This window comes from Pannonibacter phragmitetus (assembly GCF_050510895.1).
In the GTDB taxonomy this organism is placed as follows: Bacteria; Pseudomonadota; Alphaproteobacteria; order Rhizobiales; family Stappiaceae; genus Pannonibacter; species Pannonibacter phragmitetus_B.
In genome coordinates this window covers 2681998-2911142 of record NZ_JBNINT010000001.1, presented here as the reverse complement: position 1 = coordinate 2911142, position 229145 = coordinate 2681998, and the positions used below count along the sequence as shown (strand labels likewise).

Annotated in this window: 187 protein-coding genes, 2 tRNA genes and 29 pseudogenes (2 of these 218 only partly in view); 118 read left to right on the top strand and 100 right to left on the bottom strand. The window is 61.6% G+C overall.

Annotated features, from left to right (window positions below; all coding sequences use genetic code 11):
• Positions 1 to 22 carry the end of a Co2+/Mg2+ efflux protein ApaG gene (gene apaG, locus ACQB61_RS13805; protein ID WP_430513083.1) on the top strand. Its footprint begins 371 nt before the window's first position, so 22 of the gene's 393 nt are visible here — the last part of the coding sequence; the start codon falls outside the window, past its left edge; its stop codon occupies positions 20 to 22.
• A gap of 21 nt (positions 23 to 43) precedes the next feature.
• On the opposite strand, the gene ACQB61_RS13800 is transcribed toward apaG, so the two are convergent.
• Positions 44 to 457, bottom strand: coding sequence for a tellurite resistance TerB family protein (locus ACQB61_RS13800; RefSeq protein ID WP_430513082.1), 414 nt, complete (start codon positions 455 to 457; stop codon positions 44 to 46).
• Between the two features lie 224 nt (positions 458 to 681).
• On the opposite strand from ACQB61_RS13800, the gene ACQB61_RS13795 reads away from it, so the two are divergent.
• Positions 682 to 2340, top strand: coding sequence for a lysine--tRNA ligase (locus ACQB61_RS13795; protein WP_430513081.1), 1659 nt, complete (start codon positions 682 to 684; stop codon positions 2338 to 2340).
• A gap of 259 nt (positions 2341 to 2599) precedes the next feature.
• Here ACQB61_RS13795 and ACQB61_RS13790 read toward each other — a convergent pair.
• The 5 genes and pseudogenes from ACQB61_RS13790 to ACQB61_RS13770 form a co-directional block, all read right to left on the bottom strand.
• Positions 2600 to 4818 (bottom strand): annotated as a pseudogene (locus ACQB61_RS13790) (3-hydroxyacyl-CoA dehydrogenase NAD-binding domain-containing protein).
• A gap of 23 nt (positions 4819 to 4841) precedes the next feature.
• Positions 4842 to 6049 (bottom strand): annotated as a pseudogene (locus tag ACQB61_RS13785) (acetyl-CoA C-acetyltransferase).
• 24 nt (positions 6050 to 6073) lie between these two features.
• A pseudogene (locus ACQB61_RS13780) lies at positions 6074 to 6711 on the bottom strand (glutathione S-transferase family protein).
• Positions 6712 to 6794: 83 nt separating this feature from the next.
• The gene (locus ACQB61_RS13775) at positions 6795 to 8585 is read right to left on the bottom strand and encodes an acyl-CoA dehydrogenase C-terminal domain-containing protein (RefSeq protein WP_430513080.1); all 1791 of its coding nucleotides are present in this window, start codon (positions 8583 to 8585) and stop codon (positions 6795 to 6797) included.
• A gap of 240 nt (positions 8586 to 8825) precedes the next feature.
• Positions 8826 to 9290 (bottom strand): MerR family transcriptional regulator, encoded by a 465-nt coding sequence (locus tag ACQB61_RS13770; protein WP_430513079.1) that lies wholly within the window; start codon positions 9288 to 9290, stop codon positions 8826 to 8828.
• An 822-nt stretch (positions 9291 to 10112) separates the two neighbouring features.
• Here ACQB61_RS13770 and ACQB61_RS13765 point away from each other — a divergent pair.
• The 3 genes and pseudogenes from ACQB61_RS13765 to ACQB61_RS13755 all read left to right on the top strand — a co-directional run bounded on the left by ACQB61_RS13765 (position 10113) and on the right by ACQB61_RS13755 (position 15805).
• Positions 10113 to 13973 carry a peptidoglycan-binding protein gene (locus tag ACQB61_RS13765; protein WP_430513078.1) on the top strand — a complete coding sequence of 1287 codons (3861 nt, stop codon included), beginning with the start codon at positions 10113 to 10115 and terminating at the stop codon, positions 13971 to 13973.
• A gap of 119 nt (positions 13974 to 14092) precedes the next feature.
• Positions 14093 to 15009: pseudogene (locus ACQB61_RS13760) on the top strand (sulfite exporter TauE/SafE family protein); the annotation flags it as partial.
• Positions 15010 to 15103: 94 nt separating this feature from the next.
• Positions 15104 to 15805, top strand: coding sequence for a TIGR02186 family protein (locus tag ACQB61_RS13755; RefSeq protein WP_430513077.1), 702 nt, complete (start codon positions 15104 to 15106; stop codon positions 15803 to 15805).
• 17 nt (positions 15806 to 15822) lie between these two features.
• On the opposite strand, the gene pdeM is transcribed toward ACQB61_RS13755, so the two are convergent.
• On the bottom strand, positions 15823 to 16554 hold the full coding sequence (pdeM, locus tag ACQB61_RS13750; RefSeq protein WP_430513076.1) for a ligase-associated DNA damage response endonuclease PdeM: 732 nt from the start codon (positions 16552 to 16554) through the stop codon (positions 15823 to 15825).
• Positions 16551 to 19075 (bottom strand): annotated as a pseudogene (locus tag ACQB61_RS13745) (ligase-associated DNA damage response DEXH box helicase). Before ACQB61_RS13745 ends, pdeM begins: the two are co-directional and overlap by 4 nt.
• Before the next feature lie 152 nt (positions 19076 to 19227).
• On the opposite strand from ACQB61_RS13745, the pseudogene ACQB61_RS13740 reads away from it, so the two are divergent.
• Positions 19228 to 20267, top strand: a pseudogene (locus ACQB61_RS13740) (ligase-associated DNA damage response exonuclease).
• Positions 20268 to 20314: 47 nt separating this feature from the next.
• Positions 20315 to 20737 (top strand): DUF4440 domain-containing protein, encoded by a 423-nt coding sequence (locus ACQB61_RS13735; RefSeq protein ID WP_430513075.1) that lies wholly within the window; start codon positions 20315 to 20317, stop codon positions 20735 to 20737.
• An 87-nt stretch (positions 20738 to 20824) separates the two neighbouring features.
• On the opposite strand, the gene ACQB61_RS13730 is transcribed toward ACQB61_RS13735, so the two are convergent.
• Positions 20825 to 22873, bottom strand: coding sequence for a DEAD/DEAH box helicase (locus tag ACQB61_RS13730; protein ID WP_430513074.1), 2049 nt, complete (start codon positions 22871 to 22873; stop codon positions 20825 to 20827).
• Between the two features lie 404 nt (positions 22874 to 23277).
• Between ACQB61_RS13730 and ACQB61_RS13725 the strand changes: the two genes are divergently transcribed.
• The 5 genes and pseudogenes from ACQB61_RS13725 to ACQB61_RS13705 all read left to right on the top strand — a co-directional run bounded on the left by ACQB61_RS13725 (position 23278) and on the right by ACQB61_RS13705 (position 30593).
• Positions 23278 to 25251: a methyl-accepting chemotaxis protein gene (locus tag ACQB61_RS13725; RefSeq protein WP_430513073.1), complete on the top strand. Its 1974-nt coding sequence runs from the start codon at positions 23278 to 23280 to the stop codon at positions 25249 to 25251.
• A gap of 294 nt (positions 25252 to 25545) precedes the next feature.
• Positions 25546 to 27225: a methyl-accepting chemotaxis protein gene (locus ACQB61_RS13720; protein WP_430513072.1), complete on the top strand. Its 1680-nt coding sequence runs from the start codon at positions 25546 to 25548 to the stop codon at positions 27223 to 27225.
• Between the two features lie 128 nt (positions 27226 to 27353).
• A pseudogene (locus ACQB61_RS13715) lies at positions 27354 to 28999 on the top strand (cisplatin damage response ATP-dependent DNA ligase).
• Positions 29000 to 29065: 66 nt separating this feature from the next.
• Positions 29066 to 29677 (top strand): 2-hydroxychromene-2-carboxylate isomerase, encoded by a 612-nt coding sequence (locus tag ACQB61_RS13710; protein ID WP_430513071.1) that lies wholly within the window; start codon positions 29066 to 29068, stop codon positions 29675 to 29677.
• A 163-nt stretch (positions 29678 to 29840) separates the two neighbouring features.
• On the top strand, positions 29841 to 30593 hold the full coding sequence (locus ACQB61_RS13705) for a hypothetical protein (protein WP_430513070.1): 753 nt from the start codon (positions 29841 to 29843) through the stop codon (positions 30591 to 30593).
• A 78-nt stretch (positions 30594 to 30671) separates the two neighbouring features.
• Here ACQB61_RS13705 and ACQB61_RS13700 read toward each other — a convergent pair whose 3' ends face one another.
• The 3 genes from ACQB61_RS13700 to ACQB61_RS13690 are packed head-to-tail and all read right to left on the bottom strand — an operon-like array spanning position 30672 to position 32580.
• Positions 30672 to 30908, bottom strand: a complete 237-nt coding sequence (locus tag ACQB61_RS13700; RefSeq protein ID WP_430513069.1) for a hypothetical protein — start codon at positions 30906 to 30908, stop codon at positions 30672 to 30674.
• Positions 30909 to 30955: 47 nt separating this feature from the next.
• The gene (locus ACQB61_RS13695) at positions 30956 to 31540 is read right to left on the bottom strand and encodes a hypothetical protein (protein ID WP_430513068.1); all 585 of its coding nucleotides are present in this window, start codon (positions 31538 to 31540) and stop codon (positions 30956 to 30958) included.
• Between the two features lie 50 nt (positions 31541 to 31590).
• Entirely contained in the window at positions 31591 to 32580 is a 990-nt protein-coding gene (locus tag ACQB61_RS13690; RefSeq protein ID WP_430513067.1) for an alpha/beta hydrolase, read from the bottom strand.
• A gap of 387 nt (positions 32581 to 32967) precedes the next feature.
• Between ACQB61_RS13690 and ACQB61_RS13685 the strand changes: the two genes are divergently transcribed.
• Both ACQB61_RS13685 and ACQB61_RS13680 read left to right on the top strand, forming a co-directional pair.
• Positions 32968 to 33633: a response regulator gene (locus ACQB61_RS13685; protein WP_430513066.1), complete on the top strand. Its 666-nt coding sequence runs from the start codon at positions 32968 to 32970 to the stop codon at positions 33631 to 33633.
• A gap of 295 nt (positions 33634 to 33928) precedes the next feature.
• A complete protein-coding gene (locus tag ACQB61_RS13680; protein WP_430513065.1) occupies positions 33929 to 36403 on the top strand; it encodes a putative bifunctional diguanylate cyclase/phosphodiesterase in 2475 nt (824 codons plus the stop codon).
• Here ACQB61_RS13680 and ACQB61_RS13675 read toward each other — a convergent pair.
• Positions 36393 to 39918 (bottom strand): annotated as a pseudogene (locus ACQB61_RS13675) (NahK/ErcS family hybrid sensor histidine kinase/response regulator). The gene ACQB61_RS13680 and the pseudogene ACQB61_RS13675 overlap by 11 nt on opposite strands.
• A 244-nt stretch (positions 39919 to 40162) precedes the next feature.
• Between ACQB61_RS13675 and mscL the strand changes: the two are divergent.
• From mscL to ACQB61_RS13645, 6 genes are all read left to right on the top strand, one after another.
• Positions 40163 to 40588 (top strand): large conductance mechanosensitive channel protein MscL, encoded by a 426-nt coding sequence (mscL, locus tag ACQB61_RS13670; RefSeq protein ID WP_430513064.1) that lies wholly within the window; start codon positions 40163 to 40165, stop codon positions 40586 to 40588.
• Positions 40589 to 40705: 117 nt separating this feature from the next.
• Positions 40706 to 41929: a pyridoxal phosphate-dependent aminotransferase gene (locus ACQB61_RS13665; RefSeq protein ID WP_430513063.1), complete on the top strand. Its 1224-nt coding sequence runs from the start codon at positions 40706 to 40708 to the stop codon at positions 41927 to 41929.
• A gap of 93 nt (positions 41930 to 42022) precedes the next feature.
• Positions 42023 to 43195: a two-component system sensor histidine kinase NtrB gene (locus ACQB61_RS13660; RefSeq protein WP_430513062.1), complete on the top strand. Its 1173-nt coding sequence runs from the start codon at positions 42023 to 42025 to the stop codon at positions 43193 to 43195.
• 39 nt (positions 43196 to 43234) lie between these two features.
• Complete coding sequence (locus ACQB61_RS13655) at positions 43235 to 43831, top strand: response regulator transcription factor (protein WP_430513061.1); 597 nt, start codon at positions 43235 to 43237, stop codon at positions 43829 to 43831.
• Positions 43832 to 43990: 159 nt separating this feature from the next.
• A complete protein-coding gene (locus ACQB61_RS13650; protein ID WP_430513060.1) occupies positions 43991 to 44329 on the top strand; it encodes a response regulator in 339 nt (112 codons plus the stop codon).
• 356 nt (positions 44330 to 44685) lie between these two features.
• Positions 44686 to 45402 (top strand): helix-turn-helix domain-containing protein, encoded by a 717-nt coding sequence (locus ACQB61_RS13645; RefSeq protein ID WP_430513059.1) that lies wholly within the window; start codon positions 44686 to 44688, stop codon positions 45400 to 45402.
• A gap of 139 nt (positions 45403 to 45541) precedes the next feature.
• On the opposite strand, the gene hemN is transcribed toward ACQB61_RS13645, so the two are convergent.
• A complete protein-coding gene (gene hemN, locus ACQB61_RS13640; protein WP_430513058.1) occupies positions 45542 to 46906 on the bottom strand; it encodes an oxygen-independent coproporphyrinogen III oxidase in 1365 nt (454 codons plus the stop codon).
• Positions 46907 to 47111: 205 nt separating this feature from the next.
• Here hemN and ACQB61_RS13635 point away from each other — a divergent pair, with 205 nt between their 5' ends.
• The 9 genes and pseudogenes from ACQB61_RS13635 to ccoS all read left to right on the top strand — a co-directional run bounded on the left by ACQB61_RS13635 (position 47112) and on the right by ccoS (position 56649).
• Positions 47112 to 48194, top strand: a complete 1083-nt coding sequence (locus ACQB61_RS13635; RefSeq protein WP_430513057.1) for an AbrB family transcriptional regulator — start codon at positions 47112 to 47114, stop codon at positions 48192 to 48194.
• Between the two features lie 349 nt (positions 48195 to 48543).
• Complete coding sequence (gene ccoN, locus ACQB61_RS13630; RefSeq protein ID WP_430513056.1) at positions 48544 to 50085, top strand: cytochrome-c oxidase, cbb3-type subunit I; 1542 nt, start codon at positions 48544 to 48546, stop codon at positions 50083 to 50085.
• Positions 50086 to 50099: 14 nt separating this feature from the next.
• Positions 50100 to 50834 carry a cytochrome-c oxidase, cbb3-type subunit II gene (ccoO, locus tag ACQB61_RS13625; protein WP_430513055.1) on the top strand — a complete coding sequence of 245 codons (735 nt, stop codon included), beginning with the start codon at positions 50100 to 50102 and terminating at the stop codon, positions 50832 to 50834.
• 10 nt (positions 50835 to 50844) lie between these two features.
• On the top strand, positions 50845 to 51000 hold the full coding sequence (locus ACQB61_RS13620) for a cbb3-type cytochrome c oxidase subunit 3 (RefSeq protein WP_430513054.1): 156 nt from the start codon (positions 50845 to 50847) through the stop codon (positions 50998 to 51000).
• A 3-nt stretch (positions 51001 to 51003) separates the two neighbouring features.
• Complete coding sequence (ccoP, locus tag ACQB61_RS13615) at positions 51004 to 51882, top strand: cytochrome-c oxidase, cbb3-type subunit III (protein ID WP_430513053.1); 879 nt, start codon at positions 51004 to 51006, stop codon at positions 51880 to 51882.
• 241 nt (positions 51883 to 52123) lie between these two features.
• Positions 52124 to 53581, top strand: coding sequence for a cytochrome c oxidase accessory protein CcoG (gene ccoG, locus ACQB61_RS13610; RefSeq protein WP_430513052.1), 1458 nt, complete (start codon positions 52124 to 52126; stop codon positions 53579 to 53581).
• Between the two features lie 71 nt (positions 53582 to 53652).
• Entirely contained in the window at positions 53653 to 54129 is a 477-nt protein-coding gene (locus ACQB61_RS13605) for a FixH family protein (RefSeq protein WP_430513051.1), read from the top strand.
• Between the two features lie 72 nt (positions 54130 to 54201).
• Positions 54202 to 56384: pseudogene (locus ACQB61_RS13600) on the top strand (heavy metal translocating P-type ATPase); the annotation flags it as partial.
• A gap of 97 nt (positions 56385 to 56481) precedes the next feature.
• Positions 56482 to 56649: a cbb3-type cytochrome oxidase assembly protein CcoS gene (gene ccoS, locus ACQB61_RS13595; protein WP_430513050.1), complete on the top strand. Its 168-nt coding sequence runs from the start codon at positions 56482 to 56484 to the stop codon at positions 56647 to 56649.
• 33 nt (positions 56650 to 56682) lie between these two features.
• Here ccoS and ACQB61_RS13590 read toward each other — a convergent pair whose 3' ends face one another.
• Positions 56683 to 56856: a hypothetical protein gene (locus ACQB61_RS13590; protein ID WP_430513049.1), complete on the bottom strand. Its 174-nt coding sequence runs from the start codon at positions 56854 to 56856 to the stop codon at positions 56683 to 56685.
• A 480-nt stretch (positions 56857 to 57336) separates the two neighbouring features.
• On the opposite strand from ACQB61_RS13590, the gene ACQB61_RS13585 reads away from it, so the two are divergent.
• Positions 57337 to 57873, top strand: coding sequence for a response regulator (locus tag ACQB61_RS13585; protein WP_430513048.1), 537 nt, complete (start codon positions 57337 to 57339; stop codon positions 57871 to 57873).
• Between the two features lie 133 nt (positions 57874 to 58006).
• Here the strand turns inward: ACQB61_RS13585 and ACQB61_RS13580 are convergent, their stop codons facing one another.
• The 4 genes from ACQB61_RS13580 to ACQB61_RS13565 form a co-directional block, all read right to left on the bottom strand.
• Positions 58007 to 58219 (bottom strand): hypothetical protein, encoded by a 213-nt coding sequence (locus ACQB61_RS13580; protein ID WP_430513047.1) that lies wholly within the window; start codon positions 58217 to 58219, stop codon positions 58007 to 58009.
• Between the two features lie 120 nt (positions 58220 to 58339).
• Positions 58340 to 58828 carry a DUF3429 domain-containing protein gene (locus ACQB61_RS13575; RefSeq protein ID WP_430513046.1) on the bottom strand — a complete coding sequence of 163 codons (489 nt, stop codon included), beginning with the start codon at positions 58826 to 58828 and terminating at the stop codon, positions 58340 to 58342.
• On the bottom strand, positions 58825 to 59259 hold the full coding sequence (locus tag ACQB61_RS13570) for a thiol-disulfide oxidoreductase DCC family protein (protein WP_430513045.1): 435 nt from the start codon (positions 59257 to 59259) through the stop codon (positions 58825 to 58827). The genes ACQB61_RS13575 and ACQB61_RS13570 overlap by 4 nt, the downstream gene beginning before the upstream one ends.
• Positions 59253 to 59993 carry an SDR family NAD(P)-dependent oxidoreductase gene (locus ACQB61_RS13565; RefSeq protein ID WP_430513044.1) on the bottom strand — a complete coding sequence of 247 codons (741 nt, stop codon included), beginning with the start codon at positions 59991 to 59993 and terminating at the stop codon, positions 59253 to 59255. The genes ACQB61_RS13570 and ACQB61_RS13565 overlap by 7 nt, the downstream gene beginning before the upstream one ends.
• A 369-nt stretch (positions 59994 to 60362) precedes the next feature.
• Between ACQB61_RS13565 and ACQB61_RS13560 the strand changes: the two genes are divergently transcribed.
• A complete protein-coding gene (locus ACQB61_RS13560) occupies positions 60363 to 60854 on the top strand; it encodes a DoxX family protein (RefSeq protein ID WP_430513043.1) in 492 nt (163 codons plus the stop codon).
• A gap of 229 nt (positions 60855 to 61083) precedes the next feature.
• Positions 61084 to 62994, top strand: coding sequence for a PhoX family protein (locus ACQB61_RS13555; RefSeq protein ID WP_430513042.1), 1911 nt, complete (start codon positions 61084 to 61086; stop codon positions 62992 to 62994).
• Between the two features lie 275 nt (positions 62995 to 63269).
• Here the strand turns inward: ACQB61_RS13555 and ACQB61_RS13550 are convergent, their stop codons facing one another.
• The 3 genes from ACQB61_RS13550 to ACQB61_RS13540 form a co-directional block, all read right to left on the bottom strand.
• A complete protein-coding gene (locus ACQB61_RS13550) occupies positions 63270 to 63878 on the bottom strand; it encodes an NUDIX domain-containing protein (RefSeq protein ID WP_430513041.1) in 609 nt (202 codons plus the stop codon).
• Positions 63879 to 63953: 75 nt separating this feature from the next.
• Positions 63954 to 65279 carry a GH1 family beta-glucosidase gene (locus ACQB61_RS13545; protein ID WP_430513040.1) on the bottom strand — a complete coding sequence of 442 codons (1326 nt, stop codon included), beginning with the start codon at positions 65277 to 65279 and terminating at the stop codon, positions 63954 to 63956.
• A 5-nt stretch (positions 65280 to 65284) separates the two neighbouring features.
• On the bottom strand, positions 65285 to 66316 hold the full coding sequence (locus ACQB61_RS13540; protein WP_430513039.1) for a LacI family DNA-binding transcriptional regulator: 1032 nt from the start codon (positions 66314 to 66316) through the stop codon (positions 65285 to 65287).
• 281 nt (positions 66317 to 66597) lie between these two features.
• Between ACQB61_RS13540 and ACQB61_RS13535 the strand changes: the two genes are divergently transcribed.
• From ACQB61_RS13535 to ACQB61_RS13515, 5 genes and pseudogenes are all read left to right on the top strand, one after another.
• Complete coding sequence (locus ACQB61_RS13535; protein WP_430513038.1) at positions 66598 to 67956, top strand: ABC transporter substrate-binding protein; 1359 nt, start codon at positions 66598 to 66600, stop codon at positions 67954 to 67956.
• A 134-nt stretch (positions 67957 to 68090) separates the two neighbouring features.
• Complete coding sequence (locus ACQB61_RS13530) at positions 68091 to 69086, top strand: carbohydrate ABC transporter permease (RefSeq protein WP_430513037.1); 996 nt, start codon at positions 68091 to 68093, stop codon at positions 69084 to 69086.
• Positions 69086 to 70212, top strand: a pseudogene (locus ACQB61_RS13525) (carbohydrate ABC transporter permease). The gene ACQB61_RS13530 and the pseudogene ACQB61_RS13525 overlap by 1 nt, the downstream one beginning before the upstream one ends.
• Positions 70213 to 70258: 46 nt before the next feature.
• Positions 70259 to 71881: an alpha-glucosidase gene (locus ACQB61_RS13520; protein ID WP_430513036.1), complete on the top strand. Its 1623-nt coding sequence runs from the start codon at positions 70259 to 70261 to the stop codon at positions 71879 to 71881.
• Between the two features lie 21 nt (positions 71882 to 71902).
• Positions 71903 to 72987 (top strand): annotated as a pseudogene (locus ACQB61_RS13515) (ABC transporter ATP-binding protein).
• 9 nt (positions 72988 to 72996) lie between these two features.
• Here the strand turns inward: ACQB61_RS13515 and ACQB61_RS13510 are convergent.
• The 5 genes and pseudogenes from ACQB61_RS13510 to ACQB61_RS13490 form a co-directional block, all read right to left on the bottom strand.
• Positions 72997 to 73644, bottom strand: coding sequence for a DsbA family protein (locus ACQB61_RS13510; protein WP_430513035.1), 648 nt, complete (start codon positions 73642 to 73644; stop codon positions 72997 to 72999).
• A 113-nt stretch (positions 73645 to 73757) separates the two neighbouring features.
• Positions 73758 to 74803, bottom strand: a pseudogene (locus tag ACQB61_RS13505) (L-idonate 5-dehydrogenase).
• Positions 74804 to 74809: 6 nt separating this feature from the next.
• Complete coding sequence (locus ACQB61_RS13500; protein ID WP_430513034.1) at positions 74810 to 76087, bottom strand: TRAP transporter large permease; 1278 nt, start codon at positions 76085 to 76087, stop codon at positions 74810 to 74812.
• A 127-nt stretch (positions 76088 to 76214) separates the two neighbouring features.
• Positions 76215 to 76517, bottom strand: a pseudogene (locus ACQB61_RS13495) (TRAP transporter small permease); the annotation flags it as partial.
• Positions 76518 to 76656: 139 nt separating this feature from the next.
• Positions 76657 to 77388 carry a TRAP transporter substrate-binding protein gene (locus ACQB61_RS13490; protein WP_430513033.1) on the bottom strand — a complete coding sequence of 244 codons (732 nt, stop codon included), beginning with the start codon at positions 77386 to 77388 and terminating at the stop codon, positions 76657 to 76659.
• Between the two features lie 22 nt (positions 77389 to 77410).
• On the opposite strand from ACQB61_RS13490, the gene ACQB61_RS13485 reads away from it, so the two are divergent.
• On the top strand, positions 77411 to 77668 hold the full coding sequence (locus tag ACQB61_RS13485) for a hypothetical protein (protein WP_430513032.1): 258 nt from the start codon (positions 77411 to 77413) through the stop codon (positions 77666 to 77668).
• Here the strand turns inward: ACQB61_RS13485 and ACQB61_RS13480 are convergent.
• The gene (locus tag ACQB61_RS13480) at positions 77658 to 78377 is read right to left on the bottom strand and encodes a GntR family transcriptional regulator (RefSeq protein WP_430513031.1); all 720 of its coding nucleotides are present in this window, start codon (positions 78375 to 78377) and stop codon (positions 77658 to 77660) included. The genes ACQB61_RS13485 and ACQB61_RS13480 overlap by 11 nt on opposite strands.
• Before the next feature lie 205 nt (positions 78378 to 78582).
• Here ACQB61_RS13480 and uxuA point away from each other — a divergent pair, with 205 nt between their 5' ends.
• Positions 78583 to 79806, top strand: a complete 1224-nt coding sequence (gene uxuA / locus ACQB61_RS13475; RefSeq protein WP_430514372.1) for a mannonate dehydratase — start codon at positions 78583 to 78585, stop codon at positions 79804 to 79806.
• A gap of 86 nt (positions 79807 to 79892) precedes the next feature.
• Entirely contained in the window at positions 79893 to 80330 is a 438-nt protein-coding gene (locus ACQB61_RS13470) for a YqaA family protein (protein WP_430513030.1), read from the top strand.
• Here ACQB61_RS13470 and ACQB61_RS13465 read toward each other — a convergent pair.
• Both ACQB61_RS13465 and ACQB61_RS13460 read right to left on the bottom strand, forming a co-directional pair.
• Positions 80291 to 80695: a hypothetical protein gene (locus tag ACQB61_RS13465; RefSeq protein ID WP_430513029.1), complete on the bottom strand. Its 405-nt coding sequence runs from the start codon at positions 80693 to 80695 to the stop codon at positions 80291 to 80293. The two genes, ACQB61_RS13470 and ACQB61_RS13465, sit on opposite strands and share 40 nt — an antisense overlap.
• Positions 80635 to 81327, bottom strand: a complete 693-nt coding sequence (locus ACQB61_RS13460; RefSeq protein ID WP_430513028.1) for a glycosyltransferase family 2 protein — start codon at positions 81325 to 81327, stop codon at positions 80635 to 80637. The genes ACQB61_RS13465 and ACQB61_RS13460 overlap by 61 nt, the downstream gene beginning before the upstream one ends.
• 101 nt (positions 81328 to 81428) lie before the next feature.
• Between ACQB61_RS13460 and ACQB61_RS13455 the strand changes: the two genes are divergently transcribed.
• Positions 81429 to 82283, top strand: coding sequence for a ChbG/HpnK family deacetylase (locus ACQB61_RS13455; protein WP_430513027.1), 855 nt, complete (start codon positions 81429 to 81431; stop codon positions 82281 to 82283).
• A 16-nt stretch (positions 82284 to 82299) separates the two neighbouring features.
• On the opposite strand, the gene ACQB61_RS13450 is transcribed toward ACQB61_RS13455, so the two are convergent.
• Complete coding sequence (locus ACQB61_RS13450; RefSeq protein WP_430513026.1) at positions 82300 to 83058, bottom strand: hypothetical protein; 759 nt, start codon at positions 83056 to 83058, stop codon at positions 82300 to 82302.
• A 170-nt stretch (positions 83059 to 83228) separates the two neighbouring features.
• Here ACQB61_RS13450 and ACQB61_RS13445 point away from each other — a divergent pair, with 170 nt between their 5' ends.
• From ACQB61_RS13445 to ACQB61_RS13415, 7 genes and pseudogenes are all read left to right on the top strand, one after another.
• Positions 83229 to 83417, top strand: coding sequence for a LysR family transcriptional regulator (locus tag ACQB61_RS13445; RefSeq protein WP_430513025.1), 189 nt, complete (start codon positions 83229 to 83231; stop codon positions 83415 to 83417).
• Positions 83371 to 84171, top strand: coding sequence for a LysR substrate-binding domain-containing protein (locus ACQB61_RS13440; RefSeq protein ID WP_430513024.1), 801 nt, complete (start codon positions 83371 to 83373; stop codon positions 84169 to 84171). The genes ACQB61_RS13445 and ACQB61_RS13440 overlap by 47 nt, the downstream gene beginning before the upstream one ends.
• Positions 84172 to 84302: 131 nt before the next feature.
• Positions 84303 to 85295, top strand: a complete 993-nt coding sequence (locus ACQB61_RS13435) for a Bug family tripartite tricarboxylate transporter substrate binding protein (protein WP_430513023.1) — start codon at positions 84303 to 84305, stop codon at positions 85293 to 85295.
• A gap of 210 nt (positions 85296 to 85505) precedes the next feature.
• Entirely contained in the window at positions 85506 to 86009 is a 504-nt protein-coding gene (locus tag ACQB61_RS13430) for a tripartite tricarboxylate transporter TctB family protein (RefSeq protein ID WP_430513022.1), read from the top strand.
• 13 nt (positions 86010 to 86022) lie between these two features.
• On the top strand, positions 86023 to 87513 hold the full coding sequence (locus ACQB61_RS13425) for a tripartite tricarboxylate transporter permease (RefSeq protein WP_430513021.1): 1491 nt from the start codon (positions 86023 to 86025) through the stop codon (positions 87511 to 87513).
• Between the two features lie 6 nt (positions 87514 to 87519).
• On the top strand, positions 87520 to 88386 hold the full coding sequence (locus ACQB61_RS13420; protein WP_430513020.1) for a shikimate dehydrogenase family protein: 867 nt from the start codon (positions 87520 to 87522) through the stop codon (positions 88384 to 88386).
• A 4-nt stretch (positions 88387 to 88390) separates the two neighbouring features.
• A pseudogene (locus tag ACQB61_RS13415) lies at positions 88391 to 90287 on the top strand (bifunctional sugar phosphate isomerase/epimerase/4-hydroxyphenylpyruvate dioxygenase family protein).
• 391 nt (positions 90288 to 90678) lie between these two features.
• On the opposite strand, the gene ACQB61_RS13410 reads toward ACQB61_RS13415, so the two are convergent.
• Positions 90679 to 90753, bottom strand: a tRNA-Thr gene (locus ACQB61_RS13410).
• Positions 90754 to 90988: 235 nt separating this feature from the next.
• Here ACQB61_RS13410 and ACQB61_RS13405 point away from each other — a divergent pair.
• The 14 genes from ACQB61_RS13405 to ACQB61_RS13340 all read left to right on the top strand — a co-directional run bounded on the left by ACQB61_RS13405 (position 90989) and on the right by ACQB61_RS13340 (position 103872).
• Complete coding sequence (locus ACQB61_RS13405; protein ID WP_430513019.1) at positions 90989 to 91186, top strand: hypothetical protein; 198 nt, start codon at positions 90989 to 90991, stop codon at positions 91184 to 91186.
• A gap of 184 nt (positions 91187 to 91370) precedes the next feature.
• Positions 91371 to 92660 (top strand): UDP-N-acetylglucosamine 1-carboxyvinyltransferase, encoded by a 1290-nt coding sequence (gene murA, locus ACQB61_RS13400; RefSeq protein WP_430513018.1) that lies wholly within the window; start codon positions 91371 to 91373, stop codon positions 92658 to 92660.
• Positions 92661 to 92791: 131 nt separating this feature from the next.
• Positions 92792 to 93232 (top strand): DUF2948 family protein, encoded by a 441-nt coding sequence (locus tag ACQB61_RS13395; protein WP_430513017.1) that lies wholly within the window; start codon positions 92792 to 92794, stop codon positions 93230 to 93232.
• Positions 93233 to 93330: 98 nt separating this feature from the next.
• Positions 93331 to 94635 (top strand): histidinol dehydrogenase, encoded by a 1305-nt coding sequence (gene hisD / locus ACQB61_RS13390; protein ID WP_430513016.1) that lies wholly within the window; start codon positions 93331 to 93333, stop codon positions 94633 to 94635.
• A gap of 68 nt (positions 94636 to 94703) precedes the next feature.
• Positions 94704 to 95219, top strand: coding sequence for a UPF0262 family protein (locus ACQB61_RS13385; protein ID WP_430514371.1), 516 nt, complete (start codon positions 94704 to 94706; stop codon positions 95217 to 95219).
• 5 nt (positions 95220 to 95224) lie between these two features.
• Complete coding sequence (locus ACQB61_RS13380; protein ID WP_430513015.1) at positions 95225 to 95677, top strand: low molecular weight phosphatase family protein; 453 nt, start codon at positions 95225 to 95227, stop codon at positions 95675 to 95677.
• A 188-nt stretch (positions 95678 to 95865) separates the two neighbouring features.
• The gene (gene infA, locus ACQB61_RS13375; protein WP_019962913.1) at positions 95866 to 96084 is read left to right on the top strand and encodes a translation initiation factor IF-1; all 219 of its coding nucleotides are present in this window, start codon (positions 95866 to 95868) and stop codon (positions 96082 to 96084) included.
• Between the two features lie 29 nt (positions 96085 to 96113).
• Entirely contained in the window at positions 96114 to 96755 is a 642-nt protein-coding gene (locus ACQB61_RS13370) for a Maf family nucleotide pyrophosphatase (protein WP_430513014.1), read from the top strand.
• 10 nt (positions 96756 to 96765) lie between these two features.
• Positions 96766 to 96978: a DNA gyrase inhibitor YacG gene (gene yacG, locus ACQB61_RS13365; protein WP_430513013.1), complete on the top strand. Its 213-nt coding sequence runs from the start codon at positions 96766 to 96768 to the stop codon at positions 96976 to 96978.
• A 247-nt stretch (positions 96979 to 97225) separates the two neighbouring features.
• Positions 97226 to 98836: a bifunctional metallophosphatase/5'-nucleotidase gene (locus ACQB61_RS13360; protein WP_430513012.1), complete on the top strand. Its 1611-nt coding sequence runs from the start codon at positions 97226 to 97228 to the stop codon at positions 98834 to 98836.
• Between the two features lie 326 nt (positions 98837 to 99162).
• Positions 99163 to 100389: a tetratricopeptide repeat protein gene (locus ACQB61_RS13355; protein WP_430513011.1), complete on the top strand. Its 1227-nt coding sequence runs from the start codon at positions 99163 to 99165 to the stop codon at positions 100387 to 100389.
• A gap of 193 nt (positions 100390 to 100582) precedes the next feature.
• Complete coding sequence (locus ACQB61_RS13350) at positions 100583 to 102568, top strand: FecR family protein (RefSeq protein WP_430513010.1); 1986 nt, start codon at positions 100583 to 100585, stop codon at positions 102566 to 102568.
• The gene (locus ACQB61_RS13345; RefSeq protein WP_430513009.1) at positions 102541 to 103557 is read left to right on the top strand and encodes a hypothetical protein; all 1017 of its coding nucleotides are present in this window, start codon (positions 102541 to 102543) and stop codon (positions 103555 to 103557) included. Before ACQB61_RS13350 ends, ACQB61_RS13345 begins: the two co-directional genes overlap by 28 nt.
• Before the next feature lie 239 nt (positions 103558 to 103796).
• Positions 103797 to 103872, top strand: a tRNA-Phe gene (locus ACQB61_RS13340).
• A 404-nt stretch (positions 103873 to 104276) separates the two neighbouring features.
• On the opposite strand, the gene ACQB61_RS13335 is transcribed toward ACQB61_RS13340, so the two are convergent.
• The 5 genes and pseudogenes from ACQB61_RS13335 to hmgA all read right to left on the bottom strand — a co-directional run bounded on the left by ACQB61_RS13335 (position 104277) and on the right by hmgA (position 109689).
• A complete protein-coding gene (locus tag ACQB61_RS13335) occupies positions 104277 to 104474 on the bottom strand; it encodes a DUF2783 domain-containing protein (protein WP_430513008.1) in 198 nt (65 codons plus the stop codon).
• Between the two features lie 86 nt (positions 104475 to 104560).
• Positions 104561 to 106205: pseudogene (locus ACQB61_RS13330) on the bottom strand (FAD-dependent oxidoreductase).
• Between the two features lie 70 nt (positions 106206 to 106275).
• On the bottom strand, positions 106276 to 107226 hold the full coding sequence (locus ACQB61_RS13325) for an MBL fold metallo-hydrolase (protein WP_430513007.1): 951 nt from the start codon (positions 107224 to 107226) through the stop codon (positions 106276 to 106278).
• 26 nt (positions 107227 to 107252) lie between these two features.
• On the bottom strand, positions 107253 to 108263 hold the full coding sequence (locus tag ACQB61_RS13320) for a fumarylacetoacetate hydrolase family protein (RefSeq protein ID WP_430513006.1): 1011 nt from the start codon (positions 108261 to 108263) through the stop codon (positions 107253 to 107255).
• Positions 108264 to 108355: 92 nt separating this feature from the next.
• A pseudogene (gene hmgA, locus ACQB61_RS13315) lies at positions 108356 to 109689 on the bottom strand (homogentisate 1,2-dioxygenase).
• A 149-nt stretch (positions 109690 to 109838) separates the two neighbouring features.
• On the opposite strand from hmgA, the gene ACQB61_RS13310 reads away from it, so the two are divergent.
• The 8 genes and pseudogenes from ACQB61_RS13310 (at position 109839) to ACQB61_RS13275 (ending at position 117701) form a co-directional block, all read left to right on the top strand.
• Entirely contained in the window at positions 109839 to 110354 is a 516-nt protein-coding gene (locus ACQB61_RS13310; RefSeq protein ID WP_430513005.1) for a MarR family winged helix-turn-helix transcriptional regulator, read from the top strand.
• 309 nt (positions 110355 to 110663) lie between these two features.
• On the top strand, positions 110664 to 111674 hold the full coding sequence (locus ACQB61_RS13305; RefSeq protein WP_430513004.1) for an ABC transporter substrate-binding protein: 1011 nt from the start codon (positions 110664 to 110666) through the stop codon (positions 111672 to 111674).
• 79 nt (positions 111675 to 111753) lie between these two features.
• Positions 111754 to 112545, top strand: coding sequence for an ABC transporter ATP-binding protein (locus ACQB61_RS13300; protein WP_430513003.1), 792 nt, complete (start codon positions 111754 to 111756; stop codon positions 112543 to 112545).
• A pseudogene (locus ACQB61_RS13295) lies at positions 112542 to 113308 on the top strand (ABC transporter permease). The gene ACQB61_RS13300 and the pseudogene ACQB61_RS13295 overlap by 4 nt, the downstream one beginning before the upstream one ends.
• Positions 113309 to 113806: 498 nt before the next feature.
• Positions 113807 to 114862 (top strand): ABC transporter substrate-binding protein, encoded by a 1056-nt coding sequence (locus tag ACQB61_RS13290; protein ID WP_430514370.1) that lies wholly within the window; start codon positions 113807 to 113809, stop codon positions 114860 to 114862.
• A 126-nt stretch (positions 114863 to 114988) separates the two neighbouring features.
• Positions 114989 to 115861: an ABC transporter permease gene (locus ACQB61_RS13285; RefSeq protein ID WP_430513002.1), complete on the top strand. Its 873-nt coding sequence runs from the start codon at positions 114989 to 114991 to the stop codon at positions 115859 to 115861.
• Positions 115858 to 116640, top strand: coding sequence for an ABC transporter permease (locus ACQB61_RS13280; RefSeq protein ID WP_430513001.1), 783 nt, complete (start codon positions 115858 to 115860; stop codon positions 116638 to 116640). Before ACQB61_RS13285 ends, ACQB61_RS13280 begins: the two co-directional genes overlap by 4 nt.
• Positions 116640 to 117701 (top strand): ABC transporter ATP-binding protein, encoded by a 1062-nt coding sequence (locus ACQB61_RS13275; protein ID WP_430513000.1) that lies wholly within the window; start codon positions 116640 to 116642, stop codon positions 117699 to 117701. Before ACQB61_RS13280 ends, ACQB61_RS13275 begins: the two co-directional genes overlap by 1 nt.
• 58 nt (positions 117702 to 117759) lie before the next feature.
• On the opposite strand, the pseudogene ACQB61_RS13270 reads toward ACQB61_RS13275, so the two are convergent.
• Positions 117760 to 118589 (bottom strand): annotated as a pseudogene (locus ACQB61_RS13270) (alpha/beta fold hydrolase).
• Positions 118590 to 118753: 164 nt separating this feature from the next.
• On the opposite strand from ACQB61_RS13270, the gene ACQB61_RS13265 reads away from it, so the two are divergent.
• Positions 118754 to 119887 (top strand): GlxA family transcriptional regulator, encoded by a 1134-nt coding sequence (locus ACQB61_RS13265; RefSeq protein ID WP_430512999.1) that lies wholly within the window; start codon positions 118754 to 118756, stop codon positions 119885 to 119887.
• On the opposite strand, the gene ACQB61_RS13260 is transcribed toward ACQB61_RS13265, so the two are convergent.
• Positions 119785 to 120690, bottom strand: coding sequence for an alpha/beta hydrolase family protein (locus tag ACQB61_RS13260; RefSeq protein WP_430512998.1), 906 nt, complete (start codon positions 120688 to 120690; stop codon positions 119785 to 119787). The two genes, ACQB61_RS13265 and ACQB61_RS13260, sit on opposite strands and share 103 nt — an antisense overlap.
• Before the next feature lie 406 nt (positions 120691 to 121096).
• Here ACQB61_RS13260 and ACQB61_RS13255 point away from each other — a divergent pair, with 406 nt between their 5' ends.
• Positions 121097 to 121801, top strand: coding sequence for an AAA family ATPase (locus ACQB61_RS13255; RefSeq protein ID WP_430512997.1), 705 nt, complete (start codon positions 121097 to 121099; stop codon positions 121799 to 121801).
• A 91-nt stretch (positions 121802 to 121892) separates the two neighbouring features.
• Here ACQB61_RS13255 and ACQB61_RS13250 read toward each other — a convergent pair whose 3' ends face one another.
• The gene (locus ACQB61_RS13250; RefSeq protein ID WP_430512996.1) at positions 121893 to 122525 is read right to left on the bottom strand and encodes a class I SAM-dependent methyltransferase; all 633 of its coding nucleotides are present in this window, start codon (positions 122523 to 122525) and stop codon (positions 121893 to 121895) included.
• Positions 122526 to 122606: 81 nt separating this feature from the next.
• Here ACQB61_RS13250 and ACQB61_RS13245 point away from each other — a divergent pair.
• Positions 122607 to 123519: pseudogene (locus ACQB61_RS13245) on the top strand (LysR family transcriptional regulator).
• 8 nt (positions 123520 to 123527) lie between these two features.
• Here the strand turns inward: ACQB61_RS13245 and ACQB61_RS13240 are convergent.
• Complete coding sequence (locus ACQB61_RS13240; protein WP_430512995.1) at positions 123528 to 124085, bottom strand: DUF2585 domain-containing protein; 558 nt, start codon at positions 124083 to 124085, stop codon at positions 123528 to 123530.
• 259 nt (positions 124086 to 124344) lie between these two features.
• Between ACQB61_RS13240 and ACQB61_RS13235 the strand changes: the two genes are divergently transcribed.
• From ACQB61_RS13235 to ACQB61_RS13220, 4 genes are all read left to right on the top strand, one after another.
• The gene (locus ACQB61_RS13235; protein WP_430512994.1) at positions 124345 to 125934 is read left to right on the top strand and encodes a peptide chain release factor 3; all 1590 of its coding nucleotides are present in this window, start codon (positions 124345 to 124347) and stop codon (positions 125932 to 125934) included.
• 216 nt (positions 125935 to 126150) lie between these two features.
• Positions 126151 to 127794: a methyl-accepting chemotaxis protein gene (locus ACQB61_RS13230; RefSeq protein ID WP_430512993.1), complete on the top strand. Its 1644-nt coding sequence runs from the start codon at positions 126151 to 126153 to the stop codon at positions 127792 to 127794.
• Positions 127795 to 127856: 62 nt separating this feature from the next.
• On the top strand, positions 127857 to 128957 hold the full coding sequence (locus tag ACQB61_RS13225; protein WP_430512992.1) for a class I SAM-dependent methyltransferase: 1101 nt from the start codon (positions 127857 to 127859) through the stop codon (positions 128955 to 128957).
• Positions 128954 to 129658 carry a pseudouridine synthase gene (locus ACQB61_RS13220; RefSeq protein ID WP_430512991.1) on the top strand — a complete coding sequence of 235 codons (705 nt, stop codon included), beginning with the start codon at positions 128954 to 128956 and terminating at the stop codon, positions 129656 to 129658. Before ACQB61_RS13225 ends, ACQB61_RS13220 begins: the two co-directional genes overlap by 4 nt.
• A gap of 4 nt (positions 129659 to 129662) precedes the next feature.
• Here the strand turns inward: ACQB61_RS13220 and ACQB61_RS13215 are convergent, their stop codons facing one another.
• The 3 genes and pseudogenes from ACQB61_RS13215 to ACQB61_RS13205 form a co-directional block, all read right to left on the bottom strand.
• Positions 129663 to 130586: an ATP-binding protein gene (locus ACQB61_RS13215; RefSeq protein WP_430512990.1), complete on the bottom strand. Its 924-nt coding sequence runs from the start codon at positions 130584 to 130586 to the stop codon at positions 129663 to 129665.
• Positions 130587 to 130603: 17 nt separating this feature from the next.
• Complete coding sequence (locus tag ACQB61_RS13210; protein WP_430512989.1) at positions 130604 to 131143, bottom strand: hypothetical protein; 540 nt, start codon at positions 131141 to 131143, stop codon at positions 130604 to 130606.
• Positions 131140 to 131867, bottom strand: a pseudogene (locus ACQB61_RS13205) (response regulator). Before ACQB61_RS13205 ends, ACQB61_RS13210 begins: the two are co-directional and overlap by 4 nt.
• 302 nt (positions 131868 to 132169) lie before the next feature.
• Between ACQB61_RS13205 and ACQB61_RS13200 the strand changes: the two are divergent.
• From ACQB61_RS13200 to ACQB61_RS13190, 3 genes are all read left to right on the top strand, one after another.
• Positions 132170 to 133189, top strand: a complete 1020-nt coding sequence (locus ACQB61_RS13200; protein ID WP_430512988.1) for an EF-hand domain-containing protein — start codon at positions 132170 to 132172, stop codon at positions 133187 to 133189.
• A 698-nt stretch (positions 133190 to 133887) separates the two neighbouring features.
• Positions 133888 to 135018, top strand: coding sequence for a type III PLP-dependent enzyme (locus ACQB61_RS13195; RefSeq protein WP_430512987.1), 1131 nt, complete (start codon positions 133888 to 133890; stop codon positions 135016 to 135018).
• Positions 135019 to 135031: 13 nt separating this feature from the next.
• The gene (locus tag ACQB61_RS13190; RefSeq protein ID WP_430512986.1) at positions 135032 to 135589 is read left to right on the top strand and encodes a GNAT family N-acetyltransferase; all 558 of its coding nucleotides are present in this window, start codon (positions 135032 to 135034) and stop codon (positions 135587 to 135589) included.
• Positions 135590 to 135653: 64 nt separating this feature from the next.
• Here the strand turns inward: ACQB61_RS13190 and ACQB61_RS13185 are convergent, their stop codons facing one another.
• Positions 135654 to 137555 (bottom strand): adenylate/guanylate cyclase domain-containing protein, encoded by a 1902-nt coding sequence (locus ACQB61_RS13185; protein WP_430512985.1) that lies wholly within the window; start codon positions 137553 to 137555, stop codon positions 135654 to 135656.
• A gap of 118 nt (positions 137556 to 137673) precedes the next feature.
• On the bottom strand, positions 137674 to 138069 hold the full coding sequence (locus tag ACQB61_RS13180; protein ID WP_430512984.1) for a hypothetical protein: 396 nt from the start codon (positions 138067 to 138069) through the stop codon (positions 137674 to 137676).
• A gap of 562 nt (positions 138070 to 138631) precedes the next feature.
• On the opposite strand from ACQB61_RS13180, the gene ACQB61_RS13175 reads away from it, so the two are divergent.
• The 6 genes from ACQB61_RS13175 (at position 138632) to ACQB61_RS13150 (ending at position 144787) form a co-directional block, all read left to right on the top strand.
• Positions 138632 to 139813, top strand: a complete 1182-nt coding sequence (locus tag ACQB61_RS13175) for an aminotransferase (RefSeq protein ID WP_430512983.1) — start codon at positions 138632 to 138634, stop codon at positions 139811 to 139813.
• Between the two features lie 37 nt (positions 139814 to 139850).
• Positions 139851 to 140888: an asparaginase gene (locus ACQB61_RS13170; RefSeq protein ID WP_430512982.1), complete on the top strand. Its 1038-nt coding sequence runs from the start codon at positions 139851 to 139853 to the stop codon at positions 140886 to 140888.
• A gap of 14 nt (positions 140889 to 140902) precedes the next feature.
• Positions 140903 to 141484 (top strand): TIGR00730 family Rossman fold protein, encoded by a 582-nt coding sequence (locus ACQB61_RS13165; protein ID WP_430512981.1) that lies wholly within the window; start codon positions 140903 to 140905, stop codon positions 141482 to 141484.
• 166 nt (positions 141485 to 141650) lie between these two features.
• Entirely contained in the window at positions 141651 to 142274 is a 624-nt protein-coding gene (locus ACQB61_RS13160) for a DUF1131 family protein (RefSeq protein ID WP_430512980.1), read from the top strand.
• Positions 142275 to 142330: 56 nt separating this feature from the next.
• Positions 142331 to 143329 (top strand): methylmalonyl Co-A mutase-associated GTPase MeaB, encoded by a 999-nt coding sequence (gene meaB / locus ACQB61_RS13155; RefSeq protein ID WP_430512979.1) that lies wholly within the window; start codon positions 142331 to 142333, stop codon positions 143327 to 143329.
• A 102-nt stretch (positions 143330 to 143431) separates the two neighbouring features.
• Positions 143432 to 144787, top strand: a complete 1356-nt coding sequence (locus ACQB61_RS13150; RefSeq protein ID WP_430512978.1) for a TIGR03808 family TAT-translocated repetitive protein — start codon at positions 143432 to 143434, stop codon at positions 144785 to 144787.
• A 43-nt stretch (positions 144788 to 144830) separates the two neighbouring features.
• Here ACQB61_RS13150 and ACQB61_RS13145 read toward each other — a convergent pair whose 3' ends face one another.
• Both ACQB61_RS13145 and ACQB61_RS13140 read right to left on the bottom strand, forming a co-directional pair.
• The gene (locus tag ACQB61_RS13145; RefSeq protein ID WP_430514369.1) at positions 144831 to 145535 is read right to left on the bottom strand and encodes a GntR family transcriptional regulator; all 705 of its coding nucleotides are present in this window, start codon (positions 145533 to 145535) and stop codon (positions 144831 to 144833) included.
• A gap of 343 nt (positions 145536 to 145878) precedes the next feature.
• The gene (locus tag ACQB61_RS13140) at positions 145879 to 146946 is read right to left on the bottom strand and encodes a dipeptidase (protein WP_430514368.1); all 1068 of its coding nucleotides are present in this window, start codon (positions 146944 to 146946) and stop codon (positions 145879 to 145881) included.
• A gap of 244 nt (positions 146947 to 147190) precedes the next feature.
• On the opposite strand from ACQB61_RS13140, the gene ACQB61_RS13135 reads away from it, so the two are divergent.
• Positions 147191 to 147961: a L,D-transpeptidase gene (locus tag ACQB61_RS13135; protein ID WP_430512977.1), complete on the top strand. Its 771-nt coding sequence runs from the start codon at positions 147191 to 147193 to the stop codon at positions 147959 to 147961.
• 65 nt (positions 147962 to 148026) lie between these two features.
• On the opposite strand, the gene trhA is transcribed toward ACQB61_RS13135, so the two are convergent.
• The gene (gene trhA / locus ACQB61_RS13130; protein ID WP_430512976.1) at positions 148027 to 148677 is read right to left on the bottom strand and encodes a PAQR family membrane homeostasis protein TrhA; all 651 of its coding nucleotides are present in this window, start codon (positions 148675 to 148677) and stop codon (positions 148027 to 148029) included.
• A 43-nt stretch (positions 148678 to 148720) separates the two neighbouring features.
• On the bottom strand, positions 148721 to 148960 hold the full coding sequence (locus tag ACQB61_RS13125; RefSeq protein WP_430512975.1) for a hypothetical protein: 240 nt from the start codon (positions 148958 to 148960) through the stop codon (positions 148721 to 148723).
• 48 nt (positions 148961 to 149008) lie between these two features.
• On the opposite strand from ACQB61_RS13125, the gene ACQB61_RS13120 reads away from it, so the two are divergent.
• The gene (locus ACQB61_RS13120) at positions 149009 to 150496 is read left to right on the top strand and encodes a helicase HerA domain-containing protein (protein WP_430512974.1); all 1488 of its coding nucleotides are present in this window, start codon (positions 149009 to 149011) and stop codon (positions 150494 to 150496) included.
• Positions 150497 to 150536: 40 nt separating this feature from the next.
• Here ACQB61_RS13120 and ACQB61_RS13115 read toward each other — a convergent pair whose 3' ends face one another.
• The gene (locus tag ACQB61_RS13115) at positions 150537 to 150788 is read right to left on the bottom strand and encodes a hypothetical protein (RefSeq protein ID WP_430512973.1); all 252 of its coding nucleotides are present in this window, start codon (positions 150786 to 150788) and stop codon (positions 150537 to 150539) included.
• 276 nt (positions 150789 to 151064) lie between these two features.
• On the opposite strand from ACQB61_RS13115, the gene ACQB61_RS13110 reads away from it, so the two are divergent.
• Positions 151065 to 151580, top strand: coding sequence for a hypothetical protein (locus ACQB61_RS13110; protein WP_430512972.1), 516 nt, complete (start codon positions 151065 to 151067; stop codon positions 151578 to 151580).
• 342 nt (positions 151581 to 151922) lie between these two features.
• Positions 151923 to 154286 (top strand): methyl-accepting chemotaxis protein, encoded by a 2364-nt coding sequence (locus ACQB61_RS13105; RefSeq protein WP_430512971.1) that lies wholly within the window; start codon positions 151923 to 151925, stop codon positions 154284 to 154286.
• A gap of 37 nt (positions 154287 to 154323) precedes the next feature.
• On the opposite strand, the gene ACQB61_RS13100 is transcribed toward ACQB61_RS13105, so the two are convergent.
• On the bottom strand, positions 154324 to 154761 hold the full coding sequence (locus ACQB61_RS13100) for an Lrp/AsnC family transcriptional regulator (RefSeq protein ID WP_430512970.1): 438 nt from the start codon (positions 154759 to 154761) through the stop codon (positions 154324 to 154326).
• Between the two features lie 164 nt (positions 154762 to 154925).
• Between ACQB61_RS13100 and ACQB61_RS13095 the strand changes: the two genes are divergently transcribed.
• Positions 154926 to 155801: a DMT family transporter gene (locus ACQB61_RS13095; RefSeq protein WP_430512969.1), complete on the top strand. Its 876-nt coding sequence runs from the start codon at positions 154926 to 154928 to the stop codon at positions 155799 to 155801.
• 121 nt (positions 155802 to 155922) lie between these two features.
• Here the strand turns inward: ACQB61_RS13095 and ACQB61_RS13090 are convergent, their stop codons facing one another.
• The 6 genes from ACQB61_RS13090 to ACQB61_RS13065 all read right to left on the bottom strand — a co-directional run bounded on the left by ACQB61_RS13090 (position 155923) and on the right by ACQB61_RS13065 (position 162482).
• Positions 155923 to 156825 (bottom strand): sugar transferase, encoded by a 903-nt coding sequence (locus ACQB61_RS13090; RefSeq protein WP_430512968.1) that lies wholly within the window; start codon positions 156823 to 156825, stop codon positions 155923 to 155925.
• 396 nt (positions 156826 to 157221) lie between these two features.
• Positions 157222 to 158112: a CpsD/CapB family tyrosine-protein kinase gene (locus ACQB61_RS13085; RefSeq protein WP_430512967.1), complete on the bottom strand. Its 891-nt coding sequence runs from the start codon at positions 158110 to 158112 to the stop codon at positions 157222 to 157224.
• Between the two features lie 2 nt (positions 158113 to 158114).
• Positions 158115 to 159359 (bottom strand): GumC family protein, encoded by a 1245-nt coding sequence (locus ACQB61_RS13080; RefSeq protein WP_430512966.1) that lies wholly within the window; start codon positions 159357 to 159359, stop codon positions 158115 to 158117.
• Positions 159360 to 159442: 83 nt separating this feature from the next.
• Positions 159443 to 160267, bottom strand: coding sequence for a metallophosphoesterase (locus ACQB61_RS13075; protein WP_430512965.1), 825 nt, complete (start codon positions 160265 to 160267; stop codon positions 159443 to 159445).
• Positions 160268 to 160269: 2 nt separating this feature from the next.
• On the bottom strand, positions 160270 to 161634 hold the full coding sequence (locus tag ACQB61_RS13070; protein WP_430512964.1) for an O-antigen ligase family protein: 1365 nt from the start codon (positions 161632 to 161634) through the stop codon (positions 160270 to 160272).
• A gap of 116 nt (positions 161635 to 161750) precedes the next feature.
• Positions 161751 to 162482: a hypothetical protein gene (locus ACQB61_RS13065; protein WP_430512963.1), complete on the bottom strand. Its 732-nt coding sequence runs from the start codon at positions 162480 to 162482 to the stop codon at positions 161751 to 161753.
• A gap of 311 nt (positions 162483 to 162793) precedes the next feature.
• Between ACQB61_RS13065 and ACQB61_RS13060 the strand changes: the two genes are divergently transcribed.
• Positions 162794 to 163183, top strand: a complete 390-nt coding sequence (locus ACQB61_RS13060) for a hypothetical protein (protein WP_430512962.1) — start codon at positions 162794 to 162796, stop codon at positions 163181 to 163183.
• A gap of 164 nt (positions 163184 to 163347) precedes the next feature.
• On the opposite strand, the gene ACQB61_RS13055 is transcribed toward ACQB61_RS13060, so the two are convergent.
• Positions 163348 to 163929 (bottom strand): transglutaminase-like cysteine peptidase, encoded by a 582-nt coding sequence (locus ACQB61_RS13055; RefSeq protein ID WP_430512961.1) that lies wholly within the window; start codon positions 163927 to 163929, stop codon positions 163348 to 163350.
• A 318-nt stretch (positions 163930 to 164247) separates the two neighbouring features.
• On the opposite strand from ACQB61_RS13055, the gene ACQB61_RS13050 reads away from it, so the two are divergent.
• From ACQB61_RS13050 to ACQB61_RS13040, 3 genes are all read left to right on the top strand, one after another.
• Positions 164248 to 164523: a hypothetical protein gene (locus ACQB61_RS13050; RefSeq protein ID WP_430512960.1), complete on the top strand. Its 276-nt coding sequence runs from the start codon at positions 164248 to 164250 to the stop codon at positions 164521 to 164523.
• A 112-nt stretch (positions 164524 to 164635) separates the two neighbouring features.
• A complete protein-coding gene (cysQ, locus tag ACQB61_RS13045; RefSeq protein ID WP_430512959.1) occupies positions 164636 to 165511 on the top strand; it encodes a 3'(2'),5'-bisphosphate nucleotidase CysQ in 876 nt (291 codons plus the stop codon).
• An 18-nt stretch (positions 165512 to 165529) separates the two neighbouring features.
• Positions 165530 to 166837: a UDP-glucose dehydrogenase family protein gene (locus tag ACQB61_RS13040; protein WP_430512958.1), complete on the top strand. Its 1308-nt coding sequence runs from the start codon at positions 165530 to 165532 to the stop codon at positions 166835 to 166837.
• Between the two features lie 76 nt (positions 166838 to 166913).
• Here the strand turns inward: ACQB61_RS13040 and ACQB61_RS13035 are convergent, their stop codons facing one another.
• The 4 genes and pseudogenes from ACQB61_RS13035 to ACQB61_RS13020 all read right to left on the bottom strand — a co-directional run.
• The gene (locus ACQB61_RS13035; RefSeq protein ID WP_430512957.1) at positions 166914 to 168014 is read right to left on the bottom strand and encodes an OmpA family protein; all 1101 of its coding nucleotides are present in this window, start codon (positions 168012 to 168014) and stop codon (positions 166914 to 166916) included.
• An 81-nt stretch (positions 168015 to 168095) separates the two neighbouring features.
• Positions 168096 to 168581 (bottom strand): YbaK/EbsC family protein, encoded by a 486-nt coding sequence (locus ACQB61_RS13030; RefSeq protein ID WP_430512956.1) that lies wholly within the window; start codon positions 168579 to 168581, stop codon positions 168096 to 168098.
• A gap of 99 nt (positions 168582 to 168680) precedes the next feature.
• Positions 168681 to 169502 carry an NAD(P)/FAD-dependent oxidoreductase gene (locus tag ACQB61_RS13025; RefSeq protein ID WP_430512955.1) on the bottom strand — a complete coding sequence of 274 codons (822 nt, stop codon included), beginning with the start codon at positions 169500 to 169502 and terminating at the stop codon, positions 168681 to 168683.
• Positions 169503 to 169675: 173 nt separating this feature from the next.
• Positions 169676 to 169972: pseudogene (locus tag ACQB61_RS13020) on the bottom strand (NAD(P)/FAD-dependent oxidoreductase); the annotation flags it as partial.
• A gap of 111 nt (positions 169973 to 170083) precedes the next feature.
• Between ACQB61_RS13020 and mnmD the strand changes: the two are divergent.
• Complete coding sequence (gene mnmD, locus ACQB61_RS13015; RefSeq protein WP_430512954.1) at positions 170084 to 170866, top strand: tRNA (5-methylaminomethyl-2-thiouridine)(34)-methyltransferase MnmD; 783 nt, start codon at positions 170084 to 170086, stop codon at positions 170864 to 170866.
• Between the two features lie 5 nt (positions 170867 to 170871).
• On the opposite strand, the gene ACQB61_RS13010 is transcribed toward mnmD, so the two are convergent.
• From ACQB61_RS13010 to ACQB61_RS12990, 5 genes are all read right to left on the bottom strand, one after another.
• Positions 170872 to 171030 (bottom strand): hypothetical protein, encoded by a 159-nt coding sequence (locus ACQB61_RS13010; RefSeq protein ID WP_430512953.1) that lies wholly within the window; start codon positions 171028 to 171030, stop codon positions 170872 to 170874.
• 20 nt (positions 171031 to 171050) lie between these two features.
• On the bottom strand, positions 171051 to 172307 hold the full coding sequence (locus ACQB61_RS13005) for an autotransporter outer membrane beta-barrel domain-containing protein (protein WP_430512952.1): 1257 nt from the start codon (positions 172305 to 172307) through the stop codon (positions 171051 to 171053).
• A 314-nt stretch (positions 172308 to 172621) separates the two neighbouring features.
• Positions 172622 to 173380 (bottom strand): SDR family oxidoreductase, encoded by a 759-nt coding sequence (locus ACQB61_RS13000; RefSeq protein WP_430512951.1) that lies wholly within the window; start codon positions 173378 to 173380, stop codon positions 172622 to 172624.
• 129 nt (positions 173381 to 173509) lie between these two features.
• Positions 173510 to 176020 (bottom strand): cation:proton antiporter, encoded by a 2511-nt coding sequence (locus ACQB61_RS12995; RefSeq protein WP_430512950.1) that lies wholly within the window; start codon positions 176018 to 176020, stop codon positions 173510 to 173512.
• Positions 176021 to 176100: 80 nt separating this feature from the next.
• Complete coding sequence (locus ACQB61_RS12990; protein ID WP_430512949.1) at positions 176101 to 177042, bottom strand: DMT family transporter; 942 nt, start codon at positions 177040 to 177042, stop codon at positions 176101 to 176103.
• 353 nt (positions 177043 to 177395) lie between these two features.
• Here ACQB61_RS12990 and ACQB61_RS12985 point away from each other — a divergent pair, with 353 nt between their 5' ends.
• Together ACQB61_RS12985 and ACQB61_RS12980 are read left to right on the top strand one after the other, a co-directional pair.
• Positions 177396 to 179558, top strand: a complete 2163-nt coding sequence (locus tag ACQB61_RS12985) for a malate synthase G (RefSeq protein WP_430512948.1) — start codon at positions 177396 to 177398, stop codon at positions 179556 to 179558.
• 608 nt (positions 179559 to 180166) lie between these two features.
• Positions 180167 to 180898: a YoaK family protein gene (locus tag ACQB61_RS12980; RefSeq protein ID WP_430512947.1), complete on the top strand. Its 732-nt coding sequence runs from the start codon at positions 180167 to 180169 to the stop codon at positions 180896 to 180898.
• 60 nt (positions 180899 to 180958) lie between these two features.
• On the opposite strand, the gene ACQB61_RS12975 is transcribed toward ACQB61_RS12980, so the two are convergent.
• Entirely contained in the window at positions 180959 to 182347 is a 1389-nt protein-coding gene (locus ACQB61_RS12975) for a dipeptidase (RefSeq protein ID WP_430512946.1), read from the bottom strand.
• Positions 182348 to 182573: 226 nt separating this feature from the next.
• Here ACQB61_RS12975 and ACQB61_RS12970 point away from each other — a divergent pair.
• A pseudogene (locus ACQB61_RS12970) lies at positions 182574 to 183958 on the top strand (multicopper oxidase family protein).
• Here the strand turns inward: ACQB61_RS12970 and panC are convergent.
• From panC to ACQB61_RS12955, 3 genes and pseudogenes are all read right to left on the bottom strand, one after another.
• A complete protein-coding gene (gene panC / locus ACQB61_RS12965) occupies positions 183937 to 184824 on the bottom strand; it encodes a pantoate--beta-alanine ligase (protein ID WP_430512945.1) in 888 nt (295 codons plus the stop codon). The pseudogene ACQB61_RS12970 and the gene panC overlap by 22 nt on opposite strands.
• Positions 184821 to 185659 (bottom strand): annotated as a pseudogene (gene panB / locus ACQB61_RS12960) (3-methyl-2-oxobutanoate hydroxymethyltransferase). Before panB ends, panC begins: the two are co-directional and overlap by 4 nt.
• Before the next feature lie 148 nt (positions 185660 to 185807).
• Positions 185808 to 187366 (bottom strand): annotated as a pseudogene (locus ACQB61_RS12955) (helicase HerA-like domain-containing protein).
• A 187-nt stretch (positions 187367 to 187553) separates the two neighbouring features.
• On the opposite strand from ACQB61_RS12955, the gene ACQB61_RS12950 reads away from it, so the two are divergent.
• The gene (locus ACQB61_RS12950; protein WP_430512944.1) at positions 187554 to 187961 is read left to right on the top strand and encodes a DUF4332 domain-containing protein; all 408 of its coding nucleotides are present in this window, start codon (positions 187554 to 187556) and stop codon (positions 187959 to 187961) included.
• An 84-nt stretch (positions 187962 to 188045) separates the two neighbouring features.
• Here ACQB61_RS12950 and ACQB61_RS12945 read toward each other — a convergent pair whose 3' ends face one another.
• Positions 188046 to 188747 (bottom strand): response regulator transcription factor, encoded by a 702-nt coding sequence (locus tag ACQB61_RS12945; RefSeq protein ID WP_430512943.1) that lies wholly within the window; start codon positions 188745 to 188747, stop codon positions 188046 to 188048.
• A 407-nt stretch (positions 188748 to 189154) separates the two neighbouring features.
• On the opposite strand from ACQB61_RS12945, the gene ACQB61_RS12940 reads away from it, so the two are divergent.
• From ACQB61_RS12940 to ACQB61_RS12915, 6 genes and pseudogenes are all read left to right on the top strand, one after another.
• Positions 189155 to 191143 (top strand): methylmalonyl-CoA mutase family protein, encoded by a 1989-nt coding sequence (locus ACQB61_RS12940; protein WP_430512942.1) that lies wholly within the window; start codon positions 189155 to 189157, stop codon positions 191141 to 191143.
• Positions 191140 to 193300: pseudogene (scpA, locus tag ACQB61_RS12935) on the top strand (methylmalonyl-CoA mutase); the annotation flags it as partial. The gene ACQB61_RS12940 and the pseudogene scpA, both read left to right, overlap by 4 nt.
• Before the next feature lie 162 nt (positions 193301 to 193462).
• Positions 193463 to 193975: a ParA family protein gene (locus ACQB61_RS12930; protein WP_430512941.1), complete on the top strand. Its 513-nt coding sequence runs from the start codon at positions 193463 to 193465 to the stop codon at positions 193973 to 193975.
• Positions 193966 to 194436 carry a hypothetical protein gene (locus ACQB61_RS12925; protein WP_430512940.1) on the top strand — a complete coding sequence of 157 codons (471 nt, stop codon included), beginning with the start codon at positions 193966 to 193968 and terminating at the stop codon, positions 194434 to 194436. The genes ACQB61_RS12930 and ACQB61_RS12925 overlap by 10 nt, the downstream gene beginning before the upstream one ends.
• Positions 194429 to 195007, top strand: coding sequence for a hypothetical protein (locus ACQB61_RS12920; RefSeq protein WP_430512939.1), 579 nt, complete (start codon positions 194429 to 194431; stop codon positions 195005 to 195007). Before ACQB61_RS12925 ends, ACQB61_RS12920 begins: the two co-directional genes overlap by 8 nt.
• Positions 195007 to 195294: an SIR2 family protein gene (locus tag ACQB61_RS12915; RefSeq protein ID WP_430512938.1), complete on the top strand. Its 288-nt coding sequence runs from the start codon at positions 195007 to 195009 to the stop codon at positions 195292 to 195294. Before ACQB61_RS12920 ends, ACQB61_RS12915 begins: the two co-directional genes overlap by 1 nt.
• A 284-nt stretch (positions 195295 to 195578) precedes the next feature.
• On the opposite strand, the pseudogene ACQB61_RS12910 reads toward ACQB61_RS12915, so the two are convergent.
• Positions 195579 to 195790, bottom strand: a pseudogene (locus ACQB61_RS12910) (CopG family ribbon-helix-helix protein); the annotation flags it as partial.
• 236 nt (positions 195791 to 196026) lie between these two features.
• Here ACQB61_RS12910 and ACQB61_RS12905 point away from each other — a divergent pair.
• From ACQB61_RS12905 to katG, 3 genes and pseudogenes are all read left to right on the top strand, one after another.
• Positions 196027 to 196170 (top strand): hypothetical protein, encoded by a 144-nt coding sequence (locus ACQB61_RS12905; protein ID WP_430512937.1) that lies wholly within the window; start codon positions 196027 to 196029, stop codon positions 196168 to 196170.
• Positions 196171 to 196203: 33 nt separating this feature from the next.
• A complete protein-coding gene (locus tag ACQB61_RS12900; protein ID WP_430512936.1) occupies positions 196204 to 197688 on the top strand; it encodes an aldehyde dehydrogenase family protein in 1485 nt (494 codons plus the stop codon).
• Positions 197689 to 198285: 597 nt separating this feature from the next.
• Positions 198286 to 200462 (top strand): annotated as a pseudogene (katG, locus tag ACQB61_RS12895) (catalase/peroxidase HPI).
• 55 nt (positions 200463 to 200517) lie between these two features.
• Here the strand turns inward: katG and ACQB61_RS12890 are convergent.
• On the bottom strand, positions 200518 to 200994 hold the full coding sequence (locus ACQB61_RS12890) for a DUF2214 family protein (RefSeq protein ID WP_430512935.1): 477 nt from the start codon (positions 200992 to 200994) through the stop codon (positions 200518 to 200520).
• A 215-nt stretch (positions 200995 to 201209) separates the two neighbouring features.
• Here ACQB61_RS12890 and ACQB61_RS12885 point away from each other — a divergent pair, with 215 nt between their 5' ends.
• Positions 201210 to 201857: a TetR/AcrR family transcriptional regulator gene (locus ACQB61_RS12885; RefSeq protein ID WP_430512934.1), complete on the top strand. Its 648-nt coding sequence runs from the start codon at positions 201210 to 201212 to the stop codon at positions 201855 to 201857.
• A 4-nt stretch (positions 201858 to 201861) separates the two neighbouring features.
• Here the strand turns inward: ACQB61_RS12885 and ACQB61_RS12880 are convergent, their stop codons facing one another.
• From ACQB61_RS12880 to ACQB61_RS12865, 4 genes are all read right to left on the bottom strand, one after another.
• Complete coding sequence (locus tag ACQB61_RS12880; RefSeq protein ID WP_430512933.1) at positions 201862 to 202191, bottom strand: hypothetical protein; 330 nt, start codon at positions 202189 to 202191, stop codon at positions 201862 to 201864.
• A 110-nt stretch (positions 202192 to 202301) separates the two neighbouring features.
• The gene (locus tag ACQB61_RS12875; protein ID WP_430512932.1) at positions 202302 to 202964 is read right to left on the bottom strand and encodes a haloacid dehalogenase type II; all 663 of its coding nucleotides are present in this window, start codon (positions 202962 to 202964) and stop codon (positions 202302 to 202304) included.
• Between the two features lie 138 nt (positions 202965 to 203102).
• Positions 203103 to 203528, bottom strand: coding sequence for a VOC family protein (locus ACQB61_RS12870; protein ID WP_430512931.1), 426 nt, complete (start codon positions 203526 to 203528; stop codon positions 203103 to 203105).
• A 26-nt stretch (positions 203529 to 203554) separates the two neighbouring features.
• Positions 203555 to 204166: a LysE family translocator gene (locus ACQB61_RS12865; protein WP_430512930.1), complete on the bottom strand. Its 612-nt coding sequence runs from the start codon at positions 204164 to 204166 to the stop codon at positions 203555 to 203557.
• Positions 204167 to 204448: 282 nt separating this feature from the next.
• Here ACQB61_RS12865 and ACQB61_RS12860 point away from each other — a divergent pair, with 282 nt between their 5' ends.
• On the top strand, positions 204449 to 205306 hold the full coding sequence (locus tag ACQB61_RS12860; RefSeq protein ID WP_430512929.1) for a branched-chain amino acid aminotransferase: 858 nt from the start codon (positions 204449 to 204451) through the stop codon (positions 205304 to 205306).
• Positions 205307 to 205318: 12 nt separating this feature from the next.
• Here ACQB61_RS12860 and ACQB61_RS12855 read toward each other — a convergent pair whose 3' ends face one another.
• The 5 genes from ACQB61_RS12855 to ACQB61_RS12835 form a co-directional block, all read right to left on the bottom strand.
• Positions 205319 to 206488, bottom strand: coding sequence for a YbfB/YjiJ family MFS transporter (locus ACQB61_RS12855; RefSeq protein ID WP_430512928.1), 1170 nt, complete (start codon positions 206486 to 206488; stop codon positions 205319 to 205321).
• Between the two features lie 124 nt (positions 206489 to 206612).
• Positions 206613 to 207029 carry a pseudoazurin gene (locus ACQB61_RS12850; protein WP_430512927.1) on the bottom strand — a complete coding sequence of 139 codons (417 nt, stop codon included), beginning with the start codon at positions 207027 to 207029 and terminating at the stop codon, positions 206613 to 206615.
• A gap of 17 nt (positions 207030 to 207046) precedes the next feature.
• Positions 207047 to 207838 (bottom strand): ABC transporter ATP-binding protein, encoded by a 792-nt coding sequence (locus tag ACQB61_RS12845; RefSeq protein WP_430512926.1) that lies wholly within the window; start codon positions 207836 to 207838, stop codon positions 207047 to 207049.
• Complete coding sequence (locus ACQB61_RS12840; protein WP_430512925.1) at positions 207835 to 208878, bottom strand: FecCD family ABC transporter permease; 1044 nt, start codon at positions 208876 to 208878, stop codon at positions 207835 to 207837. The genes ACQB61_RS12845 and ACQB61_RS12840 overlap by 4 nt, the downstream gene beginning before the upstream one ends.
• 84 nt (positions 208879 to 208962) lie before the next feature.
• Positions 208963 to 210087 carry an ABC transporter substrate-binding protein gene (locus ACQB61_RS12835; protein WP_430512924.1) on the bottom strand — a complete coding sequence of 375 codons (1125 nt, stop codon included), beginning with the start codon at positions 210085 to 210087 and terminating at the stop codon, positions 208963 to 208965.
• Between the two features lie 200 nt (positions 210088 to 210287).
• Here ACQB61_RS12835 and ACQB61_RS12830 point away from each other — a divergent pair, with 200 nt between their 5' ends.
• The 4 genes from ACQB61_RS12830 (at position 210288) to ACQB61_RS12815 (ending at position 212785) form a co-directional block, all read left to right on the top strand.
• Positions 210288 to 210737 carry a c-type cytochrome gene (locus ACQB61_RS12830; RefSeq protein ID WP_430512923.1) on the top strand — a complete coding sequence of 150 codons (450 nt, stop codon included), beginning with the start codon at positions 210288 to 210290 and terminating at the stop codon, positions 210735 to 210737.
• Positions 210738 to 210761: 24 nt separating this feature from the next.
• Positions 210762 to 211679, top strand: coding sequence for a c-type cytochrome (locus ACQB61_RS12825; RefSeq protein WP_430512922.1), 918 nt, complete (start codon positions 210762 to 210764; stop codon positions 211677 to 211679).
• Between the two features lie 85 nt (positions 211680 to 211764).
• Complete coding sequence (locus ACQB61_RS12820) at positions 211765 to 212448, top strand: Crp/Fnr family transcriptional regulator (RefSeq protein ID WP_430512921.1); 684 nt, start codon at positions 211765 to 211767, stop codon at positions 212446 to 212448.
• Between the two features lie 136 nt (positions 212449 to 212584).
• A complete protein-coding gene (locus tag ACQB61_RS12815) occupies positions 212585 to 212785 on the top strand; it encodes a YgaP family membrane protein (RefSeq protein WP_430512920.1) in 201 nt (66 codons plus the stop codon).
• Between the two features lie 71 nt (positions 212786 to 212856).
• On the opposite strand, the gene ACQB61_RS12810 is transcribed toward ACQB61_RS12815, so the two are convergent.
• The 11 genes from ACQB61_RS12810 to ACQB61_RS12760 all read right to left on the bottom strand — a co-directional run bounded on the left by ACQB61_RS12810 (position 212857) and on the right by ACQB61_RS12760 (position 223192).
• On the bottom strand, positions 212857 to 213210 hold the full coding sequence (locus ACQB61_RS12810) for a hypothetical protein (RefSeq protein WP_430512919.1): 354 nt from the start codon (positions 213208 to 213210) through the stop codon (positions 212857 to 212859).
• A 158-nt stretch (positions 213211 to 213368) separates the two neighbouring features.
• On the bottom strand, positions 213369 to 214577 hold the full coding sequence (locus ACQB61_RS12805) for an ABC transporter permease (protein WP_430512918.1): 1209 nt from the start codon (positions 214575 to 214577) through the stop codon (positions 213369 to 213371).
• Between the two features lie 3 nt (positions 214578 to 214580).
• Positions 214581 to 215723, bottom strand: coding sequence for an ABC transporter permease (locus tag ACQB61_RS12800; RefSeq protein WP_430514367.1), 1143 nt, complete (start codon positions 215721 to 215723; stop codon positions 214581 to 214583).
• Entirely contained in the window at positions 215723 to 216436 is a 714-nt protein-coding gene (locus tag ACQB61_RS12795; RefSeq protein WP_430512917.1) for an ABC transporter ATP-binding protein, read from the bottom strand. Before ACQB61_RS12795 ends, ACQB61_RS12800 begins: the two co-directional genes overlap by 1 nt.
• Positions 216433 to 217239: an efflux RND transporter periplasmic adaptor subunit gene (locus ACQB61_RS12790; protein WP_430512916.1), complete on the bottom strand. Its 807-nt coding sequence runs from the start codon at positions 217237 to 217239 to the stop codon at positions 216433 to 216435. The genes ACQB61_RS12795 and ACQB61_RS12790 overlap by 4 nt, the downstream gene beginning before the upstream one ends.
• A gap of 348 nt (positions 217240 to 217587) precedes the next feature.
• Positions 217588 to 218640: a helix-turn-helix domain-containing protein gene (locus tag ACQB61_RS12785; protein WP_430514366.1), complete on the bottom strand. Its 1053-nt coding sequence runs from the start codon at positions 218638 to 218640 to the stop codon at positions 217588 to 217590.
• A 141-nt stretch (positions 218641 to 218781) separates the two neighbouring features.
• Positions 218782 to 220860, bottom strand: a complete 2079-nt coding sequence (locus ACQB61_RS12780; protein WP_430512915.1) for a S9 family peptidase — start codon at positions 220858 to 220860, stop codon at positions 218782 to 218784.
• Positions 220861 to 220908: 48 nt separating this feature from the next.
• Positions 220909 to 221220 (bottom strand): ATP-binding protein, encoded by a 312-nt coding sequence (locus ACQB61_RS12775; protein WP_430514365.1) that lies wholly within the window; start codon positions 221218 to 221220, stop codon positions 220909 to 220911.
• A complete protein-coding gene (locus tag ACQB61_RS12770; protein WP_430512914.1) occupies positions 221115 to 222287 on the bottom strand; it encodes a sensor histidine kinase in 1173 nt (390 codons plus the stop codon). Before ACQB61_RS12770 ends, ACQB61_RS12775 begins: the two co-directional genes overlap by 106 nt.
• Entirely contained in the window at positions 222284 to 222946 is a 663-nt protein-coding gene (locus ACQB61_RS12765; RefSeq protein WP_430512913.1) for a response regulator transcription factor, read from the bottom strand. Before ACQB61_RS12765 ends, ACQB61_RS12770 begins: the two co-directional genes overlap by 4 nt.
• Positions 222947 to 223192 (bottom strand): PepSY domain-containing protein, encoded by a 246-nt coding sequence (locus ACQB61_RS12760; RefSeq protein ID WP_430512912.1) that lies wholly within the window; start codon positions 223190 to 223192, stop codon positions 222947 to 222949.
• Positions 223193 to 223431: 239 nt separating this feature from the next.
• Here ACQB61_RS12760 and ACQB61_RS12755 point away from each other — a divergent pair, with 239 nt between their 5' ends.
• From ACQB61_RS12755 to ACQB61_RS12745, 3 genes are all read left to right on the top strand, one after another.
• The gene (locus ACQB61_RS12755) at positions 223432 to 223710 is read left to right on the top strand and encodes a PepSY domain-containing protein (protein ID WP_430512911.1); all 279 of its coding nucleotides are present in this window, start codon (positions 223432 to 223434) and stop codon (positions 223708 to 223710) included.
• A complete protein-coding gene (locus tag ACQB61_RS12750; protein ID WP_430512910.1) occupies positions 223710 to 224276 on the top strand; it encodes a cytochrome b/b6 domain-containing protein in 567 nt (188 codons plus the stop codon). Before ACQB61_RS12755 ends, ACQB61_RS12750 begins: the two co-directional genes overlap by 1 nt.
• Before the next feature lie 159 nt (positions 224277 to 224435).
• The gene (locus ACQB61_RS12745; protein WP_430512909.1) at positions 224436 to 224825 is read left to right on the top strand and encodes a hypothetical protein; all 390 of its coding nucleotides are present in this window, start codon (positions 224436 to 224438) and stop codon (positions 224823 to 224825) included.
• Between the two features lie 45 nt (positions 224826 to 224870).
• Here ACQB61_RS12745 and ACQB61_RS12740 read toward each other — a convergent pair whose 3' ends face one another.
• The 5 genes and pseudogenes from ACQB61_RS12740 to ACQB61_RS12720 form a co-directional block, all read right to left on the bottom strand.
• The gene (locus ACQB61_RS12740) at positions 224871 to 225752 is read right to left on the bottom strand and encodes an NAD(P)-dependent oxidoreductase (RefSeq protein WP_430512908.1); all 882 of its coding nucleotides are present in this window, start codon (positions 225750 to 225752) and stop codon (positions 224871 to 224873) included.
• 137 nt (positions 225753 to 225889) lie between these two features.
• A pseudogene (locus tag ACQB61_RS12735) lies at positions 225890 to 226722 on the bottom strand (ABC transporter permease).
• The gene (locus ACQB61_RS12730; protein ID WP_430512907.1) at positions 226719 to 227432 is read right to left on the bottom strand and encodes an ABC transporter permease; all 714 of its coding nucleotides are present in this window, start codon (positions 227430 to 227432) and stop codon (positions 226719 to 226721) included. The pseudogene ACQB61_RS12735 and the gene ACQB61_RS12730 overlap by 4 nt, the downstream one beginning before the upstream one ends.
• A gap of 188 nt (positions 227433 to 227620) precedes the next feature.
• Positions 227621 to 228308, bottom strand: a pseudogene (locus ACQB61_RS12725) (transporter substrate-binding domain-containing protein).
• Between the two features lie 348 nt (positions 228309 to 228656).
• Positions 228657 to 229145, bottom strand: the 3' portion of a protein-coding gene (locus ACQB61_RS12720; protein WP_430512906.1) for a molybdopterin molybdotransferase MoeA. It continues 222 nt past the right edge of the window; the window shows 489 of its 711 coding nt (coding positions 223–711); its start codon lies beyond the right edge, outside the window — the gene reads right to left on this strand; the stop codon is at positions 228657 to 228659.

Sequence of the window (229145 nt, the reverse complement as noted above, 5' to 3'; positions counted from 1 at the left end):
CCGGCGCGGTTTCCTGAACTGAAACCACTCCGCCTGATAATTTTCAGGCGAGGCGGTAGCGGGCGATGGCGCCGCGCTCGATGGCGGCACAGGTCAGCTTGTCGAGGCGGAACCGGTCGCGCAGGATCTGCAGGATGCGCATTTCTTCCTTCGAAACCGCAATGTCAGAAGCTGCCACCTCCACTGCCAGCGCATAGGCCGTGTCGTAAAGCAGGTGCGGCAGGGTTTCGGTGATGATCGTCAGCACGTCGTTCATGCCGTCCTCGGCCTGCAGCAGCTGAGTGCAGCGCTGTGCAGCGGGAATGACATTGGCCGGATCAAACCCGTCGAACACCGGCAGCATGCGCGTGACGTCGCCGATGGTGGCCAGTTCATTGTCTGTCATCCGCCCGTCAGAGGCGGAGGTGATGACCATGACATAAATCAGGGCTTCCTGAATGCTGAACGGCTTGCTCATTGTCGCTGCATGGTCCTGTTGAAGAGTTTCGTGGCATCATGGGTAATGCTTCAGCAGGCGCCCTTCAAGAAGCGCTGCAAATATTTGTGCCTGTCCTGCGGTTCTGTTGCCAGAGTTTGATTGACGCAAGGCCGCGCCTTTTCTAGTGTCCGCGCTCCGGCCGCCTGCAGGATCACGCAGGCAACGGAACCGGATTCCGAAAACATTACGGACCATCTGAGATTATGAGTGAACGTTCCCTCCCTGCGCTTGACCTGTCGCCCGCTTTTGTCGAGGCGGCCCGGACCTCCAAGGCCTGGCCGTTCGAGGAAGCCCGCAAACTGGTAAAGCGCATCGAGAAACGTGATCCCTCGATCCCGGTCCTGTTCGAGACGGGCTACGGCCCCTCGGGCCTGCCCCACATCGGCACCTTCGGCGAGGTGGCGCGCACGACCATGGTGCGCACGGCCTTCCGCATCCTCACCGAGGACAAGATCCCGACCCGCCTGCTGTGCTTCTCCGACGATATGGACGGCATGCGCAAGATCCCGGAAAACGTGCCGGATCAGGAAGCGCTGAAGCCCTATCTGCAGATGCCGCTGACGGTGGTGCCGAACCCCTTCGGCGGGGACTACAAGAGCTTTGGCGACCACAACAACGCCATGCTGCGCCGCTTCCTCGACACTTTTGGCTTTGAGTACGAATTCGCCAGCGCGACCGAGTATTACAAGTCCGGCAAGCTGGACGGCATCCTCTTGAAGGCCGTCGAGAAGTACCAGGAGCTGATGGACGTGATGCTGCCGACGCTCGGCGAAGAGCGCCGCGCCACCTACAGTCCGTTCCTGCCGATTTCGCCCATTTCCGGCCGCGTGCTCTATGTGCCGATGAAGGACGTGAATGCCCGCGAAGGCACTATCACGTTTGAGGATGAGGACGGCACGGACGTGACCCTGCCGGTCACCGGCGGCAAGGTGAAGCTGCAGTGGAAGCCGGACTTCGGCGCCCGCTGGGCCGCGCTCAGCGTTGACTTCGAGATGTTCGGCAAGGACCACGGCCCCAACATGCCGGTCTATGACCGCATCTGTCAGGTGCTGGGCGGCACTCCGCCGGAGCATTTCGTCTACGAGCTGTTCCTGGCTGATGATGGCTCCAAGATCTCCAAGTCCAAGGGCAACGGCCTGACCATCGACGAGTGGCTGACCTATGCCTCGCCGGAGAGCCTTGCGCTCTACATGTTCCAGAAGCCGAAGACCGCGAAGAAGCTCTATTTCGACGTGATCCCGCGTGCCGTGGATGAGTATCTTGCCTTCGCAGGCAAGTTCGCGGAGATGACGCCGGAACAGAAGCTGATGAACCCGGCCTGGCACATCCATTCCGGCAACGTGCCGGAAATCAGCTCGCCGGTGCCTTTCGCCATGCTGCTGAACCTCGTGTCGGCCTCCAACGCCGAGAACAAGGACGTGCTTTGGGCTTTCATCACCCGCTATGCGCCGGGCGTGACGAAGGACACCCATCCGAAGCTGGACGAACTCGTCACCTATGCCATCCGCTACTTCGATGACTTCGTGAAGCCGTCCAAGCAGTTCCGCGCTCCGGACGATGTGGAACGGGCTGCTCTCGAAGCGCTCGATGCATCGCTGGCGGCCCTTCCGGCGGGTGCCGATGGCAACACAATTCAGGACGCGGTTCTCGATGTTGCGCGCAAGATCGAGCGGTATCAGGACCAGACGAAGAAGAGCCCGGACGGTGGCCCCGGTGTGTCGGTGGCCTGGTTCCAGGCACTTTACAAAGTGCTGCTGGGCCTCGAACAGGGCCCGCGCTTCGGCTCCTTCGTGGCGCTCTACGGCATTGCCGAGACCCGCGCTCTGATCGCCAAGGCCCTCAGCGGCGAACTCGCCGCCTGAGCCTCTGGAGTTTTGACGTTTTGAGCCGCCGCAGCCTGCAAGGGCTGCGGCGGTTTTGTTTCTGGGGCGGTCGCACTGTTTCTCGCGATGATGGGTAACGGCATGGATGCCATGGTCGAGCCATGGCATCCATGCCGTGATCTCTCCAGACGGGCAGCACTGCGACATGCCCGTTCCATCACCGCTTCACATAGATCGACAGGGCAAAAGCAAAACGCCCGGCACATGGCCGGGCGCTGGAGATTGCTTTTGAAACCTGTCAGGCGGCTTCTGCTGTCGCGGCAGCTTCTGCCTTGGGCGGGAACTTGCCGTAGAAAGTTTCGTTGGTCTTGGCCATTTCGCGCAGCAGGCGGTTGGGCTTGAAGCGCGGACCCCACTTCTTGGTGAACTTCTTGCAAAGCTCCACGAAGGCATGGGTGCCCATCATGTCGATGTAGCTCAGCGTGCCGCCGGTGTAGGGGCAAAGCCGAAGCCGAGGATCGATCCAACATCAGCCTCGCGCACATCCGTCAGACACTTTTCCTCGAAGATGCGGGCGGTTTCCAGCGCCTGCATCACCAGAAGCCGCTGCTTCAGTTCGTCGATGTTGAAGGCTTCGGCTGCCTTGGGCTTGCCCACGACGTCCGGAATGCCGGGCCACAGGCTCTTTTCCTTGCCTGCATAGTCATAGAAGCCTTTGCCGTTCTTGCGGCCGAAGCGCTCGCGCTTGACCACCATCTCTTCAAGGATGTTGTCGAGCGGACCTTCCACATAGTTGACGCCAAGGTCCTTGCGGGTAGCCGAGACGATCTTCCAGGCCAGATCCAGTGCCACTTCATCGCCCAGCGACAGCGGGCCGACCGGCATGCCGGCCATTTTGCCCGCGTTCTCGATCATGGCCGCCGGAACGCCATCGGCCAGCATCATCAGGCCTTCGCGGATGTAGGTCATAACCACACGCGATGTGTAGAAGCCGCGGCTGTCGTTGACGACAATCGGCGTCTTCTTGATGGCCTTGATGTAGTCCAGCGCCATGGCCAGCGCCTTGTCCGAGGTCTTCTTGCCGAGGATCACTTCCACCAGCATCATCTTGTCGACGGGCGAGAAGAAGTGGATGCCGATGAAGTTCTTCGGACGGGACGAGGCTTCCGCCAGTGAGGTGATCGGCAGGGTGGAGGTGTTGGAGGCGTAGATGGCGCGAGCCTTCATCGCCGCCTCGGCCTTTTCCGTCACCACGCGCTTGACCTCACGGTCCTCGAACACGGCCTCGATCACCAGATCGCAGTCGGCGAGAAGGTCATAGTTGTCCGTCGGAGTGATGCGGGCGAGGAGCTTTTCCTTTTCGTCCGCCGTTGCGTGGCCGCGCGAAACGGCCTTGCTCATCAGCTCGTCCGAATGGGCCTTGCCCTTGTCGGCGGCGGCCTGATCGCGATCGATCAGCACCACGTCGATCCCGGCCTTGGCCGTGACATAGGAAATGCCTGCACCCATGAATCCGGCGCCGAGCACACCGATCTTCTTGATCTTGTTGGGCTTCACATCCTGTGGACGGCGGGCGCCCTTGTTCAGCTCCTGCATGGAGACGAAGAGCGAGCGGATCATGTTTGCCGCTTCCGGGCTCTGCAGCACATTGGCGAAGTAGCGGCTTTCCACCTGCAGGGCGAGATCCATTGGCAGCTGCAGCCCTTCGAAGACGGACTTCAGCAGGGCGCGGGCGCCGGGGTAGTTGTCGTGGGTCTCACGCCGGTAGATGGCGTTGGCGGCGGGCCAGAACTGGAAACCGGCGGGGGAATAGACCGGGCCGTTCGGCAGCTTGAAGCCCTTCTCGTCCCACGGCTTCACCGGCTTGACGCCTGCCTGCAGCATCTTGCGGGCGGTCTCGACCAGCTTCTTCGGTGCTGCCGTCTCGTCCACCAGCTTCATCTGCTTGGCCTTGGCGGCGCGCAGGGTCTGGCCCTGAAGCAGGAACTGAAGGCCAGCCTGTGCATCCGTCATGCGCATGACGCGCTGGGTGCCGCCTGCGCCGGGGAAGAGGCCCACCTTCACTTCCGGCAGGCCCATCTTGAAGCTGTCGTCTTCGGCGGCCACGCGGGCGTGGCAGGCAAGCGCCAGCTCGGTGCCGCCGCCCATGCAGGTGCCGTTGATGGCAGCAACGAAGGGTTTGCCGCAGGTCTCCAGCTTCCGGTAGATCAGCGACAGGCGTCGGGAGCCCTCGAACAGGGCCTTTGCGGCCGCTTCCTGGTCTTTGGCTCGCTCGGCATGGAAGCCCTTGAGCAGGCCTTCCAGCATGGTCAGGTCCGCACCGCCCGAGAAGGCGGCCTTGCCGGACGTGATGATGGCGCCCTTGATGACGTCCGTCGTCGCCACATGGGCAACAATGGCCTCCAGATCGTCCATAACGGAGATGTCGATGACGTTCATCGACTTGTCCTTCATGTCCCAGGTGATCAGGGCGATGCCGTCGGCGCCGGTTTCAAGAGTGAAGTTCTTGTAGGTCATGGCTTGTCTCCTCCGGTCTCTTGTCACACGCGCTCGATGATCGTCGCCGTGCCCATGCCGGCGCCGATGCAGAGGGTGACAAGGGCAGTGTTCAGGTCACGGCGTTCCAGTTCATCGAGAACCGTGCCGAGGATCATGGCGCCGGTGGCGCCCAGCGGGTGGCCGAGCGCGATGGCTCCGCCATTGACGTTGACCACCGAAGGATCAAGGTCGAAGGCCTGCCGGTAGCGCAGCACCACGGAGGCGAAAGCCTCATTGATCTCGAACAGGTCGATGTCCTTCAGCTTCATGCCGGAATTGGCGAGCAGCTTTTCCGTCACATCCACCGGGCCGGTCAGCATCAGCGCGGGCTCCGAACCGATGTTGGCGAAGGCGCGGATGCGGGCGCGGGGCTTGAGGCCAGCCGACTTGCCGGCCTTGCGTGAGCCGATCAGCACGGCGGCGGCGCCGTCAACGATGCCGGAGGAGTTGCCCGCGTGGTGCACGTGGCGCACCTTTTCAAGCTCTGGGTGCGCGGCAATTGCCACCGCATCAAAGCCGCCCATGGCACCCATCATCTCGAAGGAGGCGTTGAGCGAGGCCAGCGACTGCATGTCCGTGCCGGGGCGCATGTGCTCGTCACGGGCAAGGATGGTGATGCCGTTGACATCCTTCACCGGCACCACGGACTTGTTGAAATAGCCCTTGTCCCAGGCGTTCGCCGCCCGCTTCTGGCTCTCCACCGCATAGGCGTCGCAGTCGTCGCGGGTGAAGCCGTATTTGGTGGCGATGAGATCCGCCGAGACGCCCTGCGGCATGAAATAGGAGGGCAGGGCCACCTGCGGATCGACCGGCCAGGCACCGCCCGATGCGCCGATGCCGATGCGGCTCATGCTTTCCACGCCGCCAGCCACGACCAGCTGATGCTGGCCGGACATGACCTGCGCGGCGGCCATGTTCACCGCATCAAGGCCAGAAGCGCAGAAGCGGTTGATCTGCATGCCCGGGACCGAGTTGTCATAGCCAGCCGCAAACACCGCCGCACGGGCAATGTCGCCGCCAGCCTCGCCAATGGGATCGACGCAGCCCAGCAGCAGATCGTCCACCTGACGGGTGTCCAGCTTGTTGCGGTCGCGCAGCGCCTCCAGCGCGGTGGCGGCAAGGCGGACGGCGGTCACCTCGTGCAGGCTGCCGTCCTTCTTGCCGCGCCCGCGCGGGTGCGCACATGGTCGAATACATAGGCCTCGGGCATGGATTCCTCCTGATGTGTTTCTTGTCAGGCCTTGGCGGGCAGCGGGTGCCCCGGCATGAGTTCATAAGGGTGCACCCAGCCGGGCAGGGCGCGGATTGCATCCAGCCAGCGGGCGATGTTGGAATAGGGGTAAAGTCGATGCCGATCTCTTCAGGCCAGAAGAGATAGCCGCACAGGGACAGATCCGCGGTGGTCGGCCTGTCAGCCGCCACGAAGCGGCGCCCTTCCAGATGCTTGTCGAGAATGGCATAGGCGGACTTGGCGCGTGCCTCAAAGAAGGCCGTGACCGGCGTTTCGCCGGTGCCGGCAAACTGGCGCAGGAAGCGGAGCGTCGCGGTGTAGCTGGTGAGCTTGTGGTTGTCGAACAGCACCCAGCGCAGGATTTCGCGGGCTTCATCTTCCGTGTGGGCGCCGAATTCGCCCAGTTCCTCGGCGAGATAATCAAGTATGACGCCAGACTGGCTGAGCTTCAGGCCCTTGTGTTCCAGCACCGGAATCTCGCCCATTTCGTTCACGTCAGCGCGAAACTCCGGCGTGCGGGTGGCGCCGTTGAAGAAGTCGCAGAAGCGGGCTTCCCACTCCGCTCCGGCAAGCTGGAGCATGAGGGCAACCTTGTAGGCGTTGCCGGACTGGGCGAAACAATGCAGGACATACTCGGCCATGAAACCTCCAGCCCGCAGCGGCGGGCTTTTCTCTTGCGGGGCTGCCCCGGGCATGACGTCCGGGGCTATGGCGTATCAGAGACTTAGAATGCGTCCGCCGCAAGGGCCATCATGGTGGCAGAGCCGCTGGTAATGCGGGCCAGATGCGCACCCGTTTCCGGCATGGTCCGTTCCATGAAGTAACGCCCGAAGGTCACCTTGGCCTCGAAACGCTCCGTCTCTTCGCCGCTGGCAATCTTGGCCTGCGCTGCCTTGGCCATCTGTGCCCACATGTAGCCAAGAGCGACCAGCCCGAAGAGGTGCATGTAGTCGGTGGAGCCAGCGCCCGCGTTGTCCGGGTTGCTCATGGCGTTCTGCATGAACCACATGGTCGCGGCCTGAAGATGGTCGAGCCCCTGCTTCAGCGGCTTGGTGTAGGGCGCAAGCGCCTCGTCTTCCTTGTGGGCCTTCAGGAAGGCGCCAACCTCTTCAAAGAAGGCCATGACGGCACGCCCGCCATTGGCCGGAAGCTTCCGGCCCACGAGATCCAGCGCCTGAATGCCGTTGGCACCCTCGTAGATCATGGCGATACGGGCATCGCGGACGAACTGCTCCATGCCCCATTCGGCAATGTAGCCGTGCCCGCCGAACATCTGCTGGGCATTCACCGCATTGGCAAAGCCGGTGTCGGTGAGCACACCCTTCAGAACCGGGGTCATCAGCCCCATCATGTCGTCGGCCTTGACGCGCTCGGCCTCGTCTTCGGAGCGGTGCGATACGTCCCCCTTCAGCGCGGTCCACAGCACCAGAGCGCGGGCGGCCTCGTTGAAGGAGCGGATCGACATGAGCACGCGGCGCACGTCCGGATGCACGATGATCGGATCCGCGGCCTTGTCTGCGGCCTTCGGTCCGGTCAGGGCGCGGCCCTGGATGCGGTCCTTGGCGTAGATGACAGCGTTCTGATAGGCCACTTCGGACTGGGCCAGCCCCTGCACCGCGACGCCGAGGCGGGCCTCGTTCATCATGGTGAACATGGCGCGCAGGCCCTTGTGCTCCTCGCCGACCAGCCAGCCGCGTGCGCCGTCATAGTTCATGACGCAGGTGGCATTGCCGTGGATGCCCATCTTGTGCTCGATGGAGCCGCAGGAAACGCCGTTGCGCTCGCCCGGTGTGCCATCGGCATCAGGGACGAACTTCGGCACCACGAAGAGCGAGATGCCCTTCACGCCTTCCGGCGCGCCCTCGATGCGGGCCAGCACCAGATGGATGATGTTCTCCGCCATGTCGTGTTCGCCGGCGGAAATGAAGATCTTGGTGCCGGAGATGGCATAGCTGCCGTCGCCCTGCGGCACAGCCTTGGTGCGGATGAGGCCCAGATCCGTGCCGCAATGGGGCTCGGTCAGGTTCATCGTGCCGGTCCAGGTGCCTGCCACCATCTTCGGCAGATAGACGGCCTTCTGCTCATCCGTGCCATGCAGGGTGAGGGCGGCGATGGCGCCGGCCGTCAGGCCCGGATACATGGCAAAGGCCATGTTCGCGGAGGACATGTATTCAGCCATGATCATGGCGAGCGTGTGCGGAAGGCCCTGGCCACCAAAGTCCGGGTTAACGGAAAGCCCGCCCCAGCCGCCTTCGCAATATGCGTCATAGGCAACCTTGAAGCCTTTGGGTGTGGTGACCCGGCCATCTTCATGGCGGGTGCAGCCTTCTTGATCGCCGGTCTGGTTCAGTGGCTGGACGATTTCCTCGCAGAACCTGGCGCCTTCGCGCAGGATCGCTTCCACCAGATCGGGTGCAGCATCGGCAAAGCCGGGAAGATTGCTGTAGCGTTCGTAGCCGAACACATCGTTGAGCAAGAAGAGGGTGTCTTCGACGGGAGCACGGTAAGCCGGCATCAATTCCTCCCAGAACGTAACCGTTGGCAGTTGACGTTTCCGTAAACGTCACCTCTCCCGATATATACGTCTCAATTTTCGGGCGGGCAAGCCATGTCCTTGGGGAAGGTACGCCTGTTTTTGCGTGAAATGAATGAAAACCGTACCATGAAACGCGAAAAACCGGAGCGAATGCCCCGGTTTTGGCGGTCTGGTGCGTGAAAATGACACCGGAAAGGCAAAAAAGCCGTCCGGCAGCGATCACTCCCCGCCTTCGTTTTCCTTATGCTTCAGCATGCCGGAGACAATGGCGACGGTGCGCGAGAGCTCTTCAATCGCCTGATCAATGTCCTTGCGCTGGGTTTCCAGCACGGCAATCTGTTCGTTGAAGCGGGAGAGGGCGACGCGCAGCTGCGTAACCTGGCCGTCGCGCAGGTCATAGAGATCCAGCATGTCGCGGATCTCGGAGAGCGAGAAGCCGACGCGCTTGCCCATGACGACGAGCTTCAGGCGGGCCCGGTCGCGGCGGGTGTACACGCGGTTGAGGCCGTCCCGCTTGGGGTTCAGCAGGCCGCGGTCTTCATAGAAGCGCAGGGTGCGAAGGGTGACGCCGAATTCCTTGGCAAGGTCACCAATGGTGAACTGTATCTTCTTGGTGCTGTCGTCGGCTGCGGCAACGACATCGGCAATCTCGTTGCCGTCCTGAATGGAAAGTGCTTCGCTCATTGCCTCGTCCTGTCCGTCCGCTTGTGGCCGAACCTGCTTATTTCTGAAAATCTGACATGCATGCGGGCGGTTGCCCTTGGGCACTACGGCTCGTGAGGAGGAAGGGCCTGAGACCGCCTGCTTGTCTCTGCCTTACCTTACGTTTACGGAATGGTCCAGTGACCTTACGCGATTTTTTGACAAACACCCCGGCGGGGGCACGTTTCTAGTGGCCTGCTGTTGCAACATGCGGCGCCAGTTAACGCGGTGTTTACCCTAACACGACAAAGATTCATCAATTGCTTCGTTGCCAAGTCAGTATCGCGTTCCGGGCTTCTGCAGCATCTCTTGTGTTCAATGGTCAGCACGACCGCAAGGCCAGGTTCAGTCAATGTCCTCTTGGAAAACCCGCAAGCCTGAAAGCGGCAGCGTACGTCATGACGCGGGATATGCCCGGCGTAGCAATGACGGCTGGGGCGGTCCGGGATATGACGAAGAGGATGACGGGCTTGAGACGGGCTACGGCCTTCGGGCAGAGCGTCCGCAGGAGCGCGTCGAGCGGCTGACGCGCACATCTACTGCTGCTGGCAATTTCGGCCGGGCAAGCCACGCCTCCGAAACTGCGCAGGAACTGGAAGAGGTAGCAAGCGAGCTGGACCGCCTGATGAACAGCCGTCAGCGCGCCCGCCGCAAGCCCGAAGAAAGCCGCCGCCGTGCGGCCCATGACGTTGCAGAACGGGACGAGCGCTCCGCGCGTCTGCGCCAGGACGCGGCCCCTCCCGCCCGGCAGCATCCGGACGGATCGATGCCGTTCTTGAGGCGCTGGAGCGTCTGGACCGCCGGGTGGAAACCCTGTCCTCGCCCGTCCGGCACCATGATGCACCGGAAGATGAGGCAGACTTCGACAGCACTGACTACGGTTCTCATTTCGAGGATGAGGATTACGAAGACGAAGTGCCCGCCCGTGCTCCTGCACGTGCTGCGGCCCGCCGTCCGCAGTCCCAGCGCTCCGCCGCGCCGAAGAAGAGCCGTGGTGTGCCTGGCTATGACTTCGAGGAACTGGCAGCCGGTGCGGAGCTGGATGACGAAGAAGATTTCGCCGCCCGCACTCCGAGCCGCGCCTCTGCACAGCCGCGCCGCCGTGGCAGCCCGCTGGAGCGGCTGATCGAGGAAGACTTCGAGACACAGGAACACCGCTCCCGCGGCGCCTCCCGCCCGAGTGCCGCCAAGCAGGCCGCCCGTGACGGAGAAGAACAATCCCGCCATCTCTATCAGGATCTTGCCCGCCGCATTGACGCCCTGCGCCAGCCGCAGGAAGAAGCACTGGATGTGGTGCGCCAGGAAATCGGTTCCCTGCGCGAAGCCATTGGCAACATGCCCGCCGCCCGGCGCGATGACAGCGACCGGCGTGAAATGCGCCGTCTGGCGGAGATGGTCGAGGGCCTGCGTGCCGGCGGAGGCAATGACCGTCTGGCGAAGGAACTGCGCGGCGAGATCTCGAGCCTCAAGTCTCTGATCGGCCAGACCAATGTGGATGGCACGCTCAAGTCTCTGGAAATGGGCTATGCCCATGTGGTGCAGCGGCTGGACGAACTGACCCGTTCTGCCGTTGATCCGAGGGTCGTACGCAATCTCAGCGCCCGTCTGGTCGAAATCGAGGATGGCCTTGCCTCGCTGCCCCGCGCCGAACATTTGATGGTGCTGGAAGGCCGGGTGGGCGACATCGCCGACCGGGTGGAAAGCCTGCTGCGCTCCCATTCCCGGCCCGACATCGAGCCGCTGCGCCAGGAACTGCGCGACATGCGCCGCCTTGTCGAGCAGGTCGATTTTACCGGGCTCATCGGTTCGGTGGATGATCGTATCCGCTTTGTCGCCAGCCGTCTGGACGAGCTGGAAATCCTGGCGCGTGAACAGCGCGGCCTCGATGACCGCCTTTCTGCGATGGAAGACCGCATGCCGGATGCCGAAGCTCTTGACCGCCTCAACGGGCGGCTGGAGGAAATCTTCGGCATGCTGTCGCGCGAGAACGGCCGCGCCGGGCGTGATGATGCCCGCTTCGGGCAGGTGGACAACCGTCTCGACGAAATCATGGACAGGCTTTCCGGCATCGAGCAGGGCGGCGCTGCACAGCCGGCGTATGATCGCGCCTTTGCCGAGTTGGAAACCCGTCTCGACGGCATTCACAGCCAGATTGCCCGCATTGAAGAACGTGCCAGCCAGCCGGTGAACCTGCCGTCCTTCGGCGAAGGCAGCGCCTTTGAAGCGCAGATGCTGGCCCAGCTTGAGCGGCAGATCTCGGATTTGTCTGGCCGCCTGTCCGCGCCGCGTGACAGCGTCACGGCTGAGGATATGGCCGCGCTGCGCAGCGAAATCGCCGGAATCCGCCGGTCAGTTGAGCAGCCCGCGCCCTCCGTAGCGGCGCTTGAAGCGCGCATCAGCGAATTGGCGGACGCCGTCTCCCGGGGCGGCGAAAGCTTCGATGACCGCCGCCTTGACCAGATCACCGGCAAGATCAGCGCGCTGGCGGATCAGCTTCAGGCAACGCAAGGCCGCCTGTCCAGCGTTGCTGGGATTGAGAAAGTACTTTCCCGCATCGAGACCAACCTGCGCGCTACCCGCGAGGAAGTGATCGAAGTGGCCGAAAAGGCCGCACGCCGGGCCGTGATGGAGAAGGCTCCAGCCAACGACGAATATGACGGCGCCATTGGTGCGCTGCGCGACGACCTGCGCCGGCTCATGGATGCTGCTCAGGGTTCCGAGACCCGGACCCGCAGCACCTTTGATGGCGTGCAGTCCATTCTGACTGGCATCACCGACCGGCTCGACACGCTGGAACGCAGCACGCTGGGCCGTGGAGCCGCTTCCCGCCCGGCCGGTGAGGCCCGCAGCACCCGCCGTGTTCCGCTGCCCGGCCTTCCGCAGAGTGCTGCCACCGGAGAGAGTGAACGCCCGCGCGACCGCACCCGCGACCGCAAGGCCGATTTTATTGCAGCTGCCCGCCGCGCAGCCCATGCGGCATCGGCCGAAGTTCAGCAGCAGACGAAGCTCGAGCAGGACGAAGGTGAGGAAGCTGCCAGCGATAGCCGCGCCAGCTGGTTCCGCCGTGCCCTGCGCCGGGACACTGACAAGGCCGCCGTAAAGGCTGACGTCCGCAAGCCCGAGAAAGCGGCGGAGGAATCCGGCCGCGCCAAGATCGAACCTTTGGTCGGCAAGCCGCAGAAGGCCCAGGCAGATGAAAGCAAGGTTGCCGGTGAGCTTGATCTGTCCGGTCTTGCCGCCGATATCCGCGACGAAGCAGCAGCGGGCAGTGGCAGCAGCCTGTTTGGCGCTGGGCGCAAGCGTGCGATCCTGCTGGCGGCGGCTGCAGTCGTTCTGGCCATCGGCACGCTGCAGGTTTTCCGTCTGTCGAGCGGAGAAGGTGATACGGCATCGGCGCCTGAGGCTCAGGACGAGGGCAAGCAGCTTGCGGAAGCTTCCGATGGCACCGGCACGCAGCCTGTTCTGGAGCTGACCGAGCAGGACATTTCTGATGCTCTCGACGCAGCTCCGGCAAAGCCCGGTTCAACGGCAGGGCAGACGCAGGTGGCAGAAGCGCCTGCCCGCAACGTGACCCCGCCAGCGGGTGAAGCCATGCCGCTGGAGCAGATGCCTGCGGCACAGGTGCCGCCGTCCGCCTCTGGACAGCCTTCAGTCAATGCGCCGGAAATGGCTCCAGATCTGGCCTTTGCCCCGCCCGCGATCAGCGGCAAGTTCGGCGATACGCCGTTTGTCACCGGGCCGCAGCAGCCATCCGCCAGTCTGGCGGCCGCCGATCCGCAGTCTGGTGCAGATGCTGGCGTCTTGCCGCCGGAGACCTCAGGGCCGATGGCTCTGCGCAGCGCCGCTGCTGCAGGCAACGCGGCGGCGGAGTTCCAGATCGGAGTTCATTACACCGAAGGCAAGGGTGTCACGCCGGATCTGGCGGAAGCCGCACGCTGGTATGAGCGCGCAGCTGCCAAGGGGCTTGCTCCCGCGCAGTACCGTCTCGCAAGCCTTTATGAAAAGGGCCGTGGTGTGCCGCGCGACATCACCAAGGCACGGGACCTTTATTTGAAGGCTGCGGAAGCCGGAAATGCCAAGGCCATGCATAATCTGGCCGTGATCTACGCCGAAGGCGCTGAAGCCCAGCCGGACATGGCAGCGGCAGCCAAGTGGTTCAAGTCGGCAGCTGAACATGGCGTTGCCGACAGCCTCTATAATCTGGGCATCCTCTATGCCCGGGGCATTGGTGTGCAGAAGGATCTGGTCGAAAGCTACAAGTGGTTTGCCATTGCCGCGCGCGGCGGAGATGCGGAAGCTGCCCGCAAGCGTGATGATGTGGCCAACATGCTCGACGCCAACGGTCTTGCCGCTGCCCGTCTTGCGGTCGATACGTTCAAGCTGAAGGACCTCAATCCGGCAGCCAACACGGTTCTGCTGGATCCCTCCTGGGATGAGGCCGCAATTGCCATGCCGGTGAATGCGGCTGCTGGTGGAGAGGTGAACGAAGTCATCCAGGTTCAGGCGCTGTTGCAGAAGCTCGGTTTCGATCCTGGTCTGGCTGATGGCTCCATGGGGCCGAAGACCCGTTCTGCAATTGAAGCTTTTCAGCGCAATGCCAACCTTCCGGTAACCGGAACCGTGGATGCTGGTCTGATCAGGGCTTTGCTCGGACGTTCGATCTGAACGTGAGCGGGTTGCTGAAATTCCAAGGTTGACAGGGCCGCAAAAGCAGCCCTTTTAACACGTGTCTTTCCGTTCAGGCACCGCGCCCCGCGCGGCCGCCGCAAGCCGGTATTGAGCCCGTGCAACTGTATCTGCCCATCGCCGAGATTTCGGTGAACATGTTCATGATCTTCGGCATGGGTGGCACCGTGGGCTTCTTGTCCGGGCTTTTCGGCATTGGCGGCGGCTTTCTGCTGACGCCGCTTCTCATTTTCTCCGGCATTCCCCCGCTGTGGCCGTCGCGACCGTGACCACACAGACGGTCGCGTCTTCGGCATCAGGCGTGCTGACCTACTGGCGGCGCGGCGCCATCGACATCAAGATGGCCTTGATTTTGCTGAGTGCCGGTATCGTCGGGTCGGCGGTTGGGGCATGGCTTTTCGATATCCTCCAGTCGCTTGGGCAGCTGGATGTGGTGATTGCCATTTCCTATGTGACTTTCCTTGGCACGGTTGGCGGTCTGATGCTGGTGGAATCCCTGCGTGCCATCCGGCAGCGCCGGGCGGGCACAGTTCGCACGGCCCGCAGGCCAGGGCAGCACAACTGGATCCACGGCCTGCCGCTCAAGGTGCGGTTCCGCAAGTCCAAGCTTTATCTCAGCGTTATTCCGGTGATCGTGCTGGGGGCGGGCATTGGCTTCATTGGCACGGTGCTGGGTATCGGCGGCGGCTTCATGATGGTGCCGGCGATGATCTATCTGCTGCGCATGCCGACCAGCATCGTCATCGGCACCTCGCTGATGCAGATCCTTTTCACCATGGCATCGGCCACTCTGTTCCACTCCATGAGCACGCAGACGATCGACATCGTGCTGGCACTGACGCTGATGATCGGTGGTGTCATCGGGGCGCAGTTTGGCGCTCGCATGGGGCAGAAACTGCGTGGTGACCAGTTGCGGCTTCTGCTGGCGCTGCTGGTGCTGGCGGTGGGCGTCCGTTTTGCCGTGGATCTTGTTATTACCCCGACCGAGTACTACTCGGTCGCCGTGCGCAAGGGGAGGGCCTGTGATGCGTTCGCTGTCCCATCATCTTGCAGCTGCATTTGTGCTGGCGGCAGCCTTACTGCCTTCTGCTGCGCGCGCCGAGGGGCTGGTGACGGCCCTGTCGGCAGACACGGTCAGCATTGCTTCGAATTTCACTGGGGCCAAGATCGTTGTCTTCGGTCAGGTGGAATTGCCGTCCGGCGTTTCTGCACCTGATGCCGGTTATGATCTGGCGGTGGTGCTGAAGGGTCCGCCTGAGAACGTCACAACGCGCCGCAAGGGCCGTTTCCTCGGCGTACTGTGGGTCAACCGCGAAGCCGAGACGTTTTACGGCGTCCCCTCATTCTACGTCATGTCCTCGACCGATCCGGCAAGCGAATTGGGCGCCCGGCCGATGCTGGAGGAGAACAGCATCGGGGCGAGCTATGTCAATCTGCCGATGAGGCCTGACTCCGAGATGCCGCTCGCCGAGAGAGCCAATTTCCGTCAGGCATTTCTGCGGCTGCGCAGGGAGCACGGCATATATGTGGACCAGCCGGGCAAGGTCGAATTTCTGACACCAACCATGTTCCACACGACCATTTCACTTCCCGCGACGACGCCGGTCGGCATCTATACGGTGGACACGTTTCTTCTGAAGGACGGAGAAATGCTGGCGCACGACCAGAAGGGGCTGACGGTGGCCAAGACCGGCTTTGAGCAGATGACCTTCGATCTGGCGCATGAGCAGCCAACGCTTTACGGGCTGGCAGCGATCATGCTGGCAGTCTTTACCGGCTGGCTTGCCGGTGTCGTGTTCCGAAGGGATTGAGCGGTTAGATCGTCAGATCAGTCAGCGATCAGCTTGGTGGCCGTGAAGGGATACAGCCTGTCTGCCCCCAGGAGGAAGGCAGAAAACCGGCGGGGCGGGAAAACCGAAGCAAAGGCCGGGTCCATCACATTCAGCCCGCCAGTCAATGCGCCAAAGGCCGGAAGGACCAGCCTTGTGCCGTCCGTGGCAAAGCAGGGACGGCGGATCGAGCGGCCATAGCGGCGCACCTTTGCCGCTGGATGCAGATGTCCGCAGACTTCGCCCTTCGCAGCGCCTGCGCCTTCCGAGGGCTCATGCCGGAATGTGAGGCCGCCCAAGGTCAGCTCGTCAACGCATTCCCCGCAGAGCCGCACTGGCGCCACCGGATCATGATTGCCGGTTACCCAGATCCATTCACGGTTGAGCTGCAGCGTGGCGAGGAAGGCGCGGTATGCAGGCGGGAGCCTGTCAGAGCCTTCGGCATCATGGAAACTGTCCCCCAGGGCGACGATACGGGAAGGCTCGAAGGCCTCGATCACCAGTGCCAGGCGTTCCAGTGTTGCTGCCGTGTCATAAGGTGGCAACAGGACACCCCGGCGGGCGAGGGAGGAGGCTTTTTCCAGATGCAGGTCGGCGACAATCAGTGTGGCTTCCTCAGCCCACCAGACAACGCCGCTGTCATGCAGACCAAGCAAGGTTCCGGCAACGGCAATATCGTGACACACGGGCGTTACGCGCCGCATCTGTCCCGGCTGTCTGAGCGCCGTCATGCCATGGCCTCCCCGATCAAATCATCCGCAGCTTCTGCCAGAATGCTTTCCTGAGCCTCGCCATAGATGGGTTCCCTGCCGATTTCCAGCAGAACGGGAACGGCGAGAGGCGAAACTCTTGCGAGATGAGTATGCGTGATTCGACCCTTGATCCTTAAAAGAAGTTCACCCAACCTGGAGATATCCAGAAGTCCTTCTGCTGCATCGTTCCATGTTGCACGCAAAAGGATGTGGTCGGGCTCATGCTGGCGCAGCACGTCATAGATGAGGTCTGACGAAACCGTGACCTGACGGCCCGATTTCTCCAATCCCGGATGGCGCCGCTCAATCAGGCCGGAAATGACGGCGCAGTAGCGGAAGGTGCGCTTCAAAAGGCTGGAGTCCGCCAGCCAGGCATCCAGATCGTCGCCCAGAAGATCCTCCTCGAACAAGGCGTCGAGGGACAGGCGGCCGGTGCGGATGAGAAGATCCAGATCGCCCAAGCCCCAGATCGCCAGAGCATAGTCATTGGCGACAAAGCCCAGCGGCTTTGCCCCCAGCCGCTCCAGCCGCCGGGTCAGCAGCATGCCGAGCGTCTGGTGAGCAAGGCGCCCCTCGAAGGGATAGCAGACGAGATAATTTTTGCCCGCACGCGGAAAGGTCTCCACCAGCAGGCCGCTGCGGCTGGGCAACAGGGACTTGGCCCGCTGGAGCTCCAGCCATTCGCGCACCTGATCCGGCAAAGCCGGCCAATGGTCCGGCTCGGACAGAAGCCGCCGCACGCCGTCTGCCAGATAGGTGGAGAGCGGAAACTTGCCGCCCTGATAGGAGGGCACCATCGGCTTTTCGGCCTTGGCCCTTGAGACAAAGGCCTCGTTCTCGATGATGCTTTCAAACCGCAGGATCTCGCCCGCAAAGAGGAACGTGTCTCCAGGCGCGAGCTGCTCCAGAAACCATTCCTCGATCTCGCCAAGCACCCGGCCACCCCGGCCAAGCGGCGTGCGGCGGCCTTGCTCCTTGCCGCGCACCAGGCGCACCTTCAGCATGGGCGCCTCGACGATAGTGCCCACATTCAGCCGGTACTGCTGGGCAATGCGCGGATGGGTGATGCGCCACAGCCCGTCCGGCCCCTGTTTCAGCTTGGCGTAACGGTCATAGCTTTTCAGCGCATAGCCGCCGGTGGCCACAAAATCGAGGACGCGGGCGAAGGTCTCCCGGTCGAGATGGCGGTAAGTCTGCGTCTCGCGGATTTCTGCATAAAGCTCATCTGCATCAAAGGGCCGGCGCAGCCCATGCCGAGAATGTGCTGGGCCAGCACATCCAGCGCACCGTGCCGCAGGGGCGGGGTATCCTGCCCGCCGCTGGTGGACGCTTCGAGAGCTGCCCTGCATTCCAGAACCTCGAAGCGGTTGGCTGGCACGAGAACGGCACGCGAGGGCTCGTCCATGCGGTGATTGGCGCGCCCTATGCGCTGGGCAAGGCGGCTGGCGCCCTTCGGGGCGCCCACATTGACGACGAGATCGATATCGCCCCAGTCGATGCCCATGTCGAGGGAGGACGTTGCAACGACGGCACGGAGTTGACCAGAGGCCATAGCTGCTTCCACCTTGCGCCGCTGACCCACGTCCAGCGAGCCATGGTGCAGGGCGATGGGCAGGGTGTCCTCGTTGATCTTCCAAAGATCCTGAAACAGGCTTTCTGCCTGCGAGCGGGTGTTGACGAACAGCAGCGTCACCCGGTGCGCCTTGAGAAGCCGGTAGATGTCATCCAGCGCATAGCGTGCGGAATGCCCGGCCCAGGGGACGCGCTCGGAGGTATCGAGAATGGTGATGTCCGGCGCTGCTCCGCCCGAAACAGTGACAAGTTCGCTCAGGCAGCGGCCATCCGGATTGGTCTGTGCCACCAGATAGGCGCGCAGGTCATCCGGCTCTGCCACCGTTGCCGACAGGCCCACGAACCGCACATCCGGAGCGATGCGGCGCAAGCGGGCAAGGCCAAGTGCCAGAAGATCGCCGCGTTTGGACGTAACCAGCGCATGGAGTTCGTCCAGAACGATGGTCTTCAACCCCTTGAACATGCCGGAGGCTGTAGGGTCGGACAGCAGCAGGGCGATCTGTTCCGGGGTTGTCAGCAGGATATCGGGCGGAGCCTGCTTCTGCCGCTGACGCTTGTGCGTGGGGGTGTCGCCGGTGCGTGTCTCGATCCGCACCGGCAGGTCCATCTCCGCCACCGGTGTTTCCAGATTGCGGGCGATATCGACGGCGAGCGCCTTCAGAGGGGAGATGTAGAGCGTATGCACGCCCTGGCGCATTTTCTCAACGCTGCCGGGCTTGGGGCGGCCTCTCGCGGTCAGCTCAACGAGGCTCGGCAGAAAGCCGGCCAGCGTTTTGCCTGCGCCGGTTGGCGCGATGAGAAGAGCCGACTGGCCCCTGCCCAATACCTCCAGCAAGGCAAGCTGATGCTCGCGCGGGCTCCAGCCGCGCGCGGCAAACCAGGCGCGGAAGCGCTCGGGCAGAAGCTGATCCTGAGAAGAGGCGGTCATGATCGAGAGTTGCACAGAAGCCTGAGGCGTTGAGAGACTTGCCACATGATTATAGGTCAGCCGGTTGCCTCTCCAAGCTCTTTCGGATCAAGCGGGTTTCACATGATGCCTGCCTCTGGCAAAGTGCCGCAAAGGCCCTATGCTTCCGTCCCATGTCCATTGCCGCATCCAGTCTTCTGCATCTGACACCGGAGGGGCTCTTCTGCCCTGAGGCGAACGCCCATGTCGATCCGGTGCGTCGGGTGCCAAGGGCGATCATCACTCATGCTCATTCCGACCATGCAAGGGCCGGGCACGGGGCAGTGCTGGCGACGGAAGAAACGCTGGACATCATGGCCCTGCGCTATGGCGAGGGCTTCTGCGGCCAGCGTCAAACGCTTTCCTATGGACAACGGCTGGATCTTGGCGGCGTTGCGCTGACGCTCAGGCCTGCGGGACATGTGCTGGGCTCGGCGCAGGTGGTGCTGGAGGCGAGGGGGCAAGGGCCGTCATCTCGGGCGATTACAAGCGGCAGGCAGATCCCACCTGTACGCCCTTCGAGCTTGTCCCCTGCGATGTCTTCGTGACGGAAGCAACCTTCGGCCTGCCGGTTTTCCGCCATCCCGATGCAGAGGAGGAGGTTGGCAAGCTGATCGCATCGCTGGCGCTGTTTCCCGAGCGGGTGCATCTCGTAGGCGCCTATGCATTGGGCAAGGCGCAGCGCGTCATCGCGGAACTGCGGCGTGCGGGATATGACCGGACCATCTATCTGCATGGCGCACTGGAAAAGATCACGGCCTATTACCAGAGCCGGGGCATTGCGCTGGGGCCGGTCGAGCCCGTGGGCAGGCACGGCAAGGAGCTGGCCGGAGAGATTGTGCTGTGCCCGCCCGGAGAACTTGTCGGGCGCTGGGCACGGCGCTTTGGTGATCCGGTGACAGCGGTGGCTTCCGGCTGGATGCGCGTGCGTGCCAGGGCCCGCCAGCGCGGAGCTGAACTGCCGCTTGTCATTTCCGATCACGTGGACTGGCCGGATCTCACCCGGACGGTGCTGGAAACCGGAGCGGCGGAAACCTGGGTCACCCACGGCGCCGAGGAGGCACTGGTACACTGGTGTGAAACCGTTGGACGCAAGGCACGGCCTCTTCATATGATCGGCTACGGGGAAGATGAAACTGAAACCGATTCTGCCCCGGCTGATACTGACACTTAAGCTTGAGGCGCGCCGCAGATCTGCCGCGCCCTTCCAGGAAGACGGCCATGGCGGACAACAACGGGATCGAAGACACCGCAGAACCTGCGGAGCAGGAGCTGGAAACGGCCATTGCGGAACTCTTCGAGGATTATCTCGCAGGCTTCAACGATGCCGATGCAGAGGCGCTCATCGACTGCTTCTCCCTGCCGGCGACCATCTGGCAGATGGAAAAGGGTTATGTCTTTGATGACGAGGAAGAGCTGGCGGAGAACATCGACGCCCTGCTCGATGCCCTCGACAAGGAGAACATCTCCTACTCAGAATTCGACGTGGTGTCCGCGCACATCTCAGGCCCAACGGCGCTCGTGACCCTCGACTGGCGTCAGGAAAGCTCTGATGGCGAAAGCGTCTTCGAGTTCACCTGCCACTATCACCTTGTCTCTGACGGTGAGGTCTGGCGCATTGCGATGATCGTCAACGAACAATAAGCCTGCGGCGGCTTCCTGCCTGAACCAGATACAAAAAGGCCCGCGTCCGGGAAAGACGCGGGCCTTTTTTATAACAAGCGGCCTGCTTCAGCCGTCCTGTTTCTTCGACTTCTTCTTCACGCCATCACCTTTGCGGTGGGCGGCCTTCTTCGGAGCGCCATCCTTGAAGGCAGGCTTGCCCTTGCGCGGGGCGAAGCCTTCACCGGCTGGTGCGCCGCCGAAGCCGCCACCGTCATGGCCGCGCTTGCCGCGCTTCGGGCCACGGTCCAGCGGGGCTTCGTCCATCGGAGCAAAGGCCGGATGCGTCGGGCGCGGCTCGTCGTCCTCGAAACGGCGGCGGCGCGGAGCCGGGCCACCACGGCCGGCAGGAGCCCCGCCGCCGAAGCCGCCACGGCCGGTGTTGCGCTCACGGGCGCGCTCATAGCGGCTCGGGCCGTCTTCATTGCCACCACCGAAGGACGGTGCGGAGCCGCCGCGCATATCGGCAGGCTCGATCACAACACCGCGCTCGCCAGAGCCGTCGCGGCGGATCACATCAGCGTATTTCTCTGCGTGGTTGCCGACGATCTCGAAGAGGGTTTCGGTGTTGCCGATCTTGATGGCACCCACTTCCTTCTTCGTCACGTGACCGGCGCGGCAGATCATCGGCAACAGCCAGCGCGGGTCGGCGCGGTGCTTGTGGCCGAGTGACAGGCGGAACCAGATGCCGTCTTCGAACTTGTTGCGGACTTCGAAGCTCTTGCCGCCGCCGAAGTCATCGCGCGGGCCCCTGTCGCCTCTGTCGCCCCTGTCACCACGCTCACGCGGGCCACGGGCTTCGTAGCTGTCCTCGGTCAGCTCTTCCGGAGGCGGCAGGCGCAGCTGGTAAAGGCGCACGAATGCAGCAGCGATCCGCTCTGCATCATGCACGGCCAGAAGCTCGCGGGCCGTCTCCAGATCTTCTTCTTCCGCCGGTTCGTTCAGTACCGGATCTGCAAGAAGACGTGCCTTGTCCTGTGCGCGGATCGCATTGGCAGACGGAGCTTCGCGCCATTCTGCCTTCACGCCAGCCATCTGCAACAGCCGTTCGGCGGCGCGGCGGCGCGGATAGGGGACGATCAGCACGCTGGAGCCCTTGCGCCCGGCGCGGCCCGTACGGCCAGAGCGGTGCAGCAGGGCGGCCTTGCCGGTCGGCAGGTCGGCATGGATCACAAGATCAAGGTTTGGCAGATCGATGCCGCGTGCGGCCACGTCAGTGGCGACGCAAACGCGGGCCCGGCCATCGCGCATGGCCTGCAGCGCATGGCTGCGCTCTGCCTGGCTCAGCTCACCCGAAAGGGCCACGACCGAGAAACCCCGGTTGGCAAGACGGGAGGTCAGCCGGTTCACCGCTTCACGGGTGGCGCAGAAGACGATGGCCTTCTGAGCCTCGTGGAAACGCAGAATGTTGATGACCGCGTTCTCGCGCTCATTCGGCACCACCGGCATGGCGAGATAGTCGATGTCGATGTGCTGCTCACGCGGGCTGATCGTCGTCAGGCGCACGGCATTGCGCTGGAAGCGCTGAGCGAGATCAGCAATTGGCTTCGGCACAGTGGCCGAGAACATCAGCGTGCGGCGGTCTTCCGGGGCAGCGTCCAGAATGAACTCCAGATCCTCGCGGAAGCCGAGGTCCAGCATTTCGTCGGCTTCGTCGAGAACCACGGCGCGGATGCCGGAAAGGTCGAGGGCGCCGCGCTCGATGTGGTCGCGCAGACGGCCTGGCGTGCCGACGACAATGTGAGCACCGCGCTCAAGGGCCCGGCGCTCTGCGCGCGGATCCATACCACCAACGCATGAAGCAGTGTGGGCACCAGCCAGCTCATAAAGCCAGGTCAGTTCAGCCTTTACCTGCAGGGCCAGTTCGCGGGTCGGAGCGATGGCGAGGGCCACAGGCGCTCCGGCTTGGCCGAGGTGTTCATCTTCTCCAAGCAGCGTCGGAGCAAGGGCGAGGCCGAAGGCAACAGTCTTGCCGGAGCCGGTCTGGGCGGAAACCAGAAGGTCTGCGTCGGCGGGAGCGTCGGTCAGGATCGTTTCCTGAACCGGGGTGAGGCTGGAATAGCCCCGTTTTGCCAAAGCGGCGGCCAGCGCCGGTGCAACGGCGTGCGTCTCGATCATGTGTGTCTTTCGTGAAAAAGGAGGCGGAGCAGCCTTCATGTGTCCGGCATGCCCGTCATGTTGGAACCCCTATACGGCAAAATAGCCTTGCCGTCCACTGGCTGTGGCAATCCTCTGGTGTACTGCAGTTTGGTGATACGGCCGAACCATGGGTCGGATGTAAGGCCAAATACCTAAATCGCCTGAAACAAGCATTCTGAAAATTCAGATTAGCGTGTCATTAACCCAATGTAATTAGGTGGCGTGTTAGAGGGTTTTTGTTTCGGAATTATAGACGGGGAATTTCGATGCGTAATATACGTCTTCAGATCGCAATGATGGCAATAATTCCTCTGCTTTCAGTTGTCATTTATGCTGGTGTTTACCTGTCAGCAGAGGTTTCTTCTCTCCGTAAAATGCAGGAGATGAAGCCACTCGTTGAGGTTTCCGGTCTTATTGAGGCTGTGGTTGATGAGCTTCAGAAAGAGCGCGGGCAGACCGCGGTGCTCATTGCATCCGGCTTTGATCAGGCCGCGCGTGACATTGTCGTGCGCCAGCGCAGTGCAGCCGATGCAGATCTTCAGGCTTTGCAGGTATTTTTGGCCAGCTTTTACAGTGCGGGCAGCAATGGCCCTGCCGAACTGAAGGATATTGTTGATTTGCCCCGGGCCGTTGCCAATCACCGGGCAGCCGTCGATGCCCGTTCGGTCAATGGCGCCGACAATCTCAAGACCTACACCGGGCTGATCACCGGGCTGATGGGCGCGATTTCCGCCATCGCCCTTGACACGGGTGAGCCGCGTCTGGCGGCGGAGCTTCTGCCGTTCACATCACTCATTCAGGCAAAAGAGGCTGGCGGGCTCGAACGTGCCATCGGTGCGCGCCTGTTTACGGCAGCCGCCAAAGGCGAGGCCACCGACTATGCGGTGTTCCTGTCCTTTGTTGACCGGGTGGCTGCTGGCGAAGCCTATCTTCAGAGCTATCACATGCTGGCCACGCCCGAGCAGGCTGCGGCACTCGACCGGATAATGACGGGAAGCGTCATCCAACAGGTCAAGGACTGGCGCAAGATTCTTCAGGCACTGCCGCAGACAGACAATGGTCAGGGCGTGACAGGCCAGCAGTGGTTTGATGCAGCGACAGCCCGGCTCGACATGATCCGCAAGGAAACGCTCGACTTGCTCAATGCTGCCAACGAGACGGTGGCAGCCATGGAAGGGGAAGCGTATTCCCGTGCGCTGGTGGCCGGGCTCATGTCCGCCGCTGCCATCGCGGTGACGGTGATCATCAGCCTTCTCAATCTGCGTGCGATCCTGACCAATCTGCGGCAGATCCGTGCGGCTCTGGGCCGGGTGGCGCAGGACGAGACGGACTTCACCATGCCGTTGCTGGAACGGAGCGACGAGATCGGTGATCTGGCCCGAGCCGGTACTGTCTTTCAGGACAATGCCCGCCGCCGTCAGGCGCTGGAAAAGGAAATGGAGCAGGAGCGTTCTCTCGAAGGCGGTCGCCAGTCGCAGGTCGAGGCTATTATCGACCGTTTCCGCAGCATGATCGATGCAAGCATGCAGGCCGTGGCCGAAAAGACGGAAGCGATGGCCGGCAGCGCGCAGCGGGTGACGGAAGTGTCCGGTCAGGCCTTTGCGGCCGCCGATCAGGCAAGAGCGGCCTCTGCGAGCTCCTCGCGCAGCGTCCAGACGGTGGCTGCGGCAGCAGAAGAGCTGTCCAGCGCCATCTCGGAAATTCTCAATCAGTCCGACCGCTCCTCTGCAGCCATCACTGCTGCAACCGAAGTGGCCCGCGAGACCGATGTGCATGTGTCGAGCCTGGCGGAGGCCACGGACAAGATCGGCGTCGTCGTCGAAATGATCCGTGCCATTGCCGAGCAGACCAATCTTCTGGCCCTCAATGCCACGATTGAGGCTGCAAGAGCCGGAGAGGCTGGGAAGGGCTTTGCGGTTGTCGCGGCTGAAGTGAAGGAGCTGTCCAACCAGACGGCCCGTGCGACGGAAGAAATCGCGGCACAGATCACTTCCGTGCAGGGGATGACTGGTAAGGCAGTCACCTCGATTCAGCGCATCACGGGCTCCATTGCATCCGTGATGGAGATGACGACGGCCATCAAGAATGCAGTTGGTGAACAGAGCGCAGCAACGCGTGAGATCACGCAGAGCATCACCATCGCCGCAGATGGCTCGGATCAGGTGGCGGCCAGCGTCGCCAACGTGACCCAAACTGCACAGGATACCCGCAGCGAGGCCGAGACGGTCGACAGTCTGTCCCGTGATGTGAAGTCCGTCTCCGAGAACCTCTCCAAGGCGGTCGATGCCTTCCTTGCGGATATGGTTCAGGATGTGGAAGCCCGCCGCGCGGCCTTGCGCCGCCAGATGGCCGGGTAATCTTCACCGCAGGGTTTTGGACAGGAAGGACGCTGGAGGACAACCTCCGGCGTCCTTTCCGTTTTGTGCCCCCGCATCTGGCACCCCCATCGGGGTTTGAAACAGAAGGCGTGGAATGATTGTCAGTGGGGCTTCCTGGAATTGTTATTTATGACATGAGGCGTTGGAGAGTGATGATCTGTACCAGGCAAATATCGTAGTTTTTCTGTTGGTAGTTCATTTGGCTGGTTTATTTTACCCGTATTTAACAATGGCAAGGATAACAGGGGAAAATTTTGCATCGTTGAGGATGTCATGCTGAATCGCTTGAAGATTGGTCTGAAGATCTGGCTGCCAATCGGTTGTTTCGCTATCTTTGTTGTGTTTTTGGGTATCTACAATCAGCTGCAGCTTGCAGATACGCTTGAGCGCGAGCGTATTGCCAAAGTGCGGGCATTGGTTGAGGTTGGCCGTTCTATCGCAGAGGAGAACCATGCCCGTGAAAAGGCAGGTGAGCTGACGAGGGACGAGGCGCAGACTCTGACACGTGATGCAATCCGCTCGATGATCTTCGAAGGTGGTGCGCGTGTCTTCGCTTTCGACAACACCGGCGTTCGCGTTGTCAGCAACTCGAAGGACAAGGAGGGCGGAGAGCCTTCGACCTCCGAGATTACCCGGACATTCATTGCCAATGCGCAGAAGGGCGGCGGCGTTCAGTACTATTCCGGTGACCGGACGCTGAACGGCGTCACCACCAAATTTGTGCCGAAGGCCGGCTGGTCCGAAGCCTTTGCGCCCTGGGGCTGGGTGATTGCGTCTGCTGTCTATCTGGATGACGTGCAGGCCGAGTTCTGGTCCAGCACATTCGAGCTGATCGGCGTTCTGCTTGCTGGCGGCTTGGCTGTTACGGGCGTTGCCGTGATTTCCATTCGCAACGTTGTGCGGCCCTTGCGCGCACTCACAGAAGGCATGAAGCAGCTTGCGGCTGGCAACACACAGGTGGCCATCGAAGGCGCAGGACGGGGAGACGAGCTGGGAGACATGGCCGCGGCCATGGAGACTTTCGTCCGCAACGAGCGCGAGCGCCGCGAACTTGAACTTGATGTCGTGAGACGCCAGCAACAGGATGCGGAGCGGGCAGGCAACATTCAGCTGCTGTGCACTGGCTTCAGCGGCAAGATTGGCGCTCTGCTTGACGTGATCGGCCGTTCCGTTGACAGCCTGAAACAGACCTCGGGGGCACTTGGCGGCTCTGCGCTGAAGACATCTGAGCAAAGTGAAACCGTGGCTGCCGCCTCGCGTCAGGCGTCGGCCAATACGGAGACCGTGGCAGCCGCCTCCGAAGAGCTTGCAGCTTCCGTGTCTGAAATTGCCCGTCAGGTCGCCTCGGCCAATGAGATTGCCGCGCACGCTGCCGATCAGGCAGAGCAGACCAATGAACGCATTCAGGGTCTCTCTGCGGCAGCTGCCAAGATCGGGGAAGTGGTCTCGCTGATCCAGGCCATCGCCGAACAGACCAATCTTCTGGCCCTCAATGCCACCATTGAGGCTGCCCGCGCCGGAGAGGCTGGCCGGGGTTTTGCGGTGGTTGCGGCGGAGGTCAAGGACCTTGCCACCCAGACATCGCGTGCGACTGAGGAGATCTCGGCCCAAATCGCCAGCATCCAGGGTGAGACGTCGCAAGCCGTTGGCGCGATTGCGGCCATCACCACCACTGTTGGCCGGATCAACGAAATCAGCTCGAGCATCGCCGCTTCGGTGGAGCAGCAGGGGGCAGCGACAAACGATATTGCCGCCAACATCCAGCAGGCTGCCAGCGGCACGCAGCAGGTTTCGGCGACGATTTCCGAGGTCTCGGCAGCAGCCACGCAGACCAGCCAGATGGCCGGGTCTGTGAGTGATGCGGCCGGCCAGCTCGAACAGGAAGCGCAGAACCTGCGTGATGAAGTTTCGGACTTCCTGGAAGGGATCAACCGGAACGCAGCTGCCGCCTGAGCGTCAGACAATCGGGCTTGAAAATCTCAAGGCCGCTCCCTCTCCGCCGCAGGTCAGGAGAGGGAGCGGCCTTTGTATTTCGGCTTTCCGTGCATGGACTTGATGGCCCGGCGCGTTATCATCCCGGTATGCGCGCCCTTTCCCGCCTTCTGGACCGTCTTGCCTTTGAAAGCTCCCGCAACGCCAAAGAGGCGCTGCTGGTGGATTATTTCCGCCGCACGTCAGATCCGGACCGTGGCTATGCCCTTGCTGCACTGACAGGCACGCTTGAGTTTCGCCATGCCAAGCCTGCGGTATTGCGGGCGCTGGCAGGCGAGCGGACGGACCCGGTGCTTTTCGCGCTTTCCTATGATTTTGTCGGCGATCTCTCCGAAACCGTAGCGCTGATGTGGCCTGCGCCAGGTCAAGCGGCAGATGCAGGCGTCGAAGAACCGGGGCTGGCCGTGGTGGTGCAGCGGCTATCGGGTGCGGGCCGCAGCGAGGTGCCGCAGTTGATCGCCGGATGGCTGGATCTGCTGGACGAAACCGGCCGCTGGGCACTTTTGAAGCTTGTCACTGGCGGTCTGCGCGTGGGCGTGTCTGCTCGTCTCGCCAAGACCGCTCTGGCGCGACTTGGACCTGTCGGCGTGGACGAGATTGAAGAGGTCTGGAACGCACAGAAACCGCCTTATACGGCGCTTCTTGCCTGGGTGGAGGGGCAGGGCGGCAAGCCCGAGGCGCGGGATCCTGCGCCCTTCCGCCCGCCGATGCTGGCCCACCCGCTGGATGAGACACGCGACATGGAGGCGCTGAATCCGGCTGAGTTTCTGGCGGAATGGAAATGGGACGGCATCCGCGTGCAGGCGGCCGCCGGGCGCGATGCGGCGGGCAAGCATGTTGCCCGGCTTTACTCCCGCTCCGGCGATGACATTTCCGCAGCCTTTCCTGATGTGCTTGAGAGCCTGACCTTTGAGGGCTGTATCGATGGGGAGCTGCTGATTCTGCGCGATGGCGCGGTGCAGCCGTTTTCCGAATTGCAGAAACGGCTGAACCGGAAGACGGCAGGGCCAAAGCTGATGCAGCAGCTGCCCGCAGCGATAAGGGCTTATGATCTTCTGGCGGAAAACGGGGAAGACCTGCGCGCCTTGCCGTTCGAGGAAAGGCGGACGCGGCTTGAGGCTTTCCTGCTCCGGGAAAATCCGCCGCGTATTGATCTCTCGCCGCTGGTGCCATTCGTCAGCTGGGAGGAGCTGGCACGCTGGCGGGAAGAGCCTTCCACGCATCTGCAGAAAGCGGCGCAGCCGCCGTGGAAGGGTTGATGCTGAAGCGGCGGCTGTCGCCTTATCTTGCAGGGCGTCCACGCGGGGAATGGTTCAAGTGGAAACGCGATCCCTTCACGGTAGATGCGGTGCTGATGTATGCGCAGCGCGGTCACGGAAAGCGCTCGTCTTATTATTCGGATTATACCTTTGGGGTCTGGCGGGGAGAGGAGCTTGTTCCGGTGGGCAAAGCCTATTCTGGCTTTACCGATGAAGAGCTGCTGGAAATCGACCGCTTCGTCCGCAATCACACCGTCAACCGCTTTGGCCCGGTGCGGGAGGTGGCTCATACACAGGAACTCGGGCTGGTGCTGGAGGTGGCGTTTGAGGGTTTGAACCGCTCTGGCCGGCACAAATCCGGCCTGGCCATGCGCTTTCCCCGTATCGCCCGCTTGCGCTGGGACAAGCCGCCGCATGAGGCCGACCGGATCGAGACTCTGGAAGCCATGTTGTCAGCGCCTGTCAGTGTGGCTTGAGTATCCGGCGCGAAACCTGCAAGGTTCGACCCGGCCGGGACAGCCGGATCGACGGGAGGACTGCTTGTGATCGACTATTTCTACACCCACGTTTCCCCTTGGGCCTATCTCGGCCATCAGGCCTTCGTTGATCTGGCGGCAGCTCATGGGCAGGAGGTCCGGTTCCGGCCGGTCAATCTGGCAGGGGTCTTCGAGGTCTCGGGCGGTCTGCCGCTGGCCAAGCGCCATCCGGTGCGCCAAGCCTACCGTTTTGTGGAGCTGCAGCGCTGGCGCGAAAAGCGTGGTGTGCCGCTGACGCTGAAGCCAGCTTTCTTTCCCGCCGATCCCTCCTTGGCTGATTGCTGCGCCATCGCCGTTGCCGAAGCGGGTGGTCCGGTGGCGGCCTGTTCGGCGCGGCTGTTCCGGGCCATCTGGGTGGACGATCTGAACATCGCCGACGAAGCGGTTCTGGCCGGGCTGATGCGTGAGATGGGTCTTGATGCTGATGCCTTGCTTGCAGCAGCTGCCAGCGCGGCCATAAAGGAGGCCTATCAGGAGAACCAGCGCCGCGCCATCGAGCTGGGCGTCATCGGCTCGCCCTGTTACGTGCTGAGAGGTGAGCCGTTCTGGGGGCAGGACAGGTTGGAGCTGCTGGAAGATGCGCTTGTCTCGGGACGTGACGCCTTCAAGCCAGTGTGAGGCAGAACAAGCTTCCTGGGTAGAACCGGGGCAGTGGCGTGCTTTTGACACACTCCCCGTTAACATGTGGCTTTCATGGGCGAGTTTACGGCGAATGGAGGCAAGGGCGATGGCTGATCCGCAACTGGCATCATCTGCGCGGCTGCGTGCAGGGATGCTTGCCGTGACCTTTCTGACCCTGTCCGGCTTCGTGCATGGACAAGGAGCAGAGGCAAGAAGCGCCGCGCCGCAGGCCAGCCTTGCGGAAGGGCAAGTGGCAGGTCAGGGCGCTCCGGCCAAGACCATGCTATCGGGGCCTTCCTCAAAGGCAAAAGTCCAGGGCCAGAGACAGACCCAGGCTAAAACCAAGCCCAAGCCGGGAACCGCTGTTCGCGCAAGCAAGACCGCGAGCAACGCTGCGGGCGGATCCCAAGCGGGCTCCCCAGTGAGAGTGCCGCTGAGCCGGCCTGCAACAGCGCCAGTTCAGGTGGCGGAGCAGCTGGAAAGTCCCGCGCAGGAGACCACACCCGCTGAGGCCCCTGTCGCTGATCCGCAGCGTTATGCCCTGGTGAAAGTAGATGGCAGCTACCTGCGGCTGGACCGGGTGGCTGGCACGATCGCCTTCTGCAAACCGGTGAACAGCGTGTGGCGCTGTATGCCTTCACCGGATGCAGAAGCAGCTTATCTGGGTGAAATAGATGAGCTGCGGCAGGAAAACGCAGCCCTGAGGCAAGAAATTGCGGCTCTCAAAGGCGAAACAGACAGCGTCACTTCAGGCAGCCCCTTGGCAGAAACCCCTCGCGGCAACATCCGTCCGGGGCCGGAACTGTCGCAAAAGGATGAAGAACAGCTCGACGAAATGCTCTCCTTCACAGAGCAGGCCATGCGGCGGTTCTTCGGTCTGATGCGGGATCTGCAAAGAGAGACGGGCCAGTAGGCGACCGCCCGTTGCAGGTTATGTCGGGCAGGTCATGACGGCTTCACGGGCTCTAGCGGGGCAGGCCGTCACTTCTGGTCAGTCTGTCCTCAAACGTGACAGCGCCTCCTGAGTGCCCGTTGGCAGGCCCGCAGGCGCGCCGGTCTCCTTGCTGACAGGACCAAATGCGGTGTCGGTGATGGCGCATAGACGGCTGGCGCGGCTCTCAAATACGAAGAAGCGAGCGCCCAGCATGTTTGCCTGAGTGCCAGTCAAACTGACAGCTATCACGAAGCTCTCGCCTGCCTTGAGCGGGCTGATCCAGGTCAGCTTCATCTCGAAAAGCTGGCGATCGTGTCCGGTTTCCTGTTGCCAGGTTAGGTTCAGGGGCGTCTGCTGCCAGACATGCGGCAGTGCTTCCCCGATGCACTGCGCAACAAAGCCGTCATCTGCCTTGTTGTCTGCCCCAAGATGCCTTGGGAGTACAGTACCCCGGTAAATGACCGATCCGCCGCCTTCAACAATGCTTTCCAGCGTCGCCTTGTTGACCAGTGGAGAAGGGGCAAGGCGCGGGGCGCCGCCTCTTCCGGCATGGCCTGCACCACGTCCTTGAACTTGCTGCGGAACGTGCGGGCGGCTCCGGCTGGCGGGGTATAGCCATCGATCGCTGTGGCCAGAACAGCTCCTGTCACGACATTCTTCATTTGGTGAACGATTGTCAGAATGTGCGGGCCATCGAAGCAGACGAGAGAGGAAACCACCAGCAGCGTCCCACAGGGGGCCGGAGCATGGAACCGGATATGCCGCACGCGGCGGGCGCCGACCAGAGATTCACTCAGCGCGCAGATGAGGCGGAACTGTCTGTCGGCCTCATCGAGCCGCTGGACGCACCCATGTTCGCTCAAAACACCCCGTTCCGTGCAGTCGCTTTGGTTCACATAGGAGAACAGGGTTTCTTCTGTCAGCATCGTTTGTTTGACCTGGTGATCGCTGTGGCCGCAAAATATGTAACTTACTTTCAGGTAATCACAGATCTATTCATAATTACGCTAAGGAAATTATCAATAAGAGATTTGCTATTGGTCGCTATTTCGAGAGGAAAGCTCTGGAAAACATGGCATCCACCGGGAAAGACGTCCAGCGTGGCGGAGTTCCCGGCCGATATCCATCGAGATGCCTGAAACAACGTATCGTCGAGCAGCGGGTCACTGGTGCCCACCACGAAGTAAGCGGGAGGCATGCCGCTCAGGTCTGCCGTGAGAGGGGAAATATCGGCGGACTTCGGGTCTTCCCCGTTCTGCAGATACATGCGGACAAACATCTCGATATCGCGTGTATTCAAGACCAGCTTCTCTGTTCCCCAGGATCTGGCACTCGGTGTCAGGCTCAGATCGAAGCAGCCGGCGATGAAAACGGCGGCACTGAAAGGGGTCAGGCCGTGCCTGTCCCGCAGGCGCAGCAAGGTGACGGCGGCCAGATTGGCGCCAGCGCTGTCCCCGCCGATGGAGAACCGTGACAGCCCGAATTCCTGCGCGGCCGGCCCGATGAGCCAGAGGGCTGCAGCTTCGCAATCATCCGGCGCGGCAGGGTAGGGGTGTTCCGGAGCAAGCCGGTAGTCCACGGAAGCAACCAGAAGTCCGGTCCTGTCAGCCATCTCGGCCAAACGCAAATCCTGCAGAGCCGCCCCGCCGAACGTCCAGCCTCCACCGTGAATATGCAGGAAGGCGCCTGCGGCCTGGCCTGTCTGCGGCCGGAAAAGCCGCAGGCGAAGCTTGCCCGCCGCGCCGTTACGGGCAGGACCCTCGATCCAGATATCCTGCGCACGCGGGCTGCGGACAGGGGCTGGAAAGGGGCCTATGCCTTGCTCCCGCCGTTCGCGGACCACCTGCGGCGGGAAGCTCCACTGGTCCGGCTCGGCAGCCAGCCGTGCGGCCAGAGCCTCGTTGAAGGAACGTGTCTCTTCGCTCACCGCTTCGGGCAGGAAAAGGGAATGGTGAAGGTTCAGCATCAAGGGCTCTCCGGTTTCAGCGGCTGGTGCAAGGCTAAGGTGTCAGACCGTGCCTGCCAATCGGCTTCAGCCACGTTGCGCCATGGAGGGGGCGGAGAGGGTGCTTGCATAAGGTGCGCCGCCGTTTCTCCCGCCTCACTTGCGTGAGATTTCGGGCAAGGCTTGATCTGATGCAAGGTGATGTGCACTGTGAAGGTGGAGGCTACCGGCCAAGATGGTTTGGTCTGTCCCGCTGTATGGACGGGTCAGGCTGGCGTTTAAGCGTCGTGCGGATCACATGTGAATGCACCGCAATGCGCGCAGCCGGAAAATGAAATGCTGCGGGGGAGACGTGCGGCAGCTTTGCTTCCGGCAGAAAAAGCCGGTTTGGAACATCGGGGGAAAGCATTGGCAGACAGCAACGGTTACCATTTCATCATTGCGGATGATCATCCTTTGTTTCGCGGCGCACTGCGGCAGGCACTTGATTTGCTCTATCCCGGATCGGTCATCGATGAAGCCGGTACACTTGAGGATGTGACCGCCCGCCTGGAGGATGCTGGCGGAGCGGATCTGGTGCTGCTGGACCTGTCCATGCCTGGCATGCGCGGCTTCTCGGGCCTGATGTTTCTGCGCGCGCAGCACCCCTCGGTTCCGGTGGTGATTGTTTCAGCCAATGAAGAACCTCAGGCCATCCGCCGGGCCATCGGTTTTGGGGCATCGGGCTTCATTCCCAAGTCTCATGGCATCGAAGTCATCCGCAATGCGATTGAGCAGGTGATGGCTGGTTCGCTTTGGACCCCGCCAGAAATCGACCTCACCATCGCTGACAAGGATTCCGATGCAGCGCGCCGGCTGGCAAGTCTGACGCCCCAGCAGGTTCGCGTTCTCATGATGCTGTCGGAAGGTCTTCTGAACAAGCAGATCGCCTATGAGTTGTCCGTCTCCGAGGCGACGGTAAAGGCGCATGTGTCTGCCATCTTGCAGAAACTGGGCGTCGAAAGCCGAACGCAAGCGGTCATCGCAGCCTCCAAGATCGAGGCAGGAAGCTGGCAGGCATCTGACGCGGGCTAAGGTCAGCTGCCACACAACCCGGCATTTCAGCCATGCTTTGAAGAACAGCCTGCTGCAGTTCTTGCGGCCACGTCTTCCTTTTTTGCCCTGCAGCGAAATGCAACTCGTGCAGAAGAGGGGGATGTATTTTATCAAGTTGAATAAATTGATCGGGCATTTTTCTCGCGGACATAATCGCAACTGGTATCGTTCATTAATTCAAATCGTGATTTTTACCCACTCTTTACGGAGCTGTGAGAGATTACATACCCCAGAGACACGTTTGTCCTGTGCGCAAATATTGACCGGTTAGTGGATGAGCCAAACGAAGGCCGAGAAGCAGGTCGCATTTGGAGCAGCAAAGTCGGGTGATCCCGGAAGCACCGCTGCAGGGGAAGACGTGTGCATGAATGGGGAATTCAGCAGTGCCGACTTTTTGAGGAACCCACTTCGTCATCTGGCCGAAGCCGTGCGCTTCATGTTCCGGGGGCTGCGGGGCCGGGATGAACTGAGTGGCCGGATACGAGCGCAGCAGATCACTTCGATTGTTCGTTTCATGCCGTATATCACGGCGTGGAACGTGTTCAGTGCCCTCATCATCGTAAATCTGAACTTCGGCGTGGCGCCTCACTCCATGCTGCTCGCCTGGTCCGTTGCAATTATGTATGTCATTGGCCGCGGCGTGGCTGTCTGGCAGAAGAGCCGGAAGCGGGCATTTACGACAGCGTCCTCCAGAGGCATTGTGTCCGCGACCGTGCAGGCTGGCGTACTTGGTATCTTGTGGTGCCTTGCGCTGTTCATGACCTTTTACTACGGCTCGCAAGACTCGCTCATCCTCGTCGCGTGCCTGATTACAGGATTGATTTGCGCAGGCGGCTTTGTGCTGGCGACGGTGCCTTTGGCTGGGCTCGCCTGGGTTACCACGATCTGGTGCGGATCGACTTTGCTGATCATGCAGATCGGCAAGGGGCCGATGTTAGAGCTCTCCAGCCTGCTCTCGGCCTATTCCTTCATGGTCGTGATTTGCGTTCTTGCCGTTTCCCGGCTGTTCGTGGCCCGTGTGATGACTGAGCAGGAACTGGAACACCGGGGGCAGGTGATTGGTCTGCTGCTCAATGAGTTTGAGGAAAGTGCCAGCGATTGGCTGTGGGAGACCGACAGTAAAGGCAATCTGAAACGGACCTCTGCCCGGTTTTGTGAAGTTTGCGGGCGTCCGCCCGAAGACCTTCAGGGGCGTCCTCTGATCGATGCCCTGCAGTCGAAGGTCGAGCAGGGAGATGGCTGGGACGCGGTGCGGGAGGTCATGTCAGCCTGTCAGCCCTTCCGCGACATGCCCGTACTGACCATCGTTAAAGGCGAGCGCCGCTGGTGGTCTCTCACCGGCCGCCCCTATTTCGACCGTGCCTGCAAGTTTACCGGCTATTGCGGTGTTGGGTCTGACATCACCGATGCCCGCCGTGCGCATGATCTGGTCAAGTATCTCGCCGAGCACGATGCCCTGACCGGAGTGGGCAATCGCAACTGGTTGCTGGGGCGTGCGGGAGAGTGCCTGGAAAACGCATTGGCCGATGGGAGCAATATCAGCCTGCTGATGGTGGACCTCGACAACTTCAAGGCCATCAATGATATGCGCGGCCATCCGGTGGGGGACGAGATCCTCAACATGGTGGCGCAGCGGTTCAGCGGAGTCTGCGCCGGAAGAGCGGATCTTGCCCGCATCGGCGGTGACGAGTTTGCCATTCTGCACGTGGGGCAAAGCCGCCAGAACACCGAAGCCTTGGCGAACGAACTGATCAATTGTCTGAATGCACCGCTGCTGACCGACAGCGGCAGCTATACCGTGGGTGCAACGATCGGCATCGCCTGCGCACCGCGTCAGGCGGACACCATTGATGACCTGATGCGTTGTGCGGATATTGCCCTCTACAAGGCCAAGCGCAGCGGGCGGGGGCAGGCGCTGTATTTCGAAGCCGAGATGGACAGGGAGCAGCGTGAGCGGCGTGAGATGGAAGACGCGCTCCGCAGGGCTATCGAGAAAGACGGCCTCACACTGGCTTTTCAGCCGATCGTCTCGGCGCAGACCGGACACATCCAGTCCTGTGAGGCACTGTTGCGCTGGACTGATCCCTTCATCGGCCCCGTTTCCCCGGCTGATTTCGTGCCTATTGCCGAGGAGGCAGGGCTGATTGTTCCGATCGGGGAATGGGTGCTGCGCGAGGCATGCAGGCAGGCGGCCAGTAGCCGGCATGAAATATCCGTCGCGGTCAATCTATCGCCGTTGCAGTTTGCGGCAGCGGGCCTTGTTGATGCGGTAAAGTGGGCTCTGGAGGAGTCGGGGCTGCCGGCGAAGCGGCTGATCCTGGAAATCACCGAATCCGTGTTGATCCAGGACGCCGGTTCAACTGCGGCGATCCTCGGACAGCTGAAGGCGCTGGGTGTACGTATCGCTTTGGACGACTTCGGTACAGGCTACTCGTCATTGAGTTACCTGCGCCACTACCACTTCGACAAGATCAAGATCGACAAGTCGTTCGTCAGCGAGCTGGGTGACGGCGGAGAAAGCATGGCCATCATCTCTGCGGTCATCATCCTGGCGCGCAGCCTGAAGATGGAAGTGACAGCAGAAGGCGTCGAGACCGAAGACCAGGCCAATCAGCTGCGTCTCATGGGTTGCAGCAGCTTGCAGGGCTTTTATTTCGGCCGTCCTATGGATCACTATCCGGAAGCACTCGTGCCACGCGCAGACTATGGCACAAACCGAGCCGGTTCGAGGAAAGTCTTCACTCAGTAACCAGCATTTCTGCCCGGGCCCGTGCCAGCTGCGCCCGGAGCGCCGCCGGACGGACCGGCTTGTTCAGCAATCCGATGTCCCGTTCCGCCGCTTCCGTCCGCACGGCGCGGCTGCGGTCGGCAGTGACGAGCAGCGCAGGGATGCTGCGGCCGAATTTCCAGCGCAGCCGCACGGCACATTCGATGCCGTTCCCCTGATCCAGATGATAGTCGACCAGCATGATGTCGGGCATCCGGCCCAGCTGCGTCACGTGCTGGGCAGCCTCCACGTCGTTGCTGGCCGTCAGGACCTCGCAGCCCCAGCTTTCCAGGAGGCGCCGCATGCCATCCAGAATGTTGGGCTCATTGTCGATGGTCAGCACCAGCATGCCATCCAGCTGGCTGGTGGTTACGGCAACCGGTTCTCCAGGGCTTGGCAGAACGGGAACGGGGGCTGCAGAGGGAACTTCCACTGCAAAGCAGGAGCCCTTGCCCATCTTCGAGCGCAGCGTGACGGGATGATCCAGCACGCGGCTGATGCGCTCCACGATGCACAGGCCCAGTCCAAGCCCCTTGGCAGTGCGGATACCATCGTCGAGCCGGTGAAACTCCATGAAAATGGCTTTCTGCTTGGAGGCCGGAATGCCGATGCCGGTGTCATGGACCTCAATGACGACGCGTGAGCCATGGCGGCGGCAGCCCACAAGAACGCGGCCTGTCAGGGTGTATTTCAGGGCATTTGACACAAGGTTCTGCAGCAGGCGGCGCAGCAGGCGACGGTCAGAGCGGACGGTGAGCGATGTGGCTATGAAATTTAGCCGGAGGTTCCTTTCGTGCGCAACCGGCTCGAACTCCAGCTGCAATGCACGGAGAATCTCGTCCAGGCGGAAGGTGCTGTACTCCGGTTTGAGTGCCCCTGTGTCGAGGCGGGATATATCCAGAATGGCGCCAATGATGTCCTCGACGGATTCGAGCGAAGCTTCGACGTTGCGCACGAGATCCCCTGCCTCCCCCTCGCGGAACCTGTCCACCAGCACGGAGGCGTAAAGACGGGCGGCATTCAGCGGCTGCAGGATGTCATGGCCGGCGGCGGCCAGAAACCGGGTCTTGCCGATATTGGCCTCTTCGGCTGCGTGGGTCGCCTGTACCAGCTGCTGGTTGACCCGGGTCAGCTCTTCGGTGCGCTCGCGCACCCGGCGCTCCAGCGTTTCGTGGGATCTGGACAGTGCCTCTTCGCTCAGGACACGCTCGGTGATGTCTGTGAAGGTGGTGACGATGCCGCCATCCGGCATGGGGCTGATGCGCACCTCCAGAATGGTGCCGGTGATCGACAGGCGCTCCTGGAAGGTCTCCTGGCGGATGACCAGCTTGTCGATCCTGTCGGCCACAATGGCATCAGCCGAACTGCCTCTCAACTCCCCCGCTCCGCGTTGAAGCGGATGATGGTGTCAAGCGGCGTGCCCACCTGGCCGTACTCAGGGGAAGGCCAAGCAGATCGCGGAACTGACGGTTCCAGCAGATCAGCCGCAGGTCACGATCGAACACGGCGATGCCCTGGCGCACCTGGTCGAGTGCCGTCTGCAGAAGGTCGCGGTTGTACTGGATGGCTTCGGAAGCATCGTCCAGAAGCTTCATGGCGCCTTTGATGGTGGCGTCGCGCCGTTTGAGCAAAAGCGACAGGACCAGCCGTGCGGAGGCCGCGCCGATGGCCGAGGCCAGAAGCTGTTCCGAATAGCGCAGCACCTGTGCGTCCGCAGGGGCGTTGAGATCCAGTGTCAGCCCCCGCTCGCGGGCGTAGCGGGCGAATGAGCGTTCGGAGCGCTCCACACCCAGATAGCGGGCGACGGTGGCCTTCAGATCGCCAACCGTCACATGGGTTCGCCAGAGGCGGAAGGACGGCGTTGAGGCCAGCTCCGGCGGCACGAAAAGATTGGCCTGCAGCCGTTCGGACGGCTCGGGCGCCCGGGTCAGGGAAAAGAGAATGAAACAGGTGAGATTGGCCAGAAGACTGAAGGCAACCCCGTGCAGGAATGGGTCGGCAGGACTGTAGAACAGGGATTGAGGCCGCAGCCATTCGATGCCGAATGGCCCGTCGAAGAGGATCGCTTCCGCAATAAGCCCGGACTGGACAAAGGTCGGCAGCATCAAGGTGTAGAGCCAGAGGGCAAAACCCGCCACCATGCCGGCAATCGCGCCACGCGCCGTTGCCTTGCGCCAGAAAAGCCCACCAAAGAAGGCCGGAGCAAACTGGGCAATCGCGGCAAAGGAGAGAAGACCGATCGAGGAGAGAGCCGCCGTATCACCGGCCGCCCTGTAATAGGCATAGGCGAGGAGCAGGATGGCGAAGATGGACGCACGGCGCACGCGCAGCAGCATGCGGCTGAGGTCCTTGCCTCGCGTCGAGGCGATATCGTCGCTGCCGCGCTGGCGTAGAATGAGCGGAACTACAATGTCGTTGGAAATCATGATCGCCAGCGCCACCGTGGCGACGATGATCATTGCCGTTGCCGCCGAAAGCCCGCCGATGAAGGCGAGGAGTGCGAGAAACCCCTGTCCGGAGGCCATCGGCAAGGCGAGAACGTAGGAATCCGGGTTGATTCCAGGATCCAGTGTCAGCATGCCAGCTGCGGCAATCGGCACCACAAAGAGGTTGATGGCGATGAGGTAGAGCGGGAACATCCAGGTGGCGAGGCGCAGTTCCGCTTCTGAGTTGTTCTCGGTGACCACCACATGGAACTGGCGCGGCAGCAGCAAGGAAGCGATCAGCGACAGGCACGTGATGGCGATCCATTCCGCTGGCTGGAAGGGCTGGGAAAAGACGCTGGCAATCTTGGGGCTTGTGGCAATCGCGGCGACGAGATCCAGTGGTCCATCGTAGAGGGCATAAGTGACCCAGAAGCCCACCGCCAGGAAGGTGAAGAGCTTGACCACCGCCTCCAGCGCAATCGCCAGCATCAGCCCCTCCTGATGCTCGGTTGCATCAATGTGACGGGTGCCGAACAGCCAGGCGAAAACGGCCATGCCGACGGCGATCAGCAGGGTAATGTCGCCGAAGGATGTGAGCAGTGACACGCCGTCTGGCGGGCCGAATGGGCCGATCATGGTGGTGACCGACAGAGACAGCGCCTTCAGCTGCAGGGCGATGTAGGGGATGATGCCGATGACGGCGATGACCGTCGCTGTCGCCCCAACTGTCTGGCTCTTGCCATAGCGGGCAGCCATGAAGTCGGCGATCGAGGTGATCCGCTCCGTCTTGGCGACCCGGATGATCCGCCGCAGCAGCGGAAAACCGAAGGCAAAGAGCAGGATTGGACCTGTGTAGATGGCCAGGAACTCCAGCCCGTCCCGCGTTGCCCCTCCGACCGAGCCATAGAAGGTCCAGGATGTGCAGTAGACCGAAAGGGACAGCGCATAGATGAAGGGACGGCTCTTCACCGCCAGCGGCAGGCGTGAGCGCCGGTCTCCAAAACTGGCAATGGCAAAGAGCAGCAGGATATAGCCCAGTGCGCTTAAGGTGACGATCCAGCCGTCCAGCATCCCAACCCTGTCCGCCCTTGTCCGGTTGAACCGGAGCGCTTGTTGCTTCTGGCCGGAAGCGCTGGATTTTCCCGTGCGTCTCCGTCCTCCCATGTTGATCCGAGCATAGGAGCGCGGGCTTGTCCATTCGTCTTGCGGTGGGGAGTGCCGGTCCGAACCTTCCCTTGCGGATGGAATATGTTAACACTGTTTGTCAGGCCGGGCGAACGGCCCGCACCATGGGTACACGATCGAGGGGGCGGAAATGCTCAAGGAATTCAAGGAATTTGCCGTCAAGGGCAACATGCTGGACATGGCCATCGGCATTGTCATCGGCGCTGCTTTCAGCGCCATCGTTTCCTCGATGGTGGATGATATCATCATGCCGCCGATCGGTCTGATCCTTGGCAATGTCGACTTTTCCGAGCTGTTTCTCGTGCTGAAGCAGGGCACGCCGGAAGGCCCCTATGCGACGGTGGACGCGGCCAAGACTGCCGGCGCCGTGACGTGGAATCTCGGTCTTTTCATCAATGCGGTGGTGAAGTTCGTCATCGTGGCCTTTGCCCTCTTCATCGTGGTGAAGGGCGTCAACCGGCTGCGGCGCGAGGAGAAGGCCAAGCCTGCCGAACCGGCCAAGCCGCCGCGCCAGGAACTGCTGCTGGAAGAGATCCGTGATCTTCTGAAGAAGTGAAGCCCGATTAGATGGAGTGATACCGCCGGAGCTTATATCCGGCGGCAATCATCGCTTTGGGTGAAGTCAGCTTCACGCAGATTCATGTGCTTTTGCCGGAGAGGATTTGTAAGGTCGATGACCAGACACATCCTTCCGGCGGAGCCTGACGTGACCTTGCACACATCCAACGACCGTATCCTTGATGCCCTCCGGACGCCTGCCCGCAATGCGCCGGAAAGCGGCATCGTCGAAGTCGTCAACGTGGCGCGCGAACTGCCGGATGTGATCCCGCTCTGGGTGGGCGAGGGCGATCTGCCGACGCCGGCCTTCATCTGCGAAGCCGCGGATGCGGCAATGAAGGCGGGCGAGACCTTCTACACCTATCAGCGCGGCCTGCCGGAGTTGCGCAAGGCGCTTGCAGATTATCACGGCCGCGTCTTCGGACACTCCTTTGATCCGGAGCGCTTCTTCGTCACCGGGTCCGGGATGCAGGCAATCCAGATTGCGGTGCAGATGATCGCGGGGCAGGGGGATGAAGTGCTGGTCCCTGTGCCCGCCTGGCCGAATATTGCCGCCTCTGTCGGACTGATGGGCGGGGTGCCGGTTTCTGTGCCCCTCGATTTCACGCAGGGCGGCTGGTCACTGGATGTGGCGCGTCTCGAAGCGGCCATTACCCCTCGCACCCGTGCCATCTTCATCAACACGCCGGCAAACCCGACTGGCTGGGTGGCGAGCCGCGAGGATCTGAAACAGATTCTCGATATTTCCCGCCGCCACGGCATCTGGATCATCGCCGACGAGGTTTATGGCCGTTTCTACTACGGGGCCGGCAATCACGCGCCTTCTTTCCACGAGATTGCGGAAGAGGATGACCGGGTGATCCAGGTGAATACCTTTTCCAAGAACTGGGCCATGACCGGTTGGCGTATTGGCTGGATGTCTGCGCCCAAGGCGCTGGGTCAGGTCATCGAAAACATGGTGCAATATTCCACGTCCGGCGTGGCTGCCTTCATGCAGCGCGGGGCGATCGCGGCGCTTTCCCCGCAAGGGGATGCTTTTCTGGAGGAGCAGAAAGCGCGGGCACTGGCGGGCCGCAAGATCGTCTGCGATGCACTGGCGGCCATGGACGGGGTGCGTTTCACCGTGCCGGATGGCTCATTCTACATGTTCTTTGGCATCGAGGGGCACACGGATGCACGTCAGCTGGCAATGGATCTGGCGCTTCAGGCACGGGTGGGGCTGGCGCCTGCTTCGGCCTTCGGTGTCACTGGCCAGGGCTTCCTGCGATTGTGCTTTGCCCGCCGGGCCGATCATGTCGAAGAGGGGATGAGGCGTCTTGCCGCCTGGCTAAAGCGTTGACGCAGCTTCGTAGAATGCGTTACGGATTTCCACGTAAGGACTTATTACCCAGCGTTGTGCTTGGCAGCGCTCGGGAATTTTGGGCGGCGCAGTATGAACGAGGGGCAGGAACATGGTGGTCAAGGTGCGGCGTGGACCGTATCTGACGCACGTCTGGCCAGTGTTCTGGAAACGGCCGTCGACGGCATCATCGTCATCAACGACCGTATGCGCATTCTGGCCTTTAACAAGGCTTGTGAGCGTCTGTTCGGATACTCTGCGGCTGAAGCGCTGGGGCAAAACGTAACATTGATCATGCCGCACTCCTATGCCCGCGAGCATGACCAGTATGTCGAGCACTATCTGGAAACCGGCGAGCGGAAGATCATCGGTATCGGACGTGAGGTTTCTGGGCGCCACAAGGACGGCACGGAGTTTCCGGTGGAGCTGTCGGTTGGCGAGGCGAAGACACCCGATGGCCGCCAGTTCATCGGTATCCTGCGCGATCTGCGCCCGCGCAAGTCGGTTGAGCAGAGCCTTGCAAGAGCCCAGGCCCAGCTGGTTCACATGACGCGGATCAGCGCCATCGATGAGATGGGGGCCGCAATTGCACATGAGCTGAACCAGCCTCTGACCGCAATTCTGCTGTATCTTCAGGCAGTTGTACGCAAGGCGCGTAATGCAGATACGGTTGATGCCCAGTCCCTCGGCGTGATCGAGAAGGCGATGCGTGAAGCCGAGCGTGCCGGCGAGATCATTCAGCGCATGCGCCAGCTGGTGGAAAAGCGCGATCCGGAGCGGGTGCCCACGGATCTGATCAGCTTCAGCCGCTCCTGTGTGGAACTGGTGGAACTTGGGTCAGGCGACAGCGGTGTACGCTTCGAGCTGAGCGTGGAGCCACGCCTGCCGGAACTTCCGATCGATCCGGTGCAGATCCGGCAGGTACTGGTCAATCTCCTGCGCAATGCCCGCGAAGCCGTGCAAGGCTCTCCAGAAAAGACAGTGCGGCTCGAAGTTGAACGCAGTGGCGAATATATCGAATTCCGTGTTCGTGACAGCGGGCCCGGAGTTCCGTCCGAGGTGGTGCCGGAACTGTTCCGGGCTTTCTCGGGCCACAAACGCAAAGGGTTGGGGCTCGGCCTCGCCATCTCCCGTACAATCGCACAGAATCATGCCGGTGATCTGAGCCTTGAGAAAGCGGCCGATGGAGAAGGAGCGACTTTCGTTCTCCGCCTCCCGATTAATTGTAATATTGATCCAGATCGTCACGCCGGCGGCAAGTCGTGATATGTCCGTTGGCTATTGGCAAGAAAGAGGACCTTAGGGATGACCGAAGCCATCTACATCGTTGATGATGATCCCGCCGTGCGCGATGCATTGTCTGTCGTGTTCGAGATGGAGGGCTTTTCGGTTGAAACCTTCGAGGACGGGGACAGCTTTGTCACCGCCGCCAAGGAGCGTGTGCCCGCTTGCGTGATTCTCGATGTTCACATGCCGGGGCGCTCCGGCATCGACGTCTTGAAGGCCTTGAGCGCGGACAGCTATGAAGCGCCGATCTTCATCATTTCCGGTCAGGGCGACATCCCGATGGCTGTCGAGGCAATCCGCAATGGTGCCTTTGATTTCATCGAGAAGCCGTTCGACGCCGATACGGTCGTTGCCCGTGTGCGTGAAGGCATCGAGGCACAGCGAAACAAGGGTGGAGCTGCCAATGGCGAGGCCGGCAGCTTTCCCGGCGCTGACCTGTTGACGCGCCGCGAGCGCGAGGTTCTGGGGCGGATTACCGCAGGGGCATCCAACAAGGAAGCCGGCCGCGAGCTGGGCATCAGCCCCCGCACCGTTGAGGTGCACCGCGCCCGAATCATGGAAAAACTCGGAGCCAAGAACGCGGCCGATCTCGTTCGCATCGTGCTGGCTCATTGAATTGAATGTGCATCAGCCCGCTCACCGGAAGCGGGCTGATGCTGCCAATAGCAAAAATTTGATTCAGATCCCCCGTACTAGTGCGTAGATCATATTGGGCAAAAGGGCCGTATAAAGAGGGAAGTGCCAGATGCACACGCTCTATCGCGGACCATTTACGTGACAGTTCACATTGTCGAAGATGATTTCGGGGTATCGGACGCGCTGTCCATTCTTGTTGAGGGAATGGGCCACGATGCGGTCGTATACCCCGATGCCGAGTCCTTCTTTGAAGGAGAGCCGCCGGTTTCCGGCGACTTGGTTATTGTCGACCTGGGCTTGCCCGGCGTCAGCGGCGCACAGGTTGTGCGCTGGCTTGGTGAACTACGCGATCCGCCCAAGGTCATCGTCATTTCCGGGCAGCCGGGGAACCGCCTGCGGGAGATGCTGAACGGGCTTAATCCCTTTGCCTTCCTGCGCAAACCTTTGTCCGAGGAAGAGCTCGCCCCTTATCTTTGAAGCTGCTTTGCCGCCTCCGGCGAAGTGTGGCGCGGGATGTGTTCTCGTTGCGGCCGGTAAAACGGACCGGCGCAGGCTCATGTCAGACTCTGACATCCTACGGGTTTTGTACGTAGTTTTCCCTTTCTCTGCAGTATTTCTGCGTCACGCTGGCCAGTTTCTCGTGTGAGCCATTCCGTGCTGAGTATAAAGCCTTACGCACTCGACCGGATTCCGTGCTGCAAATCTCCAAGATAGTTTGTCATCATCAGCAGCAATACAGGCAGCCCGCCGGACGGGGCTGGTTGCCGGAAACGTGCCGTATGGGGAAACCCATGCCGTGTTTCTTTGCGGGTTGAAAGCCACAGGAGGGAAACATGGCTTATCTGGAACGCAATCTCACAAGAGCACCTATGGCCGGTTCTATCGCATCCCGCGTGCCTGCGCCTGAGGTTACCTCTCATTTTGCGAGCTTCGGCGCCAAGAGCGTGAGCTACAAGCCGCATGATGTGATCTATTACCAGGGTGACCCTGCCGATCGCATTTTCGAGGTTGGCCGCGGCACGGTGATGCTGTTCAAGCTGCTGCCAGATGGCCGGCGTCAGGTGGTAGAAGTGTTGCGCGCCGGGGATATCTTCGGAATGCCCTCAGGTGAAGAGCAGGACTGCACTGCTGAAACCCTGACGGATGCCTGCGTCCACACTCTGGATCTGCACCAGATCGACGTTTCTTCCGACATTCAGCGCCAGCTGACCAAATGCCTGATCGCGCAGATGCAGCATCTGCATGAGCATGCGGTTCTGCTTGGCCGCAAGTCGGCGACCGAACGTGTTGCCAGCTTCCTGATGCATCTGGTTCCGGACCGCGGCGGCAACAACTGCATGGGGCCGGTTGAAGATGGCCTGCCGGACAGCCGCCAGGTCAAGCTGCACATGACCCGCCAGGAAATTGCCGATTATCTCGGCTTGACCATCGAGACAGTCAGCCGTGTGATCTCGGACATGAAGCGCCGCGGCCTTATCACGCTGGAACGTAACGACGAGATTCGCCTCAACCGGGTTTGCGCTGTCTGCCAGCTCACCGGCAAGCACTGATCAGACAAGCACAAGACCCCATCGATCATTGTAAGCCCTTTAGCCAGTCCGCAAGGACTGGCTGTTGGCGTTTGCGCCCATCAGACTCTGAGCTTGCTCTGGTCCGGCCTGTCTTCAGGCCGGACACTGGCTTGTATGTTCAAACGGCCATTGAGTGGCGCGGTACCACGGCGCTGGGGGCGGCCTTGCCGAAATAGGCGTCGAAGGCAGCTGCTGCGATGCGCACATAAGGACGGCCTTCCGGCGTAATCTTCACCCATGCATCCTTGCAGGTCAGCAGTCCATCGGCCGCAAGTTCCTCCAGCTTTGCAAGGCTTTCGCCGAAGTGGCTGAGGGGCAGGCCATGCCGTTCTGCAATCCGGGCAATGTCCACGGTATAGGACGTCATCAACTGTTCGATGATTTCGGCCCGCGCCCGGTCATCATCAGACAGGGCAAAGCCCTTGTTGACCGGCAGCTGTCCGTTTTCGATCATGCGCTGCCAGTTGCCCGTGTCGCTGACATTCTGCGCAAAGCCGGCAGGAAGACGGCCAATTGAGGAGACGCCGAGACCGATCAGTGCCTCGCCCTGATCGGTGGTGTAGCCCTGGAAATTACGTTTGAGGCAGCCTTCAGCCAAAGCAATGGCCATGCTGTCGTCCGGCCGGGCAAAATGATCGAGCCCGATGGCCACGTAGCCTGCATCCATCAGTGCCTCGCGCGCCGCATCTGCCATGGCAAGGCGCTCGGCCGGCGCGGGCAGGGTGGTCTCGTCAATGAGCCGCTGGTGCTTCTTCATCCAGGGCACATGGGCATAGCCGAAGAGGGCAATGCGCGACGGCTGGAGGGCTACCGAGCGTGCCACGGTGTCGAGAATCGTGTCGCGGGTCTGCAGCGGAAGGCCATACATCAGGTCGAAGTTGAGCGCGTCCAGTCCTGCATTGCGCAGATGATCGACTGCCGCCTGCAGTACCTCGTAAGACTGCACCCGGCCAATTGCCTTCTGCACCTCCGGATTGAGATCCTGCACGCCAAGGCTGGCGCGGTTGATACCCATCACGGCCAGCGTCAGTGCAAGGCGATGGGTGACATAACGGGGATCAAGCTCAATGGCATGCTCCAGATCCGGCGTCAGATCAAACAGCACCCGGATCAGGCCAGAAAGTTCCAACAGGCTTGCTTCCGGCAAGAGGCTCGGCGTGCCGCCACCCCAATGGATGTGGCGCACGCGCCGCTGGGCACCCAGATGCCCCGCGACCAGTTCAATCTCGGCTTCCAGCGACTTGGCGTATTGCTCCAGTGGCTCGTCCTTGCGGGTCGCCTTGGTGTGGCAGCCGCAGTAGTGGCATAGCTCCCGGCAATAAGGCACATGCAGGTAGAGGGAGAGGTCCGTCTCTTCAGGCAGGGCTGCAAGCCAGCTGCCATAAAGGCTGGAGGTCACCTCCGCGCTGAAGTGCGGCGCGGTCGGGTAGCTTGTGTAGCGCGGCACGTTGCGGGCCGCATATCGGGCAAGATGGTCGCTCATGAGGCCAATCTGGCAGATGTCCGGAAGGAGAACCTTGATCTTCCTCAACGTTGCTGAATGTGCGTTGAACCTTCAAGCCATGCGTCATGCGCGCAGGTGCAAGGGTTAAGCCCGGCTGCAAATGCACTGGTTGGCTTGCCGCAGGCCGCTATAGTGGTATGGAGCCTCTGCATTTCCTCTGATTTTCTGATCCGCGACCAGCCTGATGACATCCAGCCAGATCGACGCCGAACCGACCGTTTCCCGCCGGACAGCCTTGGCGCAATTCTGCCTGACGATTGCTATCGGCGGGGCGGGGGCGGCTGGATTCAACTGGCTTGGACTGCCTGCTGCATGGTTGTCGGGCGCGATGATCGTTGTCGCCGCCGCTACCTTTGCCGGACTGCGGGCGAAATTTCCGGCCGGGATACAGCCTCCGCTCTACACGCTGCTAGGCATGACCATGGGCAGCGGCGTCACGCCAGAGGTGGTGCACCGCATCGGCGACTGGCCGGTCTCGCTGGCGGGTCTTGGTGTGGTCGTGGCTCTTGTCATGGCGGCAACGTTCTTATTTCTGCGCAATGTTTGCGGCTGGACCCGTGAGGAGGCCTATTTCGCCGCAATCCCGGGAGCGCTTACGTTCGTCATGGCCGTTGCCTCGGACCGGAAAACGGATGTGACACGCTTCTCGACGGCGCATGTCATCCGGCTGTTCTTTCTTGTGGCAGCACTTCCGCTTTTTATCGGTCAGGCAGGCGGGGCAGGAATGAGCGGTGGCGCTGTGTCAGCCGCGGTGCCGCTTCAGGAGACGGCACTTGGACTTGTCTTCTGTATTGCGGCGAGTTTCGCGGCAGTGCGGCTGCGTATTCCGGGCGGCTGGTTGACCGGAGCCTTCTTTGCTAGTGCGCTGGCAAGCGGCACGGGGCTTCTGGACACGCATGTGCCGGATTGGGCGCTGATTCCCTGCTTTGTCATTCTGGGCGCCTCCATCGGCATCCGCTTCTGCGAGATTTCGCCTGCCATGCTGCTGCGCCTTCTGGCGGCCTCAGTCGGAGCTTTCGCTGCGGGGCTTACGGTGTCTGTGGCCGGGGCACTGGCTGTTTCGCTGACGCTGGGCATTCCGGCTGGTCAGGTTCTGCTGGCCTATGCGCCGGGTGGGCTTGAGGTGATGATGCTGCTGGCCTATCTGCTCGACATGGACCCTGCCTTCGTCGCCGCCCATCAGCTGGCCCGCTACATCGCGTTGATCCTGATTCTCCCGCCTGTCACGCTTGCCGTGCTTGGCCGCAGCCCGCGCGGCGGCGCCTGACACAGGCTTTTGCCTCTCTGGTCGGCATTTACCAGCTGCAGCCGGTGTCTAGGCCCTGGGCCAAGGGCCTTTAAGCGCTCTGACGGCCTTCCTGCCTGAGACCTTTTTGCCAACAAACCGAAGCCTTTCTGCCACGTTGATCTGAATCAACGCGTCTGGCCCAATCCCATGTGCAAGGTCAGCCTTGGACTGCTGGCCCTTCCCTCGCCAGCGGCATTCAAGACTGGGGCGGAAGAATGGCACAATCAAAGGCCAAACTCATATCGCTCGAAGAAGGGGCTTTGCCCTGTTCCTCGTGCTGCTCGCCTTCGCCTGCCTGATCGTGGCAGGGAAGACTTACGACCAGGTGATGGCATTCCATACCGCAATCGGCGCTCTGTTCGCTGCCGTGGGTGCCTTCATCATCTTCAAGAGCTACTTCAATGACGGCGGGATCGAGATCCCGCAGGAAATCGGCGGTAAGCCGAACTACAACATGGGGCCGGTCAAGTTCGGCACCGTGGCAGCCATGTTCTGGGGCATTGCCGGTTTCACCGTCGGTCTCATCATCGCACTTCAGCTCGCCTTTCCGGCGCTGAATTTCGATCTTCCCTGGACCAATTGGGGCCGTCTGCGTCCGCTGCACACCTCTGCGGTGATTTTCGCCTTTGGCGGCAACGTGCTGCTGGCGACATCCATGTATGTGGTCCAGCGCACCTGCCGCGCCCGCATGCCGGGCAAGGTGCTGCCCTGGTTTGTCATGCTTGGCTACAACGCCTTCATCGTCATTGCCGGCACGGGCTACCTGCTCGGCGCGACGCAGGGCAAGGAATATGCCGAACCGGAATGGTACGCTGACCTTTGGCTGACCATTGTCTGGGTGGCTTACCTGTTCCTGTTCCTCGGCACCGTGTGGAAGCGCAAGGAGCCGCATATCTATGTGGCGAACTGGTTCTACCTGGCCTTCATCGTCACCATTGCGATGCTGCACCTGGTCAACAACGCCACCATTCCGGTGTCGGTGTTCGGGACCAAGTCCTACATCGTCTGGTCTGGCGTGCAGGATGCCATGGTACAGTGGTGGTACGGCCATAACGCGGTGGGCTTCTTCCTGACCGCAGGCTTCCTCGCCATCATGTACTATTTCGTTCCCAAGCGTGCCGAGCGGCCGGTCTATTCCTACCGTCTGTCGATCGTCCACTTCTGGGCTCTGATCTTCATCTACATCTGGGCTGGCCCCCACCACCTGCACTACACGGCTCTGCCGCAGTGGGCTTCGACGCTGGGCGCTACATTCTCCGTGATCCTGTGGATGCCCTCCTGGGGCGGCATGATCAACGGCCTGATGACCCTGTCGGGTGCCTGGGACAAGCTGCGGACCGATCCTGTGCTGCGCATGATGGTCGTGTCGGTTGCCTTCTATGGCATGTCGACCTTCGAAGGCCCGCTCATGAGCATCCGTGCCGTGAACTCGCTGTCGCACTACACTGACTGGACCATTGGCCACGTGCACTCCGGTGCTCTGGGCTGGGTGGGTTACATCTCCTTCGGTGCTCTCTACTGCCTGGTTCCCTGGCTGTGGAAGAAGAAGGGCCTCTACTCGCTGAAGCTGGTGGACTGGCACTTCTGGCTCTCGACCATGGGCATCGTCCTGTACATCTGCGCCATGTGGGTGTCGGGCATCATGCAGGGCCTGATGTGGCGCGCCTACGACAAGATGGGCTTCCTTGAATACTCGTTCATCGAAAGCGTCGAGGCCATGTTCCCCTACTACGTCATCCGTGCTCTTGGCGGCGCACTCTTCGTGCTCGGCGCCCTGATCATGGCCTTCAACCTCTGGATGACCGTCCGTCACGGTGAAGCCGAAGCGGCTGAAACCGGCGCGGCTGGCAACCTGGCTCCGGCCGAATAAGGGGAGAGCAATCAATGTCTGCCTGGGCAAAACACCAAATCCTCGAGAAGAACTCTATTCTTCTTCTTGTAGGTATCCTCCTGATGGTCTCCATCGGCGGTCTCGTCGAGATTGTCCCGCTCTTCTATCTGAAGAGCACAATCGAGAAGGTGGAAGGGATGCGTCCCTACTCCCCGCTCGAGCTGGCTGGCCGCAACATCTACATCCGTGAAGGGTGCTATCTCTGCCATTCGCAGATGGTCCGCCCGATGCGCGATGAGCTGGAGCGTTACGGCAAGTACTCGCTGGCTGCGGAGTCCATGTACGATCATCCGTTCCAGTGGGGCTCCAAGCGCACCGGTCCGGACCTGGCGCGCGTCGGCGGCAAGTACTCCGACGACTGGCACCGGGATCACCTGATCAACCCGCGCTCCGTCGTGCCGGAATCGATCATGCCTGGCTATCCGTTCCTCAAGACGGCCAAGCTCGACACCCGCGACATTGCCGACCACCTCAAGGTGAACTCGATCGTTGGCGTGCCATACACGGATGAAATGATCGAAAAGGCCGCTGCGGACCTGGCCACTCAGGCCAATCCGGATGCGGACGGTGTCGATGAATTCATGGCCCGTTATCCGAAGGCTGTCGTCCGCGACTTCGACGGCAACCCGAAGGAGCTGACGGAAATGGATGCGCTCATCGCCTATCTGCAGATGCTTGGCACGCTCGTGGATTTCTCGATCTACGACGACAAGGCGAACCTGCGCTGAGGAGGCTCACATGAACGAGACCTACATGACCCTGGCGAGCTTCGCCCAGACGGGTGGCACGATCTACTTCGTGCTGATGTTTGCAGGCGTGCTCGCCTATGCCCTCTGGCCCCGCAACGCAGACCGCTTTGACGAGGCCTCCAAGATCCCGTTCCGGGAGGACTAACAGATGAGCGACATTCACAAGAAGGAGATCGATGCTGTCTCCGGCGTTGAAACGACAGGCCACGAGTGGGACGGGCTCAAGGAGCTCAACAATCCCCTGCCGAAATGGTGGCTCTATGTCTTCTACGCCTCCATCGTCTGGGCGATCGGCTACTGGGTGGTTTACCCCTCCTGGCCGCTGATCAGCGGTTATACCGCTGGTGTCTTGGGCAACAGCCAGCGCGCAGATGCGCTGGCCGCTGTCGAGGCCGGTCAGGCTGCCCGTGTGCAGCTTGGGGCAGGGCTGAATGACGCAAGCCTGGAAGAGATCGCATCCAAGCCGGAACTGCTCGACTTCGCCATGGCGAATGGCCGTGCGGCTTTCGGTGACAACTGCGCAGCCTGCCACGGCTCTGGCGGTACGGGTGCCATTGGCTATCCGAACCTTCAGGACGACGGCTGGATCTGGGGCGGCACGCTGGAAGACATCCATACGACTCTGAAGTATGGCATCCGCTCGGGTCATGACGAGGCCCGGATCGGCGAAATGCCAGCCTTTGGCCGGGATGAGCTGCTGGATAAGACCCAGATCGATCAGGTCGCCAATTTCGTCGCTTCGCGCGCCGGGCTGGAGACCGAACCGGGGGTGGATCTGGCTGCGGGTGAAACCGTCTACCAGGAAAACTGTGCAGCCTGCCATGGCGACAATCTTGCCGGCATGCGGGAAATGGGCGCGCCCAACCTGCTTGCTGCCAACTACCTCTATGGCAAGTCGCTGAAGGCCATCAAGGCGCAGATCAACGCCCCACGGCAAGGCGTCATGCCCGCGTGGGAAGGCCGCCTCGACCCGGCAACCATCAAGTCGCTGGCCGTCTACGTGCACTCCTTCGGCGGTGGCGAGTAAACTCTCCGCCTCACCGGAAAAGGTCTGACGGACCGGCACGGCGAGGGACTATAGCATCAGAAGAACCGGAGGCCGGGCGCGCAAGCGTCCGGCCTTTGACATATTGCCGCATTTGATCAGGCTCAAGGCCTGTCAGTGCTGCTCCGTCTAGTGTGCTTCCAAGGTCAGCATAAATCCGGGTTTGTACCCGGAACTGCCCGGGCGCCGTTGGGGCCGGTAACCGGGATGAAAGGACGGAATGATGCGAATCGAGCCAAATGCCGCCGGTGCCGGTGGCGAGCCAGAAGAGTGGTTTGCGTCCGCCCGGAAGATCTATCCGATGGCGGTCAAGGGAACCTTCCGCAAGATCAAGTGGACGCTGTTGTTCATCACTCTGGGCATCTATTATTTCCTTCCCTTCATTCGTTGGGACCGGGGGCCGAATGCTCCCAGTCAGGCCGTTCTGGTCGATCTTGAAGGGCAGCGGGCCTACTTCTTCTTCATCGAGATCTGGCCGCAGGAAGTCTATTATCTCACTGGCTTGCTGATTATTGCGGCTCTGGCGCTGTTTCTGATGAATGCTGTCGCCGGGCGTCTTTGGTGCGGCTATCTGTGCCCTCAAACGGTTTGGACTGACCTGTTTCTCTGGGTCGAGCGCAAGATCGAAGGCGACCGGCGTGAGCGCATCGCCCTCGACAAGGCGCCGATGAGCCTGTCGAAGTTCGGCAAGCGTGCGGCCAAGCACGTGTCGTGGCTGATGATTGCCTGGTGGACCGGCGGCGCCTGGGTCCTCTATTTCTCCGACGCACCGACGCTAGTGTATGAACTTGCCACCTTCCAGGCACCCTTGAGCGCCTATGTCTGGATCGGCATCCTGACCACGACCACCTATCTGCTGGCCGGTTTCATGCGCGAGCAGGTTTGCATCTACATGTGCCCCTGGCCGCGTATTCAGGCGGCATTGACGGATGAGAAGGCGCTTAACGTCACCTACCGCTGGGACCGGGGTGAGCCGCGCGGACCGCTGAAGCGGAACAACGAGCTTGCGGCCAAGGGCCTTCCGGCGGGCGATTGCGTTGACTGTGCCCAGTGCTTCCACGTCTGCCCGACGGGCGTCGACATCCGCAACGGCCTTCAGCTTGACTGCATCCAGTGCGGCCTGTGTATCGATGCCTGCGACGCTGTGATGACACGTGTCGGCAAGCCCACTGGCCTCATCGGCTATGATACGGACGAGAACATCCAGCGGCGGCTGGAGGGCAAGGACGCGACCTATGATATCGTGCGTCCACGCACCATCATCTATGCGGCGGTCATTGCCATCACAGGTGCCATCATGCTCTACACGCTGCTCAGCCGTGATTTTGCGGGCATCAGCGTGCTGCATGACCGCAACCCGATCTTCGTCCAACAGAATGACGGGTCGGTGCGCAACGGCTTTACCGTGCGTCTTCTGAACAAGCAGAACCACGAGCGCACTTTCATGCTCAATGTTGAAGGAATGCCCGGCGGTACAAGGGTCGAGGCGATCGGCATTGACCACTACGTGGATGGCCGTCCCTTCATCGTTGTTGGCCCGGATCAGAGCCGCGAGATCCGCGTGCTGGTCTATTCTCCGGCCGATGCAAAACTTGCGTCCTCGACACCGGTCATCTTCCGCCTGACGGATACGGTGATGGGTGAGGTTGTCTACACCAGCGATTATTTCAAGGCTCCATAGGAGGACCAGATGACACAAACGCTTGCGAGGACGGGCAAGGGTGATGGAACGGCAGGGGCGGCGCGCCGCCCTTGACCGGCTGGACGGTGCTGATCTGGCTTTTCTGCTTCTTCGGCGCGGTCTTTACAGCCAACGGGATCTTTCTGTGGGTGGCCATCGGCAGCTTCCCTGGAACGGTCGTCGATAGCTCCTACAAGGCTGGACAGGCTTTCAATAGCGAAGTGGCAGCTGCCCGTGAACAGGCATCCCGTGGCTGGCAGGTCAATGCGCATCTCGAGCGCAAGGCCGAAGGGCGGGCTCAGATCGCCATTAACGCCGAGAAGGCCGACGGCTCACCGGTGTCCGGTGTGAGTTTCGAGGCTAAGCTGATGCATCCTCTCGCGACGGGACAGGATCAGACGATCAGCCTTGTTGAGGGGGAAAGCGGGCACTACGCGGCCTTAACGCCAAATGCGGTAGCTGCAGGCAAATGGCACCTGATCATTGAGGCTCACGGTGCTGAAGGCCGGGTATTCCGCTCTGAGAACACGCTTTTTCTGACGGACTGACTTTGACAGGAGCGGTGCCCGGTTCAGGGGCGGACCGGGCACCGCGTTTCTCTCTCGCATGAAGGACGGATCATGACTGTGCATATGCGTGACTGGGACGCATTCGTCACATCTGGAGAAGAGGGCAGGGCCCATATGGACCTGGCCGTCGAGGGCATCACTTGTGCGGCCTGTATGGGCGACATTGAACGGGGGCTGATGCGCCTGCCGGGTGTCGCCAGAGCACGTGTCAACCTCACCTCCCACCGGCTCGCGGTGGACTGGGATGCAGCAGCCACTGGGGCGGACAAGATTGTCGCCACGCTGGCGCGCATGGGCTACAAGGCCCACCCGTTCGATCCGGCCTCTGCGCGCAACCGTCAGGATCAGACGGGGCGGGAACTGATGCGCGCCATTGCGGTCTCCGGCTTTGCCGCAATGAACATCATGCTGCTTTCGGTTTCGGTCTGGTCGGGCAATGTCACGGATATTACCGACGAGACCCGTGATCTGTTTCACTGGATCTCCGCACTGATCGCCCTTCCGGCCGTTGCCTATGCAGGCCGGCCCTTCTTCAGAAGTGCCTTCAACGCCATTCGCGGCGGCCGCCTGAACATGGATGTGCCGATCTCCATCGGCGTGTGCCTGGCTGTGGGGCTTTCGCTGGTCCAGACGGCACAAAGCCAGCATCACGCCTACTTTGAATCTGCCACCATGCTGCTGTTCTTTCTGCTGGTCGGCCGTTATCTCGATCACAACATGCGCGGCCGCACCCAATCGCTGGCAGAGAATATTGCCGCCTTGAAGGGCGAGGCCGCGGCGCGGATCAATCCGGACGGCAGTGTGCGGGAAGTGCCGCTCTCCCGTATTCAGCCCGGCGACCTCGTGCTGGTGACGGCGGGTGAGCGCATCCCGGTCGACGGGATCATCGAGGAAGGTGTTTCCGAAGTCGATCAGAGTCTCGTGACTGGCGAGACGGCTCTGGAGCCTGTGAAGGCGGGGGACCGCGTCTATGCCGGTACCAGCAATGCCGATGGTGCCTTGCATGTGCGTGTTTCGGCCGCGTCCGGCTCGACTGTGCTGGACGAGGTGAACCGCCTGCTGGAGGCCGCCGGGCAGGCCAAGTCCTCCTATGTGGTGCTCGCCGACCGGGCAGCCTCCATGTATTCGCCGGTGGTGCACGCTGCCGCGGCGCTGACCTTCGCCGGCTGGGCGCTCTATGGTATCGGCTGGCAGCCGGCGCTGATCATTGCCATCTCGGTTCTCATCATCACCTGCCCCTGCGCGCTCGGCCTTGCGATTCCGGCTGTGCAGGTCGTCGCCTCCGGGCAATTGTTCAAGGCCGGTGTGCTGATCCGCTCCGGCGATGCCATCGAACGGCTGGCAGCCGCCGATACGATCGTCTTCGACAAGACCGGCACGCTGACCCTGTCCGAACCTGAACTTGTTGAGGAGCCGGATCTGTCGGACCCCGATCTTCTGCTTGCCGGGCGTCTGGCCCTGTCCAGCCGCCATCCGCTGGCCCGTGGCCTCGCCCAGGCAGCAGCTGCCAGCGAGCCGCTCGCCGGTGTGGTGGAGACGAGCGGAGCAGGTGTCTCCTGCGATTTGGGAGTCGCGAAATCCGGCTTGGCAGCCCAATTTTCTGCGGTGCGGCAGAGGCCGATGTGGACGCGATGATGCAACGCCATCCGGATGCGTCGCTGCTGGCCTATAAGCTGGGCGATGCGCCTGCGCGGCTGATTGCCCTGCGGCAGAAGCTGCGGCCTGATGCTCCGGCCGTTGCTGCCAGTCTCAAGTCCATGGGCTATCATCTGGAGATCCTGTCCGGTGACCGGGCTGGTGCGGTGGAGCAGGCCGCCAATACTCTTGGCATCCGCGAATGGCGGGCCGGGATGACGCCTGCTGGCAAGATTGCCCGTCTTGAAGAACTGAAGCAGGCAGGCCGCACCGTGCTGATGGTTGGTGATGGTCTGAATGATGCTCCGGCTCTGGCCGCCGCGCATGTGTCCCTATCGCCTGTGACGGCGGTTCACATCAGCCAGGCCGCTGCCGATGCCGTGTTCCTCGGCGATCCGCTGCGTCCCGTGGCTGAAGCGCTTGCCATCTCCCGCAAGGCCAAGGCCGCCATGATCGAGAACCTTTGGATTTCGGTCATCTACAATCTGATCGCGGTTCCGATCGCGGTCGCGGGTTTCGTCACGCCGCTGATTGCAGCCGCTGCCATGTCGGGCTCGTCTCTCATCGTCACGGCCAATGCCTTGCGCCTGCGCCTCGTCAATGCGCGCATGGCACAGGACATGGTGCCGGCCCAGACTGGAGAGGGTGCGGCGGCTGGCCGCAAGGCAGCCATTTCTCTTAAGCCACGGGGGCAGAATGACTATCCTGCTGTTTCTCATCCCGGTTGCCCTGTTTCTCGGTGGTCTGGGGCTTGCGGGCTTTCTGTGGTCGCTGAAAAGTGGCCAGTATGATGATCTTGAAGGCGCCAGCTGGCGTATTCTCGATGATGACGATCTGGAGGACCGTGACGGGGAGAAAACCTGACCGGCGGTGCAATCTCGGCAAGGCATGCCTGCCTCAGCCGACGAGGGCGGTGATCACCATGCTGGCTGATACGATCAGCAGGGCCAGACCGGATACGAGAAGAATGTTCTCTTGAGCAGGGCCAGAGCTGGCGCTGAAAGATGGGGCCTGCGGGCGGGATTTTTCCCTGCTTGCCTCCCTCTTCTTCTCGATGCGTTCGCTCTGCATGGTTGGCTCCGGAGTGTCAGGATGAAAGGCTATTGCTAGAACTTGCCTCGTCTGACTGTGACGGATTTATAGCACGGCTCCCTCAAAGGGGGTTAAGCGCTAGCTCCGGATCGAGTTAATGCTTCGCAACTTTACCAAGGTTTAAACCCGGTGATTTGAATCTTATGTCAAATCTGCGGCATCTCCGGTTAAATGCCGTTGGGCAAAGGAGATTCTGCGGGCGCTGGACCGGTTGTGCAACGGGCTGAAATTATTGAGTTAATGGCTTCAGAGGGCTGAAATGCACTTGAATAGGCCACAGAAGGGGCCGCTTGTGCAGTCAAACCCTATATGTCTGTTAACGGTCTGGCTGGACAGCTGCTGGTGGTAAGTGACCGCTGCGGCAGCGGCCAGGGAACGGACCACCGGCTACTGGCAGAGTTGACTAACTCTCTTTTCACCCTTTGCCTGTAGTCTGACTTGGACGAACGGAGGTGGCCGGTGAGCCTTGATCTTGCCTCGCTGACATTTCTTCTGGTGGAAGACAGCGCCTACATGCGAACGATCCTGCGCACCATGCTGCAGGGCTTTGGCGCGCGGCGGATTGTCGAGGCCGAAGATGGTGCGTCGGGCCTTGAGGCCATGGACCGTGCGAATCCAGACATTCTGATTCTTGACTGGGTGATGCCGATCCTCGACGGCGCCGATATGGTGCGTATGATCCGCACGCAGAACAACCCCTTTGCCTATATTCCCATCATCATGGTGACAGGGCACACGGAGCGCAGCCGCATCATTGAGGCGCGCCGTCTTGGCGTGCATGAGCTGTTGTCAAAGCCGATCTCGGCCAAGGCGCTTTATCAGCGGGTGTCGAGCGTGATCATGCAGCCGCGTGATTTTGTGAAGACCCCGAGCTATTTCGGTCCGGCACCGCGCGAAATCCGCAATCGCCAGAAGATCTGGCAGGGTGGACTGCCGCAGCCGGGAAATGCCAGCGGCCCTGCGCAGCAACCCCCGGAAACTCAGGCTATCGGTTGAGGCCGGACTTGCCTCTGGAAACCTCTGAAGACCAGGAAAGCCCGTTACCTGCGGCGGCCTCATCTTCATCGAGAGTACTCATGAAGACATGGCGTATCCCCTGCCAACCGTTCACCGGGTGACAGCAGACAGATCAGGCCGCGATCGAAGCGGCGGCGGGATTGGCACCAGCTGGGGTGATCTGTTTCTGCTTCATTGAGTTGGCGAACTCGGAAAGCTGGTCCAGATCAACGAGGTAGTTGTCGAGCAGGAAACGGACCAGGAGTTCAGAGGGCAAATGTGTATAGCCTTCGACGGCTGCAAAGAAGTCGTCCAAACTCTCAAGGCGTTTGCGCAAACGAACCATGCCGGTCTCCCCGATATCCACGACTACAGCTTCGGCATTTATGGTTAATGCACAATGAATGACTGAGTCTGGATCATCTGAAAAGAGATCTTTGCAAGGGTTCCTGTCAAATCGCAGTGTTTACATCACGGCAGGCGCCGCAGCTCCCAGCAGCATTGAGGCCGCTGCGCCCGCGCTGAGCGGCAGACGCAGCGCCGGATACCAAGACGGAAATTTGCCATCCCTGGATGCTGTCAGATCAAGGGCGAGCATGGCTGCAAAGCATGCCGCCAGCAGTAGAAGCCCCGAAGTCTGCGGCAGCAGCAGACCCGCCCACCCTGCAAGAGACGGAGCGACGGCGATGGCAAGCCGCGTGAGAAGCTCACGGTCTTCAAAAGCCTCGTCCTGTCCGGTGGATGCGGCCATGGCCACTCCCCAGTGAATGCCCCCAAGAAAGGACAGAATGACAGCACCATAAGCTGCAAGTGCAAAGGCAGCTTGCGGGCGCAGGTCGGGCGGCCCGGCAAAGGCCACCAAGCTGGCGGCCGCAAATGGGATTAGCCCGGCAACTCCGAGGGCAAGCGCCGGGCGTGGCACGGTCATCGGATTGTAGGTGAGGTGCCGTGTCATCTGTCTTGCTCCTGCGGATGAGGACGGAACACACGCCTTGCCAGCGCTTGCAGGGCAGGGCGGAGGATGAGCGTCAGGCGATAGCCGAACTCCAGTACGGCGCGCGGAACCGGCCGGTCGAGCAGGCGGGCAGCGCGGGCAAAACGCGGCAGGCTGTGCCACAGGCTGAGAAAGGCTGCCGCGCCCGACCGCAGCGTCCCATCGGCGCCGCGCACATGGAACCTGGCAAGGGCAGTGCTGCGCGTGAGCCCGTCCGGCAGCAGAACTTCCGGAGCATCCCGGGACACATCCACCCAGCAGATCCCGTCTGCTCCGGCCTGCCGCCTGTAGACCGCGATCTCGCGGGAGCAGAGAGGGCAGGTGCCGTCATAATAGACAGTGACAGGCTGCGTCTCCGGCTGTGCTGGGGATATGACGGTGGTGCTCACCATACGATCTCCTTGCCTTCTGCGTCATGAAAACTGCCGGTCTGAGCTGCCGCGAGGCCGTCAATGGTCTTCAGAAGCATGCCGGCTGCCTTCTGTGGTGGACGCACGGTGAGGCCTGATCTGGCGAAGGGCTCTGACAGACGGCTCTCAACCGTGCCGGGATGCAGGGCAATGCAAAGGCTCTCGGGACGCTTGCGAGCCAGTTCGATGCTGGCGGAGCGAACAAGCTGGTTGAGCGCAGCCTTGGCAGCACGGTAGCTGTACCAGCCGCCCAGATTGTTGTCGCCGATGCTGCCGACGCGGGCCGAGAGTGTCGCGAACACTGCCTTTCCCTCACCGGCCAGCAAGGGCAGGAAGTGCTTCATGAGAAGGGCCGGACCAATAGTGTTGATGGCAAACACCTGTGCCATGGCCGCCGGATCGATCTGTCGCCAGCTCTTCTCAGGCTGGAGATTGCCCTCATGCAGCATGCCGGTCGCATCGAAGACAAGCCGCAAGGGTGCGGCTTTTGATGCCTCTCCAATGGTCTGGGCAGCGGTGGCAATGCTTTGCTCATCTGTCAGATCAAAGGGAAGGCCGCCCGCGCCGGAGCGGGATAGCCCGATCACGCGGGCAAAACGGCCAGTCGCCTCGATTTGGCGCGCGATCTCGGCACCTATCGCTCCTGTGCTGCCCGCAACAACGGCGAGGCCTCCAGGCGGAAATGAGCTCAGGTCTTGCGCAGCTGGTTCGGCCATACCCTTGTCTCCGGTTGTTCTCTCCGGATTCTTACGGCTTTGCGGTGGGGTTGGTTCAGCAGTGCACGCGAAGCTGCCTCCTGTTCTTCATGATAGAATATGGTTTATTGAAATTATTCTAAATAACTCACGCAAAATAAAATCCATGGTGACGTATGGTGAATTTGATTCTCGTCAAAGTTCCCCGTTTCAAGGGGAGTGTAAGTATTTTTCATGAATATATATCGATGAAATCGGTTTGTATTCAATCTTATGAATTTTGGAGGGTTTTATGACTGTCGATAGTGCTTACGTTTCTGTTAGTGATAAGGGGGTGGTCGATTTTTCCTGCCTTTTATGGCTGGTTTCTATGAGCGGATTGCCCAGCCAATGGCATTTGCCGGATTGCGCATTGCCATTGGCGGGATGCTGGCTGTCGAAGGATTGCCGAAGATCCTGGCGCCCATGGGGCAGGTGGGCTTCGTGGAAAATCTCGGCTTCTACCCCGGCTGGCTGTTTTCACCGATGCTGGCGGTCATGCAGTTCGTTGGCGGCATCATGATTGCTTGCGGCCTTCTGACCCGTCCTCTGGCGCTTGCCAATGGCGTCATGCTGGCGATCACGCTCTGGTTCCACTACAGCCATCCATATGGCCATGGGTTTCTGACACCAGAAGGCATTGCGGCTCTGAAAGAGGGCAGCAGTTTCTTCACTCCCAGCGCAGTAACGCGCCTTGCTGACGGCGGTGCGAAGTTCCTTGAGCAGGTGCAGACCAAGGCTGAATTGGCCTCACTTTTCTGGGCTGGCGGAGCGCTTTTCTTTGCGGCCTACGGCGGTGGCAAGCTGTCTGTGGACCGCTTGCTGATCGGCAAGGAGTTCTGACTTTCAAGCCTGGGCTTTTACACACCTGCAGGTCCCGGCCGGGAACGGCCGGGATTTTTCGTTTCTGCTGCCCTGCAGGGGGGCGCAAGCCAGGGATTGAGAAATTTGCGAAGCCATTTCAGCTGCAGGTCTGATCGTGTTCAACCTTGTCATCTGCCTGTGACAGTCACTCGTTAACCGGTCTGGCGAGGCGTTAGACCTCGTAAACAGTTTCGAGAGAGAGCTAGCCATGTCCGACATCAAGAAGAGCGATCTGTCCTGGGACGAATGGGATGAACTGCAGAACCCGCCCCCGGCTGTGACGGATTTCGACCGCGTGGTTGAAAGCGCCCTGTCCCGCCGTGGTTTCCTTGGCGGAGTTCTGGCTTTCGGCTCGGCCGCCGCTGCCATGGGCACTGTTGGCAACCTGATGTCCTCAACCGCTGCTCTGGCGCAGGATGCGTCCTCGCGCTTCCAGTTCAAGCCGGTTCCGATTGCCACCGACAGCACCATCCATGTTCCGGAAGGCTACACCTGGAAGCCGCTGGCCAAGTGGGGCGAACCGCTGTTCTCCGGCGTGCCGGATCTGGACCCGGAAAAGGCCGTCAGCGTCGAGAACTCGGACAAGGTGTTCGGTGAAAACACCGACGGCATGGAGCTCTTTGTCATCGGCGGCCGTCAGGTCATCGCCGTGAACCATGAATACGTGAACCCGGAAATCAACCTGCCGCACGCGCCGGAAGGCGTTCCGCAGAATGCCGATGACGTGAAGATCCTGCAGAACATGCAGGGTGTCACCGTCATGGAAGTGGCTGAAGGTGAAAACGGCTGGCACATTGTGGTGGACAGCCCGTTCAACCGCCGCATCCATCACAACACCCCGATGAAGCTTTCGGGTCCGGCAGCCGGTTCCGACCTGGTGAAGACTGCTGCCGACCCGTCCGGCATGGAAAGCCTCGGCACCTTCAACAACTGCGGTGCAGGCAAGACCCCCTGGGGCACCTATCTGACCTGCGAGGAAAACTTCAACGGCTACTTCGGCACCACCAATGCCGAGTTCAAGATGCCGGACGACTACAAGCGCTATGGCATTTCGGCTGAAACCCGCTACGCCTACGAGAAGTTCGATGAGCGCTTTGACGTTGCCAAGAATCCGAATGAGCCGCGCCGCGCCGGGTATGTCGTCGAGATCGATCCGTCTGACGCTTCGTCCACCCCGGTCAAGCGCACCGCTCTCGGCCGCATCAAGCACGAGAACGCGGCCTGCGTGATCGCCCGTGACGGCCGCGTGGTCGTCTACATGGGCGACGATGAGCGTGGCGAGTTCCTCTACAAGTACGTCTCCAACGGCATCTACGTTCCCGGAGGCGACACATCCAAGCTGCTGGACGAAGGCACGCTCTACGTCGCCAAGTTCGCGGAAGACGGCACCGGCGAGTGGCTGGCTCTGACGCCGGAAACCACCGGCATGAAGATGGACGAGATCTGCGTCTTCACCCGTATGGCTGCTTCCAAGGTTGGTGCCACCACCATGGACCGCCCGGAGTGGGTTGCCACCAACCCGGTTGCCATCGAAGCCTATTGCGCGCTGACCAACAACAGCCGCCGTGGCGTTATGAAGGATGGCAAGCTGCGTACCAACGCTGGCGGCGATCCGCTGGCACTGAACGCGGTGAACCCGCGTGAGGCAAACGAGTATGGTCAGATCGTGCGCTGGTATCCGGCGAACGAGGATCATGCGGACGCTGCCTTCAAGTGGGACCTGTTCTGCATGGCCGGTAACCCGGCTGTTCACAAGGATGCCTATGCCGGCTCCTCGAACATCAACGACGGCAACATGTTCAACTCGCCGGACGGCATGATGTTTGACTCGACCGGCCTCCTCTGGATCCAGACGGACGGTGAAGACAGCAACGAAGGCGACTTCGCCGGTCAGGGTAATAACCAGATGCTGGCGGGCGACCCTGTATCGGGCCGAATCGAGCGCTTCCTCACCGCCCCCAAGGGCTCGGAAGTGACCGGCCAGACCTGGTCCTCCGACAAGCGTACCCACTTCGTCGGCATCCAGCACCCGGCTGCTCCTTTCCCGGATGGTGAAGGCAAGCTGCCGCGCTCGACCATTGTCGCCATCAAGCGCGAAGACAACAAGATCATCGGCTGATCCGGCGTGATCTTCTGAAACACGAAGGGCGCGCCCACCCGGCGCGCCCTTTGGTTTTTGTACCTTCCTCTGGAGCCCGCCACGATATGGTTCCTCTCCTTCGTCTTGCCATGGCTTGACCATGGCATCCACTCCGTGGCCGTGCTGCACGGTCAGCCTCTCTGAAGGCTCGCATGCTTTCACCGCTTTGCGTAGGGAGAGGCAGGGGCATGGATGCCATCATCAAGCCATGGCAGGACGGATATTGTTTTAAGATATTGAAAAATATTGATTTCTCAACCCCGGAATACGGTCAGTGCCAGGTGGTAGAGCAGCAGGATGGTCTTGCCGTCGCAGATGCGGCCGTCGCGGACCATGGCCATCGCCTCGTCAAAGGCAATGTCCAGCACCTCGATGTCCTCGCCTTCCTCTTCAAGGCCGCCGCCGTCGCTCACCCGGTCATCGGGTGAATAGGGAGCGATGAAGAAGGTGAGGTGCTCGGTGACGGAACCGGGGCTCATGAAGGGCGCAAACAGGCGCTCCACCTTGCCCAACCGGTAGCCGGTTTCTTCTTCCACCTCGGCACGGATGCGGGTCTCGGGATCGAGTTTGTCCAGCAGTCCGGCGGGCGCCTCGATCATCTCCTCCTGATGGCCGCAGACATAGGCGGGCAGGCGGAACTGGCGCGTCAGCAGCACATGGCGGCGGGCCGTGTCGTAGGCCAGAAGAACCGCGCCGTGGCCACGGTCATAGACTTCGCGTGTCTGTTCCTGCCATTCGCCATCGGAGCGCCGCAGGCTGAAGCGGTAGCGGGTCAGTTTGCCCCAGTTTTCCGAAAGAAGAGTGGTTTCGTCGATACGGACCCGGTCCTTGAGGGAACCGGCTGGCAGATCCTTGACTGACATGCGGAAGGCCTTCCTATTGCGATGCAGCAGGAAGGCCTGTCCATCTAATGCCTGTCAAGTTCATGCGGGCCCTGATCAGCGGGCGATGGCTTTGGCAAGGGCCTTGAAGGAGGCCTTTGGCGTGCGCTCAAGCGTGTCAAAGTCGGTATGGATAATGCCGAAGCGCTTTTCGTAGCCTACGGCCCATTCGTAATTGTCCATCAGCGACCAGAGGAAATAGCCCTTCACAGGCACGCCTGCGTCGGCTGCCCGGCGGGTAGCGGCAAGGTGCTGGTCAAGGAAGTCAATGCGCCCGTCATCCTGCACCTCGCCGTTGATCAGGTGATCGTCGTTGGCAAGGCCGTTTTCGGTGACGTAAAGCGGCAAGCCCTTCGTGTATTCCGCATGGGTGCGCTTGAGGAAGAACTCGAGGCCTTCGGGGTAGATCTCCCAGCCCATCTGCGTCTTGGGCAAGGGGCCTTCCACCTCCTTGTGGGACGGCCACGCGCTGTCCGGGTCCGGGGCGATGAGCTTGCGGGTATAGTAATTCAGCCCGCACCAGTCCACGGGTGTGCCGATTACGTCGAAGTCGTTCTCCCAGCCCTTCGGCATGTGGGGGCCGAGGCCCTCCAGCACATTGGCCGGGTATTCCTTCTTGAAGATGCCGCCAAGGAACCAGCGATTGTAGTAGCCGTCGTAAAGCTCCGCTGCCTTGCGGGCTTCTTCGCTCTCATCTGCCGGCTGGGCATATTCGAAATTGCAGACGGCGCCGAGGTTCTGCACCCCCAGCGCACGCATGGCCTGAATGGAGCGGCCATGAGCCAGCAGCACATGGTGCATGGCGCGGGCGGTGGCGCGGATGTCGCGCACGCCCGGCGCATGGATGCCGAGGAAATGGGACAGCCAGGTGACACACCAGGGCTCGTTGATCGGCGCGACCGACCAGACTCGGTCGCCGAGGCGCTTCATCATGATGGCGGTGTAATCGGCGAACCAATCCGCAATGTCCCTGTTGCGCCAGCCGCCCAGATCCAGAAGTGCCGAGGGCAGTTCCCAGTGATAGAGCGTAAGGGCAGGCTTGATGCCGCGCTCCAGCAAGCCGTCCACCAGCCGGTCGTAGAAATCGAGCCCTTCCGCATTCACCGCGCCGCGTCCTTCCGGCATGACGCGCGCCCAGGAGGTGGAAAAGCGGTAGACATCAAAATTGCCCTGCTTCAGCAGGTCCAGATCCTCGTCCATGCGCAGGATATGCTCACAGGCCCGGGCGCCGTTTTCGGCACGGATGACATTGCCCGGGGTTGCGGCAAAGTCATCCCATTGGCTGCGGCCCGCTCCGCCAAGCGCACTGCCTTCGATTTGATAGCTGGATGTGGAAGCGCCGAAGAGGAAGTCTCCGGGGAAATCGGCACGGGTGAAGTTCATGGAGTTTACGTCCTGACTGGGGCCGGTCCCGTGGACTGGCCGATGATGAGATCACATTCAAGAAGGCGCGTCAGCGGAGCGCTCGCGGGATCTGCAATGTGGGCCAGCAGCATGTCTGCGGTCTGGCGTCCGGCCTCACGCACGGAAGAGCGGGTGGCTGTGAAAAGGGGAACTTCGGCGCCGTTCTTCAGGTATCCAAGCTCGTCATCATGGATGATGACGGAAACGTCTTTGCCCAGCTTCAGGCCCCGCTCCTCAATGGCACGGCGCACACCGATGCCGGAGATCATGGAGGAAGCGAGAAACGCGGTTGGCGGCTCGGGCTGGTCCAGCATGGCAGAGGCTGCGGCATAGCCCTGGCCTTCGGTCATTTCGGCGCTGAACATCAACTCCGGCGCAGGCTTAAGCCCGCGTGCTTCCAGTGCTTCGAGATAGCCGGACCGGCGGCGGGCGGCGAAGTCCATGAACTCCAGGCCGTTGATCAGTCCGATGCGGCGGTGGCCGAGATCCAGCAGGAAGTCCGTGGCACGGCGGAAGGCGCGGCGGTTGTTGATGTCGAGCCAGGAATAGGGCGCCGTGGTGCCGCTTGCCCGTCCATGCACGACGAAGGGCAGGCCGATGTCCCGCAGCAGTGGTATGCGCGGGTCGGACATTTTGGGGCCGTGGACGATGATGCCATCAACGGTGCCGCGGGACTTCAGTTCCCGGTAGACACTGGCTTCCTGATCATCGGGCACAATGGACAGCACCATCTCATAGCCCGCACGGGAATAGCTCTCGCCAGCACCGGCAATGAAATCCGCAAACACCGGATTGACCATCTCATGCCGGGTGGCGATTGGGATGACGTGGCCGATGGCCATCGCACGGCCTGTGGCCAGGCGCTGGGCGCGGGCGTTGGGCTGGTAGTTATGCTGCTTTGCAGCCGCAAGAACCCGCTCGCGCGTGGCTGCGTTTACCTCCGGATACCCGTTGAGGGCGCGGCTGACTGTTGTGGGTGAAAGCCCCAGCTTTTGGGCAAACTGCTTCAGATTCATCGGGGCTCATCAAGGATACGTCCGGGTCTGAAACCTCAAACCGCTTTGAATTTCGCCAGACTGTAGCCGCGTGCGTGGCGTACGTCAAAGCCCTTTGACAGGCGGCTTTTGCTGCGATGCGGCAATAAAGATGAGGTTGTGAGCGGTGTTGTGGCGCTGAAGTGCGACATGCCCGTTGACTCTGTTTGGCCGATCGGCGACTGTTGATCATTCAAAGCGGTTTGAAAGATGCTTGGCCCTGTGTGGAGCGCGGGAGTCGGGCGCGGTACTGGGAGGTCACCATGAAGACGATTTTGCTCGCTGGCGCAGCTGGGCTTGCCCTGATGTGCGCCGGTGCTCAGGCGCAGGAGCTGAAGTTCGAGCCGGGCAAGGACAGCCGGTTCAACTGGGCAAGCTATGAGGCCGTGAAGACTGATGCCCTGAAGGGGCAGGAGATCACCGTGCTTGGGCCCTGGCTTGGACCGGACAAGGAGCTGGTCGAAAGCATCTTCGACTATTTCGAGGCCGCCACGGGCGTGAAGGTCAACTATTCCGGTTCCGACAGCTTCGAGCAGCAGATCGTCATCGATACGGAAGCGGGCTCTCCGCCCAACATCGCCATTTTTCCGCAGCCGGGTCTTGCCCGGGATCTTGCCTCCAAGGGCTATCTGACGCCGCTGGGTGATGAGACCTCCAACTGGGTGCGTGACAACTATGCTGCCGGTCAGTCCTGGGTTGATCTTGCCACCTTCAAGGGCAAGGACGGCAAGGATGCTCTCTACGGCCTGTTCTACAAGGTCGATGTGAAGTCGCTGGTTTGGTACGTGCCGGAGAACTTCGAGGACGCGGGCTACGAAGTGCCTACAACCATGGAAGAGCTGAAGGCGCTGACGGACAAGATCGTCGCGGATGGCGGTACGCCCTGGTGTATCGGCCTGGGTTCTGGAGCTGCCACCGGCTGGCCGGCCACCGACTGGGTGGAAGACCTGATGCTGCGCACCCAATCACCCGAGGATTATGACGCGTGGACGCGCAATGATCTGAAATTCGATGACCCCAAGGTGGTGGGTGCCATCGAGGAGTTCGGCTATTTCGCCCGCAATGACAAGTATGTGGCTGGCGGCGCTGCCGGTGTGGCCACCATCGACTTCCGCGACAGCCCGAAGGGTCTCTTCGCCTCGCCGCCGCAGTGCTACATGCACCGTCAGGCGTCGTTCATTCCCACCTTCTTCCCGGAAGGCACGGTGATCGGCGAGGATGTGGACTTCTTCTACTTCCCTGCTTACGCGGACAAGGATCTTGGCCAGCCTGTGCTGGGTGCGGGCACCCTGTTCTCTATCACAAAGGAAAGCCCGGCCGCCCAGGCGCTGATCGATTTCCTGCAGACGCCGATCGCGCATGAGGTGTGGATGGCACAGACCGGCTTCCTGACCCCGCACAAGGGCGTCAACACGGAGGTCTATGGCGATCCGACCCTGAAGAAGATGGGCGATATCCTGCTCAACGCCACCACGTTCCGCTTTGATGGCTCTGACCTGATGCCCGGTGCAATCGGAGCCGGTGCCTTCTGGACGGGCATGGTGGACTACGTGGCCGGTGGCAAGGACGCAGCCGCCGTTGGTGCCGGTATCCAGAAGGCCTGGGACGCGATCAAGAAGTAAGACTGTGGTGCGCCGCCAGCCGGTTATGCGGCTGGCGGCGGCCTCCATGACAAGAAGCCGGGAAAACCGGTGGCCATGATCCGGTGACGAGTGCCTTGAGGGCCTGTCGAGGATCAATGCGCGCGGGAGGGGCAATGCTCCAGCAGATCATGATGGCAGGTGCGACGATTGTTGCCGGTGTGTTCGGCTGCGTCGCCTATTTCTATGGCTCCAACCTGATCCTTGATGCGGTCTTGCCGCCACGCGGGGCCAATGCGGGGCGTAATATCAACCGGGCAGCCCTGATCCGGCCCTGGCTGTTTCTGGCGCCTGCCATGCTGCTGCTGGGTGTTTATCTGCTCTACCCAGTGTTCGTTTCGGTCTGGCTGTCGCTGCATGACAGTTCGGGCACGCGCTTTGTCGGCCTTGACAACTACATCTGGCTGATCGAGGACGCCAAGTTCCGCGAGTCCATCCGCAACAACATGCTGTGGCTGCTGTTCGTGCCTGCCGCCTCCACTGCCTTCGGCTTGCTGGCGGCTGCGCTGACGGATCGCATCCGCTGGGGCAATCTCGCCAAGTCGCTGATTTTCATGCCGATGGCGATCTCCTTCATTGGCGCCTCAGTGATCTGGAAGTTCATCTATGACTACCGGCCCGAAGGGCAGGAGCAGATTGGCCTGCTCAATGCAGTAGTGGTGTTTTTCGGTGGGGAGCCGCAGACCTGGCTGACCATTGACCTCTGGAACAACCTTTTCCTGATGATCGTGCTGGTCTGGATCCAGACCGGTTTTGCCATGGTCATTCTCTCGGCTGCCCTGCGCGGCATTCCGGAGGAGACAATCGAGGCGGCCATCCTCGATGGAGCATCGCCGCTGCAGGTGTTCTTCCGCATCAAGGTGCCGCAGATCTGGGGCACAATTGCCGTGGTGTGGACGACGATCACCATCGTGGTGCTGAAGGTCTTCGACATCGTGCTGGCCATGACCAACGGCCAGTCGGGCACGCAGGTTCTGGCCAATCTGATGTTCGACTGGATGTTCCGCGGCAATGATGCGGGCCGTGCCTCCACTGTGGCGCTGGTGATCATGCTGCTGGTGACGCCGATCATGATCTGGAATATCCGCAATGCCCGCAAGGAGATGCAGTGATGGATCATATTGCGGGCAAGCGCTCTGGCCTCGTCTGGGCCGTCAATCTCTCCGTCATCGCGCTGGTGCTGCTGTGGACGGTACCCACCATCGGGCTTCTCGTTTCCTCCTTCCGGCAGGCGGATCAGATCGCTGCCACCGGCTGGTGGAAGGCGCTGTTTCCGTCGCAGCAGAATTCCATCGTCCGGGCCGGGGATGCGGACACGCAGCGGGAGGAAGCCGGCCGCTTCATCATCGACGGCAATGTCTTTGACACAGGCAGCGGCACCGTGACTGCTTTTGGTGCCTCCTCGCGGGAACCTATGGCTTATGAACCGGGCACCTCGGCAGATCTTGACGATGGCCAGACGCTCACGGTGGAAGCCGATGGCGCCTACCGGCTGGAAAGCCCGGCAAAGTTCGAGGGCCGCAGCCCGCGCATCTTCGTGACGGCTGAAACGCCGCCCAGCTTCACCATGGCCAATTACGAGACGGTTCTGTTTGCCGAAGGGCTGGGGAGAGCGTTTCTCAACACGCTGACAGTGACTGTTCCAGCCACAGTGATCCCGATCCTGATTGCCGCCTTTGCCGCCTATGCGCTGGCGTGGATGGAGTTTCCGGGCCGCGCACTGCTGATTGCTGCCATCGTCGGTCTTCTGGTGGTGCCGCTGCAACTGGCCTTGATCCCCTTGCTGCGGCTGCATAATTCGCTTGGCATCGGCAAGGAGTATCTGGGCATCTGGCTGGCGCATACGGGCTTCGGCCTGCCCATGGCGATCTATCTGTTGCGCAACTACATGGTGGGCCTCCCGCGCGAGATCATCGAGAGCGCGCGCGTCGATGGGGCGAGTGACTTCCAGATCTTCCGCAAACTGATCCTGCCGCTCAGCTTCCCGGCGCTGGCGTCCTTCGCCATCTTCCAGTTCCTGTGGACATGGAACGATCTGCTGGTGGCCACCGTTTTCCTTGGCAACAACCAGCAACAGCTCGTCATGACCGGCGTGCTGCGTGAGCTTCTGGGCTCCAAGGGTGGAGAGTGGGAGATCCTCGCAGCTTCCGCCTTTGTATCCATCTTCGTGCCGCTGCTGGTTTTTTCGCGCTGCAGAGGTTCCTCGTGCGCGGACTGCTGGCCGGTTCGGTCAAGTAACCCACTCTCACCATTTCTCAGACGTATCAACGACAGGATTTCGTGAATGACCACCCTCATCAAGGACAAGGACTGGTGGCGCGGAGCGGTGATCTATCAGATCTACCCGCGCAGCTATCAGGACTCCAATGGCGACGGCATCGGTGATCTGGCGGGTATCGTCAGCCGCATTCCGCATATCGCCAGCCTTGGCGCGGATGCCATCTGGGTCAGCCCGTTCTTCACCTCACCGATGAAGGACTTCGGCTATGACGTGTCCGACTACTGCGACGTGGACCCTATGTTCGGCTCACTGGCCGACTTTGACCGGGTGATCGAAACGGCGCACGCGCACGGCATCAAGGTGATGATCGACCTTGTGTTGTCCCACACTTCCGACAAGCATCCCTGGTTCGAGGAAAGCCGGCAGAGCCGGACCAATCCGCGTTCGGACTGGTATGTCTGGGCTGACCCCAGGCCGGATGGCACGCCACCCAACAACTGGCTGTCCATCTTCGGCGGCCCGGCATGGCACTGGGATGCGAGGCGCGAGCAGTACTACCTGCACAACTTCCTGGTTTCGCAGCCGGATTTGAACTTCCACAATCCGGATGTGCAGGATGCGCTGCTGGAGGTTGCCCGCTTCTGGCTGAAGCGTGGGGTGGATGGCTTCCGCCTCGACACCATCAACTTCTATTTCTGCGATAAGGAACTGCGCGACAACCCGGCCCTGCCGGTGGAGGAGCGCAACGATCTGACGGCACCGAAGGTGAACCCTTACAATCACCAGCGCCACGTCTACGACAAGAACCAGCCGGAAAATCTGGAGTTCCTGCGCCGCTTCCGCGTGGTTCTGGACGAGTATAACGCGGCTACTGTCGGCGAGATTGGTGACAGTCAGCGCGGGCTGGAACTGCTGGGTGAATACACTCGCGGCGATGAACTGATGCAGATGTCCTACGCCTTCGAGTTTCTGGCAAACCGCCCCATGACGGCGCCTTATGTGGCAAGCGTCTTTGAGGAGTTTGATCGGGTGGCCTCGGAAGGCTGGGCCTGCTGGGCCTTCTCCAACCATGATGTGGTGCGCCACATCACCCGCTGGAACCTGACGCCGGCTGCGGCCCGCACCTATGCGACGCTGCTCATGTGCCTGCGCGGGTCAGTCTGCATCTATCAGGGCGAAGAGCTTGGCCTGCCCGAGGCAGAGCTGGCCTTCGAGGATCTGCAGGACCCCTATGGCATCGAGTTCTGGCCGAAGTTCAAGGGGCGTGATGGCTGCCGCACGCCGATGGTCTGGAACATCCAGCAGCACAGCGGCGGCTTCTCCGAGGCCCGTCCCTGGCTGCCTGTGCCCAGCGAGCACTATGGCCTAGCTGCCGATGCGCAGGAGACTGATCCGGCGGCGCTCCTGCATCACTACCGCCGCGCCATCGCCTTCCGCCATGCCCAGCCGGCGGTGATGAAGGGCAGCCAGTCGCCGATGACGGTGACGGGCGATGTGCTCAGTTTCTCGCGCAAGCTGAATGGCGAAACCATATTCTGCGCTTTCAACCTCTCGGACGCACCGGCGGACATCCGCATCCCTGCGCAAGACTGGGAAACGATCGGGCACGAAATTGGCAGTGTGTCAGAGCATGACGGCATCATCGCGCTCGGGCCGTGGGGCGTCAGCCTCATGCGCCGGCGCTGAAGGCAAGGGGAGGGCCGGCAGATGGCGGATCTGAAGCTTACGGACGTGGCCAAGGCCTATGGCGGCGTCAAGGTGCTCAGCAATATCAACCTGGACATCGAGAAGGGTGAGCTGATCGTCTTCGTCGGCCCTTCCGGCTGTGGCAAGTCCACTCTTCTTCGGATGATTGCCGGGCTGGAAAAATCTCCGGCGGCACGCTGGAGATTGGCGGCGAAGTGATGAACGACGTTCCGCCCGCCCAGCGCGGTATTGCCATGGTGTTCCAGAGCTACGCGCTTTACCCGCACATGACCGTGCGTGACAACATGGCCTTTGCCCTGAAGATTGCCGGCAAAAGCAAGACAGAGATTAATGCCGCCGTTGACCGCGCTGCCAGTATCCTGCAGCTGACGCCCTATCTCGACCGGTTGCCGAAGGCACTGTCCGGCGGGCAGCGGCAGCGTGTCGCCATCGGCCGGGCGATCGTGCGCGATCCCAAGGTCTATCTTTTCGATGAGCCGCTCTCGAACCTCGATGCGGCGCTGCGCGTCGCCACCCGCATCGAGATTGCCCAGCTCAAGGAGCAGATGCCGGACAGCACCATGATCTATGTGACCCATGATCAGGTGGAAGCCATGACACTCGCCAGCCGTATCGTCGTGCTGGCGGGCGGCGGTATCAGCCAGGTCGGTACGCCGATGGAGCTTTATCAGAAGCCGCAGAACGAGTTCGTGGCGCAGTTCATCGGCAGTCCGGCGATGAACCTGCTGCCGGGCGAGATCATTGCCACCGGCGAGACAACCCGCGTGCGGCTGGACAGCGGATTGGAGGCTGTGGCCGCCATCCAGACCGGTGACAGCGACATGGGCCTCAAGGTCAATCTCGGCGTCCGGCCCGAGGATCTGCGCGAGACGGATGGCGATGCGCTTTTCGCCGGTACGGTCGATATCATCGAGGCGCTGGGCGAGGTGACGCTGCTTTACTTCCAGAAGGACAGTGAGGGGCGGCAGGTTGTCGCCAAACTGCCGGGCATCCGTTCAGGTCTCAGGCATTCCGCCGTGCGGCTGACGGCAGCGCCGGAGGCACTGCACCTGTTCCATGACGGCGTGTCGCTTCTGTACCGCTGACCGGGTGTTTCAGGCAGCCTTGCGGACAGCCTCGATCAGGCTTTCGACCTGCGGGCCGAACAGGGCCTGGGTGTCGATGGTGTAGCGCCCGCCTGATGGGGTTTGCAGCTGTAAGGCGGGCACGCCCTGTGCTCTCATCGCCTGCATGAGGCCCATGCCTTCGCTGGTCCAGTTCTGCATGGCGGTTTCAAGTGCCGCATCTGCGATCTTGAGGCGCTCGGCCGCCGTCTCCAATCCGGCAGTCCGCAGGATGTTCTCCAGAACGGATAGGCTGGTCACATCCTGCCCGCCTACATAGCGGGCAGCCTGGATGGCTTTCAGCGCTGCGGCCACCTCGTTTGGCGTGGTCAGGTGGACAGCTGTGAGCGCAAGGGTTGCAGGACCACTGTCGATCTTCTGCGATCCGCCAAACAACACGTTCTGCCGGTAGGCATCGCTGAAAGGCTGGCCGGTCATGGCCGCAATCCGCTCATCGGCCTTCACGATATAGGAGGCAAAGCCCGGGTCCATGGGCCGCGCACCGCTTCCGGCAAACAGGCCCACCGGCTGCAGGGTCACTGCGATACCTGGCTCAGCCACGAGCCGCGCAACGCCTGGTCCTGCGCCATAGCACCAGCCGCAAAGCGGATCGAAAAGGTAGATGATCTCAGGGGTCATAAGATGTCCTCTGCTGCAGAGTTGCACCTTATGGCATGCTCTTCTGCCCGGAAAAGAACGCCTGCGTGAATGACTTGTCCACGCAGGCGAGACAATCCGTGCCGGATTGCGCTTCAAACGCCGGCGAACGTAAGGCTGACCTTGATGGCCTGCGAACGGTCTCCGGCAATGCGGAACGCCTCTCCCGCATCTTCCAGTGCAAAGCGGTGGCTGATGATGGGCTTCACATTGATTTCACCACTGTCGATCAGACGGGCAGCAAGCGCATACTCCTCATGGAAGCGGTGCGTGCCCACGAACTCGATCTCCTTGCCGACGATCAGATTGACCGGAACCGGCAGATCGCCGGTTACGCCCACCTGAACGATACGGCCACGCGGGCGGACGCATTCGATGGCGGTGCGTAGGGCAGGGGCCGCGGCGGAGCACTCGAACACCACGTTGAAGTGGCCCTTGTCCGCCTTGAATGGCTCAAGCGCTTGCGGATGCGTGGCAACATTGATGGTCTGCGTCGCGCCCATTTGCGCCGCCACGGCCAGTGTGGCGTCCTGCAGGTCGGTGACCGTGATACTGGCGGCGCCCGCCCGTCTGGCTGCGGCCACGCACAGCAGGCCGATGGGGCCTGCACCGGTGACCAGCACATGGCGGCCTTCGAGCGCAGCGGCCTGATTGGCAGCATGCAGGCACACGGCCAGCGGCTCGGCGCAGGCGGCTTCCGCGTGGTCCACATGGGCGCCCACCGGCTCGCACTGGATGGCATCGGTGACCACAAGATCGCGGAAGCCCCCTGTTCATGAGGAAAGCGCAAGGCCGACCCCATGAAGCGCATGGCAAGGCAATGAGCGAAGAGGCCTTCCGCGCAATATTTGCAGGTGCGGCATGGGCGGCTCGGGTTGACAGCTACCTTCTGGCCCACGGTCAGCGAGGTAACGCCCGCGCCGAGGGCCGAGATGGTGCCTGCAATCTCGTGGCCCAGAATGATCGGCTCGCGCACGCGGATGGGGCCGAAGCCGCCATCCTGAAAGTAGTGCAGGTCCGAGCCGCAGATCCCGCCCGCACCGATGGCGACAAGCACCTCGCCTGGGCCGGGCTGCGGCACTTCTGCCGTTTCAATGCGCAGGTCATGCTGGCCATAAAGGCGGCAAACACGTGTTTCCATGACAAATCAGTCCAGAAGGTAGGTGGGCAGCCACGTCGCAAGTCCGGGGATGTAGGACACGAGCAGCAGCACGATGATGTTGGTGATGAGGAAGGGCGTGATCGCCCTGATGACCGGCGACAGCGGCAACTTGGCAATGTTGGCGCAGATGAACAGGCACACACCGACCGGAGGCGTGGTGAGGCCGATCATCAGGTTGAGCACCGCAAAGGTGGCGAAGTGCAGCGGATCGATGCCGACACCCTGAGCAAGGGCGAGGAGCGGCACGAAGAGGATGATCAGAGCCGCGATTGTCTCCATGAACATGCCGACAATCAGCAGCACGATGTTGATCAGCAGGATCACCACATACTTGTTGTCAGTGAATGAGAGCACGCTTTCGGCAATCATCTGCGGGATGCGCTCGGAAACGAGAATCCAGCCGAACACATTGGCAAAGCCGACGAGTGCAAGAATGGCGGCTGAGGAAATGGCGCTGTCGATGACGATCTTCGGCACTTCGCGGATGGGCAGTTCCCGGTAGAAGAATGCGCCGACCACGAAGGCATAGATGCTGGCGACAACGGCAGTTTCCGTGGGCGTGGCAAGGCCAGTCAGCAGGCCACCAACGATGAGGCCTGTCATGGCCAGAGCCCAGAAGGCGCCGAGGAAGGCGAGGCAAAGCTCGCGCACGCCTTGCCAGGGCTGACGCGGAAAGTTCTTGCGCACCGCAATGATGTAGGTGGTGACCATCATGGCCAGCCCCATCATGATGCCCGGAATGGCGCCGGCCATGAACATCTTGCCGACGGAAATCCCGGAAAGGGCACCGACAATGATCATCGGCACGCTGGGCGGGATGATCGGTCCGACGGTGGAAGATGCGGCTGTGATTGCGGCCGAAAAGTCTGCCGGATAACCCGCCTTCTTCATGCCGGGGATCATCATGCCGCCGATCGAGGCTGCGTCAGCCACGGCCGTTCCGGAAATGCCGCCGAAGAGCATGGACCCGGCCACATTGGCCTGCCCAAGGCCACCGCGCATCCAGCCCACCAGCGCATTGGCAAAGCGCACGATGCGCCCGGTGATCCCGCCCCGGTTCATCAGGTTGCCGGCGAGAATGAAGCCAGGAATGCACAGGAGAACGAAGACGTCGATGCCGGCAAACATCTTCTGCGGCATGACGACAAGAGGAATGCCCTTGAACCAGAGGTAGGTCATGGAGGCAAGGCCGAGCGTCACCGCAACGGGGGCGCCGATGATGAGGCCGAGGGCGAAGACGCCGAAGAGAATGGCAAGGCTCACGGGGTTTCTTCTCCGGCAGCCTGCGGCAGGCCGTCACTTTCGCCAGTGGCGATGGACAGGAAGCGCGCAAGGGAAAAATGCAGAGCGAGACGAGGGCAACCAGCATGCTGGCGTGGATGAAGTCCATCCGCCAGGTGAGGGCAGGGGAGGTTTGCAGGGCGCCGATGGAGGTGAAGCGCCAGGCGGGGCCGATCAGCATCAGGCAGAGCACTGCTGTCAGCAGGGCAGACAGAGCCCGCAGAAGCTTCGGCCAGGGAGCGGAGAGGCTCTCGCAGACCAGGTCCACGTTGACCAGATCACCGCTGCGATAGGCCAGGCCGAGGCCAATGGCGGCAACATAGAGCAGGGCGAAGCGTGTGAGTTCTTCCGTCCAGACGGGTGATGATTGAAAGAGCGTGCGCCCGAGTACCTGAACGAGCACGGCGCCCATCAGGACGAAAAAGGCCGCTCCCGTGGCGAAGCGGCTGACCGCCACGACAAGGGCAAGTGCCTGTCTGATAATCATGATTGTCTCCAGAAGGAGGCTTGCAGCGGCCCACAGGCGAGGTGCCGGGGCCGCTGCTGCCTTGTCACTTCATGAGGTCTTCGACGATCGGGCGGATTTCCGCCTTCACATTGGCCAGAACGGCCGGACGTGCCTTTTCGGCAAAGGCCTTGGTTTCCACGTCGACAAAGGTCATGCCGGCGGCCTGAAGCTCCTTCACGAGGTTTTCCTCGTCAGCCAGGAACAGCTCGCGCTCATAGGCTTGAGCCCGCTTGGCAGCTTCCATGACGGCGGCCTGATCCTCGGCGCTGAGCTGCGACCAGGTCATTTCGGAGATCGTGAGATAGATCCAGGAGCGCACATGCTCGGTCTTGTTCACGAACTTCTGCACTTCGGCGAAGTTGGCAGACTTGATCAGTGCCAGCGGGTTTTCCTGAGCGTCAATCACACCGGACTGCAGCGAGGTGAAAACCTCGGAGAAGGCCATTGGTGTGGGCTGCGCGCCCAGGGTCTTCCAGGTGTCCACGAACAGCGGCACGTTGGGCACGCGCAGGCGCAGGCCGTTCAGGTCATCGGGAGACTTGATCTCGCGGTTGGACGTCAGGTTGCGGGGGCCGCGGGCGAAGTATGCAATCGGGCGGATCTGGGCGCGAGCCACGATCTCTGCCTTGATGTCCTCACCAATCTTGCCGGACGCAACCTCGTCCATGTGCTCCAATGACTTGTAGGCGTAAGGCACGGCCAGAAGGGCTGCCATGGGCGCCCAGTTCTGCAGGCTTTCGCCGGTGATCGTCATGTCGGCGGTGCCAAGCTGCATGCCGTTGATCAGGTCGACTTCCTTGCCGAGGGATCTCGTTCGGATAGACCTCGACCTCGATCCGGCCGTTGGTGAGTGCCTTCAGCTCCTCACCGAACTTCACGGAGGCCTTGTGCCAGGTGTTCTGCTCGTTGGCGAGATGCCCGAGCTTGAGCACGCGCTCGGCAGCAACGGAGGGGTTGCCAATGGCGGCAAGGCTGGCAAGCCCGATGGCAGCGGCAAGAGCCTGCCTTGTGAAACGACGCATGTTTTTCCTCCACTTCATGTGATTATGGGGTGACTTGCACCTCTTCCATGTCGAACAGTTCCGGCCGGGCGGCCGCGATGTTCGGCAGGTCCTTCAGGATCTCCCGCAGGTGGGCGCGCATGGCCTCCCCGGCTGCTTGCGGGTTGCGGGATTCGATCGCATCAACGATGGCCTCATGCTGTGCGATGAGGCGAGAGATCGGAAAATCGGCAAAGCTGAGATAGCGCACCCTGTCCATCTGCGCCTTGACGCTTTCCACCACGTCCCAGGCATAGGTCTTGCCGATGGCGCGGGCCATGGTGTGGTGAAAGGCTTCGTCCAGCGCCATGAACACATCCTGTGCATCAGGAGCGACCTCACGCTGGCGGGCAATCTGGTTGCGCAGGTCCGCAATGATGGCCGGCGCGGGCTCGCTGGCGAGAAGGTGAACCACATTCGCCTCAATGGCCTCCCGCACGAAGCGGATGTCCATTACCCGCTTGATGGAGATCTTGCGCACCAGGGTGCCGCGCTGCGGGCGCACTTCGACAAGGCCTTCCTCGGCCAGCTTGATGAAGGCCTCCCGCACGGGCTGGCGGCTGGAGCCGAAGCTGCGCGCCATCTCCGCCTCGGACAGAAGGGTGCCCGGGGCTAGCTCGCCGCGAATGATGCGCTGGCGCAGGTCACGATGCACCTGCTGTCCGACGGGAACGCCCGGTTCGGATGCGGCAAGTGGCCTGAGCGGTAGAATCTGACCCGTCATGTCCCCATCCATTTTCCACATTCTCTTCTTGCCTGCATCATTTTCCATACTACCATACAAGTCAATATCAAACTACCATACTAGTCGGCAGGGGCGAGGGCGTGTTATGCGCTCGTCCTGAAAGAGGCGGCAAACCGGGGTAACCGGAAGGCCCGAATGACCGGCCGGGCCAGAGGTGGCAGGCCGGAAATAAGGAGTGGAACGCGTGCAGCAGACCTGGCGCTGGTTTGGTCCCAAGGACCTCGTGAGCATTGACGATATGTTGCAGGCAGGCGTGGAGGGCGTTGTATCCGCTCTTCATCATGTGCCCAGCGGCGCGGTGTGGAGCCCTGAGGAAATCGCCAGGCGGCAGCGGGAAATTGCCACGCGCCGCGATGGCAGCCCTTCGGGGATTTCCTGGGACGTGGTCGAGAGCCTGCCCGTCTCCGAGGATATCAAGAAGCAGAAGGGCAACTGGCGCGAGCACATCGAGAACTACAAGATCAGCTTGCGCAATCTGGGCGCGGCCGGCATCGAAGTGCTTTGCTACAATTTCATGCCGGTTCTGGACTGGACACGCACGGATCTGGCCTGGCGGGTGGATCACGGCGGCACCTGCATGCGCTTTGACCATGCGGATTTCGCCGCCTTCGACATCCACATCCTGCAGCGCAAGGGCGCGGCTGAGGACTTCCCGGCTGAGATCGTGGAAGAAGCGGCCCGCCGCCACGCGGGCATGAGCGAAGAGCAGAAGAAGGCGCTGGCCATCAATGTCGCCTTTGGCCTGCCAGGTGCAGCGGAGCACATGACGCTGGATGATGTGCGGGCGCATCTGGCCGAGTACGGCGCGATTGATGCCGATCAGCTGCGCCGCCACTTCATTGCCTTCCTGGAGGAGGTGATCCCGGTGGCAGAGCAGGAAGGCATCCGCATGTGCTGCCATCCGGATGATCCGCCTTATCCGCTGCTTGGTCTGCCGCGCATCATGTCGACGGAAGCCGACTATGAGGCGATCCTTTCGGCAGTGGATAATCCCTCCAATGGCATCACCCTTTGCTCCGGCTCGCTGGGCGCACGCTCCGACAATGACCTGCCGGGCATGATGCGGCGCCACGGCTCCAAGGTGCATTTCCTGCATCTGCGCAACGTGAAGCGCGAGACGGATGCGCTCTTCGGCTCCTTCCATGAAGCAGAGCATCTGAAAGGCAACACCGACATGGTAGCGCTGCTGGCCGAGGTGGTGAAGGAAGAAGCTCGCCGCAAGGCCGAAGGCCGCAAGGATGTGTCGATCCCCTTCCGCCCCGACCATGGGCAGGATATTCTTGATGACCTGAACCGCAAGGCGCAGCCGGGCTATCCGGCCATCGGCCGCCTGAAGGGGCTGGCGGAACTGCGCGGCATCGTCACCGCGCTGGAGCACGCAGAGCACGGACTTCTCGCCCGCGCCTGAGGTGTATCAGGACTGGCACTTGAACATGCGCTGCCGTGGGGTTACCTGCGGCAGCGCATTTTGTGTATGGGGGAGGGCATCAGCGGATGAATGGACTTGGTAGTCTGGCGGGACTGTTTCTGGCTGCCTTTTTGGCGGCAACCCTGCTGCCTGCCCAGTCCGAAGGTGTGCTGGCTGCACTGGTGATTTCCGGTGGCTGGCCGTTGTGGCTTCTGCTGGGCGTTGCCACGGCGGGCAATGTGCTGGGCTCGGTGGTCAACTGGCTGCTGGGGCGCGGGATTGCCAGTTTCCGGCACAAGCGCTGGTTCCCGGTTTCGGATAAGGGACTGATGCGGGCCGAAGGCTGGTATCACCGCTATGGCCGCTGGAGCCTGCTGTTCGCCTGGCTGCCTGTCATCGGCGATCCGCTGACTGTGATTGCAGGCACATTGCGGGAGCCGTTGGGCATTTTCCTGCTCCTGGTCACCATCGGCAAGGCCGGGCGTTATGTCCTCGTAGCGCTGGCAGCGTCCGGGCTGGCCTGAGGCGCGCAGGGCTGGGAGCCTGCATCCGCATGGGCTTGCCCCGGCCGGTAGCTGCCGACGAAATACAGCGGACGCTGTTTCGTCTCGTTGAAGATGCGGCCCACATATTCTCCCAGAATGCCGAGCGAAATCAGCTGCACGCCACTGAGGAACAAGAGGCCGACCATCAGCGAGGCATAGCCCGGCACGTCTATGCCATGCAGCAGCACGTCGGTCACAAGGAACAGGCCGTAAATGATCGCAATGAAAGAGACCAGCACACCGGCGATGGACGCAAGCCGCAAGGGCACGGTGCTGAAAGCGGTCAGGCCATTGAGAGCAAGGCCGACAAGGCGGCTGAAGCTCCAGCCGCTCGCCCCTGCCACCCGCTCTGCGGGTTCGTAGGAATCTGCTTCTGGCGAAAGCCAACCCAGAAATACAGGCCCTTCATGAAGCGTGCCCGCTCGGGCATGGATTTCAGCGCATCCAGTGCGGCCCGGTCCAGCAGGCAGAAATCGCCTGCGCCGCGCGGAAGCTTGATGTCGGAAAGATGAGCCAGAAGCTTGTAGAACAGTCTCACGCCGGCGCGCTTCGCCAGCCCCTCGGTCGGGCGGACGGCCTGCGTGGCGTGGATGATCTGGAAGCCCTCATCCCAGGCCGCGATAAGCTCGATGATCTTTTCCGGCGGATGCTGGAGATCCGCGTCGATCAGGATGGCTGCATCTCCGCGCGCGTGGTCGATGCCTGCGGTGATGGCGATTTCCTTGCCGAAATTGCGGGACAGGGCGAGGATGCCGATGCGCGGGTCGGCAGCGGCAAGACCTGCGGCCACTTCCAGCGTGCGGTCGCGGCTGCCGTCATCCACCAGCAGGATTTCAAAGCTGCGGCCAAGCCCCTCGAGCACCGGGATAAGCCGTGCCATCAGCGGTGCCAGATTGGCAGCTTCATTGTAACAGGGGATCACCACAGACAGGTTCGGTGTGGGGATGCCCGGATTGGCCATTCTCGGATCTGTCATGAGGCGCGCTTTTGCCTTAAATGTCCCGCAGGATCGATTGAGCAGTAACTAGCCTTAGAGAGCGGGTTTTTCAAACAGTGATGTCCGGGAAAAAACAGGCTGTGCTGAGTGCTGATGACTATGGGCTAACGCCCGGTATCAGCGAGGGCATCCGCCAGCTGTTGCGCCAGCGGCGTTTGACGGCAACGGCAGCCATGACGGTGAGCCCCTTCTGGGCAGAAGAGGGGCAGCAGCTTCTGGCCGGGGCTGAGCAGATCGATGCGGATATTGGCTTGCATCTGACGCTCACCGATCACATTCCCCTGACACAGATGCCAAAGCTGGCGGAGGGCGGGCATCTGCCGTCAAACGGGCAGCTGATCATCATGGCCCTGCGCGGTCAGTTGAAGAGCGAAACCATCCGGCAGGAACTGGCCGGGGAAATCGCAGCCCAGATTGATGCCTTCGCGGCTGTCATGGGGCGGGTGCCGGATTTCATCGATGGCCATCACCATTGTCATCAGCTGCCGGTGATCCGCGATCTTGTGCTGGAGGCGTTTGCGGCCCGCATCGCGCCCCAGGGCGGCTATCTGCGCCTGTGTCAGGAGCCGCTGCCAGCCATTCTGAAACGGGGCAGGGCGGTGCCAAGAGCAGTTGCCATCAGCGCGCTGGGTCAGGGCTTTGCCCGCAAGGTGAGGACATCGGGGTTTCTGGCCAATGACAGTTTCCGCGGCGTGCGGGATTTCACGGTGCGGGAAAACACAGGCGATCTGTTCAGCCGCTTCCTGAGCGGCGATGGGGAGCGGCCGCTGATCATGTGCCATCCCGGCCTCGTTGACGGGCATCTGATCGGGCTCGACCCGCTGACGGACCTGCGGGAAGTTGAGCTGGAGTATCTCGCCAACGATGCCTTTGCTGCGCTTTTGGAAGAAAAGAACGTTCAGCTCGTCCGGTTCAGCGGCTTTTCCAGCCGCTGAACCGGAGTGCGTTTTATCAGCCCGTGATGGTCAGGCTGATTTCCAGCCGGTCATCCCAGCGCGCAGTCCAAAGGCCGGAGGCAGGGGCGTTCTGCACGCCGCTCATGGAACCGGTGATGATCCAGTCACCTGCCTTGAAACCGCCGAACCGGTCGCCGCCTGCATTGACATAGGCTGTCAGCGAGCCTGCCGGATCGATGTCATTGGGCGTGAAGGGCTCCGGGGTGCCGTCCCGCATCAGTACAAGGCGCTTTACCGGGGAGATGATATCGCCGGTAAAGGGCACGGGCGTGCCGAGGACAAGGCCGTCATTGGACAGGCAGTCGGCAATCTTCTCTTCCACTTCCACATCCTTCGCCAGCCACCGCGAGGCGCACAGCTCAAAGGCCAGAGCATAGTGGGAGACAGCTGCAAGGACTTCGTCACGGGTGTAGGGCTCGCCGTCGCGGAAGGGCAGATCCTTGCCAAGCTGCAGGGCGATTTCCGTCTCCAGAGCGTTGACGCGGCCAACGCTGGCGGGGCTCGTGAAAATGCGGCTGCCGTGGATCGGAGCAGTCATTGCGCCCTTCGGACCGGTCTCGGAGGTTTTCCAGTGGCGGACCGGAGCATCGCCCAGCAGCGCATGGACGCGGCGCTGGATCTCGTAGCCTTCCAGCATGGATTGCGGGCGGGCTTCTTCCGGCAGGCGCTCCAGCGCGCCGCCCTGACGGCGGCATTCGGCAAGCATGGCACTGGCCTGGGTCAGGCGGGCTTCAAGTGCGGCATCAAGTTTCATTGTTCCAGGTATCTCCGGTTCGGGGCCGTGAGGTTAATCAGGTTCATGCGGGCTTGAGAAGGTCAATTCTGCCAAGGGGCATCGCCCGATACCTTGGCCGCCGTTCCTGAAAGGAGGTCTTCCGCAGCTTCCCAAGCTGTGACAGCATCCCTTTCGGGAGATTCTTCAAGATGAAAGAACTGACACTCCGGCAGGTCGAGGTCATCCGCGCCGTTATGATGGCTGGAACGATCACGGGCGCTGCCAAACTGTTGAACGTGTCTGCGCCCGGCGTGAGCCGCCTGATCAAATACACCGAGGATTCTGCTTGGCGTGCGGCTGTTCGAGCGCAAGGCCGGGTTGTTTGTGCCCGTGCCTGAGGCGCAGAAGGTCTTCGACATGGTGCATCAGGTCTACCGGCAGATGGAAAACCTGAACCAGGCGGTGTCCTCCCTGCACAAGGGTGAGGAGTTCACCCTGTCGATTGCCTGCGCCCCGTCGATTGCCCAGTTCATCGCAGCACGTGCCATCCGCAATGTGCGTCAGCGCTTTCCCGATCTCTTCATTGATCTCAACATTCTCAAGATCGAGGAAACGCTCGACTACTTGCTGCTTGAGCGCGGGGAGTTCGTGATCATGAGTTCGGCCATGGACAATCCGGCGGTGGATTGCCAGAAGCTGGTGGAAGGGCGCCTTGTGGCCGTGGTGCCCGAGGGGCACAGACTGGCGCAAAAGCCGGTCATCTCCGTGCACGATCTCATGGAAGAGCCGATCATCGGCATCGACGAGAGCGATCCGTACGGACGCATCCTGTCTCACCCCTACCGGGATGCCGGGCTGGAACCGCGTTTTTCCATGCGCGGGCGCTTTGCGCAGACGATTGTCAGCCTGGTCCGGCACGGGCTGGGGGTCTCGGTGATCGACGAGTTCTCTGTCGCGGAAGTCTACATGCCCGGCCTTGTGCGGCGGCCACTGAAGGAGCCGGCTTCGATCAACGCCTGGGTGCTGACCAAACACGGACGGCAGCTCTCCAGCTTTGCTGAATTTACGGTCGAGCGTTTCCGGTACGAACTGCAACGCGCCCGTGCCCGTGAGGCCTGGGATCCTGCGCCTTCCGCAATTGCAGCGGGATGAGAGGCAAGATTAACATCATGTTACGGTGGCGGCGAAATCGGTATTTGCTGTTATCTCAAACTTCTGGCAATCAATGACCCGGGCGGCTCAGAAGGAGAATGGGCCGGAACCGTTCAAATGGGAGGATCTTCATGAAGAAGACGCTTATCGGCGCAGCTCTTGCGCTTGGGCTTGCTGTTGTTCCGGCTCTTGCCGAATATCCGGACAAGGAAATTCAGGGCATCATCCAGTGGGGCGCGGGCGGTTCTACTGACACGGTGATGCGTGCGGTCACCCCGCATGCCGAAAAGGCGCTGGGCGGCAAGATCGTCATGCAGAACGTCACGGGCGGCGTTGGCGCTCTTGCGTTGAACATGGTCGAGTCCGGTGATGCCGACGGCTACACCATTCTGTTCGGCGCGGAAAACCCGCTGCTCTACAAGGTGATGAAGCTGGGCGAGAAGGACTATTCCGACTTCGTGCCGGTCAACGTTCTGGCACGCGGCATTCCGATCCTGGTGGCTCGTCCGGACGCGCCGTTCAACACCTATCCGGAGATGATCGCCTACATCAACGCCAACCCGAAGGCAGTGAAGTTTGGCTCCACCGGTCCGGGCGGTCTGCCGTCCGTCGTGACCGCGATGATCAACCAGAAGACGCCGATCGACGTGACCTTCGTTCCCTATGACGGTGACGGCCTGGCCCTGACCGCCCTGCAGGGCGGTGCTATCGACGTGATGCCGGCCGTGCTGGGTGCTGCTGTCGAGAACATCAAGGCCGGCACGATGAAGCCGATCGCCCTGTTCGACGTCGAGCCGACCCCGGCCCTGCCGGACGTGCCGACGATCGTGTCCACCAACCCGGAGTTCTCCGAGCTTCTGCCCTGGGGCCCGTTCTTCGGCATCTTCGTGAAGAAGGGCACGCCGGACGACGTGGTTGCCAAGCTGGTGGCCGCTTATCAGGAAGGCGCCAAGAATGAGGACTTCCTCAAGCTGATGGACGGCCGCGGCTTCAAGATGATGTCGCTGTCTGGTGCTGAGGCTGAGGACTTCCTCAAGAAGTGGCAGTCCACCACGAGCTGGCTCGTCTGGGACGCTGGTCTTGCCAAGGCTTCGCCTGAGGAATTCGGCATTCCCAAGCCCTGATCCTCGCCATAAACCAGAAAACGCCGCCTGATCTTCCGGGGCTGGCCGCCAGATGGCAAGGGGAAAGCCTCCTGCCGGGTCCCGGAAAACGCTTCTGAAGCAGCCTGCATCATGCATGATTTCATGTGGTGCAGGCTGCCGAAGAGGGGCGGCGTTTTGCATGGGCAGGTGGTAAAACCCTGCCTGCCTGATCCGGCTGCTGGAGGTCACATGGAAAACCCGCAACCCCGCCACTCCTTTGAACTGGTTTTCAGCTTCTTCATGTTCGGCGCCAGTCTGTTTCTATTCTACACGGCATACGGGATTTCCGGCTTTGAGGCCCTGTCCGCACCGGGTGGCGTGCCGATGATGACGACCGGACTGATGACTGTGACCTCCGCCATGGTGCTGATCCAGACCCTGCGCAAGCCGGCGGAAGGCAACCAGTGGGCCTTTCGGGAGATCCTGCCGCTGCCGGTGGTGCTGATGACCGTGCTGATCACGGCCTATGCCTTTCTGCTGAAGCCGCTTGGCTTCATCCCCACGTCCTTCCTGTTTCTGGTCCTCGGCATCCGTATCCTGACCCGGCGCAACTGGGGCTGGACGGTGATGGTCTCGGCCGTCAGCATTCTTCTGATCTGGGTGATATTCCGGCTCATCTTCTCCGTGCTGATGCCTGCGGGCATCGTGCCGGAGGCGGAAATCCTCGCCTTCTTCCGCAATCTCATGGCGTGAGGCTGAGATCCTGATGGATATTCTCAACGCTCTTCTCGTGCCGCTGCTGGACATCAAGCTGCTTGCCCTCATCGCGGCAGGCACCATGGCCGGCATTTATATCGGCGCCATTCCCGGCCTGTCGGTGACGATGGCCGTTTCGATCCTGATTTCCTTCACCTTCTCCTGGGATGTGCTGCCTGCCCTGTCGCTGATGATCGGCATCTTCATGGGGGTGTATGGCGGCTCGCGCACGGCGATCCTGCTCAACATTCCGGGGGCACCTTCTGCAATTGCGACGGCACTGGACGGCTACCCCATGGCCCAGCGGGGCGAGGCGGGTGAGGCCATCGGTGTCACCACCGTCATGTCCTTCTTCGGTGGCCTGATAGGCATTCTGGTTCTGGCTTTCGCAGCGCCGGCCGTCTCCGATTTCGCCATCCGCTTCCAGCCGCGTGACTTCATGCTGCTGGCCATCCTCGGCCTGCTGCTGGTTGGCTCGCTGTCGGGGGAAAGCCTGGTGAAGGGCGTCTTCGCTGGCTCTCTGGGGCTGATGATCGGCTCCGTCGGTCTTGACCCGCTGACCATGGATCAGCGCTTCACCTTCGGCTCTCCGTCGCTCATGGGCGGCATCTCCTTCATTGCCGTGATGATCGGCATGTTCGGCGTTTCCGAAGCCCTGATGCAGCTTCACACGATCAAGTCCGAAGCCGTGAAGCAGAAGATCAGCCGCATCGTTCCGCGCTTCAGCACCATCCGCAAGCACCTGCCGCTGTCGCTGCAAACCTCCGCTATTGGTGTTGTCGTCGGCGCTTTGCCCGGCACAGGCGGGGATATCGCTGCGCTGATGGCCTATGACCATGCCAAGCGCGTGACCAAGAACCCGGAAGTGCCCTTCGGCAAGGGCGCCATTGAGGGGCTGGTTGCGCCCGAGACCGCGAACAATGCGGCCGTTGGCGGGGCCTTCATTCCGATGATGACGCTGGGCATCCCTGGTGATGCGGTAACGGCCATCATGATCGGCGCGCTGTTCATCCACGGCCTCAATCCGGGGCCGCTGCTGATGGTGCAGCAGCCGGACATGTTCTGGTTCATCGTCAGCGCGCTGATGATCGCCAACTGCTTCATGCTGCTCTTCGGCCTCACCGGCATCCGCCTTTTCGTCAAGGTGGTGGAGCTGCCGCGCGGTCTGCTGATCCCGCTGATCCTGCTCCTGTCCATCGTTGGTGCCTATGCGGTGAACAACCGGCTGGGAGATGTGTACTGGATGCTGGGCTTCGGCGTGCTGGGCTATTTCATGCGCCTTTACGGCTATGCCCTTGGGCCTGTCATTCTCGGCGTCATCCTGTCGCGCCTCCTGGATGACAACTGGCGCCGGGCCATCATCTCGGAGCAGGAAAGCCTGCCCATGCTGTTCAAGGGCATTCTCACCAGCCCGCTTTCGGCCACGCTTCTGGCCGGTGTGGTGCTGATCCTTCTGTCCAAGACGCCGCTCTGGCGCCGCATTTTCCGCAAGCGAGCCTGACACGCCATGTCCGCATCATCTTCCGCTGCCGTGCCGCAGACCGGCACCATCCGTCTCGGCCTCATCGGCGACAACATCGCCGCCTCATCCTCTCCCCGCCTGCATGTGCTGGCGGGGCTGCAGAACGGGCGCACGGTGACCTATGACCGGCTGGTGCCCCGGGAGATGGGCATGGAGTTTGACCCTCTGTTTGCCCATGTGGCGGCAGATGGCTACCGGGGCGTCAACGTCACCTATCCCTACAAGGAGCGGGCGGCGGCGAAGGTTCAGATCGATGATCCGCTGGTGCGGGCCATCGGCGCGGTCAATACGGTGATCTTCGAGGACGGCAAGGCGCGCGGCTTCAACACCGACTATTCAGGCTTCATCGCTGCCTACCGTGCGGTGCGCGGCGATGTTGCGCCAGGTCCTGTTTTGATGATCGGGGCAGGGGGCGTCGGCAAGGCGGTGGCCTTCGGCCTCATCGCGCTCGGCCTCACCGAAATCCGTATTGCTGACCGGGATGTGGCCAAGGCTGATGCTCTTACTGAAGCCCTGAAGGCGGTGCGCCCGGAACTCGTCACCCGCACCGGACCGGAGGCAGCAGAACTTGCCGCTGGCGCCAGCGGCCTTATCAACTGCACGCCCGTTGGCATGGTCGGCTACGGCGGCACGCCGCTGGAGCGGGCATTCATGACGGGCGCTGCCTGGGTGTTCGATGCGGTCTACACGCCCGTCGATACGCCTTTCCTCAAGGATGCGGAAGCTGAAGGCCTGACCATCATCTCGGGCTACGAGCTTTTCTTCGGGCAAGGCGTTGATGCCTGGGCCATCTTCACAGGACTGCCGCTCGATCATGGCCGCCTGCGCCAGGATCTCCTCAAGCCGGAGTGAACCGATGCTGAATTCGATCGCCACCGTTTCCATCTCGGGCAATCTGCCGGTCAAGCTGGAGGCCATCGCCAAGGCGGGCTTCCAGGGGATCGAGATCTTCGAGCAGGATTTCATCGCCTCGGACCTCAGCCCCGCCGATGTGGGCCGCATGGTGCGCGATCATGGGCTGACCATCACCCTGTTCCAGCCTTTCCGCGATTTCGAGGGCCTGCCGGAACCTTACCGTGCCCGCGCCTTTGCCCGTGCGGCGCGCAAGTTCGACCTGATGAACCAGCTGGGCACCGACCTGATGCTGGTCTGCTCCTCCGTGCATCCGGCGGCCATGGGCGGTATCGACCGGATGGCGCAGGATTTCCATGAGCTGGGCGAGCTTGCCGCCCGCTTCGGCGTGCGTGCGGGTTTCGAGGCACTGGCCTGGGGGCGTCACATCAATGACCACCGCGACGCCTGGGAAGTGGTGCGCCGTGCGGACCATCCGCGCATCGGCCTGATCCTCGACAGTTTCCACACGCTCGGGCGTGGTATTTCGCCGGATTCGATCCGCGCCATTCCCGGCGACCGCATCTTCTTCGTGCAGCTGGCCGATGCTCCGGCCATTCCCATGGACCTGCTCTACTGGTCGCGCCACTTCCGCAACATGCCGGGGGAGGGGATCTGGATGTGACCGGCTTCATGCGGGCGGTGCTCTCCACCGGCTATTCCGGGCCGCTGTCGCTGGAGATCTTCAACGACCAGTTCCGCGCCGGCCTGCCGCGCCTTGTGGCGCTGGATGGCCACCGCAGCCTTATCGACTTGCAGGACCGGGTGCGCCGGGCTGAACCGGCGCTGACCGTCGACCTGCCGCGTTTCCCCGCACCTGCCCCTGTGCAGGGTGTTGAGTTCCTCGAAATCGCAACGTCGGAAGCTGAAGAGCCGGCTATCGCTGCCTTCCTGGCCGCCGCAGGCTTTGCCCCCGTGGCGCGGCACGTCTCCAAGCCGGTGACGCGCTGGAGTCAGGGGCGGTGAACATTCTCGTCAACACCGCCGTCACCGGCTTTGCCCACACGGCCTATGTCACCCACGGCACGACCATTTCCGAAATCGCGCTGAAGGTGCCCGATGCCGCCGCTGCCGCAGAACGGGCGCAGGCGCTGCTGATTCCGGCGCATCAGAGCCATATCTCCGAAGGGGAACTGGCCATTCCCGCCGTGCGCGGCCATGGCGGCAGCCTGCTGCGCTTTGTCGATGGCGGGGAGATGCTGGGCCGCTTGTGGGATGTGGACTTCCGCCCGCTGCCTGATGCTGGCAAGGCAGCTGCCGCCACAGGCGCCGGGCTGAAACGCATCGACCATATCGCCCAGACCATGGCGCATGACGAGATGCTCAGCTGGTCGCTGTTCTACCATGCCCTGTTTGATGCCCGCCGCTCCCCCATGGTGGACGTGGCCGATCCGGACGGGCTGGTGAAGTCGCAGGCGCTGGAAACCGGTGCGCTGCGCATCACGCTCAACGGCTCGGAAGCACGCCACACGCTCGCAGGGCGCTTCGTCAAGGAGAGCTTCGGCTCCTCCGTCCAGCATATCGCCTTTGGGACAGATGACATCTTCGCTACCGCTGCATCGCTCAGCGCCCGTGGCTTCCCCATCCTGCAAATTGGCGCCAACTATTATGCCGACGTCGAAGCCCGCTTCGGTCTCGACCCGGCGCTGGTGGCCCGCATGAAGGCGGCAAACGTGCTTTATGACGAGGATGCAGGCGGCAGCTTCTTCCAGCTTTATTCGCAGACTCGTCCGGAGGGACTGTTCTTCGAATTCGTCCAGCGCGGCGGCAACTATGCCGGCTACGGCGCCCCCAACGCCCCCTTCCGCATCTCCGCCCAAAAACGCGCCTTGAGGCCAACAGGTATGCCGCAGGCGGAGTGAGGGTTATGGGTGCGGTTCGTCGCGCTATCTCCGCTGCTGTCTTCGACGTGGTGCGGCCTACGCGCGGCGCTATTTGCGCTCAATGGTCTGTCCGGTTGTTCGGGGCAGCTTAAGTCGAAAGCGATCTCAGGAACGCGTCGATCTCTTCACCGAAAAAGTACCAGAACGGCATGACGATAAGGGCCGTTCCGGTCAGGTCTGAGAGGAAGCTCTTGATGAACTCAAGCCAGAATGGAAGGGGGCTTGTCAGTCATGCTTGCCAGCATTTTGTAATTCATCGGTTCTGTCAATGGTGAGACGAGTGCGCAAAATAGTGCCCAAAATACTGTATGCTGGGCGGTTGGTCTAATGTAGGCCAACTGCGAAGTAATTGAAAAATAAGATAAAGAGATGGTGCTGCAAGAGAGGATTGAACTCTCGACCTCTCCCTTACCAAGGGAGTGCTCTACCACTGAGCTACTGCAGCATTTCCGGGCGGACCCGCTGGCCATTTCCGGTGAGCCGGAAGGCCGTTCGTGACCGGCGTAGTGTGGCGCCGCGAACGGGTCGGCTTGTGCCATAGAAGGCCGGACATGGCAAGCGCTTATCGTGCTGTTTTTTCTGCGTGCCTGTGGACAGTTTGCCGGGAAGGGAAGGGAGGTGCCTTCCGGTGGCGGAAAGCATAAGGTATTCCTTGAAAAATCGAAACAGCAGGGATGGCGATGACCAGGCAGAACAAGCCGAACGGGCCTCAACCCGGCTCGCGCGAGGCGCGCCTTGCCGAGGCGCTGCGGCAGAATCTGAAGCGGCGCAAGGCGGCGGACCGCCAGCGCCGCGAGGCTGTGGCAGGGCCGCTCGAGGCAGAAGAAGATGTGGAAGCACCGGCCGGGCATAGCGGGGACGCGGTGCCGCAGGTGTGACGGCATGAGTTGAGTGTGTGCGGAAGTGGCGGGAAGCCACGGGTTCCGCATGCGGCTGCAAGGTGGAAGCAAGACAGGCAGGGCAGCGTACTGCGCTGCCTTGCCTCAGCCTTTATCCCGGTGTAGAGCCGGGCCAGTTTTCTATTTGCTGGCAGGCCTGAGACCTGCCCAATCAGGTGGTTCAATGGACAGCATCAAGATCATCGGCGGCGCGCAGCTCAATGGCGTCATCCCGATTTCCGGCGCCAAGAATGCGGCCCTGCCGCTGATGATTGCCTCGCTCCTGACGGACGAGACGCTGACGCTTGAAAACGTGCCGCGCCTGCGCGATGTGGCGCAACTGACGCATATCCTGTCGAACCACGGCGTGGACTATTCGGTCGATGGCAAGCGCACCGGCGTTGACGAGCTGCGCGGCCAGACGCTGCATCTGACGGCCCGTGCCATTGTGGACACGACCGCGCCCTACGAGCTGGTGTCGAAGATGCGTGCCAGTTTCTGGGTCATTGGCCCGCTGGTGGCGCGTATGGGCGTGGCCCGCGTGTCGCTGCCGGGCGGCTGCGCCATCGGCACGCGGCCGGTGGATTTCTTCATTGACGGCCTGAAGCAGCTGGGCGCCGAGATCGAGATCGAAGCGGGCTATGTGGTGGTCAATGCACGCAAGGGGCTGACCGGCGCGCATATCACCTTCCCGCGTGTCTCCGTGGGCGCCACCCACACGCTGATGATGGCGGCGACGCTGGCCAAGGGCGAGACCATTCTGGAAAACGCTGCCCGCGAGCCGGAAGTGGAAGACCTTGCCAACTGCCTGAAGGGCATGGGCGCCAAGATCGAAGGCGCCGGCACTTCCACCATCCGCATCGAGGGCGTGCCGCGCCTCAAGGGCCACCGCCATGCGGTGATTGCCGACCGCATCGAAACCGGCACCTATGCCATGGCAGTTGCCATGACGGGCGGCGATGTTGTGCTGCAGGGCGCGAGGCCTGAGCTTCTGGACGAGGCGCTGAACGTGCTGCGCCAGACCGGGGCGGACATCACGCAAGTGGAAGACGGCCTGCGCATCTACCGCAATGGCAATGGCATTGCGCCGGTGGACATCACCACAGAGCCGTTCCCGGGTTTCCCGACGGATCTTCAGGCCCAGTTCATGGCGCTTATGACGCGGGCGGGCGGCCAGAGCCGTATCACCGAGACTATTTTTGAGAACCGCTTCATGCATGTGCAGGAGCTGGCCCGCCTTGGCGCCCGCATCCGCATCGACGGCAAGACGGCGATTGTTGACGGCGTGGACAGCCTGCGCGGTGCTCCGGTGATGGCAACGGACCTGCGTGCCTCCGTGTCGCTGGTGATTGCCGGTCTTGCGGCTGAAGGCGAGACGAATGTAAGCCGCGTCTATCACCTCGACCGTGGCTTCGAGCGGTTGGAAGAAAAGCTTGGCCGCTGCGGCGCCATGATCGAGCGCATCTCGGCATAAACCTGGCATGCGGCAGGTGCTGGTTACTGCCTGCCGCATTGTCAAACGGCCCCGGACGCGCTAGGCAACGGATTGAAGGGGCGGGAGTTCTCCCGTCCTTTTTCAGAAGCTTTCCGGAGACAGAGCCGCCCATGGACCTGCTGAAACTTGCCGCCCTCGATGAGGAAGATCTGGCCGTGGTTTCCGCCCATGTGCAGGACGCGGTTTTGACTGTTGGCGATATCCGCTACCTGCCGAAGGAGCGCAAGGTGGTGGTCGCCATGAACCGCTTTGTCTGGGACAAGGCGGAGGACCGGCGCTCGCGCACCCATGAAAGGCGCCGTTCTGCGCTTGCCTTTGCCCGGGTGACGGCAATGCGCGCCGCCCATATCCGGCAGGAGGCGAAAGGTGCCATCCTGTCGCTGCTGGCCATCCGCTTCGAACAGGACGCGGAAGCCCCTTCCGGTACGGTACGGCTGGAATTTGCCGGTGGCGGTACGCTGGCGCTGGATGTGGAGTGCATCGAAGCGCAGTTGACGGATCTTGGCGCCGCCTGGGCGACCCCCAACAAACCGCACCATCAACTCGACTGAGATTTTCCGGCTGGCAGGCGCAGGTTTGCCAGCGATCAGCGGCGCGGAACCTTGCAGGGTGAGCCGGCGCCGCGAAATGGCCTTGCAAGGAGACAGACGTGGCAATCCGGCTTTCCACCGCAGATGCAGATTTCGAGACCCGGTTCAAGGACTTGCTCGCAGGCAAGCGCGAGGCGTCCGAGGATGTGGATCAGGTCGTCCGCGCCATTCTGGAAGATGTGCGTGCCCGCGGCGATGCGGCCGTCGTGGAGTATACGAACCGCTTCGACCGGGTGAGCGTTGGTTCCATCGCAGAGCTCAGGGTGACGGCTGAAGAGATCGAGGCTGCCGCTGCGGCGGTCGAGCCGGCAACGCTCGATGCGCTGAAACTGGCGCGTGACCGCATCCACTCGCATCATGCCCGCCAGATGCCGAAGGATGACCGCTACACGGACGCCCTCGGCGTCGAGCTTGGCTCACGCTGGACGGCGGTGGAGGCTGTTGGCCTGTATGTGCCCGGTGGCCTTGCCAGCTATCCCAGCTCCGTTCTCATGAATGCGGTGCCTGCGCTTGTCGCCGGGGTAGAGCGTATCGCCATGGTGGTGCCTGCGCCGGACGGGGTGCTGAACCCTCTGGTGCTGGCGGCAGCCAAAGTGGCGGGGATCACGGAAATCTACCGCATTGGCGGTGCGCAGGCTGTGGCCGCTCTTGCCTATGGCACGGATAGCATTGCGCCGGTGAGCAAGATCGTCGGCCCCGGCAATGCCTATGTGGCCGCCGCCAAGCGCCGCGTCTTCGGCACCGTGGGCATCGACATGATCGCTGGTCCTTCCGAAGTGCTGGTGGTGGCCGATGCGGACAACAATCCCGACTGGCTGGCCGCTGACCTGCTGGCGCAGGCAGAGCATGATCCGGTGGCCCAGTCGATCCTGATCACCGATGACGCAGCACTGGCCACTGCCGTGGAAGCGGCGGTGGAGCGCCAGCTGAAGACGCTGCCGCGCACTGAGGTGGCCTCGGCGAGCTGGCGCGATTTCGGCGCCGTGATCATGGTGAAGGATCTGGAAGAAGCCATTCCTCTGATCAACCGGCTGGCGCCGGAGCATCTGGAGCTGGCAGTGGAAGATCCTGAGGCGCTGCTGGGCCGCGTGCGCAACGCAGGTGCCGTGTTCCTTGGCCGTCACACGCCGGAGGCTATCGGTGATTATGTGGGTGGTTCCAACCATGTTCTGCCTACGGCACGTTCAGCCCGGTTCTCGTCTGGCCTGTCTGTGCTTGACTTTGTGAAGCGGACGTCGATCCTTAAGTGTGATGCGCAGAGCCTTCGTGCTCTTGGGCCCGCGGCAATTGCTCTGGGCGAGGCAGAAGGCCTCAGCGCACATGCAAGGTCTGTTTCCATCCGCCTCAATCTGGGTGCAGAATAAGGAAACGGCCCGAGGGAGGATCGCATATTGAGGGCTCTGACGGGGAAGGTGCGAGCCGTATGACCTTGATGGAAAGCAGTGCGTCCTCCGGCGCCGGAGATGGGTCCGGCGAAGATGCTTCCGGCCGTCTCATCGACGTCATTCTCGATGAGACGTCTATCGCCCGTGCTGGCCCTGACATCGAGCATGACCGGGCAGTCGCCATCTATGATCTGATCGAGGAAAACAGCTTCTGCCCCTGCGGGCATGATGGCGGCCGGTTTGTGCTGCGTCTGTCTGTCGTGGAGAAGAAGCTGGTGTTTCAGATCAGCCGTGAGGGTGGTGAGGATGTGGCTACCCACGTGCTGTCGCTGACGCCGCTGCGCCGTGTGGTCAAGGATTACGACCTGATCTGTGAGAGCTACTATCAGGCGATCCGCCATGCGACGCCCAGCCAGATCGAGGCGATCGACATGGGCCGCCGCGGTGTGCACAACGAGGGGGCAATGGTGTTGAAAGAGCGGCTTGAGGGCAAGGTGGACATTGACCAGCCCACAGCCCGCCGCCTTTTCACCCTTGTCTATGCCTTGCACTGGAAGGGCTGAGCAGCATGACCGGGCCGGGCTCCCGTCCGACTGCGGTCCTGTTTGCCTGCAGCATGAACGCTGTGCGTTCTCCCATGGCTGCAACGATCGCCCGCAGTCTGTTCCCTGGCCAGATCTATGTGCGCTCTGCTGGTGCGCGCAAGGGCGAGCGTGACCCGTTCGTGGATGCCGTTATGGCCGAGATCGGCATGGACGCCAGCAACCACCAGCCGAAGACGCTGGAGGATCTGGACGAATCCGGTTTTGACCTTGTGGTCACCCTTTCGCCGGAAGCCCACCACAAGGTTCTTGATCTCACGCGTGCAGATGCAGTGGATGTGGAATACTGGCCGACCATGGATCCGACCATCGTTTCGGGCAGCCGCGACCAGATTCTGGACGCCTACCGGGCGGTGCGCGATCAGCTCATGATGAAAATCAAGAAGCGGCTGGGCTGGACGCCGCCACCCAGCGGGTGATAGAGAGAAGCGAAAGAGCTGGGAAACTGCTGCGAAGCGGCCCTTTCCCGCCCTCACGCCTGAACCGGCAAGTCCGCATGACGGCCCGCCCGATGGAAAATCACCGGCGCGGAGATTGCCCTGTTCACTTTTTTGCTTTGATCCTATAGGTTCCGCGCACCTCAGGATCGGTTTAACCGGGATACCATATGGCTAAGGAAGAAGTTCTGGAGTTTCCGGGCGTCGTCACGGAACTGCTGCCCAACGCAACGTTCCGCGTGCGTCTTGAAAATGACCATGAAATCATTGCTCACACTGCAGGGCGTATGCGCAAGAACCGCATCCGTGTTCTGGCTGGCGACCGGGTTCTCGTCGAGATGACCCCGTATGACCTGACCAAGGGCCGCATCACCTACCGCTTCAAGTAAGCCGCTGTCCGGCCGGGAGCGAGACACATATGAGCGACACTGCTACCGTTCCCTTCGTTCTGGCCTCCGCTTCGCCGCGCCGTCTTGCTTTGCTGCAGCAAGCCGGCATCGAGCCGCAGCATCTCATCCCGGCTGATCTGGACGAGACTCCGCTGCGCGGAGAGACGCCGCGCGCTCTGGCAGTGCGTCTGGCGAAGGCCAAGGCCCGTCACGTGCGTGAGCAGCTGGCGGAAGATGCCGTGTTGTCGAAAGCCGTCATTCTGGCGGCTGACACGGTGGTCTGTGCCGGCCGCCGTATTCTGCCCAAGGCTGAGACGGTCGAGCAGGCAGAGGCTTGCCTTGGACTGCTCTCAGGCCGTGGCCACCGGGTGCTGACCGGACTTGCCGTGATTGCTCCGTCTGGCTCCGTGCGGACGAAGATCGTGGAGACCCGCGTGCGCTTCAAGAAGCTGTCGCGCCGGGAAGGCGACGATTATCTGGCGTCCGGCGAATGGCGTGGCAAGGCGGGTGGTTATGCCATCCAGGGCCTTGCGGGCACATTTGTGGTCAAGTTGACCGGCTCCTATCCCAATGTCGTTGGGCTGCCGCTCTATGAGACGGTCAACATGCTGGCTTCTGCCGGCCTGGATGTCCGCGCCCTGTGGCGCGATCCGCTGAAGCTGCCCGCGTGAGGGGGCCGCGATGACCTCAGCATCCGGCAATGCAGGGGACCAAGGCCGCCGCATGCGGCCATGCCCCATCTGCTCCAAGCTTTCCACCCAGGCAGACTACCCCTTCTGCAGCGAACGCTGCGCCAAGATCGACCTGCACCGGTGGATGGTTGAGGGTTACAGCATTCCCGCCGTCGAAAATGACGATGTTGATGACGGCTCGGAAGGTGGCGAAGGCCTTTGATTCCGGCCGGGACGGCCTGCCTCGTGAAATTCCGGGCAGGCTTGCTGAAAAAATCATCTTGTCCTGAAAAATTTTCCGCTGTCATAATCAGGCCTGCCTGTCACAAACGCTGTCATAGTTCAGCGGAAGGCGGGAGGGCTGGCCTGCCATCTTGCGCGCTGCTGCGAATAAAACTGTCGCAGAGCTGTGCTAGGGCGGCTGTGTAGAAAACGGAGGCCACAGCAGGCTTCCATCAGGCGAGGCGAACATGAAAAAGATGCTTCTTGGCGCAACCGCCCTTTTTGCCACGATGGCAATGGGGGCGGCACTGGCCGATTATTCGGTCACCATCCTGCATACCAACGACCTGCATAGCCGCATCGAGCAGATCAACAAGTCCGATTCTGGCTGCAGTGCCGAGGACGATGCCAAGGGCGCGTGCTTTGGCGGCGTGGCGCGCATCAAGACCAAGGTCGAGGAGCGCCGCAAGGCTCTGACGGATGCCGGCAAGAACGTGATTCTGCTGGACGCTGGCGATCAGTTCCAGGGCTCGCTCTTCTACACCACCTACAAGGGCAAGGCGGCTGCCGAGTTCATGAACATGATCGGCTATGACGTGATGGCCGTCGGAAACCATGAGTTTGATGACGGTCCGCAGGGCCTCGCTGACTTCCTCACGGAGGTCAAGTTCCCTGTCATTTCCGGAAATACCGATGTTTCCAACGAACCGCTGCTGAAGGACAAGGTTCCCGGCTCCGTGGTTATGGAAGTGGGTGGACAGAAGATCGGCATCGTCTCCGTTCTCGCCGAAGACACGGTGGAAACCTCTTCGCCGGGCAAGGGTGTGGCCTTTGCCAAGGCTGAAGACTACCTCAAGGGCGCCGTTGAAGAGCTTGAAGCGCAGGGCGTCAACAAGATCATCGCGCTTACCCATGTCGGCTATCTGCGTGACAAGGAGATCGCCGGTGCCGTTTCCGGCATCGACGCCATCGTCGGCGGCCACTCGCACACGCTGCTGTCCAACAGCGACGATAAGGCCGCAGGCCCTTACCCGACCGTTGTGGCCAATCCGGATGGCAAGGACGTCCCGGTGGTCACCGCCTATGCCTACAGCAAGTATCTGGGCGAGGTCGAGCTGACCTTCAACGACAACGGCGATCTGGTGTCGGCCAAGGGTGATCCCATCCTGTTGGATGCCTCCGTTAAGCCCGATGAGACTGTCGTTGCCCGCGTGGCCGAGCTTGCCAAGCCGCTGGAAGAGCTGAAGGCCAAGGTGATCGGTTCCACCACTGCTGCCATCGACGGATCACGCGAGACCTGCCGTGTTTCCGAGTGCCAGATGGGCAATCTGGTGACCGAAGCCATGCTTGACCGCGTCAAGGAGCAGGGCGTCGAGATCGTCATCCAGAACGGCGGCGGCCTGCGTGCCTCCATCGATTCGGGTGAAATCACCATGGGCGAGGTTCTGACTGTTCTGCCGTTCCAGAACACTCTGGCGACCTTCCAGCTCAAGGGCTCGGACGTTGTGGCTGCGCTTGAGAATGGCGTGTCCAAGGTCGAGGAAGGCGCAGGCCGCTTCCCCCAGGTCGCAGGTCTTCGCTACGAGTGGACCAAATCCAAGCCGGCAGGCGAGCGTATCCTCAAGGTTGAGGTGAAGAATGGCGAAGGCTGGGCTCCGATCGAGCCCGAGAAGGTCTATGGCGTTGCCACCAACAACTACATGCGTGGCGGTGGTGATGGTTATGCCGTCTTCGCCAAGGGCGGCATGAATGCCTATGACTTCGGTCCGGGTCTTGAGGAAGTTCTGGCCGGTTATATCGCCAAGAATGGCGGTGCCTACACCCCGTTCACGGATGGCCGCGTCACGGAAGTGCAGTAAAGGCCAGAGCTTCCGGTCAGGGCCGTCAGGTCCTGACCGCAGAGCCTGCCCCATGTGACTGTGCCGGACCGGTGCCGAACGCGCGTCTGGCGATGCACCCTGAAAAAGCCACGGGCTCAGAAATGGCGCGGAAATTCGATTTCCGTGCCATTTCTCTTTTTGCGTCAGGGATTTGCGTTTCACAAGGTGAGGTGTAGCCGCAGATCAACGCACGGTGGGATAAGTGCTCCAGGCGGTATTGCAGGTTTGCTCCGGCGGGACTCTCATGTATCTGTTCAAGCACGGGGCAATCTTAAAATCTGGTAAAGCGTGGGATGCCGGGGAACGTGACAAGTACAGGGGCAAATTCACAGCGGATGCAGACTTGCCGCACCGCCGGACGCAATGGCAGGACACGCCGGTTTGGCGGTCTTCTTGCTCTTGGTCTGGCGCTAGGCGCGGTCTCCTTAAATGGAGCGGCGCAGGCACAGCAGTTTCCCGCGGCAAACCTCGCAGCGCGCCAGCAGCAGCTTCTTGAGGCTACGCTGGCAGAGCCGCAAAATCTTGATATCGCCTTTGAATACGCGATGGTCTCGGCACAAATCGGCGACCACGAAGCGGCTATCGGGACGCTGGAACGCATGCTTGTCTATGCACCGGGCCTTCCGCGTGTGCAGCTGGAACTGGGCGTGCTTTACATGCGCCTCGGCGCCAAGGACATGGCGCGCAATTACTTTGAAAGCGCAATCTCTGGCGCCAATGTGCCGCCGGAAGTGACGAAGCGCGTGAATTACTTCCTTGCAGCGATTGAGGAGCAGGAAGCTCCGGCCAAGGTCAGTGGCCTGATCACTGCCGGAGTGCGCGGACAGAGCAATGCAAACGCAGCGCCTGAGAACCGCATCGTCAATCTTAACGGGACCGCCTTCACACTTGATGATGCGGGAACAGGCAAGGCGGACGTGAATGCGTTCCTGTCCGCAAACGTGCGCTTTTCCTACGATCTTGCCAGTCAGGGTGACCGGCTTGAGGCGGACCTGATTTTCTATGGTGCGCGCTACGGTGACATCAGCCGTCTTGATACGGAGATGGCAGAGATCACCTTCGGGCCGTCGTTCAATCTCGCCCGCTTCGGCCTGGATGACGCAAGGCTTGGGATCTACGGCATCGCCAATGGCATCCGCCTGGATGGCGCGAACTACAGCGGCGGCTTCGGTGCCGGTGCGCGGGTTGCCGTGAACCTGAGTGAGCGTGCAGGCATTCAGTCTCGCGTCGAGGTGCGCCAGAACTGGTTCAACGATACAGCGAAGCAGCCCAACCTCTCCGACAGGGCAGGCTATGCGGTGCGGTTGGCGTCCAGTTATCAGTACCGGCTGACGGAAACCTTCACGGCCCGGATAACGCTGCTTGGCGATGTGGTGACGGCGAACAAGGCTTACAAATCCAATACGGCTGGAGGCCTTGCCGTTGGCGGCACGTACCGCTTTGCCTCGCCTTTCAAGCTGTCAGCCGTGCCCTGGTCCGTGGATGTGGAGGGGGCTATCTGCACCGTGGTTACAATGAGCCGGACAGCCTGATCAATCGCAACAAGGCCCAGCGTGACAACGAGGGCTGGCTGCGCACGTCGCTGTTGATGCCGTTGGGTGAAGGCAAGATGGCTCTCGGGCTGACGGGCGAGCTGCGCCGCCAGCAATCCAATTATGACCTGAATGATTACACCAATGCATCGGGCATGCTGTCTGTCATGCGCCGGTTTTGAGGTTTGAAGCCATGATCAGCCACCTCCGCGTTGCGCGCTCTCTTGCTGTTGCTGCGAGTTTTCTGCCTGCTCTGCTGGCGACCACCGCGATGGCCTCGACAGAGGTTGGCGTTGCTACGGCTGTCAATCCGCATGCGCAAGGAACTGCGCCGGGTGCTGGTTTGCGCACCATCATGCTCGGCAACAACATCTATCACAAGGAACGCATCAAGACCGGCGGCTCGGGATTGGTGCAGGTGTTGTTTGTCGATGGGTCAACCTTCACCGTCGGGGCCAATTCGGACCTGGTGATTGACGAATTTGTCTTTGATCCGGAAGCCGGCACAGGGAAGCTGGTGGCCAGCATGGGCAAGGGCGTCGCCAGGTTTGTTGGCGGCAAGCTCTCGAAAAACAAGGGCGGAGTAAATGTCCGCACGCCGGTCGGCACCATCGGCATCCGGGGAGGCATTGCCAATCTCGAGGTGCGTGAGGACGGCGGCACTTTCTCGCTTGTTTTCGGCAGGGAGCTGACGTTCAGCGGTCCTAACGGCACCAGGCAGCGGATCTATGAGCCCGGATACACCATGGTTGTCGGGGCGCGCGGAAGCAGCCAGCCAGAAATACGCCCGACCACCCAGGCGGATCTTGGGTCTCTGCAGCAATCCCTGACCAGCCGGCCGGGGCAGAATGGCGGCGCACCGCGTCCTCCTACCAACGAGGCGGTGGCCCAAAGCGGTATCACTTCTGTTAATTCGAACCTTGCCGTGATTAACACTTTGCCGCCACCGAAGCCGGAGGTGGTTGTGGCGACGGCATTGCCTGACGTCGAGAACGAGATCGAGAAGACGCCGGATCCGCAGCCGCAACAAACGGCACAACCCGCGCCTCAACCTCAACCAGAGCCTCAGCCTCAGCCAGAACCCCAGCCTCAGCCGGAGCCTGAGCCAGAGCCTCAACCAGAACCCCGGACTGTCACTTTGCGGGCACTGAGCGGAGGCAGTGATCTCGAGCTGCCTGGCTTGGCTGGTATCCTTTTCAACCCGGGACGCCAGGGCATTCTTGGCCGGACCGCGGATGCCATAGACGAAGAGTTCACGGTCACGCTGCCAGAGGCAGGTGTTTCCCCGGGGGCCTATTCCTCGGCCGATGGCGATCCTTTCCTGACCAGCAAGGTCGGTGGGCAAACGATCACGGTTGGCATTCCCTCAGCTTCGGGCCTGTCCTATTTCCAGTCGGTAATGACGGACACGGGCATCCATATGGGGCAGTTCAGCCAGTCCGGCATTCCGTCCTGGCTGACGGTCGACGCTTCGGAAGATGGTGACATTGAAGCAAACGGGCGCGGTATCTTTTACCGGGGCAGCGACGGCTTCATTGCGCTGCTTTATCAGAATGCTCAGACAGCAGGGGACTCGCCGGTCTTTGAGAGCGACTTCTCCGATGCAATTCTTGCATTCGGTGGAAAGCCAGGTTCCTTTGACGTGATGAACCAGTCCCGCCTGCGGACCTACACGCTTACGGCGGATCTCCAGCAGCTTCTCTCGCTGGGGACAGCAAGTGCGGATGGAAGTGTCATTCCCGCCAATACCGGTGCTCTCTTCCTGAACCCGCTCGTGGCAGCGGATCTGGGCACCACATTCCTCGATGGCGTTGCCAACTCCGGCCTTCTGGTTCTGGAAGGGGGCTCGGACCTGAACGATGAGCCACCGCTGGCACTGGCCGCATCCTTCTCGATTCAGGGCGTGTCCTCGACACAGCAGTCAGCCATTTCCTTTTCCTTGGTGGCATCAAGGATGACGGCTCGGGCGAGTTTGCTCTGTCGGGCGCGCGGCGCGGCGGATACAAGTCTGTCAGCCTTGATGCTACGGGGAGTTTTTCCGGCAAGATCGGGTCTCTGGCAGGGGCTGATGGCACCTATGCCTTCGGCAGCAATGCGGAGAACTTCATCCTCAGCAGCAACGTCAGCCCGGCACAGAACGCTGACAGCTATGTGGTGCAGCCGCCGTCCAGCCAGTTGAAAGACCACTACAGCGCCACCACTCATGTCGCCGACCTGTCGTCCACCGTGGCAGGTTCCACCTTGCTTGGCAGCACGCGCAACATGTCCGGCTTCGCCGCGGGCATGGTGCAGACGAGCAATGCTGGAACCCTCGTGGTGACGCCTTATGCCTCGACTGGCAGCTTCGGCAATTCGGTCAAGTTTGACGTGGACAGCCGGTCCGTGTCGGCATCCTTTGTGCTCAAAGACGAGAACTACACAGGCGGCGGCTCCCAGCCCAGCATGAAGGTGTCCTTTGGCAACAGCGCCTCCGCGCCCGAGAGTGAGCGTGCTTCGGTTTTCATCGACAATGACCGCTATGCGGCGATCGAGACCAATGAAAGCCTGGGCAACAGCCTGCGCGATGACGGGGGCGTCAGCAAAGATGCCGACGCCAAGAGCTACTTCATTGCCAATACGCTGGTGGATGGGGCTGACAGCGCTATCTTCGCCGGCGTGACAACCAAGTGCACCTGTGCCTTCCTGGAATGGGGCTACTGGGGCACGCATTTCTCAATCGACAACCCTTCACCGGCACCGGATGAACAGGCGCAGGTGCATCTGGGCACCTGGGCAGCAGGGCGCATTCTTGGTCCGAACGACCTGCCGAGCAGCGGCAGCGCCAGCTATGTTGGCCATGCGGTCGGCAGCGTGGTGAATGGTGGCGGGCAATATATGGCCGCTGGCAATTTCAACATGAGCGTTGATTTTGGCACCCGTACCGGCACTGCAACCATAAGCAACTTTGATGGCCGGACCTTCGGATCCAACATTTCGCAGGTCAGTCCTTTCGCGGATCAGAACCTCTTCAGCGGGACTGTGTCTGATGGCGGCACGATGAGCGGTAACTTGAATGCCGCTTTGGTGCAGGGGCCGAACAGCAATTTTGACGGCGTCGTCGGGAGCTTCTCGGCAGTCGATGGCGCATGGATGGCGACCGGCGTGGCCGTTGGCGAACGGCTGCCCTGAAGCATTTCTGAAGGCTGTTCCGGTTAGCCGCCGGGACAGCCTGCAATGCACGGCCTGGCGCTTGTCCACAGGCGGAACCTGGCTCTGAAGTGGTTGAAACCATAAAGAAAAGCCAAACTTGAAATGCGCTCGAAAAATAATGCCGCAAGCCTGCGAAAAGTTTTGCCGGGGCGCTGGACAAGGCCTGAGTGATCTCCTATAAGACCCCCACTTCCGGCGGACACGCCACACGAAGTCAGGCCCAGATAGCTCAGTTGGTAGAGCAGCGGATTGAAAATCCGCGTGTCGCTGGTTCGATTCCGGCTCTGGGCACCACTTCTCTTCTCCCTTTGAAAATAAAAGAACGGTAGCTGTGCGCTGCGCACTTTTTGCTGTATTGCGCCAGCGGTTGCTTGCAACGCTCACGGCAGGCCGTGAGTGTTGAAATCTGTCTCGCGCTCTTCACACGCGCCGTCCCGGCCTTTGTGCCGGGACCCGTCAGGGACGGGTTGCAGGTGAGAGGGGATGACCGCTGTAGAGCTGGGATTTGAGCCGGCGCTATGGCTTTGTTTCAGCTGCCGTGCGTCAATAACAGGTCCCGGCGCGGGGCCGGGACGGTGCGGAGAGTGTTGTGACGCCCGCGCAATAGATGGCTCGCAGAACGCGCTAAGCTCTTGCGGAGCTTAAGCATTCAAAGGCGTGCCGCTTCAGAACCGCGAGGCTTGCATGAGCCCGCCTCTTTACTCCTTCAGCCCCGTCTCCTTCGCCAGCAGCAACGCCTCGGAAAGCGTTGCCAGGTCGCCGATGTGGTTCATCAGGATGAGGATCAGGCGGGCGTTGAAGGCGTGGCTTTCGTCTTCCGTCAGGCCTTCGTGGGCGGTGAGAAGGCTGGCGTAGGCGTCGTCCGGGTTGGGCAGGTTCGGGGCTGTGATCAGCATGGTTCATCTATCCCGGCTGCCGCCAGGGGCGGGCAGCCTGTCAGGGGTGGTTGTTCACTTCGCATAAGTGCCTCGCGCAAGGCGCACTAAGCCAGGCAGAGGGCGTGGGCGAGGGCGATGGACACTTCGCTCGCGTCAAAGCTCTCCCAGCGGGCAGCGGTGTGCTGGTCCGGCCGCACCAGGTAAACGGCGGAGGCGGCATGCCCGAGATAGCGCTCGCGTAGCGGCTCGTTCCCTTCCGGCGAAAGTTGCAGGCAGGGCAGGGTGAGGCCGTGGGCGGTGAAGCTTTCGGGCGCATCCGTGCCGATTGCCAGCAGATGGAAGCCGCCGCCAAGCCGCGCCAGAAGCCAGTCTTCCGCGCCCGGCTGACCTCCCAGAGGTACATCCAGAAGCGGAGCGCCGGGCCTGGTGCGGGGCGGCATCGCCGGATGATCCGGCCCATTGAGCGGCAGCCCGTCATAAACGCAAGGCACGGACAGGCGCCCTGAATTGACGATGCTGCGGGCAAAGGGGCCTTGGCGGCGAGATCCAGCACCGCATTACGGAACATGCGCGACATGCCGCTTTTCGGGGTGATGAAATCGGTCGAGCGCGTCGAGTTGCGAATGTTCTCATCCGCCCCGTGGATGCGCTCTGCGCAATAGCTGTCGATCAGCGCTTCGGGGGCGATGCCCTTCACCACCAGCGCCAGCTTCCAGGCCAGATTATCCGCATCCTGAATGCCAGAATTCGCCCCGCGTGCGCCGAAGGGGAAACCTGATGGGCGGAATCTCCGGCAAAGAGCACCCGGCCCTTGCGGAAGGTCTCCATGCGGCGGCACTGGAAGGTGTAGATTGAAGTCCAAACCAGCTCGTAGTCCGCGCTTTCGCCCAGCATGGCATCCACGCGCGCGCGCACGCGCTCCGGCTCCAGTTCGCGCTTGCGGTCGATGTTCCAGCCCAGTTGGAAGTCGATGCGCCACACGCCGTCCGGCTGCTTGTGCAGCAGGGCGCTGTCGCCGGACTTGAAATGCGGCTCGAACCAGAACCAGCGCTCGGTCGGGAAATCCGCATTCATCCGCACATCGGCAATCAGGAAGTTGTCCTCGAACACCCGCCCCTCAAAGCCCAGCCCCAGCATGGAGCGCAGCGGCGAGCGGGCGCCGTCGCAGGCGATCACCCACTCTGCTTCAAGCTGATAGGGGCCGTCCGGGGTCGAGATGTCGAGGCGGGCGCCGTTGCTGGTCTGCGCCAGCGCCTCCACCTTGTTGCGGCCCCGGATTTCGATGGGCGCACCTTCCGCGATGGCCGCAAGAATGCGGTCATGCAGGAATTTCTCGAAATAGGGCTGCTGCAGGTTGATGAAGGCGGGGAACTCGTGCCCGCCTTCCGGCAGCAGGTTGAACTCGTAGAGCAGGCGGTCATCGCGGAAGACCTTGCCCTTGTTCCACTGCACGCCCTTGTCCAGCATGGGCCTGGCCGCGCCAAGGCGGGCGCAGATTTCCAGCGTGCGCTTGGCAAAGCAGATGGCGCGGCTGCCTTCGCCAACGCCTTCCTGATCATCCAGCACCAGAACCTGAACGCCCTTGAGCCCGAGGTCGAGCGCGGTGGCAAGCCCTACAGGACCGCCACCGACGACGATCACCGTATGGCGGGCGGGGACCGGCTGGTCCTGATCGGCCGAGCGTGCATAGGGGTAAAGCGCGAAGGCAAGGGCGCGGTCACCAGCCTTGCTGGCTGGTGCTGGTGCAATTGCGGCGGGTCTGTCCACGAGGTCTCCTCCCTCTTGTCCCGTTTTCTGTGCGAGGCACTGCAGGGCTGGTTCAGCCTTGCAGTGCGGCCCACATCTCGAGGTCTCGGGCCGCGGTCCAGATGCGCGGGTGGCTGATGCCGCGGGCCTCGTCATAGGCGCGGGCAACGTTGAAGGGCAGGCAGTGCTCGTAAATGGCGTAGTCCTTGAACTTCGGATCACATTCGGCGCGCACCGCGTCCCAGGCTTCCTTCAGGGTGCCGTTGCGGGCGGCAACCCGTGCCACCGGGCGGAAGGTGCTCTCCACGAAGTCGCGGGTGCGGTCCAGCGCTGCGTTGACTGCATCACGGCCCAGAACAGCATCGCCGCGTCCCGGCGCAATGGCATCAAGGTCAAAGGCACGGATGGCTTCCAGCGTCGGGCCCCATTCGCGGAAATGGCCGTCACCGCAATAGCAGGCAGCATGGGCCTCAACGATATCGCCGGTGAACATGACGTTCTGGTCCGGCACGTGGATCACGATGTCGCCTGCCGTGTGGGCGCGGCCAAGGTGCATCAGGTCTACCCGGCGTTTGCCGAGGAAAACGGTCATCCGGTCGCTGAAGGTGGTGGTGGGCCAGGTGAGGCCGGGGATGCTTTCATGGCCCTGGAACAGGCGCGGGAAGCGCTGGAATTCGCTGTCCCAGTCCTCCTGGCCGCGTTCGGCCACCATGGCGCGGGCCGTTTCGCCCATGATCACCTGCTGCGCCTTGAAGGCAGAGGCGCCCAAAACGCGCACGGCGTGGTAGTGGGTCAGTGCCACATGGGTGATCGGCTTGTCGGTGACGCTGCGTACGCAGTCGATCACCTTCTGCGCAAGGCGCGGGGTGGCCTGCGCCTCGACGATCATCACGCTGTCATCACCGATGATGACGCCGGAGTTGGGATCGCCCTCGGCGGTGAAGGCGTAAAGGCCTTCGCCGACTTCGGTAAAGCTGATGGTCTTTTCGGTGAGGTCGCCCTGCGAGGCAAATTTCTTGCTCATGGATATTGTCCGTCCGTAAATCTGTTTCAGGTGTTTCGCTCTACCGTCTGCTCGATGGCGCCGAAGATGGAATGGCCCGTACCATCCAGCATCTCGATGCGCACCGTGTCGCCAAAGCGCAGGAAGGGCGTCTTGGCGGCGCCGGTGTTGATGGTTTCGATCATGCGGATCTCGGCAATGCAGGAGTAGCCTGCGCCGCCCTCGCTCACCGGCTTGCCGGGGCCGCCGTCCAGCTTGTTGGAAACCGTGCCGGAGCCGATGATGGAACCGGCGGCCAGTGGCCGGGTCTTGGCCGCATGGGCGATGAGCTGCGGGAAATCGAAGGTCATGTCGATGCCGGCATTGGCGCGGCCAAAGGGCTTGCCGTTGAGGTCCACCTTCAGCGGCAGATGCAGCCGCCCGCCATCCCAGGCATCGCCCAGTTCGTCCGGCGTCACGGCAACGGGCGAGAAGGCAGAGGACGGCTTGGACTGGAAGAAGCCGAAGCCCTTGGCCAGTTCCGCCGGAATGAGCCCGCGCAGCGACACGTCATTGACCAGCATGATGAGGCGGATGGCCGCCCGCGCTTCGTCAACGCTTGCCCCCATCGGCACGTCATCAACGATGACGGCCACTTCGCCCTCCATGTCGATGCCATAGGCTTCATCAGCCATGCGGATGGGATCGCGTGGGGAGAGGAAGCTGTCAGAGCCGCCCTGATACATCAGTGGATCGGTCCAGAAGGTTTCCGGCATCTCCGCGCCGCGCGCCTTGCGCACCAGCTCCACGTGATTGACGTAGGCTGAGCCATCCGCCCACTGATAGGCGCGTGGAAGCGGCGAATGGGCGTCATGCTCGTGAAAGCGCATGGAGGGCACGGCATCGTGCTCCAGGCTTTCGGCCAGCACGGCCAGCTTGGGTGTGAGCGCTGCCCAATTGTCCAGCGCGGCCTGCAGGGTGGGGGCAATGTGGGTGGCTTCGGTGCAACGGGTCAAGCTCTTGTTGACCAGCACAAGCCGTCCGTCACGGCTGCCGTCCTTCAGCGTGGCAAGTTTCATGGTGTTTTCCCGAAAACTGATGTGAGAGGGCGGCAGGCTCCCCGGCACGCCGCTGCCCCGTGTGATGTTTGGTGCTGAGCGGCCGGTGCCGCTCACTTCACGCCGGGCGTGCCGTCGAACTTCTTTTCGAGGCTGTCCCAGCAGTCGATGTAATCATCCTGCAAGGGCGCAGAGGTAGCTGCCCACTCGGTCAGGTGCTGCGGGAAGCGGGTCTCAAACATGAAGCTCATGGTCTCGTCCAGCTTTTCCGGCTGCAGTTCCGCGTTGGACGCGCCCTCGAAGGCGTTGCGGTCCGGCCCATGCGGCAGCATGCAATTGTGCAGGCTCATGCCGCCGGGCACGAAGCCCTTCGGCTTGGCATCATAGATGCCGTAAATGTTGCCCATCAGCTCGGACATGATGTTCTTGTGGTACCAGGGCGGGCGGAACGAGTGCTCGGCCACCATCCAGCGCTCGCGGAACAGCACGAAGTCGATATTGGCGGTGCCTTCCACGCCTGACGGGGCGGTCAGCACGGTGAAGATCGACGGGTCCGGATGGTCGAAGAGAATGGCTCCGACCGGCGAGTAGGTGCGAAGATCATATTTACAGGGCGCGTAATTGCCGTGCCAGGCCACCACATCCAGCGGGGAATGGCCGATTTTCGTCTCGTGGAACTGGCCGCACCACTTGATGATGACGGTGGACGGCACCTCCCTGTCCTCGAAGGCGGCAACCGGCGTCTTGAAATCGCGCGGGTTGGCGAGGCAGTTCGCGCCGATGGGGCCACGGTTCGGCAGGTCGAACTTCTGGCCGTAGTTCTCGCAGACAAAGCCGCGGCAAGGGCCTTCCAGCACTTCCACCCGGTAGACAAGCCCGCGTGGCAGGATGGCGATTTCCTTGGGCTCCAGATCAATGATGCCCAGCTCCGTGCAGAAGCGCAGGCGGCCTTCCTGCGGCACCACCAGAAGCTCGCTGTCGGCGGAGAAGAAGTACTCGTCCACCATGGAACGGGTGACCAAATAGATGTGGCTGGCCATGCCGGTCTGGGTGTTGACGTCGCCCGCTGTTGTCGCTGTGCGCATGCCGGTGACCCAGGTCAGCGACTCATCCGCGTGGGGCACTGGGTCCCAGCGGTACTGGCCGAGGCTGATCACGTCATCAACGATGTTGGGAGCGCTCTTCCAGAAAGGCACGTCAATCTTCGTGAAGCGGGTGGTGTGCTTCACCGACGGGCGGATGCGGTAGCACCAGGTGCGCTCGTTCTGGCCACGGGGGCGGTGAAGGCGGTGCCGGAAAGCTGCTCGGCATAAAGGCCGTAGTTGCACTTCTGCGGCGAGTTCTGCCCCTGTGGCAGGGCGCCGGGCAGGGCCTCCGTCTCGAAGTCATTGCCAAAGCCGGGCATGTAGCCCTCAATCGTGCCGTTGACCGTGGCGGCGCGAACCATGCCTGTGGGCAGGGCGTGCGTTGTCATGATGTCCTCCTCTTGCCGGCTCCCCAGGCCGTTGCCTGCGATAATAGTTGCAAGTGCAACCAAGTCAAGAGAGGATGACAGGAGAGGGCACTCATGGCAGTTTGCGCGCCCGAAGCAGCCCCATGAAGCAGGCATGCGGCGCGGAAGATGGGGTGACGATGACAGGCAAGGCAGGTGGTTTCGATCTGGAGGCGTTTCTGCCTTATCTGCTCAATCAGGCGGCAGAGGCGACCAGCCGTTCCTTTCAGGCGGTCTACCGGGATGACTTCGGCCTGACGCGCACCCAGTGGCGGGTGATGGCCAATCTCGGCAAGTTTGGCTCGATGACAGCGCGGGATATCTGCACCATCTCCCACATCGAGAAAACGAAGGTCAGCCGCGCCGTCGCCGGGCTGGAAGCGGATGGCTACCTGCAACGGCAGAAGGCGCCGCAGGACCGGCGGGCGGAGATACTGTCGCTTACACCCAAGGGCCGGGACGTGTTTCAGCGGCTTGGCGAACGGGCGATGGCCTATGACCGGGATCTCCGGGCAGGGCTGGGGCCGGATGTCGCTGCTGCACTGGAAGAGTTTCTCCGGCGGCTTATCCGCGAGGGTCGGGATATGCCGCCGGACGAGGATGCGGATTCGGGCGCCTGAAGGCAGCTAATTGATAGATTTGACAGGTTAAGTGGCCTCCGTGACCACCCGGATTTCATCTGGTCAGACCACGGGTGGCGAAATTTTAAGCGGCAACAGATCCGGTTGTGTCTGAAAAGCCGCGATGCCTCTGGTCGCATTGCCAATCGTGTGTCAGCTAAGTGTCTGACTAGAAAAAGAAAAGTATGCCCTGCCTGCTTCTGTTGCGCTCCAGTGCTGAAACGGGAAGCAGCTTAAAAACTTGCTTGCCTGCTGTGCAGCCCCGCGTCACTCTGTTTTCACAAACTGGGAAAACCAGAGGGGAACAGCATGCGTCGTCTGATGGGTTTTGCGATGGGTCTGGCGCTGTCGGCGTCTTCGGCTCTCGCAGCAACGGATGTGAAATTCACGCTCGACTGGAAGTTCGAGGGCCCGGCGGCTCCGTTCTTCATTGCGCTGGACAAGGGCTATTTCGCGGAAGAAGGGCTCAATGTCACCATCGACACGGGGGCAGGCTCGCGCGAGTCGATCCCGCGTGTGGCAACCGGGGCCTATGAGTTTGGCTTTGGTGATATCAACGCCCTGATCAAGCTGCTGGACGAGCAGCCGGATCTGAAAGCCAAGGCCGTGCTGATGGCCTATGAGCGCCCGCCCTTTGCCATCATCGGCCGCAAGAGCCTCGGCATCACCGAAGACCCGAAGTCGCTGGAAGGCAAAAAGCTGGGGGCGCCACCGCCGGATGCCGCCTTCGGCCAGTGGCCTGCCTTCGCGGAAGTGGCCGGTCTTGATACGTCGAAGATCACCATCGAGAATGTCGGCTTTCCGGTGCGCGAGCCCATGCTGGCGCAGGGACAGGTGGATGCCATCTTCGGCTTCTCTTTCTCGTCCGTCCTGAACCTGAAAGCGCAGGGCATCGCTGACGACGAGATCGTTACCATTCTGATGGCTGAGAATGGTCTCGATCTTTACGGCAACGTGGTGATGGTGAACACGGACTTCGCTGCGGCCAATCCCGAAGCCGTGAAGGGCTTCGTGAAGGCGCTGACCAAGGGATACCTCGACGCCATTGCCGATCCGGCTGCCGCCATCCCCTATGTGATGAAGCGCAACGAAGTGCTGGACGCTGATGTTGAGACCGAACGCCTGAAGATGGCTGTCGAGCAGGCCATTGCCACCCCGGCGGTGAAAGCCAATGGTTTTGGCGGTGTGGATATGGCCAAGCTGACCAAGAGCATGGACTACCTCAAGACCTCCATGGGCGTCAGCGCCAACCCGCCAGCAGCTGAAAAGGTCTTTGACCCCTCCTATCTGCCGCCTGTTGAAGAGCGGATGGTCAAGTAAGTCCGGGAAAATCTCCTCCCGGTTGGCCGCTGGCCGCCGGGAGGGCTTCTGTCTGTGAGAACATATCCTGGGGGCGCGGGTGACCGGTTTTGTAGAATTGCGGGATATCCGCCTCACCTATGGCGGCGGGGAGACCGGCACGCTGGCATTGGACGGGCTGACCATGTCCGTGAAAAAGGGCGAGTTTGCCGCCGTTGTCGGGCCTTCAGGCTGCGGCAAGTCCACGCTGATGAAACTCGCCACCGGTCTGATGCGCCCCAATGCGGGCACGGTGGAAGTGGCAGGCAAGGAAGTCAGCGGCCCGGTGAATGTGGCCGGAATGGCCTTTCAGAACCCCTCCATGCTGCCCTGGCGCACGACCCTCGATAATGTGATGCTGCCGCTGGAAATCGTGCAGCCGCACCGCGCCCGCCTGCGCAAGGAAAAGGCCGCCTATGTGGCCAAGGCCGAGGCGCTGCTATCGCTGGTCGGGCTCAAGGGCTTCGGCGCAAAGTTCCCTTGGCAACTTTCCGGCGGCATGCAGCAGCGTGCCAACCTGTGCCGCGCGCTGGTGCACGATCCGGCCCTGCTGATGCTGGACGAACCCTTTGGCGCGCTGGATGCCTTCACCCGCGAGGAACTGTGGCAGGTGATGCGCGACCTGCATGCGGAGAAGGGCTTCACCACCATTCTTGTTACCCATGACCTGCGCGAGGCGGTCTATCTGGCGGACAGGATCTTCGTCATGAGCGCGAGGCCGGGCCGGGTGATCGTGGAGCGAGAGGTTACCTTCCCGCGTCCGCGGCCCATTGATCTAACCTATGAGGCCGGGTTCAACGACATCGTGCACGAACTGCGCGGCTATATTGCAGAGGCGAGGGCGGCAGCATGAGCGAGCGTTGGATCAAGGCGGCCCCGTGGCTCTGGACCATCGGGCTTTTTCTCATCTGGCAGGCTGCCTGCAGCATCCTGAAGCTGCCGGTCTATATCCTGCCTTCGCCAATGGACATCTACGCCGCCACGGTGAAATTCTGGCCTGCCATCTGGAAGAACTCGCTGCAGACGCTTTTCACCACTGTTCTCGGCTTCGCGCTGGCGGTGGGGGCGGCTTGCTGCTGGGCCTTGCCATCGGCTGGAGCCGGGCGATCTATGCCGGGCTCTACCCGCTGATGATCGGCTTCAATTCGGTGCCGAAGGTGGCAGTGGTGCCCATTCTGGTGATCTGGTTTGGCATTGGCACTGTTCCGGCCGTGCTGACGGCCTTCCTCATCGCCTTCTTTCCGATTGTCGTGAATGTGGCGACGGGCCTTGCGACCATCGAGCCTGAGATGGAAGACGTGCTCCGGGCGCTGGGCGCGCGCAAGATGGACATCATGCTCAAGGTCGGCATTCCGCGCTCGATGCCCTATTTCTTCGGCTCGCTGAAGGTGGCCATTACTCTGGCCTTCGTCGGGTCGGTGATTTCCGAGACAGTGGCCGCCAATTCTGGCCTTGGCCACATGATGCTGGCAGCGCAGTCGCAGTTCAACGTGCCTCTGGTCTGGGCAGGGCTGGTGGCGCTCGCGGTGCTGGGCATCGTCATGTATGCCATCATGGCCTGGCTTGAGATGCGCATGACCGGCTGGGCGCACAGATCTGGTTCGGCGCGGGCCTGACGTGAATTTGCAATCTTAAAATGCCATTGATCATATGACGTAACGGCATACGGGCGGCAGGTTGATTCCGCCCGTTTTGCGTTGCCGGAGGACAGCTTAAATCCTAACCCGGCTGTGCATTAACGCTTGACGCCTCAAGGCTTTACTGTGACGTTTCGGTGCTGTCATATTGGGTGTGGCCGGAGTTTCATGAAACTGTCACAAAAGAGAATCCGAACTGACATGCTGATGCTCTAAGGCGCATGTCTGAAGCCTTCGCTGCAATGAGCGAAGGGCGGCGGCAGGGCCGGGGTGGTGCAGCAGGGCTGCCTCCCCATGGCCCTTGAGAGATCCGGGCGCTGGGCCTGAGGTCCGCTGCCGCAGCAAACGGGTTCCCTGGCCAAAGGCCAAGAGGGCGACTGGTTGACACCGGTGGGGCAATGTCTCCGCCGGAACAGTGAGGAGAAGCGAATGAGCATGAAAAAGACACTTGCTGCAGCGGTGAGCCTGGCGGCTCTCATGCAGGCCACTGCCGTGAACGCGCAGTCGATGGAAGAGATCATCGAAGGTGCCAAGAAGGAAGGCATGCTGACCACGATCGCTCTCCCGCATGACTGGTGCGGCTATGGCGACATCATCGCGTCCTTCAAGGAAAAGTACCCCTTCCTGACCGTCAACGAGCTGAACCCGGATGCCGGTTCCGCCGATGAGCTGGAAGCCGTGCGCGCCAACAAGGGCAACACCGGCCCGCAGGCCCCGGACGTTCTGGACGTTGGTCTCTCCTTCGGCCCGCAGGCCAAGGCTGAAGGCCTGATCCAGCCGTACAAGGTTTCCGTCTGGGATCAGATTGCTGATGACGTCAAGGACGCCGATGGCTACTACTACGGCGCTTATTATGGCGTGATGTCCTTCATCGTGAACAAGGACCTCGTCGCCAACACCCCGGCTGAATGGGAAGACCTGCTGAAGCCGGAATATGCCGGTCAGGTGGCCCTCGCCGGTGATCCGCGCGCGTCCAACCAGGCAATTCTCGGTGTTCTCTCCGCGGGCATGGCGCAGGGCGCCAAGGCTGGCACGGAGTCGGGCGAAGCCGGTCTCGAGTTCTTCAAGAAGCTGAATGACGCCGGCAACTTCGTTCCGGTCATCGGCAAGGCAGGCACGCTGGCCCAGGGCACCACGCCGATCATGGTGATGTGGGACTACAACGCCCTGACCGCACGTGACACCCTGAAGGGCAACCCGCCGGTCGAAGTCGTCGTGCCGACCAAGGGGACGCTGGCTGGCGTCTACGTTCAGGCCATCAGCGCCTACGCGCCCCATCCGAACGCTGCCAAGCTGTGGATGGAGCACATCTTCTCCGACGAAGGCCAGAACGGTTACGTGAAGGGCTACTGCCACACCGCCCGCTTCAACCAGATGGTTGCCGAGAAGAAGATCCCGCAGGATCTGCTGGACGCCCTGCCGCCGGCTGGCCCCTATGAAAAGGCCTACTTCCCGACCATCGAAGAGCAGAACGCCAACAAGGAAGCTGTTGTTGGCGGCTGGGACAAGGTCGTTGGCGCCAACGTTCAGTAAGAACGTCTGACGCGTGAGATTGTCCGGTCCCGGCTCAGTTGCCGGGGCCGGTTCTCCGCATTCCGGGCCAGTTACCTGCGTGTGGCTGGCATGCGTTTCACAAGGCGACCTCGGGGGCTCAGCCTTATGACGAAACCGACAAGGACAAGTGCGTTCCGATTGAATCTCAATTGGCTCGGCCTTGCTCCCTTCACGCTCTTTGCGTTCCTGTTCCTGATCCTGCCAGCCTTGCAAATCGTGCTGGGTGCGTTCCAGACACCCGATGGCAGTTTCACCCTTGAAAACATCCGTGGCCTGAACACAGACTCCATCAAGTCTTCCTACTGGGTGTCGATCCAGCTCAGCCTCGTGACCTCGCTACTGGGTTGCCTGATCGGCTTTGCCATGGCGTCTGCGGTCATCCTCGGCGGACTGCCTGCACGGGTGCGCTCGGCGCTGATGACTTTTTCCGGCGTTGCGTCCAACTTTGCGGGTGTGCCTCTGGCCTTCGCCTTTCTGGCGACCCTCGGGCCTGTTGGCCTTGTCACCATGTGGCTCAGGACCGAATTCGGCATCAACCTGCGCGGGCTTGGCTTCAACCTTCTGTCTTTCTGGGGACTGGTGGTCGTCTATCTGTTCTTCCAGATCCCGCTGATGATCCTGATGATCGCACCGGCGCTGGATGGCCTGAAGCGCGAGTGGAAGGAAGCGGCGTCGATCCTGGGCGCGACCACGGCGCAATACTGGCGCATGGTGGCTATACCGATCCTGTTCCCGTCGTTCCTCGGCACGTTTGCGCTGCTTTTCGCCAATTCCTTCGGCGCCATCGCAACGGCATTCGCGCTGGCCGGGCCGCAGTTCAACATTGTGCCGATCAAGCTGTTTGCGCAGATCCGCGGCGACGTTCTGGGTAATCCGCATCTGGGCTATGCGCTCGCCTTCGGCATGATCGTCATCACCGGCGTTGCCAACGGGCTCTACATCTGGCTGCGGGTGCGCAGTGAAAGGTGGCTCAAGTGAACCGTCTTCTCGCCTGGGGCATGCTCCTTCTCGGCTGCATCTTCTTCGCCCTGCCGCTGATCGGCATGACGGAGTTCAGCCTGCGGATGCGGCGCGCTGCTTATTCCTTCGATGCCTATGTGGCCGTCCTTGCCGACCCGCGCTTTCAGGAGACTTTCGTCTATTCGGTCTCGATGGCGCTGGCGACGATCATTGCCGGTGTTCTGCTGGTGGTGCCGACGGCCTTCTGGGTGCGGCTGAAGCTGCCCGCTGCCCGGCCATGGGTGGAATTCATCACCCTGCTGCCGCTGGTGATCCCGGCCATCATCGTGGTCTTCGGCTACATCCGGCTCTACAACACCTCGTCCTTCCTGCCGCTGACGGGCAGCATCTGGGGCACCAACATCCTGCTCATGTGCGGTTATGTGATGCTGGCGCTGCCCTACATGTACCGTGCGGTGGATACGGGGCTCAGAACCATCGACGTGGCGACGCTGACGGAAGCGGCCATGAGCCTTGGTGCCGGATGGACGACGATCCTTTTCCGCGTGATCCTGCCCAACGTGCTGATCTCGGTGCTTTCGGGGGCCTTCCTGACCTTCGCCATCGTCATCGGCGAATTCACCATGGCAGCGCTTCTGAACCGTCCGGCCTTCGGACCCTTCATGGCAAGCCTTGGCGTCAACCGTGCCTATGAGCCGGCGGCGCTGGCGGTGATCGCCTTTGCCATCACATGGGGCTGCATGGCGCTGATCCAGCTGGCCGCCCGCTTCTCCAAACATCTACAGGCTCGACGCTGATGGCTTTTCTCGAACTCAAGAACCTGCAAAAGTCCTTCGGGCTCAACACCGTCGTCAAGGACTTCTCCTTGTCCGTTGGCGCCGGTGAATTCATCTCGCTTCTGGGGCCTTCGGGTTGCGGCAAGACGACCGTGCTGCGCATGGTCGCCGGTTTTGAAACGCCGACATCCGGCACAATCGAAATCGGCGGGCAGGATGTCACGAATACCAAGCCGAATGCCCGCAACATCGGCATGGTATTCCAGGCCTATGCCCTGTTTCCCAACATGACGGTGGCGCAGAATGTCGCCTTTGGTCTGAAGATCAAGCGCGTGCCGAAAGCCGAGACCGATGCCCGTGTGGCGGAGATGCTGAAGCTGATCGGCCTTCCGGATCTGGGCGGGCGTTATCCGTTCCAGCTGTCAGGTGGCCAGCAGCAGCGCGTGGCTCTGGCTCGTGCGCTTGCGCCGAGCCCCAACGTGCTGCTGCTGGACGAGCCGCTGTCGGCGCTTGACGCCAAGATCCGCGTCAGCCTGCGCAACGAAATCCGCGAGATCCAGAAGGAACTGGGCATCACGACCATCTTCGTCACCCATGACCAGGAAGAGGCGCTGTCCATGTCGGACCGTATCGTCGTCATGTATGGCGGCGTGGCCGAGCAGGTGGGCAATCCCTTCGAGATCTACAGCCACCCGAGAACGCGGTTCGTTGCCAATTTCGTCGGCACGCTCAACACGTTCGAGGCGAAGGCTGTGGACGGGGAGAAGGGCATCATCAGCCTTGCCGGGCGTGAAATCACCTTGACGGAAGGCGGCCTTGCTGCCCGCAAGGATGAGGCACTCTCTGTAGCGCTGCGGCCCGAGGCCCTGCATCTGGGCCGAGGTACTGAGGATGACGTTCTTCTGCCAGCCACGGTGGAGGATGTGCATTTCATGGGAGCTATCATCCGCCTGAAGCTGGATGTGGCGGGTACGAAAGTGTCGCTCGACACCTTCAACCGCAGCGATGCTCCGCCTCCGTCTGCAGGCTCCACGATCGAAATCGGCTTCGCCTCGCGCGACCTGATCGTGCTGCAGGGGTAACAGAACTTGACCTTGGGCCACCGGATGGCGGCCCAAGGTGCTCTCGCAGTGCAGGTGATCAGGCGCGGGCAAAGGCCAGCAGGTCTGGGTTGATCACCTCGGGATGGGTCGCGAAGGGGGCATGCGAGAGGCCCGGATAGGTCTTCAGCGTTCCATTCTTCAGAAGCTTGATGGCCTTGTGTGCAGAGTTGGAGATCGGGACGATCTGGTCATCCTCGCCATGCATCAACAGGACCGGGATGGTGAGGGCCTTCAGGTCTTCGGTGAAGTCGGTCTCCGAGAAGGCCTTGATGCAGTCGTAATGGGCCTTGGCGCCGCCCATCATGCCCTGTCTCCACCAGTTCTGGATCTGACCCTGGCTGACCTTGGCGCCCTCCCGGTTGAAGCCGAAGAACGGCCCACTCGGGATGTCGAGGAAGAACTGTGCGCGGTTGGCAATGAGGGCTGCGCGGAAGCCGTCGAAGACTTCGAGCGGGATGCCGTCAGGATTGGCTTCGACTTCACCATCACCGGCGGAACCGCACCGATCAGGACAGCCTTTGCGATGCGGCCCTTTTCGGCACGGGCGGCGTAACGTGCCACTTCACCGCCACCGGTCGAATGGCCGATGTGGATTGCGTTCTTGAGGTTCAAGGCGCGGGCCAGCTCAACCACGTCATTGGCGTAGGTATCCATATCATTGCCGGTGTCCGTCTGGTCGGAGCGGCCATGGCCGCGGCGGTCGTGGGCGATGACGCGGTAGCCCTGCTCCAGGAAATACAGCATCTGATTGTCCCAGTCGTCGCCGGACAGCGGCCAGCCGTGATGGAAAACAACCGGCTGGGCGTCCTTCGGGCCCCAATCCTTGTAGAAGATGTTGGTTCCGTCCTGCGTTTTGATCGTAGCCATGGTCAATGCTCCTTGTGCCTGGGCGCTCGTGGCCCGGTTCAGTATCAGAAGGGCGGCTCCTGCTGCCCCGGTGGAAAGAAGAGTTCGCCGTGTGAGGTCGAAGGTCATTGCGATCCCTTTCTGTCTGGCATGGACAAGCTACGCCGTAGCCGGTAGGAAAGGGCGTGGCGAAAAAGACATTTGACGGGGCAAAACGGACAATGATGCAGGCGCCTGCGCTCGTGGCCGAGATCGGCCTTCTGATCTATCCGGACTGCCAGCTTGCTGCAGTCTACGGGCTGACGGACCTGTTCCGTATTGCGGGCGAGTGGACTGGTGAACCGCCGCGCGGCATCCGTGTTTCTCACTGGCAGGCAAGCGAAGCAGGGGTGGAGCCCGTGTGGGACAGTCATCCCGGCGAGCCGCACCGGTTGAGCCACGTGATTGCTCCACCGAGCCTGATCATGCCGGACCGCATGGCGCAAATGCCAACGGCCGCGCGCTGGATGAAGGAGCAGCACAGGTCCGGGACGACGCTCTGCTCGGTCTGTGCCGGTGCGTTCGTTCTGGCTGAGACCGGGCTGATTGACGGACGCCGCGCCACGACGCATTGGGCCTTCGCTCAACAGCTGGCGCAACGGTTTCCCAAGGTGCACCTGGCCGACGAGAACATGGTGGTCGACGAAGGGGACATCATGACGGCCGGAGGTATTCTTGCCTGGGCCGATCTGGGGCTGACGCTGGTTGGACGGCTGCTGGGGCCTGCGACGATGCTGGCCACGGCCAGATTTCTGCTGATCGAGCCGCCTCGTCAGAGCCAGCGTCCGTTTGCGCAGTTCATACCGCGGCTGGACCATGGCGACGATGCGATCCGGCAATGCCAGCACCGGATCCATGCCGAGGCTGCCAGCCTGCAAGGTGTCACCGGTCTTGCCGCCACTGCGGGCATGACAGCACGTACCTTTCTGCGCCGCTTCTCCGCTGCTACAGGGCTGTCTCCCGTCGAATACCTGCAGCAGGTCCGCATCGCCAAGGCCCGGGAGGCTCTGGAGCGCACATTGACGCCTGTCGACCGGATTGCGTGGGATGTCGGCTATTCTGACCCGGCAGCTTTTCGCAAGGTGTTCCAGAAGCTCACAGGCCTGCCACCTGCCGCCTACCGCCAGCAGTTCGGCATCGCCTCAGAGGGCCCCTGGAAGGGCGCAAGTGTGAGAGCTCAACGCTTTGAGATCATCCAGTTGAGGATGAGGCGCCAGTCGGTCATGCGGATCGGGGTGCCGTGGGTGCCGGTCTCGAACAGGGCGAAGCGAACCGGGTAGCCGGGGGCCTTCGCGCGGATCTGCTCGAAGAACTGAACCTGTTCTTCCCAGTTGTAGACCTTGTCCCAGCTGCCGTGCCCCATGTAGATGGGCAAGCGCAGGGCCGGATCCTTCAAGATGCGGCTGCTGAAAATGCCTTCGTCCTTGGGCGCGCCGAAAAACAGCAGGCCCGAGAGCTTGCGTGCCGTGGCTGGGGATTTTGCAAAGTTCCAGCACAGGATGCCGCCCATGGAGCCGCAGGCAACGAAGATCTTTGCGCCCGGTGAGTTGGCGGCATAGGCGTCGATGATTGCTTCCACATCCTTCGTGCCTTCTGCGCCGAAGTCTGTGAAGTCGGGGGTGATGTAGACGCCGCCGTTGCGGGACATCAGGTTCTTGATGCGGTTGAAGTTGCCGCCGAAAGTCAGGTCGTTCATGCCCTGAAAGCGATTGCCGCCCTGACCGTGGACATAGATGACAACAAACGCCGCGCCGCCATCGGTCTTTCCGGCAGCCATATATTTCACCGCCCGGCCATTGGCCTGCAGTTCCATGTCTTCCTGGCTGCTGCGCGGATGATAGGAAACATAGTTGCCCCAGACCTCGCGCTCCGGCTCCTTGTCGCGCTGGTGAATGTCGCGTGCCTTGTCATAGGCGACGACTTCAAAATCGCCATCGTGATAGCTGTTGAGCAGTCCCGGGTAGGCGAAAAGGTCATCCTTGTAGGGAGCCAGCGAGCGGGCCGCTGCAGGGGCAAGGGAAAGGCTTGTGGCCACAAGAAGGGCACTCAGCCCGGCAAGGAAGCGGGAAGGTCTTGCGTTCATTGCGGCATCCGGTTGAGAGCGGCGCTGTATCCTCCACGCCGGCTGAAATTGCGGAAGGCGTCTGACATACAGCTCATGGTGCCAAGAGATAACGGCGGGGGAGGGGCCTGACAAACGATTAATGGCAGTTTTGAACACGCAGCCGCTTCGCCAAGGAACACTTTCCAGTTTGTTTGTGCCGTCCAGATGACGAGATTGATTCTCGCTGATGCCGGCAGTTACTGTTCTATCTGCCAATGTTGTTTGTGCCTGATGTCTGTCAAACTTGCTGAATTAAGTGCGCATTAATTGCAGTAAATTGCATTTTGCAGGGCGGTTATGAATTTGTTAACCATGGAGTAATGTAATCGCTCCTGGGAGAGGCAGCCTGCAAGGCGCCAGCTGCCGCAGATCCAGGAGAGACCAGATGCCCGTTATTTCCTTCGCAAATGCCAAAGGCGGGGCCGGCAAGACGACAGCAGCATTGCTGCTCGCCACGGAGATCGCCGAGAGGGGGCAGACCGTCACCATCTTTGACGCTGACCCGCAACGCTGGATCTCCACCTGGTCGGATCTGCCGGGGCGCCATGCCAATATTTCGGTGCAGAGCCAGCTTACGCCCGCGACGATCACGGAACAGATCATCGAGGCATCTGCCGCTACCGATTACGTGATCGTTGATCTGGAGGGCACAGAGAACCTGCTGGTTGCCAATGCCTTGTCTGTATCCGATCTGGTGGTGGTGCCGATCCAGGGCTCGTCCATGGATGCAAGGGGCGGGGCCAAGATCCTGCGCCTTATCGCCAAGCTGGAAGAGATCGTCCGTCACGACATCCGTCACTGCGTCGTGCTGAGCCGTACCAATGCTGCCGTGACGACGCGTGCCCTCAAGGCCGTGCAGGATCATCTCGCGGTGAGCGGAATTGACGTGCTCATGACCGCGATTGTCGAGCGGGCGGCGTACCGCGACATGTTTGAATTCGGCGGCAGTCTCGCATCGCTTGATCCCAAGCTGGTAACGAACCTCGACAAGGCGCGGGACAACGCTGCCCAGTTCGCAGCGGAAGTGCTGGAGCGTGTAGAGGCCCGCCAGCAGCGCCGCTGGTACGACTGGTTCCGCAAGGCGTCCTGACCGCTTGCCGATGGCAAGATGAAATGAGGCCCGGCTGGAACAGGCCGGGCCGCTCTGCAGACCGGGTGCCATTGGCCGGGATGGACGAACCTCACGCCATGCGCCGCGCCACGATGAAATGGCAGGGCGGGCTGGCCGGAAAATCGCCTGTCTCCAGGATTTCAAATCCATGTGCTTTGACCCGGTCCTCAAGAAGCTTCCGGGATAGAAAAAGCACATGCGGGGCCTTGCCTGCGAGCTTCATCAAGCCCAGCACGGGCCGGAGCAAACGATAGGGTGAATCTGACAGACAGACGGTTTTGGAGATGAACAGCCCTCCAGGACGGACCCGTCTGCCAAGAGCTGACAGAGCTGCCTCAAGATTACGCGACAGGTGCAGGGTATTGAAAGCCATGACCGCATCGAAGGGGCCTTCCGGCAGGCTGTCATCATCGAGTGCGGCAACCTCGAATGTGAGGTTGGCCGGCGCATCTGGATCCGCAAGCTTTTGTCTTGCGATTGCAATCATGGCGGCAGAAATATCCGTGCCCAGAATGTGAGCCGCTGCTCCTGCGAGGTGCAAGGCGGTCGTGCCGGTGCCGCAGCCGACTTCCAGCACACTGGCATGAGGCGGCAGGAAACTGCGCGTTCTTTCGAGAGTGTATTCGTAGGATCTCACGTCCTTGATGGGGGAGCGCGCATATTTCTCCGCCGCCCTGTCCCAAAACCTTGCGTCACTGCTCATCTGCTGTCCCTGCGTGCTTGTCTGACTCCTTGGTAGATCCATACGGAAAAAATTGAAATTGCGGTTTCATGTAATCATGATATGCAAAAATGCATGAATTGGTCAAAACTCGCTTTCGACTGGAACCATGCCCGTGCGCTGGCCGCGGTGGCGGATTTCGGCTCTCTTTCTGCTGCTGGCAAGGCGCTTGGGCTTACCCAGCCGACTGTCGGCCGCCAGATTGCCGCATTGGAGCAGGAGCTTGGCCTTGTTCTGGTGGAGCGGACGGGGCGCACGCTCGTCCTGACGGAAACGGGCAGGCAGATTGTGGAAGCGGCCCGGTCAATGGCGGAAGCAGGCCTGCGGCTCAGTCTCTTGGCCTCAGGTCAGGCTCAGGCCGTGGCCGGGCCGGTCAGCATCTCGGCCTCAGACATGTTTGCCCATTATCTGCTGCCGCCTGTCCTGCGCCATCTGCATGCCATTGCGCCGGGCCTGGAAATCGAGCTGATCTGCTCCAACGAAATCAGCGATCTGAAGCGGCGCGAGGCAGACATCGCCGTCCGTCATGTCCGGCCGGAGGGGAGACCTGATCGGGCGACTGTTACGGCACACGAGCGCCCATCTTTACGCCGCGCGTAGCTTTCTTGATCAGGCAGGGCGTCCGGAAACGGCCGCTGCTCTGACCGGTCAGCCTTTCGTCGCGTTCGGCAACAAGGCTGAAATGATCAGGTATCTGAAGATGTTTGGCATCCAGGCGGCTGAACGGGACCTCCGTTTCAGTTCGGCCAGCGGCACAGCCGCCTGGGAAGCGGTGCGTCATGGATTCGGGTACGGCTTCATGGCTGTTGATTTCATCCCCTTCGCTCCGGAGGTCGAGGTGGTACTGCCCGATGAAATCAGCATCAGCTTTCCGATCTGGCTGGTCACGCACCGTGAGCTCCACACCAGCCCCCGGATCCGGCTTGTATTCGATGTCCTGGCAAAGGCATTGTCAGCCCAGCCGGAGCTGCGCTGACTGCCCCCTCACGCCCCTCCCTGCCAGACCTTGATGGCCTCCAGCGGGTAAAGCAGCATGATCACGTTGAGGGTCAGGTTGTCGCGAATGACCCAGAGAGCGATCAGCTCGAAGGCGATGGCGGTGGCAACGGTGAGCCAGACCGGCATGCGGGCAGCAAACCAGAAGCCTGCGAGCATCCAGAGGATATCGGCGATTGAGTTCAGCACGCTGTCGCCGGTGTAGCCAACGGCAATAGTTGCTTCGCGGTAGCGGTCGATGACCCAGGGGCTGTTCTCGACGATTTCCCAGGAGGCCTCGATGACGATGGCGAGCAGTGCCTTTTCGCCCAGCGGACGGCTGCGCATCACAAGCCATGCCAGAGCAAAGAACAGGAAGCCGTGGATGATGTGTGATGGGGTGTACCAGTCGGCAATGTGCTGGGACGAGCCTGAGACATCGCTGGCAGGTGTCCAGAACTTGACGTAGCCGCATTCGCAGATGGGAATCCGGCCCATGGCGAGCAGGATTGCGGCGGTGGCGGCCAGAAGAATAAGGCCGGTAATGAAAGACGCACGTGCGGACAAATGGCTCTCCTGTTGAAACTGCCCATATCATCCTTAGCTGCAGGCGCCTGCGCTGACCAGAGGCGCTGCAAGATGGCATGGCGGCAGGGCCGGGAAGCGGCGGGAAAGCCTTATTCTGTGCTGGCATTCTGGCGCTGCTGGCTCTATGACCTTGCGCCAATGACAGACCCAGCCGGCTGAAGCCTGCGGCCTGGCGCCCACGCGCTGCCTTGTCCGCCCATGCTTCGCCTGTGCCCCGCCTCTCGCCTAGGAGCCGACCATGACCGCCCCCTATCTGACCCGCCGTACCTTTGCGATCATCTCGCATCCGGACGCCGGCAAGACGACGCTGACGGAAAAGCTGCTCCTTTCAGGCGGCGCCATTCGGGCAGCCGGTCAGGTGCGCGCGCGCGGAGAGCGCCGCCGCGCCCGGTCCGACTGGATGAAGATCGAGCAGGAGCGCGGCATCTCGGTGTCTTCGTCCGTGATGACCTTCGAGCGCGGCGGCATCATCTACAACCTGCTCGACACGCCGGGTCACGAGGACTTTTCCGAAGACACCTACCGCACGCTGACGGCGGTGGATGCGGCGATCATGGTGATCGACGCGGCCAAAGGCATTGAAACCCAGACGCGCAAGCTGTTCGAGGTCTGCCGCCTGCGCGACATTCCGATCATCACCTTCGTCAACAAGATCGACCGTGAAGGGCGCCATGCGCTGGAGATCCTCGACGAGGTGCAGGAGGCGCTGGCGCTTGACGTTTCGCCAATGACCTGGCCGGTGGGCATGGGTTCGGATTTCTTCGGCATCTACGACTGGCAGCGCAAGACGTTCCAGACATCCTCCGGCGAACGCGGAGGCCCCTACGCCCGCACGCTGGAGGTGTCCGGCCTGGAAGACCCGGTTCTGAAGGATTGGGTGTTTGACCGGATCATGGGTGAGCTGGCGGAGAATGTTGAGCTTGGCGCGGAAGGCTATACCCAGTTCGACCGGGAAAGCTTCCTGGAGGGGCATCTGACGCCGGTGTTCTTCGGCTCTGCCCTGCGTGACTATGGCATTAACGATCTTCTTGACTTCATCGCCGAATACGCTCCGGCACCCCATTCGCAGGCGGCGACAGGCGGGCGGACAATCAGCCCGGACGAGCCTGAGGTGACGGGCTTCGTCTTCAAGGTGCAGGCCAACATGGACCCCAAGCACCGCGACCGCATCGCCTTCGTGCGTCTTTGTTCAGGCACCTTCAAACGCGGCATGCGGCTCAAGCATGTACGTGCGGGCAAGAGCATTGCCGTTTCGGCGCCAATCCTGTTCTTCGCCGAGGAGCGTGAAATCGCGGATGAGGCATATCCCGGCGACGTGATCGGTGTGCCGAACCATGGCCAGCTGCGCGTGGGCGATACGCTGACGGAGGGCGAGGAAATCCACGTCACCGGCCTGCCTGCCTTCGCTCCGGAAGTGCTGCGCCGTGTACGCCTGTCTGACACCATGCGCGTCAAGCAGATGCGTCAGGGCCTTTCGGATCTTGCGGAAGAGGGTCTGGTGCAGATTTTCAAGCCGGATCTTGGCTCGAACTGGATCGTCGGCGTCGTCGGCATGCTACAGCTCGACGTGGTCGTTGACCGCCTAAAGAACGAGTATAGCACTGAAATCGGCTTCGAAACCGTACCCTATACGACGGCGCGCTGGATCGAATGCGAGGATCCGGTGAAGCTGCAGAAGTTCATCGAGGCCAACCGCATGAGCGTCGCTCTCGACCGTGATGACAAGCCAGTGTTCCTGTTCAAAAGTGGCTGGGAAGTCAATTACGTAGGGGAAAAGAACCCGGATATCGGTTTCCGTGAGACCCGCGAGATTGTGCACAGTGCCTGAATGTTGAACTGACCGCCGGAAAGGTTGAGCCGCGGTTTCGGTGGCAACTTGAAATGTATTATATTGTTATAACTGCCAGTTAGAATGAAATGAGAAGATAAGGTTGTCGTAACGTCTATCGCGCATCATCTCATGCGGTGTGGTCCGTTCACACGTGCACCAAAGAGGGGTTGCGGGATGCGTGTTTCAGGTAAGCTGCTGAGTATTTTTTCCGCAATGGCAGCCGTCGTTGTTGTGACGGGTGTGTTGACCTTTGTTCAGAGTGCAAGACTGGCTGATGAGGGTCTTCATGTCGGAGAAAGGCTTGCGCCGCTCGCTGACGCTGCGATGGAGATCAAGCTGACAGCCACCCATGCCCATCTGGTCTTCGAGGAAATCATGACCGGAGACGGAGGCGAGGATATCAATGAAGTCTGGGACCATCTGAAGGAATCGCGCTTCTTTGCCAGCGCTATCATGAATGGCGGCGCCAATGATGAAGGCCGGTTCTATGCTACGGAATCTGCCGAAGTGCGCAACGTGATGCAGGATGTTCTCAAGGAGATCGATGTCTTTGAGGAGGTTGCCCGCACGCGTTACCAGAATGTGGGCAAGGATATTGCTGGCAGCGCCGCTGACGAGGCGTTTGACAAGGCCTTCGACATCCTGATCGCAGAAGCAGACAAGGCGGAAGAGCTGATCAAGGCAGAGATGGCCGAGGGTATCGCCGATCTGCGTGAGGCCGCCGACTTTGTGGCGCTGTTGCAGATTATTTCCATCGGCGCGACCCTCTTGGCGGCGATTGGCGGCTGGCTGTTCCTGCGCTCGCGCATTGCCGTGCGCGCCGATGAACTGGCGGTAACAGCCGGTGCCCTGTCGCGCGGAGAGCTGTCTCACAAGCTTCCGGAATGGTCCAGTGCGGATGAGCTGGGCGATTTGCGCGGTGCTCTTGCCGGGTTCCGCCAATCGCTCACCGAGCAGGCGGAGCTTGCCGAGACTGTGCGCCGGCGTGAAAACGAGGCTCAGGCCGAGAAGGCCGAATTGATGCGCCGTCTTGCCGAGGACTTCCGCGCCACGACCGGCAGCTATTTCGATGCCCTGCAGAATGCGGCGGTGGAACTGAGCCGCGATGTTTCGGCGATGGATGAGACCGCCCGTCAGAGCAACGGCATGGTGAGCGCTGCCGCCGATGCCGCGCTGCAGGCGTCCTCCAACGTGGAAACGGTTGCTGCGGCCTCCGAGGAACTGTCCGCCTCCATCGGCGAAATCACCCGGCAGGTGACGACGACAGCCAAGGTGGTGGATGACGCCTCCCGTCAGGCGGAAGCGACGAACCAGAAGGTGACCAGCCTTGCGGTTGCGGCGGACAAGATTGGCCAGGTTGTGACGCTCATCCAGGAAATTGCCGCACAGACCAATCTTCTGGCGCTTAACGCAACAATCGAGGCGGCGCGGGCTGGCGAGATGGGCAAGGGCTTTGCGGTTGTGGCGTCCGAGGTGAAGCAGCTCGCCTCTCAGACCGCCAAGGCGACGGACGAGATTTCCAGCCAGATCTCGGCCATTCAGGCTTCCACGGATGATGCCGTTCTGGCGATCGAGAAGATCACCGAGATCATGCGCACCATTGATGAGCACGCCGAAGCCGTCAGCCGCTCGGTCGAGCAGCAGGGGCAGGCGACTGCTGAAATCGCCTCCAATGCGCAGATCACCTCCGCCCGCACTTCCGACGTCACGGGCAACATGGAGCAGATGCGCAGCGCCGTAGCTCAGACGAATGAGACTGCGGCGCGGCTCATGACCTCCTCGCATGCGGTGGGCAGCCAGACGGATGCCCTGCGCCGCGCGGTAGATGACTTCGTGCGCAGGCTTGCTGCTGCATGATCTGCCCGCCTCGCAGCTTACGGCGGCTTTGACCTTGCCCGCCGCGGCTTGTATGAGAGCGGATGAACCGGCCGGGCGGCAGTGTAGAACTGCCGCCCGCCTGCATTGAAAGCGCCGCCATGTCCGATCCTGTTCTTGAAACGCTCCTTCTTCCCTTTCTGAACGGCACGCTGGACCTGCCCAAGGCGCGGGGTAGCATTCTGTTTCTGCGTGCCCGAGCCGGGGCGGACCTGAGAGAGCTGCCCGAGGGGGCGCTGGTGCCGGTGCAGAGCTTTGCGCCTGACCGGGACGCGCTGGCTGCCCAGGGTTACACGGTGCAGCATCAGGCGGAGGGCGAAGGCTATCCGCTGGTTCTTGTGCTGCCGCCGCGCCAAAAGCAGGAAGCCCGTTCTCTGCTGGCAGATGCCGTGCGCCGCGCTGCGCCGGGCGGGCTGATTGTCGTCTGTGCCACGAATGCGGAGGGCGGCAAGGCGCTTGAAGGCGATCTCGAAAGCCTTGCCGGCCTCGATGGCAAGCTCTCCAAGGCCAAGTGCCGTGTCGCATGGGCCATCAAGGATGAGGCCCGCGTCAAAAGCGCGCAGGTGGCTGAATGGGTGGAGCTGGATGCGGTGCGCCCGATCCTGGACGGACGGTTCGTCAGCCGTCCGGGCGTTTTCGCCTGGGATCACATCGATGCTGCTTCCGCGCTGCTGGCGGAAAATCTGCCTTCGAGCCTTTCTGGCGAAGGCGCAGATCTGGGGGCTGGCTTCGGCTATCTCTCCACCGAGGTTCTCAAGCGCTGCGCCAAGGTGACAGGGCTTGATCTCTATGAGGCTGAGCAGCGGGCGCTGGATTTGGCGCGGGAGAATGTGACACCGCTAGCCACTGGCCGCCGTCTCGGCTTCCACTGGGTGGATGTCACCAAGGGGCTGAACAAGACCTATGACTTCATCGTCACCAATCCGCCATTCCACCAGACCGGCAAGGCCGGGCGCACGGACATCGGTCAGGGCTTCGTGCGTGCGGCGGCGCGGGCCCTGAAGCCGGGCGGGCATCTGTGGCTCGTCGCCAACCGCCATCTCCCCTATGAGGGCGTCATCAATGAAGTCTTTGCCGAGGCAATCATGGTGGCAGACGAGGGTGGCTACAAGGTAATCCACGCACGCAAGGCTCGCGGCCGATGAGACTGGTCAAGCTCCTCGCCAATCTCGGCTATGGCACCCGCAAGGAAGTGCAGATAGCCATTCGCAACGGCTGGGTGACTGACCGCACCGGGCAGCGCCTCAAGGCAGATTCCAAGACCGCGCATGAGGACATCCTGTTTGACGATGAGCCTCTGGATCCGCCGCAGGGCATGATCCTGCTGCTGAACAAGCCGGTGGGCTACACATGTTCGACCAAAGATCAGGGCCGTCTGGTCTATGATCTTCTGCCCGACCGGTTCCGCTACCGCAAGCCGGTGCTGTCCACTGTCGGACGTCTCGACCGGGAGACAACCGGCGCGCTACTCTTCACCGATGACGGCACGCTGCTGCACCGGATCATCTCACCCAAGGCCGAGGTGCCGAAGGTTTATGAGGCTGAGCTGGACCGGCCGCTTAAGGGGGATGAACGCGAGCTGTTCGCCTCCGGCACGATGATGCTGGAGAGCGATGACAAGCCGTTGAAGCCTGCCGAACTTGAGATTCTGACCCCGCAGAAGGTGCGGCTGACGCTGCACGAGGGCCGTTACCATCAGGTCCGCCGCATGTTCGCCGCCACCGGCAACCACGTGAATACCCTTTCCCGCATCCGCATCGGCAACCTGTCGCTGGAGGGCGTGGATGAAGGCAAGTGGCGTCTGCTGGATGCCACGGACGTGGAAAAGGTGTTCGGTACGGTTTGATCCGTCAGAGCGGCAGCGTCACCGTGGCGGTGAGGCCGCCCTCGGGGCGGTTGATGAGGGTGACAGTGCCGCCGTGGGCATGAATGAGGGAACGGGCGATGGCAAGGCCGAGGCCGATGCCGCCCGTCTCGCCGCTGCGGGATGTCTCCAGCCGGACGAAAGGTTCGAACACGTCGCCCATCCGGTCTTCCGGAATGCCAGGGCCGTCATCTTCGACGCGGATGAAGACTTCGCTCTTGTCCTTCTCCACGGAAATGCGGGCCGCGCCGCCATAGCGGACGGCGTTTTCGATCAGGTTGCGCAGGGCACGCTTTAGCGCCATCGGGCGGCAGGGCAGCGTGACCGGTGCTGCATCTGTCCCGGTCTTCACCAGGCGTACGTCATGGCCCATGTCGGACTGGTCACCTGCAAGGCTTTCCAGAACGGCGATGAGGTCCACTGCTTCACGCGGCTCGCTGACGGCCTCATCGCGCGCAAAGGCGAGGGTCGCTTCCGTCATTGCGGCCATCTCATCCAGCGTAGCGATCATCTTCTCCCGGTTTTCATCGTCGTCGATGAACTCGGCCCTGAGGCGCAGCGAGGTGATGGGCGTGCGCAGGTCATGGCTGATGGCGGCCAGCATGCGCGTGCGATCTGCCACAAAGCGGCTCAGCCGGTCGTGCATGGCGTTGAAGGCGGAGATTGTGCTGCGCAGCTCACGCGGGCCCGCCTCCGGCACCGGCGGTACGTCTTCGCCCCGTCCCAGCCTGTCGGCCGCATCGGCCAGCTGGCGCAGGGGGCGGGAGACCTGCCGGATTGTGAAGGCGACGATGGCGATGATTGCCAGAGCCATCAGGCCCATCTGCAGGACAAGCGTGTAGAAGGCGCCGGGCGGCGGCGGGCGGTGGCTGGTGAGCACGTTGAGCCATTGCCCGTCGGCGAGAGGCACGGAAAATTCGATCGCAATCAGCCGGTGGCGCAGCCGCTCCTCGCGGCGCCGTTCACGCTCTTCCAGCTTCTGAAGGTTGGGTTCCCCGCTTCGTCGCGTTTCTTCCGCTCTTCACGCGGGGGCTTGCTGCCCTCCCTTTCAGGGGCTTTTCCGGCTGCACTGAGCGCGGCACGGATGCCCGGGTCCTGCCCCAGTTCCTCGGCCAGCGCTCCGGCAAGGCGCCGTTCCGCGCCGGACTCGGGCGCTCTGTCCACGGACGGCTTCTGGTCCAGCCAGAAGCGGGTGATGACCGAGCTGGTGGCCTGGAGCAGCCGCGTGCGGGTCGTTTCACTGGAGGTCTCCAGCAACGGTACCAGAGAGGCAGTGCGGACAATCACCCCGTCGCCGATGGCCTCATAGATCGCAAGCCGCCGCTCTCCCGCAAAGAGCCAGATGGACGCCGCCTGGCTACCGATGAGGGCGATCAGAAGCAGCGCGATGAGCTGACTGCCAAGGCTACGCGGCCACAGGCGCTTGAAACAGGTGCCGGACTTGCGGAAGAAGCCTGCTGCGGTCATGCGTCAAGCTCCTCGACGGCGGCGGTAAACATGTAGCCGCCGCCCCAGACAGTCTTGATGATGCGCGGTTCCTTCGGGTCTTCCTCGATCTTGCGGCGCAGACGGCTGACCTGATTGTCGATGGACCGGTCGAAGACGCCAGGCGTGCGCCCGCTCGTCAGGTCCATCAGCTGGTCCCGGGTCAGAACCATGCGCGGGCGCTTGAGGAAGGCAAGCAGCAGCTGGAATTCGCCGCTGGACAGTGCAATTGGTGCCCCTGCGGGTCAAAGAGTTCACGCCGGGCGGTGTCCACTGTGAAGCCTTCAAAGACGAGGCGCTCCTGCGTGATCGGATCGCGGGGCTTGGGCACGCTGGCGGTGCGGCGCAGGACGGCCTTGATGCGGGCCAGCAGCTCGCGCGGGTTGAAAGGCTTGGTGACATAGTCATCCGCGCCGATTTCCAGCCCGATGATCCGGTCTGTCTCCTCCGCCATGGCGGTAAGCAGGATGATGGGTGGACCGTCTGAATCGACCAGGCTGCGGCAAAGGCTGAGGCCATCCTCGCCGGGCATCATCACATCCAGCACGACCAGATCGATGACGGCTGCCTTCAGTGCCTTGCGGGCAGCGGCCGCGCTTTCTGCAGCGGTGGCCCTGTAACCGTTCTTGACCAGATAGCGGGCGAGCGTTTCCCGGATATCGCGGTGGTCATCGACCACAAGAATATGGGGGCTTGGCTCACTCATCAGGTTGATTCCGGTTCATTGTGCTCTGCTGGCGGGCTGAAGCCGCCGTTCTTCATCCTCTAGGTAGCGCCATTTTTCGCAGCGGGGCAGGGGAAAGTGTAACAGTCTGTCTCAATAGGGCGGACCTGTCACAGGTCACGACACTTGGGCCTCCAGCCTGCCCTAATCCGGCGCGGGTCCCTCGCCTATGTTCCAGTCATCGCAGAACGGCACGGCGGTTTCACTGAAGACCGCCAGGCTCAGACCGCAAGGTCCGCCTTGCCACTGCAGACATCCGGACAGGCCGGAAAAGGAGAAGATCGATGACCGCACTCAAGACCATTGCCATTGGCACGATTGCCGCCGCGCTTGCCACTTCTGTGGCCGGGATCGCATTGGCTGACAGCTTTGGCCCCAAGGGCTGGGGCGGCAAGGGACATCATGGAGGGCGCGATGGCGGCCGCATGGTCGAGATGTTCGACCAGAACAAGGATGGCTCTATTACACAGGATGAAGTGAACGCTGCTGTTGCGGAGCGCTTCTCGGCCGCTGACGCCGACAAGGACGGCCGCGTCACTCTGGATGAATTCAAGACCTACCGCATCACCGAAATGCAGCCGATGAAGGTGCGCGCCTTCCAGCGGCTGGACCGCGATGGCGATGGCAAGGTGACCCGTGCCGAGTTCGATCGCATCTCGGATCGCATGTTCGCCCGGCTCGACCGCGGCGGGAACGGTGAACTGAAGCCGATGCCGCGCGGCCCAGAAGGGCGCGGCCCTGACGCCCGGGGGCCAGAAGGTAAGGGCCCGGAAGGCAGAGGTCCGGAAGGCAGGGGCGGCGCTGGCGGCCGGCCGGACGGCAAGGGGCCGGAAGGCATGCGAATGGGCCGTGAAGACGGGCCGTATCGTCAAGGCCGCGAGGGCGGGCCGCATGGCCGCCATGGCATGCGGATGATGGAGATGTTCGAGCGCTTCGATGTGAACGGCGATGGCACGGTGACACGTGCCGAGTTTGATGAGGCGCGCGGCCAGCTCTTTGCCCTCGCAGATACGGGTAACACCGGCAGCTTCGACCTGCAGGGCTTTGATGCGCTGTTCGCCAGCATGGCCGAGCCTCGCCTGGTGCGCATGTTCCAGCGGCTCGACACCGACGGTGACCTCACCATCACCGCCGAAGAAAACGCGGCATGGACCACAGATCTCGTCGCTCGCATGGATCGTAATTCAGATGGCGTGCTGACCAAGGCCGACTTCCGCAAGGGCGGCAAGGGCCCGCATGGCGAGTGGCGCGGAGACCGTCATGGCGGCGGCAAGGGCATGGGCCCACAGAACCGCCAGGGTTGATTTGGAGGCTCGCGCCTGAACGGGAATCAGATCTGTCCGTCAAAAGCCGCCAAGCTTCGCCCCCGAACGGCGGGCAGATCTCAGCCGAAGGGCCGCCCTAGTGCGGCCCTTCGTGCTTATGTGAAAAGCCTTTGACCGGAACTGCAGCCGTGTCGTCTTGCCACGGTCTGCCGCCGCTATGCGGCAGGCTTCTGCGCGTGATGTTTGCACGTCTAAAAAAGTGGCGAAAACCTGGCATTTGCCCTGACTTTTTCAGGTGTCCGGCTTCACGAAAAAATCTGCGCCTCATTCAAAAAACCCCTTGAACATGACAACGAATGAGCGCAAATAAGCCTTGCCCAAATTCGCACGTGCCCGTGGTCGTCCATGAATTCCAGTGGCAGTCAGACAAGCCCCACTACGACTCTTGGGGTCTGACAAAACCGGACGGCTTAAAGCAACGACGTAAGAGGGCTTTTTGGTCTCTGCCGGGTTTCCACATCCCGGGGTTACTGAAGAGGCACTTGTTACTTCATTGCCGGCCGTGCGGAGCGATCCCAGTTCCAAGCCAAGGCATCCCATAACGGGACAGTGTGCAGCCCCCGCTGCGTGCTCGACCGATCGTCACCTCTTGCCGAGCCTCCCTGTCCATACCGGAGGGCTCCGCGGCGAGTGGAAGGACGACTTCGCGCCAAGACTTGATGAACGGGAGAACCCCGATGACCGATCGCATCCGTGAATTCCTCCGCCAGCGCACCGAAGATGGTCCTTGCGTTGTTGTTGACCTTGACGTCGTGCGGTCGAACTACGAGGCTTTTGCCCGTTCGCTGCCCGACACCTCCGTCTATTATGCCGTCAAGGCAAACCCGGCCCCCGAGATCCTCAGCCTGCTGGCTGAACTCGGCTCGTCCTTCGATTGCGCCTCCGTCGGCGAAATCGAGATGGCTTTGGCTGCCGGTGCCAGCCCGGACCGCATCTCCTTTGGCAACACCATCAAGAAGGAACGCGACATCGCCCGCGCCTTCGAATTGGGCGTGCGCCTCTATGCCGTAGACTGCGAAGCCGAAGTCGAGAAGATCGTCCGCGCTGCACCGGGCGTGCGCGTGTTCTGCCGCATCCTGTGTGATGGCGCAGGCGCAGAGTGGCCGCTTTCGCGCAAGTTTGGCTGCGCTCCGGAAATGGCTCCGGACGTGCTGGAAGCTGCGCACCGCGCCGGTCTGACGACTTATGGCGTATCCTTCCACGTCGGCTCCCAGCAGGCGAACCTTGGCGCATGGGATAGCGCCCTGGCGACGGCAGCCGGTGTCTTCCGTGAGTGCGCCACCCGTGGCATCGCGCTGAAGATGGTCAACATGGGCGGGGGCTTTCCGGCTCGTTACCTGAAGGAAGTCCCGGGTGTTCCGGCCTATGGCAACGCCATCTTCCAGGCTCTGACCGATCATTTCGGCAACAACCTGCCGCAGACGATCATCGAGCCGGGCCGTGGCATGGTGGGCGACGCCGGTCTGATCGAAGCGGAAGTCGTCCTGATTTCCCGCAAGTCGGCTGACGACACCGTACGCTGGGTCTATCTGGACATCGGCAAGTTCCATGGCCTCGCCGAGACCATGGACGAGGCGATCCGTTACCCGATCCGCACGCCGAAGGATGGCGATGCCACTGCGCCCTGCGTTCTGGCTGGCCCGACCTGCGACAGCGTGGACGTTCTTTACGAAAAGACGCCCTACGAGCTGCCGGTCTCCCTGTCCATCGGCGACAAGGTGCTGATCGAATCCTGCGGTGCCTACACGACGACCTATTCCACGGTCGGCTTCAACGGCTTCGCCGCTCTCGCATCCTACGTGATCTGAAGGATCAGGTGAGATGATCGAAATCCTGGACGAGGCGCCGGAACACACCGGCGCCCGCGAGCTGCTGCTCGACCGGGCGTTTGGTCCGGACCGGCATCAGAAAACCTCCGAACGTTTGCGCGAAGGCCGTGTGCCCGCCATCGCCCTGACCGCGCTGGATGACACCGGCGCGCTCGTGGGTACCCTGCGTCTGTGGCATGTCACTGCCGAAGGTGGGCAGGGCTTGCTGCTGCTCGGACCTCTGGCGGTGGAAGCCACTTGCCGCAGCGAAGGGCTTGGCGCACGTCTGATGCGTGCCGCCCTCAATCAGGCATCCATTGCCGGCTTTGGCGGTGTGATGCTGGTGGGGGACCATGCCTACTACGCCAGGTTCGGCTTTTCGCCGGAGCTGACACTTGGCCTTGATCTGCCGGGGCCGGTGGAGCGTCAGCGCTTCCTCGGTCTTGAGCTCAAGGAAGGCGCACTCGCCGGAGCTTATGGCCTCGTCGAAGCAAGCGGGGCGGAAGATCCGGTCTACGAGCAGATGATGCCTTTTACCGGACTGCGCAGCGTCACCTCCCGCGCAGCCTGAACCAAAAGCACGAGCCCTGTACCTTGAATGGTGCAGGGCTCGTGCGCAAGACGCAGGCGCCCTGTCAACTCTCATCCTCTGGCAGGGATAGCTTCACCACTGTTACCGGCTGAGCCTTGCCTTTGACCGTCTGCTCTCCGAGAGGGGTGATGACGGGGCGTGAGGCGCCTGTCTGCGCTGTAAGGGCACTTGCCACGTCTGCAGAGGCGAGGATCACCGCCTCGGCGCCAGGTTCTGCCGAGTGGCCGAGGCTTTCGAGCCTTGCTGCGATGTTCACCGTGTCACCGATGACCGTGTAGTTGACCCGGCCCGGTGCGCCGATGTCCCCGACGATGAGCGGTCCCACGTGAAGGCCGGCACGGATATGCACGGGAGCGAGACCCTGTTCGCGCCGCCGGGCATTGTCGGCCTTGAGCGCCCGTTCGATATCGAGTGCTGCCGCTGCAGCTGCGGCGGCAGGGTTCTCCATGTGGTCGGGCGCACCCCAGAAGGCCATGACGCTGTCGCCGATGTACTTGTCGATAGTGCCGCCGTGCTGCTCGACCACGCTGCCGATGAGCGTGAGGTGGTGGTTGACGAAATCCGCCGTCGCTCTTGCGTCCATGCCTTCGCAAATGCTGGTAAAGCCCACCACATCGGTGAAGAGAACTGCAACCTGCCGCTCCTGAGGGGCAGCGCTGCCGTTGCCTTCGCGCAACAGTTTGAGTACGAGGCTGCGCGGCACGTAGCGTATGAAGGCAGTCAGCGCCGTTGTCATGGCGTTGAAGCCGCTGGCCAGATCCTTCAGTTCCTCGATGCGGCTTGAGGGCAGGGGCTTCAGTCCGGAAATTTCCAGCCGGGCAATGGCCCTTGCGCCCGCCGCTGCCCGGCGGATGGGCTGGGCAATGCGGTAAGCCATCACGGCACTGCCTGCGAGCGCTGCCATCAAAATGGACAGAGCAATGAGGATGGAGAGGTAGAGTTCTTCCAGCGGCTGCTCAAGAACCGATGCGGGCATGATCGCCCCGGTGATGACCGGCAACTCGCCGAACTTCGTCGCCGTGCGTTCCAGCACGACGTAGTAGCGGCCATGCTCCCTCGTCTCACCTTCAAGCATGGCATAAGCCTCGCCCAGATCAAACCGCAGCGGATCGACCGGCGTCAGGCTGGCTAGCCGGGCGAGCAGCGGATCGGGCGCCTTGCTTAGGTCTACAAGGTCGTTCTTTTCGGACAGGGTTGCGTCCAACGGGCTCAGATCCGGGTGTGCAAGAAGCTCTTTCTCGCCATACAGCAGGAACACTTCCAGCTGGTCTCCGGACAGCTCTCTGGCGATTTGCGACAGGCCTGAGGAGGGTATGGAAACGGCGGTGTAGCCAAGATAGGCGCCCTCCTGCCAGACCGGGGCTACGTATGAGAGCAGCGTCTCCCGGCGCTGGGCGTCATAATCCGGCGGCAGCCAGAAAGGCCCGGCTGCCGCTTCGGCCTGCTTCAGGCGTGCCTCCAGTTCCGGAGCAGCGGCTGCCGGAATGCGGCGCAGCAGCATGTCGCCACCGGCCATTTGACTGATTTCCAGTGCATCACTCTGGGCGGCGCGGGCAACGGTGATGCGTGTGCCGTCGGGGGCGGCTGCGAGCCCGCCAAAGGCAAGGCGCGCCACATCTTCATCCATCGCAATAGGCGAAGCGCCTCTTGCGAAGGCAGCGGCTATGAAACTGGCCTGATTGCGCAGAACATTGATTTTGCTTGTAAACCTCTGTTCGTAGGCATCCATGCCGAGGTCCACGAGCTTGCTGCCGAGACCAGCGACGATCCGCCGCGAAGTCGTACTTTCCACGTAGAGAACAGAGGCCGTGGTGAGAAAGACGAAGGTGCCAATCACGGTGGCAAGTGTGGGCGTGAGGCGCAAGGTGAATGGCATGGGCAGTCGCAGGCCTTGTCGTTTCGTCAGCAGCCGGGGCTGGTCCGCACGGATTCGCTGAAGGCTCATCCTAACCCGCATTGGCACCCGTTGTCCGTTTGCCCCGGAAAGTGGCAAAGCGCGCAACAAAAAGCCCCACCGGGTGAACCGGCGGGGCTTGAAGCCATTGAGACGGGGCAACATCAAGTCAGTTGCAGACTTCCTGATGGCCAACCACCACATACTGGCCGATATAGGTGTCCCAGCGCTGCACCGGGCTCAGATAGCAGCGGACCGGCGGGGGCGGTGGCGGGGCATAATAGACCGGACCGCCATAGGCCACCGGCGGCGGGGGCGGCGCGTAATAGGCCGGAGGGGTGTCGATATAGTCCGGCCCGCTGTTGGCCATCGCCGTTCCCAACAGGGCGCCAGCGGCAAGGCCGACGACAGCACCGGCTGCCAGCGCGCCATTGCGCCCGTCCCGCGCCTCGGCAGAGTTTGTCGCGGCGCCCAGTGTCAGTGCACCGGCCATCATCAGCGCCAGCGCCGTTGCACCGGTCTTGCGGGCCAAAGCTCCAAAATTCATGTTCGATACAGTCATCATGACTTCGTCTCCGAAGGAACCGGCCCCACCGCCTCTTGCCCTTTCAAGAAAGAGCGAAACAGGGGCACCGGACCAAGCTCAAACTATCTGAGCCCGGATCGCGGCGAAGTGATGGCAATCACAGAAGGGCAGCAATACTTCCCCTGGATGGTAAGCCCTAATGGCAGTGATAGGGCTGGGAGCCTGCATGGCAGCATTGGCCCGGAGGACTATCCTTGCGGCATCCGCCACCGTGAGCGGAGGCTGGCGGCAGGAAAGCGAATGCAGACAGGCAAAGAGCTGCCAGAATGATCAGAACAATCCTCATAACGTTTCCTCCCTCTCCCATCGTCTGGTGCCAGTTTACGGCGTTCAGTGTGTTTATCTATTGATGTCTTTGACAGGGATGGGTGACGCCTTGCCGCCTCCCGGTGCTTGCCCGTCTTTCGCGCTTGGCGGGGGGCGGGGCGGGGGGTAAAGGTGGGGGAACATGGCAGGGGGTGAGTCTTCTGCTGCATTTGGAGGCCTGTGCGGGTGTGTTCGCCGGGTCTGATGCTTTGGACGGGGCAGGAGGTGCTTTTCCATGAAGCCGACGAACCTGGTATTCACCGGGCTTGAGACCACGATTTTCGAGACCATGTCGCGCCTTGCCAATGAGCACGGAGCGGTCAATCTCGGCCAGGGTTTCCCGGATGTGGATGGCCCGGAAGATGTGCGGCGCGTGGCGGCCGAGGCTTTCATTTCCGGTCCGAACCAGTATCCGCCCATGCTTGGCCTGCCGGAACTTCGGCAAGCGGTGGCTGAAAGCGCCAGCCGCTTCTACGGCCTCGATGTGGACTGGAAGAGCGAGGTGATGGTCACCTCCGGCGCGACGGAAGCCCTTGCAGACTGCCTGCTGGCGCTGATGGAACCGGGCGACGAAGTAATCCTGATCGAGCCGCTCTATGACTGCTATCTGCCGATGGTGCGCCGGACGGGCGGCATCCCCGTGCGGGTGCGGGTGACACCGCCGACCTGGAGCCTTGACCTTGAAGCGCTGGAAAAGGCCTTCACCGAGAACACCAAGGCCATCCTTATCAACAACCCGATGAACCCGGCCGGTAAAGTGTTCACCGAGGCGGAGCTTGCCCGCATCGCCGAGCTTTGCGTGGAGCATGATGTCTTTGCCATCTGCGACGAGGTGTATGAGCACCTGCTGTTCGACGGGGTGAAACACCGTCCGCTGATGAGTTTTCCGGGCATGCGCGAGCGCACGGTGCGCATCGGCTCCGCCGGCAAGACCTTCTCCTTCACGGGCTGGAAGGTGGGCTATGTCACGGGCGCTGCAAAGCTGCTCGATCCCATCGCCAAGGCGCATCAGTATGTCACCTTCACCACGCCGCCGGGCTTGCAGAAAGCCGTGGCCTATGGGCTGCAAAAGGATGACAGCTATTTCACAGGCCTAGCCGCCGATCTGCAGGCCAAGCGCGATTTCTTTGCCGCCGGGCTTGCCGAACTCGGGTTCGGTGTTCTGCCCTGCGAGGGGACGTATTTCCTCACCTGCGACGTGGCGCCGCTAGGCCTCAAGGGCACGGACGTGGACATCTGCCGCCGCATGGTGACAGAAGCAGGCGTGGCGGCGGTGCCGGTTTCGGCCTTCTACATCACGGATGCGCCGCCAAATTATGTCCGCTTCTGCTTCTGCAAGCGCGATGAGGTGCTGAGTGAGGCGCTGGCCCGGCTGAAGGCCTGGCTGTTGCCGATGAAGGCGGTCAGCAACGGCTGAGACCAGACATGCAAACCTTTTGGGGAGACAGGCATAAATGAGCAATCCTGTTCTTGTGGAAGTGACACGCGGGCAGATGACCGAGAGCCGCCACCGGGGCGCGATTGCCATCTTCGATGCCAATGGTGATCCGGTGCTGCGGATCGGAGACACGGGTGCCCGCGTCTTCCCGCGCTCTGCCATCAAGGCGCTGCAGGCACTGCCGCTGATCGAATCCGGCGCTGCCGATGCGCTGGGCTACGAGGCGCCGGAACTTGCATTGGCCTGCTCTTCCCACAACGGCGAGGAACGGCATGTGAATGCCGCCCGCGTCATGCTGATCAAGGCGGGGCTTGATGAGGATGCCCTTGAATGCGGCAGCCAGTGGCCTTCCCGGCTGGAGGATGTGGCAAGTCTCGTCCGCGCCGATGAAACGCCTTGCGCCCTGCACAACAACTGCTCGGGCAAGCATGCCGGTTTCCTGGGCCTTGCCAAGGCTATGGGGCTGAAGACGAAGGGCTACGTGGACATTGACCACCCGGTGCAGCAGGAAATCCGGCTTGTGCTGGAATCCATGACCGGGGACAGCCTCACGGCGGATGTCTGCGGCACGGATGGTTGTTCCATCCCCACCTATGCCAGCCCGCTGGATGGCTTTGCCCGTGCCTTTGCAGCTTTCGGCACCGGCGAGGGGCTGGAGCCGAAGCGGGCTGAAGCGGCGCAGCGGCTTTTCAGGGCCTGTGTCGAGAACCCGTTCATGGTGGCCGGTACCGGCCGCTTCTGCACCCGCGCCATGGAAGGCCTGCGCCAGCGCGTCTTCGTCAAGACCGGGGCGGAAGGCGTTTTCTGCGCTGCGATCCCCGAACTTGGGCTTGGCATTGCGCTGAAATGCGATGACGGGGCATCCCGCGCTTCGGAAGTGATGATGGCTGCCGTGCTGGAGGCCTTCCTTGATCTCAACGACGACGAAGCCCGCCTGCTGGCGGACCTACGCCAGCCGGTGCTGAAAAGCCGGAGGGATGCGGAGGTGGGCCTTATCCGCCCCTCGCAGGATTTCCTGACGGACCTGCGCCGCGCCGCAAGTGTCAGTGCATGAGGAGACAGTCTCTGATGAAGTCCATTTGCGTATTCTGCGGGTCGAATTTCGGCACCGATCCGGCATTCGAGCAGGCAGCCCGGGAGACGGGGCGGGTGATTGCCGAGGCAGGCAAGACCCTTGTCTATGGCGGGGCTGCTGTCGGACTGATGGGCGCTGTTGCCGATGGTGCGCTGGCTGCCGGCGGCAAGGTGATCGGTATCCTGCCCGAGGCGCTGAAAGCCAAGGAACTGGAACACAAGGGCCTCAGCGAGATCCACATCGTGCGCTCCATGCATGAGCGCAAGGCGATGTTTGCCGAACTCTCCGATGGCTTCATCACCCTGCCGGGCGGTACGGGCACCATGGAAGAGATCTTCGAGGTGTGGACCTGGGGCCAGCTTGGCTATCACTCCAAACCTTTTGGCCTGCTCAATACGGCAGGTTTTTATGATGCGCTGCTGACATTTCTGGACGAGCAGGTTGCGAAAGGCTTTGTGCGTGCGGAAATGCGCAGCATGCTGCTGGTTGCCGAACATCCTGCGCACCTTATCGCAGGCTTTGAAGCCTATGTGCCGCCTGTTATTTCCAAGTGGATCAAGAAGCAGGATACCTGACGATCCGATGATGGAAACGGCTGGTTAACCCGGTTCAACCATTGTGCCGGACAACAAAGGCAGCTCTGCCGCAGGGCTGCCCCAATTGGCTGGCAAAGCAGTGCGACTTGGCCCCGCTGCGAGCCATCTTGCCAAAGCATCATTCAGTGTCCGGAGTAATTTTCACATGCGTCTTCCGCTTGCCGCTGCGCTTGGTCTTGCACTGCTTCTGCCCGCATGCTCGCAATCTTCGAACTATGCGGAGACCACGTCTTCGGTCAGCACAATGTCTTATGCGGCCGTTCCCGCAGCCCGGACATCAAGTGTGACGCTGGTGCAGATTACAGGTGCCGGTGTTGGCGGTATCCGCGCAGGCACGACTTATTCGTCCAAGGCCATTCAGGCTGCCCTTCCGGGCTTCACCACCGACACCATCCAGACAGCGGAAGAAACCACCACGGAGAACGCGCTGGGCGCGTTCAACTCGGACGGCTTCCAGGTGCTCCAGATCTTCAAGGGCAAGGATGGCAATGTGCGCGCCGTCCATGGGGTGACCCACCATCTGGCCGGTCCGAATGGTGAGCGCATCGGCATGACCTTTGCCGAGGCCGGCATGCGCCGGTCAGATTGCCGCGTCGGTGAGAACCTGTGGCGTGGCATGGCCATTTGCCGCTCCAAGGGCGCGCCGAATGTGGAACTCGTCTTCGCCATTCCTCAGTATCAGGGCCCCTGGGACGCTCTGCCGGATGAAAGCCAGCTGCGCGGCGCGGCCCTGCAGCGCATCGTCTGGACCCCCACAGCACAGGGCTGACACCCAGACCTTCGGCGATGGTGACGAGGCGGGCCTGATCAGCTAAGCCTGAACGCATGAGTGCCGAATCCGTTGTCCGCAAGCCATCCGTTGACGATCTCGCCCGGCAAATCCTTGCCGGGAACAGGGCAATGCTGGCCCGTGCGATCACGCTGGTGGAATCGCGCAAGGCGGAGCACCGCCAGTCAGCGCGGGACCTGTTGACCCTGCTGATGCCCCACACGGGCAAGGCGCAGCGCGTCGGCATCACGGGTGTGCCGGGTGTCGGCAAATCCACAACCATCGACACGCTGGGCAGCAACCTGACCGCAGACGGGCACAAGGTTGCCGTGCTCGCGGTTGATCCATCGTCTACCCGCACTGGCGGCTCTATCCTGGGCGACAAGACCCGTATGGCGCGGCTGGCTGTCGACCCTAAGGCCTTCATCCGTCCGTCCCCTTCTGCTGGAACGCTGGGCGGTGTGACGGCGCGCACGCGCGAGACGATGCTTCTGTGCGAGGCCGCCGGTTTTGACGTCATTCTTGTGGAGACGGTCGGCATCGGCCAGTCGGAGACGGCTGTCGCGGAGATGGTTGACTTCTTCCTCGTGCTCATGCTGCCGGGTGCCGGTGATGAGCTGCAGGGCATCAAGAAAGGCGTTCTGGAGATTGCCGATCTCATTGCCGTCAACAAGGCGGACGGGGAGGGGGCCATGCGGGCGCGGGCGGCAGCTGCCGATTACCGCAGTGCATTACATATCATGGCACCGCGCTCACCCACATGGTCGCCGCCCGTGGTGACGGTTTCCGGCCTTGCCAACGAGGGCCTGCGCGAGATGTGGGCGCAGGTCGAGCAGCACCGCGACAAGATGCAGGCCACCGGCGAATGGCAGGACCGGCGTGCCCGCCAGCAGGTGTCCTGGATGTGGGACATGCTGCAACAGCGGCTGATGGAGGCCCTGACCCGCGACCCCGCACGGGCCGCCCATATTCGCGCACTTGAGGAGAAAGTGCGCTGCGGCGAGGTTCCCGCGTCTGCCGCCGTGGAGGACATCGCCAAGCTCACCGGTATCTGACCCTCGTTTGTATCTGTCTGCGGGCATGGTTCTTGCTCGGCTGCACGTGGTGGCAGTCAAAAGCGCTGCCAGCTGGGCCAGATTGAAACGTTCGGTGAGACAATGAGCGGAATTTGCAGGTCTGACAGGCTGAAGATGGGCCGCCGAGGTTTCCTTGCCGGGCTGGGCCTGTGCCTTTCCGGCACACCGGCGCTGTCGCTGACACAGATAGCGGATCTGCGAGGCAGCATTGACGGGCAGGATCTGGGTATCGTGCCGGACCGGCCCGGCGACCAGAGTGCGGCGATGCAGAAGGCCATTGACCGGGCGGTGGCGCGGGGCAAGGCTCTGTTCTTGCCCGCTGGCAGCTATCCCGTTTCCAACCTTGATCTCCCCTCCGGCGCCATGATTGTCGGTGTGCCGGGGCGCACTCAGCTCGTTCACTTGGGCGGCGGCGGTGTGCTGATGGGGGCCAATGGCGCCAGCCGGATCCGGCTGGAAGGGCTTTCCTTCGACGGCGGCAACAAGACGCTGGAGGAGGGAACCTTCGGCCTGCTGCATTTCATTGGCGTTACCGGCTTGGGCATTTCGGATTGCGAGATCACCGGCTCCAGCCGTTCTGGCCTCGCGCTGGACCGGTGCAGTGGTCATGTGGAGCGCTGCGTGATCTCCGGCGCAGCGGATGCCGGTATCCGCTCCGTCGAAGGCGCTGGGCTGACCTTCGCGGGCAACACGATCAGTGGCTGCGCCAACGGCGGGCTTCAGGTGCTGCGCTGGACGCAAGGTGAGGATGGCACGCTGATCACTGGCAACCGGATTAGCGCGATTGCGGCGAAGGCAGGCGGCACAGGCCAGCACGGCAATGGCATCAATATCTTTCGTGCAGATGGCGTGATCATTGCCAATAATCACGTGTCGGACTGCGCTTTCTCGGCCATCCGGGCGAACTCTGCCTCGAATGTGCAGATCAGCGGCAACACCTGCCTGCGCTCGGGCGAGACGGCGGTCTACAGCGAGTTCAGCTTTGAGGGAGCCATCATCGCGGGCAATCTGGTGGACGGCGGCACCATGGGCATTTCCGTGGCCAACTTCCAGCAGGGCGGGCGGCTGGCGTCTGTCACAGGCAATATTGTGCGCAACATCCGCCTGGATGGCCCCTATCCCGAAGAAGTGGCCGGCTTTGGCATCGGCATCGCGGTGGAAGCCGATACAGTGGTAACCGGCAACGTCGTTGAAGGAGCGCCGAAATACGGCATTCTTGCAGGTTGGGGCCCCTACATGCGCGATCTGCTGATTTCCCAGAACATTCTGAGAGACTGCCCCCTTGGCATTGCCGTGACCCTGGTGGATGGCGCGGGCACAGCCGTCATTCAGGGCAACATCATTTCAGGCGCCCATCGCGGCGCGATTGTGGGCCACCGCTGGCGCGAGGCTGTCACCGGTGAGCTCGCGGGGGCAGCGCCGTCCCGGAGCATCTGACAATCGCGGGAAATACGGTCAGCGGCTGACGGCAGAAGGCCCTTCAGGCAGGAGCCAGCTCCTGGCCGCCAAACAAACGCCTATACATGATGGGATGAAAGGCCGCGATATTGGAGGCGACGTGCTGTGCCATGAGCTGGCGGCACACCTCCGGATCCTTTTGATCCAGTGCTTCGATGATGCGCAGGTGCTCTTCCGGGAACAGGTCCAGCCAGAAGGTCTCATCGGCACGCTGTGCGATCATGAAACGATGAACCAGCTGTAGAGTTCGCGCCAGGACCGGCAGAAGATTGGGCAGGTTGGCACGCTCGAACAGCTTCAGATGAAATGCCAGATCGACACGGCTAAGAAGATAACCATCCCCCAGATCACGGACCTTCCGGTAATCTTCGACCGACTGGAGCAGGAACCCCCGGGTGGGCGTATCAATGTTCAGACAGGCCCGGGCGATACCTGCACTTTCGAGGGCGATACGCTGGTGGATGAGAATCTCAGCCTCTGCGTCACTGATGCTTGTGACGAAGGTCCCCTGATAGCCCCTGCGTTCGACAAGACCATCCTGTTCGAGCCGCAGCAGCGCTTCGCGGATGGTGCCTTGCGAGCAGGCGAACTCATGAGCGAGGGACTGTTCGGTCAGAATGCTGCCGCCATTCAGCTCCGACAGCATGATAAGGCGCCTCAAGCTGCCATAAACTGCATTCGACTTGCGGCCGCTTTCTTTCGGAAGCGTCGGAAACTTCATCTGCATCGCCACTGACATGCGGCTGTGTCCCCACCTTCTGACATGCACGTTCCGAGCAGCGGATCAAAAGAAAACAGCCGACGGAAACAAGTCGCACCGCAGGCTGATGCATGCCGCTGACAGCAGAATGCTTGCTGAGCCGTTCTTTTGAAAGAACCTTGCCGCAGGAACAAGCCGGTCAGGCCACATCAGTTGCCGGAGTTGTCTCATTCTGAAGCAAACGGCCTCTAATGCATGTAGATCAGTGAGTTTTCGCACCTAGCCGGATATTTGGGGTAAAATATCGAAAAATTTGTATAGTATTTTAAACAAGTTCATACCGGTCTGGCCCTGTCTAGATGTGCAGGATTCAATTTTCACTGCGCGCAATCACAGAGATCCAGTTTTTCCACGCGAGCTTTTCGATCAGATTTTCACCGAACCCGTGTTCCCTAAAGGCCGCAATGAGGCGCTGCAGGCCCGAAACATCGCCGATATCGCGGGGAACGAGACAGCCGTCGAAGTCGGAACCAAGGCCGACGTGATCCTCGCCAAGTTTCTCGATGAGATAGGCCGCGTGACGGACGACCGTTTCAAGCGGTGTATTGCTGTCGGGGCGCCCATCCTCGCGCAGGAAAGCACAGTGGAAGTTGATGCCTGCCAGCCCTTTGCTTTCGGCAATGGCTGCGAGCTGGCGGTCCGTCAGGTTGCGTGCGCTGGGACACAGGACGTGGGCATTGGAGTGGGAGGCGATGAGGGGCTTGTCCGAAATGGCAGCCACATCCCAGAAGCCTTTCTCCGTGATGTGGGACAGATCCACCATGATGCCGAGTGCATTGCAGCGGTGAACGAGCTGGCGGCCAAGCTCTGTCAGCCCTTCGCCTGTGTCCGGAGAGGACGGAAAGGCCATGGGTACGCCGTCACCAAAGATGTTGCGGCGGCTCCAGACCGGGCCGAGTGACCTGAGGCCGGCCGCATGGAGAACATCCAGCGCGGCGAGGTCCGGGTCGATGCATTCCGCCCCCTCAATATGCAGCACCATCGCCATCTGTCCGTCTGCCACTGCCGCTTCGATTTCGCGGGCGCTGCGGACGATGCGGCAGCTGCCCTGCGACGCGGTTTCCAGCTTCAAGGCGCGGGAGGTCATGGCCAGGGTCCAGCTCAGGGCCTCTTCCTGCCCCAGCCGCAGGTAGTGGCGCGGATCGGCGGAACCCAGTGAGCGCATCAGTTGCATGTCCTGCACGCTGGGCACGAACATGGCGAAGAGCCCGCCGGCAAAGCCGCCGTCCCGGGCACGTGGCAGGTCTATGTGGTCCTCTGAAGAACGCTCGAAGAAGGACTTGGTGCGCCCTGCGCGTTCACGCATCTCCAGCTTCAGGAGGGTGTCATTGTGGCCATCGAAGACAGGCACGGGCGGATGGCCAGGATGTGATTCGATCAAAGGGACCTCGGTCAGGGGCAGGGCAGGAAACTGGCGGCCTGCAGACCTGTCTGGAGGCTGAGCCGCCTTTCAATTAGGCACTGCGATGACTGCAATGGCAAGCCGGACCATGCATCTGTGGCGGAATTGCCGCGCTCGCGGGGATTTCATTTGTTCATCCCGGGCGAATATTGCCTTCTCCCCATGAACCGGCGCACAAGGTGGCGTTTATGACGGTTCGTCAGGTCAAGGGTGAGCCCAAATGGCAGCGGATGTTGCTTCGGAATTTGAAAATGGATCGCGCGGACTGAGCCGCCGCGGTTTTCTCTTCACAGGTGCAGCGCTTATGGCGTTGTCGGCTGCAGGGTGCCAGACGATCGTGCAGCCTGTCGGGCTGCCGAACCAGCCGCCGCTGCCGGACGAGAAGTTCGACTATGATCTGGCCTATGCCGCCCGCAAGGATGGCGAATGGGACATTCCAGCGATCAAGTACAAGAACTTCGACCGGCAGTTCTGGCGTCAGGTCGTGGACTACGACAGCAAGGAAGCGCCGGGGACGATCATCGTCGATCCCTACAATCACTTCCTCTACTGGACAATTTCCCGCACGAAAGCTCTGCGTTACGGCATCGGTGTCGGCAAGGCAGGTTTCGGCTGGTCCGGTGATGCGACGATCCGCATGAAGCAGGAATGGCCTGCCTGGTTCCCGCCGAAGGAAATGATCGAGCGCCGCCCTGAGCTGAAGAAGTACAAGGACGGCAAGATGGACGGCGGGATCGAGAACCCGCTGGGTGCCCGCGCGCTCTATCTGTGGCAGGGCAATGTGGACACACTGTACCGCATTCACGGCACAACCGAACCGCAGAGCATCGGCCGCAGCGTATCCAGCGGCTGCATCCGCATGTGGCATCAGGACGTGATCGACCTCTACGAGCGCGTTCCGATGAACACCAAGGTCGTCGTTTTGGGTGATGCCATCCCGGATAGCGTGAAGAAGCAGATGGCCGAGGCCGAAAAGAAGAAGGCTGGCTGAGCCGCCTTCGCGTCTGCCCTCAACAGGATCAGGCCCCGCTACGTGCGGGGCCTTTTCGTTTGGGCTCAGGTCAGGACGGGTGTCAGTGCGACATCGGAAAGAATGGCCCCGAAGTGGCAAATGGCGGCGGCAAGGACGAAGCCATGCCAGATGGCGTTCTGGAATGGCAGCGATTTCCAGGCGTAGAAGGCCGTGCCGGCCGAATAAAGAGCGCCGCCTGCCACCAGCAGCCAGAAGCCCAGCGGAGACGCGTTTTCCAGCAGCGGCTGATAGGCAAAGACAATGACCCAGCCGAGTGCCAGGCAGATCGGAACGGTGTATTTGTCAAAGCGTTGCAGGCGCACCAGCTTGATGGTCGCGCAGGTGATTGCACCTGTCCAGACCACGGCAAGTACCAGCATGCCCGCCCAGCCGCCGATGACCATGGCCGCAAAGGGCGTGTAGGTGCCTGCAATCATCAGGAAAATGGCGGCATGGTCGAAACGGCGGAACCAGCTGGTGTGGTTGTTCTTGGCCAGCATGTTGTAGAGCGCCGAACAGATCAGCATGGCCATAAGACAGGCCGTGTAGATGGAAATGCTGGCAATACGCCCGGCCGCATCCGGCTGCGGGATGACCAGTGCCAGAAGAATGATGGTGGCCGCTAGCCCCAGGGCTATGCCGATGGCATGCACCGTTCCGTCTGCAATCCGCTCTGCTCTCGTCTGTTCGCGCATATGTCCCTCTTCCGCAGCGCCTTCCGGTTACGTCAACGTAACGTTAGCTTTGCTGGAATGCCAGTGCCTTCTGCCGGACATGCCAAATTGCCTGGGCGCAGACCATCAGTGGCAGGTGGCGGCTGCCTTCCACAGGGGGAAAGTGGAAGAACGGGGGAATCGGCTTCACCCGCCGCTGAAAATCGCTATGTTTGCGGCGCAGAGCATTGACCTTGCCCACCTTGAGGGAGTACCGCCGGACTGCCGGGTTTAACCGGCAGGACCAAAAGGGCGTCAATGCCATGCTCAAGGTCTGTGGACCTAACCGGATTTCAGCGGCACGGGACGGGGAATGACGGTCAGCATCGATATTGGTGAAATGCCGGGCGGCGCAAAGGCGCTGATGGATCTGGAAGAACTGCTCGCAACGCGCCTGCTGGTGCAGGGCAACTCCGGCTCTGGCAAGTCGCATCTGCTGCGCCGTCTTCTCGAACAGTCCGCCAGCTGGGTGCAGCAGGCGATCATTGATCCGGAGGGTGACTTCGTCAGTCTCGCCGAAAAATTCGGCCATGTGGTCGTGGATGCCGCCGGAACCGAACGTGACCTGCAGATGATCGCCGCCCGCGTGCGGGCGCACCGCGTGTCCGTTGTGCTCAATCTGGAAAGCCTGGATGCGGACCGTCAGATGAAGGCGGCGGCGACGTTCCTTGATGGCCTGTTCGATGCGGACCGTGACCAGTGGTATCCGATGCTGGTGGTGGTGGACGAGGCGCAGCTTTTTGCCCCTGCTGCTGCCGGTGAGGTGAGCGAAGAAGCGCGCCGCCGGTCGCTGACAGCGATGACTAACCTCATGTGCCGCGGCCGCAAGCGCGGACTGGCGGGAATCATCGCGACACAGCGCCTTGCCAAGCTTGCCAAGAACGTGGCTGCCGAGGCCTCCAACTTCCTGATGGGCCGTACCTTCCTCGACATCGACATGGCTCGCGCGGCCGATCTGCTCGGTATGGAACGCCGGCAGGCGGAGGCTTTCCGTAATCTCGATCGGGGACATTTCATTGCCCTGGGGCCTGCCATGTCGCGCCGCCCGGTCCCGGTGCGCATCGGCGCGGTGGAAACTTCCGGCCGTGGCGGCGGGCCCAAGCTGACGCCTCTGCCGGACAAGCCGGTGGAAGATGCCAAGGAACTGATCTTCACGCCCATGCCCGATGAGGCAGTGCGCATCCGTACGCGCGCGCCGGAGCCGGTTTCGACGGCGGATATCCTGACGCAACTGTCGGCAGCGGGCCGCATGGAAAGTGCTCGAAATCAGCCGGCACCGCAGCCGGATGAGCCGCCGGTGGATACGGCCGAACGGGATGCGGCCATCGACGAGATCATGACGGCAATCCTGGCTGAACCCGAGGCCGCCTTCCAGCCCGTGGCAACGCTTTATCAGGACTTCCAGGTTCGCTGCCGCATTGCCAAGGTGCCCGGCGGCGTGCCTGATCTGTCCGTCTTCCGCGAGAAACTGTCTGTTGCCCGTGCTGGCGTGGACAGTGGCGAGGTGGATACCAATGACTGGGAGCGGGCTGCGCTGATTGCTGCCGAGCTTCCGGAGGACATGCGCGGCGTCTACTTGCTGCTGGCCAAGGCGGCTCTCGCCAAGGCGCCGTGCCCGCCGAATGCAGAAATTGCCAAGGCCTATGGCACCCGCTCGCCGGGCCGCGCCCGTTGGCTGCTGGCCCATATGGAAGAGCGCGGCTTTCTGCTCTGCGCCACAGACATGCGCGGCAACCGGATTGTGACGCTGACGGATCTGGGGTGGCAGACAGCCCCGGGTGACGCGGAAGCGGCAGCCTGAAGAAATTTTCTGCCATACGCTCTCAACCCTTGAGCCAAGACTACATGGCTCGGCGCATCCGTGTCATCGGGGCAGACGAGGGCTGTGCCGACGGGACCGGAAACTCCGGGTCCGCCAGTAAAAACTTGAGCTGCGCCAGCTCCAGCTCCAGCCCCTCAATGGTGCGCGCAAGCACAGTGTCGAGGTAGCTGCCCGCAGGTGCATTGCTGCGGATTCGGCTGGCCTGATTGAGCGTTGCCCGCAGATAGCGCGCAACGTCTTCCACTTCGAAGCGGGTGATGCTGATATCCATCTGTCCGTCCATGGCAGTGACTCTAATCTGTTCTCTTTTTGTTCCTATACTCCGTTCCTTCAAGGCAGGCAAGAGGAGTCTCCGGCGCCTGCCAGCCGCTGCGCCGCCAGCGCCTTTCAGACAAGTATCAATGCCTGTCCATTCCCGGCTTGCGCTTTGCCGCAAGGCTGACATGATCGCCTGAGAGAGAATGCGGCATGGTAGGGATTCTGCCGCTTTGAGACATGCTGCAGTCCCGGCGCAGGCCGGGCGCACCAGATGGGGTGACTGCCGGAAATGCTGAAGACAGCCGTGTTCGCGATTGGACTTGTCCTGCCGGGGGCCGTTCTTGCCGCCGACGCCACTGCACCTGTGCGTGAAATCATGAAGATGACAGAAGCGAACTGGTCCGAGCGCGGAGGCGAGTTTCAGGACATTTTTGACGCCAGCCGTTTGAAGGTTCTGTTCAGCTCTGATTTTGCTGCCCGTTACGAGAAGGCGATGCAGGGGGAATATGCCCGCGAGAGCGGTTCGCCTTTCGACTATGATGTAATCGTCAATGGTCAGGATGGTTGCCCGCTGAAAAACATAACGATCACCGCCGCTCCGCCACAGGGTGGAGTGACGGATGTGAAGGCCCGCTTTCAGGCGGTGACCTGTTTCGGGCAGGAAGCCGAGTATCAGGCTTACAACGAGACCTTGTTCAAGGTCGTCCTTGAGAATGGCAAGCCGGTAGTCGATGACATCGTGTTGTCGATGGATGGAGTACCTTTCTCCATCAAGTCGGAATTGGGAGCCACTGGCGGTCAGTAAGCTGAAGACAAGGCCGTCGATGAAAAGGGTGAAGGCCTGCCTGCCTAACCTTCGGTGACCAGAATCCTGCTGCTTTATTTATTTCGGGCAAGTGCCTGCTCTGGAGTCGATGTCGAGTCTCCCCGATTCCAGTTCAGAGTTATTCCGCCGAAGAGTTCGTTTTTTCAGCTTGCGGTGCTCCCGAGGAGCCAAGGTGATTTATTTAGCCTGGACGAATTTACTGAATTTTTATTCCGGTGCCCCGTAATTCCGCCAAGGGTAACGGGAGTTGAGTATGCCGGGGCTGCGCGGGGTTTTTCCCATCTGAAAGTTTCCACCAAGCTGGGTGGCGGTTTTGCCGCCATGATCGTTCTGACGGGCCTTGCTGGAGGCGCTGGTACGCTCGCCGTCCTGGATCTCAAGGAGAAGCAGGCCATCAGTGGTCTGGCGACGGAAGCGATCGCGGCGCTTCAAGAGGCATCAGCAGCAAGCCAGGCTTATCTGGCAGCGCCAGCCGAAGCTGCCGCACAAACGGCAGAAGACAGGCTCTCGGCATTGGCGGACCAGCTCAACCAGCTGCAGTCCCGCCTCGCTGACGGGCAGGCCCGCGCTGCAACACAGGCTGCCTCAGGTGCAGTCGCGCAGCTCCAGACGAACTTTACCGAAGTTGTCGGCACCATCGCGGCACGTCAGGCCCAGCTGGAGCGGCTAACAGCCTCTGCGGGCAAGCTCGACACCCTCGTCACGTCAATCAGCGACCAGATGCAGCAGGCGCAGCGCGCCGCCATTGATGAAAGCAAGAAGGCCGGTGGGACGCGTGACCGGGCCGACCGCGTGGTGCGGCCGCTTTCTGCCATTCTCGAAAATCTGCTTCTGGCCGAAATCACGCTGCTGCGTGCCCGCCCCGATGGCAATCTGGGCTTGATCGGGGAGGCCGTTTCGCTCAGCGGAGATCTGACGGATAGCGCTGCGGCAATAGCGAAGGTGAAGGGCAGCGGTGTTGAGCCTGCGGACCTCGCGGTTCTGACTGAGGGGCTGATGGTCTTTGCTTCCCGCCTGCAGCCGCTTGGCGCCATGGACAATCCCTGGGGCCGCCGTGCGGCTGTTGCGGTTCTGGCTGGTGAGCTGGAAGGGGTGCGGAAGCAAGCCGCCAGCCTTCAGCAGAGCCTGTATGACGTGCAGGACGCTGCCCGCAAGTCGGCTGCCTCTGCGCAGAGCCGGGCAGGGATCGTTGACATGGTGAAGGGCAACGTTGACAAGCTGACCCGCGCTGTCCTGGAGTTGCGCTCTGCCACAATGGAGACGCTGGCCGCCGATGGACCGTTCAAGCCTGATCCTGTGCTGAACCGCATGGAATCGCTGCGGACCTTGGCCGGCACACTTGCCGCAGACGCAGGTGCCTTTCCCGAAATCAAGCCCGCCGTCGAGGCCATTACGGCCGAGGTGGACATCTATGCGGCCGAATTCGCCGGCCTGACCGGTGCTCTGCAACAACTTGCCGAAACGGCTGCGGCGCTGGACGCCTTGTCTGCAGATGTTCGCCAGCAGATCAGCCAGCTCGCCAGCGCCCAGTCTCGGGCCGCCTTTTCCGCCGCCGACGGCGCTTTGGGCACGATTGGCGGCGCTGTGGCGCTCGCCATTGCTGCCGGCATTGCCCTTGCAGTTCTCCTGGCCATGCTCATCACCCGGCCGCTGCGCGCCATTGGCACACAGATGGAGCGGCTGGCAGAGGGACGTACGGACATTGACCTGTCGCAGGAGAGCCGCCGAGACGAGTTCGGCGGCATGATGCGCACCATCCGCGTCTTCCGTGACAACATTCTTGAACGCCAGCGGCTTGAAGAGGCCAATGAAAAGGAAGCACGTGCGCAGGTGGAGCGGCAGGAACGGATGACGGCCCTGATCACCAGCTTCCGCGACCGGGTGCAGGAAACACTTGCCGCCGTGAGTGAGACGGCCTCCGGTATGGAGGGTACGGCACAGGCTCTGGCGGGAATTGCAGGCGAGAGTGCGCGCCAGGCCGGTGACACGCTGGATGTCAGCGGTGTTGCGGCCCACAGCGTTGAAAGCGTTGCAGGCGCGGCAGAAGAACTGGCAGCCTCCATCGGGGAGATCGGCTCCCAGGTGCAGCGGACCAGTCAGGTCGTTGAAACGGCAGCTTCTTCCGTTGAAGATACCAACCGCAAGGTCGAAAGCCTGTCGGAAGCTGCCGACCGCATTGGCGAGGTCGTGACTCTGATCCGTGCCATTGCCGAGCAGACCAACCTCCTCGCGCTGAACGCGACCATCGAGGCGGCTCGCGCCGGAGAGGCTGGGCGGGGCTTTGCGGTTGTTGCGGCCGAGGTGAAGGAGCTGGCAACGCAGACCTCCAAGGCAACGGAAGAAATCTCCGGGCAGATCGCGGCCATTCAGGATTCCACGCGCGCGGCTGTCGATGCAATCGCCGGTATTTCCCGCACCATGTCGGAGGTGAACAGCTACACCACCGCCATCGCAGGCGCGGTCACACAGCAAGGTGCCGCAACGGGCGAGATCTCTGGCAATGTCCAGAGAGCTGCCGAAAGCACGCAGGCGGTTCAGGGCAACATGAATGCCCTTTCCTCAACTGTGGAGCAGGCGAGCGAGGCTTCCGGCCGTGTGCTGGAAGCCAGCGAGAAGCTCGCTGCCCGCACCTCGGACCTGCGCGGCGAAGTGGAACGCTTCCTCGAAGGTATTGCGGCGGCCTGATGCCAAGCCGTAGTGCATGGTAGCGGGGGCGCTGGTGTCAGCCGAGCGGCGGATGACGCCGCTTGACCGGCTGTGACTTGACGATCGAGGTGTTCGTCTCCGCCTTGTCGGAGATCCGGTCCAGCAGCTTGTCCAGTTCGTCAATCGACCGCACGGCAATTCGGGCAATGTAGCAGTCATCACCCGTCACTTTGTCGCATTCAAGGACCTGAGGCAGGTCGGCAATCATCTGCTGTACGATATGCAGTTTGCCCGGCAAGGGGCGAATGCGGGCGATGGCTTGCAAGGTGTAGCCCAATGCCTCGTGGGAGAGATCAACCGTGAAGGCACGGATGATGCCGCGCTCCTCAAGACGGCGCAAACGCTCTGATGTGCTGGGCGATGACAAGCCCGCAGCCTGAGCCAGTTCCTTCAGTGATACGCGTGCATCCTGGGTGAGGATATCAATGATCCGGCGGTCTGTTTCGTCAAGCATCGGTTTTTTGTCAGGTCTTTTGTCTATTTTGCCTTCGTAGGTAAGGCATTCATGAGCTCAGGCCTACTTTAGATTATATTTTGCGCTTCTGTCTGCCCTTATCATGAGGCCCTTCAGCACGGAGCGTCACAATGATAAGCACTCATGCCCGCGGAACGGCCGAAATGACCGCCGCAATGATCATCTCCGGAACGATCGGCATCTTCGTCGTTCTCTCCGGTCAGCCGGTTTTCAACGTTGTCTTCTGGCGTTGCGTTTTTGGCATGGCCGTTCTTCTGGTGGTCTGTGTGGGGCTGGGCCTGTTCCGGCACAGCATCATCAGCCTGAGGCAGGCAGGATTAGCGGCGCTTGGCGGGGTGGCCATTGCAGTCAACTGGATACTGCTGTTTGCCGCATACCCGCGGGCCTCGATTTCCATAGCCACGGCAGTCTACAACACCCAGCCATTCATGCTGGCAGTCATGGCGGCCGTGATTTTCCGGGAGAGGCTGACGGCCTCCCGGCTCGGTTGGATGATTTTGGCCTTCGCAGGCATGCTCGCAATCGTGCAGGGGCGTCCCGGGGCGGTGGCTGAAGCCGGAGCCGGTGGCTATCTGGCGGGAGTGGGGTTGGCTTTGGGGGCGGCGTTCTTTTATGCGGTTGCTGCCATTATTGCCAAAAAGCTGACCGGGATTCCGCCCCACCTGATTGCACTCATTCAACTGGCTACAGGGTTGATGATGCTGGCGCCGCTCGCGGACTTCGGGCAGATGCCGGCAGACCTCCATGCCTGGGCTCTTATCGTCACCTTGGGCGTCATCCATACAGGGCTCATGTATGTGCTGCTTTATGGCGCTATCCAGAAACTGCCAGCCAGCCTCGCCGGATCGCTGTCGTTCATCTATCCGGCCGTCGCCATCGTTGCGGACTTTCTGGTCTTCGGGATCCGGCTGGGGCCGCTGCAAATGGCAGGAGTCGCCGTTATCCTGCTGGCTGCCGCAGGTGCTGCGCTCGGCTGGTCCCTCAAGGGCCGCCCGGCTGAGCGGACAAGATCCTGCTAAACGAAAGCCGTCCAGCGCAAGGCGGTGTTTGGGCAGGGTAGTGATTTCGCTGTCCGCATAGCAAGAAAGGGCGCAGCTGAGGCGGCGCCCTTTCTTGCTGGCACGTCACAAAGGCTTGGGGTCAGTACCCCGATCCGCGCGTGAATTCGTTGACCACGGTCATGACGATGATCTTCAGGTCGCCGCGTGTGCTCTGGGACTTCAGATACTGCAGATCATACTCGAGCCGCATCGACGCATGGTAGGGATCGGTCGTCTCGCCGCGGAAGCCGTTGACCTGAGCAAGGCCGGTGATGCCAGGGCGCACCTGATGGCGGGTCAGATAGCGGGTATCGAACTCTTCGTAGAGCTTTCCTGCTGCCAGCATTCCCGGCACATGAGGCCGGGGCCCGACGAGAGACATTTCTCCCTTCAGCACGTTCCAGAGCTGTGGCAGTTCGTCAAAGTTCGACTTGCGCAGGAAACGTCCGATCGGTGTGATCCGTGGGTCGTTTTTCCGGGTCTGTGCAACGCCGGTCGCATCCTGCTTGGCAACATACATTGAGCGGAACTTGAGCGCCATGAACAGCTCGTTATTCCGGCCATAGCGCGCCTGACGAAAGATCACCGGGCCGGGGCTCGACAGTTTCACGCCAATGGCAAGTCCAGCCAGAAGCGGGCTCAGCAGAATGAGGCCGGCAGCACTGCCAGCAATGTCGATGCTGCGCTTCAGAAAAGGGCGTATACGCGCACGAAGGCCGCTTTGGATGCTGCTGGCTGCGGCCAGAGCATCCTGCAAGGCCGCTTCCGGGCGGGAAATGGCCGCTTGACGGATTGAGCTGGCGCCAGCTTTCGCCGCCGCAGGTGTCACAAGTTCAGCCGGTAGCGTGACACCATGCTGCCTTCCTGCCGCCAGAGGTCCGACGTGGCGTCCGGGAGCCAGATTGCGTTCGGAAAGAGCTCTGGAGAAGAAGGGTAGGCGTCTTGCGGGCTTCACCGGAGTTGAACGCTTGCGCGCTTCACCGTCCATAAACTCATGCACCATCGCAATCTCCAAACGCGTTAGAAATCAATGTGTCCCGTCCCTGACGGCAGTTTTAATCGGTGTCCGCTTCAAAAAAGGCGCGGTGTCTATCAATAGGAATAATGCTCAGATTTCATTTAACTTTTACGTAACACATCTTGCAGTGCAGTGCAATTGGTGTGCTGCGGCACTTTTAGGCATCTTTCCGCCGAGACAGCTCAGATTTCAGCCGCTTGCAAGCTTCGGCTTTCCTTCAGAGTGAAGTAGAGCCAAAGAAAACGTATGGAATGGTTGCCGGGCAACGCCATGTGCCCGGCAATGGACTTCAAGGTGCCAGGCATCCGGTTGATTTCTCAACTCCCGTTGATGCTTGTCCCGCGGGAGAGATGCCATTCGTGTTCATGGCACCCCTTTCTGTCACTCACTGTAATAATCGGAGTAGGCGCTATAGAATGAACGCTTGCCTTCTTGCTGGTTAAGAACAGTCAGAATTCGGCAGCGTTCATTCTTGGTCTGGTTCAGGCGTTGAATGGCATTGACGCACATGCGCTGCGGGGTCCTGGCCCAGCGGATCACGAATGTGATGACATCCGCATATTTTGCAAGATAAAGCCCGTCAACCACCGGCTCTATGGGCGGAGAGTCCAGCACGATGTAGTCGAAGCGGGGGCGTGCAGTCTGAATGAGACGGGAGAATTTCTCCCGGGTGAGCAACTGGTCCGTCGGTACGTCGGCCCGGCGCGCGCCCACGACGGCTGTGAGTGACGTTTTCGGGTCGGATCTGACGATGTTCTGCAGCAGCTCATCCGAACCGATGTCACCAATCAGGAAGTCTACGAGCCCATTGGAGGGCTCGATGTTCAGGTGGCGCTGGATGCTCGGCTTGCGGAAGTCGCAATCAATGATCAGTGTGCTGGCTCCTGAAAGCGCCAGCGTCCGGGCCAGCGAGAGGGCCAGCGTCGACTTTCCTTCTCCAGGCATGGCCGAGGACAGCATGATCACGCGCCCAGGCTTTTTGGCATCCTCGGGCTGCTGTGCCATAGAATTCTGGAGCGCGTTATCAAGCGTGGCGCGGAGTCTGCGGATGGATTCCGCATACATCGACAAGGGACTGTCGACCAGCGCGTCGGAAATCGAATGGGCCACGGCCACGTTGGATGCATGCCGGGGAACCGACGTTGCAAGCGGAAGACGGGTAACTGCCTGAACCTGCTCCTCGTCTGTAAAGCCGCCGACATAGTTTTCGAAGATGAATGCCAGGGCAAAGCCGGTCCCGATTGCAAAAAGGACTGCGACACCAAGGATCAATGTTACCTTGGGAGAACTGGGTTTGTTTGGCGGAAACGCGGGGAAACGACGCGGCTGTCGGCAATCTGCAGGGCTGCCTCGGTCTCCAGTGCCTGAGATCTGGCGAGCAGTGTCTGATACTGCGTTGTGGCGTTTCGGGATATCTGCTGGAGGCGATATATCTGCGCCAGCATGTCCGCCGGCAGATTGCTGTTCAGGATCGCAGTGCTAAGCTCGCGCCGCAATGTGTCTGCTTCCTGCTCGTATGTTGCGGCTGAGTTTTGCAGCTGCTCGAGCGCAGAGGTGCTCTGCTCCCGCAGACCGGTGTTGATCTTGTCCAGCTCCTCGCGCAGGTTGATGGCACGTGCCGACCCATTTTCTGCCTGGGCGAGACTGCGCTCCAGTTCCATGCGCTGACGGTTCAGCTCCGCAACAGCTGCGTTCTGGAGGTTGTCGGCAACGCTCTGCCAGTCGCTTTGCGATACGCTCTGCCGCAGGGCCTGGGCCCGGCTTTCGGCTGTGGACCGTTCTGCCAGAAGCTGATCGATCCGCCCGCGCATAGTGGTGAGATCTGTGCGTCCCGTTTGTTCGGCAATCGCGCTGACATTCGCCAGGATGAAGTCGTCGTAGGCTTTCTCGGCAGAGATGACGGCGCTTTCGGCGTCTGTCACCTGACGCTGCACAATATCGCGCGACTCCCTCGTATTCGAGGTCTTGGATTCGATTTGCAGACGGATGTAAGTGGCAGTGATCGCATTGGCCAGTTCAGCCGCTCTGGCGGGGGTCTCGGAGCGCACGCTGACCGCAATCAGGTAGGTCAGGCCACGGCGCGACACAGAGACATTGTTCTTGAACTTGGCCAGAACGTTGCCGAGTGCTTCCTCTCCGGCAGGCAGCTTCAGATCCTTGATGCGCAGGAATGCGAGCAGCTTGTCCCGAAGGCCGATCTTCACGCCGAACTCGGGATCCGTCACCAGCCCCTTTTCGGCAATCACGGACAGAAGAACAGCATCTGAGTCAACAATCTCAACTTCGCTTTCAACGCGCGCGCTGTCAGCGGACGTCGAGCCGAGGGCGCTGCTGGGATCAAGAAGGTTCTTCCGGCTCGGGTCTACGAGGACGAGGGCAGTGCCTGTGTAGAGCGGCGTAATCGAAAACAGTGCAATTCCCGCGACGGCCAGAACGATGGCGATGGTCGCAATGATCAAGCGGATCTGGCGGCGGACAATGCCGAAAACATGGCGGAAATCAATCTCTGCGTCATCCATGAAAAGAAATCTTTCCTGTCAAACTGAGGGGAAGGCTCAGGTCTTGGGTCAATGATTGAAGACAAAAACATTATCGCGGAAAGTCATACTTGAGCGGTGCCCATACGTCTAGCACCGGTCTGGAGAAAGGAAATGCCCCCATCATAGGTCACGCGAAGTGCAGTCAGTATTCCGGTCGCATAGGCACCAGTATCGATGGCGATGCGGTTCGAATGTACCTCGGGCGCCTCAACGACCGTGTGACCATGCACGACGATGGCGCCGTGGTCGGTGGTGCTGTCCAGGAAGTCCCCGCGAATGCGGGTCAGGTCGATATCATTTTGCAGGGAAACCGGCACACCGGGCCGGATGCCGGCGTGGGCAAGGATGACGCCAGGCATGGAACAGGCTGTCGGCAGGCTATCCAGCAGCTGGAAGTGCTCCTCCGGCACATAGCTTCGCAACAAGGCAGACGCAGTTTTCGGGTTGCGGCGCATGCCTTCGATCTCCTGCGTGCTCATGCCATAGGAGAAGAGCGCTTCCTGGCCGCCATGGGCGAGCCATGCGATGTTCGCTTTCGGGTCTTCCAGAAAACCGAGCATCATAAGCTCATGGTTTCCGGCCAATATGATGCGCTCCATGCCGCCACGGGGTGGGGCCAGCATGCGGTCAAGCATCTGCGCCGACGCAGGGCCGCGGTCGACCAGATCGCCAAGCAGGATCATTTGCGCTGGACCAGAAAAGAGGGCTGCATCGGCCAGGATCATGGCCTCAAGCTCTTCAAAAAGATCAATGCGGCCGTGAATGTCCCCGATGGCGTAGAGGACCTGAGGCCGGTCATCGCGCAGGATGACACGCGGGTTGGCTTTGCTGCCGTCAGATGTGGCACCCGAAAACAGGCTGCTGAGCGCTGAGAGAAGACGTTTCACGCTCAACTCCCGCCTTTCGCGGTGGATCGCGCAGAAACCTCGCGGGCGCCCGCATACCCCAGTCCGAGAATGATCACGAAGAGAAAAGTGACAGCTTCGATCTCAAGACTGAAGTCGACGAGCGAGTGAACGGCGCCCAGGACGACGGCGCCTGCAGCTGCGCAGATTTCAATCTGCCTGTTGCCGCGGCGCAGGCTGGCACCCAGCAATGAGGCCATGATGACGGCTATGATCATCATCGGCAGAGAGCCGAAAATGACCCCCAGTTCGCTCCAATGGGCAAGATAGGTGGAATGGGCCCTGTCATAAACAACGGCGGTGGACTTGGGCATGACGTTGTAAAGTGGATAGGCAGCCTCGAAGCTGCTGGCGCCGAAACCGAGCAGCGGCCTGTCCCTGATCATGTCCAGGGTATTTTCATAGACGGCAATGCGGGTATCCGCATCGCGCTCGACAGCCAGGCTGCGCTCCAGCGTGCCCTGTCCATAGATGGCAATCATGGCAAGTGCGCCGGACACCAGAAACACGAGTCCGGTCAGGCGTCCGCGAAGGCTTGAGAGCCGCAGCAGAATGGCCGTCACAAGGCCGCATCCTGTTGCGAAGAGCCCCATTCGGGAGTTTGAGGCTGCAAGTGCTGCGATCATGATGATGAATGCGGTCGCAGCCAGCACCTGTGATGAAGAGAGTCTGAACTTGAGTTTCGCCTGGCCACTGCGCTGGCCTACGCCTCGCAATTGCGGTGGAGGAACGCCGGGTTCATCTGCTGATGGCGGCAGGGCAAGCAAGGCAGCAATAATGGCGCCGAAGCCGATGAACGTTGCAAAGGAGTTGCGGTTTACGAAGGTCCCGGTCGCGTCGCCCATGTACTGGCTCTTCTCGATGAAGAGCACCCCGTCACCAAGATAGAGCAGGGCAACGATCGCGTAGAGTGCCTGCAGTGTCACGATGCCAGTCAGGAACAAGGTGATCCGCCGCGCCCGGTTTTTGCGAACGCCTGCCTGAGCTGCAAGGAAGAACAAGACTCCGTAGGACAGCCAGCGCAGCAGCGCCAGAAACGTGTCGCCGGGAACCAGACTGGCGCTGGCGCTTTCAAATGTTGCGCCCGTCTGCCCCATGAAGGTGAAACTGCCCGCCGGGATCATCTGGAACAGCATGAATGCGGCAACGCCAACAAACGGGATTGCCACAGGCCATGCCGATGACAGCGGCATCCGCAGCTTGCCGCCACCAGAGCGGCCGAGCTCAAAGCAATACAAGGAGAACACGAGTCCCAGAACCAGCGCCCAGAGCGCCCAGAAAACGGGCCTGTTGCTGCCCAGTGGCACCGGGGCGACGAACATAACAGCAATAAGAACGCGGCCCGCCATGTCATTGAGGCGCGTTGTGCCGCTCCCCCTGCCGACAGGCCACCTCGGGAAGTTCTGCTCCTGCTGCTCAACATCTGCTGATCTCTTGAAACACTGTTTTGTCTTGTTGAGGCCTGTCAGGAATCCTGCCGGGACAGTGCGCGCAGCTGCTTAAGAAACTGCGCCTTCGCGTCATCTGGCAACCTGTCTATTATGCCAATCAATGCCTGTTCGTTGTCCCGGTTCAGCTTGTAGATTTCGGCCAGCCGGGCAGAACCGTTCCGTGACATTGCCAGCAATGTCACGTCCGGGGCCAAAACGGTCTGGGCTGCCTCACCCATTCCGGCAAGCCTTGGAAGCAGGAAACGGATGCGTGAAACTGCCAACCAGCCCTCGCCGGCAGAGGCTTGCTGAGAGCGTCTGAGCGCGTCGGCGGCAGCGGACATATCCCCGATCGCGTCCTGGGCCTTGGCGCGAATGAGCCAGGCAAGTCCATCTGCTGGGGAAGCCGTGTTCACGGCCTCTGACAGGGCCAGACAGTTGCGCGCCCCGGCCAGCCGCTGGTCCTGAGGCAGCAGCCGGGCGTAAACCGAGGAGAGCGCCTCGTCGCAATCGCGCATCAACAGCTTGTTCGCGTAGGTTGAATGACTGACATGAGCCGCGCCGTTGTAAAGCGGCTCCAGCCGTTCTGCCATGTTGCCGGAGCGTGTGAAGAAGGCACTGCTCTCACCAAGTACGGCATAGAGGCCTGCTGCAGCCATGCATACACCGGCGAGGGTGCCAGTAAACGCGCCGATGACTGAAAAATTAACTCTACGGGATGCCAAGGCTAAAATCACTCTGCATTTTCGCCTGCTACGCAAGCGCACCGTGAACCTGAAACCATGGTGATGCGTTTAGCACGGCCGCGTCTGTCATCTACATCACGATATCGCGTATCACATTGGAAATCAGAATAGAAACAGAAGGCCGGGATGGTCAGATCCGCCCCGAAAGTGCCGGGGTGCAGGGCTTGTGCTGCGTGTGGGCTGTGGTAACCATGAACGCTGGCTGGGTTAACGAGATCTTTAAAATCTGATGACAAATATCAGAGGTTATGGCATACGGGAACTTGATGATGCCGGACTTTACGGCATGCGCGTGTTTGCGTGAATTAATTTATAGTTTTAGGAGAAACAATATGGCTGTTTTCAAGCTGGCTCGGATTGGCGTAGCTGCCGCGATGATCGCGGGCGTTTCCTTCCCGGCATTTTCCCAGGCTCAGACAGTAGAGGCTGCCGTTGCAGGCTGCGCTTCCGGTGGCGATTGTGCCGCTCTGGTGCGCTCAGTTCTTGCCAACGTTCCGGCTACTCAGCGTGCAGCCGTGATCGCAGAGCTGGCTGCTCAGCTCGCGGAAATTCCCGATGCAGGCACCAGTGTGGCGGCTGGTATTGAGGCTGCCGCAGAGTTCAGCTCTGATGCTGGCCAGCGCGAACAGTTGGCAAATCTTGCCGAGACTGTTTCCAGCAATGCTGGTGCAGGCGGCAACCAGAACACCATCGATACCGAGACTGCTGCCAGCGGTGGCTGATCAGGGTGTTCTATTGTATTGCAGCGCCGGATCGCTGTGAAACAGGCGCTTAAGTTTTGTGGGGCGCTCCATCACTGGAGCGCCTTTTCTAATGCACACGTCCCGAAAGTCTTGAGCTCCGTTGTGAGGCGGAGTGTCACCAGGGTCTTCGTCTCGGACTCGGCTTAGAGCCGCTCCCAGGTACGGGGGTCTGACGAGGCAATGGCGAGCCAGCGGTAGTTGGTCTGCTCGCGGGTGACGACTTCATCCTTCGTATTGTCAAGGACGAGGTCGCCCTTGCTGGTGCGAACCACAAGAACAGCGTGGCCTTCACCATTGCGGGTCTTGACGACGGCCATGCGCAGAGCGCCCGCCGGGATGCCCATGCGGATCAGGCGGCTGCGCTTCGTCAGGGCGAAATCTTCGCAATCTCCAGCCGTGCCGCCAATCTTCCAGACTTCACGTTCGTCCTGTGTCCACTTCATGGAACGGTTCACGGACAGATTGACCCGTTGCACCTTGGCTGCAAGTGCGGCCGTATAGGGGACGGAGGTTGCCCCCTTCGTCTTGCGGCACTCTGTGCTGTTGCGCAGGCAGAAGATCTGATAGGCGAGCGGTGCACGAGCCGTGTTCCTCGGTTCGATGCGAGAGACTTCTGGCTCTCCCAGAGCCCTTGTGCCGCCGAACCAGCCGGCATGTGCTGGTTGGCTGGCGAGTGTGCTCAGCATAATGGCCGTTGCGGCGGCTGCAAATACTCTATTCAACATGGCCTGCACCCCCGTATTGATTTGAGAATGTCTGCAGCCTTGCGTGAAAACTTTTCGGCGCAGGACTTTCCCTTGATCGTGCCCTGTTGATACAGTGCTTCCTCCTGAAACCACTTTAAGCGGATAGGGACAATTTTATCGAAGTTCGTTTTTTCCGGCGCGTCATGAGAAATGGCAGGGCAAGGGAGCCGTTGCGGAAGTTCAAGCCTTGTTAATGATTTCCAGTCTATGAATCGAATTGCTCAAATGCCGTGGATTTCTGCGGGCAGCAGTGCCCTTGGAGACAGACACCGGCAGTCGGCCGGTGTGGAGTATGTGATGACTGGAACCCTTGTTCTTAGCCTTCTCGGTGGTGGGATCTATTGCGTCATTGCCGGCTTCTTTCTGACCTTTTCCTTCGCCGAGCTCGTTGAGACCCGCAACTCCTCCCGCATTTCCGCCGCGCTTTGTGTGGCTTCCGCGCTGTTCTGGCCTGTTGCGCTTGCCGTAGCGACACTTGCCGCACTGATGATGCGGCCCAAGACTGGCGTTGTTCTTCGGCAGCAGGTGCGCCCAAGCACCGCAAGCCAGTCTACAGAACGTCTCGCAGCCTGAAATCTGTCAGGGAAGTTACTGATTTCACTCGCGACTTTTGATGCCAATTTCTGCTCGCGCTTCGCCGTTTTCCTCTGTATGAGAAAAGCAGTGTTAAGCGTGGGGATCTGTGGTGACGGAGCTTGGTCAAATGGCTGCGGCGGGTGAAACTGCCATTGATTGCAAGCCTCTGATCAGTCTCGCGCTTGAGGCCGGTCGAGCAATTATGGCTATTTATGCCGGGGCTCACGAAACGGCAGAAAAGAAGGACGGGTCACCTGTTACACAGGCCGACCAGGCCGCCGAGGCTATTATTCTCAAGGGCCTTGCACAGGCTTATCCGGATGTGCCCGTGATTGCCGAGGAGGCAGTTTCGGCAGGATATGTTCCGGCTGCAGCAAGCCGTTATTTTCTCGTAGATCCGCTTGATGGTACCCGCGAGTTCATCAGCCGCAACGGCGAGTTCACCGTCAACATTGCACTGATCAACGGGGGCGAGCCGGTCGCTGGTGTCGTCTATGCACCTGCATCAGGTGAGATCTACTGGACCGGCGGCGCGGAAGCACGCATGGCGAAGGTAAGCGCGGAAGCCGAGGATGCGGGAGAGGGGATCGCGATGCACGTTCGCGCTGCACCTCAGGCCGGGCTGACCGTGCTGGCCAGCCGGTCACATGCCTGCACACGCACGAAGCAGCTGATTGAGCAATTGCCTGTGTCTGATGTCATTTCGGCAGGGTCTTCATTGAAATTGTGCCTGGTCGCTGCGGGGCGTGCGGATGTCTATCCGCGCCTGTCTCCGACCATGCAATGGGACATTGCTGCCGGTCACGCGGTTCTACGTGCGGCCGGCGGAAGGGTTTTATCGCTTGCCCCGGACGGGGCATATGCCAGTGAACTCGCGTACCACGCTCCCGCCTCCCGGGATGGCAGCGGGCTCGAGAATTCTGCATTCATCGCAATCGGCGATCCGGAGCTCGCTCCGGTGGTTCTGAAAGCAAGTCATATTTGATTAAATGAGGTTGCCGCCATGCGCGTGACAATGATTGGTACAGGATACGTCGGGCTTGTTTCCGGCACCTGCTTTGCGGATTTCGGTCACACCGTCATTTGCGTCGACAAGGACGCGAGCAAGATTGACGCCCTGAACAAGGGGCAGATTCCGATCTATGAGCCTGGCCTGGCCGAGCTCGTTGCCAAGAACGTTCGCGAAGAGCGTCTTTCCTTCACTACCGATGCAGCGGAAGCCATCGCCGGAGCAGATGCTGTGTTCATCGCCGTGGGCACGCCGTCACGCCGGGGCGATGGGCATGCGGACCTGAGCTATGTCTATGGCGCGGCCGAAGAGATTGCTGCCGCCATCAAGGATTTCACGGTCGTGGTGACCAAGTCCACGGTGCCGGTCGGCACTGGTGATGAGGTGGAAGACATCATCCGCCGCGTCAATCCGGCGGCTGACTTTGCCGTTGTGTCCAATCCGGAGTTCTTGCGCGAAGGCGCGGCCATCGAGGACTTCAAGCGTCCGGACCGTATCGTCGTGGGCACCGAAGACCAGCGCGCCGTGCAGGTGATGCGCGAGCTTTACCGCCCGCTTTATCTCAACGAGACGCCGATCCTGGTGACGCGCCGCCGCACGTCCGAGCTGATCAAGTACGCTGCGAACGCCTTCCTCGCCGTGAAGATCACCTTCATCAACGAGATGGCTGACCTTTGCGAGAAGGTGGGCGCGAACGTTCAGGAAGTGTCGCGCGGTATCGGCCTCGACAACCGCATTGGTTCCAAGTTCCTGCATGCAGGCCCCGGTTATGGCGGCTCCTGCTTCCCGAAGGACACGCTGGCCTTGTCCAAGATCGGCCATGAGGCTGGCTCGCCGGTGCAGATCGTCGATACGGTGATCAAGGTCAATGATGACCGCAAGCTGGCCATGGCCGACAAGGTGATCCGTCATCTGGGCGGTGACATCGCCGGCAAGACGATTGCCGTGCTTGGCCTGGCTTTTAAGCCGAATACTGACGACATGCGCGAGGCGCCTTCGATTCCGATCGTCAAGCGCCTGCAGGAAGCTGGCGCAATGATCCGCGCCTTCGATCCGGTGAGCATGCACGAGGCGTCGAAGTCCATGACGGACGTGATGTTCTGTGACGGTCCGTATCACGCCGTTGAGAATGCCGATGCCGTAGTGATCGTGACCGAATGGGATCAGTTCCGCGCGCTGGACCTGAACCGGCTGAAGTCGATCATGCGTGCGCCGAATGTCATAGATCTGCGCAACATCTACCGCCTCGATGACATGACCCAGCGCGGCTTCAACTACGTCAGCGTCGGCCGCAGCTACTGATATCCGAAGGGCCCTATGAAACAGCAATGCCCCGGTAATTAGCCGGGGCATTCTTGTTTTAGAGCGGGGACTGGTTTCAGTTTCCGTCCACGACCTCCACAGTCACGCGGCGGTTGAGGGCGCCCTTGGGGCCAAAGCGTCTGGTCTCGCCGCCGGTGACAACGTTGATCCTGTCCGCGCCGATGCCTTGTTCCTTGAGGAAGTCCGCCACAGCGTTCGCACGCACGCTGGCAAGAGCCTCGTTCATCCTGCGAGGACCTGCGATGCTGCTATAGCCAGTGATCTCCAGCTTGCAGCCTTCCTTGGCAGTCAGCTCCGCCAGTGTCTTGAGTTGCGGCACGGCATCGCCGGGAAGATCCGAGCGGTTGAGCGGGAAGCCGGAGATGCTGAGCGTCTTCGGTGCGCACTTGGCCTTCGGGTTGGGTGTTGCGGTGTTTGTTGAAGCCTTGGACTTCGGGGCATTTGGCACTTTTTCAGGAGTTGCGGGCGCTGCGGCCTCAATCTGCGGGCTGGTTGCAGGAGTAGCTCCTGGCTGAGCTGTCTCAGTCTCAGTCTCAGGGGAAGTTGGGGCTGCTGAAGCCGTTTGTGCGGGCGCACCTGCTTCGGTTTGCTGTGGCTGTGTACCAGACACTGCCTGTGCGGATGCCGGAAGCCAGCCGGTTGCAGGTGGAGCAATTACGGCAACACTCGAGTTATTGCCAAGCCGTGCGCCGCGGGGTCCTGCCGCGTCATCCTTGGGTTGAGCCTTGTCGAGTACCTTGATGTCCTGCGCGGCCACCTTCACGCTTCCGACTTCCGCCGACAATACGTAGAGATTCCGGTCCATGCCTGTGCCGGCACCTCCCCATTTGTCATTGGTGAAACTCACCGTAAGGGAGAGGTTCTTTCCCAGATCTTCAGAGTCGATCGGGATGGAGACAACTTTCTGATAGTCCTGCCAGTCGGCCAGTTTGTAAATGGTGCCTTCTTTCGCTGTATCAATTGCGTTTTCGACAGAGCCTTTGGCGATCTCGCGGTCGCCGTACCTGATTTCGTAGGCGGGTGGGCCGTCAAACGCCTCTCCGGCCAAAATGATTGTAACATTTATGCTTTCGGCCCTGACAGGTAAAACCATAAGAGACACGCCGGCAAGAGAAACAGCGGCGAGCCGGGCGAGAGAATGACAGGTTGAAATCATCTTGTCCGCTCCACGAATAAAATTACGCCGCGGCATTTAGGCCAGAAAATGCGGCGGCAAGATGAACCCGCAGGACGCCGTTCAGGCGTCTTGCGTGACGGCCTCGGGTTCGCGGCAAACATCGACCCAAACGGCATCGGTCAGTTCGGCCATGCGTTCTGGCGTGATGCAGACGGCAGCGTTGACTGCCCCTGCCGCAGGGTAGACCACGTCGAAGGACTTCAGGGAAATATCGCAGTGAACCTTCAACGGACGGGCGAGACCGAAGGGGCAGACGCCGCCGACCGGATGGCCGGTGATCTCTTCCACCACATCAAGCCCAAGCATCTTTACCTTGCTGCCGAACGCTGCCTTGGCCTTCTTGTTGTCGAGCCGGGCGTCGCCGCGCGCTACCAGAAGAACCGTTTCGTCCCCTACAGCGATGGAGAGGGTTTTGGCGATCTGCGCCGGCTCGACGCCAAGGGCTGCCGCGGCTTCCAAAACGGTGGCGGTGCTGGCGTCCTTCACCATTACCTCGATATCCGGTGCCTTGCTGGCAAAGAAGGCGCGTACGCTTTCAAGGCTCATTGTCTTCCCCTGCAACTCTGGTGATGGTCTGCGTACCGAACCGTTCGGTTCTCTGGCGGAAGAGTACTTATGGGCTGTCTGACTGTCCAGCCCTTCGCCTCACATCCGCAGCGTCCCTGCGTCCCCAGAGATGGAAGCCTTTCCCGGACGGGCAGTGGAGAGCTGCTCCGTCCCGGAAGCTATGCCCCAGAGGCAGATGGAGGCAGGATTGTCATCACCAACAACCATGCGGTCAGGCAAAATGGGCGCTGGTATGGAAGGTCGGGGGCAGGGGTGCTCAGGTTCCTTACCAGCAAGTTCGGCGGCAAGAGCCGCACCAACAAGATGAGCGATGCCAAAGCTGATCTTGAAGCCACCGGTGGCAGCAAAGATGCCATCGAAGCCGGGGATGCGTCCAACCAGCGGATCCCGGCCAAACGGCTTTGGCCGCACCCCGGCCCAGGTCTCCACAAGTTCACGGCCCTCAAGGGCCGGACAAAAGCGGATGGCACGGGTGAGCAGAGCCGCGGCAGGGCCCGGCTCCGCTTCGGTGTCCGTACGTCCGGCGATCGCAGTGCTGCCGATAGCGACGGTTCCATCCCCGTGGGGCACAACGTAGAGGCCGTCGCAATAGACGGCAGGCATGCCGGCAAGCTCCGGGGCCGCAATGCGAAGAGCCTGTCCCTTTTCGCCCTCGCCAAGCGGCTTGCCGGTCAGCGCCTCCAGCATGGCAAAGCTGGAAAAGCCCTGCGCCAGAACAATGGCGCCGGCGCTCAGCACCTTGCCATCCGCGAGGGTGACGGAAGGAGCGCTGCCGCTGCCGCTGCCGCTGACGCTGGCGACGGGCGTGCCGGTGATAAGGCGTCCGCGCGTGGAAAAGGCCTTCGCCAGCGCCTGAAGATATCGGCGGGGGCTGATGCGCGCGGCCAGCGTCTCACGCACAACGCCATAGGGCGCCGCCTCGGGGGCCAGCCAGGCAGCGTGGTCCCCGCCTCCTCGATGTCGTAGGCAAAGCCAGTCACCGGCGTATTCCAGTGCGTCCGCGCCTCAGCCGCCCGGGCGTGGTGATGCGCAAGAAGATCCGCCGTGGTGATGGGAAGAACCCGGCCGCAGCGGCGGTAGCCGGTCTCAAGGCCCGTCTCGTCCTCAAGCTGGGCAATGTGTCCCTCAAGACCGGCAAGGGCTTCAAACTGAAAGGCTTTCTTGGCGTTCCAGCGGGCGGGCATATGCGGCATCAACGCGCCAAGAACGCCCCCGCTGGCGCCTGACCCGATTTGATCAGCCTCCAGCAGCGTTACCGAGAGGCCTTCCTCTGCCGCTGCCCGTGCAGTCGATAGGCCGAAGACGCCTGCGCCAATGACCAGAACATCCGGTGCCCCCTGAAGGATGGCGGGCCTGGGCTGCTGGGTCATGCGGGGCGTCCTTGGCTTGTGCGATGGTGGGGCGAAAGGATGGATTGGCTTTGACATCAGCTCCGGAAGTGATGCAAGCCAAGCAAACTGTAACGAACCGATCAGTAGCGCATGACACAGGCAGGGCAAGAGGAATTGAGTGCTGTAGTGCCGCAGGCAGGCACAGCGCCGGAGCTGGAGTGGCTGGAAGACGGGGTGCCCCGCGCCGGGCATTTCGGAGATACCTATTTCTCCCGTGCGGGTGGTCTGGCCGAGACTGGCCATGTGTTTCATGCCGGAAACGGCCTGCCGCAGCGTATGGCAGGGCGCCGAAGCTTCAGTATCGGTGAACTTGGCTTCGGCACTGGGCTGAACCTGCTGGCCACGCTGAGGCTGATCCGAACGCTGGACATGCCACCGCGGCTGACCTTCCTGTCCTTCGAGGCCTATCCCATGACGCTCGGGCAACTGGAGCGGGCGCATGCTGCCTTTCCGGATGTGGCCGGAGAAGCAGCCGAGCTGCGGGCGGCCCTTGCTGACGTGGCCGCAGGTGAAGCTGCCCTGAGGCCGGGCTGGCATCTGGCCGTCATGGACGGCGCGCACTTGTGGCTCGGTATCGGAGACGCGCGCTGCCTTCTGCCTGAGTTGGTATCGGGGCAGGGGCCTGAGAAACTACTGTCCATGTTGCCGGCCGACGCGTGGTATCTCGACGGCTTTTCCCCTGCGAAGAACCCGGAGCTTTGGAGTCCGGAGCTGATGGCAGGTGTTCACGGGCTGACGGCGGAAGGCGGAACCTTTGCGACCTATAGTGCCGCCGGATGGGTGCGGCGCAATCTTGAGGCGGCAGGTTTTGAGGTAGAGCGGGTCAAGGGATTTGCGGGCAAGCGGCAGATGATGCGGGGCTTGCGGCGCTGAGCGCTTCAGAAGCCGATGGAGAGACGCCCCGTGGCGCTCCAGCTTTGACTGCTTGCGCCGATATCAGACACCTGGCCGCCCAGATTGAGGCTGGCTCCCCGGCGGCCGGCAAAGTTGATGCCGAGGCTGGCGCTGGTAAGAGCAGACCAGGTTCCTGCCGCCATTGGTTCGGTGTTCGGCTGGCTCAGGTCATGAGCTTGAGAGTAACGCAGGTTGGCATAGACGCCCGCGTAGGGGAGGCCTTGATATAGGGGGTAAGCGTCTGCGTGATGCTGGCCCGTGCGCCCAAGGTCGTGCGCCCAAGAAACACGTCCATGGCCTCAATCGAGGTGCCGTTGCTGGCCTTGAAGCCGCCATGCCGCTCATAAGCGCCATAGAAGCGAGCTTCCGGCGAGAGGGTAACGGGGCCAAATGTCTGACGGCCTCTCAGGCCGGCGCCCAGAAGATAGCGTGAGCCGGAGAAACTGCCGTCAATGCCATCAGAGCGGCCCTTGTACGTGAGGCCCGACCATGCGGCCATGGTGGTGAGCGTCAGCGCTGGAGTCAGCCGCCAGCCGGAATAGCTGCCAAGTGTGGTGCCTTCACCGATGAGGCCGGACTTGGCGGAGCTGTAGCCGTAATCGAAGCGCTCGGAACCGGCCATGACGCCAAGGATTGTGTCCGGCGCCACCCGGTACCCGACGCCAGACAGGGCATTGATCTGACTGCCCGTGCTCTCCGGGCCGCCACTCAGCCAGCTGCCGCGCACGGTGGCCCAGGCTGTCCACGGGCGCTGTACCGGGACAGGCTGGCGGGTGGCGGCAAGCGCCAGCTTTTCATCCATTCGCAGCTTGCGGAAGAGTTTCCGGTTGCGTGCCGCATTCTCTTTGGCGGCGATGCCTTCGCCAAGGTTGAGCGTGATGTAGCCCGGTGCTGCTGCAAAGAAGCGGCCACTGCCAAAACCGGAAGTAACGCTTCCGCCTACCACATCACTTATGGTGCTGGCCGAGGCCGCGAGGGCTGAGAGCGACGTACGGCCCTGAGCCTGCCGGAAGCTCTGGATGCTGGCAGCTTCAGGGCTCAAGGGGGCGGTCTCGCGCGATGGAACGCAGGCAGCGGTTACCGTCACCGTGTCGAAGTGGAGACCCTCGGTCCGGAATTGCAGCGTCAAAGCACTGACTTCCCGCTCAATGGTGCGGGTGATCGTCATCGCGCCGGAGGGGGCGGCAGATCTGGGGGCTTTGCCTGTTTCAGACAGGGTATAGCGATAGGGAGTGCTGCTGTTCGGCGTGAAGGCGATGGTCACGGTATCGCCGCTGCCGAAGCCGTATACTGTCCGGTCTATCTGATTGAGATTGGCGGACATGGCGTTGAAATGCCCGGCGTTGATCTCGAGGCATCCTTGCGAGACCGCCTGTGCATTCGCCGGTACCTCTGCTGCCATGAACAGAATCGCGGTCACAAGAAGCCCGTACCTCATACGCCGGGAACTGAAGATCGGGTAAGGCACGGGACTAACTCCGTGAAATCCTAAATCAAAACAATGTCCTTACTTTGCCGAAAACTGGCAAAGCTGCGCTCCTGTCAAAAGATGGACTGTCTGTTTGGTGTTTGTATGGCGATCCTGGAGAAAAATATTGCAAGTTATTATGAAATAAATGCTCGATTATTTTCTATTGATTTTTGGCATTCTACAAAGAGAACCCTCTAGAAGACTTTAAAATAAAAATGCCGCCGGAAGGTCCGGCGGCATTTGCTTCAGATGTTGAAAGAAAATCAACCGCGGCCAATGAACGGCATATTTGTGGCCATCACGGTCATGAACTGGACATTGGCTTCCAGCGGCAGGCTGGCCATGTGCAGCACGGAATTGGCGACATGAGCCACATCCATCACCGGTTCCGGGGCGATGGTGCCGTTGGCCTGCGGCACGCCTTTCTGCATTACTTCCGTCATGTCCGAGGCGGCATTGCCGATGTCGATCTGGCCGCAGGCGATGGAGAAGGGGCGCCCGTCGAGCGAAAGGGTGCGGGTGAGGCCGGTGATGGCGTGCTTGGACGCGGTGTAGGCGACAGAACCCGGACGCGGCACAGCGGCAGAGATGGAGCCGTTGTTGATGATGCGCCCACCCTGCGGTGACTGGCGCCGCATCATGCCGAAGGCGCCACGGGCGATGAGGAAGGCGCCGTAAACGTTCACGTCCAGCACCTTGCGGAAATCTTCCGGCTTCATGTCATCAATCAGGGTCGAGGGCAGGCTGATACCGGCGTTGTTGAACACCACATCCAGACGGCCGAACCGCTCTCCGATGCGGGCGAAGAGGCCATCGGTGAAGCTTTCGGTGCTCACGTCTCCGGCGAGGATCAGAGCCTTTTCAGCGGCAGCTCCCGAGCGGGCGAGCGTGTCCGCAAGTGCATCCTCGCGGCGGCCGGTGAGAACCACATTCGCGCCAGCCTTCAGGAACGCAATGGCGGTGGCACGGCCAATGCCGGAGCTTGCGCCGGTGACGAGAACGGTCTTGCCGGTGAAATCCATGAAACATCTCCCTTAGGGCCGCAAGCCTGTGCGGCCATGTTGTCTGACAACTTCGGCAGCAAGCTAGCCCGCAGGCCAGCCCTCCGGCAAGACCGGAACGGGCCAAAAGTGTTCAGCAACGAGGGAAAGCTATTCCGGCGTGGCAAGCGCTGCCGCATCTGCCTGGTTCATGCCGAGGCGTACCTGAGCCAGATGCTCCACGTGGGCGCGCAGATCCGCCGAACGTTTCATCAACGCGCGGAAGTCTGCTGCCGAGAGCACAAGAAGATTGCAGTAGCCAAGCGCCACCACATCGGCACTGCGCGGCTGGCCAGTCAGAAGAGCGATTTCGCCCACCACGTCGCCGCGTCCGACCGCGTGCGTGCCAAAGGCGGTGCGCACCTCTGCCGCTCCCGATGAGATGAAATAGGCCGCATCGCCCTTCTCACCCTTGCGGATGATGTACTCGCCGGGCGTTGCAAAGCGCGGACGCATAAGCCGGACGATCTCCTCGCGCTCAGCATCCTTCAGCCCGGAGAAGAAGGGATTCTGGGCAACGAGATCACGAGTCTTCAAGCCAAGGTCCAGACGCGGACGGCTGCCGCCCGTGGTGCGGCGCTGGGCCAGTTCGTGCTTCAGGTCGTTGTAAAGCTCGGTACCAATCAGCGTCTGGGTATAGGCGTCGGAATAGGCTGCCTCCTCGAAACGCTGGCCGGTGCGGCGCAGGAAGTCCAGCTCCAGTGCGTCGGCGTAATCGGGATATTGCAGGCGCATGGCATCCAGCCCCTGGACGATGTCCTCGCGGCGGATGTCGAGTGTTTCATGCAGGATCGAGGCAACGCGGTCGCCCAGCAGCGGCTTGATGCGGTTGCTGTTGAACTCGATCAGCTCATTCAGGACGATGCGGGTCAGCAACAGCCGTTCGAAACGGTCGGCCACAAGGATGCGCAGTGGCAGGTCGATTTTCAGCCAGCGCTGTGTCCATTGGGCAAGGCGGAACAGCTTGCCGAAGGAAACGATCCTCCGGGCAGAGCGATTGTAGCCGGTTCGCCCCTTGAGGCGAGCCTGATCGGCGATGCGGCCGACAATGGCCAGATGGGTTGTGATGGTACGATTGGAGACCGTGCCTTCGCGGAAGTGTTTGAGAACGAGCACCCTTTCCCGGTCGGCAAGGGCGATGAGGCCCAGAAGCACGCGCTCGCGGTCCATGATGTCTTCTGCAAAGGCGTTGATTTCTGCCGCCTCTGCCGATCTCGCCGCATAATCATCGCTGACCTTGCGGGCGATGGCATCTGAAATGGAATAGGTGTGCGCGGCCTCATCCACCTCATCCCGCACGTCCGACAGGGCAAGAGCCTGGAACTGGTGCCGAAGAGCCTGATCCAGCGGTGACAGGGTATTGAGCTTCAGAAGCTTGATGAGCGGCTTCAGTGTGGTGCCATAGATCAGCAAGGTGAAGAGCACGAAGCTGGTCGCCAGCACTGCCACGAAGCGTTGCACATCATCCGGCAGGGTCCGGTGCTCCGTGATTGACAGCGCCAGGATCAGCGTCACCGCGCCGCGCATGCCACCCCAGAGGATGACGGTCTTGTAGCGTGTATTGACCGGTTCGCTGAGCTTCATCACCTCCAGCAGAGGCATGATCCCGAATATCACGACCGCACGTGCGGCAAGGGCGGCAACGATGAGGACGACCAGCAGCAGGGCGTCCAGCATCCGGAAGCCTGTCAGTAGCTCGGGGATCAGGATCGAGGCGAGCACGAAGATGAGAGAGCTCGCCCAGAATGCAATCTGCTCCCAAACATCATGCAGATAGGACCAGGCATCCGGTGTGATGCGGGCCGGGCCGTAAAGGTTGAAGACGATGCCGCTGGCGACCACGGCGACCACTGCCGAAACATCTGCGAGCTGCTCGCTGACCACGTAGACGAGATAGGGCAAGGCGACGGAAAAGGTGACCTGCGCCAGCTTGTTCTCCCGCATCATCGGCAGGAAGGCCACCGCCCCGCGCCCGACAACGAGGCCCAGAAGGATGCCGCCGACGAAGGAGCGGAAGAAGGTGGCGATGGCAGCCATCGGTTCAGGGGTTTGCGAACCGGTCAGCATGCCCAGCAGGATGACGAAGAGCACGATGGCTGCGGCGTCATTCAACAGGCTTTCGCCTTCAACAAGGCGTCCGAGGCGCCCCGGAGCGCCAATGTCTCGGAAGATGGAGACAACGGCCACTGGATCGGTGGTGGCAACGATGGCGCCCAGCAGCAGGCAGGCCACCAGGGAAACGCCCGCCAGCGGGAACAATGCAAAGCCGATAATCGCGGTCGCCACCAGCACGGCGATAACCGCCAGCAGGAGGATCGGAACCCAGTCTTCCAGGATCCGCCGCACGTCCAGCGTCAACGTCGTCTGGAAGAGCAGCAGCGGCAGGAAGATGTAGAGCACTGTCTCGGAGTCGATCGGCGGATCGACGAAGACGTAGGCCAGCGCATTGAAGGTGTCGGTCCGCGGTGTGTAGAGCAGATAGGCCGCCAAAACGCCGATCATGGCACCTACCGCCGCAATGAGGACGCTGGGCGCAAGATCAAGCCGCCGCGCCAAGGGCTGCAGCAGAGCAATGACAACAAGGAGGCTGGCGAAGGCCGCGACGACGACAGGAGTGTGCATGTGCCTATCTTGGCTGGCGATGTGGCAAAATGTGGTTAAAATTCTCTGCCTGACTGCATTAAACGCAGTTTTTTATGTGCTTATCCCTCTCCTGACGCAGAGGAGGCCTCCTGTGCCCTTCGCCGCTCGGACAGCCAGATGCCGGTGAACACCAGACCCAGCGCAAGGGCATGGTAGAGGTGGAAAGGCTCGCTCAGGATCATGACGGCGAGAATGGCCCCGAAGATGGGCACCAGATTGATGAAGATGCCGGCCCGCGCCGGGCCGATCAGCTCTACGCCGCGCATGAAGAAGATCTGCGACAGGAAGGATGGAAAAATGGCAATGAACAGCACGATCAGCCAGCCCTTTGGCGTCGGCCACAGGGCATTGCCGGACATCACCTCATAGATTACTGGCGGAATGGACGCTGCGGCAGAAATGAGCGCCATGACGCCGAAGAATATGGCGCCTGGCACCAGGGGGCGGTTGCGCAGGGCGAGGGTGTAGCCCGCGTAAAAGACGCAGGCGATCAGCATGATGCCGTCGCCCACGTTGATCTCCAGAGCCGCCAGATTGCTCAGATCGCCCTTGGCGGCCACCAGTGCGACGCCCGTCATGGTGACAAAGATGCCAGCCACCTGCAGCGCCACCACCCGTGTGCCGAAAGCAATCATCGCTCCGATGAGCACAAGCGCAGGCATGGCCCCCTGAATGATGCCGAGGTTGACGGCAGAAGTGGAATGGGCGGCAATGTAGAAAAGCATGTTGAAGCCGACAAAGCCGAAAAGGGACATGAGCGTCAGATGCGGGAAATAGGGGCGCATCTGCGGCCAGTGTTGCGCAATGCCCTTGCGCATGGTCAGGACCACGATGCTTCCCACGATCGCCCACCGCAGGAACACGATGACCATGGGCGATACTTCGCCAATCGCCATCTTGCCCGCCACCGAATTACCGCCCCAGGCCAGCGTCGCCAGCATAAGCATGAGAACAGGACGGTCGTAGGCGCTCCGCAGGAAGCGTGAAAGCGGCTGGATCATGATTGCTCCATGACGGTCGCCTCCGAAGGGAGGTTCCGGCGCCTGCTGGCGCGTCTGGCTGGAAAATTGGACGTTGTGCGGTGTGCCCAAAGAAGTTGCACGGCTGATCCGCCGCTGGCAAGCGGCACCTGCCTGAAAATTCCTTTCGGCCTTGTGTTTGCCTCAAGGGCTTCCAGCCTTCCCAACGGGCGCCGGGCAAAGTGATTTATTCCCTCAGGGAAAAGGTTCTGTGGGATTTCATTGGATTGACGCAAGAGCGGTGCGCGGAGAGAGTGCTGGCATGATGCGGAGGAATACCCCGCGACAGGTGTTTGCACAGGGTTTTGCCAAAGAGTTTTGGCGGGGAGCTGGATATGACGGAACGGATTGAAATCGAAGGCCTGAAGATTGCACGTGTGCTGCATGACTTCGTCAATGAGCAGGCCCTGCCGGGAACGGGGGTGAGCCCGCAGGCGTTCTGGAGCGGCTTTGCGAAGATCTTGGCCGATCTGGCACCGGTGAACCGGGCTCTTCTTGAAAAGCGTGACGCTCTGCAGGCCGCCATTGACGCTTGGCACCAGGCCAATCCAGGCATGCCAGACATGGGAGCCTACAAGGCATTTCTGACGGAGCTTGGCTATCTGGTGCCGGAAGGCGCGGATTTTGCGGTTGGCACGCAGAACGTCGATCCGGAAATCGGTGAGGTTGCCGGGCCGCAGCTCGTGGTGCCGGTCATGAATGCGCGCTATGCGCTGAATGCGGCCAACGCCCGCTGGGGTTCGCTCTACGATGCGCTCTACGGCACAGATGCCATGGGCACGCCGCCCGCAGGCGGGGGCTATGACGCAGCACGCGGGGCTGAGGTGATCGCCTATGCCCGCAAGGTGCTGGATGAAGCGGCGCCTCTCGCCGTGGGCTCCTGGTCGCAGGTGACCGGCCTTGCCGTTGAAGACGGGGCGCTGGTCTTGTCGCTCATGTCCGGCAAGACCGGGCTTGCCGCGCCGGATCAGTTCGCCGGTTACACGGGCGGGGCTGAGGATCCGGAGAAGGTGCTGCTGCGCCGCAACGGCCTGCATCTGGAAATCGTGCGGGACCGCACCCACCGGATCGGCGCCACCGACAAGGCAGGCATTGCGGATGTGGTGGTTGAGGCGGCGCTGTCCACCATCATGGACTGCGAGGATTCCGTCGCTGCGGTTGATGCAGAAGACAAGGTGACGGTCTATGCCAATTGGCTGGGCCTGATGAAGGGTGATCTGGAAGACACGTTCGAGAAGGGCGGGCGCCAGATGACCCGCCGCCTCAATGGCGACCGGACCTACCTCTCGCCGCAGGGCGAGAGCTTTACGCTGCATGGCCGTTCGCTGATGCTAGTGCGCAATGTCGGGCACCTGATGACCATTGATGCGGTACTGGATTCGGATGGCAACGAGGTGCCGGAAGGCATTCTGGACGGCATGGTGACGGCAGCCATTGCGCTGCATGACATTGGGCAGAAGGGCCGGCGCGCCAACAGCCGCGCGGGCTCGGTCTACATCGTCAAGCCGAAGATGCACGGGCCGGAAGAGGTGGCCTTTGCCGATACGCTGTTCGCGCGCATTGAGGACGTGCTGGGCATGGCCCGCAACACGCTGAAGATGGGCATCATGGATGAAGAGCGCCGCACCACCGTGAACCTGAAGGAGTGCATCCGCGCTGCGAAGGACCGGGTATTCTTCATCAACACCGGCTTCCTTGACCGCACCGGCGACGAGATGCACACCTCCATGGAGGCCGGGCCGATGATCCGCAAGGGTGACATGAAGGCTGCCGCATGGATCTCGGCCTATGAAGCCAACAACGTTGATGTGGGTCTTGCCTGCGGCCTTCCGGGCCATGCGCAGATCGGCAAAGGCATGTGGGCCATGCCGGACCTGATGAAGGCGATGATTGAGCAGAAGATCGGTCACCCGATGGCCGGTGCCAACACGGCCTGGGTGCCGTCGCCCACGGCAGCGGCGCTGCATGCGCTGCATTACCACAAGGTTAGCGTTGCCGCCCGCCAGCAGGAGCTGAAGAGCCGCCCGAAGGCAAGGCTGGAAGACATTCTCTCCATTCCTGTGGCCACCCGGCCGAACTGGAGCGGCGAAGACATCCAGGCAGAACTCGACAACAACGCACAGGGCATCCTTGGCTATGTGGTGCGCTGGGTGGATCAGGGTATCGGCTGTTCCAAGGTGCCGGACATTCACAACGTCGGGCTGATGGAGGACCGTGCCACGCTGCGTATCTCCTCGCAGCACATCGCCAACTGGCTGCGTCATGGTGTCTGCTCACGCGAACAGGTGATGGAGACCATGAAGCGTATGGCTGCCGTGGTGGACCGGCAGAACGCCGGCGACCCGGCCTATCAGCCGATGGCCGCAGATTTCGACGCTTCCGTAGCTTTCCAGGCGGCCTGCGATCTGGTGTTCAAGGGCGTTGAACAACCCAATGGCTACACCGAACCAGTCCTGCATGCCCGCCGCCGGGAGGCCAAGGCGCGCCAGCGCGGCTGACGCTGTCTGCAGGTGAAAAGAACGAGGCGCTGGCACCGGTTGCCGGCGCCTTTTTCATTCCGGCGAGAACTGTTGAGTGGTGAAAATCCGCTTGATTCTCGATATTTGACCGCTCAAACCGTGAGGGTGCATAACGGTTGTGCCGTTTTGGGGCGCCTTTCAGTAATTTCACTGAACATCGTAAGACTTTGGTGGGACTCATATAGACAAGTCTCGCGGATGCTTCTCATTCGGCTTGAAAGCGCGAAAAGACAAGCATACTTTCTAATCAGTACAGAACGCATAACGCGCCCCATCGACACTCTGCCACCAGTGCGAGAAGAGCATAAATGCTCCCGGCGCTGGTCACCGGTTGCTAGCCTACAGCCGGAGGGTCTGGATTGTGTATGCCAGCATGTCCTTCCTGGCCGAGGCTTACCTTGACGCCGGGAATACAATGGCAGCCTGGACCGGTTCGGCCAACCTGTTGAAAAAAGGCAGCTTTGCGGTTAAGTCCGCAAAGCTGCCAATTTTATTTTCATTACTTTCGCAAGTTCTTTGCGTTTTGCCGCATCCGCTGTAGCCTTGCCAGGAACAGGTAGAAGGCGGACAGGAGAGTTGCGCTCATCATGCTGATTGCGGAGGGGCTCGCCCGCAACGAGCGGATTGATCTGGCGCTGGCCTGCTCCCTTGCAGGCATCTCCGGCGCTTTGAATGCCGCCGCCTTTTATGCTGTCGGCTTCTTCTCGGCGAACATGACGGGAAATGTGTCGCTCTTTTCCGACAAGGCAGCTGAGGGCAACTGGCTGCCGGCCTTGTTTTTCCTCACCATCGTCGGGGTGTTTACCGCCGGTGCCGCCGTGTCCGCGCTGATGATCAGTGCCGGACGCCGCAGGGGCAACATCGGCATCTATGCCTACAGTATCTTCAGCGAGGCCGTTCTGCTGGCCGTACTGGCGGCGGCGGATCTCTGGCTTTTGGCGGAATGGCGCAGCACTGTTCTGGTGCTGGGCCTTGCTTTTCTCATGGGGCTGCAGAATGCCACGGTGACCCGCATCTCAGATGCGCGGGTGCGTACGACCCATGTGTCGGGCATGGCGACGGATATTGGCATCGAGATTGGCGTCGCGATCGACATTGCGCGGGGGCGCGATACGCAGACGGACGCAGCCCACAACATGGCCAAGCTGCGGCTGCATGGCGCGACGATCCTGTCCTTCCTCGCCGGAGGTGTGGCAGGTGTTCTCGTCTACCGTGAGATCGGGGCGGGACTCTTGTTCATTTGCTCCGGCGCGCTCAGCCTTATCGCCACGCGGGCCATCTTTCATGTGCGCAAGCGCAGCCGTCAGAACGGTGCCTAGGGCGCCGGGGCCTGACCGCGCCGGAGGGATGTCCGGAGCGGCCAGGCAAAACGGCTCTGATCAGGCCTTGGCCAGTTCTTCCAGCACGCGGGCCCAGGAGCGGATGCCCTTGTGGAAGCTCTTCAGCTCGTATTTCTCGTTGGGTGAGTGGATCTGGTCGTCATCAAGACCAAAGCCGATGAGCATGCTGTCCATGCCCAGCATGCGCTTGAAATCGCCAACGATGGGAATCGAGCCGCCCATGCCGATGAGGGCAGCTTCCTTGCCCCATTCTGCCTTCAGCGCGGCTTGCCCCTTGGCAATGGCCGGCATGTCCGGGTTGAGCGAAATAGCCGGGCTGCCGTCCTTGGCGATGAAGTCCACCGTGCAGTCCGCCGGAACCTTTGACCGCACATAGGCACGGAAGGCTTCGCGCACCTTTTCCGGGTCCTGATCGCCAACGAGGCGGAAGGTGAACTTGGCGTGCGCCTCTGCGGGGATCACCGTCTTGGAGCCAGGGCCCTGATAGCCACCCCACATGCCGTTCACTTCGGCGGTGGGACGGGTCCAGATATGCTCCAGCGGCAGGCGGCCCTTTTCGCCGCGCGGATACTTGAGGCCGATCTCGCCGAGGAACTCCTCTGCCGAGAAGTCGAGCTTCGACCACATGGCCGCGAGGCTCTCCGGGAGGTCATGCACGCCGTCATAGAAGCCGGGCAGGGTGATGCGGCCGTTCTCGTCATGGAGGCCCGCAATGATGCTGGCGACGATGTGGTTCGGGTTCTGGGCCGAGCCGCCGTAGCTTCCCGAGTGCAGATCGCGGGCAGCGGCCTTGACGATGATCTCGTCTCCCACCATGCCCCGCAGCATCAGCGAGATGGCCGGGGTGTCCCGGTCCCACATGCCCGTGTCGCAGACAAGCGCGAGGTCGCAGGAGAGCTCGTCCTTATTGGCTTCGAGGAAGGGATGCAGTGAGGGCGAGCCGGATTCTTCCTCGCCTTCAAACAGGATGGAGACATCCACCGGCAGATCACCGGTTTCGGCGATATAGGCACGGGCTGCTTCCACGAAGGTCATCAGCTGGCCCTTGTCGTCGGCAGCACCGCGCGCGACGATCATCTTCGAGCCATCGGCACGGGTGACAATACGCGGCTCGAACGGGTCCGTTTCCCAAAGGTTCAGCGGATCGACCGGCTGCACGTCATAATGGCCGTAGAACAGCACATGCGGGCCAGGCTTGCCGGACTTGCGGTGGCCAACGACCATCGGATGGCCGGCCGTATCGCGCACGCTGGCGGGAATTCCAATGGTATTCAGCTCTGCTGCCAGCCATTCCGCAGCCTTGCGGCAATCCGCCTTGTAGGACGGATCGGTCGAGACGCTCGGGATCTTGATAAGATCAAAGAGGCGCGCAAGTGCGTTGTCGAGATCCGCGTCGATGCGGGCGAGAACCTTGTCGATCTGGCTCATGAAGAAGCTCCTGGGATGTATTTGCCATCAGAGGGCAAAAGGCGGGGGGCGAGGGCTGTTGCCTTGCTCCGGTTGCGCCACAATGGCGGCATCGGACCGGCGGGGCAAGTGTGCTGCGGGCAAAGGGCACAGATGGCTGCGCCCTGCGTCAATCCGTTCCTTAAGGTCAAATTGCATCTGGCCGTACCGGTGATAGGATCGCCGGAACAAGTTGAAGGAAAAACTCATGTTCTCCATCTCCCGCCGCGAACTCCTGACCGGAACAGCCGCAAGCCTTGCGGCCTTCGGGGTGGGCGGCCTTGCCGCTGGCCGTGCAAAGGCGGCGGATTTCGTTCTGCCGATCCGCTCCTGCGAGCATGAATTGCGCCCCGGCATCGTCACCCGCGCCATGATGGGGTTCGGAGAGACGGGCGTACCGCCCGTGCTGCGGCTCAAGCAGGGCCAGCCCTTCATTGTCGATGTGCAGAACCAGCTTCAGGAGGCGTCGGTGGTGCATTGGCACGGCCTGCGCATCGCCAATGCCATGGACGGCGTGCCCTATCTGACGCAAGACCCGATCGAGCCGGGCAAGAGCTTCCGCTATGAGTTGACAGCGCCGGATGCCGGCACATTCTGGTATCACCCCCACTGCAACACGCTGGAGCAGATGGGGCGCGGCCTTACGGGCGTGCTGATTGTGGAGGAGTCTGAAGACCCCGGCTTTGATCTCGACCTTCCGCTGAACCTGCGCGACTTCCGGCTTGGCAGCGACGGGCAGTTCATTGAGTTCTACAAGCTGCGCAACGCGGCCAGAGGCGGCACGCTGGGCACGGTCTCGACCGCAAACTGGCAGGAAGAGCCCGCCTATGAGGCCCCGGCGGGCGGGCTTGTGCGGCTGCGGCTCGTCGTTACGGATGTGACGCGCGTGGGGACCTTTACCGTTTCGGGCGGAGAGGCGCAGGTGATTGCGCTCGATTCCAATCCGCTGGCGTCACCGCTTTCCGCTGACAGCATTCTGCTTGCGCCCGGTCAGCGCGCCGATGTGGCGCTGCGCATGCCGGACGGGGAAGGGCAGGAGGTGCTTGTCACGCTGGCCACCCAGAAGGGGCCGCGGGTGATGGCCCGGCTGAAGGCGCAGGGGCAGAGCCTGAAGCGCAGCCTTGAGGAGCTGAAGCCGCTGCCAGCCAATCCCGTTCCATTGCCGGATCTGGCTTCTGCGGAGACTATCGACTTCGTCTTCGGCTGGACGCCAGACGGTACCGCCCCGCAGCCCAGCATCTGCGGCACGCTGGGGCTGAACTTCTGGTCGATCAACCGTGTGGCCTGGCAGGGGACACGCCAAGCCCTGTCGATCCGCTGGCGGTGCTGCGCAAGGGCAAGTCCTATGTGCTGCGCCTGCGCAATGAAACGCAGAACGACCACCCCATCCACCTGCATGGCCTCTCGTTCCAGCTGCTGCGCTCCAACAAGCGCGAGTTGCCGCCGCTGGTGACCGATACAGCGCTTCTGATGGCGCAGGAGACGATCGAGGTCGGTCTCGTTGCGGACAACCCCGGCAACTGGGCCTTCCACTGCCACGTCATCGAACACCAGAAGACCGGTCTAACGGGCTATATCGCCGTGGAGGCGTGACGAGAGGGCTGCTTACCCCTCGGCATCACTTCCACATTGTCGATGAGACGCACGCCGTCGAGCCAGGCAGCGGCGAGGAGGCGGGCGGGGCGGTCGGCGCGGGACAGAGGCGTCAGGTCACTTTCGGCGCGCAATTCCAGGTACTCAAGGTCGCCAAACCCGGCGGCGGCAATTGCCGTGCGAGCGTCTGCCAATACGGGCTCTGCCGCCTCACCGCCGGACAGGCGTTCTGCGGCAGCGAAGAGGACTGCGGGCAGGGCTGCCGCCGTGCTGCGGGCCTGCGCTGACAGGCGGACATTGCGGGAGGACATGGCCAGGCCATCCGCCTCGCGCACCGTCGGGCAGGGGACGATCTCGACCGGTATGTCGAGATCGCGGACCATGCGCTTGACCACTTGCAGCTGCTGGAAATCCTTCTCCCCGAAGAAGGCAAGGTCAGCGCCAGTCTGGAGAAGCAGCTTGCTGACGACCGTGGCGACACCATCGAAGTGCCCCGGCCGGTGTGCCCCGCACAGACCTTCGCTGACACCGCTGACGGAGACATTGGTGGCAAAGCCGTCGGGATAGATCTCTTCCACTTCCGGCGCATAGAGCACGTGGGTGCCGAGCGGCGTGAGTTTGGCCGCATCGCTTTCCACCGTGCGTGGATAGGCGGCCAGATCTGCGGCGTTGTTGAACTGCTTCGGATTGACGAAGAGGGTGACGATGACCCGGTCCGTGCGCGAAAAAGCGGTGCGCACAAGGCTGAGATGCCCCTCATGCAGCGCGCCCATGGTCGGAACCACGCCAATGGTCAGCCCCTCGCGCCGCCAGCTTGCGGTGCGGGCGCGCAGGGCGGCAAGGCGGTTGATCGTCTCAAGGCTCATGCTTTTTCTCCCTTGGAGCGCGGCGCATCGGCAAAGACATGTTCGGGGCCGGGAAAGCTGCGGGTGCGCACCTCCCCGCATAGGCGGCAACGGCAGCTTCCGACGCGTGGCCCAGCTCGGCATAGCGCTTGACGAAGCGGGGGCGGAAGGCGGTGAACATGCCGAGCATGTCGTCGATGACGAGAATCTGGCCGTCACAGTCCACCGAGGCGCCAATGCCGATGGTGGGAATGGCAAGCTCCTGCGTGATCTGGCGCGCAAGGCTGTCCGGCACTTTTTCCAGAACCACGGAAAAGGCGCCAGCGCGTGCCACCGCGTGGGCATCCGTCAGAATGCGGGCGCCGTCCTCACCCCGGCCCTGCACCTTGTAGCCGCCAAAGGTATTCACGGCCTGCGGAGTGAGGCCGATGTGGGCCATGACGGGAATGCCGCGCCGGGTGAGAAAGGCGATGGTCTCTGCCATCGTCTCGCCGCCCTCAAGCTTGACCGCACCGGCGCCCGTTTCGCTCATCAGCCGGGCCGCGTTGCGGAAGGCCTGTTCCGGGCTCTCCTCGTAGGAGCCGAAGGGCATATCGATGACAAGAAGAGCTTTTTCGACACCGCGCCGGACAGCCTGGCCATGCAGGATCATCATGTCCATTGTGACGCCCAGCGTGGAGGGCAGGCCATGCAGCACCATGCCGACACTGTCTCCCACCAGGATCACGTCACAGGCAGTGTCGGCGATGCGGGCGATGGGGGTGGTGTAGGCGGTGAGGCATGCCAGCGGAGTGCCGCCTTTGCGTGCCTTGATCTCGGGCGGCGTCAGGCCGCTGACGGAAGCCGAAGCGCTCATGCAGTTCCTCCCAGAGGCCTGTTGGCGGAGACTGCCGGATGGTCCAGGCTGGGCCGCCGCAGGCCGATGCGTTGCGCATGGCCTGCGTCATTGGCATATTTTCTTGCGCCTGCGAAGTGAATTGTGCACTGCGGCGGTGAAGTCTGGCTCAGAAGCCCCGCTTCAGCGAGCCCAGAACACCGCGCACCAGGGCCCGGCCCAACGATGAACCAAGGCTGCGGGCGGCTGATTTCATGCCTGCCTCCAGCACGCTGTCACGGGAGGATGCCCTTTGGCGCCGCTGGCTTTGGCTGTCTTGCCGTGGCCGGTCATCGCGGCCGAAATCCGGCAGCTGAAAGCCGGTTCGGGTCCGGCGGACAGGCTCTTCCCGGTCATAGGCGCCAGTCCGCAGATCGTCTTCCCGCTGACGTTCCTCGATCCGGGCTTGATCGCGGGCACGCTCAGTCAGCAGTTCATAGGCCGACTCCCGATCACGGGCGCGGTCATAGAGGCCGAATAGAGGGCTGGACTGGATGCAATCACGCCGCTCTGCCGCGCTGATGGGGCCAAGGCGGGATGAGGGCGGGCGGATGAGCGTGCGCTGCACGACAGAGGGCACGCCCTTGCCTTCAAGGGTCGAGACAAGCGCCTCGCCAACGCCCATTTCCATGATGACGCTGCTGGTATCCAGATTCGGGTTGGGACGGAAGGTCTCAGCCGCCGCACGCACGGCCTTCTGCTCACGCGGGGTGAAGGCACGCAGGGCGTGCTGCACGCGATTGCCAAGCTGGGCCAGCACAGTTTCCGGAACGTCCATCGGGTTCTGGGTGACGAAATAGACGCCCACGCCCTTGGAGCGGATCAGGCGCACAACTTGCTCCACCTTCTGAAGCAGGGCCTTGGGCGCTTCGGTGAACAGCAGATGGGCCTCGTCGAAGAAGAAGACGAGCTTCGGCTTTTCCGGGTCGCCCACCTCGGGCAGCTCCTCGAACAGTTCGGACAGCATCCACAACAGGAAGGTGGCGTAGAGCCGGGGGAGTGCATCAACCTGTCAGCGGCCAGAATATTGATGGTACCAAGTCCGTCACGGCTTTGGCGGGCAAAATCACGGATGTCGAGAGCAGGTTCACCGAAGAACTGGTCGGCGCCTTCGCGCTCCAGTACCAGCAGCGCGCGCTGAATGGCACCGACAGAGGCTGAAGAGACATTGCCATAGATGCGCGACAGCTCAGGCGCCCGCTCGCCCACATGGGCGATCATGGCGCGCAGGTCCTTCAGATCCAGAAGCAGAAGACCTTCGTCATCGGCCAGTTCAAAGGCGATGTTCAGCACGCTTTCCTGTGTTTCGTTGAGGTCCAGCATCCGCGCCAGCAGAAGAGGCCCGATCTCCGAGACCGTTGCCCTGAGCGGATGGCCCTGCTCGCCAAACACATCCCAGAAGACAGTCGGAAAGCCTTCAAACTCGTAGCGGTCCGCAAAGCCGATTTCCTTTGCGCGCTTCAGCAGGAAGTCCTTTGGATCTCCCGGCATGGCAATGCCCGACAGATCGCCTTTCACATCGGCGCAGAACACCGGAACGCCTGCCTTCGAGAAGCCTTCGGCAAGGATCTGCAGTGTCACCGTCTTGCCGGTGCCGGTGGCTCCCGTGATGAGGCCGTGCCGGTTGGCAAGCTTGAGGTTCAGCACTTCGTCCTTGCCGCTGCCACCAATGAAAATGCTGTCCGTCACGGTTTCCGTCCCTTGGCGTCTGTCTTTCAGTGAGTTCTATCACCGCAAATGGCCCGGTCCAGTGGCAAAACAGCCTCGGGAGAATGTTGCGCCACGGATGATTGCATTTTCTGACGTAACGGCTTCAATAGATTTGGGGCTGGCGCTGCCGCGCCGCGCCGGTGGGAGTAAAAAGGGAGTAATGCGCATGTCTTATCCAGTCATCGATATTGAAGGCATCGGTCCCGTCTATGCCGAAAGGTTGCATGCAGCTGGCATCCGGACGACCGCAGATCTGCTGGAGCGAGCCAAGGACCCCAAGGGGCGCGAGGCGCTGGGCGCGGAAACAGGCGTGGACCACAAGCGGATCCTGAAATGGGCCAACATGGCCGATCTGATGCGTATCAAGGGCGTTGGAGAGGAGTACTCTGAACTGCTCGAAGCTGCCGGTGTGGATACGGTGAAGGAACTCAAGCACCGGGTTCCCGCAAATCTGACCGTAAAGATGGTGGAAGTGAATGCGGTGAAAAAACTCGTCCGCCAAGTACCTTCCGAGGCAATGGTGGCCCGCTGGATCGAAGAGGCCAAGCAGCTTCCTGCCATACTGACATACTGACGGCAGAGCTTTGCAACCGCCTGACAAACGAAAGGCCCGCCGGATGCAGCCGGCGGGCCTTCAGGGTCTTGCTGGCATCAGCGCTCAGACGCGGATCTGTCCGTAGCGAAGGGCCTCAACCACAGTATGCGTCTTGTTGGTGGCATTCAGCTTCACGCTGGCGTTCTGCAGGTGGGCGTGCACGGTGCGCTGGGAAATATCCAGCAGCTCCGCGATTTCCCCGGCGGTCTTGCCGAAAGCAGTGAGCTCAAGCACCTTGCGTTCGCGGGTGGACAATGCGCCAGGGCGCTGGGCGGTGATGACGCCCATGTCCTGCAGCTTGACGAAAACGGCTTCCGCGATCATCTCGATGGCCGCCAGAGAGCACTTGTCAGCCTTGAGGCTGGGGCCAGCACAATAAACGAAGGCCTGGAAGGGTTGCAGCTCGGTCACCGGCACAGCAATGATCTGGTAGCCTTCCCCAACGGCTGCCATCAGGCGCGAATGCTGGGTGTCACCGGCCGATACGGTCCAGACAGATGCGCGGTCTGAGGCAAGGCCAAGGGTCAGGACGGCGTCATTGGCCGACAGCGGCGGATTGTCTGCAGCGCCGGAACGGGCATCGGGCCAGCGGTAGCGCTGAACAAGGCTCTCAATGGAACGCTTGGGCATTGGCAGGCCGGTGACGAGGATATGAGTTGCCCCAAGGCGGCGCAGACTTGTCTCCAGAACATCAAGGACAATCTGGGCAGAGTTCGACTCTGAAATGGTACGCAGCTGCGTGCTGAGTTCAGCTTCATCCATCATTGTGCACATCCATATGTAGGCGGCGTGAACCGCTTGTTGTTATACTTCCGGTGATCCGGAAGTTTGACCTCGTTTGGGTCTGCAGGCCGCTCGCTGTTTTTTGATGGGAAGCGTTTCCGGTCTGCAGGCTGCTGGGAAACAAGTGTTTTTTCTTGCCCAGAAGCTTATCTTTGCTTTTAGCCCAGAAACCATAAAAATACCAACCGTAATATGAGCATAGTTTTTGCCAAATCCGCCAATCTGCACTCTGTGAGCGGAGCAATTTGCCAAAGATTGGAGGAAAGGCGCCTTGGTGGCTTCACGCCGCCTGCCGGCTTGGACCGTCGAAAAGGCTTCAGCCTTTGGGCGAGCTTGTTTCGCTTTCCTTCAGATGGAATAAAGGTGACATTCCCGAGGAGTTGAGCGTCGTGGCAGAACTGCACCCGGACTGGACACCAGATGAAACCGCCTGGCTGGCGGCCGTTGACAAGGCGCTGAAGGGCGCCCCGCGCGAACGTCTGGTTGCGCGCAATGAAGACGGGCTTGCGATTGCGCCCTTGTATCCGCGCAAGGCGGATGCCGCGCCGCGCAACGGCCGGCCCGCCGGGCAGCCCTGGAAGATCCTGCAGCGTGTGGACCACCCGGACGTGGAGATGGCCAATCGCCTGCTGCTGGAGGACCTGGCAGGCGGTGCTGATGGCATCGATCTGGTCTTGATTTCTTCCGCCAATGCCCATGGCTATGGCTGCGGGGCACAGGATGCAGCCGGGTTCGATCGCCTGTTCGAGGGGGTCTACAGCGATCTCATCACCATCCGGGTTGATGGGGGCTATGAAAGCGGATCGGCCTTGGCCCTGCTGGCGGGAAGCGCCCGCCGGAAAGGGCTGGACCCGTCGCAGCTGAATGTCATTTCCTGCAGCGATTATGTCACGAAGCTCATCCATACGGGCACGCTGAAGAATTCAGTGCCCGTGTTGCGCAACCGGATTGCGGACCTTGTGCGCTTTGCGCGCGGCCAGGGCCTGAGCGGTCCGATCATGTGTGCCGATGGGCGCGGCTGGCACAACCGGGGAGCAACGGATGCTCAGGAGCTGGCCTTCACACTCGCGACCGCCTTGCACTATTTGCGGGATCTGGTTGAAGGCGGAGCCGGCGGAGACAACCCGGCCTCGCTCATCAGCGTGACCCTTGCCGCAACGGCGGACCAGACCGCCACCATTGCCAAGGCGCGGGCGATGCGGCGCCTTTGGGCGGCGGTGCTGGAAGAATGCGGTCTGCCGCAGCATCACCTGCATCTGCATATGGAGACCTCCTGGCGGATGCTGACGAAGGCCGATCCCTACGTAAACATGCTGCGCGGCACCGTGGCCTGCTTTGCCGCCGGAGTGGGCGGCGCGGACAGTGTCTGCGTGCTGCCCTTCACCTCTGCCTGCGGCTTGCCGGACAGCTTTGCCCGGCGCGTCGCCCGCAACACGCAGGCCATCCTGATCGAAGAGAGCAACCTGCACCGGGTGGCTGACCCAGGCGCCGGTTCTGGCGCCATCGAGGCCCGGACTGAAGATCTGATTGCTGCTGCCTGGGCGCTGTTTCAGGAAACGGAAGCTGCCGGAGGCATCGTTGAAGCCATGGTGGCCGGAACCGTTCAGAAGCGCGTGGAAACGGCAAGGACGGAGCGTAGCCAGAAGATCGCCCGCCGCCGCCAGCAGATTACTGGCGTCAGCGCCTTCCCCAATCTGCAGGAAGGCCCGGTGCGGGTTCTGTCCGGTGAGCATCTGCTGCTGGATGCCGCCTCTTCAACCCTCACTCTGCCGCGACCGGGGGAGGGATCCGTTATGCAGGCGATTTTCGACGCGCTGGAGCAGGGCGCGACGCTAACGGACATCATGGCTTCCCGCCCGTTGATCGACGATATCAGCCTCAAGACCCGGATGCCGGAACCGGAGCGCCTGTCCGAGCCATTTGAACGCCTGCGGGAAGCTGCTGCCCTGAGCAAGCCGGCTGGACGCACCGTGTTTCTGGCGGCGCTTGGGCCGCTGGCAGATTTCACAGCGCGCGCCACATGGGCCAAGAACTTCTTCGAGGCAGGCGGTCTGCCGGTGACTGGCGGGTCAGAGGCTGACGGCATCGGCGCCATCGTCGAGGCATGGCGTGCAAGCGGCGCGCCGCTGGTCTGCCTTGTCTCGTCCGACAAGATCTATTCGGCGCAAGGGGCCCAGGCGGCCGCAGCCCTGTCTGCTGCTGGGGCCAAGCACATCTATCTTGCCGGCAAACCGGGCGATCTGGAGGCTTCCTTAAAGGAAGCGGGGGTTAACGCCTTTGTCTTTGAGGGCTGTGCCATGCTGGATATCCTTGCAGATGCGCACAGGCGCCTTGGCGTGCCGGTTGCGGCGGGAACATCAGGGGAGGGACTGCTGTGAGCCGGATTCCGAATTTCGCCGACCGTCCCTTCCGTGATGTGCTGGGCAGGGCCGAAGCAACTGAGGGGCTGGACAGCTGGATGACGCCGGAAGGCATCGCGGTGCCGCCGGTGCCCACTGCCGCGGACCTTGAGGGTCTGGCCCATCTCGACAGCTACCCCGGCCTGCCGCCTTTCGTGCGCGGGCCTTATCCCACCATGTATGTGCAGCAACCCTGGACGGTGCGCCAGTATGCGGGCTTCTCCACGGCGGAGGACTCCAACGCCTTCTACCGGCGCAATTTGGCGGCCGGACAGAAGGGGCTTTCGGTTGCCTTCGACCTTGCCACCCATCGCGGCTATGACAGCGACCACCCGCGTGTGGCCGGTGACGTGGGCATGGCGGGCGTGGCCATCGACAGCATATTTGACATGCGCACGCTGTTCTCCGGCATTCCGCTGGACCAGATGAGCGTGTCCATGACCATGAACGGCGCCGTGCTGCCGGTGCTGGCGCTCTATATCGTTGCTGCCGAAGAGCAGGGCGTGGCGCAGAACCTGCTGTCGGGGACCATCCAGAACGACATCCTGAAGGAGTTCATGGTCCGCAACACCTACATCTACCCGCCTGCACCCTCGATGCGGATCATTTCGGACATTTTTGCCTATACCTCGCAGAACATGCCGAAGTTCAATTCCATCTCCATCTCCGGCTATCACATGCAGGAGGCCGGGGCGACGGCGGATCTGGAGCTGGCCTATACCATCGCTGACGGCATCGAATATGCCCGCGCCGGGGTGGCGGCGGGCATGGACATCGACCAGTTCGCCCCGCGCCTGTCGTTCTTCTGGGCGATCGGCATGAACTTCTTCATGGAAGTAGCCAAGCTGCGCGCTGCACGCCTGATCTGGGCGCAGCTGATGCAGCAGAACTTTGCCCCGAAGAGTGACAAGTCCCTGTCGCTGCGCACCCATTCGCAGACCTCCGGCTGGTCGCTGACGGCGCAGGATGTCTACAACAACGTCATCCGCACCTGTGTGGAGGCCATGGCGGCGACGCAGGGCCACACCCAGTCGCTGCACACCAACGCGCTGGACGAGGCGCTGGCCCTGCCGACGGACTTCTCTGCCCGTATTGCTCGCAATACCCAGCTGTTCCTGCAACAGGAAAGCGGCACCACCAGCCCCATCGACCTGTGGGGCGGGTCCTTCTATGTGGAGAAGCTGACGGCGGACCTCGCCGCCAAGGCCATGGCGCATATCACCGAAGTCGAGGCGCTGGGCGGCATGGCCAAGGCCATCGAGAAGGGCATTCCGAAGCTGCGCATCGAGGAGGCCGCCGCCAAGACGCAGGCGCGTATCGACAGCGGCGCGCAGACCGTGGTGGGCGTCAACAAGTACAAGCCGGACTTTGAGGAGCCCATCGAGGTTCTGAAGGTGGACAATGCGCAGGTGCGCGCCATGCAGATCGAAAAGCTGCAGCGCCTCAAGGCCGAGCGCAATGAGGCCGAAACGCAGGCCGCGCTGGCCGCTCTCACCGCCTGCGCGGCCTCCGGCGAAGGCAACCTCCTGGACCTTTCCGTCAAGGCCGCAAGAGCCAAGGCGACGGTGGGTGAAATCAGCCTGGCGATGGAGCAGGTGTTTGGCCGCCACAAGGCAGAGATCCGCTCCATTTCCGGTGTCTACAAGCGCGAGGCAGGGGCCATGTCGGACAAGGTGGGCAAGGTGCAGAAGCTTGTCGAGGCCTTCGAGGAGAACGACGGGCGCCGCCCGCGCATTCTCGTTGCCAAGATGGGGCAGGACGGCCACGACCGCGGCCAGAAGGTGATCGCCTCCGCCTTTGCCGATCTCGGCTTCGACGTGGACATCGGTCCGCTGTTCGCCACCCCTGAGGAAGCCGCCCGGCAGGCAGTGGAAAATGACGTGCATGTAGTGGGCGTCTCGTCGCTCGCCGCCGGCCACCTCACCCTGGTACCCGCCCTCAAGGCGGCACTCGCCGCAGAAGGGCGCGAGGACATCATGATCGTCGTCGGCGGCGTCGTCCCCCCGCAGGACTACGACGCCCTCTACGCCTCCGGCGCCACTGCCATCTTCCCCCGGCACCGTCATCGCCGACGCCGCCGTGGACCTCATCGCCAAGCTGAACGCGAGGCTGGGGTATGAGGGAGCGCGGCGGCGTGAGGAGGATCTGAGTTGCATGTCAGGCGAGGTCAGTCGCCGCCCTCTCCATGCGGTGCAACCTTGGCAAGTGGGAGTTTCTGCAATACGATGCGTTTATTATTTCGCTTTATTAAATGTGGTGCAGCGAGCGAAGTAGTAAAAATTAGGGTGTTTAATTGATATGAGAAGCGTTGCTTTCTTTAATAATAAGGGCGGTGTAGGTAAAACCACGCTTTTATGTAACGTTGCTGCGTATGCGGCGCTTCACCTGAACAAGCGTGTTGCAGTGGTCGATGCAGACCCACAGTGTAATGCGACGCAGTATATTTTTAATGATAATGTTCTTGATGAGATATATGGAAATAATGGTTTTACAATTTATGATATTATAGATCCTCTTACAGTAGGGGAGGGGTTCTCTCATGAATTGAAGATGAGAAAATCTGATGATTTTGGTTTTGATGTGCTACCTGGTGACCCTAGACTTGCCTTGACAGAAGATTTTCTGGCTCAAGACTGGAGTAGTGCAAAGAGTGGGAATGTCAGAGGTATAAAAACTAATTTAGTATTTTCTGACTTGTTGAGTAGAATGGAGGGGTATGATGTAGTTTTTTTGATGTTAGTCCATCTTTGGGGGCGATTAATAGATCTATATTGTTGGCGTCAGACTATTTTGTTAGCCCAATGTCTATAGATATTTTTTCGCTAAAAGCTTTTGAGAATATCGCAAAATGGATTGCAGATTGGTGGGAAGATTGGGGGCGCGGAGTGTCTAGCGTTAGATCTATTCGTTCGTTGCCCAATTTGCGGTATGGAAAATCTAATTTTGTTGGGTACGTAACGCAGCAGTATTTGGCGAAACGTGATGCTTCAGGTAGCCGTCGCGGCGTAAAGGCTTACGAAGATATTCGAAGGAAAATTGATTCCGTTATTAGAGATTGTGGTCTTGATGAAGGAATAGCAGGTCAACCGTTTGAGATTGGAACCGTGCCCAATCTCTTTAGTTTGGTGCCGATGTCGCAGAGTAATAACAAGCCAGTATTCGAACTTAAATCGAGTGATGGAGTAGTGGGAGCACATTTTGCCAAGGTCAAGGAGGCCTCCGCGATTTTTGGAGATGTAACCACAAAGTTGTTTGAGCGCCTCGATGGTTGAGTGGCCTGAAGAATTAGTTCGAGATATTGCTCGCCGCAGGTGTGTTCTCGTAGTTGGGTCCGGTGTTTCGCGGCAAGCTATTGGAAAGGATGGCATTCGGCCTCCTACTTGGGAACAGTTTTTGCGTTCTGCAAATGATGATCTAGCCGGAGGTCCGGAGGAGCATATAGCGAAAGCAATTTCTGATGGTGATCTTTTGCATGCGTGTGAATGGTTGCAGCAGAAGTACGATCATAATTGGTCAACCAGGCTGCGGAATTCTTTCATGGGGCCTAGGTTTGCGCCAGCGGAAGTTCATAGAACAATTGCTTTACTTGACGTCAGAATTATATTTTCATTAAATTTTGAAGATATATTTGATCGCGCCCTTCAGGACGTGCATGCAGGGACATGTGTGAAGAAACATTATTACGATGAGGGAGTTTCTGAGTTTTTACGGGGGACTGAAAGGTATCTTGTAAAAGTCCATGGAACGCTCGATGAAGTTCATAAGTTGATCTTTAATCAGAAGCAATATGCTCAGGCTCGGGTTGCGGCGGCGCCTTTTACAATGCATTCGATGCGGCTTTGATGACCCATACTTTTCTCTTTATAGGTGCTGGGCATAGAGATCCTGATATTAATCTTATTTTAGAGAATCAGAATTTTACGTATAATAGAGTACATCCGCACTACTTTCTCGCTGCGGAGGGGTTGCATTCTGATCTTAAGCGATCATTGCGGGAAAATCGCAACCTTCAGGTTATCGAGTACAACAAGATAGATGAGTATCATTCGGGGTTCCCAGTTGCTATGGCAGAGTTGTTGGCTCTCGTTGAAGCGTATAGGCAAAAATTAGTTTCTAATCTTGAATGGTAGAGTTTCGCATTTATTTGATGCCTGGTGGATTTTTATTTTCGTATGTAAATTCGTGGTGATTGTACTCGATGACCTACGAGACTAGCCACTCCGACGCCAGCAAAGCAGAAATTTCTTTCCTTCGTCATGGTTGGGCTTGTCCCGGCCATCTGCAGGCCAGCGGCTTGTGCAGATCCTCGGCACAAGGCCGAGGATGCCGATGGAGGGGCGGGATCTTTTCACGCAGAAACGCGCGCAGCCGTTTGGAGATCCCGGATGGCGGCGGATAGCGAACGCGGCGAAGATTACTTGCGGCATTTGGGGGCGGGCAGTTCGGCGTCAGAGCCCCAGCTCGCCAGCCATTGATCCACCTCTTCGGCGGTGGCGTCCATGCCGGTTTCCTGAAATTCCTGCCATGCCTTGAGGGGGCCTGACGCAGCGCCCCGCGTTTTTCCTCGCGCTCGAAATACTGGGCAATGGCTTCGCGCATGATCCAGTGCGAGCTGCGCTGGCGCGCCACCTTCGACCTGTGACGGCTGGTCTCGTCTTCTGAAAGTCACCTGCACTTGCGTTGATGTGTCTGGTACCGGGCATCTGCCGGGTGTGAGCAGATCGTACCGGTCTGGCCATCCAAAAGACCGCATATCTGACGGCATTCTGAATGATTTCAGCGCATTGTTTTGCGCTCAGGATGCGATGAAGGGCTGAAGAGAACTTTGTTTCCGCAGTCCCGCACAGGGGCCGGGCAAGACCATGCCGGATCTGCCGGTTGGCGCTCAGGCCCGCATTTTGCCCATTCTTGCCTGCATCATGGCTGCCCGGCCCGGGGTCTGCAGCGGCATCAAGGGCGAAGGTGCCGGTATTGGAGCACGCCGGGAACGCATGCGCGGCTGGTGAAGGCCGCCGCCACGACAAGAGGCACGAAGCAAGATGAAACTGGCATCTGACGGGGCGGCGTCTCCGCTCACGCACCTCGCCGATAACGGCCATCTCGGCCTTTTCTACATTGGCGGTCAATGGGTTTCCCCGCATGGCACAGCCCACGCGGATGTGGTCAACCCGGCCACGGAAGAGGTCATTGCGCGGGTTCCCCTTGGGAACGGCGCCGATGTGGATGCTGCGGTGGCTGCGGCGCGGCAGGCGTTTCCCAGCTGGAGCCGGACATTGCCGGGTGAACGGGCCGCGCTGCTGGAGCGTTTGCAGGCGCAGCTTGAGGCCCAGAGCGAACGTATCGCGCAGTGTCTCAGTCTCGAAATGGGGGCGGCGATCAGCTATGCCCGTAGTGCTCAGGTGCCGTTGGCCATCGCTCATGTGAAGGCCGCACGGGAGATCCTTTCGGACTTCCAGTTTATCGAGCGGCGCGGCCAGACCGCCATCGCCCGTGAGCCGATCGGCGTGTGCGCGTTGATTACGCCTTGGAACTGGCCGCTCTATCAGATCACCGCCAAGGTGGCCCCGGCCCTGGCGGCGGGCTGCACGTTGGTGCTGAAGCCAAGCGAACTGTCGCCGCTGAGCGCGCTGCTGTTCGCCGAAGCCATCGAGCAGGCGGGCTTCCCCGGCGGGGTGTTCAACCTCGTCAATGGCAACGGCCCGGACGCGGGAGCTGCGCTCGCCTTGCACTCCGATGTTGACATGATTTCCATAACCGGCTCCACCCGCGCTGGCATTGCTGTGGCGCAGGCAGCCGCACTGACGGTGAAGCGTGTCGCCCAGGAACTGGGAGGAAAATCTCCCAACGTGATCTTGCCGGACGCTGATCTTGCACGTGCGGTCCCTCCCGGCGTCGCAGCCAGCTTCCGCAATCTGGGGCAATCTTGCAGTGCGCCCACCCGCATGATCGTACCCCGCGCAAGGCTGGCCGAAGTCGAGGCGCTTGCCGCGCAGACGGCAGCCGAGATCATTGTCGGCGATCCTTCTCAGGAAACGGTGACACACGGGGCCATCGCCAACCGCGCCCAGTTTGACCGCATCCAGACCATGATCGGCGCCGCCATTGCCGAAGGCGCCAAGCTGCTGATTGGCGGACAGGGGCGGCCGGATGGCCTCAATGCCGGATATTTCGTCAAGCCGACCATCTTCACAGACGTGCGCACGGATATGCGCATCGCACAGGACGAGGTGTTCGGGCCGGTGCTCTGCATTCTTCCTTACGACACGGTCGAGGAAGCGGTCTCCATCGCCAATGACACGATTTACGGCCTGGGAGCCCATGTGCAGGGCGAGGACATGGATCTGGTCCGGCACGTGGCTTCGCAAATCCGCTCCGGCCAGGTGCATCTGAACTACCCAGCCTGGGATCCCATGGCCCCGTTCGGCGGTTACAAGCAGTCCGGCAACGGCCGCGAGTATGGCCTTGAAGGGATGCTGGAGTATCTCGAAGTCAAGTCAGTGCTGGGATACTATCAGGGCGCCTAGGGTCTGTTTCTTCTCATGTTTTTGCGGACAGCGTTCGGACATATCGTGCCGGACGCTGTCTGTTTTTGGGGGCTGCAGGATGTTCTGCGTCGTGCCCGCCAGCAGATCCTAGCGGGTACCTAGGGCGCAGCTGATTGCTTGCTGCATGAGCCGCCACAGCAGGGCTTTTGACCTTTTGCGCTGTAACTGATGAAGGCGGTGGATCAGGGCCCCGCATAAAGTTGACCTAACGTTCTGAATTGCATGGTCAAACCGCGTTTCCAGCTATTTGATCAGAAAATCTGATCGATGCAATCAGAAGATACGAATTTTGCTAATTCCAGCAAGTGGGTAACGTCATGTCACTGGCGCTGTTCCTGAAGAGGGGCAGCGGCTTATCCCTGCTGAAGCAGGGCCGATTTCTGAGTGGAATTTCCGGGCAGCGTACCCCGCCGCTGCCTGCCGAAGTGGAGGGCGGCGCGCCGTGCCGTTCTGCTGAAGTGCCTGGGGTGGCAGAGATGCCGCCAGGGCCGTTGTTCGGGCGGCAGACTGTGCCGCTTGGGGTAAACACAGGCGGCGTCTGGCCGCCTCAAGAACCATATGGACCGGAGAGAGACAATGGACGCGACGAATGCCAGCAAGGCAGGCAAGTGCCCGGTGATGCATGGTGGAAACACCGCCACCGGCAACTCGAACATGGAGTGGTGGCCGAACACCCTCAACCTCGACATCCTGCACCAGCATGACGCCAAGTCCAACCCGCTGGGCAAGGACTTCAACTACCGCGACGAGCTGAAGAAGTTGGATGCAGAGGCGCTGAAGGCCGATGTGAAGGCGCTGCTCAAGGACAGCAAGGACTGGTGGCCGGCTGACTGGGGCCATTACGGCGGCCTGATGATCCGTCTTGCCTGGCACTCGGCCGGTTCCTACCGCCTGGCCGATGGCCGTGGTGGCGGCGGCTCGGGCAACATCCGCTTTGCACCGCTGAACTCCTGGCCGGACAATGCCAGCCTCGACAAGGCCCGGCGCCTGCTGTGGCCTGTGAAGAAGAAATACGGCAACAAGATCTCCTGGGCTGATCTCATCCTCCTCTCCGGCACGCTGGCCTATGAGGACATGGGCCTGAAGACCTTCGGCTTCTCCTTCGGCCGTGAGGATATCTGGCATCCGGAAAAGGACACCTACTGGGGTGCGGAAAAGGAATGGCTGGCGCCGTCCGACAACCGCTATGAGGACGTGACCAAGCCGGAGACCATGGAGAACCCCTGGCCGCCGTGCAGATGGGCCTCATCTACGTGAACCCGGAAGGCGTGAACGGCAAGCCGGATCCGATGGCCACCGCCGCCCAGGTGCGTGAGACCTTCGCCCGTATGGCCATGAACGACGAGGAAACCGCAGCGCTGACCGCTGGCGGCCACACGGTCGGCAAGGCTCATGGCAATGGCGATGCCAGTGCGCTCGGCGCAGAGCCGGAAGCGGCTGGCATCGAGAACCAGGGCCTCGGCTGGGCAAACCCGAACCAGCATGGCAAAGCCAATGAAGCTGTCACCTCCGGCATCGAAGGCGCCTGGACGACGAACCCGACCGTGTTCGACATGGGCTATTTCGACCTTCTGTTCGGCTATGAGTGGGAACTGACCCGCAGCCCGGCAGGGGCCCAGCAGTGGCAGCCGGTCGGCATCAAGGAAGAGGACATGCCGGTTGACGCAACCGACCCGTCCGTCCGCCGCATGCCGATGATGACCGATGCGGACATGGCCATGAAGGTGGACCCGAAGTACCGGGCCATCTGCGAAAAGTTCATGGCTGATCCGGAGTACTTCAAGGACACCTTCGCCCGCGCCTGGTTCAAGCTGACCCACCGCGACATGGGCCCGAATGTGCGCTACATCGGCCCGGATGCCCCCAAGGAAGACCTGATCTGGCAGGACCCGATCCCGGCTGGCCCGAAGAACTACGACATCGGCGCTATCAAGTCGAAGATCGCCGCAAGCGGCCTTTCGATTGCCGAGCTGGTGTCCACCGCCTGGGACAGCGCCCGCACCTATCGTGGCTCTGACATGCGCGGCGGTGCCAACGGTGCCCGCATCCGCCTTGCCCCGCAGAAGGACTGGGAAGGCAACGAGCCAGCCCGCCTTGCCAAGGTGCTGGGCGTGCTGGAGCCGATTGCCAAGGCCTATGGCGCGAGCCTCGCCGATGTGATCGTTCTGGCGGGCAGCGTGGGTATCGAGAAGGCCGCAAAGGTAGCCGGTTTCGATGTCTCCGTACCCTTCGCGCCGGGCCGTGGTGATGCCACTGCCGAGATGACCGACGCGGATTCCTTCAGCGTGCTGGAGCCGATCCATGACGGCTTCCGCAACTGGGTGAAGAAGGACTACGTGGTTTCTCCGGAAGAGCTTCTGCTCGACCGCGCTCAGCTGATGGGGCTGACTGGTCCGGAAATGACCGTTCTCCTTGGCGGCATGCGCGTACTGGGTACCAACCACGGTGGCTCCAAGCATGGCGTGTTCACAGACCGCGAAGGGGCGCTGACGGCTGACTTCTTCGTCAACCTGACCGACATGGCCTACACTTGGAAGCCGGCCGGCAAGAACCTCTATGAGATCCGCGATCGCAAGACCGGCGCGGTGAAGTGGACGGCGACACGTGTGGATCTGGTGTTCGGTTCCAACTCCATCCTGCGCGCCTATGCTGAGGTCTATGCTCAGGATGATGCAGCGGAGAAGTTCGTGAAGGACTTTGTGGCTGCCTGGGTGAAGGTGATGAACGCAGACCGCTTCGACCTGACGGCCTGATCTGTCCGGTCACAGAAAAACATGCGGCGCTCCGGGAAACCGGGGCGCCGTTTTGCTATCGCAAGCCTTGAGGGTCAGAGCCCGTAGCCCTGCGCCATGGCGGCGGCAAAGAGGGGAGGAGCGGGAAGAGCAGTAACTCCGCCACAAGGGCGCGGCGGACCAGCCTGTGCTCTGCTGCCGGAGGCACAAAGGCAGGATCTGCCTTCAGCTTGCGCCGCCAGGACAGGATGCGCAGGGTTGGCAGGATGGAGATAAGGCCGATGGTGAGGAAAGTGCCCATCTTTGCCCAGAAGAACAGGTTCTCGAGGTAATAGTCCGGCCCCTTGCCGCCATACATGACGCGCAGGCTGCCAGCCAGCAGCACCAGAGCGGCGAGCGCGCCGTAATGGAGATCGAGCAAGGCAAGCCGCTTCAGATCCTCCGCAGCAAGTGTCTGACGCAGGCAGATGGCCAGTTCCATCACCAGCACGGCAAAGAGTGCGAAGACAGCCAGATGATGCAGGCCTGCAAGAAGAAGGGACGCGTCTGCCATTCAATCCTCCAGAGGGAACAAAGCGGCCCGGCAGCCCGTTCGCGCCCCCGACTTGCAGGAAGCGCATCGTGGCATTCAGGGTATGACTGACCCTGTGTCACGCCGTATTTCCCTGCACCGGAAAAATAGTCTGAACGGCCACTAGGGGTACGTTGCCAAGGCAAGAACTTGATGTTTACACTGTAAACATAAGCTTGGATGTAAACGGTGTCAACATGACTGATAAAACCGGAAATGGCCGCAGGCCTGCGTATCACCACGGCGATCTGCGAAGAGCTCTTGTTGATGCTGCAATGGCGGAAGCGGGCAGGGGCAGTCTTGCAAATCTGTCTTTGCGGTGGCTGGCGGCGAGTGCCGGGGTCTCGCCTGCGGCCGTCTACAGGCACTTTCCGGATGTCGAAGCGCTTTTGGCTGCCGCTGCACACGAGGCATTCGACCGGTTTGCTGCACATCTTCAGGCTGGAGCCTTGAGCGGGGGAGATGATCCGGCAAAACGCCTGAAGGCCATGGGCTGGGCCTACCTGCGCTTTGCGGAAAGTGAGCCGGGGCTTTATTCGCTCATGTTTGGCCGGACCTACAGCCCAACCCATACAGAGCTGAAGGAGGCTGCGGCCAATGCGTTCTGTCAGTTGACGGAAGGGCTGTCACACCTGCTGCTGGAGGGGCAGAGGGCTGATGCCGTCAAGATTGCGGGCAGCATCTGGGCTCTGGTGCATGGCCTTGCAGATCTGCGTGCCAGGGGGCTGTTATGCGCGAATGGCAGTACGCTGCATGGTCCGTTTGACGAGCAGGCAGAATATGCGCTGACGTTGGCCGTCGAGAGCATGGTTTTGGGCTGCAGCAGGCAAGCTGCCCCTCAATAGGGCATCAAAAGGCCTTGGTGATCAGGTGCTGGCTCGCAAGCACAGGCTCTCCGGTGAGCTGCAAAGCCGCCTGACGGCCATGGTGCCACAAAACTCTGGCGGGGCAGACCGTCTGATCCTGTTCGTCCAGAACCAGAACCCGTGGCGGCAGGATGATTTTCACCTCAATGAGGGCGCCCGTCTCGCCGCTTTCGGCATCAAACAGGGTGCAAGGTGTGATGTCCGCGCCGTCTTCCGTCTTCAGGCGGCCGCCGCGCATGCGCGCCCGCAATGCGGGCTTGAGCTGCGGCGGGCGGAAGCGGTGGCCTGTGCGGGCCGGGGTTGCGCGGGTCATGGCTTGTCCAAATGGCAATAGCGGCGCGCAGCATGCGCAGCCGTTCATCCTCCTGTCAGTTATCTCAGGGTTAGACGCATTAACTTGCCCGGAGCTTGCCGGAATGGCAGTCAGACCAGAAACGGCAGGCCTGTCAGGTCCGAGAGAACCGCGCTCGGGGCCAGATCCGGATACTCATCCGGCTGCGCGGTGCGGTTCATCCAGACCGTACGGAAGCCATAGGCCGTGGCGCCTGCAATGTCCCAGCGGTTCGAGGACTGGAAGGAAATGGCTTCCGGATAGACCCGGAAGTGGTTCGTCACCAGTTCATAGACGCGCGGATCGGTCTTGTAGGTGCGCAGGTCATGCACCGAAAAGATCTCATCCAGAAGCTCTGTGATACCAGCGGCCTTGGCCGCTGATTCCAGCATGGACGGCGTGCCGTTGGACAGAATTGCCAGCCGTGCCCCGGCCTGCTTCAGGTTTGTCAGCACTTCCGGAACCTCCGGATAGCAGTCCAGCGCCCAGTAGGCGTTGAGAAGGTCTGCCCTGAGGCCGCGGTCGGCGGAGGGGAAAAGGTTGAAGGTGGTGTCCAGTGCCTGCTCGGTCAGCACCCAGAAGTCTTCGTAGCGCTGCATGAGGGCGCGCACCCAGGAATATTCCAGCTGCTTCTGCCGCCACACGAAGGAGAATGTCTGCGCGTCTGGCCCAAGTTTGGCGGCGTGCTTGCGCACGGCGGCGTGAACATCAAAGAGGGTGCCGTAAGCGTCAAAGACATAGGCCGAATGGGCCATCGGGGTGCTCCGTGGGGTCGCAGGACAAGATCCGCCGCCAGCTTTGCTGAACAGTGTCCGAACATATGCCGATCATTTGCCGGGATGCAATCGGCTCGATAGGTATAGGCAAGCGACGTCAAAGATTTGCTACGCTGTTCAGCCCGGCAGCACGATGGCCCCGTTCTCGTCAATGGTCCAGAACGGGTTGAAAGCGATTTCCAGAAGATGGCCGCCGGGAATGCGTACATAGGAGGTGTAGCCGCCCCAGAAGGCCTTTTCCGGCGGCACGACGGCTTCAGCACCTGCCGACAATGCCCTTGCATAGGCGGCATCGACTTCGGCTTCGTTTCTGCCGTTCCAGGCAAGAGAGACGGCGCCCAAGCCTTCCGGAACGGGGCGGCCAATGTCTTCTTCAAGCGATGGACGGGGATAGAGCGCAAGGGCGAGGCCGGGAAGCCGATAGAAAGCAATGCCTTCCTGGCTTTCGGAAGAGGCTGCCCAGCCCAGCCCTTCCTCGAAGAAGCGCCGGGTTTCAGCCAGATCATCAACGGCGAGGGTGATGAGGGAGAGGCGCTGTTCCATGAAAGGATTTCCTTGGGTTGGGGGCATCAGCGGGTGGCGATGAGCGCAGCGCCCGTTCCGGCCATGAAGGTTCCTGCTGTCCGGTTGACCCGGCGGACGACGGCGGGGCTGCGCAGCAGGCGGCGTGCCCGCGTGGCCAGAAGAACATGCCCGCCAATGACCACCACTTCAACCGCCAGAATGACGGCAGCAAGTTCCACCACTCCGAGGGGCGTCAAGGTGGATCCGGCCACATTGGGCAGAAGTGCCACGTAGAACAGCGGCATCTTCGGATTGCCGAGGTTGAGGGCGATGCCGGTGGCGAAGGTGGAAAGCAGATTGCCGCTGCCGGTGGGCTGCAGGGCGGGCACCACCGGCTCTGCCGTCCAAAGGCGAATACCGGTCCAGATCAGCCAGAGGGCACCGGCATAACGCAGCGCGGTCATGGCCGTGCCCATTTCGGAGGCCAGAAGGGACAGGCCGAAGGCGGCAAGGCAGAGGAATATGAGGATGCCGGCGACTGTGCCTGCGCCATAGGCGAGGCCTGAGGCCGCCCCATGTGAAAGGGCGCGGGCGATGATGGTCATGTTGTCCGGGCCGGGGCTGGCGGCAAAGACGAAGAAGGCAGCAGCAAAGGCAAGAAGGGTGGAGAGGTCCATGGCCAGTCCTCCGGACAACGCCCGGATGAGGGGCGAGCAGACGAAGGATCAGGCGGAATCTGTGAAAGATCAAAGGCTTTGTGTGCTGCCGGGCTGGGTCAGATCGTGATGCTGCGGATCAATTTTCCTGCAAGGGCGCTTTTCAGGAATGAGAGCTGGTCCGGGCGCGGCTCTGCCGGAGTAAGTCTTCCGATTTTGGCGTGAAAGGCGTCAAACGGTTGACCTTGCCTTTTTCCGGGCGTTTGTTCGCTGGCAGTAAAAATGATGCAGAGGAAGCGCAAGATGAGCGGCTGGAGTGAAACCTGGACCTATGTGGATGGCGCCTGGCACGAGGGCAACCCGCCGCTGATGGGCCCGCGCACCCATGCGGCCTGGCTGGGATCTTCGGTCTTCGACGGGGCTCGATTCTTCGAAGGCGTGACACCGGACCTCGATCTGCATTGCCAGCGCGTGAATGACTCGGCAGTTGCCCTTGGCCTCAAGCCCACCGTCAGCGTGGGCGAGATGATCGAGATGACCCGCGAGGGCGTCACCAAGTTCAAGCCGGGCAGCGCCGTCTACATCAAGCCGATGTACTGGGCGGAAGGCGACGGGCCGGGTGTGATCGTGGGCGATCCTGACAGCACCCGTTTCTGTCTGTGCCTGTTCGAGGCGCCGATGGCGCCTGCCGGTGCTTCTTTCTCGATCACCCTGTCGCCGTTCCGCCGCCCGACCATGGAAACCATGCCGGTGAATGCCAAGGCGGGTTGCCTTTACCCGAACAACGCCCGCGCCATGGCCGAAGCCAAGGGGCGCGGCTTTGACAATGCGGTGGTGTTGGACATGCTGGGCAATGTGGCCGAGCTGACCAGCGCCAACATCTTCATGGTCAAGGACGGGGCCGTGCATACGCCCGCGCCAAATGGAACATTCCTCAATGGCCTCACGCGCCAGCGGGTGATTCAGCTGCTGCGCAAGGCAGGCCATGCCGTGCATGAGCGCACGATCGGCTACCGGGAATTCCAGGAAGCGGACGAGATCTTCTCCACCGGCAACTATTCCAAGGTGGTGCCGGTGAACCGCATCGAGAAGCGCAGCCTGCAGCCAGGGCCGGTCGCGGCCAAGGCGCGGGAACTCTACTGGGAGTTCGCCCACGGCTGAGGCTTTGGCTGATCACCGCTGCCGGGCGGGCACAAGCACCAGTCCGGCGGCCAGCAGCAAGCAGAGGGTGGCGCCCGCCGAGGGCAGGGCAAAGCTGCCCGTGCTGCCTGCGGCAAAGCCCGCAAGGCTTGGCCCCAGCATCTGGCCCAGGCCAAAACTGGCGGTCATCAGCGCGATGGTGCGGCGGGGATCACCCGTTGACAGGCGCCGGGCCTCGATAAGACCAAGCGCGGTAATGCCCATGAAGGTGGCGCCAAGCAGAAAGGCCGCTATCAGAATGCCTGCGGGGCCAGAGGCGGTGACGCTGAGCGCAACGCCGCAAGCCTCAATGACACAGGCCAGCGCGTAGGCACGCGGCACGCCCATGCGGGCAGCAATCCGGTTCCAGATGAAAATGGACGGCGCAGCGGCGAGGCCCACGATCAGCCAGAGATAGGGCTCTGCCATCGCGAGCGCCGGATCGGCGCGGGCGATCACGGCAATGAAGGTTGCCGTCACCACATAGCCGATGCCGAAAAGTCCATAGGCTGCGATCAGCTGTGGCAGCCCGGCGGGCAGGCGGCGCGGGCCCGCTTTCATGGGGGCAGGTGGAACTGTTTCCGGCGCGTCCGGTATCATCCATGCGATGATGCCGGTCAGCGCCAGACTGATGACGCCGCAGCCCGTCCACAAGCCCTGCCAATTGGCCCCCATGGCGGCAAGGCCAGAGACGATAAGGGCGGAGGCCGCAATCCCCGCGCCAACACCGGCAAAATAGAGCGCCGATAGTCCGGGCCGCCCGGCCTGAGCCAGCCGGTCCAGAATGAGGGCAGCGGAAAAGACGAAGGCAAAGGCGCTGGTAAGACCGGCGAGAAACCTTAGCAGCATGAAGGCCGGGATGCTGTCCGTCCATGCCATGGCGAAGGAGAGGGCTGAGCTGGCAATGAGCGAGCCGAGAAACCAGACCCTGCGGCTGCCGGGCAGGGAGCCGGAGGAGGCCGCAAGCGCGCCCACCAGATAACCTAGGAAATTGGCCGAGGCGATGAGCCCTCCGTCTGCCTTGCTGAGAGGTACTTGCGCGATCATGAAAGGCAGGACGGGCGTATAGACGAAGCGGCCGATGCCCATGGCCGCAGCAAGCGACAGAAGGCCGCCGAGCGCAAGACGGACGGGAGAGGCGGCTGAAGGGGCGGCAGAGGTCACGGAAAGGCTCCGGCTGGCAGGTGAGCCGGAGCCTAGCGTTTGACGGCAGCCTTGGCGAGTGGCCCGAAAGGCGGGGCTGGTGTTTACTTCACCCGCGCCAGCAGTTCATCCAGCCGTTCGCCCTTCATGACCAGCTTGGAGCGGAGCTTCCTGTTTTCTGCTCCAGATCGGCGCGGTTGACGGCTTCTCCGGCCTGGATCATTCCGATCATGCTCATCATCAGATGCGGCGGGCAATAATAGAGATAGACGCCGGGCTGGCTGATGGTAACGGTGGTCCTTTCATCCATCGGCGTGTTCCAGGCCTGAGTTCCCTCCGGCACCACATAAGAGCGGACGTTGTGGCCTGAGTTCGTGGGGACGAAGGTGACGGTGTCTCCCACCTGAACCTCCAGGAACGAAGGCTCGAACACCATGCTGCCCTCGGTTCCGTAGTTCAGCATCTTCACTTCGTGATCGGCCGCCGAGGCGCTGACCGAAGCAGTAAACGGGGTGAGGCAGAGGGTGATGGCCAGAAGGGCGTTGCGGCTCGTGAGCTTCATGCTGTGCATCCGATGGTTCAGGGGTGGAGTGTGGCGTGTGGCGTCCGCAGCGGGCGGACGATGGGGGCACCGGCGCTGTCGGTGAGGATTTCCACATCGATGCCATATGTGCGGCTGATGAGATCTGCCTTCAGCACTTCGGCGGGGCTGCCCGCCGCCTTCAGTTCGCCATCGCCGATCAGGATCAGCTGATCTGCATATTGGGCGGCAAGGCTGAGGTCGTGCAGGATCAGGATGCTGATGCGGTTGCGGGCGCGGGTTTCGCGGTGGACGATGTCCAGCAGCTTCTGCTGGTGATGCATGTCCAGTGCGCTGACGGGCTCGTCCAGCAGCAGGATGTCAGGATCCCGCAGAAGAACCTGCGCAAACAGGGCGAGCTGCCGCTGGCCGCCGCTGAGCGAGAGAATGTCGTGGCTGGCCAGATGCGCAATGCCTGCAGCATCCATGGTGGTGACAGCGGCATGGAGCGTTGCGTCATCCACATGGAAGGACAGTTCGTCCATCCTGCCCAGCAGCACCACTTCCAGCGCGGTCAGGGACGCCTCAAGAGCGGTGTCCTGCGGCATGTAGCCGATGGCCTTGCGCCAGTGGCGCAGGGTTTCGCGGGTGAGCTGCCTCTCTCCATGGGCGATATGTCCCGCTTGTGGCCAGAACTCGCCGAAGAGGGCGCGCAGCAGTGAGGACTTGCCTGCGCCATTGGGGCCGAGGATGACATGCAGCTTACCCGGCTCAAACCGCAAGGAAAGGTCACGGGCGACGCAATGCTTGCCGCGGAAGAGCGTGATGTCCTGAAGGAGAAGATCGTTCATCGCCGCCGCGCCAGCATGATCCAGAAGAAGAAGGGCACGCCGACCATGGCGGTGACGATGCCGACCGGGAACAGGGCACCGGGAATGACCACCTTGGAGATGACAGAGGCCATCGACAGGAAGGCAGCGCCAGCCACCATCGACATGGGCAGAAAGAAGCGCTGATCCTCGCCCACCAGCAGCCGTGCCACATGGGGGGCGACAAGGCCGACGAAACCGATGATGCCAACGAAGCTGATCGCCGTTGAGGTCATCAATGCGGTCAGGGTCAGCGTGGTGACGCGCAACTGCGTGAGATTGACGCCAAGGCTCTGCGCCCGCGCCTCGCCCAGACGCAGGGCGGTGAGCTTCCAGGCATCACGGAACAGTAGCAGCACGCAGACGACGGTGACGCCAAGCGTCACCCAGAGACTGGTCCAGGTGGTTTTGGTCAGGCTGCCGAACAGCCAGAACAGGATCTGCTGGCCGACCTCCGGCGAGGCAATGAACTGAAGCAGCGACAGGAGCGACTGGAACAGGAACAGGAGCGCGATGCCTGCCAGCACAAGCATGGTGGAAGACACGTGCGCGAAAGCGGCCAGGGCAAAGAGGAACGCTGCAGCCAGCATTGAAAACAGGAAGGCACCCAGCGGCACAGCAATCGCCGGATGCAGCCCGAAGCCGCCAGTGAAAATGCTGAAGGCCGCGCCAAGTCCGGCAGCGGCAGCAAGGCCGAGCGTGTAAGGGCTGGCCATGGGATTGTTCAGAAGGGTCTGAATTTCTGCACCGCCAGCCCCCAGCGCGCAGCCGACCACAAGGGCCATCAGCGCCATTGGCAGGCGCAAACCGTTGACGATGGTCACGGTCATGCTGTCCGTGCCGTCCAGACGCAGGAGGCCCGCCAGCACATCTGCGGGGCTGAGCATGGAAGGGCCGGTTCCGATGTCCAGCACCAGGGTCACGCAGCAGAAAAGGGTGAGGCCGAAAAGCAGGCGCCAGCGCCGCCGTTCGCGATGGCGCTGGCTTGCAATCGCGGTCGCAACATGAGTTGTGCCGGTCACTGGTTTGCGATGTCCCTGAAAGAGGCAGCAGGCATGCCCGCGCCCGGGAGGTTCATGTCCGGGGCGCGGGCTGTGGGAGAAGGTTTATTCCTTGATGGCGAGGGTGAAGGTGCCCTCAGGCGCTACCGGCAGGTACTTCTTGTAGAATTCCCTGTAGGTCTCTTCCGGATTCAGGTCGGTGAAGAGGTCCGGATAGAGCACCTTGGCGAAGAACTGCAGCATGGCCTGATCGGCCAGAGTGCGGGATGCACCCTGGTAGACGCCATAGAAGCGGCCATTCTGAACCGCGGGGAGCTCGTTCCAGCCGGCGCGGGTGGTAAAGCCCTTCAGGCGTTCAAGCGCTTCGTCCTTGGTAACGCCCTCACCCATGAGCATTGAAGTCGGGTTTTTGCGTGACTCGGTGCCTGCGATCACAATGACGTCCGGCTTTGAGGCCAGCACCTGTTCCGGATTGATCGGGCCCCACCATTCGACGAAGGGAGCGGCAATGTTGTCGCCGCCAGCCGCAGTGGCCATGGCACCCCACATGTTTTTTCCGAAGGTGAAACTGTGCTCGGCTGGGCCCTTGTTGCCGAACTCAACGTAGATCTTCGGCTGCGGCTTGCCTGCATCGGCAATGCGCTTGGTTATCAGATCGGCGATCGCCTTGTACTCGCCAGAGATCTGCGCGGCGCGGTCTTCTTCGCCGGTGATCAGGCCGAGAACGCGGGCGCTGTCCACATGCCGCTCGACAGTCTGAGCGTTGAAATCGACGACGGCAATCGGAATGCCTGCCTCTTCAATGCGGTCGGCATCAAGGCCGAGGCCCTTGTACTGCCAGTCGGCGAGAACAACCATGTCCGGCTTCAACTCCAGAACCTTCTCCACGGAGAAGGTCTGGGCTTCCACTTCGCCCACATCCGGCAGAGCATCGAGGGAGGGGCGATGCTTGACATAGCGGGTCCAGGAGGCCGGGCGCCAGCCTTCCCAGGCCTCGCGCGAAATACCGACCACCTTGTCATAGGATGCTTCGCCGCCAACGGCCATGTAGTCTTCAAAGTAGAAGCCGAGCAGCACACGCTTGGACGGCAGGTCCGCCTTGACCTCACGGCCAATCACATCGGTGAAGGTTTTCTCTTCCGCGAACGCACCTGTGGTCAGGCTTGTCGCGGCGGCAAGACCCAGCAGACCCGCGAGGGTGCCGGTTCTCAAGTGCTTGAAAATGCGCATGAACTACTCCGGATTGAAGATGTGCCCGTTTTGCAAATATGAGCTTGATAGTCAACTTTATTTCCGGAGGATCCGTAGTCCTCCCTAGATGTGTGCAGAGCGGACGGGCTCACGCGTCCGTGATTTCAGTTTTGCGGCGCAGTCGGGTCTGAATGGGGGCACCGGCAGTGACGCGGCCGGCACATGTGAGGGAGATTTACATGCGCAAGTTTCTTGTGGCCGGCGCGCTGCTGGCCGTAACACTGACTGCTGCCTCGGCAGCGGGAGATCCGGTCGCAACCCGCAAGGCCATCATGCAGTCTGTGGCTGCCAATGCCGGTCTTGCCGGTGCGATGATGAAGGGGGACATCGCCTATAGTCCCGCAGCCGGCAAGGCAGCCATTGCCTCGATGAATGCTGCTGCCAATGCCTTTGGTGCATTTTATCCCGATGGCACCCAGAATGCGGAAGGCTCGTCAGCCAGTCCGAAGATCTGGGAAGATGCAGCAGGATTTGAAGCGGCGCTTGCCAAGTTTGCCGCGGCCACAGGCGCTGCCGCTCAGGCCTCCGGCAAGGATGGTCCGGCTGACGTAGAGGCCTTCAAGGCGGCCATGGGGCCCGTCATGGGCAACTGCAAGGCCTGCCATGAGGCCTACCGGGTTCAGAAGTAAGCAAGTCGTGGAAGGCGTGGTCCGATGCTGAAGAAACTGGTTCTTACGGCAGCTCTCGTTGTGGGAGCAGGGGGATTGGGTTTCTGGGCGCTGACTGCGCCTGCCGCGATTGATCCCGCGCGGCTTGCTGCCCTTCCGGAGGGGAATGCCGGACGTGGAGAGCTGATGTTCTGGGCTGGGGGCTGTGCCTCCTGCCACGCCACGCCGGGCGCATCGGGCACGGACAAGCTGAAGCTGGGCGGAGGTTTGCGGCTGGAAACACCTTTCGGTGTTTTTGTTGCCCCGAATATCTCTCCGGATATTGAAGCGGGGATCGGCAGCTGGACATTGCCGGACTTCGCCAATGCCATGCTGGCCGGAATTTCGCCCGAGGGAGAGCACTATTACCCTGCATTTCCCTACACATCCTACGCCCGCATGAAGGATCAGGACATTTCTGATCTTTTCGCGTTTCTGAAAACGCTGGAGCCGGTGCAGGGCGCTGCGCCCGGCCATGAGCTTGCCTTTCCTTTCACCCTGCGGCGGGGGCTGGGTCTGTGGAAGCTCATGTATCTCGATCCGGGGCCTGCCACTGTACTGCAAAGGATCGACGAGCAGCTGCAGCGTGGCCAGTATCTGGTCGAGGGCCCGGGGCACTGTGGCGAGTGCCACACGCCCCGCGACATGGCTGGAGGGCTAAAGCTGGATCAGTGGCTTGCGGGAGCAAAGGCACCGGTTGGTGATGGCCGCATCCCCAACATCACAAGCGGCGAAGGTGGCATCGGCAGCTGGTCTGTCTCGGATATCGCCTATTATCTCGAAAGCGGCTTCACGCCATCCTACGATTCCGTGGGTGGCGAAATGGTTGCCGTGCAGGAGAATATGGCCCGGTTGACGGCAGAGGACCGGGAGGCGATTGCAGCCTATCTGAAGGCCATTCCCGCCCACGCGCAGGGCCAGTAGGCGAAAGGCCGCAGTCTTCCAGACTGGCTTGCCTCAATCCGCTGCCGCTAGACTGGTAGCGGTTACAGTGGGGCGGAGCAGGGGCATGAGCGGACAGGTGGCGGGCAGCAGTTTTGAAGAGGCGCTGCGCGCGATGGGGCTTGCGGATCTCTCCGAGGCCGGGCGCCGCATCGTTGAACACGCCTTGCGGCAGATGACCATTCCTGCCGGAACAGAAGTCTTTGCGCCCGGACAGGCCTGTCCGGGCTGGCTGGTGCTGACCTCCGGCAGCATCCGCGTGCTGATGACGTCCGACACGGGCCGGGAGATCCTGTTGTACCGCGTCGCGCCCGGAGAGAGCTGCGTGCTGACCACATCCTGCCTGCTGGGCGAAGAGCCGTATGCCGCTTCGGGCACGACCGAAACGGAATGCCAGGCGTTTATGATACCGGCCGGGGTGGTGGCCCGGCTTCTGGACAGCGAGCCCGTGTTCCGCCGGCGTATCTTTCAGGGTTTCAGCCTCCGCCTGGCCAGCATCTTGCGGAAGATGGAAGATGCCATGTTTCACCGGCTGGATGCCCGGCTGGCGCGGCTTCTGCTTGAACTGGCGGGAGACGGAACGGCCATTCCCATGACACAGGCTGCCCTTGCCGCAGAAACCGGCAGTGCCCGCGAGGTGATAGCCCGGTTGCTTGGGCGTTGGGCCGAAGCTGGCCATATCGCCCAGGGGCGTGGTGAAGTGCGGCTGCTTGACGCTGCGGCGTTGCGCCGGATTGCAGATGCAGGCTGAGTGGACCAGAAGATAAGTGCAACTACGCCACAGGGTTTCGATTGTGACCATGTCACAGACGGAGGCTCTCCGGTGGGGCTAACGTCCTCTCACCGTCCGGATTGTCCGGACAGGCCTTGAGCCAAGGGGACGGGATATGACTGTGAATATGGGAACCCTCGACCGGGCCATCCGCTTTCTGATTGGCGTCGCGCTGATAAGTTTTGCGTTTTTCGGCCCCGCTGACATCAGCTGGAAGTGGATTGGCTGGTTCGGCGCCATTCCGGTGGTGACGGCACTGGCTGGCTGGTGTCCTGCCTATACGCTGTTCGGGATCAAGACCTGCAGGGCAAACTGACCCCCTGCATTGATCCTGATGACCGGAAGCCGGAGCAGCCCCATGCTCCGGCTTTCACCTTTTGGGGCAAGTCACAGCTGTCTGCACTCCTTCGAATAGACGAAGTCAATATAGCCGCTCATCACGTTCAGGAAGGCGTGGCATTCCTGTTCGGTCTTGAAGCAGCCTTCGCGGCTTACGGGGCGGCTTTGCCCTGCATCCGGCCAGACCTGACCTCCGATCAGCCCGCGCCAGACACCAGCCGTCTGATTGGCGGCTTTCAGTGGGCGGCAGTCATAAGCCGTGCCGTAGGTCTCCGGGACGTCCCCTGGCGTGTGGGTCGGGGACAGAAGAAGGTGCTCCAGAAAACTGCCTTGCGCCATGGCAGCCGATTGACCGATCACGAGGATCAGTGCTGCGAGCGTGGATCTGTTCAACATTTTCATGACTTCTCCAAACATGAGGCGATCTGCCGGACGCTGCGGTGATGCAGCCAATGCAGACACCTTCCTAGCCTAGCTCAGCCTTATGAAAGGTTATGGGAAGCGTGAACGCAATTGGGAAGAAGCTTCTGTCACATTTGTACTGTTTCTGACGGTCCTGTTCAGTTGCTCTGCCGCAACGCCTGCGTCAGTGGCAGCCGGGCAGCGGCCAAGGCGGGCAGGGCGCCGCCTGCTAGGCCGAGGGCAAGGCCGAGCAGGCCGCAGGTGAGCATCACATGGGTATCGACAGACAGTGCAAAGGCGAGGCGGGTATTGGCGGCAGCGGACGTGCTGGCATGCCAGCCGTTGAAGACAAGCCATGAGCCGAAGACACCGATGGCGGTGCCCAGACCGGCAAGGCAGATGGCCTCAATCCAAACTGCGAGAAAGGCGGGCAGGCGGGCGAAGCCGAGGGCCCGCAGCGTGGCAATTTCGCCAGACCGGCTTGAGACCGCGCTGAACATGGTGCTGAGCACGCCCGCCACCGCCCCCAGTGCCATGAGCCCGGCAACAGGCCAGCCGAACAGGCGGATGAGGTCCGCAGTGCGGGCCGATTGGCCGGAATAGAGCTGCGCTTCGGTGAGCGCTGTGAGCGCTGGTCCGGGCAGGGAGGAGAGCTTCTCCTGCAACGGTGCGAGATCACCCGGCTTAGTCAGAAGAAGCCGCAGGCTCTGGATCTCTCCTGAACGGTTGAAGGTGGCCTGTACGGCTTCAAGGCTGGTCCAGAGTTCCGATTCCAAGGCGCTGCCACCTGTGCTGAACAGTCCTGTAACAGTCCATTCCACACCGGAAAGTCTGATCTTGCTGCCCGGTGCGAGCCCGGAAATGTCCTGGGCGAGACGCTCACCTGCCACCAGCTCCCTCGAACCGGGGGAAAACATGCGCCCTGCGGTCAGTCTCACCGACGGCCGGGTTGGAAGGCCTTCAAGGTCCATGCCGCGCAGGGCGAGTGTGGCTTCCTGTCCGTCCGGCCACGTCAGGCTGGCGGGCATGACCAGTTCGCGGGAGACAAGCGGCGTACCGGATGATGTCCTGCGTATGCCGAAATCATCCTGCGAAGCGAGCAGCGTGCGGATGACATCGGCGGAAATGCTAGAACCTGTTTCCTGCGTCTGCGTGCCGCCGAGGACTACGGCGGTGAGCGGGGAGCCAGTGCCTTTGAGCGTCTTCTCAAATCCGGCGGCCATAGCCAGGAAACCGGCTAGAACGCTGACTGCAAGAGCAGCGGAAAGCACCATGGAGAGGGCGAGCGCTGCCCGGCGCGGCAGGCTGAGCAAACTGCTGCGCAAGAGGACATGTGTCTGACGGAAGAGGGAAGCTGTGGCGGACATGGGTTACCTCGTGCGGAAGGCGGCAATGACGGGAATGCGCATGGCGCTCCAGGCGGGAAGAAGGCCGGTGAGCAGGGCAAGGCCTGCCATCAGCAGCAAGGCTTCACCGATGAGGGCGCCGGTGAGTGCCAGCCCGAGAACGGGCGGGCCGAAGAGAGCGGCAAGGCCGGTGAGGCCGAGGCCTATGGCTCCGCCCAGAGCAAAGATGAACGAGGTTTCGCCAAGGATGAGCAGGGCGATGCGAGCCGGTGGGACCCCGAGAGCCTTCAGCACGCCGGTCTCGAACCGCCGCTCCCGAACGGCAAAGACCATTGTATTGGTGATGATCATCAGCAAGGTGATGAAGGCGGCGGAGGTGACAAGGCCGGTGATCAGTTTCACGTCCGCGAACTGACGCAGGAAAGCTTCCAAAAACTGCTTTTCGGACTGGGTTCGGGTTGGTGCCGGCGAGTTTGCGAAGTGTGCGTCAATCGCTGCGGCCAGCGCGCTGGTGCTGGAACCCGGCTTGGGGCGGATGGCGAGTACATCGGCGGTATCTGTGCCGGTGGCGCGCAGGGCATTGATGTAGTCGTACCGGGCAATCGCAAAGTAGGTGTCGGTGCTGGCGGACGCGCCGTCGAAGATGCCCGCGACACAGAAGCGCCAGACCCGGTTGCCATCCTTCTGCGCCATGGTGAAGGCGGTGACGGCAACGCTGTCTCCCACCCTCCAGCCCTGTGCCTGTGCCAGAGCGCGGCCTGCCAGAAGGCTGTCGGCGGTTTCGCCGAGACCTGCGATGAGCGCGGGCGTCAGGCCCAGATCTGGCCCGTTGACGGCCGCAGCGCGGGCGGGGTCAACGGCAGCGACCGCAATGACATTGGTTTCCTTGTCGAGAAAGCCGCGCAGGCGGGTGACATGGGACACGGCGGCGATGCCGGGCTCCGCCTCCAGACGGGCCAGGTATGAGAGCGGCAGTGGCTGGGCGGGACCTGCGGCTGACATGACGCCGAGGAGATCTTCATTTGCTGCCGAGCTGCCTTGAGAGCCGGCCAGAAAGCTGGCGGTGAGACCATGGATCAGGAAGGCAATGGCCACGCTGAAGACGAGAAGGGCAAGGCGCAGCGGCTTGCGGGCGGCGCTCTTGCGGGCAAGGCGGAGCCAGGTCATCACGCGGCCCTCCGCTCTTCAAGGAAGGTGCCCTTGTCGAGATGCAGGGTTCGTCTTGCGCTGGCGGCGGCCAAAGGATCATGGGTGACCATGACGATGGTCTTGCCCAGGTCCTCGTTCAGCACGCGCAGCATGGCTAGCACGTCGCCGGCGGACTTCCGGTCAAGATCGCCGGTCGGCTCGTCGCAGAGGATCAGCTCCGGATCGGAGACGATAGCGCGGGCAATGCCGGTACGCTGCTGCTGACCTCCGGAAAGCTGCGAAGGCCGGTGCCGGGCGTGGGCGGACAGGCCCACGAGCTCCAGCACCGTCATCACCCGCTCACGCCGCTGGCGGGCAGAGAGTGGCTTCAACAGAAGCGGCAGCTCCACATTCTCCGCCACGGTGAGCATGGGTAGCAGATTGTAGAACTGGAAGACGATGCCGAGATGATGCGCCCGCCAGCTTGTGCGGGCCGCTTCGCCCATCTGGTCCAGCCGGGCACGGCCAATGCGGATTTCGCCCTGATCCGGATGGTCTATGCCGGCCAGAAGGTTAAGCAAGGTAGACTTGCCGGAACCGGAGGGGCCCATGACCGCAGCGAAGTCTCCTTTTGGAAAGGTGAGATCGAGTCCGGAGAATACCGGCAACCTGCCGCCATCGGCGGGGTAGGATTTTTCAAGGCCGGTGAGGCTTATGAACGGAGGCTGGTTCAGTGTTTCAGGCTGGGTCATTGGGAGGAGGCTCCTGCTGTCCGGGGGAGTGATGGAAGACTGATGCGAATGCGTGCGGCCATGCCGGGACGAAGGTTTGCTGGCGGCGTGAGAGGCAGAAGGCGCAGGGTGAACGTGCCCTTGGCTGGATTGGCTTCCGGGGCAATGACGTCCAGACGGACAGGAAAGGGGGCGCCGGGGGCTGCATCGAGTTCCGCCTCAGCCTGAAGGCCGGGCGCAAGATCTGCGATGCTGCGCTCGGCCACATCCGCCTCGATAACGAGACTGTCCATGCGGGTGAGGGTGAGAAGGCTCTCTGCCTCGCGGATGCTGTCGGTCCTGTCGAGAACCATGGCACCAGGTAGGGCCGAAAGCCGGGTAACAGTGCCGCTGAAGGGCGCCCGGATGGTGAGGGCTTCCACCCGTTCAGCTGCGATGGCGGCGGATATTCGGGCTTCTTCAATGGCTGCACTGGCCAGGTCTGCGTTGTTGGCGGCCGTGCGGGAAATGGTGGCGGTGTTTTCGAGCGCGCTTTGGGACAAACTGCCACGGGCTGTGAGTGCCTCTGCGCGGCGAAGATCTGCGCTGGCCTGTTCGAGAGCTATCTGGCGGGCGGTGAGGGTCAGTTCTGCCGCCCGAAGCCTTGCATTGGCCTGATCCAGGGCGAGGCGGGCGGCTGGATCATTGAGCACGGCCAGCACATCCCCGGCTTGAACTTGCGACCCCAGCGTGACGCGGACCGTTTCGATCCGCCCTTCATACCTGGCAAACACGGGCACAGAATGAAGGGCAATGACATGGCCCGAGCCGGTGACCTCCCGCACAATGGGAACAGGAGGCAAAGGTGGCGGTGTGCCTGCTTGCTGCACGGGAGCCGCGACTGAAACGGGATCTGAGGCCGTGCCGACAAGCGCGGTTGCCGGGATGGCAAGGGCGGCGGCGCCAAGACCTGCCAGCAGAAGCCATCTGGGGAACCGGCGCGGCTTTCGCTGCGGCTGTTCTTCGCCGTGTGCGGGATCGGGGAGGAGAGAGACCGCAGCGTCCCGGCGAGCTGGCGGTTCTGGTCTGTCAGGCTGGTCATGTCACCAGACTGGCATCGTCAGGCCATCGTCTCGACCTTGATCATGATCCGGGAGGGTGCAGATCGTGATCGAGGACCTGCAAGGAGAGTTTCAGGCGGCGCCAGACTTCTGCTGGCGCCATTCCACCGGGCTTAGGCCTGTCACGCGGCGGAACTCGCGGTTGAAGTTGGACTTGGTCTGAAACCCGGCCTCGAACATGATGGCTGTCACCGGCTTGTCCGTGGTGTGGAGAAGCTGGCAGGCTTCTGCAATGCGGAACTCATTCACGTATTGCGAAACGTTCTTGCCGGTGGTGCGGTTGATGGCTCCGGATATCTGCCGGGCAGGGATTGCGGCGCGCCGCGCCAGCCGGTCCAGAGTGAGATTGGCGTCCCGGTAAAGTGCGCGTGTCTGCATCAGGGCTTCGATGCTGGACATGATCTCACGATCGGCGGCTGTCTCTGTGGCAGGCTCATCGGGGCCGGCAGTCTCTGTGCCTGCGGAGGGGCCAGGCTCTTCTGTTTGCGGGGCAACCGGAGAGTGGCTGGCTGCAAAGGCCGCGATGGCGAGAACGATGAGCACAGCGATGTTGCCGCCTGTAATGACGCTGATCGCGTGCCCGCCGTTAAGCCAGGTAAAATCCAGAGCGACATAGGTATCCACGAGTGCAGAGAAGATCAGCGCCGCGGCAGCGAAGAGAATGGCCTTGTGGATGTTGGCCGCATCCTCGAAGGTCGCAAGGCGCAGGGCATCGGTGCCCTGGCGCATGAGCCGCAGTATTGCCACTGCATAGCCGAGAAAGATGGTCACCAGTGCGACGTCGATGGCCATGGGCAGGAAGCGGAAAAGCAGGGCAATGAGTGCCGCCGGTGCCCCATGCAGGACAAGGCGCTGGAAGAGGGGAAGCGTGCTGCGGCGCACCAGCCGGGCGACGCCGGAATAGGCCAGCGGCGGCACCAGCGCGGCGGTGACGGGCAGGACATACATGATGACAGTGATGCCGTAGCCCCAACGCAAACCAAGCAGGACCGATTGCACGGCCGCAAGAAGGATCAGGGCAAGGAAAGGGACGTTGCGGCCTTCCCTATCGGAGCGGCGCAGTGATCCGGCGAAGAGCACCAGCAGCATCATGGCTGCAGCGAAGGGGAAGGGAATGAAGAGCATGTAGGGGATCACGCGTGGCCAGCAGAACACGCACTATGCCCGCCTCAGATGGTAAATTCGACCTGAAACACGTTTGAGGACGACAGGTTTCAGGCAATCCACGCCGCCCCGGCGATTGACCGGGGCGGCACAGGTGTTTCTTCAGGCCTTGCTTGTCAGCATCAGTGCGAAGGATTGAACGAGAGCGACTTCCTTCAGCCGGTCGAAGCGGCCGGAAGCACCGCCGTGGCCGGCGTCCATGTTCGTCTTCAGCATCAGCAGGCTGTCACCGGTCTTGCGCTCGCGCAGGCGCGCAACCCACTTGGCAGGCTCCCAATAGGTGACACGCGGATCCGTCAGGCCGCCCACGGCGAGGATGGCCGGATAGTCCTTGGCCGCCACGTTGTCATAGGGCGAGTAGGAGGCGATCAGGTCATAGGCCTCTTTCGAAGCAATGGGGTTGCCCCACTCCGGCCATTCCGGCGGGGTGAGGGGCAGGGTGTCGTCGAGCATGGTGTTCAGCACATCGACGAAGGGCACTTCGGCGATGATGCCGCCGAACTTCTCCGGGGCCATATTGGCGACAGCGCCCATCAGCATGCCGCCGGCAGAACCACCCTGCGCGACGATACGGTCATGGGAGGTGAAGCCTTCCTGCACCAGATGCGACGCAGCGGCGATGAAGTCGGTGAAGGTGTTGGTCTTGAACTCGCGGCGGCCCTTCTTGTACCAAGCGTAGCCCTTGTCCTTACCGCCGCGGATATGAGCGATGGCATAGACAAAGCCCCGGTCCACCAGTGACAGGCTGGTGGTGCTGAAGCTTGCCGGGATGGAGATGCCGTAGGAGCCGTAGCCATACAGCAGGCAGGGCGCGGAGCCATCCAGCGGCGTGTCCTTGCGATAGAGGATCGACACCGGCACCAGCTCCCCGTCCGGGGCGGGCGCCATCAGGCGGCGGGTGATGTAGTCATCCGGATTGTGGCCGGAGGGCACTTCCTGTTCCTTGCGCAGGGTGCGCTGGCGCGTTTCCACATCGTAGTCATAGACCCGCGCAGGCGTGGTCATGGACGAATAGGTGAAGCGGATGATGTTCGTGTCGAACTCGTAGCCATCGGCAAGACCCAACGAATAGGCTTCCTCGGCAAAGGCAATCGGGTGTTCAAGGTGATCAGCCAGCCGGTGAATGATGATGCGCGGCAGCCCTTCCGCCCGTTCCAGCCGCACCATGAACTCCTTGTAAAGGGTGTGCGACAGGATCAGCCGGCCAGCCTCATGCGGAATGAGGTCTTGCCAGTTTTCCCGGCCGGGTGCCTCCACCGGGGCGGTGACGATCTTGAAGTCCTCGGCATCATCCGCATTGGTGAGGATGTAGAAGGTGCCGCCATTTTCCTCGACCGAATATTCGATGCCGGTATCGCGGGCCGCGATGAGGCGCGGAGCAGCGAGCGGCTGGTCTGCCGGAATGACGTGGACTTCCGAGGTCTCGTGATCGTGAATGTCGATCAGGATATGGCTGTCCGACTGGGTCTTGCCGACACCCATGAAGAAGCCCGCATCTTCCTCTTCATAAACCAGCACGTCAGCGGCCGGATCCGTGCCGATCTCGTGGCGGAAGAGTTTTGACGGGCGGTGGTTTGCGTCAAGGCGCACGTAGAAGAGATAGCGCCCGCATGCGGAGAAGACGCCACCGCCAGCGGTATCCTCGATCCGGGTGGGCAGGTCCTTGCCGGTGGCGAGATCGCGGATGAGCAACGTGAAGAACTCCGAGCCCTTGTCGTCAAAGGCCCAGGCCAGCCGGTCATGCGTCGGCGAGTGCATCGCTCCGGCCATGCGGAAATAGGCCTTGCCTTCGGCCTCCTTGTCGCCATCAACGAGGATCTCCTGCGCGCCGCCGCCGAGAGCTGAGCGGACAAGGCGCGGATGCTGGCCGCCGGTGACGTAGCTCACGCCATATTCAAACGGGCCATCCGGCATGGGCACGGAACTGTCGTCTTCCTTGATCCGGCCCTTCATCTCGGCAAAGAGCTTGTCTTGAAGCTCTTTCGTGGGCGCCATGACCGTTTCCAGATAGGCATTCTCCGCTTCCAGATAGGCGCGGATATCGGGAGCCAGCACGGACGGATCACGCATCACGTCCTGCCAGTTTTCGGCCCTTAGCCAGGCGAATTCGTCCTGTCGGGTGATGCCGTGAGCTTCGAGGGCGAGGGGCGCGCTTCGGCGCGGGGGAAGTGTGTGTGTCATGGCGGGGAGGTAGGGCTTTTCAGGAAAGGTAGCAAGAGGGAGGAGTGATCACGAAGAGGGAACCGTTGCAGGACGCAGCAGCAGGCTGGCACAGAGGCCGCCTGAAGGACGGGCGGCAAGTTCCAGCATGCCTCCGGATGATACGGCAATCTCCTGTACGATGGACAGTCCGAGCCCGAGATTGGCGAGCGGACTGGTGTCTTCTTCGTCCAGCCTGTTGCCGCGTACGAGGCAATGGCTGATCTGTTCCTGTGTCATGCCGGGGCCATCATCCTCAACTGATATCCGAACGCGTTCTTCTTCAGCTCGGGCCGTGATCCGGATGCAGGAACTGGCGTGGCGGACAGCGTTTTCAACCAGATTTCCAAGGGCTTCGCCAAGGTCGTCGGGATCAATCGCCGCAGCAAGAGAGGGGGCGCCTCCACTCGCCAGCCTAGGGATGTGCCTGCGGGGGTACGTTCCATGACGCGGGTGATCTGGCCAATAATACGTGCCACATCCGGGGTGAGCGCATGACCGGAGAGGTTCAGCCGTGCGCGTGCGAGTTCACGCTCCACATGACGGCGCATGGCGGCCGCGACCTGTTCGATTTCGTCTGCGATTTCGCGCTCTCCGGCAGCGCGCAGGCGCTCCACATCGCCCATCAGAACCTGCAATGGTGTCTTGAGGCCATGCGCCAGATCTGCGGCACGGCTGCGGGCCCGGACGATCTGGTCCTCGCGGGCCGACAGCAGATCGTCAATGGCCGCCGCGACCGGCTTCAGTTCGTCGGGAAAGGCGGAGCCAATGCGTGCCTGCGGATTGGCCCGGATCTGCGACAGGCGGCTGCGGATGCCTTTGAGGGGAGACAGGCCAACCGTTACCTGAAGGGCTGAGGCTGCCGTCAAAACAGCAGCCAGAAGCAGCATGTAGGGCAGCATGCCGAGGGCGAAGGAATAGGCGGCATCGGAAATCTCGCTGCTGACGACGGCGACCGATATGCGGACCGGCTCACTGCCAAGGCGTTCGGGGAGAACGACCTGACGATCCAGCACGAGCAGCGGTGCCCCATCAGGGCCTCCGGTCTCATGCTTGTGAAGATGGCCATCCGCCACGCCATCCGCCGGAAGGTCCAGCCAGCCGTCCCAGAGCGAGCGGGAGCGCAGGTTGCCTTCTTGCGACGTGATCTGCCAGTAGAGGCCGGAGAGTGGCTGATTGAAGCGGCTGCTCGCCGGAGGAGATTGAACCACAAGCTGGCCGGTGGTGGGGTCTTTTTCAAGGCCTGCCGCAAGCTGATCGAGAATGCCGGTCAGTTCTGCCTCGACCCGTTGCTCCACATGCCGGGAGAAAAGCTGGGTGAGGCCGAAGCCGGCAAGGGCAAGGGCAAGGCAGGTGGAAACGGCACCAACTGCAAGAAGACGGATGCGCAGGGAGCCGGAACGGATCACGTGCCATCTCCTGCCATGTAGCCGAAGCCGCGCCGGGTTTCGATGGCATCGGGCCCCAGCTTTTTGCGCAGGCGTGTGATGACGGCCTCCAGTGCGTTGAAATCACGGGCGTCATCGTCGCCGTAAAGGTGCTCCAGCAGCTCGGCAGGCGGTACAACGCGGCCTTTGTGGTGCAGCAGATAGGCTGTGAGACGATATTCCAGCGGTGTGAGGGAGACCGGCACACCATCACGGCTGACGCGCATCTGCCGGGTGTCGAGTGTCAGCGCGCCTGCCTCGATGACCGGTGAGGCGATGCCGGCCGACCGGCGGATGAGGGCCCGGACGCGAGCGGTGAGTTCCTCCATCCGGAAAGGCTTCGGCAAATAGTCATCAGCGCCAGCGTCGATGCCCTCAACCCGCTCGGACCAGGAGCCTCTTGCCGTAAGCACCAAGATGGGTGTTGCAAGGCCCGCTGCCCGCCAGCGCTTGAGCACCGCAAGCCCATCCATGCCCGGCAGGCCGAGATCGAGGATGATGAGATCCCAGGCCTCGGTATCCCCCATGAACCAGGCAGTTTCGCCGTCACTGGCTTCTTCCACCCGGAAGCCCGATGCCTCAAGGGCCGCTTTCACGTTGGCGCGGATGCGCGGTTCGTCCTCCACGAGCAAGACACGCATTCAGTCGTCTTCCTCCTTGAGGATTTCTCCGCTGCGGGCGTCAACCACCATTTCGCGGATCTTGCCCTTTGCAGAGAGTACCTTGAATTCGTAGACGAACCGGCCATCGTCTTCCTCGAACTCGATGCCGATCACTTTCCCGTCCAGCACCGGCGACACTCGCTTCAGGATCTCTGCAAGCGGAAGGGCCTTGTCGTCCCGAAGGGCCCGTTCAGCCCGCTTCTGATCATCTTCGTCTGCGTGCACCTGCGAGGTCGCGAGACATGCGGCAGCAAGGCCAGCGCACAGGAGAGTTGCCCGCAAGGCGCGGCCGGCAGCTTTGGATTTCCTGTGAGGGATGGATGAAGTGAACATGGCGGAAGACTAGCGTTTCTTCCCTGACAATTCACTGACAAAGGCCGGAGGGCAGCTGTCAGGAGGGGTGTGCCAGATTGCGTCTCACCGGACGGCAGCGTGCCGCCGCAGACATGAAACAGGAGACTGACATGCGCAAGTTTGCAATCGCCACCCTCATCGCCCTGGGCACCCTGACCGGGGCAGCTCATGCCTCCGAAAACAAGTTCAACGTTGATGCGCCGCGTGATCAGTGGATGACGGTCGAGCAGGTGGCCGCCAAGTTCACTGCCGAAGGTTACAAGGTGCGTGAAGTTGGTGAAGAAGATGGCGTCTATGAAGTCTACGCCATCGACAAGGACGGCAAGCGCGCTGAAATCTATGTTCATCCGGTGACGGGCGAGATCCTGAAGCGTGGCGGGGACAACTGATGCACACGCCACATTCCTCCCTGTCCTCCGGCGCAACGGCGCCGGAGGAGACCGTGCGGGTCTGGGACCCGTTCGTCCGTCTGTTCCACTGGTCTCTGGTGGGGCTTTTTGCAACGGCCTGGCTGACCGGCGATGAAGTGCAGTGGGTGCATGAGCCGGTTGGTTATGTGATTGGCGGCCTGATCGCTGCCCGTGTTCTCTGGGGGCTTTTCGGCAGCCGTCACGCCCGCTTCCGTGACTTCATCTATCGCCCTGCTACGGTTGCCGGTTTTTTGCTGGACAGTCTCAAGGGGCGGGCAAGGCGCTACATCGGCCACAATCCGGCAGGCGGCATGATGGTGATCGCGCTGATCCTGACCATCGCGGGCATCTGCACCACGGGCTACATGCAGACCACGGACATGTGGTGGGGTGTGCGCTGGGTGAAGGAAGTGCATGAATCCCTGGCCACACTAGCGCTGGTTCTGGTGGGCATTCACGTGGCAGGTGTGGTTTTCGCTTCTTGGGAACACCGGGAAAACCTTGTGAAAGCCATGATCACCGGCCGCAAGCGCCGGGAGCCGTAAGGCGAGTGACTTGCACCTGAAAGGACGCCGGACGGGCCACCCGTCCGGCCTTTGCCATTGCGGCCAGCTGCCTAATCCGTTTGGCAGAATGCTGCGTATCTGACACCATCGCTGATGTTCCGTGTTGGCTCTGGCCACTGTGTCGTGCCGGGAGGGATGATGGAGCGGATTACCAAGCTTGCCCGTATTTCCGTCACGCGTGCCTGGGGCTTCTGCGGCCTCGCCATTCTCATGGTGATGATGGGCACGGCCTCGCATCCACCTTATTGCTTCACTTTCGGCGCGCTGGGCTGCGGCATAACCGGACTGGTCATGGCGTGGTATGGCCTGACGTATCATCACCGGCGCAGGGTGGAAGACACGGAAGTTTGGTTGCTTCTTGCTCCCGAAGACCGTCCGGCCAAGGCGATTGCTCTGCCTCTGATTGCGACGGCCATGCGCGATGAACTGCTCGAAAAGGCCTGGTATTCGGCGCGGCTCTGCGGGCTGTTTCTGGTACTGGCCGGAGCGCTTCAAGGCGTGCGGCTGGTTCTGGGGCCAGCGGGGTGAAGGCGGCGGCCCCAGAGGTGCGCGTGGCGGGAACCTGGCGAAGCGTTACGCCTTGCCGGACTTCTCCAGCCGGGCGATAAGGCTGGACGTGTCCCAGCGATTGCCGCCCATGTCCTGAACTTCACCGTAGAACTGGTCCACCAGCGCAGTAACAGGCAGGCGGGCGCCGGTCTCACGGGCGGTGTCCAGCACGATGCCGAGATCCTTGCGCATCCAGTCCACGGCAAAGCCGAAATCGAACTTGCCGTTCAGCATGGTCTCCCAGCGGTTTTCCATCTGCCATGACTGGGCAGCGCCGCCCCGGATGGCGGAAATGACGGCAGGAACATCAAGGTCCGCCTTCTTGGCAAAGTGGATGGCTTCGGCAAGGCCCTGCACCAGACCGGCGATGCAGATCTGGTTCACCATCTTGGTGAGCTGACCGGCACCTGGTGCGCCCATAAGGCCCACGAACTTGGCAAAGCACTCGATGACGGGCTTGGCGGCGTTGAAATCAGCGTCCTCGCCACCGCACATGACGGTGAGAATGCCCTTCTCCGCACCAGCCTGACCGCCTGAGACGGGGGCATCGACAAAGCCACAGCCGATTGCCTTTGCAGCAGCGTGAAGCTCACGTGCGACTTCTGCAGAGGCGGTGGTGTGATCGATGAAAATGGCGCCCTTCTTCATGCCGTGAAACGCGCCGTCCGGGCCGGTGGTGACGGCGCGCAGGTCGTCGTCATTGCCGACGCAAGCGAGAACAAAGTCACTGCCTTCTGCCGCTTCACTGGGAATGGCGGCGGACTTGCCGCCGTGCTCTGCCACCCACTTGTCTGCCTTGGCTGCCGTTCGGTTGTAGACGGTGACCTCATGGCCGCCGCGTGAAGCAAGGTAGCCGGCCATTGGATAGCCCATGACGCCCAGACCAATGAATGCAACTTTTGCCATGCCAGAACTCCCGTTATGCGGATTGTTGCGTTTTTGCTCGCACAGCCACGCGCCGGGCGCAACGGATAATCACACCCCTCAATGAGCCTGTACTATTGAGGGGTGATCGAGTTCATGCGGTTTCACGGCGTGATGCGTCAGGAGTTCCGGCGCAGGTGGCGGGTCAGCCGCCGCTCCATGAGGTCCCATACGCGGCGGATCAACTCGACCGCAATGAGATATGCCACGGCAGCCCAGATATAGGCCTGAAAGTCAAAGCTGCGGGAAAACGCCCGGTTTGCCTCGCCCATGATGTCGTAAATGGTGACGATGGAGGAAATGGCAGAGCCCTTCAGCAGCAGGATGATCTCATTGCCATAGGGGCGCAGTGCCACGATCAATGCCTGTGGCAGGATGACTTTGAAGAAGGTGACACCACGCGAAAGCCCAAGCGAGAAGGCGCCCTCCCACTGCCCCTTCGGCATGGACTGAACTGCGCCGCGCAGGATCTCCGCCTGATAGGCGGCAGTGTTGAGCGCGAAGGTCAGGAGCACGCAGTTCCAGGCATCACGGAAGAACCACCACAGGCCAACCGTGTCCAGGGCGCTGCGGAAGGAACCGAGGCCGTAATAAACGAGGAACACCTGCGCCAGCATGGGGTGCCCCGGAAGAAATAGACATAGGCATTGCCGAGTGACCTGATGGCAGTGTTTTGCGCCGAGCACGCCAAAGCCAGCGGCACGGAGAGAGCCGCACCGATGAGGAAGGAGTAGATGGTCAGCTTCAGCGTCACCACCGCGCCGGTGACATACTTGGGCAGATACTGGCTTGCGAAGGTGCTGAAGAGGTTCTGGCCGAGGTAGAGGGCGAGGCCCACGCCGCTGACGATCCAGAAGGCCATGAGTACATGACCGGTGATGCGCGCAGCCGTCCAGGGGCGGCGGGCGGCGGCGGGCGGACGGCTGATGGCCGGGGCGGCTGTCGTGCTCATCGTGCCATCTCCGCGCGCTTGGCCCAGCCTTCGGTGCGGCGCAGGACCAGGGAAGACAGGATCGCCAGCGTCAGATAGATGAGGCAGGCGAGGCTGTAAAAGAAGAAGGCTTCCTTGGTGTTGCGGGCGGCAATGCCAGTCTGGCGCATCACATCGACAAGACCGACAGCCGACACGAGAGATGTTTCCTTCAGAAGGATCAGCCAGAGATTGGTCAGGCCCGGCAGGGCAAGGCGGATCAGCTGCGGCAGGACCACGAGGCGGAAGGTCTGGAAGCGGCTGAGGCCAAGTGCCTTGCCACCCTCATACTGGCCTTGCGGGATGCCAAGAAAGGCGGAGTGAAACACTTCGCTGGAATAGGCCGAGAACACGAGCGCCAGCGCAATCATGCCGGCAAGGAAGCTGTTCACCTCGATGGAGATGCCATAGCCCATGCGCTCGGACAGCGTCTTGATGGCGATCTGAAAGCCGAAATAGACAAGGAACAGCGTCAGCAGTTCCGGCAGACCGCGGAATATTGTGGTGTAGATCGTGCTGGCAAGCTGCAGGGACGGCTCGGGCGACTTCTTGCCAAGGGCAATGACGAAGCCAAGCATCAGCCCGAAGGGCAGTGTGGCCAGTGCAAGGCTGACCGTAATGAACAGGCCGCCAAGAAGCTCATCACCCCATCCCGTGGGGCCGTATGCGAGAAGTTCCAGATATTTGTCCATCAGCTGCCCGGACCCTGCGCATCAGGGGCATCAGCCCCTGAATCTGGCGTTACCGGACATGCCATACTGACGGGTGACGAGCCAGCCGCGCGGACATGCTGTTTGCGCGACCAGCCAGTACCTGCTCCGGCGTTCCGGTCCTCATGAAGAAGCGAGGCGGACAGGGGATGCCTGCCCGCCTCAGCCCCTCAATCGCCGTATACGTCGAACTCGAAGTACTTGTCGTTGATTTCCTTGTACTTGCCATTCGCACGGATGGCTGCAATGGCAGCGTTCAGCTTTTCCTTGAGGTCCTGATCTTCCTTGCGGATGGCAATGCCAGCACCTTCGCCGTTGATCTCCGGATCAGGCTTCAGGGTGCCGAGGATCTTGCAGCAGGCGCCGTCTTCGCTCTTCACCCATTCGGAGAGCACGACAACGTCGTCGATCACGCCGTCAATGCGGCCGTTCACGAGGTCGAGCTTGTACTCGTCGGAGGTCGGGTAGAGCTTGAGGTCCGTGGAGGGGAGCTTCACTTCGGCATAGTTGGAATGGGTGGTGGAGCTCTGAGCGCCGATGGCCTTGCCGGCAAGGGCAGCATCGGTGGCTTCCGTCAGCGGGCTGTCCTTCGGCACGGCAATGGCCGGGGGTGTTGTAGTACTTGTTGGTGAAGTCAACCTGCTGCTTGCGCTCCTCGGTGATCGACATGGAGGCAATGATGGTGTCGAACTTTCCGGCCTGCAGCGCCGGGATGATGCCGTTCCAGTCGGAGGTGACGAATTCACACTCCACCTTCATCTCGTCGCAGAGCGCCTTGGCAATGTCGATGTCGAAGCCCGTCAGCTGGCCATCGGAGCCCAGCACGTTGAACGGAGGATATGCACCTTCCGTGCCCATGCGGATCTTGCTCCAGTCCTTCGCCTCGGCTGCGCCGAATGCGGCGACGGACAGGATTGCAGCGGCGGCAATCGTCTTGATACCCATGTAATTTACCCCTCGCGCCTTGTGTCGCGGCAGCAGGCCGATGGCGGCTGCTGTGCCTCAGGTTGCTTGTTGTTTCATTCGTCAGGACGCGGTCTGCGGCACTTGAGAAAGCGGCTCGATGCAGCGCCCATTGTATGAACATATCCCGGCGAATCCGGCTCGCCCAGATGAAAAAACATGCTGGCACAGAAGATGTGCATTGGCATTTTTGCGGGTATCTGCGCGATGACGCAGCGTCCAGCTTGGCCTGTTTGTGCGAAATCAGGCCCAAAAGCTGCTGAAAGGGAAGAAGCGAATGGGGGCGCCCCTGTGGATGGACGTGGTTTCCTCCGGAATCTCGATGAGGCCGTCCGCCTCCCGGAGGCTTGAGATCAACCCGGATCCGGAGCGGGGGTAGAGTTCGGCCTGCACTGAGCCATCGGCGAGCGTTACCAGACGTCCACGGCTGAACTCCCGCCGCCCGGTCTTGCGGCGGGGCAGGTCGAAGGCGGCCTGTACCTGAAAGCCCTGGACGGGGGCAGCCGTCATTCCTGCGCGGCGCAGCAGCAGGGGGCGGGCGTAGAGCAGGAAGGACACCATGGCCGCGACGGGATTGCCGGGCAGGCCGACGATCAGGCAATTCCCCGCCCGGCCAGTGATCAGCCGCCGGCCTGGCTTGATGGCAAGGTCGAACACCTGCGCTTCGCCGATGCGCTCCAGCACTGCCAGGAGGTGATCTTCCTCTCCGTGGCTTGCCCCGCCGCTGGTGAG

What these genes read in the sequence shown, in the direction of transcription:
- ACQB61_RS13535 (WP_430513038.1), top strand. Translation starts at nt 66,598, where the DNA reads ATGAAGACGATTTTGCTCGCTGGCGCAGCTGGGCTTGCCCTGATGTGC.
- ACQB61_RS13255 (WP_430512997.1), top strand. Translation starts at nt 121,097, where the DNA reads ATGCCCGTTATTTCCTTCGCAAATGCCAAAGGCGGGGCCGGCAAGACG.
- ACQB61_RS13180 (WP_430512984.1), bottom strand. Translation starts at nt 138,069, where the DNA reads ATGATGACTGTATCGAACATGAATTTTGGAGCTTTGGCCCGCAAGACC.
- ACQB61_RS13620 (WP_430513054.1), top strand. Translation starts at nt 50,845, where the DNA reads ATGAACGAGACCTACATGACCCTGGCGAGCTTCGCCCAGACGGGTGGC.
- ACQB61_RS13560 (WP_430513043.1), top strand. Translation starts at nt 60,363, where the DNA reads ATGGCATTTGCCGGATTGCGCATTGCCATTGGCGGGATGCTGGCTGTC.
- ACQB61_RS13470 (WP_430513030.1), top strand. Translation starts at nt 79,893, where the DNA reads ATGAATGGACTTGGTAGTCTGGCGGGACTGTTTCTGGCTGCCTTTTTG.
- ACQB61_RS13145 (WP_430514369.1), bottom strand. Translation starts at nt 145,535, where the DNA reads ATGCAGATGAAGTTTCCGACGCTTCCGAAAGAAAGCGGCCGCAAGTCG.
- ACQB61_RS12890 (WP_430512935.1), bottom strand. Translation starts at nt 200,994, where the DNA reads ATGGCAGACGCGTCCCTTCTTCTTGCAGGCCTGCATCATCTGGCTGTC.
- ACQB61_RS12845 (WP_430512926.1), bottom strand. Translation starts at nt 207,838, where the DNA reads ATGAACGATCTTCTCCTTCAGGACATCACGCTCTTCCGCGGCAAGCAT.
- ACQB61_RS12750 (WP_430512910.1), top strand. Translation starts at nt 223,710, where the DNA reads ATGCACACGCCACATTCCTCCCTGTCCTCCGGCGCAACGGCGCCGGAG.
- ACQB61_RS13000 (WP_430512951.1), bottom strand. Translation starts at nt 173,380, where the DNA reads ATGGATTTCACCGGCAAGACCGTTCTCGTCACCGGCGCAAGCTCCGGC.
- infA (WP_019962913.1), top strand. Translation starts at nt 95,866, where the DNA reads ATGGCTAAGGAAGAAGTTCTGGAGTTTCCGGGCGTCGTCACGGAACTG.
- ACQB61_RS13285 (WP_430513002.1), top strand. Translation starts at nt 114,989, where the DNA reads ATGACGAAACCGACAAGGACAAGTGCGTTCCGATTGAATCTCAATTGG.
- pdeM (WP_430513076.1), bottom strand. Translation starts at nt 16,554, where the DNA reads ATGACGGCGCTCAGACAGCCGGGACAGATGCGGCGCGTAACGCCCGTG.
- murA (WP_430513018.1), top strand. Translation starts at nt 91,371, where the DNA reads ATGGACAGCATCAAGATCATCGGCGGCGCGCAGCTCAATGGCGTCATC.
- mscL (WP_430513064.1), top strand. Translation starts at nt 40,163, where the DNA reads ATGCTCAAGGAATTCAAGGAATTTGCCGTCAAGGGCAACATGCTGGAC.
- ACQB61_RS12780 (WP_430512915.1), bottom strand. Translation starts at nt 220,860, where the DNA reads ATGACACACACACTTCCCCCGCGCCGAAGCGCGCCCCTCGCCCTCGAA.
- ACQB61_RS12980 (WP_430512947.1), top strand. Translation starts at nt 180,167, where the DNA reads ATGCTGATTGCGGAGGGGCTCGCCCGCAACGAGCGGATTGATCTGGCG.
- trhA (WP_430512976.1), bottom strand. Translation starts at nt 148,677, where the DNA reads ATGCGCGAACAGACGAGAGCAGAGCGGATTGCAGACGGAACGGTGCAT.
- ACQB61_RS13555 (WP_430513042.1), top strand. Translation starts at nt 61,084, where the DNA reads ATGTCCGACATCAAGAAGAGCGATCTGTCCTGGGACGAATGGGATGAA.
- ACQB61_RS13800 (WP_430513082.1), bottom strand. Translation starts at nt 457, where the DNA reads ATGAGCAAGCCGTTCAGCATTCAGGAAGCCCTGATTTATGTCATGGTC.
- ACQB61_RS13645 (WP_430513059.1), top strand. Translation starts at nt 44,686, where the DNA reads ATGGCTTATCTGGAACGCAATCTCACAAGAGCACCTATGGCCGGTTCT.
- ACQB61_RS12900 (WP_430512936.1), top strand. Translation starts at nt 196,204, where the DNA reads ATGAAACTGGCATCTGACGGGGCGGCGTCTCCGCTCACGCACCTCGCC.
- ACQB61_RS13530 (WP_430513037.1), top strand. Translation starts at nt 68,091, where the DNA reads ATGCTCCAGCAGATCATGATGGCAGGTGCGACGATTGTTGCCGGTGTG.
- ACQB61_RS12765 (WP_430512913.1), bottom strand. Translation starts at nt 222,946, where the DNA reads ATGCGTGTCTTGCTCGTGGAGGACGAACCGCGCATCCGCGCCAACGTG.
- ACQB61_RS13200 (WP_430512988.1), top strand. Translation starts at nt 132,170, where the DNA reads ATGACCGCACTCAAGACCATTGCCATTGGCACGATTGCCGCCGCGCTT.
- ACQB61_RS12915 (WP_430512938.1), top strand. Translation starts at nt 195,007, where the DNA reads ATGACCCATACTTTTCTCTTTATAGGTGCTGGGCATAGAGATCCTGAT.
- ACQB61_RS12745 (WP_430512909.1), top strand. Translation starts at nt 224,436, where the DNA reads ATGGAGCGGATTACCAAGCTTGCCCGTATTTCCGTCACGCGTGCCTGG.
- ACQB61_RS13590 (WP_430513049.1), bottom strand. Translation starts at nt 56,856, where the DNA reads ATGCAGAGCGAACGCATCGAGAAGAAGAGGGAGGCAAGCAGGGAAAAA.
- ACQB61_RS12925 (WP_430512940.1), top strand. Translation starts at nt 193,966, where the DNA reads ATGTCTATAGATATTTTTTCGCTAAAAGCTTTTGAGAATATCGCAAAA.
- ACQB61_RS13735 (WP_430513075.1), top strand. Translation starts at nt 20,315, where the DNA reads ATGGCGGACAACAACGGGATCGAAGACACCGCAGAACCTGCGGAGCAG.
- ACQB61_RS13070 (WP_430512964.1), bottom strand. Translation starts at nt 161,634, where the DNA reads ATGGCGGGCCGCGTTCTTATTGCTGTTATGTTCGTCGCCCCGGTGCCA.
- ACQB61_RS13795 (WP_430513081.1), top strand. Translation starts at nt 682, where the DNA reads ATGAGTGAACGTTCCCTCCCTGCGCTTGACCTGTCGCCCGCTTTTGTC.
- ACQB61_RS12825 (WP_430512922.1), top strand. Translation starts at nt 210,762, where the DNA reads ATGCTGAAGAAACTGGTTCTTACGGCAGCTCTCGTTGTGGGAGCAGGG.
- ACQB61_RS12995 (WP_430512950.1), bottom strand. Translation starts at nt 176,020, where the DNA reads ATGCACACTCCTGTCGTCGTCGCGGCCTTCGCCAGCCTCCTTGTTGTC.
- ccoS (WP_430513050.1), top strand. Translation starts at nt 56,482, where the DNA reads ATGACTATCCTGCTGTTTCTCATCCCGGTTGCCCTGTTTCTCGGTGGT.
- ACQB61_RS13635 (WP_430513057.1), top strand. Translation starts at nt 47,112, where the DNA reads ATGACATCCAGCCAGATCGACGCCGAACCGACCGTTTCCCGCCGGACA.
- ACQB61_RS12870 (WP_430512931.1), bottom strand. Translation starts at nt 203,528, where the DNA reads ATGGAACAGCGCCTCTCCCTCATCACCCTCGCCGTTGATGATCTGGCT.
- ACQB61_RS13105 (WP_430512971.1), top strand. Translation starts at nt 151,923, where the DNA reads ATGATCGTTCTGACGGGCCTTGCTGGAGGCGCTGGTACGCTCGCCGTC.
- ACQB61_RS13035 (WP_430512957.1), bottom strand. Translation starts at nt 168,014, where the DNA reads ATGATTTCAACCTGTCATTCTCTCGCCCGGCTCGCCGCTGTTTCTCTT.
- ACQB61_RS12835 (WP_430512924.1), bottom strand. Translation starts at nt 210,087, where the DNA reads ATGCGCATTTTCAAGCACTTGAGAACCGGCACCCTCGCGGGTCTGCTG.
- ACQB61_RS13115 (WP_430512973.1), bottom strand. Translation starts at nt 150,788, where the DNA reads ATGGATATCAGCATCACCCGCTTCGAAGTGGAAGACGTTGCGCGCTAT.
- mnmD (WP_430512954.1), top strand. Translation starts at nt 170,084, where the DNA reads ATGACACAGGCAGGGCAAGAGGAATTGAGTGCTGTAGTGCCGCAGGCA.
- ACQB61_RS13305 (WP_430513004.1), top strand. Translation starts at nt 110,664, where the DNA reads ATGCGTCGTCTGATGGGTTTTGCGATGGGTCTGGCGCTGTCGGCGTCT.
- ACQB61_RS13695 (WP_430513068.1), bottom strand. Translation starts at nt 31,540, where the DNA reads ATGCTGACAGAAGAAACCCTGTTCTCCTATGTGAACCAAAGCGACTGC.
- ACQB61_RS13325 (WP_430513007.1), bottom strand. Translation starts at nt 107,226, where the DNA reads ATGAGCAAGAAATTTGCCTCGCAGGGCGACCTCACCGAAAAGACCATC.
- ACQB61_RS13120 (WP_430512974.1), top strand. Translation starts at nt 149,009, where the DNA reads ATGACGGTCAGCATCGATATTGGTGAAATGCCGGGCGGCGCAAAGGCG.
- ACQB61_RS13170 (WP_430512982.1), top strand. Translation starts at nt 139,851, where the DNA reads ATGAGCAATCCTGTTCTTGTGGAAGTGACACGCGGGCAGATGACCGAG.
- ACQB61_RS13725 (WP_430513073.1), top strand. Translation starts at nt 23,278, where the DNA reads ATGAAGCCACTCGTTGAGGTTTCCGGTCTTATTGAGGCTGTGGTTGAT.
- ACQB61_RS13175 (WP_430512983.1), top strand. Translation starts at nt 138,632, where the DNA reads ATGAAGCCGACGAACCTGGTATTCACCGGGCTTGAGACCACGATTTTC.
- ACQB61_RS13420 (WP_430513020.1), top strand. Translation starts at nt 87,520, where the DNA reads ATGTCCGCATCATCTTCCGCTGCCGTGCCGCAGACCGGCACCATCCGT.
- ACQB61_RS13275 (WP_430513000.1), top strand. Translation starts at nt 116,640, where the DNA reads ATGGCTTTTCTCGAACTCAAGAACCTGCAAAAGTCCTTCGGGCTCAAC.
- ACQB61_RS13770 (WP_430513079.1), bottom strand. Translation starts at nt 9,290, where the DNA reads ATGAGCGAAGCACTTTCCATTCAGGACGGCAACGAGATTGCCGATGTC.
- ACQB61_RS13545 (WP_430513040.1), bottom strand. Translation starts at nt 65,279, where the DNA reads ATGAACTTCACCCGTGCCGATTTCCCCGGAGACTTCCTCTTCGGCGCT.
- ACQB61_RS13690 (WP_430513067.1), bottom strand. Translation starts at nt 32,580, where the DNA reads ATGCTGAACCTTCACCATTCCCTTTTCCTGCCCGAAGCGGTGAGCGAA.
- yacG (WP_430513013.1), top strand. Translation starts at nt 96,766, where the DNA reads ATGACCTCAGCATCCGGCAATGCAGGGGACCAAGGCCGCCGCATGCGG.
- ACQB61_RS13550 (WP_430513041.1), bottom strand. Translation starts at nt 63,878, where the DNA reads ATGTCAGTCAAGGATCTGCCAGCCGGTTCCCTCAAGGACCGGGTCCGT.
- ccoO (WP_430513055.1), top strand. Translation starts at nt 50,100, where the DNA reads ATGTCTGCCTGGGCAAAACACCAAATCCTCGAGAAGAACTCTATTCTT.
- ACQB61_RS12865 (WP_430512930.1), bottom strand. Translation starts at nt 204,166, where the DNA reads ATGGACCTCTCCACCCTTCTTGCCTTTGCTGCTGCCTTCTTCGTCTTT.
- ACQB61_RS13335 (WP_430513008.1), bottom strand. Translation starts at nt 104,474, where the DNA reads ATGCTGATCACAGCCCCGAACCTGCCCAACCCGGACGACGCCTACGCC.
- ccoP (WP_430513053.1), top strand. Translation starts at nt 51,004, where the DNA reads ATGAGCGACATTCACAAGAAGGAGATCGATGCTGTCTCCGGCGTTGAA.
- ACQB61_RS13090 (WP_430512968.1), bottom strand. Translation starts at nt 156,825, where the DNA reads ATGGTGCATGAGTTTATGGACGGTGAAGCGCGCAAGCGTTCAACTCCG.
- ACQB61_RS13380 (WP_430513015.1), top strand. Translation starts at nt 95,225, where the DNA reads ATGACCGGGCCGGGCTCCCGTCCGACTGCGGTCCTGTTTGCCTGCAGC.
- ACQB61_RS13445 (WP_430513025.1), top strand. Translation starts at nt 83,229, where the DNA reads ATGAAAGAACTGACACTCCGGCAGGTCGAGGTCATCCGCGCCGTTATG.
- ACQB61_RS13425 (WP_430513021.1), top strand. Translation starts at nt 86,023, where the DNA reads ATGGATATTCTCAACGCTCTTCTCGTGCCGCTGCTGGACATCAAGCTG.
- ACQB61_RS13580 (WP_430513047.1), bottom strand. Translation starts at nt 58,219, where the DNA reads ATGGTTCGTTTGCGCAAACGCCTTGAGAGTTTGGACGACTTCTTTGCA.
- ACQB61_RS12730 (WP_430512907.1), bottom strand. Translation starts at nt 227,432, where the DNA reads ATGGACAAATATCTGGAACTTCTCGCATACGGCCCCACGGGATGGGGT.
- ACQB61_RS12850 (WP_430512927.1), bottom strand. Translation starts at nt 207,029, where the DNA reads ATGAAGCTCACGAGCCGCAACGCCCTTCTGGCCATCACCCTCTGCCTC.
- ACQB61_RS13030 (WP_430512956.1), bottom strand. Translation starts at nt 168,581, where the DNA reads ATGAGCCTTGAAAGCGTACGCGCCTTCTTTGCCAGCAAGGCACCGGAT.
- panC (WP_430512945.1), bottom strand. Translation starts at nt 184,824, where the DNA reads ATGAGCCTTGAGACGATCAACCGCCTTGCCGCCCTGCGCGCCCGCACC.
- ACQB61_RS13430 (WP_430513022.1), top strand. Translation starts at nt 85,506, where the DNA reads ATGGAAAACCCGCAACCCCGCCACTCCTTTGAACTGGTTTTCAGCTTC.
- ACQB61_RS13350 (WP_430513010.1), top strand. Translation starts at nt 100,583, where the DNA reads ATGATCAGCCACCTCCGCGTTGCGCGCTCTCTTGCTGTTGCTGCGAGT.
- ACQB61_RS12800 (WP_430514367.1), bottom strand. Translation starts at nt 215,723, where the DNA reads ATGACCTGGCTCCGCCTTGCCCGCAAGAGCGCCGCCCGCAAGCCGCTG.
- ACQB61_RS13360 (WP_430513012.1), top strand. Translation starts at nt 97,226, where the DNA reads ATGAAAAAGATGCTTCTTGGCGCAACCGCCCTTTTTGCCACGATGGCA.
- ACQB61_RS13080 (WP_430512966.1), bottom strand. Translation starts at nt 159,359, where the DNA reads ATGGATGACGCAGAGATTGATTTCCGCCATGTTTTCGGCATTGTCCGC.
- ACQB61_RS12990 (WP_430512949.1), bottom strand. Translation starts at nt 177,042, where the DNA reads ATGATCCAGCCGCTTTCACGCTTCCTGCGGAGCGCCTACGACCGTCCT.
- ACQB61_RS13570 (WP_430513045.1), bottom strand. Translation starts at nt 59,259, where the DNA reads ATGGTGAGCACCACCGTCATATCCCCAGCACAGCCGGAGACGCAGCCT.
- ACQB61_RS13655 (WP_430513061.1), top strand. Translation starts at nt 43,235, where the DNA reads ATGACCGAAGCCATCTACATCGTTGATGATGATCCCGCCGTGCGCGAT.
- ACQB61_RS12830 (WP_430512923.1), top strand. Translation starts at nt 210,288, where the DNA reads ATGCGCAAGTTTCTTGTGGCCGGCGCGCTGCTGGCCGTAACACTGACT.
- ACQB61_RS13260 (WP_430512998.1), bottom strand. Translation starts at nt 120,690, where the DNA reads ATGAACGCAAGACCTTCCCGCTTCCTTGCCGGGCTGAGTGCCCTTCTT.
- ACQB61_RS12805 (WP_430512918.1), bottom strand. Translation starts at nt 214,577, where the DNA reads ATGTCCGCCACAGCTTCCCTCTTCCGTCAGACACATGTCCTCTTGCGC.
- ACQB61_RS12905 (WP_430512937.1), top strand. Translation starts at nt 196,027, where the DNA reads ATGCCGGATCTGCCGGTTGGCGCTCAGGCCCGCATTTTGCCCATTCTT.
- ACQB61_RS13460 (WP_430513028.1), bottom strand. Translation starts at nt 81,327, where the DNA reads ATGACAGATCCGAGAATGGCCAATCCGGGCATCCCCACACCGAACCTG.
- ACQB61_RS13040 (WP_430512958.1), top strand. Translation starts at nt 165,530, where the DNA reads ATGCGCGTGACAATGATTGGTACAGGATACGTCGGGCTTGTTTCCGGC.
- ACQB61_RS13250 (WP_430512996.1), bottom strand. Translation starts at nt 122,525, where the DNA reads ATGAGCAGTGACGCAAGGTTTTGGGACAGGGCGGCGGAGAAATATGCG.
- ACQB61_RS13185 (WP_430512985.1), bottom strand. Translation starts at nt 137,555, where the DNA reads ATGAGCCTTCAGCGAATCCGTGCGGACCAGCCCCGGCTGCTGACGAAA.
- ACQB61_RS12945 (WP_430512943.1), bottom strand. Translation starts at nt 188,747, where the DNA reads ATGATGGATGAAGCTGAACTCAGCACGCAGCTGCGTACCATTTCAGAG.
- ACQB61_RS13370 (WP_430513014.1), top strand. Translation starts at nt 96,114, where the DNA reads ATGAGCGACACTGCTACCGTTCCCTTCGTTCTGGCCTCCGCTTCGCCG.
- ACQB61_RS12930 (WP_430512941.1), top strand. Translation starts at nt 193,463, where the DNA reads ATGAGAAGCGTTGCTTTCTTTAATAATAAGGGCGGTGTAGGTAAAACC.
- ACQB61_RS12975 (WP_430512946.1), bottom strand. Translation starts at nt 182,347, where the DNA reads ATGAGCCAGATCGACAAGGTTCTCGCCCGCATCGACGCGGATCTCGAC.
- ACQB61_RS13720 (WP_430513072.1), top strand. Translation starts at nt 25,546, where the DNA reads ATGCTGAATCGCTTGAAGATTGGTCTGAAGATCTGGCTGCCAATCGGT.
- ccoG (WP_430513052.1), top strand. Translation starts at nt 52,124, where the DNA reads ATGCGAATCGAGCCAAATGCCGCCGGTGCCGGTGGCGAGCCAGAAGAG.
- ACQB61_RS12920 (WP_430512939.1), top strand. Translation starts at nt 194,429, where the DNA reads ATGGTTGAGTGGCCTGAAGAATTAGTTCGAGATATTGCTCGCCGCAGG.
- ACQB61_RS13135 (WP_430512977.1), top strand. Translation starts at nt 147,191, where the DNA reads ATGGCAGCGGATGTTGCTTCGGAATTTGAAAATGGATCGCGCGGACTG.
- ACQB61_RS13435 (WP_430513023.1), top strand. Translation starts at nt 84,303, where the DNA reads ATGAAGAAGACGCTTATCGGCGCAGCTCTTGCGCTTGGGCTTGCTGTT.
- ACQB61_RS13385 (WP_430514371.1), top strand. Translation starts at nt 94,704, where the DNA reads ATGGAAAGCAGTGCGTCCTCCGGCGCCGGAGATGGGTCCGGCGAAGAT.
- ACQB61_RS13160 (WP_430512980.1), top strand. Translation starts at nt 141,651, where the DNA reads ATGCGTCTTCCGCTTGCCGCTGCGCTTGGTCTTGCACTGCTTCTGCCC.
- ACQB61_RS13055 (WP_430512961.1), bottom strand. Translation starts at nt 163,929, where the DNA reads ATGTTGAATAGAGTATTTGCAGCCGCCGCAACGGCCATTATGCTGAGC.
- ACQB61_RS13540 (WP_430513039.1), bottom strand. Translation starts at nt 66,316, where the DNA reads ATGAATCTGAAGCAGTTTGCCCAAAAGCTGGGGCTTTCACCCACAACA.
- ACQB61_RS12985 (WP_430512948.1), top strand. Translation starts at nt 177,396, where the DNA reads ATGACGGAACGGATTGAAATCGAAGGCCTGAAGATTGCACGTGTGCTG.
- ACQB61_RS12875 (WP_430512932.1), bottom strand. Translation starts at nt 202,964, where the DNA reads ATGGCCCATTCGGCCTATGTCTTTGACGCTTACGGCACCCTCTTTGAT.
- ACQB61_RS13165 (WP_430512981.1), top strand. Translation starts at nt 140,903, where the DNA reads ATGAAGTCCATTTGCGTATTCTGCGGGTCGAATTTCGGCACCGATCCG.
- ACQB61_RS13405 (WP_430513019.1), top strand. Translation starts at nt 90,989, where the DNA reads ATGACCAGGCAGAACAAGCCGAACGGGCCTCAACCCGGCTCGCGCGAG.
- ACQB61_RS12795 (WP_430512917.1), bottom strand. Translation starts at nt 216,436, where the DNA reads ATGACCCAGCCTGAAACACTGAACCAGCCTCCGTTCATAAGCCTCACC.
- ACQB61_RS13210 (WP_430512989.1), bottom strand. Translation starts at nt 131,143, where the DNA reads ATGACCGCAGCAGGCTTCTTCCGCAAGTCCGGCACCTGTTTCAAGCGC.
- ACQB61_RS13320 (WP_430513006.1), bottom strand. Translation starts at nt 108,263, where the DNA reads ATGAAACTTGCCACGCTGAAGGACGGCAGCCGTGACGGACGGCTTGTG.
- ACQB61_RS13290 (WP_430514370.1), top strand. Translation starts at nt 113,807, where the DNA reads ATGCAGGCCACTGCCGTGAACGCGCAGTCGATGGAAGAGATCATCGAA.
- ACQB61_RS13100 (WP_430512970.1), bottom strand. Translation starts at nt 154,761, where the DNA reads ATGCTTGACGAAACAGACCGCCGGATCATTGATATCCTCACCCAGGAT.
- ACQB61_RS12885 (WP_430512934.1), top strand. Translation starts at nt 201,210, where the DNA reads ATGACTGATAAAACCGGAAATGGCCGCAGGCCTGCGTATCACCACGGC.
- ACQB61_RS13230 (WP_430512993.1), top strand. Translation starts at nt 126,151, where the DNA reads ATGGCAGCCGTCGTTGTTGTGACGGGTGTGTTGACCTTTGTTCAGAGT.
- ACQB61_RS13700 (WP_430513069.1), bottom strand. Translation starts at nt 30,908, where the DNA reads ATGAAGCTGACCTGGATCAGCCCGCTCAAGGCAGGCGAGAGCTTCGTG.
- ACQB61_RS13565 (WP_430513044.1), bottom strand. Translation starts at nt 59,993, where the DNA reads ATGGCCGAACCAGCTGCGCAAGACCTGAGCTCATTTCCGCCTGGAGGC.
- ACQB61_RS12880 (WP_430512933.1), bottom strand. Translation starts at nt 202,191, where the DNA reads ATGACCCGCGCAACCCCGGCCCGCACAGGCCACCGCTTCCGCCCGCCG.
- ACQB61_RS12785 (WP_430514366.1), bottom strand. Translation starts at nt 218,640, where the DNA reads ATGCTCTTCATTCCCTTCCCCTTCGCTGCAGCCATGATGCTGCTGGTG.
- meaB (WP_430512979.1), top strand. Translation starts at nt 142,331, where the DNA reads ATGAGTGCCGAATCCGTTGTCCGCAAGCCATCCGTTGACGATCTCGCC.
- ACQB61_RS13395 (WP_430513017.1), top strand. Translation starts at nt 92,792, where the DNA reads ATGGACCTGCTGAAACTTGCCGCCCTCGATGAGGAAGATCTGGCCGTG.
- ACQB61_RS13150 (WP_430512978.1), top strand. Translation starts at nt 143,432, where the DNA reads ATGAGCGGAATTTGCAGGTCTGACAGGCTGAAGATGGGCCGCCGAGGT.
- ACQB61_RS13575 (WP_430513046.1), bottom strand. Translation starts at nt 58,828, where the DNA reads ATGACACGGCACCTCACCTACAATCCGATGACCGTGCCACGCCCGGCG.
- ACQB61_RS13235 (WP_430512994.1), top strand. Translation starts at nt 124,345, where the DNA reads ATGACCGCCCCCTATCTGACCCGCCGTACCTTTGCGATCATCTCGCAT.
- ACQB61_RS12950 (WP_430512944.1), top strand. Translation starts at nt 187,554, where the DNA reads ATGTCTTATCCAGTCATCGATATTGAAGGCATCGGTCCCGTCTATGCC.
- hemN (WP_430513058.1), bottom strand. Translation starts at nt 46,906, where the DNA reads ATGAGCGACCATCTTGCCCGATATGCGGCCCGCAACGTGCCGCGCTAC.
- ACQB61_RS12860 (WP_430512929.1), top strand. Translation starts at nt 204,449, where the DNA reads ATGAGCGGCTGGAGTGAAACCTGGACCTATGTGGATGGCGCCTGGCAC.
- ACQB61_RS13510 (WP_430513035.1), bottom strand. Translation starts at nt 73,644, where the DNA reads ATGACCCCTGAGATCATCTACCTTTTCGATCCGCTTTGCGGCTGGTGC.
- ACQB61_RS12755 (WP_430512911.1), top strand. Translation starts at nt 223,432, where the DNA reads ATGCGCAAGTTTGCAATCGCCACCCTCATCGCCCTGGGCACCCTGACC.
- ACQB61_RS13010 (WP_430512953.1), bottom strand. Translation starts at nt 171,030, where the DNA reads ATGGCGGCAGGAACCTGGTCTGCTCTTACCAGCGCCAGCCTCGGCATC.
- ACQB61_RS12820 (WP_430512921.1), top strand. Translation starts at nt 211,765, where the DNA reads ATGAGCGGACAGGTGGCGGGCAGCAGTTTTGAAGAGGCGCTGCGCGCG.
- ACQB61_RS13190 (WP_430512986.1), top strand. Translation starts at nt 135,032, where the DNA reads ATGATCGAAATCCTGGACGAGGCGCCGGAACACACCGGCGCCCGCGAG.
- ACQB61_RS13450 (WP_430513026.1), bottom strand. Translation starts at nt 83,058, where the DNA reads ATGAAACTTGATGCCGCACTTGAAGCCCGCCTGACCCAGGCCAGTGCC.
- ACQB61_RS13730 (WP_430513074.1), bottom strand. Translation starts at nt 22,873, where the DNA reads ATGATCGAGACGCACGCCGTTGCACCGGCGCTGGCCGCCGCTTTGGCA.
- ACQB61_RS13195 (WP_430512987.1), top strand. Translation starts at nt 133,888, where the DNA reads ATGACCGATCGCATCCGTGAATTCCTCCGCCAGCGCACCGAAGATGGT.
- ACQB61_RS13480 (WP_430513031.1), bottom strand. Translation starts at nt 78,377, where the DNA reads ATGACGGGTCAGATTCTACCGCTCAGGCCACTTGCCGCATCCGAACCG.
- ACQB61_RS13520 (WP_430513036.1), top strand. Translation starts at nt 70,259, where the DNA reads ATGACCACCCTCATCAAGGACAAGGACTGGTGGCGCGGAGCGGTGATC.
- ccoN (WP_430513056.1), top strand. Translation starts at nt 48,544, where the DNA reads ATGGCATTCCATACCGCAATCGGCGCTCTGTTCGCTGCCGTGGGTGCC.
- ACQB61_RS12815 (WP_430512920.1), top strand. Translation starts at nt 212,585, where the DNA reads ATGACTGTGAATATGGGAACCCTCGACCGGGCCATCCGCTTTCTGATT.
- ACQB61_RS13125 (WP_430512975.1), bottom strand. Translation starts at nt 148,960, where the DNA reads ATGGCATTGACGCCCTTTTGGTCCTGCCGGTTAAACCCGGCAGTCCGG.
- ACQB61_RS13490 (WP_430513033.1), bottom strand. Translation starts at nt 77,388, where the DNA reads ATGCAGCTTGGCACCGCCGACATGACGATCACCGGCGAAAGCCTGCAG.
- ACQB61_RS13680 (WP_430513065.1), top strand. Translation starts at nt 33,929, where the DNA reads ATGAGCCAAACGAAGGCCGAGAAGCAGGTCGCATTTGGAGCAGCAAAG.
- ACQB61_RS13660 (WP_430513062.1), top strand. Translation starts at nt 42,023, where the DNA reads ATGAACGAGGGGCAGGAACATGGTGGTCAAGGTGCGGCGTGGACCGTA.
- ACQB61_RS13050 (WP_430512960.1), top strand. Translation starts at nt 164,248, where the DNA reads ATGACTGGAACCCTTGTTCTTAGCCTTCTCGGTGGTGGGATCTATTGC.
- ACQB61_RS13110 (WP_430512972.1), top strand. Translation starts at nt 151,065, where the DNA reads ATGCTGAAGACAGCCGTGTTCGCGATTGGACTTGTCCTGCCGGGGGCC.
- ACQB61_RS13665 (WP_430513063.1), top strand. Translation starts at nt 40,706, where the DNA reads ATGACCAGACACATCCTTCCGGCGGAGCCTGACGTGACCTTGCACACA.
- ACQB61_RS13220 (WP_430512991.1), top strand. Translation starts at nt 128,954, where the DNA reads ATGAGACTGGTCAAGCTCCTCGCCAATCTCGGCTATGGCACCCGCAAG.
- ACQB61_RS13060 (WP_430512962.1), top strand. Translation starts at nt 162,794, where the DNA reads ATGGCTGTTTTCAAGCTGGCTCGGATTGGCGTAGCTGCCGCGATGATC.
- ACQB61_RS12740 (WP_430512908.1), bottom strand. Translation starts at nt 225,752, where the DNA reads ATGGCAAAAGTTGCATTCATTGGTCTGGGCGTCATGGGCTATCCAATG.
- ACQB61_RS13310 (WP_430513005.1), top strand. Translation starts at nt 109,839, where the DNA reads ATGAAGCAGGCATGCGGCGCGGAAGATGGGGTGACGATGACAGGCAAG.
- ACQB61_RS13225 (WP_430512992.1), top strand. Translation starts at nt 127,857, where the DNA reads ATGAACCGGCCGGGCGGCAGTGTAGAACTGCCGCCCGCCTGCATTGAA.
- ACQB61_RS12810 (WP_430512919.1), bottom strand. Translation starts at nt 213,210, where the DNA reads ATGAAAATGTTGAACAGATCCACGCTCGCAGCACTGATCCTCGTGATC.
- ACQB61_RS13775 (WP_430513080.1), bottom strand. Translation starts at nt 8,585, where the DNA reads ATGCCGGCTTACCGTGCTCCCGTCGAAGACACCCTCTTCTTGCTCAAC.
- ACQB61_RS13095 (WP_430512969.1), top strand. Translation starts at nt 154,926, where the DNA reads ATGACCGCCGCAATGATCATCTCCGGAACGATCGGCATCTTCGTCGTT.